We start from the raw sequence: 221,170 nt of genomic DNA, 5'->3' as shown, positions 1-221,170 counted from the left end.
GTGCCCGGTTCGACGTCGCGCGCGGCATCGTCCAGCAGGACGAAACCCTCGGCCCAGGACAGACCCGAGACGAGGCCCGACCCCTCGGAGCGGAAGACCTCGGCCCGCCCGTCCCGCAGGCGCGCGCGCAAGACCTCCGTGCGCCCCGCCTTCTTGCGCTTGGAAAAGGCCGCCGGCACCGAGAGCCGCTCCGGCATGCGCCAGCCCGCCCCGGCCATCTGCAGGAGCGCGGGCCGGGCAAAGAGCGCGGCGCAGGTGAAGGCGGCCACCGGGTTGCCGGGCAGCCCGAAGAGCGGCGTGCCGTTCCATCGCCCGAGCGCGAGCGGACGTCCGGGCTTGATCGCGATCCGCCAGTGGTGGACGCCGCCCCGGTCCCGCAGGAGCCGGGAAAGATGGTCTTCGTCCCCCGCGCTTGCCCCGCCCGAGGTCAGGATCGCGTCCACCTCGGCCCCGTCGAGCGCGGCCGCGAGCGCATTGCCCGCATCGGGCACGCAACCGAGATCCACCGGCGCGAGGCCCCACGCGCGCAGCATCGCGAGCAGCATCGGACGGTTCACGTCGGGAATGCCGGTCAGGCTGCCGGGGGCGGTGATCTCGTCGCCGGTCGAGAGCACCCCCACCCGCAGCGGTGTCCGGACCGGCAGCGTCCCGTGACCGGCGGCGATCGCGAATCCGACGTCGGTCGGGCGCATCAGGCGCCCCGCGGGCAGCACCGGATCGCCGGTCGCCACGTCTTCCCCGGCTCCGCGCGTGTTCGCCCCCGCCTTCGGGATCGCCTTGAGCTTCAGCCGGTCGCCCTCGACCATCGCGTCTTCCTGCAGCGCGACGGTATCGGCCCCCGCCGGCACCTCGGCCCCGGTGAGGATGCGCAGCGCGTGCCCCGGCGGGACCACCCCGGCAAAGGGCTGGCCGGCGGCGGCGCGCCCGGGGGCCACTGGGATCGGACCGGGGCGCAGGGTGGCATGGTCGAAGGCCCAGCCGTCGACGGCGGCGTTCGTCGCGGGCGGGTTCGCGCGGGTCGCCACGAGACTTCGCGCAAGGATGCGCCCCGTGGCCGTGCCCACCGGAACGTCCTCGATCCCGGTCACCGGCGCGCAGTCGCGGCGTAGCGTCTCGAGCGCGGTATCGACGGGTGTCCAGTCGGTGCCGGGCGGCAGTGCGAAGCAGGAGGAGGGCGGCAGCACGCCGAGGATCCAGCCCTCCTCGGCGGCGATCCGGTCAGCATCCGGCTCGACGGCCGGCGCGGTGAACCAGTCGGCACTGGCGGCGCGCAGGGCCCGGGCGGTGGCCATGACCTGCCCGGCATCCTTGATCTCGTGGGGGTCCGGCTCGTGGAGGCTCGGGTAGATCTCGACGATGAGATCGGTATCGGGGACGAAGCGGAACCCCGTCTCCTGCGGCCAGACGGTCAGCGACGGATGACGCCGGCGCAGCCCGGCCAGCGCCGCGCAGCCCATCAACGCCTGGGACCCGACAGACCCGGTGGTGAAGAGCTTGAGCGCCGATTGCGCGGACGGCGCATAATCCTCCACCCGCCGATGTTCGGGCACGCCATGATCGCAACGGTCACGGCCCCGTTCGGGCAGGTCTGGGTAGCTGCGCCCCGCCGGGTGGCCCCAGAGCGGACCCACGCCGGGAAAGGCCCGGTTGATCTCCTGTGCCACGTCGAAGCGGTTGTTGCGGTTGTCCGCCCCGTCCTCGATCCGCTGGGCGAGCCAATCCCAGACGGCCAAGGCGCGGCGCTCCCCGGTCAGCACCTCTGCAAAGCCCGCGGGCCAGCCCATGGCGAAGTCGAAGCCGAGAAGCGTGCGATGCCCCCGCGCGAGCCAGTCCTCGATGAAGGCGATGCCATCGGCCCGGGTGCGGCAATACTGGACCGTCTGCTCCCCGTGCAGATCGGCGCAGATCCAGACCGCGTCCTTCTTGGGCGTCGCGGGATCGCGCGTGCTGCTGGCCGACCAGTCGGCGACGAGGATCAGCTCGAACATATGAAATCCGCGATGGCCGCGATATCGCCCAACGGCAGGACGGGCTGCGCCACGCCCGGGTCACCCGTCGCGGCGACCGCGCGGATGGTCGCGTCGGCGCGCGCGAGCGGAGGCTGGCCGGTCTCCGGCCGCCAGGCCTCGATCCGGGGATGGCTGCCGCGCTTCCACCCCTCGGCCAGAACCACGTCGCAGGGTGCAAGGCGAGAGAGCAGATGCTCGATCGTCGGATCGCTCACCTCCTCCATCAGGGCAAGCCGACGGTCGGTGGCGAGGATCACTTGCGCCGCCCCGGCCTGCCGGTGCGCGAAGGTGTCGGTGCCCGGCCGGTCGAGGTCGATGGCGTGGTGCGTGCGCTTGAGCGTGCTGACCGTCAGGCCCCGTCCCGTCAGCTCACGGACGAGCGCCGCGGTAAGTGTCGTCTTGCCGGCGTTCTTGTGACCGATGATCCCCATCAGGATCATGCCATGGCCTCCGCCCGCGCCAGATCCTCCGGCGTGTTGACGTTGAAGAAGGGATCCCACGGCTCGGTCGGGAACACGGCGAGACCCGCGCCGTGCCGATCGGTCCAGTGCAGGATCTTGCGCGTGCCACCTTCGAGTGCCGCGCGCAGATCGTGCCGCAACGCGGTGGGCCAGAGGCCGAAGGTCGGCTGCGGCCAGGTCTTCTGACCCTCTTGCGTCGCAGCGAGGGCGAGGCCCGAGGGTCCGGCGGCGTCGAGCAGGCGCGGCACGAGGTCGGGCGGCAGGAAGGGCGTGTCAGCTGCTGCGGTCACGATATGCGGACAGCCGAGGCCGGCCGCCCAATCGAGCCCGGCGAGCACGCCGGCCAAAGGCCCCGGCTGCTCCGGCAGGTCGTCGGGCAGAACGGGCAGGCAGAGGTCGGACCAGCGATCGGGGTCGCCGTTGGCGTTGAGCGCGAGGCGGTCGACCTGCGGGGCGAGGGTCGCGATCACGCGGTCCACGAGGGTCCGCCCGGCCAGTGGCAGGCGGCCCTTGTCGCCGCCGCCCATGCGGGTCGCCCGCCCGCCGGCAAGGATGAGGCCATGGGGTTGGATCATGCCCTATCCCTGTCCCGGACGGCCGCCGGGCGCAAGCGGTCAGAACCGCCGGTTCTTCGTCAGGACGAGATCGACGAAGCGCCCCTCCGCGTCGAGGAGCGCGTTGATGTGGATCGGACCAGTGTGCAGCCCGTTCTCCACCACGCGGCGCGAGGGTGTGATCTGGGGAAGACCGCTGCTGTCGCGGCTCGCGCTCAATGCGGCGGCGGAGGCGGCCTCCTCCGGCAGATGGGCGATGCGGATGCCGCCCTCATCGGTGAACCCCTTGGCGCGCAGCCAGGCCGCGATGTCGCGCCACCCGCCTAGACCTTCGAAGATCGCCGCGAGACAGGTTTCGTGATCGTCTAGACTGCGCTTGCGCCAGATGTCGTAGGACAGCGGGTCGAGCCCCGTGGTGCCCGGCGCGGGGTCGAGCGCGCAATGCCGGGGCAGGTCCGCCGCGTCGAGCGTGCGCGTCCCGGGCCGCTCGGCGATCGCGAAGGTGCAGCCGACCCGCTTGGCGCAGGGGGCGGGCAGATGGGCGCGCATGTTTCGCGTCTCAACGGGCGCGGGGGCCGAGGCAGGCTCCCGCAGGAGAACCGGCGCGCTCACCTCGACGGGACGAAACACACCCTGCGCCGCCGCCGGAAGGGCGAGAGCGGCGACAAGGCAACCGAGGGAGAGAGGGCGCAGGAGATTCATATGGACCCGGTGACAGAGTTAACATCAGGTAAATGCGGCGGGCCGAGATCCGGTTCCGGCCTCTCAGCCGCAGCGGGCGAGGCCGTAGCGGTCACCGAAGGTAAAGGCGTCGTATTTTACGGCGAGTGGCCGACCCTCCGGGTCGTAGGTCACCCGCAGGAGCGAGTGGACCGGCGCGCGGAGCTCCTCCGACCAGGCCCCAGCGCGGTCGAGCACGTCGATGGCCAGCGGCGGCGCGACCCGGCTGCGCCAGACATGGACGCGGGCCGGACCCCATCGGCCGGCCTGCTTCACGTCCCAGACCGCCGGGCACTCGGGGTCCGCAGCCGGAGCGATCACGGCCGCGACCCAGTCGTTCACCCCGGCCCGGTCGCCGAGCGCGAGGAAGAGGGCGAGCAGGCAGAGCTCGTGGCTCCGGGCATCGCGCTCACCGGGCCAGTCGTAGGCGGCAAGATCCGCCTTGCCGTTGCGCAGCGCGCCATCGCGCAGGCAGGTCGCGACCCGCGTCAGCGTCTTGTCGGGCGGTGCCGCGTGAACATGGGCGATGGTCTCGGTCACCCGCATCGCCCCGTAGGTCGTCGTGACGATGGGGGCTTCTGTCGCGGCAAGCCGGTCGAGGCTCAGGGTGAGTTCCGCGCGCGCCGGAGCGGCGGCGAGCAGACAGAGTGATAAAACCCGGATCAGCCGTCCCATTCGACCCGCTCCGCCCCCGAGAGGCAGAGGAAACGGTTTCCTTTCATGCGCCCGATCACCGTCAGCCCGACCTGCCGCGCGATCTCCACGCCCCAGGCGGTGAAACCCGAGCGAGAGACGAGGCAGGGGATTCCCATGAGCGCGCATTTGATGACCATCTCGGAGGTCAGCCGCCCGGTGGTGTAGAGCGTCTTGTCTTCGGCCCCGGTGCCCGTCGCGCGCATCCATCCGGCAAGCGTGTCGACCGCGTTGTGGCGCCCCACATCCTCGAAGTAGGCGAGCGGGTCGGGTCCGCGGCACAGGCATGTGCCATGGATCGCCCCGGCCTCGAGGTAGAGCGACGGCGTGCGGTTGATCGCCTGCGAGAGGCTTTGCAGGTCCGAGACCTTCAGCCGTGTAGCCGGCAGGGTCAGCCCCTCGAGCCCCTCCATCATGTCCCCGAAGACGGTGCCCACCGCGCAGCCCGAGGTCCGCGTGGCGCGCGCGAGCTTCGCTTCGTGGTCCGTCTCGACCGCCGTGCGCACCACGACGGTCTCGAGCTCCGCGTCGTAGTCGATACCCGTGACGGTATCGTTCCCCCGGACCATGCCCTGGTTCGTCAGGAACCCGAGCGCGAGCCATTCGGGGTGCTCGCCCACGGTCATCGCGGTCACGATCTCGCGGCTGTTGAGGTAGATCGTCAGCGGCCGCTCCTCCACGACCCGCAGATCGACCTGCGCGCCGGTCTGGTCGATGCCGGTGACGGCCCGCGTCAGCCGCGGGGCGGTCGGGTCGGGGGCGACGAGGAGGGTGGTGGGCGTGAGCGTGGACACTTGTGACCGGGGTTTGGGGCGGTTAGGCCCAAGGTGTCGCCCCAGCCCCCGGGATGCAAGATGAGACCCCCCTTCCGAACCGGCGTGGCCGAGGGCCTGCCCTTTCTCGTGGTCATGGTACCCTTCGGCATGCTCTTCGGCGTGCTGGGGGTCGAGGCCGGCCTGCCGCTCGCGCAGGTCATGGCCTTTTCGGTGCTCGTCATCGCGGGCGCGTCCCAGTTCGCGGCCGTGCAGCTCATCGTCGATCTCGCTCCGGCGGCCGTGGTCGTGCTCTCGGCGCTCACCGTGAACCTGCGGATGGTGATGTACTCGGCCAGCATTGTGCCCCATCTCGGGGCCGCGCCGCTCTGGCAGCGGGCCATCATCTCCTATCTGCTGGTCGACCAGACCTATGCGCTCGCGCAGGCGAAATACGAGGAAGAGACGCGCTGGAGCATCGCCGACAAGGTGGCCTACTTCGCGGGTATCGCCCTGCCCGTCTTTCCGGCCTGGGTCGGTTCCACCCTTGCCGGTGCATTGGTCGGCGCGCGCATCCCCGACAGCTGGCAACTCGACTTCGCCCTGCCGCTCGCCTTCGTCGCCCTCGTTGCACCCATGCTCAAGAGCCGCGCGCATCTGGCGGCGGCCTTCGTCTCCGTGACGGGCACGCTCCTGATGTGGTGGATGCCCTATAACCTTGGCCTGATCGCGGCGGCACTCGCAGGCATGGTCGTCGGCGCGGAGGTCGCGCGGCGCACGGAGGACGCGGCATGAGCGACGCAACCGTCTGGACCATCATCGCCGTTCTGGGCGCGCTCACCTACATGACGCGCTTCGTCTTCCTGGGCTTGATCGGCGACCGGCCGATGCCGCCCTGGCTCCTGCGCCACTTGCGGTTCACGGGGGTCGCGGTGCTGCCCGGCCTCGTCGCGCCGATCCTGCTCTGGCCGGAGGCCACCGGCGGCACACCCGACCCGCTGCGCTTGCTGGCGGCCGGCGTGGCGCTTTCCGTCGGCATCTGGCGCAAGGACGTCATCCAGGCGATGCTCGCAGGCGGTCTCGTCTTCGCCGCGCTGACCTGGGCGCTTGCCTGAGCCAGGGCCCGTTCTCTGCTTCGACAATACTCCGGGGGTCCGGGGGCCGGCCCCCGGTCAAGTCGCTCATCCAACCGTCAGACCGGAAGCGCCGTCGTCGCGAACACCGTCTTGAGCGCGAAGGACGACTGCAACTTCGCCACCCCCGGCAGGCTCGCCAGATGGCGGCGGTGGATGCGGGCGAAATCCTCCGAATCCTGCGCGACGACCTTCAGCAGGTAGTCATAGGCCCCCGTCATCAGATGGCACTCCAGCACGTCCGGGATGCGGGCGACGTCGGCCTCGAAGGCGTCGAGCACGTCGTCGGCCTGGCTCGACAGGCTGATCTCCACCATCACGATGGTCGACCGCCCAACTGCCCGCGCATCGAGAAGCGCCACGCGACCGGCGACCACGCCCGCCGCCTCGAGACGCTGCAACCGTCGGTGACAGGCCGAGGGCGACAGGTTCAGCTTTTCCGAGAGCTGCACGGCGGTGAGTCGCGCATCGCGTTGAATCAGACGCAAGAGGCGGGCATCGGTATCGTCGATTTGAAAAATCACGCGATATTCTCCTGCATTAATTCGTTTACTTGCGTTATTATTGCGCTTCTAAGCCGTCAAGCGCCTCCCATAAAGACGAAAATGCGTGGCGTCGCTCCTATGCTGCGCCGGAATGCAAACTCAGGGAGACTTCGGATGCTGATCGGCTGCCCAAAGGAAATCAAACCGCAAGAATTTCGCGTCGGGATGACGCCGAGCGCCGCGCTCGAAACGATCGCGCATGGTCACGAGGTCATCATCGAGACGAACGCGGGCGAGGGCTCGGGCTTCGATGACGCGCAGTACGAGGCCGTCGGCGCGAAGATCATCCCCACCGCCGAGGAGGTCTTCGCCAAGGCCGACATGATCGTGAAGGTGAAGGAGCCCCAGGCCGTCGAGCGCAAGATGCTGCGCGAGGGCCAGATCCTCTTCACGTACCTGCACCTGGCCCCCGATCCGGAGCAGACGAAGGACCTGCTGGAGAGCGGCGCGACCTGCATCGCCTACGAGACGGTGACCGACCGAATGGGCGGTCTCCCGCTGCTCGCGCCGATGTCGGAGGTCGCCGGTCGCCTGGCCCCGCAGGTCGGGGCCTGGACCCTGCAGAAGGCCAACGGCGGCCGCGGCGTCCTGCTGGGCGGCGTGCCGGGCGTCGGCCCGGCGTCGGTCGTGGTCATCGGGGGCGGCGTCGTCGGGACCCATGCGGCGCGCATCGCCGCCGGCATGGGCGCGAACGTTACGGTCCTCGACCGCTCGCTGCCCCGCCTGCGCTATCTCGACGATGCCTTCGGCTCGGTCTTCCAGACGCGCTACGCCAGCGCCGGCAATACCGCCGAACTGGTCATGGGGGCCGACATGGTCATCGGGGCCGTGCTGATCCCGGGGGCCGCCGCACCGAAGCTGGTGAAGCGCGCCGATCTCGCGCACATGAAGCCGGGTGCCGCCATCGTGGACGTCGCAATCGACCAGGGCGGCTGCTTCGAGACCTCGAAGGCCACCACGCACCAGGATCCGATCTACGACGTCGATGGCATCATGCACTACTGCGTGGCCAACATGCCGGGGGCTGTCGCGCGCACCTCGACGCTGGCGCTCGGCAACGCGACGCTGCCCTTCATGCTCGACATCGCCAACAAGGGCTGGAAGCAGGCCTGTGCCGACGACGTACATCTCAAGAACGGCCTGAACGTCCACGCCGGCAAGCTGACCTACGCGGCGGTGGGCGAAGCGCTCGGTCTCGCTTCGGTCGACCCCGACAGCGTTCTGGCCTGAACACGCGAAGGGCCCGCCGAGGCGGGCCCTTTCCCCTATCTGGAGAAGGGCCTCACGCCTTCTTCAGCGCATCCCGGATCTCGATCAGGATATCGAGCTCGGACGGTCCGGCCTCGACCTCGGGGGCGACATCCTGAGGCTTCTCCGCGGCGGCCTTGATGCGGTTGACCATCTTCACCAGCATGAAGACGACGAAGGCCACGATCAGGAAGTTGATGACCGCCATCAGGAAGTTCCCGATCGCGAAGACCGAGATACCGGCCTCCGTGCAGGCCTCGACCGACGCGCATTCCCCGTCGCCCAGCACGTAGAACCAGCCCGAGAAGTCGATCCCCCCTGTGAAGAGCGCGATGATCGGATTGATCAGATCGCCCACGAGCGACGTCACGATGGCCGTGAAGGCCGCCCCGATGATGATGCCGACGGCCATGTCCATAACATTGCCCTTGGCGATGAAATCCTTGAACTCGTTGATCATGTCTTCCTCGTTCTACCATTCCCGATCGGGCCCGATACTGCGGTGCCCGCGCGCAGGTTGAAGCGCGATCGGCAACAAAGTCACCTGTTTTCTTACGTTGGGGAAACGCATAGGTGTGACTCCGCAGACCTGAATGGAGCCCCGAATGGCCGATCTCTCCGCCTTTCCGATCACCGAACGCTGGGTGCCGCAGGACCCGACGCGCCTGCAACTCTTCAGCTTTCCCACGCCCAACGGCGTCAAGGTGTCGATCGCACTCGAGGAGATGGGCCTGCCCTACGAGGCGCATCGCGTGACGCTCGCGGATGACGACGTGAAGTCCGACGCCTTCCTGTCGCTCAACCCCAACAACAAGATCCCCGCGATCATCGACCCCGACGGCCCGGACGGTCCCCTCGGCCTCTGGGAGAGCGGAGCGATCCTGCTCTATCTGACAGAGAAGACGGGCAAGCTCGGCGGGACGACGGCTGCCGACCGCGCCCGCGTCACGCAATGGGTGATGTGGCAGATGGGCGGTCTCGGCCCGATGCTTGGGCAGCTCGGGTTCTACACCAAGTTCGCCGGCAAGGAGATCGACGATCCGCGCCCGCGCGAGAAATACGCCGAGGAGGGGCGCAGGCTGCTGTCCGTACTCTCGACAGCCTTGGGCCGGCGCGACTGGATCGCGGGCGATTTTTCCATCGCCGACATCGCCATCGTGCCGTGGCTCAACGCGCTCAACTTCTACGGCACGAAGGATCTGGTCGGCTGGGACGATCACCCGAACCTTCAGGCCTATTTCGACCGCTTCATGGCCCGCGACGGCGTTCAGGCCGGACTGGACGTGCCGCCGCGGAACGGCTGAGGCAGGTTAAGCCTTCGGAAAGACTCGGCTGCTAGACGGGGCGGCATGAAAACCCTGAGGCTCCTTGCGGCAACGGCACTGATCCCGTTCTTTCCCCTCGTCGGAGCGGTGGCCTTCGCCGCCTCGCTCCCCGAGGCGCGCGCCGGCCGCCCGGCCCTCGTCATCGCCCTGCCCGGCGGCACGTCCGCCGCACGGCGCGTCGCTCGAGCCGGCGGATATCCCGTGCTTGGCTTCAGCGCCCGCCTCGGCCTCGTCGCGCATTCGCAGGCTCCGGATTTTCTCGACCGGCTGCGACGGGGCGGACCTGTCGTCCTGCTGGATGCGGCGACCCTCCCCGATTTTCTGTGCACCACCAATGCCTGAGCTGACCCTCGAACGGAGCCGGAGCACCGCGGCGCGTTACCTGTTGCAGGCATCGGTCGCGGCGGCGCTTCCGGTCATCCTGGCGGCCGCAGTTCTCGGACGCCCCTTCCTCCTCTTCACCGTCCTGGCTCTGGCCCTCCCGCTCCTCGGCTGGGCAATGTGCCGGCTGAGCCCGGAGATCGGGCGCATCGGAATTGCACTCGCCCTCGTCGGGCAGGTGATGCTTCTGATCGCCGCCCTCGAACGACATCCGTGGCAGCTCGACGTCCATCTCTACTTCCTGGCCGCGCTGGCGGCGCTCGCGGCCATGGTCGACCACCGTCCGCTCATAGCCGCGGCGGGCGCGATCGCGATACATCACGGCATCCTGACGGTGGTTATGCCTGCCCTCGTCTACGGGTCGGATGTCGTCTCGCTCTTCGCGGGCCTACAGCGCATGTTCCTGCATGTCGGTGCGGTCCTGCTGACCGTGGCGGCACTGTGCGGCGCGATCCACACACGGATGCGCCTCATCGAGGCCACGAAACGCGAACAGACCGCGACCCGGACCGCCTCCATCCAGGCACGGGACGCCGAGCGCGTCGCCCGCGCCGCGTGCGAGGAAGCGGAGACCGCGCGCACCGCCGCCGAAACGGCACGGGGCGAGGCCGAAGCCGCCCTTGCCCGCGGCCTCGCAGAGACCAGGCGTGCGGACGAACTGGACGCGATCGCAGGGCAACAACGGGAGGCGCTCGCGCAGCGCGCGGCCGAAGAGCATCGCCTGCAGGCCGAGGCGATGGAAATCATCCACGATGCCCTGGCCGCCCTGGCACGCGGGGAACTCGGGGCGCGGATCGGCGGAGCCCTCCCCTCCGAATTCGCCACCTTCGGAGACAGCTTCGACGCGACCCTGCAAGCCGTGGAACAGGCGATGGGCGAAGTGCGCAAGACTGCTGGCACAATCCGGCTCGAGACCGACGAGATCGCCGCGGCGGCAACCGACCTGTCGCAACGAACGGAACGACAGGCGGCAACGCTGGAGGAGATCACGCGCTCCACCGATCAGCTCACGCAGCTGATCCGGACGACGGCCGAGGACGCCGGCGAAGCCGAGAGCAGCGTCGGCGTCACCGGCGCGGCGGCACAGACCGGGGCCGGCATCATGGATCAGGCGATCGCCGCCATGGGCGAAATCCAGAGCTCGGCGGGCGAGGTCCGAAAGATCACCTCGATGATCGAGGACATCGCCTTCCAGACCAACCTGCTCTCCCTCAACGCCGGGGTCGAGGCCGCGCGGGCCGGCGAGGCGGGCCGAGGCTTCGCGGTGGTCGCCGCGGAAGTCCGCGCGCTTGCCGCCCGTTCGTCCGAGGCCGCGAACCGCATCAATGCCCTGATCGAGCAATCCGGCAGCCAGATCGAGCGCGGGGCGGCCCTTGTGCAGGACACCGGGGCCGCACTCGGCGACATCATCGCCGCGGTCGAGACGGTCGCCACCAGGATCGGCGCGATCGCCGCCACGACCGAGGAACAGGCCACGGGCGTCAATGCGATCAACGCCGCCCTGCGCGACCTTGATCGCGTCTCGCAGGAAAACGCGACCATGTTCGAGGAGACGACCGGTGCCTGCCAGACGCTCCGCGCGAGCGCGCAGGCTCTCTCCGGCGCGATCGAACGCTTCGGCGGCGCGACAACCTCCGACCGGGCGGCTGCCGCGGCCTGACGTCACATGAGGACGTGCGGTGCCGCCGGGCGCACGGTCCTTGTCAGGTGATCGAACGGCAGACAGACGGGGCGCAGATCGCTCCCGCGTCCGACATCGCCCAGATCCTCACACGAGCCTCGGAGGACCGGGCGGAGCGTGGCAAGCGACATGCCGTTGCCAAAAGGAGTGCCCGGCCCCAACGGCCCGGCCAGATCGGACGGCACACGACGACCGCCGGCTCAGAACCGGTAGCGCAGGCCGATGTTCACTGCGTGGCTGTCGATGTCCTCCTCGACCACGCCGGTCAGCGCGCCGGTCGGGGCGAGGCGGTCGAGTTCGACATCGAAGTCGCGGATGTAGCGAACGTCGCCGGTCAGGCTCCAGCGCTCGTCGATGCGATAGGATGCGCCGGCGATGAGCTGCGCAGCGAGGCCCGTATGGCTGTCGTCAATCCGCACGCCCGGTCCGTAGACGAGATCGCTCTCCGTGTGCGCGATGCCGAGGCCCGCCCCGAGGTACGGAGTGAAGGCCCCGCCGGTCTCGAAATCCACCAGCAGATTGCCGAAAAGCCGGCTCGTCCGCAGATCGCCCCCGACGTTGATCTCCGCCGCCGGGCCGTTGCCGGAGAACGCGATCGAGTCGACGTTACTGTCGGCGAAGGAAAACTCGATCTCTCCCCGCAGACGGGCCGCAGCACCCAGGGCACCGAAACCGCGGCCATAGGCGACGCCCAGACCGAAGCCGCTGTCGAAATCGGTGTCGACAGTCTGCGGGCCGCCGGGCGGCGTCACGTCGCCCGAGAAGGTCGGATTGTCGAGCGACGAGAGGCCACCGAAGAAGGCGAAATAGCTGTCTTCTGCGACGGCAGGGGTGGCGAGGGCGAAGGCCGCACACGCGGCGAGGAGGATCTGACGGGTCATTCGAAGGCTCCGAAGGCGGGACAGGCCGACGCGGAATGCGGGGGCTGCCCCCGGGGCTAACGCGCCGCCGACGGCGCTACATTTAAAGCTTCTTCACGATGCACCGCCGGATCGTGAGCGGATGCGATCGAATACCCCGCGACCGTCCCGCGAAAAGAAAAAGCCCCGGCGCGCGGCCGGGGCTTTCGATCCTGTCGGAGCGGCAGAGCTCAGTCGGCGGTTTCCGCCGCCGCTTCCTCGCCGGTCTCCTGATCCACCATCTTCATGGCGAGACGGACCTTGCCGCGATCGTCGAAGCCCAGCAGCTTGACCCAGACTTCCTGCCCTTCCTTGAGGACGTCGGAGGGGTGGTTTAGGCGGCGGTTCTCGATCTGGCTGACGTGGACGAGGCCGTCGCGCTTGCCGAAGAAGTTCACGAAGGCACCGAAGTCGACGATCTTGACGACCTTGCCCTTGTAGATCTTGCCCTCTTCCGGCTCCGCGACGATGGAGTGGATCATCTCGTAGGCCTTCTTGATGGCCTCGCCGTTGGCGGAGGCGATCTTGATGATGCCGTCGTCGTTGATGTCGACCTTGGCACCCGAAACCTCGACGATCTCGCGGATGACCTTGCCGCCCGAGCCGATCACTTCACGGATCTTGTCGGTCGGGATCTGCATCGTCTCGATGCGCGGCGCGTGCTCCGAGAATTCGGATGCCTCGGAAAGGGCCTTGGCCATCTCGCCCAGGATGTGGACCCGGCCGTCCTTCGCCTGCGCGAGCGCCGTCTCCATGATCTCGGGCGTGATGCCGGCGACCTTGATGTCCATCTGGAGCGAGGTGATACCCGCTTCGGTGCCCGCCACCTTGAAGTCCATATCGCCGAGGTGATCCTCGTCGCCCAGGATGTCGGTCAGGACCGCGTAGTCGCCATCGTCTTCCAGCACGAGGCCCATGGCCACACCTGCGACCGGTGCCTTCAGCGGAACGCCCGCGTCCATCATCGACAGCGAGCCGCCACAGACGGTGGCCATCGACGAGGAGCCGTTCGACTCCGTGATCTCGGAAACGAGACGCACGGTGTAGGGGAAGTCGGTCGACGACGGCAGAACCGCCTGAAGCGCGCGCCAGGCGAGCTTGCCGTGGCCGATCTCACGACGACCCGGAGGACCAAAGCGACCCACTTCACCGACGGAGTACGGCGGGAAGTTGTAGTGCAGCAGGAAGTTGGATTTGAAGTTGCCGTGCAGCGCGTCGATGAACTGCTCGTCGTCGCCCGTGCCGAGCGTGGTCACCACGAGGCCCTGCGTCTCGCCACGGGTGAAGAGCGCGGAGCCGTGCGTGCGGGGCAGCATGCCAACCTCGGAGACGATCGGGCGCACGGTGTCGAGCGCGCGGCCGTCGATGCGCTTGCCGTTCTTGACGACGTCGCCGCGCAGGACCTTCGACTCGAGCTTCTTGAGCGCGGTACCGAGGTTCGCATCCTCGAGCTCCTCCTCGCTCAACTCGGCCTTGATGGCCTCCTTGGCGGCGGCCACTGCCGAGGTGCGCTCCTGCTTGTCGGTGATCGCGTAGGCGTCGCGCATCTTCTGCTCGCCGAGCTCGGTGACGCGCGCCAGGATCGCGGAGTAGTCGGGGGCCTGGAAGTCCATCGGCTCCTTCGCCGCGTCCTCGGCCAGCGACACGATCAGGTCGATCACGGGCTGCATCTGGTCATGGCCGAACTTCACCGCGCCGAGCATCTCGGCTTCCGAGAGCTCATAGGCTTCGGACTCGACCATCATCACGGCGTCCTTGGTGCCGGCGACGACGAGGTCGAGACGTTGCTCGGGGTTGTTCTTGAGGTCCTGCATATCGTCGACGGACGGGTTCAGGATGTAGTCGCCATCGACGAAGCCCACGCGGGCACCGGCGATCGGCCCCATGAAAGGCGCGCCCGAGATCGTCAGCGCGGCCGAGGCGGCGATCATGGCGACGACGTCGGGGTCGTTCTCGAGGTCGTGGCTCAGCACGGTGCAGATGACGAGAACCTCGTTCTTGAAGCCCTCGACGAAGAGCGGACGGATCGGCCGGTCGATCAGGCGCGACGTCAGCGTCTCCTTCTCGGTCGGGCGCGCCTCGCGCTTGAAGAAACCACCGGGGATCTTGCCGGCGGCGTAGTATTTCTCGTTGTAGTGCACGGTCAGCGGGAAGAAGTCCTGCCCAGGCTTCGGTGCCTTTGCGTAGGTGACGGCGGCCATGACGGACGTCTCGCCATAGGTGGCGATGACGCAGCCGTCGGCCTGGCGCGCGACCTTGCCGGTTTCCAGAGTGAGGGTATCGTGGCCCCACTCCATTTCTTTCTTAACGGTGTTGAACATATCGTTTCCTGTCTGGAGGCGAGCCCGGGCCCTCCCGGGTCCTCCGTGTGTCTGGCGGCCCCATTGCCGCCGGCCCCTGTTCCTTTGCACGACGCCGGGGCCGGGGCGTCACGTCTCAGATGGGGGGCATGTAACGGAAGTGCCCGCCTTTGGGAAGCCGGTGCGCGCCTGCGTCGCGGACGGGCGCGCATACGAAAAAGGGCCGCCCCGAAGGACGGCCCCGTCTCGATGCGGCTCCGCGCCTGCTCAGCGGCGGATGCCGAGGCGCTTGATGAGGTCCTGATAACGCTCTTCGCTCTTGCCACGGGTGTAGTCGAGCAGTTTGCGGCGCTGCGCGACGAGCTTCAGAAGGCCACGGCGCGAGTGGTTGTCCTTCTTGTGGGTCTTGAAGTGCTCGGTCAGCGTGGAAATGCGCGAGGTCAGGATCGCGATCTGGACTTCGGGCGACCCGGTGTCGCCTTCCTTGGTCGCGTATTCCTTGATGAGACGGTTCTTCTCTTCGACGGTGATCGACATCGGGGGCTCCTTCACGGTTAGAGGAATGGCACGAGCCGGGATGTCGTCCAGCAGGGCCCTTGGAGAGAGATCCGCCTACACCGATTCCCGGGCCATGGGAAGCCCCGACCCCGGGATGGCCGCAGACATGCATTAACGCGTTAACTCTTTAGTTCTATGGGCTTTGCAAGTCGATGTGCTAGACGGCCCGAGGCCGTATCTCGCGGCGCGTCGGACGGGTCTCTGCCCGGAAAGGATAAACATGCTGCTGATCGCGGGCCTCGCGGGGCTGTTCGTTTCGGGCGTCATGATGGCCCTCCCGCTGACCGAGGCGGCCGACGGCGACGACGCCTCGCCCGACGTGGACCGGGGCGAGGAGGCGGGTGCCGCCACGGACGACGAGACGGAGCGCATGGACATCGGAGACCTGCTTGACGGCGTTCAGCCGCAGCCACCGCTTCCGCCGGAACTTCCAGAAGAGGAGCCCGGCCTCGCACCTCGCGACCAGATCGGCGGCGATCACCTGACCGATCGCATCGCCGGCTCCTTCGACACGCCGGTCGATCTGGCGGGCGACGCGATGCTGGGCAACGCCGGGGACGACGACCTTGTCGGCGGAGACCTGAACGACATGCTGGTGGGCAACGATGGCGACGACAACCTCAGCGGCGGCGCGGGCCGCGACGTCCTCGACGGGGGTGCGGACGACGACCTGCTCGACGGCGGCGACGACCGCGACCAGCTGATCGGCGACACGGGCGACGACACCCTTCACGGTGGCGCGGGCGACGACCTGCTCTCGGGCGGGGACGGCGACGACCGTCTGATCGGCGGCAGCGGCGATGACCGGCTCTTCGGCGGCGAGGGGGCCGATACGCTCGAGGGCGGGGCGGGTGACGACCTGCTCGACGGCTCCGTCCTGCGGGCCGACGGCACCGATCGGGACGACGGCGATCTGCTCTCGGGCGACGCGGGTGACGACACGATCGCCGGTGGCCCGGGCGACAGTCTGTCCGGCGGCGAAGGACACGACCTCTTCCTCTTCCGCGCGGCCTCCGCCGCCGCCTTCACAACCGACGGCGGTGCCGCGGATGTGCCGATCATCACCGACTTCGAACCGGCGTCAGACGCGATCGAGATCGAATACGATGGCGCGACCGCTCCGGTTGTCGAGATCGTCGCGACGGACGGAGAGACCCGGATCCTCCTCGAGGGCGAAATCGCTGTCCGCGTCTCTGGCACGCCCGGTATCGAAGCGCGGCATATCAGCCTCTTGCAGATCGGCTAACAGCCTGCTCGCCGGTTGGCGACACGCGCGACGCATTGCAAAAAAGCAATTTGCTTGTATTTTGACAACAATACGGGGAATTTTACCGGATTGCCCCAAAGCAATCGCATTTTTGCGTCGTAATAAATCTAAATTTTAACGAATTCAGTTGATTGACCCGACAGCGGCATCGATCATGGAGGCACGCTCAGCATGTGGGGACATGCTGAGTCTCACATGGAGTATAAAAAATGACGGGTCTGCTAGCCCTGGCCGGATTGCTGCTGATCGGCAGCACAGCCTTCCTTTTCGACGATGACGACTCGTCGACATCCAGTCCGCCCGGGGACGACGAGCCGACGAATGGCGACGATACCCTGCGTGGAACCGACGACGACGATCTGATCCGCGCCCTGCCCGGCAATGACGAAGTGCGCGGCCTGGGCGGCGACGACACGCTCTCCGGCGGCAAGGGCAACGACCTTCTGTTCGGCGGCGATGGCGACGACTCGATCCAGGGCGGTTTCGGGGCGGATACGGTCAACGGCGGCGACGGACAGGATCTGCTCTTCGGTTACCAGGGCGTCGACAGGCTCTTCGGCGGGGATGGAAACGATTCGATCGAAGGCGGCTTCGGCGACGACACGCTCTCGGGCGACGACGGCGACGACACGCTCCTCGGCGGTCACGACGAGGACACGCTCGATGGCGGCGACGGCGACGACAGCCTGAACGGCGAGGCCGATGGAGACCGGTTGCTCGGTGGGCGCGGCCTCGACACGCTCGACGGCGGAAGCGGAAACGACACCCTGAGCGGCGGCTCCGACGGCGATACGCTCGACGGCGGCAGCGGGGCCGATCTGCTCAACGGCGACACCGGAGACGACAGTCTCGATGGCGGTACCGGTGCCGACAGCGTGAACGGCGGCCGGGGCGATGATCGTGTGACCGGCGACTTCGGGGCCGATATGATCCGCGGCGGCGAAGGCAACGACACCCTCATCGGCGTCGGCGACGGGAGTGCTCTGTTCCCCGAGGAGGACACCGACGAGGGCGACACGATGATAGGTGCGGCCGGCGCGGACAGCCTGATCTATGGCGCGAACGACACGGTGACCGGCGGCGGCGACGCCGACACCTTCGTCGGCGGCACCTACATCGGCGAGGGCGGCGCGGCAACGATCACCGATTTCGACGCGGCCGAGGACACCCTCGTCATGGTCTACGAGGAGGGCGAAACGCCCCCGGTTGTGACCGTGGAAGACTTCGAGGACGAGACCGGCGCGACGATCCTGCTCGACGGCGTCCCCGTCGCGAACGTCACGGGCGCGCAGGGCCTCACGGCCGATGATGTGGAGATCGTCGCCAGCGCCTTCGCCGAGACCGACGAAGACGAAGACGACGACAACGACCCGGACGACACCGAGACCGCCGATGCGGCGGAAACGTCGGCGGAAGACGATGCCGCGCCGACCGCGGAGGAGTTGCTTACCGCGTCCTGAGCATCGCCCCGAACGGATCGAGCCTGCCGCGCGCCAGCGTCTTCGCTCTTCAGACCTTGTCTCAGCGTGCGAAGAACGCGGCGAGCGCGCGGCCGACGGCCGCGGGCGCTTCCTCCATCGCGAAATGGCCCGAGGGGATGGCGACGTCCTCCACCGTCTCCGCCCAATCGCGCCAGACGGCGGCCGGATCGCCGGTCGAGGCCGGAAAGCCGTGTTCGCCCCAGAGAAAGAGCATCGGCGCGGTGATGCGGCGGCCCGCCGCGCGATCGGCCGCGTCGATTGTCCGGTCGGTGTGGAACCCGGCGCGATAGTCGGCGCACATCGCCGTCAGCCGCGCCGGGTCGGCGACCTGCGCGCGATAGCTCTCCAGCGCCTCGGCCGCGAAGGGCGCGAGCGACTTCGGCAGCGTCCAGGCCGCGAGGGTGTGGTCGAGCCAGTAGTGCGGCTCCGCCCCGATGAGCCGCTCGGGCATCGGCGCGGGCTGTGCCAGGAAGTTCCAGTGATAAGCCGCCTGCGCGAGCTCGGCACTCCAGGCCGCCCAGAAGGCGACGGTCGGGATGACCTCCAGAATGGCAAGCCGGTCAAGGCGGCCCGGATGATCGAGCGCGAAGCGGTAGGCGACGCGCGCGCCCCGGTCGTGCCCCGCGACGTCGACACGATCCAGACCGAGCGCATCGAGCACGGCGACGACGTCCCGCGCCATGCGGCGCTTGGAATAGACCGTGTGCGCACTGTCGTCCGGCGGCGCATCGCTGTCACCGTAACCGCGCAGGTCGATCAGGAGGCACCGGTGCCGCTCTGCCAGCATCGGCAGCACCGGACGCCAGCAGCGATGGTTCTGGGGAAAGCCATGGAGCAGGACGAGCGGTGCGCCCCGCCCGGTCTCGCGCACGGCGATGCGCGTGCCGTCGTCGGTCGTGATGTCGTGACGGATCAGGTCCATGCAGTTTCCCAGGGGACGGGCTGCACGGCGTAGCCGATGTAGAGCGGGTGTTTGGGGTGCCCCGCCTTCGAAAGACCGAGCGTCGTGAGCGGCTGGTCCGTCGCCCGCAGAAGCGCCTCGACCTGCGGGCCCCGGTTCAGATGCGCGCCGTGGGTGCCCCAGGCGCAGACCACCGTATCGGCCCAGAGCGCGGCGTCGCGAATTGCGGCATCGTTGGCCGGGCCGCCGATCGGCTCGGGGTGGGCGCGCATGTCGCGCGGGTCCGTCGCGCGATAGGCAAAGATGTTGGTGACACGGAAAGCGCCGAAGCCGAGCGCCCGCGCCCGCCGTTCGCAGCGCTCGACCGTCGGGTCGTTCGACAGCTCGGTCGCCGTCGAGGGGTTCAGCATCACGAAGGCGACCCGCCCCCCGGTCGCGTCCCAGGTGCGGGTCAGGTCGTAGCGATAGACCTCGTCGTCGGAATAGGTGGCCGTCGAGGGGGCATCGCCCTTGGTGTGTGTCCGGGTGATCATCGACCAGATGTGCCAGCCCGGGGCGCGGGCTGGCAAGGGGTGGACCGCTCAGGCCGCCGCGGGGGTGCCGGCGGTCTGCGGCAGGCGGCGTTCGATCACCGCCGCGGCGACCACCGCGAAGAGGATGTGACCCCAGAGCGCGACCCAGGTGATGCCGGTGAAGCCGAGGAAGGGCGGGTTGCCGGCCACGAGATGCGCCATGACGTAGAGCGCGAAGATCCAGAGCCCGATGCCATAGGCGACCGAGACGAGCGACCAGTGCAGCCAGGGCGTGACCTTGGCGGCGATGGGCCGCGCGACCAGGAGATAGCCCAGCGGATAGAACAGAAGGCCGGTCAGCATGTGCAGCGTATCAGCCGCGCCGTTCGGGGATGCGCCGAAAACCGTCTTCAACGTGGATTGGGCGAGCGGCACGGGCGCGAGCTTGGCGAAGCCGAAGAGCGGCGAGAGGCCCTTGCCGAAGAGGTCGAAGGCGATGGTGGCGAGGGCACCGGCGATCAGGATCGTCCAGGCGGTGCTTTTGAGGTCGGTGGTCGGGGTCATGGGGCGTCCTTTCGGTGTGTCGGTGAGGCACTGTCGCGCAGTTGCGTTGACACAAGGTTTAGCCGCAGCCACCGGCCGCTAGGCAGCCCTCCTCACGCGCAGTTCAGGTGGGCGGAGGACAGGCGAGGAGTTTCCGTGATCCATTGTAACATTTCACCGCGCATCCCGTCGGATACGGCCAACCCATGTTTCAGGTCTGGAACACCTTCGACGGATGGATCGCCCCGGCACGATAGATTCCGATGGCGACCGCGCGTCCCTGATGCGCGGCCCAGCAGGTCTCGCCGTAGTCTGCCCCTTCGAAGGCATCGCCGGGGTTGCCGTGGCGCAGACGCGCGGCGGCCGCCTCGTTGACGGCGATGCGCTTGAGGTCGGCCAGGCCCAGTTCGAGGGGCAGGAGGCGTTCGTGCAGCGCGGGCGTGCGAGCCATGCGGTCGACATCCTCGAAGGACAGACCGTCCTCGGCGCGAAACGGGCCGGACCAGCTGCGCCGCAGCCAGGCGACGTGACCGAGGCAGCCGAGCGCGCGCCCCAGATCGCGCGCGATCGAGCGCACGTACCCACCCTTGCCGCAGACCATCTCGAACTCCGCGCCGCTGTCGTCGGCCGCAACGATGTCGAGCCGCGCCACGTGAAGCGGGCGCGCGACAAGGTCCATCTGCACGCCTTCGCGGGCAAGGTCGTAGGCGCGCTCGCCCTCCACCTTCACCGCCGAGACCTGCGGCGGCACCTGCAGGATGTCACCCCGGAAGTCGGCGAGCGCCGCGTCGATGGCCACGGGGTCGGGCCGGGCATCGGCGGTCGCGGTCACATTGCCGGAGGCATCGTCGGTCGTCGTCTCCGCCCCCCAGGTCACACGAAAGCGGTAGCACTTGAGCGCATCGGTCACGAAGGGCACGGTCTTCGTCGCCTCGCCCAGCGCCACGGCCAGCACCCCCGTGGCGTCCGGGTCGAGCGTGCCCGCGTGGCCGGCCTTCTGCGCATCGAGCGCCCAGCGCACCTTGCCCACAACCTGGGTGGAGGTGACGCCGGCCGGCTTGTCGACGATCAGCCAGCCGTGGACGGGATTGCCCTTCTTGCGTCGACCCATCTCAGCGTTCCGTCACGACGAGCATCGGGCCCATCTGTCGACCTCCGTCGCTGCGTCCGAGCGCCGGCGCATGGAGGCGCGAGACCGAGCCGTCGAGAAAGAGCGCGTCGCGCACGCCCAGCACGTCGCGAAAGAGCGTCGCCATCTCGTGAAAGGTCACCGGCACATCGGAGATCGCGAAATGCACACGCCGTCCGTCCGGCGCGGCCCCGACCCCGTTGCGCAGCTTCCGCGACGGGCTGTCGCGCAGGAACCGGGGATGGAGCGCACCGTCGACGACGAGCATCGGCCCCGATTGCGTGGCATGGGTGCAGCCGGGCGGATCGGCAGCGAAGGCCCGGCTCTCGATCACATCGGCGCGCTCCTCGCGCACGCAGAACACGCCGTTCGGCAGCAGGCCGAAGTTCCCCGGCCCTTCCCGCGTGACGATGCGCTTCGCCTCGGCCCCGTCCTCGACGTAGAGCCCGACCGGCCGGCGGTCGGGGTGATACATGCCGCCGTTCATGGCGAAGGCGATCGGCTCCTCCTCCGCCTGTTCAAGGGCCACAAAGCTACCGAGCGGCGTGCCTTCGGGGCCGGCGAGCCGGGTTTCGATGCGGTGCTGCGCAAGGTCGGCGGTGCAAACGGTGAAGGTCCGCTCCCGGTGGCGCAGCGTCTCGCAGGCGGCGGCGGCACCGGTCGTCAGCGCCAGGATCAGCGCCGCGAGGCGGATCATTCGCCGCCTCCCTCGCCCGCGTCGCCCCCATCGCCGTCATCGTCGCGCGGGGCCGCGACGTCGCGCGCCACCCGTTCGTCGGCAAAGAGCGCGCGGGTCGCATCCATCCGGTCGAAGGTCTCATCGATGCGGAAGCGCAGGTCCGGCGCGTGGCGCAGCGTCATGTCCTTGCCCACCAGATGCCGCAGCTGCCCCTTGCACCGCTTGAGCGCGGCGATCGTCTCGTCCTTCTTCTCCCCGCCGAGCGGCAGGACCCAGGCGGTCGCGATCTTGAGATCGGCGCTCACCGTCACTTCGCCGACGGTAATCATCAGCGCGTTCAGCTCCTCGTCGTGAACCTCGCCGCGCATCAGAATCTCCGACAGCTTGCGCCGGATCGCCTCGCCTACGCGCAGCTGACGCTGCGACGGGCCGCGGGGTTCGTTCGGGTGTCGTGCCATGGCTGCCTCCTGAGACGGTGGCAGATATTTGCGCCGCCGCCCGAGTGCAAGCGTTGCATGGGCGCGCCGGTTCCAGCAAACCGGGCGGAACCGAAGGAGGCGAAGATGGCGCAGACGGGGATCGTGGTGATGGGCGGATCGGGCCGGATGGGGCGGATGCTCTGCGCGCTGATCGACGGAGCGGAGGACATGCGCCTCGTCGCCGTGACCGAAGCCTCGGGTCACGCCTGGGTCGGCACGGACTACGGCACCGCGACCGGCGGTGCGGCGACGGGCGTGCCCGTGACCGACGATGCGGCGCGGGTGGTGGCGGGCGCGGACGCGGTGATCGACTTCACCACGCCGTCCGCGACCGTCGCCATGGCCCGCCTCTGCGCCGAGGCGGGCTGCGCGCATGTCATCGGGACGACGGGGCTCACAGCGGAGGACATCGCCGCCATCGACACGGCGGCGGAGCAAACCGCGATCGTGCGGGCAGGGAACATGTCGCTCGGCGTCAACCTGCTGACGCAGCTGGTGCGGCGCGTGGCGGCGAGCCTCGACGCGGACTACGACATCGAGATCGTCGAGGCGCACCACCGCCACAAGGTCGACGCCCCCTCCGGCACCGCGCTCATGCTGGGCGAGGCGGCGGCGGAGGGCCGGGGCGTAGACCTCGACGCCATGGCCGACAGGGGCCGCGACGGGATCACCGGCGCGCGGGAGCCGGGGCGCATCGGCTTCCACGCGATCCGCGGCGGCGACGTCATCGGCGATCATGACGTCATCTTCATGGCCGACGGCGAGCGCCTGACGTTGCGCCACCAGGCCTCGGATCGCAGCGTCTTCGCGCGCGGGGCCCTCAAGGCCGCGCTCTGGGCACAGGGGCGACCGCCAGGGGCCTACGACATGCTCGACGTGCTGGGCCTGCGCTGATCGCGCCCTAGCTTCCGGAGCATCCCGCAACGGAGGCTTCCATGCGCGCGTTCCTGATCGCTCTCATCCTCTTTCCCTCGACCGCCCTGGCGTTCGAGCCGGTGACCGACCGCGCGACGTTCCTCTCGCTCGTGCAGGGCAAGCGCCTGACGGGCGACGGCGTGGGCCTCGTGGTGACGAGTGATGGCGCGATCGCCGGACGCGGTTTCGGGTTTCGGGTGACCGGCCGCTGGGACTGGGAGGGCGGTTATTTCTGCCGCACGCTCAATTCCGCGATCCGCGACTTCCCGCGCAACTGCCAGACTGTCGCGGTTCAGGGCGACGTGCTGCGGTTCCAGGCCGACCGGGGCACGGGCGACGTGGCCGATCTGACCCTGCGGTGAGCCGGGTCGTTCCGTCGCGTCGGCGTATTTGGGGCCAGAGGAGGCCCCTTAGAAGTCGATGGCGATCCCTTTGAGTTCCCAGTCGCCGTAGCGCACGGGCTCGGGCCCATCGCGGCCACCAAGTTCCGGCGGCAGGTCGATTTCGGCGCGCTTGCGGGCCTCCGCCTCTTCAAGCGCACGGCGGGCAACCTCCGGCAGGGCAGCACGGCGCGCGGCCTCCGCCTCGGGCGAGAGCGGCGTGAGATCGACGCCCCGGTCGCGGGCCGTCGTCGGACAGGCGGGCGCGTCGCCGGCAGCCTGCGGGATCGCGCCGGGGTCGACGGACATGCGGTTCGGGCCGGTCATATCGCTCTCCTTGCCGGGACGTTGCTTTGGATATACGCCCCGAGCCCTGATCTGCAAGGAAGCCCCATGTCGCAGCCGAAGCCCAAACGCGAGATGCCCGAAAGCCTCGCCACCCGTCTCGGCGCGTTGCGCCTGTTGGCGCATGTGCTGCGCGACGGACGGATGCTCACCGACGGCGCGTCGGGGCTCGAGGGAGCCGCCGCGGCACGGGCCCTGCGGCTCGCGGGGCTCACGCTGCGCCACATGGGGCGCGCGGATGCGCTCCTGAAGGCCACGCTCGAGCGCGCGCCGGCGGCGCGGGTGCGCGACATCCTCCGGCTGGCGCTCGTCGAGATCTTCGAGGACGGGGCCGCGCCCCATGGCGTCGTCAACGACGCCGTCGCCCTGGCCCGGATGTCGCCGCGCAGCGTGAAGCAGTCGGGCCTCGTCAATGCCGTGCTGCGCCGGCTGGCCGAGGACCGCGCCGCCTGGGAAGCCCTGCCGCCACCCGCCCTGCCCGCCTGGCTGCGTGCGCCGGTGAAGGCGGCGTTCGGACCCGAGCGCCTCGCGGCCATCGAGGCCGCGCACCTGGCCGGGGCCCCACTCGACCTGACGCCGCAGCGCCCGACGGAGATCCCCGGCGCGGAGCAACTGCCGACCGGATCGCTGCGCCTCGCCGGGGGGCAGGTCTCTACCTTGCCGGGCTTTGCCGCGGGCGACTGGTGGGTGCAGGACGCGGCCGCCACGACACCCGCGCGCTGTCTCGGCGACGTGGCGGACTTGCGGGTGCTCGACCTCTGCGCCGCGCCCGGCGGCAAGACGATGCAGCTTGCGGCGGCCGGCGCAAAGGTCACCGCGCTCGACGTCTCGGAGGGGCGGCTCGGCCGGTTGCGCGCGAACCTGGAGCGCACGGGGCTCGAGGCGGAGATCGTCGTGGCGGATGCACTCGACTGGGAACCCGAAGCTCCCTTCGACGCGGTCCTCCTCGATGCGCCCTGCTCGGCCACGGGCACGATCCGCCGCCACCCGGACCTGCCGCACCTGCGCGAGAGCCGTGACGTAGAAGCGCTGTCGAAGCTGCAGTACCGCCTCCTCGACCGCGCCCTCGGCTTCGTGAAACACGGCGGTCCGGTCGTCTACTGCACCTGTTCCCTCCTGCCGTTGGAGGGAGAGTTGCAGGTCCGCGCGGCGCTCAAGCGGCACCCGGGCCTCCTGACGGTCACGCCCGACCCGGCGTCGCTCGGCCTGCCCGAGGCGGCGGAGGTGCCCGAGGGGCTGCGCCTCCTGCCCGACCTCTGGCGCGAGCGGGGCGGCATGGACGGCTTCTTCGTTGCGGTTCTGAAACATGGGGCGGCACCGCCGGCGTGACAGATCGCGCCGGCGGGCGTAAACTCTCGTGCCAATGGGTCGAAACAGACCCCGCAGGGCAGTCAGGATGAGCACTCAGAGCTTCCGCGATCGTATCCGTACCGGCTGGCGGCTGACCCGCGCGCGCGCACCCAAGGGGACGCGCAGCCTCGTCTGGCAGCCCGAGCCACGCGGCACCGGGTCGGTTCGCCGGGGGCAGCAGATCCTGTCGGGGCTCTGGCACCTTGCGGGCCAACTGGTGGAGGCTCCGGGGCGGAGCCCGTGGGACGTGACGCCCCCCTCGACCCCGTTCGAAATGCAGCTGCACGGAATGGGCTGGCTCGACGATATGCTGGCCGCCGGGGGCCGGGGTGCGCGCGACTCGGCGCAGGCCTGGGTGCTCGACTGGGGTCGCCGGTTCGGTCGCGGACGCGGCCCGGGCTGGGATGCGGCCCTGACGGGGCGGCGGCTCCTGCGACAGATCAGCCACGCGCCGACCCTGCTCGCCGGGATGGCGACGCGGGATCAGAAACTCTACTTCGACCTTCTCTACCGTCAGGCGGCCTATCTCCGGGACGAATGGGACGAGGCTCCCGCGGGCCTGGCCCGGATCGAGGCCCTGACAGGGCTTCTCTACGCGGGTCTCACGCTCGAGGGCATGTCGGACGTGGCCCCGGCGGCGACACGCGCGCTGACCGCGGCTGCACGCGACGACGTGGGGGCCGACGGCGGGATCGCAGCCCGCAACCCGGAGGCGCTCCTCGAGGTGGCGATGCTCCTTGGCTGGGCGATCGAGGCGCTGGCCGCGCAGGGCCGGGCACCCGACGACCTGCTGGCGGCGCAGGGGCGGATCGTGCCGACGCTGCGCGCGCTGCGTCACGCCGACGGTGGGCTGGCGCGCTTCCACGGGGGCGGGCGCGGGCGGCCGGGGCGACTGGACCGGGTGCTGGCCAATTCGGGCATCCGCACGCGCAACGACAGCGGCCTCGCCATGGGGTTCGCGCCGATGACACACGGACGCACGACGCTCATCGTCGACGCCGGGCCGCCGCCGACCGGCGCGGCCAGCGGCTCGGGCCATGCCTCGACGCTGGCCTTCGAGATGACGAGCGGCAATTGCCCGGTTATCGTCAATTGCGGCCCCGGCGGGGCCTTCGGGCCGGACTGGCACCGCGCCGGGCGGGCCACGGCGTCCCATTCGACGCTGGAGATCACCGGCTGGTCGAGCGCGCGGGTCGGGCCGCTTCTCGACGTCGGCAAGCGGCAGATCGCGCCCCTGATCCAGCCGCCGCGCAAGGTGCAGTGGCAGCGCAGCGCCTCGCGCCGGGCCTCGACCGTGGTGCTCTCGCACGATGGCTACGGGCGCACGCATGGGCTCACGCATCTTAGGCGGCTGGTGCTCTCGACCGATGGCCGCACGCTCGAAGGCGAGGAGTCGCTGCGCGCGATGACGAATGCCGACAAGGAGCAGCTCGACGATGCCCGCGCCGACCTGCGGCCGCGCGGCCTGCCCTTCGCGATCCGCTTCCACCTGCATCCCGACACCGAGGCCGAGATCGACATGGGTGGGCGGGCCGTCTCGCTCGCGCTGCCCTCGGGCGAAATCTGGGTGTTCCGGCCCGGGCAGGAGATGAAGCTCTCGCTGGAACCCTCCGTCCACCTCGAACCCGGACGGCTGAAGCCGCGCGCGGCGCAACAGGTGGTTTTATCCGACGCCCTTGTGTCCTATGCCGCGACCATCGATTGGACCCTGACTCGCGCGCAGGAGGCGACGGAGCTGCCGCCGACCGACGCCGAAGGCCTCTGAAGGATGTGCCCATGACTGCCGTGCCGCTGAAACGCGCCCTCATTTCCGTCTCGGACAAGGGGGGGCTGATCGACCTGGGGCAGGCGCTGGCCGCGCGTGGCGTGGAACTGCTGTCGACCGGCGGGTCGGCCAGGGCGCTGCGCGACGCGGGTCTGACGGTCAAGGACGTGGCCGAGGTCACAGGCTTTCCCGAGATGATGGACGGCCGCGTCAAGACGCTGCACCCGAAGGTCCATGGCGGGCTTCTGGCGCTCCGCGACAACCCCGACCACGCGGCGGCCATGGACGAGCATGGCATCGGCGGGATCGACCTGCTGGTGGTGAACCTCTACCCGTTCGAGGCCACCGTGGCCTCCGGCGCGGACGAGGCGACCTGCATCGAGAACATCGACATCGGCGGCCCTGCCATGATCCGCGCGGGCGCCAAGAACCAGGCCTTCACCTGCGTCGTCACCGACCCCGAGGACTACGCCGCGCTGCTCGCAGAACTCGACGCCAACGACGGCGCGACGACCCTGCCCTTCCGGCAGCGTCAGTCGGCCATCGCCTACGGGCGCACCGCCGCCTACGATGCCGCCGTCGCCACCTGGATGGCCCGCTTCGAGGAGACGCCGCGCCGCATCGCCGCCGCCGCAACCCTGACCCAGACGCTTCGCTACGGCGAGAACCCGCACCAGACCGCCGCCTTCTATACCGACGGCAGCGCGCGCCCCGGCGTCGCCACCGCGACGCAGCATCAGGGCAAGGACCTGAGCTACAACAACATCAACGACACCGATGCTGCCGTCGAACTGGTGGCCGAATTCACCGACCGACCCGCCGTCGCGATCATCAAGCACGCCAACCCCTGCGGCGTGGCGACCGGCGACACCCTCGCCCAGGCTTACCAGCGTGCCTTCGACTGCGACCGGACCTCGGCCTTCGGCGGCATCGTCGCCCTGAACGGCACATTGGACGCGGAGACGGCGGAACTCATGGCCGGCATCTTCACCGAGGTCGTCATCGCCCCCGACGCCACCGAGGAGGCAAGGGCCGTCTTCGCCGCCAAGAAGAACCTGCGCCTGTTGACCACCGGCACCCTGCCCGACCCGAAGGCCCCGAACCGCGCCATGAAGCAGGTCGCGGGGGGATGGCTCGTGCAGGACAAGGACGCGGGCCATATCGCGCCCGCCGACCTGAAGGTCGTCACCAAGCTGGCCCCGACCGAGGCCCAGATGCGCGACCTCATGTTCGCCTGGACCGTCGCCAAGCACGTGAAATCCAACGCCATCATCTACGCCAAGGACGGCGCGACCGTCGGCGTGGGGGCGGGCCAGATGAGCCGCCTCGACAGCTCCCGCATCGCGGCGCGCAAGGCGCTCGACGTGGCCGAAGTGCTGGGCCTGTCCGAGAGCGCCGCCGTGGGTTCCGTCGTGGCCTCCGACGCCTTCTTCCCCTTCGCCGACGGTCTGCTTGCCGCCGCCGAGGCGGGCGCGACCGCGGTGATCCAGCCCGGCGGCTCAATGCGCGACGACGAGGTGATCGCCGCCGCCGACGACGCCGGGCTCGCCATGGTCTTCACCGGTATGCGGCACTTCCGTCACTGATGCGCGCGCTCTGGATCTCCGCCCTCGCCGCCTTCGGCATCGACCAGCTCTCGAAGGTTCTGGTCGTGCATCTCCTCGACCTGCAGACCCGGCTCGTGATGGAGGTGCTGCCGCCCTTCCTCGTCTTCCGCATGGGCTGGAACGAGGGCATCAACTTCGGCCTCCTCTCGGGGGCCGGCGCACGCTGGCTTCTGGTGGCGATCGCGGTGGCCGTCTCGGCCCTCCTGATCCGCTGGGCGCGCAGCTTCACGCGACCGCTCGGGTTCATCTCGGCGGGTCTCATCGTCGGCGGCGCGCTCGCCAATGCGCTCGACCGGGTGATCTACGGCGCGGTGGCGGACTTTCTCAACATGTCCTGCTGCGGCATCCAGAACCCCTATGCCTTCAACCTGGCCGACGTCTTCATCTTCGCCGGTGCGGCGGGGCTGATCTTCTTCGGAGAGGATGGCAGGGCCAAGGCGTCGAAGACCCCGTGACGCCGGGCCGGGCATGGGCTAGGAACGGGCAAAGGCAGGAAAGGGAGCCTTCGCAATGATCGGACGGCTTATCGGGATGGGGGTGCTGGTGGCGATGCTGGCCGCCTGCGCGCGCGACAACCCGCAGCTCTTCAACATCCGCAAGACCGACCGGACGCCGGACGAGTTCTCGATCCTGCCGACGCGCCCGCTCGAGACGCCGCCGGACCTCGCGGCCCTTCCCGCGCCCACGCCCGGCGGCGCGAACCGTGTGGACCGACAGCCCGAGGCCGAGGCCGTCGCGGCGCTCGGCGGCAACGCCTCCCGCGGCAGCAATGCCGACGGCCGCCTGCTGGCGAGCGTTCAGCGCTACGGAGTGAACGGCAACATCCGCGGTCAGCTTGCCGCCGAGGATCTGGCGTTCCGTCGCGCCAACGACGCCCGCCTGCTCGAACGTGTGTTCAGCGTCTCGACCTACTTCAAGGCCTACCGCAGCCAGTCGCTCGACCAATATGCCGAGCTCTACCGCCTGCGCCGCATCGGCGTCCGCACGGTGGCCGCGCCGCCCGACCCGGCGACGCAATGAGCGCCCGGCGGCGGATCCGCTCGGGCTACGCATCGGAAGACGACTACGGCTACAGCCGCGCCGTTCAGGCGGGGCCGCATGTCTGGGTCTCGGGCACGATGGCGCGGGGCGACGATCTGTCGCGCGACACGGAGGGGCAATTCCGCGCGGCCCTCGCGCTTGTCGAGACCGCGCTCACGGAGGCGGGCACGGGCTTCGACGCCGTGGTGCGCTCCACCGTCTACCTGACCGATCTCGACGACGCCGACGCCATCACGCCCCTGCACCGCGCCGCCTTTGCCACTGCCCTGCCGGCCAGCACCATCGTCGAGGTCGCGCGCCTGTCGCCCGCGACGGCCCGGGTCGAAATCGAGGTGACCGCCTACACCGGCTGACCGCGACCGGCCGCCACCCGCTCACACCAGCGTCAGGTGCCTTTGAATTGCGCGGTGCACCGCATAGGTCCATCCCCAAACGAGGACTTCCGGAGGAGACGCCCTTGCCCATTCGCACTCTCGTCGCCGGCCTGATGCTGCCGCTTATGCTGGCCCAGCCGACGCTCGCGCAGGTCACCGACGACACCGTGACGACCTTCACCCTCGACAACGGCATGGAGGCCATCGTGATCGAGGATCACCGCGCCCCCGTCGTCGTGCATATGGTCTGGTACGACGTCGGGGCCGCCGACGAGCCGCCAGGCAAGTCGGGCATCGCGCATTTTCTCGAGCACCTGATGTTCAAGGGCACCGACACGCTGGAGCCGGGGGAGTTCAGCCGCACGGTCTCGGCGCAAGGCGGCTCGGACAACGCCTTCACCTCCTACGACTACACCGGCTACTTCCAGCGCGTCGCCGCCGACCGGCTGGAGCTGATGATGCGGATGGAGGCGGACCGGATGCGCAACCTCGTGCTCGACGACGAGGACATGCTGACCGAACGCGACGTCGTCCTGGAAGAGCGCGCGCAGCGGACGGAGTCGAACCCCGGCGCGATCTTCGGTGAGATGCGGAGCGCCGCGCAGTACCTCAACCATCCCTACCGCATCCCGATCATCGGCTGGAGGCACGAGGTCTCGGAGCTGACGCTCGAGGATGCGCTTGCCTTCTACCGTCGCTTCTATGCACCGAACAACGCCACGCTGATCGTCGCCGGCGACGTCGAGCCCGAGGAGGTCCGCGCGCTTGCCGAGACGCACTACGGCCCGATCGAGCCGACCCCGGGGCTCGGGCCCCGCGTGCGTCCTTCGGAGCCGCCGCAGGTCTCGCCCCGGCGGTTGACCTACGAAGATGCGCGCGTCTCGAACCCCTATGTCGTCCGCAGCTACCTCGCGCCCGAACGCGACACGGGCAATCAGGAGGAGGCCGCGGCGCTCACCCTTCTGGCCGAGATCATGGGCGGCTCGCCGGCCACCTCGGTCATGGGCCGGATCCTCGAGCAGGAGGAGGGCGTCGCGCTCTACACACAGGCCTCCTACAGCGGCACGTCCTACGACGACACGACCTTCAGCCTCGCCGTCCTGCCGACGCCGGACCGCACGCTGGAACAGGCCGAAGCCGATCTCGATCGCATGATCGACACCATCCTGGAAGAGGGGATCGACCCCGCGCAGCTCGAGCGGATGCGCACCCAGATCCGCGCCGCCTCGATCTACGAACGCGACAGCCTGCAAGGCCGCGCGCGCGAATTCGGCACGGCGATCACCAGCGGCCTGACGGTGCAGGACGTGCTCGACTGGCCCGAGATCCTGGCCGCCGTGACGGAGGAGGACATCCTCGCCGCCGCGCGCCGCGTCTTCCGGCCCGAGCGGTCGGTGACGGGATACCTCAGGAAACCGGAACCGGCGGCACCCCCGACCGCGGCGCGGATCGAGCCCGTGTCGCAGGCCCCCGGTACCGCAACGTTACCGGAGGCGCCGGAGACCCCAGCCGCGCCCGCGGACCCGGAGGCACCTGCGACCGAGGTGCCCGCCCCGCAGATCACCCAGCCGGAGGAGACCGACCAATGATCGCCCGTCTGACCACCGCGCTCGCCGCGGCGATCCTGCTGCCCCTGCCCGCCGTGGCGGAGGTCGAGATCCAGGAAATCACCACGCCCGGCGGAATCACCGCCTGGCTCGTGGAGGAACATTCGATCCCCTTCACCTCGATCGAGGTGCAGTTCGAGGGCGGGGCCAACGAGGAACCGCTCGAGGCGCGGGGCGCGACCTACCTGATGATGGGCCTCCTCGAGGAAGGAGCCGGCGACATGGACGCCCGGGCCTTTTCCGAACGGCGCGAGGCCCTGGCCGCCCGAACCGATTTCGACGCGAACAACGACAGCGTGACGATCGGCCTGAGCTTCCTGACCGAGAACCGGGAGGAAAGCGTCGACCTCATGCGTGCGGCCCTCGTCGATCCCAGCTTCGACCCCGAGGCGGTGGAGCGCGTCCGCGAGCAGGTGCTCGCCGGCCTCGCCGCCGACGCCCGCGACCCGCAGGAGATCGCCGGGGAGACATTCGCCGCGCTGAGCTTCCCCGAGCATCCCTACGGCAGCAGGATCGAGGGCACGCCCGAGACCGTCGCCGCGCTCAACATCGACGACCTGCGCACCGCGCACACCCGCGCGCTCACCCGCGACCGCGCGCGCGTCGGCGTGACCGGCGACATCACCGCCGAAGAGCTTGCCCCCCTGCTCGACCGTCTTCTGGGCGACCTGCCCGAAAGCGATCCGGTCGATATCCCCGAGGTCGAGACGGCGCTCGACGGCGGCATCACGGTCGTCGACTTTCCGTCGCCGCAGTCGGTCGTGCTCTTCGGCCACTCCGGCATCGCCTTCGACGACCCCGATTATTTCGCGGCCTTCATCCTGAACCACATCATCGGCGGCCGCGGCTTCGACAGCCGCCTCATGACGGAAGTGCGCGAGAAGCGGGGCCTGACCTACGGCATCGGCACCTTCCTGTCGCCCCGCGACAAGTCGGAAGAGATGCTGGGCCAATTCTCCTCCTCGAACGACAAGGCGGCCGAGGCGATCGAGATCGTCCGCGCCGAATGGGCGCACATCGCCGAGGAGGGTGTGACGCCGGAGGAACTGGACGCCGCGAAGACCTATCTGACCGGGGCCTACCCGCTCCGGTTCGACGGGAATTCGCGGATTGCCGGCATTCTGACGGGGATGCAGAGCCTCGACCTGCCGATCGACTACATCCCGAACCGCAACGACCGGATCGAGGCCGTGACGCTCGACGACGTAAAGCGCGTCGCCGCCGAACTCCTGCGGCCGGAAGACCTCCATTTCGTCGTCGTCGGGCAGCCGGACGGCCTCCGGTCGGGCAGCTTCTGACCTTTCCGAATCCCGCGCGTCCATGCTACCCCTTGGGGAATGGGCGCGTATGAACACAAGATGATCCTCCCCCGCATCCGTCAGCTGGACGAAGGCGCGGTGAACCGCATCGCTGCGGGCGAGGTGGTGGAACGCCCCGCCTCTGCCGTGAAGGAGCTGGTGGAGAACGCCCTCGATGCCGGCGCGAGCCGCATCCGCATCGACATCGCCGATGGCGGACGCACGCTGATCCGCGTCACCGACGACGGCCACGGCATCGCCGATGCGGACCTACCGCTCGCCCTGAGCCGCCACGCGACCTCCAAGATCGACGGCAGCGACCTTCTCAACATCCATTCCTTCGGCTTCCGCGGTGAGGCGTTACCCTCGCTCGGCGCGGTCGGTCGGCTCACGATCACCTCGCGCGCCGCGGGCAGCGACGGCGCGGCGACGATCCACGTCTCGGGCGGGCGCATGGACCCGGTGAAGCCCGCCGCCCTGCGCGCCGGCACGGTGGTGGAACTGCGCGATCTCTTCCATGCGACGCCTGCGCGGCTGAAGTTCCTGAAGTCGGAACGCTCCGAGACCATGGCCGTCACCGATACGATCAAGCGCCTCGCCATAGCGGAACCGGGCGTGGCCTTCGCGCTCCACGACCTGAGCGAGGGCGGCGACCGCGCCCTCTTTCGCGTCGATGCCGCCGCCTCGTCGGGCGACCGCCTCGCCACCGTTCTCGGCCGCGACTTCGGTGCGAACGCTCTCTCCATCGACGCGGAGCGCGACGGCTTCCGCCTGACCGGCCACGCAGGCCTGCCGACCTATTCGCGCGGCAACGCGGTGCATCAATACCTCTTCGTAAACGGCCGCGCCGTCCGCGACCGGATGCTGACCGGGGCGCTGCGCGGGGCCTACATGGACGTGCTCTCGAAGGATCGGTACCCCGTCGCCGCGCTCTTCCTGACCTGCGACCCGGTGCTGGTCGACTGCAACGTCCATCCCGCCAAGACCGAGGTGCGCTTCCGCGACGCGGGCATCGTGCGCGGCCTGATCGTGAGCGGATTGCGCCATGCCCTGGCCGAGGCGGGGCACCGCGCCGCCACCACCGTCTCCGACGCGACGCTCGGGGCCATGACGCCCGAGCGGCCCGCTGCCCCGCGCCACCAGATGGACCGGCCCTCCCTCGGGGCACGCGGCGCGGCCTATACCGCGCAGGCCCCCGCGCCCGAGATGCCCGGCTTCGCCGAACCCTCCGCCCGCGTCGAGGAGATCGTCAGGACCGAAGAGAGCCCTGCCGAGGCCCTTCCCCTCGGGGCCGCCCGCGCGCAGATGCACGAGAACTGGATCCTCGCGCAGACGGCGACGGGCATGGTGATCGTGGACGCCCACGCCGCGCACGAACGGCTGGTCTACGAGCGCCTGAAGGCGCAGATGCGCGACCACGGCATCCGGGCGCAGGCGCTCCTGATCCCCGAGGTGGTCGAGGTCGGGGCCATGGCCGATCGCCTGCTGTCACTCGACCTCGCGCCGCTCGGCCTCACGCTCGAGCCCTTCGGGCCGGGCACCATCGCCGTGCGCGAGACGCCGGCGATCCTCGGTCAGTGTTCGGCCAAGGCCCTCGTGCAGGACCTCATCGAGGAGCTGGAGGAGGACGACCACGCCGATCCGCTGTCGTTGCAATCGAAGATCGACGCGATCCTGTCGCGCATGGCCTGCCACGGGTCCGTCCGCACGGGCCGGCGCATGTCCGCGCCCGAGATGAACGCGCTCCTGCGAGAGATGGAGGCGACGCCCCACTCCGGGCAGTGCAACCATGGCCGCCCCACCTACGTCGAGTTGAAACTCGCCGACATCGAGCGGCTCTTCGGGCGCACATGACGCTCGACCTGTCCGATCCGCTGACCCTGGGCGGCCTCATCGGCGGCGCGGGCATCGTGCTGCTGCTTGGCCTGATCCTGGTGATGCTCACGCGCCTGCGCGACCTGACGCACACGCAGGCGCATCTCGCGGGCGGCCTCTCGGCCCTGACGGAGGCGCAACGCCGGACCGAGGCGCAGATGGGCGCGAGCCTGTCGGACAGCGCCACGCGCACCGCCGAGACCCTCGGCGCGCTTCAGCACCGCCTGCAGGTCATCGACGCCGCGCAACAGAAGATCGAGGCGCTCTCGGGCGACGTGCTGGGGCTGCAGGACATCCTGCAAAACAAGCAGACCCGCGGGGCCTTCGGCGAGATCCAACTGCACGACCTCCTGGCGAAGGCCCTGCCCCCCGACGCCTTCACCTGGCAGGCACAGCTGTCGAACGGGCGGCGCGCCGATTGCCTCGTCCACATGCCCGACCCGCCGGGACCGCTCGTCATCGACGCAAAGTTCCCGCTCGAAGCCTGGGAGGCGCTGCGCGAGGAGCCGGACGACAAGGCCCGCGTCACCGCCTTCCGCGCGAGCGTGCGCACCCACATCCGCGCCATCGCCGAGAAATACATCCTGCCGGGCGAGACCGCCGAGGGGGCCTGCCTCTTCCTGCCCTCCGAGGCCATCTACGCCGACCTGCACGCCCACCACGGGGAGATCGTGCGCGAGGGCTTCGCCGCCCGCGTCTGGATCGTTTCGCCCACGACCTGCATGGCGACGCTCAACACGCTCCGCGCCATTCTGAAGGACCACCGGATGCGCGAACAGGCGGGCGACATCCGCCGCGCGCTCGCCGCCTTGGGGCGCGACGTGGAACTGGTGGTCGAACGCGCCGCGAAGCTCGAAACCCATTTCGACCAGGCCCGCCGCGACGTCGAAGGCATCGCGACCGCCGCCGAACGCGCCGGCAAGCGCGCCGAGCGGCTCGACACCTTCGACTTCGAGGAGGAGGCGCCGAAGCCCCGCCTCGCCCCGGTCATCCGCCGTGGATAAGGGGCCGGCCCCGTGCTAGCTGCCCCGCCATGAGCCAGCTTCCGACCAAGCCGCAGATCCTGCAATGGATCGCCGACAACCCCGCCCTGACCTCCAAGCGCGATATCGCCAAGGCCTTCGGCATCAAGGGCGCGGCGCGCATCGACCTCAAGCGTCTCCTGAAGGAGTTGGAGGCCGAGGGCCACCTGACGAAGCGCAAGCGCAGCTACGACGACCCGAACCGCCTGCCGCCCGTGGCCGTGCTCAAGGTGACGGGCCCGGATGCCGACGGCGACCTCTTCCTCGCCCCCCACGACTGGCAGGGCGACGCCCCCGAGCCGCGCATCCTGCATGTCCCTGGCAAGGACGACCCGGCACTGGCCGTAGGCGACCGCGTGCTGATGCGCCTGACCGAGGTGAAGGGCGAGGATCACAGTCACGAGGGCCGCCTGATCCGTCGCCTCTCGACCGGGCCGCGCCGGGTGCTGGGCATCTTCCGCACCGGCACCGAGGGCGGCCGCGTCGTGCCGATCGAAAAGGGCGTGACGAAGGAATGGATGGTGCCCGCCGGGGCCACCGAGGGCGCGCGCGACGGCGAGCTCGTCGAGGCGGAGCAGACGGGCCCGAAGGCGCGCATGGGCCTGCCGAAGGCCCGCATCGTCACCCGGCTGGGGGATCCCGGAGCGGCCAAGTCCGTCTCGCTCATCGCAATCCACCAGCACGGCATCCGCGACGACTTTCCCGACGCCTGCATCGAGGAGGCCGAGAACGCCGCCCCGCCCACGCTCGACGGCCGGGAAGACCTGCGCCACCTGCCGCTCATCACCATCGACCCGTCGGACGCCCGCGACCACGACGATGCCTGCTACGCCGCGCCCGACGACGACCCCGCGAACCCTGGCGGCCACGTCCTCTGGGTCGCCATCGCCGATGTCGCAGCCTACGTCACGCCCGGCTCCGCCCTCGACCGGGAAGCGCGGGAGCGCGGCAACTCGACCTACTTCCCCGACCGCGTGGTGCCGATGCTGCCCGATGCGCTCTCGGGCGATCTCTGCTCCCTGCACGAAGGGGTAGAGCGCGCCTGCATCGCCGTGCGCATGGTCATCGACGCGGATGGCGCGAAGCGCGATCACAGCTTCCATCGCGGCCTGATGACGTCACCCGCCGCCCTCCACTACGAGGAAGTCCAGGCCGCCATCGACGGCAACCCGAACGCCCGGACGGAGCCTCATCTCGAAACCGTACTGAAGCCGCTCTATGCCGCCTACGGGGCGCTCAGGGCGGCCCGGGCCCGCCGCGAGCCGCTCGACCTCGACCTGCCCGAGCGCAAGATCGTCCTCGACGACGACGGCACCGTCACCTCCGTCGCCTTCCGCGATAGGCTCGACGCGCACCGGCTGATCGAGGAGTTCATGGTCCTCGCCAACGTCGCCGCCGCCGAGGAGCTTCTGCGCAGGCGCACGCCGCTCCTCTTCCGCATCCACGAGGAGCCGGGCGAGGACAAGATCGAGGCCCTGCGCGAGACGGCGAAAGCCAGCGGCTTCTCGATGCCCAAGGGCCAGGTCCTGCGCACCTCGGCCCTCAACCAGCTCTTGCGTGCCGCCGCCGACACCGAACTGTCGGAGCTAATCTCCATGTCGACCCTGCGCGCCATGACGCAGGCCTACTACGCACCGGAGAACCTCGGTCACTTCGGCCTGTCGCTGCGCGCCTATGCGCATTTCACCTCGCCGATCCGGCGCTACGCCGACCTCATCGTCCATCGCGCGCTCATCACCGCCCACGGCTGGGGCGACGACGGGCTTTCGGAGGCCGACATCGAGACGCTCGACGCGACCGCCAAGCAGATCTCGGAAGCCGAGCGCCGCTCCATGGTGGCCGAGCGCGACACCAACGACCGCTACCTCGCCGCCTTCCTGTCGGAGAAGATCGGGGCAGAGTTCGAGGGTCGCATTTCGGGTGTGCAGAGCTTTGGCGCCTTCGTGCAGCTCGACGAGACCGGGGCGGACGGGCTCATTCCGGTGCGGTCGCTCGGGGGCGAATACTTCCGCTACGACCGCGACGCGCAGCTTCTGACGGGCACCGAGACCGGCACGCGGATCGGCCTCGGACAGCGCGTGACGGTGCGACTGGCCGAGGCGGTGCCGGTGACCGGCGGTCTCGTGCTCGAGCTGCTCGGGATCGAGGGCGAGCCGCGCCGGATCACCCGCGCGACGCCGAACCGCGGCGGCCGAAAGGGCGGCAAGAAGCGCAAGCTCCGCAAGGCCCCCCGCCGACGATAAGGCACACGCCGCACCGAGAACCGTCATCCTCGGGCTTGACCCGAGGATCTCGGCCCTCTCCGAAACACGCTGGCTCCCGCCGCGGCGGCGTTCTACCTTCCGCCCATGCGCACTCTCGCCTCCCTCCTCGCCCTCGCCCTGCCCGCCACCGCGCAGGAAACGAGCCCGCTGCCGGTGCAGCGCCCCGCCGTGGCGGCCCCCGTCGATCTGCCGATGTGGCTCGAGTCCTTCCGCCCCCGCGCTCTGGCCGCAGGCATCGAGGCCGATACCTTCGACACCGCGCTGGCGAACGCAGAGATGCTGCCCGACGTGCTGCGCCGCGACGCCAACCAGAGCGAGTTCACCAAGACGATCTGGGACTACCTCGACACCGCCGTCAGCGACCTGCGCATTGCGAACGGACGCGCGGCAGTCGACCGCTACGCGGATGCGCTGGCGGAGATCGAGGCCGAACACGGGGTCGACCGACATGTCGTCGCCGCGATCTGGGGCCTCGAGAGCAGCTACGGGGCCTTTCGCGGCAACATCTCCACGCTTTCCGCGCTTGCGACGCTTGCCGCCGGCTCGCCGCGCGCGGCCTTCTTCGAGGAGCAGTTGATCGAGGCCCTGCGCCTCCTGCAGGACGGCCACACCACGCGCGCCGCCTTCCGCGGCAGCTGGGCCGGCGCATCGGGGCACACGCAGTTCATGCCGACGTCCTTTCGCGACCACGCGGTCGATTTCACCGGCGACGGCCGCCGCGATCTCTGGGGCGACGACCCCCGCGACGCGCTGGCCTCGACGGCCGCCTACTTGAAGGCCAACGGCTGGACGACCGGTCAACCCTGGGGGCTCGAGGTCACGCTGCCCGAGGGCTTCGACTACCGGCTGACCGGCGAGCGCATCGAGAAGACGCCCGCCGACTGGGCCGCGCTCGGCGTCGCGACGCCCGGCGGTGCGCCCCTGCCCGAGGGCCCCCCGGCCTCCATCCGCGTGCCGGCCGGCCACGAGGGTGCGGCCTTCCTGACCTTTCCGAATTTCCGCGTGATCGAGACCTATAACACCGCCGACGCCTACGTGATCGGCGTGGGTCATCTGGCCGACCGTCTGGCCGGCGGGCCGCCGATCCGCTCCGGCTGGCCTCGACAGGACCGCGCCCTGAGCTACGACGAGCGGATCGAGCTGCAGCTGCGCCTGCGCGACGCAGGGTTCGACCCGCTCAAGATCGACGCGAAGATCGGCCCCGACACGCTCGACGCGATCCAGCGCTGGCAGGATGCGCAAGGCCTCGTCCCCGACGGCTATATCGACCCCGACCTGCTGCGCCGCCTGCGCGAACAGACCGCCGACGCCGATCTTTGAGTGACGTCTAAGCCCGCCCTCCTACGTCGGCGGGCGTGGCGTGGCATCCTCCGCCAGTCGGGACTTCACCCGTTCGAGCAGTTCCGACGACTGCCGCGCCAGATTGCGCACCTCCTCCGCGATGACCTGAAACGAACGGCCCGAGTCGCCCCCGGCCCGCGCAGCCTCGACCGATGCGTTGATCGAGATAAGCCCGATCATCCGCCCGATGCGCCCCATTTCGCGCAGGATGCCGTCGACCATCGCCGCCTTCTCGGCCATCTGGCGCAGATCGTCCTGCCGCTGGGTCTCCTGCAGTCCAGAGAGGACATCGAGGATCGCATCGAACGCCGGCAGAACGTCGTGCCGCGCGGACCGGGCAAGCTCCAGCGCATCGCCGCGCGACGGGATCTCGTCTTCCGACATCGCAGCGAGCGTCTTGTTGAAGCCGTGGACCGTTTTTCGGTGTCCCTGGATCTCCGGCAGACCGCCGAGGAACTGGCCGATCCCGGCGCGGTCGGCCAGCGCCTCCATGTACCGGGCGCGATAGTCCAGAAACTCTGCAAAAGCAGCGGCGTGTTCGTCTTCATCCTCGCTGGTGGCCGCGATGACGGCCATCATGCCCGCCCCGAGCGCGAACCACCGGCAAGGGCCGATCGCCTCGCTGATCCTGGCGATCGGCAAGCGGCTCTGCACATCCGGGCGCGGCAGGCCGGGCCTGGCCTTGGCATCGGGTGGGGCCGGGGTCACTGGCATCTCCTCTCGGACACGCCCGAGGGCTTAGCAGTCCCGGCTTGCCAATTCCTTAACCGGCGTGGCGCGCCGGTGCCTGCAACGCCGCGAACCCGTAGTGGCGAAGCCAGCGCAGATCGCTGTCGAAGAAGGCGCGCAGATCCGGAATCCCGTATTTCAGCATGGCGATCCGGTCGATCCCCATGCCGAAGGCAAAGCCCTGCCAGACCTCCGGGTCGACCCCGCCGGCCTGCAGGACCTTCGGATGCACCATCCCGCTCCCGAGGATCTCGAGCCAATCGTCGCCTTCCCCGAGCTTCAGCGTCCCGCCCTCCCAGGAGCAGCGGATGTCGACCTCGGCCGAGGGTTCGGTGAAGGGGAAATGCGAGGCACGGAACCGCAGCTCGATCCCGTCGATCTCGAAGAAGGCGCGGCAGAACTCCTCCAGCACCCACTTGAGGTTCGCCATGGAGATGTCCCGGTCGATCGCGAGCCCCTCGACCTGATGGAACATCGGCGTATGCGTCTGGTCGTAGTCGGCGCGGTAGACACGCCCCGGACAGATAATGCGCGTCGGCGCGCCCGTCGCCTCCATCGAGCGGATCTGCACCGGGCTCGTATGGGTGCGCAGCACATGCGGCGGCCGGTTATCGCCGTCCTGCCGCGCCATGTAGAACGTGTCCATCTCGGCCCGCGCCGGGTGGTGGCCGGGAATGTTGAGCGCGTCGAAATTGTACCAGTCGGTCTCGATCTGCGGCCCCTCGGCCACCGCGAAGCCAAGATCGGCGAAGATCGCCGTGACCTCCTCGGTCACCTGACTGACGGGATGGATCGTCCCCTGCCGCCGGGCCCGCGTGGGCAGCGTCACGTCGAGCCACTCCTCGCGCAATCGCGCGTCGAGCGCCGCGTCCTCGAGCCCGGCCTTCCGCGCCGCGATGGCCGAGTTGATCTCGTCCTTCAGCGCATTGAGCGCCGGGCCGACCTGCTGGCGCTCGTCGGGGGTCATCTTCCCCAGCTCGCGCATCTTCAGCGCGACCTCGCCCTTCTTGCCGACCGCCGCCAGCCGCACGGCCTCGAGCGCGGCCTCGTCGCCCGCTTCGGCAATCCGGCCCAGGTACTTGTCGCGAAGATCGTCCATGTCAGGCCCCCTTGAGAACGGAGGCGGGATAGCCCGCACGGCCCCCGCGCGCAACCGTCACAGAAGCCCGGCAAGCCCCCAGAGCCCGAGCGCCATCATCGCGAGGTTCTCGGTCAGAGACACGAAGCCAAGCGGCACGTTGGAATCGCCCCCGACACAGGCACATTTCAGCTCCCGCCGGTCGATATAGACCGCCTTGAAGACCGACACCGCGCCCACCGTCCCGATGAAGAGCATCGCCGGGACCGCCAGCCAGGGGGCCAATCCGGCGAGCATCAGAACACCCGCCCCGGTCTCGACGTAGGGATAGACGTGGCCGTAGGGGATCCACCGTTTCGCCAAGAGGTCGTAATTCAGGAACATGGTCGCGAACCGGTCCACGTCCTGCAGCTTTTGCACACCCAGAAAGCACATGGCCGTCGCCACGAACCACGGGACGACCTGCCCCTGCAGCATAACCCCGTCGACGCGCCAGCTGATCGCCATGGCGATCAGGAAGGACACCGCGAAGATCGTCAGGACGGGCCGGTAGGTCAGCGCCTTTGGGTCACGCACCGAAAGGCCCAGATGCCGGCGCAGGTCGTCGTGCCCGCCGATCCGCTCGCCGTCGATCACGATCTGCGGCGTCGTCTTCACCCCCAACTCGGCCTTCAGCGCCTCCACCTCGGCCCGCGTGGTCAGGGGCCGATCGTCGATGGTATAGCCATGGCGCTCCAATAGCGCCTTCGCCTTCAGACCGTGCGGGCAGGTGTGCTTCTCCATCACCATCCGGTGCAAGGTCGCCGTCTTCGTCATGTCTCGTCCTTCGTCGTCGTCCCGAGCGTCTCCAGGATGGGGCAGTCCGGGCGGTCATTGCCGGCGCAGGCCGTCACCAGCCGTGCGAGGGTCGCGCGCATCGCCTGCAGGTCGGCCAGTCGCGCGTCGATCTCGGCCAGATGGCCCTCGGCGATGGCGCGCACCTCCGCGCTCGCCCGGCCCTCGTCACGCCAGAGCGCAAGAAGCGCCCGGCATTCCCCGAGGCCGAAGCCGAGCACACGCGCCCGACCGAGAAACGTCAGCTCATGCACATCCCGGTCGGAGAAGGCGCGGTAGCCGTTGCCCCCGCGACCCGGCGCGATCAGACCCACGTCCTCGTAGTAGCGGATCGTCTTCGCCGGCACGCCGGTGCGTGCCGCGACCTCTCCGATGTTCAGCGTCGGTTGCTCCATACGCCGCACATAGGGCTTCCAGTCACTGGAAGGTCAAGACCCCTGTTCGAACCGCAGCATCGCCTGCGCGAGCGCCGTGCCGATCACCGCCGACCCCCGACGGCTCGGGTGGATCAGGTCACGGTCGTAGAGCCCCGTATCGGCGGTCTCGATCACATCGCCCGCGTCGAAGAACAGAAGGCCCCGGTCGCGCGCGGCCAGCCGCGTCATCCGGGCGTTGATCGTGTCGAACGCCCCCTGGCAGGGCGAAAATCCCGTCGGCTCCGCATCGGCCCCGTCGTAGTAGCCGACGAAGCCGACCTTCGCCCCCGTCGCCCGGATCCGCGCGATCAGCGTCGGGATATCCCCGGTCAGATCCGCATCGATCAACCCCGCGAGGATCCCGGCCTCCGCCGGGGTCTTGCACTGGCCGCGCAGGTCGTTGCCGCCCCCGGTCAGGATCACCCAGTCCCAACCACCGCCCTCGAACTGCTGCGTGATGTCGAAGCCGAGCGCCCGCGCCGCGGCGCGCGGATGGGTCAGATGCGCTCCCGACTGCGCGCCGTCGACCACGGGACGGTCGAGCGTGGCAGCCACCGCCTCCGGAATCCCCGCCCGTCCGTTCCAGGCCATGACACTGTCTCCGATGGCAAGAACCGAACGCTCCCCCGGCGGAGCGGCGGGGACGCAGGCGGCAAGGATCAGCGGCAGAAGGGCGAGGATGCGCATATGTCAGGCTCCGGTCGTGGATGGTCCGGTTCTAGCCCGCTGCGGAGGTCCGTCGAACGCAGACGAAAACTTTTCACGGAAAAGTTTCGGCAAAGTCTTCGGCGAAGACTTTGCACCCAAGCTCACACGCCTTCCCCGAACCCGGCGGCAAAGCGTATCTCGCCCGTCGGCCGGACCGATCCGAAGGCCAGCCCCTGCACCGCCCATTCCGGCGTCGTGCGATGGGTCAGTCCAAGGTCGTTGCGAAAGCCGAAGCGCCCATAGAGCGCGGGGTTCCCCGTCAGCACGCAGCCGGCAGCATTCCGCGCGCGAAGCGCGTCGAGCCCCGCTTCGATCAGGTGCCGCCCGAGGCCCGCGCCCTGCCGCTCGGGCCAGACCGCGATCGGGCCGAGCGCGAACCATTCCCCCGGCACGCCGAGCGTCACCGGCGAGAACGCCACGTGACCCGCGACCGCACCCGCGTCCTCCGCGACGAGCGACAGGGTCAGGTCTCCGTCGGCGCGCAGCCGGTCGATCACCTCCTGCTCGTCCCCGTCGCTGAAGGTCATCGGCGCGAAGGCCGCCTCCGTCAGAGCACGGATCGTGTCAATATCAGCGGCAGTTTCGGGACGGATGCGCATCAAGGACTTTCGTACAAAATGCAAAAAGGGGCCCCCGAAGGAGCCCCAAAACGTTCAATTCTCGGTCACAGACCCGATCAGGCCGCGGCCTTGGCTTGGTCCACGATGGCCGCGAAGGCCTCGGGCTCGTGCACGGCGAGATCGGCGAGCACCTTCCGGTCAACCTCGATCCCGGCCTTGCCGAGCGCGTTGATGAAGCGCGAGTAGGTCATCTCGGCGTCATGCGCGCGGACGGCCGCGTTGATCCGCTGGATCCAAAGCGCGCGGAAGTTGCGCTTACGGTTCTTGCGGTCGCGGGTGGCGTATTGGTTCGCTTTGTCAACGGCCTGCGTGGCCGTCTTGAAGGTGGTGGAGCGGCGGCCGTAGTAGCCCTTCGCCTGGGTCAGGATCTTCTTGTGACGGGCGTGGGTGACCTTGCCGGACGTAACGCGGGACATGTCTGATCCTCCTTAGCGGTCGTAGGGCATGAAGCCCTTGACGATCTTCGCGTCAGGGGCGGACAGGGTCGTCAGACCGCGGGCGTCGCGGATGAACTTCTTGTGGCGCTTGATCATGCCGTGCCGCTTGCCGGCCTGACCGGCGAGGACCTTGCCGCCCGCCGTCACCTTGAAGCGCTTCTTGGCGCTCGACTTCGTCTTCATCTTGGGCATTTCCATCTCCTTGGTTCAGCGCAGGCCTCGGCATCCCAATCGCCGGACGTGCGGACGTCGAGCGCGCCACTTAGACGGGATGATCCCGACACGCAAGGGGGAGTGGTCCGTGGCACGACAGATCGTCCTCACGAAAACGCGGGTTGTCCGACCAGCGGTGGCGGGCTTGACTGTCGGTGCGGGTCCGACCTGCGACAGCCAACAGGATATATGATGAAATCGAGATTTTTGCCCTTCGCAGCACTGACACTGGCGCTTCCGGCCCTGGCCGAGACAGAGGTCGTCACGGACGAGGTGATCGCCGCGCAACGCGAAGCGCTTGCCAAGGCGACCGAGGGCGCGGGTTTCGGCCCGCAGGCGCCGCGCGATCTGTCGTCCATCGAGGGAACGAACCCGCGCCGCTTCGCCACGGCCCCGCCGGTCAGCGAGATGAACCTGTGCAACATTCATTTCCATGAAGGCGCGGAGCACAAAGGCGGCGAGTTCACCAGCTACATCGGCAACGGGGACGGGAAAGGATACGGCACCGGTTTCGCCTATTCCGGCACGCTGACCGAGGCGGAACTGGCCGATGACGGCGTGACGGTGGCAGACAGGGGGCATGGTGGACTGGAGCCCGGAGACACCATCGAAGTGCATTTCGTCCACACGACCGCGAAGGTAGAGCCCGGTCCGACCCTCGGCTCCTGTCTGAGCGATGCGACGGCCAACCCGCAATTGAGGGTCGAAACGCAAGTGATGGTGCTGGTCAACGACACGGCCGCCGCAGACTTCGGAAAGCTGGCCGAGGTTCAGGAGATCGACGGCGTCTTCCAGGCACCCAACGTGCCAAGCGATACCGGCACGCCGATCACCTATGCGGGGTCGACGACGGGGCCGAGCTACAACGAAGTCGGGTCACCCTTCCAGGTCAGCTGGTCGATCCGTCCCGAAGTCGTGAAAGTCGACATCGCCACCGTCGATGCCTGGCTATCGGACAACATCTTCGACGAAGACCATGCCCATGGCGTGCGCAACCTCGTCGAGAACCCCGCGCTCTTGTCACCGATCGGCGGCTGACGGTCGGATGACCTCGCCCGCAGGCCGACGTCACGGAGTGTTTCATGGCTCGTGAAGGTTCGGGCCGCTAGACTGGAGCGATCCACGCGATTGAAAGGGTGACCCCATGTCCGATGTTTCCAGAAGAACCTTCATCGCCGCGCTCCCTGCAGGCACCGCGGCGGCGATCGCCCCGGCTGCCCGTGCCGACGGTCACGGCGACGCCTTCCGTTACGAGGTCACCCGGACGGAAGAGGAATGGCGCGCGATGCTGACGGATGACGAGTTCAAGATCCTGCGCGAGGGCGGCACCGAAGTCCCGAAGAGCGATCCGCTCTGGGACAGCACGGAGGCCGGCATGTATGCCTGCAAGGGCTGCGACCTGCCGGTCTACGACGCGCGCTGGAAGATCGTTCTCGACATCGGCTTCCTGTTCTATCGCCACAGCGAGGAGGCGGCCGTGCTGACGTCGATCGACCGCTCGGTCTACGCCGACTTTGGCGGCGAGGCCGGCGCGATGGGGCCGGTCGTACCCGAGGGGCTCACGGAGGAGGAGTTGCGCGCGCTCGACACGCTTCTCCTGATCGAGGTGCACTGCCGCCGCTGTGCCTCGCACCTCGGCCATCTCGTCATCGCGCAGGGCAAGCTCCTGCATTGCATCAACGGCAGTGCGCTGACCTTCACGCCCGAGGCCGCCTGACCCGCCCTAAGCCCGCGGCGGATCGTACTCGATCAGATCCCAGAGGTTGCCGTAGAGATCCCGGAAGACGGCGACGGTGCCGTAGTCCATCCGCGCGGGCGGCCGTTCGAAGGTGACACCCTTGGCCCGGAGGTCGGCATAGTCGCGCGCGAAGTCATCCGTCTCGAGGAAGAGGAATACGCGCCCGCCGCCCTGCATCCCGATCGCCGCCACTTGCCCCGCGTCGCGGGCCCGGCCGAGCACCAGCCCCGCCCCCTCCGCCCCGGCCGGGCGCACGACGATCCAGCGCTTGTCTTCGGCCGGTTGCGCTATGTCCTCGACCAGTTCGAAGCCGAGCGTGCCGACATAGTATTCGATCGCCCGGTCGTAGTCGTCCACCACGAGGGTCACGAGCGCGATGCGCCGACGCGGCGTCATCGCAGGATCCGGGCGACCAGCTCGATGAAGGCCTCGGGCACGATGAGCCAGTCGAAGGCGGCGCGATCCGTCTCCCAGACCCAGAAGAATAGCGCGGCCCCGAGCAGCGCCGCGAAGAGCGCGGCGACCGACAGCCGCCGCTCGACCCAGCCGGTCACGAGCCCCAACAGGCCGAAAGCCGACACGATGGTCGCGATCGCAACCAGAAGAAGCGGATCGGCAGGCGCCGGCAGGCCGAGATCGGGCAACGCCGGGATCCCCGCCCAGGCCCCCGACAGGCCGTCGAGCGCGCCCTCGACCTCCTCCAAGTCAGTCCGCCTCTGCGCCGAAGATCAACCGCTCGTCGCAGGGCGCGATGCGCAGGATGTTGGTCGAGCCGGGCATGTTGAACGGGATCCCCGCCATCACCACGACCTGATCGTCGAGGTCGACGAAACCGGAGGCCTTGGCCGCGCGCACGGCCGAGACGACGGCAAACTTGAACCGCTCTACCTTCTGCGTCTCGACGCAATGGATCCCCCACGACAGAACCATGCGGCGTGCCGTCTCCTGCACCGGGGTGAGCGCGATGATCGGGACGCGCGGCCGCTCGCGCGAGACCTTGAGCGCGGTCGAGCCGGAATGCGAAAAGCAGCAGATCGCCTTGACGTCGGTGGTGTCGGCGATCTCGCGCGCGGCGGCGACGATGGCGTCGGCGGTGGACGACAGGTTGGCCGAGCGGCTCGCCTCGATGATGTCGCGGTAGGTGCCGTCGCTCTCGACGGCGATGGCGACGTTGTTCATCGTGCTGACGGCCTCGATCGGATAGCTGCCGGCCGCGGATTCGGCCGAGAGCATGATCGCATCGGTGCCCTCGTAGATCGCGGTGGCCACGTCGGAGACCTCGGCGCGCGTCGGCATCGGGCTGTCGATCATCGACTCGAGCATCTGCGTGGCGACGATCACCGGCTTGGCGGCGGCGCGGCATTTTCGGATCAGACGCTTCTGGATCGGCGGCACGGCCTGCACCGGGCATTCGACGCCGAGGTCGCCGCGGGCGACCATGATCCCGTCGGAGGCTTCGAGGATGCGGTCGAAGGCATCGACGGCGGCAGGCTTCTCGATCTTCGAGAGGATCGCGGCGCGGCCCTTGGCGAGTTTGCGCGCCTCCTCCACGTCCGCGGCCCGCTGCACGAAGGAGAGCGCGAGCCAATCGACGCCCAGATCGCAGACGAACTCCAGATCCTTGCGGTCCTTCTCGGAGAGCGCGGCGAGCGGCAGCACCACGTCGGGCACGTTCACGCCCTTGCGGTTGGAGATGGTACCCCCCGTCTCGACGGTGCAATCGGCATAGTCCTTGCCACATTTGTCGACCTTCAGGCGCAACTTGCCATCGTTGACGAGAAGCGTGCCGCCGGGCTCCAGGGCGTCGAAGATCTCCCGGTGGGGCAGCTGCACGCGGGTCGCGTCGCCCGGCGCGTCGTCGAGATCGAAGCGGAACTTCTGCCCCTCCTCGATCTCGGCCGAATCGCCATCGAAGACGCCGCAGCGCAGCTTCGGCCCCTGCAGGTCCGCCAGGATGCAGATCGGGCGACCGGTGTCGCGCTCGATGTCGCGGATGATGTTGTGGCGGGACCGGATGTCGTCATGATCGCCGTGGCTCATGTTCAGCCGGAAGACGTCGGCCCCGGCTTCGAACAGAGCGCGGATCGTGTCGTAGTCGCTGGAGGCCGGACCGAGGGTGGCGACGATCTTGACGTTGCGGTGGCGTCTCATGGGCGCTTTCCTTCAGGTCAATCTGTTAGCGCTCGCACGTCTGCCCTGTCGGGCCGGCAAGCGCAACAGGCCGGGGGGTTTTCCCGCAGCGTAGCGGCCGACCCGGGGCGAACCAAGCCCGGAGCCGCGATCGGCATCGAACGGTTGATCGAGCGGCAAAACGCGCACATCTCAAAGAGACCAGACGAGGAGATCGACCATGGACGACGCCACCCGCACCGAGATCGAAGCCGCCGCTTTCCGGCGCCTGCGCCAGCACCTCCTCGACGAGCGTCCCGACGCACAGAACATCGACCTGATGAACCTCGCCGGGTTTTGCCGCAACTGCCTGTCGCGCTGGTACGGCGAGGCGGCCGCCGAGCGCGGGATCGAGATGTCGAAGGAAGAGGCCCGCGAAGCCTTTTACGGGATGCCCTTCGCCGAATGGAAAGCCCGCCATCAGACCGAGGCGACGCCCGATCAGCAAGCCGCCTTCGAGAAGAGTTTCGCAGAAAACGTCGGCAAGGGCTGACACGCCGTTCACGACCCGTCACACAGGGATGATTTTGCATCGCGGCCCGGGGCTTCTATGCTCCGTCGCAACCAAGGAGTTTTCCGATGACCCGTCTCGCCCTGACCTGGACCCTGGTGCTGGCTCTGCCGCTTGCCGCCCCCGCCGCGGCGCAGGGCGTCTTCGTCCCGCCGCCGCCGGGCATCGTGGGCGACGCGCCCGAGCTGACCGGCAAGCGCGGCCGGATCGCACGGGAACTGCGCCACTACGGCTTCGACACCGATGTGCGGCGGCTCTCGAACCAGCAACTCTCGCTGATCGACGTGGCCCTGCACGAGGGCCGCTCCAACGGCGATACGCAAGCACGGATCCGATCGATCCTGCGGGGCGGGCTGCTGCAACGCATCATCGACAAGAACTGAGGTCATCCCCGAGGGGCCGCTCCGCGGGATCCGCAGATCGAGGAAAGGATAGATGATACGACTTCCCCTGCTCCTCGCCCTCGCCATCGCCCTGACTGTGGCGGTGCCCGCGGTCGCCGAACCGAACGCGCAGCTCGTCGCTTCGGTCCAGCAACGACTGAACCTGCTCGGCTTCCGCGATGTGGACGCCAGCACGCTCTCCACTCGTCAGATCGCTGCGCTTCATATGCAATTGCAGGGCCGCGCGCTCGATTTCGGGGGGTTCAATCGCCTCAACACGCGCAGCCGCGTACAGGTGATCCTCGGCTGGGACTGAGGCGAAAGACTATTCGGCGAATAGTCTTTCCAAAGTCTTCAACGAAGACTTTGCACTCGATTGTGCTCCCTCTGCTAGAGTTTCGGACAGGAGGGCACGACCATGCGGATCGTCAACTGGAACATCGAGTGGATGAACCGCTGGATCGGAGGCAACGACACCCCGGTCTGGGGCACCTTCAAGCCGGCCCGCGAGGTGAACGGCGAGATGCGCCCCGCCACCGGCACGCCGCCCGAGGCCGCGCGCGAGACGGCCGGGCGGGTCGCCCGCGTCATCGCGGCGCTCGCGCCGGACGTGCTCTGCGTCCAGGAAGGGCCCAGCAGCCCGGCGGAGATGCGACTCTTCATCGACGACATCCTGAGCCCTGCGACCGGGGCCGCGTGGGAAGCGATCAAGGGCGACGGCGGTGCGCAGTCGCTCTACGTGCTGCGTCGCGAGGGAGGACGCGCGCGGGCGATGGAGCGGGCCGACGACACGGCCACGCGCGCGCTCGAAGACATCTGGGAGGCCGACGTCAACGGCGACATGCTGCTGGAAGGCTACGACTTCACCCGTCAGCCGCTCGTCGTCGACGTCGACCCGATCGGCTCCGCGCCCGTTCGGGTCGTGGTGCTGCACGCCAAATCCAAGTACGTGCAGTTCGGCGAGAGTCTGTGGCGCAATCCGAACCGTCGGCAGGAGTTCGTGGTCCAGGCCCTCGAGGCGCGACGGCGCATCTCTGCAGAAGGCTTTCGCCTGCGCGGCTACCTGGACGCCTTGCTGCAGGACGACGGCGCGGCCCGCATCGTCGTGACGGGAGATTTCAACGACGGGCCGGGGCGCGACCTCTTCGAGCGCAGCTATCTGACGCACAACGTCGCCGACATCGTGCTCGGCTCGACCTTCTATCCCGAGCTGATCTTCCATCACCCGCTGATCGCGCGGGTCCCCGCGCCCGAACTCTTCACCGCGCGGTTCGACGACTACGTCGACGGGATCGACGACCGGCCCCTGCTCCTCGACCACTTCGCGGTGTCGCCCGCCATGCGCGAGCGCGTGGTGGACGCGGGCATCGCCCATTCGGCCTTCGAGGTGGAGGTCGAGGGCTCCGGCGCGGCGCGCGAGAAGCGGCCGAGCGATCACCGGCCGATCTGGGTTGATCTCGGGGTGCCGCTGAGTGGGTAGCGGGATCGCAGTGGTCGGTCTCGACGCGCGCGTCTCCGATGCTGGCGCGCCTGCAGCGGTAGATCGTCGGGTCAAGCCCGACGATGACGTCGGCCGGAACCGAAGCGTTCAGATGGCCGCCTTGCGCATCTCGTCGAGGTAGATCTCCCGCAGGCGGGCGACGGTGGCCCCCGGCGTGCCGGCCCCGATCGTCTGCCCGTCGATCTCCACCACCGGCATCACGAAGCTGCTCGCCGACGTGACGAAGGCCTCATCGGCGGCCAGCGCCTCCTCGACGGTGAAGGGCCGCTCCTCGACCTTCATCTGGGCCTCCCGCGCGAAGGCGAGCACGGCCTTGCGCGTAATCCCGTGCAGGATCTCCTCGCCCAGATGACGCGTCACGATGACGCCGTCCTTGACGATATAGGCGTTGTTCGACGTGCCCTCGGTCACATGCCCGTCCTCGACCATCCAGGCATCGTCGGCCCCCGCGCGCTTGGCTTCCATCTTGCCCATCGACGGGTAGAGCAGCTGCACCGTCTTGATGTCGCGCCGGCCCCAGCGGCGGTCGGGGATGGTGACGATCTTCATGCCCGTCTTTGCCATCGGGCTCTCGGCGAGGCCGGGCTTCGACTGGGTGAAAAGGACGATCGTGGGCGGCGTCTCCGACGCGGGATAGAGGAAATCGCGGTCGGCCGCGCCCCGCGTCACCTGCAGATAGATCAGCCCCTCGGTCAGGTCGTTGCGGCGGATCAGCTCCCGGTGGATCTCCAGCAGGTCGTCCATGTCGATCTCGGCCTCCATGGCAAGCTCGTCCATCGACCGCTGCAACCGCGCCGCATGCCCCGGGAAGTCCACGAGCTTGCCGTCCAGAACGCTCGTCACCTCGTAGACGCCATCGGCAAAGAGGAACCCCCGATCGAAGACGGAAATCCGGGCCTCGTCCTCGGGCAGGTAGTCGCCATTGACGTAGACTGTGCGCATGTCGCTCTCCCTCGCTCTTGCTTTCTCTTGCGAAAGGCGGCGCGAGGGGTCAAGCCTGCGCCCATGCTGACACTCCTCGAAGGCCCGCTTGCCGCCCTGCGCGACCGCCCTCTGGGCGAGGAAGTCGCGCGAGCCGCCGGGTTGCGGCCCGGCTATCGCGACCACGCCATCGACCTGTCGGATCCGCGCGGAGCCGACCCGTTGGAGGAGATCCGCGACCATGGCCTCAGGGGCGAAAACGCCTACCACAGGCCGACCGCGCCCTACCACGCGCGGATCGAGGGGAGTACGTCGGCGCTTCTGCTGCGGCGCCCGCTGATCGAGCGGCTTGCGGGCGTGAACGCGCGGCTCGCCGACTACGGGCTGGAGCTCTGGGTCTTCGACGCCTGGCGGCCCATCGCGGTCCAGAACCATTTTCACGACCGCTGGATGCCGGCGCGGCTCCGCGCGCTGCATCCGGAATGGGACGCGACCCGTATCGGGACGGAGGTGGAGCGATACTGGGCCAGGGGCGCGGACGGCCCGATCGACCCGCTCTCGCCGCCGCCCCATGCGACGGGAGCGGCCGTGGACCTGACGATCCGCGCGCGGGACGGCGCGGAGCTGTTCATGGGGACGATCTTCGACGACGTCTCGGCCGCCTCGAACACCGATGCGCTCGAGGCAGAGCCGGAAGGCCTCGCCTTCTCGCAGAGAGAGGCGCGCGCCAATCGGCGGCTGCTCTACTGGCTGATGGCGGAAGCCGGCTTCGCCAACAACCCGACGGAATGGTGGCACTTCTCGCTGGGCGACCAGATGTGGGCACGGCTGACCAGGGCGGCAGCCGCCTACTACTCGACCGCGCTGATCGGCGACGCTCAGGTCGGCGCGATATAGCCCGCCGGAATATCGCTCGCCCGCTCGTAGTCGACGGGGGCCTGCGCCCTGGCGGCAGTCGCGCGCTTGAAGTCGTAGCGCATGGTATCGCCCGTCGGCTCGCCCGCGATGATGAGCACCGTACGGATCAGACGCGGGCCGTCGTGGATCTCCACCAGGCCCCGCAGGTTCGGAGCACCGGCAAAGGCCTCGAGCGGCACCTCGAACCCCGCGTCGTCGAAGGTGACGATCGGGAACCACGTCTCGCCCATCTGAACGCGCAATCGCCCGCCCGTCGCCCGCCGGTCCCGTTTGCGCGCAAGGGCAAGACCCTCCCGCACTTCGACGGGCAGGTGGTAGAGATCGGCTTCGGAGATCTCCGACTTGGACATGGTGTGTTCCTCAACCTGGACATGCGCGCGAACGCGCCGCTTCACTCCTCGTGCCAAAGACTGGCACCGGAACGTAAAGAGTCAATGAAGGCTTTGCAAAACGCCGATAACGCGCGGACTCGCGTGTCGCTCAGGCCCTTGTTCGGGGCCTCAGCACATGCGGAACGGCCGGATCGTAGAGCGCGGAATCCTTGAAATCGCCAAGATCGCCGAGGGCCGGTCCGACGAGAATCAGGGCCGTCCGCGTGATCTTCTCGGCCCGCACCTTGCCGTGGATGTCCGAGAGCGTGCCCCTGAGGAAGGTCTCGTCCGGCCAGCCGACGCGGTAGGCCACGACAACGGGGCAATCCGATCCATAGTGTGGCGTCAGCACGCGCTCGATCTCCCGCAGGTTGCGGATGCCGAGGTGGATGGCCAGCGTCGCGCCGGTGCGGCCGAAGTTCTCCAAAGTCTCGCGCGGAGGCATGGAGGTCGATTTCATGCTCACCCGCGTGAGCACGATGGACTGCGCGATCTCGGGAACCGTCAGTTCCTGACCGAGCGCCGCGGCGGCGGCGGCATAGGCCGGCACGCCGGGGCAGATGTCGTAGGGGATGCCGTCGCGCCGCAGGAGGCGGATCTGCTCGGCGATCGCGCCATAGAGCGACGGATCGCCGGAATGGACGCGTGCCACGTCCTCGCCGCGCCCGTGGGCCGCGACGATTTCGGCGTGCGTCTCCTCCAGCGTCATCGACGCGGTGTCGCGCACCCGTGCGCCCTCGGGGGCCTCGGCGACGACCGCCTCGGGCACGAGCGACCCGGCATAGAGACAGACCGGGCATGACCGGATCAGCCGCTGCGCCTTCAGGGTCAGGAGTTCCGGGTCGCCCGGACCCGCGCCGATGAAGTGAACCGTCATGTCTCCGCTTCCCAAATACTCATAGTCCGACGCCCGCCGGCAGATCGCCCCCCGCCATCCGGCGCGCATAGCCCCGTGGCGTGAACATCCGCGCGCCGTCGCCCGTCGAGACGAGGCGCGAGTGGCTGGAGCCCACGAGTACGACGGTCAGCATGTCGACCTCGTCGACTTCCAGCTCGTCGAGCCGGCGATAGCGCAGATGCTCTTCGGGCCGGCCGAGCGAGGTGGCGAGCATCACGGGCGTGTCGGCCGGGCGGTGCCGCAGAAGGATGTCCCGCGCTTCGGCCAGCAGCGTGCGGCGGCGCTTCGAGACGGGGTTGTAGAAGGCGATGACGAAATCGCCTTCCGCCGCCGCCCGCAGCCGTTTCACGATGTCCTCGCGCGGGGTCAGCAGGTCCGACAGCGAGATCGCGCAGAAGTCATGCCCGAGCGGCGCGCCAGCGCGGGCGGCGGCAGCCTGCAGCGCACTGACGCCCGGCGTACAGACGACCTCCACGCGCCGCGCGGCATCCGAGACGGCGCTGTCGTCCGTCCGCGCCATCAGCTCGAAGACGAGCGCGCCCATCGCGTAGATGCCCGCGTCGCCCGAACAGATGAGCGCGACATTGCGTCCCTCGCCCGCCCGTTCCAGCGCATGACGGCATCGCGCCTCCTCGCCCCCCAGCGGGAAGTCGGCGCGCGGCTTGCCGGCGGCAAGCGGCCCGAGCAGGTCGATGTAGAGCCCGTAGCCCACCAGCTCCTCCGCCTCCTGCACGAGACGGCTGGCCTCGGGCGTGCGCCAACTCGCCTGCCCGGGCCCGATCGACACGATCGAGAGTCGACCTCGCGCGCGGCCGCGACGTTCCGTGATGGGTGCGGCGGCGCGGGCGAGCGCCGCGGTCGTGTTCGCCGTCTTCCGCTTCGTCACCACGATCTGTCCCGCGCTCGCGGCGAGCGCGCTGGCCTCCGCGACGGATGACGTACCGACCTCGGCGCGCACCACGTCCGAGGGTGTCGGCACTGCGATACCCGCGAGTTCCTCGGCGGTGAACGCCCGCAAAAGCACGTCGAGCCGCGCGGCCAGCGCATTCATCGCAGGTTCGTCCAGCTTCAGGTCCAGCGTGTTGACCGAGGCCACGGCCCCGGGCGAGACCCCCGCCTCAGCGAGGACATGCTGCACGTTCTGCCACAATTCCTCCGGCTCCGCGTCGCGGGCGCAGCCGACGCCCAGCGCGTGGGTTCGGGCATCGAAGACGAGATGTGGCGCAGCGAAATCCGGCCGGCCGCCGACGCGTGGGACGAGGATCGCGCGCCGCCCGTCCGCGACCCGAAGATCCTCGGTCGCGACGTTCGGCAGGGCCGCGATCGGTGCCAGCCAATCCGCCTCGCCCGCAAGGATGTATGGGTCGCCGGCCAGCAGCCCGGCCATCACCGACTTCGCCGCCGCTCCGTCGTGCAGCGCCCAGCCCGCCGGCGGCTCGTCCAGCGCAATTCCAAGGGCCAGGTCGCCCGCTGTCGTGACGGCGGCGGTGGCGTTCAGCGCCGCGGCGATTTCACGCGTCAGCCGGTTCGCGCCCCGGTGCCCCCCGAGGAGAGGCACCACGACCGCCCCGTCGTCGGAGACCGAGATCACCGGCGGCTCCGTGGTCTTGTCCGACAGCAGCGGCGCGACGGCCCGGATCAGGATGCCACTCGCGCAGACACCAACGACGGCGTGCCCGGCAACGAAGAGGTCGCGCGCGTGGTCAAGCGCGTTCGGGAAGGTGATCTCCGCATCCGTCCGCCCGGCACGACCGTGCAGCGGGCAGTCGAGCGCGGCGGCCACGCGCCGCGCGGTGGCCTCCCCGGCGGCGTTCAGGGCAAGGACGATAGGGGTCAGAGCCACGGATCGGCTCCTTTCGTGACGAGGATCATGGAGAAATAGGGCGCGTCGTCGGGCGCCTCGGCGAGCGGCAGGACGACCTCCGCCCCGAGCGTCGCGCGCGCGATGTAGGTGCCGGACAATCCCTCGGCGGCAAGAAGCGTCCGCAGGCGCGGCAGATGCCGCCCGACCTTCATTACCACAAGCGTATCGGCGGTGCGCAAGTGCTCGCGCAGGGCATCGTCCGGCAGAGGGCCCGGCAGGACCGTCATCACTTCGTTGCGCGCGGAGAGTGGCATCCCGGCGGCGGCGGCGCAGGCGGTGACGGAGGTGACGCCGGGCACGACCTCGACCGGGAAACGGTCCTTCAGGCGCGCGTAGACATACATGAAGCTGCCGTAGAACAGCGGATCGCCCTCGCACAGACAGACCACGTCCTGGCCCGCCTCCAGCGCCGTTGCGATGCGGTCGGCCCCCGCGTCGTAAGCCGCCTGCGCGGGGGACCGCTCTCGCGTCATCGGCACGTCCATGCGGATTTCCTCGGCATCCGGCCGGATCAGATCGGCGGCGATGGCGCGCGCGAAGCTATCGCCCCCGGCAAGGCTCGGGTACGCCACGACGCCCGCGCCCTCGATCAACCGGGCGGCACGGCGGGTCACGAGGTCCGGATCGCCCGGCCCGAGGCCGACGCCGTAGAGCGTGCCCGTCATCGCTTCACCAGCGACCATTGCGTCACCGTCATCGCCGGCCGCCAGCCGTGGTACCGGCCCACGGGTTCGGCCCGATCGACCGAGAGCCGCGCGAGGTCGCCGCCGTGTTTGCGGTGGAGCGCGATCAGGAGTGCCTCGGTCTCGAGCGTCACGGCGTTGGCGACGAGCCGGCCGAGAGGTTTGAGCGCTGCATAGGCGTGGTCGAACACCGCCTCCGAGAGCCCACCACCGATGAACACCGCATCCGGTGGCGGCAACCCGTCGAGCGCCGCCGGCACCTCGCCCTCCCGCAGGTCGAGCCGCGGTGCGCCGAGGGCGAGTGCGTTCTCGGCCGCCATGGCGCGGCGGTCGGCGCGCGGTTCGATCCCGATGGCGCGGGCGGAGCGGGCGGCGCGGATCCACTCGATGGCGACCGAGCCCGATCCGGTGCCGATATCCCACAGGAGCGCGCCGCGCATCGGCATGAGCTTGGCCAATGTCGCCGCGCGCACCTCGCGTTTCGTCATCGTGCCGTCCGAGCGGAAGAGCGCGTCGTCGAGCCCCGGCACCCGCGGCAGGAGCGCGGCGTCGGGCGCGGCGATGCACTCGACGGCAAGCGTGTTGAAAGCCGGGACGGTGTGATCCCAGCTCTCGGCCACGCCGTCAAAGCGGGCCTCGTCCGGGCCGCCCATATTTGCGAGAACGGTCATTCGCGACTTACCGAAACCGCGCGCGGTCAAGAAGGCCGCGATCTTCTCGGGCGTGTCGGCCCCCGTGGTCAGGATCAGCAGCCGTGCATCGGGCTGGATGAAGGCGATCATCTGCTCGACCGGGCGGCCATGCACGGTCAGCGTCTCGAGGTCGGCCATCGACCAGCCCATGCGCACGCTGGCAAGTTGGAAGGCCGAAAGCTGCGGGTGATAGACGATCTGCCCGGGTGGGATCGCGCGCCCGATCCGGGCACCGACGCTGAACCAGAGCGGATCTCCCGTCGCGAGTACGACGACCCGCTGGCCGCGCAAGGCCGAAAGCTGGTCGATCAGCGCGTCGAAGGGGCTGGGCCAAGCGAGACGTCGCGCCGTAGCCGCGCCCGCGAGCGTATGGTGCCGGTCACCCCCCACGATGACCTCCGCCGCCTCCACGACGGCGCGGGTGGCCGGCGTCAGCCCGTCGAGCCCGTCCTCGCCGATGCCGACGATATGGAGCCAGGGCGCGTCAGACACCGGACTGCCTCACTGCACGCCCCCGCCGGCGAGGATGCCGAGCGCGTTGACGGCAGCAGAGGCCATCGCGCTTCCGCCCTTGCGGCCCCGCAGGGTGAGAAAGGGCGTGCCGCGCGGACGCTGCGCAAGCTCGGCCTTCGATTCCGCCGCACCGACAAAGCCCACGGGAAAGCCGAGGATCGCTGCGGGCTTCGGTGCACCGTCATCGAGCCGCTCCAGCAGGCGGAAGAGCGCGGTCGGCGCATTGCCGATGGCGATGACGGCCCCCTCGGTCTCCCAGAGATCGACGGCTGCGGCGGAGCGCGTGGTGCCCATATCTTGCGCCAGGTCGGGGACGCGGGCGTCATTCAGGGTGCAGCGGATCTCCGTGCCCGGCAGCAGGCGGCGGGTGACGCCCGCGGCGACCATCTCGCAGTCGGCATAGACTGGCGCGCCGGCGTTGAGCGCGGCAACGGCGGAGGCCGCGACATCCTCGGAAAAGTCGAGCCGGTCCGCGATCTCGACCATGCCGCAGGCGTGGATCACACGCACCGCCACCTCGGCCACGTCAGCGGGAAACCGCGTCAGCGGTGCCTCGTTGCGGACGGTCGCGAAGGAGGCGGCGTAGATCGCCCCCGGGTCCTTTTCGTAGGGTCTCACGCCCGCGCCTTTCGTGCCGATTCCGGGCCGTGCGGGTGCCTGGCATGGGGATAGGGCGCGTGGTGGTGATGGTGGTGATCGTGGTCGTGATCGTGATCGTGAGAATGATGGTGGTGGTGATGGTCCTGCGCTTCGAGCCGGCAGAGGCCTGTGCAGAAGGTGTCGCAGAGCCTGCAGTCGGCGACGTTCGAGCCGGGGGCGGAAGCCCCCTGACCCTCGACATGGTGGTGATGGCTTTCCTGCACGGCCCCGACCTCGGCCTCGAAGCCGAGAACGGCGGTGCGGTACTTGCAGAGCACACAGGTCGGCGGTGGCGTGTCGGAAAACGCCGGGTGGTTGGCCCGGGCCTCGGCCGGGATGGTCACGGGCGTCCCGCCCGCGCTGGCGAGGATCTGGGTGCGATAGGCGCAGGTGCCGCAGTTGGGCGGCGGCGTGGCGGAGGTCTGCTCCATTACCCGCTCTGCGAAGGTTTCCAGCACCTTGGGATGGTCGCCCAGGTAGCCCGCCTTGACGAATTGCGTGCCCGGATGGGCGGCGGCGACCTGATCGGTGAAGCCGTAGATGCGGTCGATCAGGATGCCGGAGAAGAGGAAATACGGGAAGACGACGATCCGCTTGTAGCCGAGCTTCGCCGCGTGGCTCATGCACGGCTCCACAAGCGGGAAGGTCACGCCGGAGAACCCGACCTCGAGCCAGCCGAAGCCCAGCCCCTCGTGCAGCATTCGCGCGATCTTGGCGACGTTCCCGTTGGCATCCGGGTCGGACGCGCCACGCCCGATCACGACGAGGCAGGTGTCGTGGCGGTCAACGACCCCTTGGGTCGCATCGGCTTCGGCCATGGCGGCCTCGATCCGCGCCCCGGCGGCGGCGATCATCTTCGGGTCGACCCCGAGCTCCCGGCCATAGCGCACGTCGAGGCCATGAGTCTCGGCATAGGTGTTGAGGACCGTCGGGATGTCATTCTTGGCGTGCATGGCCGCGAAGAGCATCCCAGGCACGGCCAGGATCCGGTCGCACCCCTTCTCGCGCAGGCGATCAAGGCCGTCGCGGATCACGGGATTGGCGAACTCGAGGTAGCCGTAGTCCACCTCCCAGTCGGCCGGCAGATGCGCCGGCAGCTTTTCGGCGAGCGTGGCGAATTCGTCGACGGCCGATTGGGCCCGGCTGCCGTGGCCGCAGATCATCACGCCGGTCTTCACGCCTTCTGCTCCTCGCTCTCCTCGACGGTCTCCTCCTCGGGCTCTTCTTCCTGCTTGCCGCCCTTGATCCAGCCGATCACGGCAGCCCCGACGATCACGCCGATCCCGACGCCGAGCGCCCAATGGTCATGGCCGCCGAGTTCGCCGATGTGGCCGGTATGCGCCCCGGCGGGCGCGGCAAGTAAGAGGAGAGGCAGGAAGCGCATGGGCGGACCTTTCGCAGCGGTGAGCCGCCCGCGTCCGGGGTTCAGACGATGCCCGGCTCTCGCCCCCTGTCTGGGTCGGCGCGCGCGGGCCACCTGTCCGGCCCCCGGCGGGGGCGTCGTCTGCCGCAAGGGGTATCGGGCGCGGGCCGCGCGTGCAACGCGATTCCCGACCGAATGCCGTCAGGTGCCGACGCGTCCGATCCCCGGAAGCTTCAGCGCCGGATGCGCGAGGTCGAGGCCGAAGGTCTGCCCCAGAAGGTTGATCTCCAGCCCGCGGCGCGGGCCGACCGAGAGGCCGGCATAGCCCCAGGCCGAGAGGTGAAGGTCGCCGCCCGCATCGCGCCGGGCCCGCAGGCCCGCGCCGAGGTAGTCCTTGCCCACGGCATGGGGCGGAAGGGCGACGCCGATCTCGGGATGCTCGCGCAGAACATGGGCGACGAAGGTATTGGAATTGGGTCCCGGCCACATGACGTAGGATCCGCGCTCGGCGAAGGGATAGGCATCGACCGTCGCCTCGATCGCGGGGACGAGGGCGGCGGCGGCCTCTCCGACGAGCGAGCCGATCAGGAACGGTTCGTTCGAGTACCAGCGCGCGTCGGGCGCATAGGCGTCGCGGCGCACGGGGCGGCCCCAGCCGACGACCTCGGCCCGCGTCCAGGGTGCGATCCCGGCCGGTTTCCAGACGAGCCATGAATGGACGGAGGCCGCGCCCTTGAGCCCGCCGGTCCGCGCGCCCATGACGTGGATGACGGCCTCGGGCACCTCGGAGGCGGCAGGCAGCACGCCCGCACTCGACCAATCGGCGGCGCGCCAGCTTCCGGGCCGCTCGATCGTCGTCCACCAGAGCGTGGAGGCCGTCACGGGCAACAGGAAACAGAACGCGAAGGCGAGCAACAGGCGGGCGAGGAGGCGGCGGATCATCCAGCGACTATCTGGACTTGGCCGGTGTTGGGCAAGACAATACCTCTCACGGTCGCGTGTCGCCGGTCAGGATGGCCCGTCAAAGCCGGGAACGTTCTCTTGCGGCAGGTCGGACCGGGAAAAGACCCTTTGCCGCGCGATCGAACATGGCGAGTGTGGCGGCGTCGAGACGGTGCGTGATGCGGTCGCGGCAGGCGCATCACTCCGCCGCGCGCGCCAGCATCCGCCCGAGCGGCCGCCCGCCGAGCAGGTGAAGGTGGAAATGCGGCACCTCCTGCACCGCATGTTCGCCAGCGTTCGAGATCGTGCGGAAGCCCGAGGCCGTCACCCCCCGCTCGGCGCAGATCCGCGCGGCGGTCCGGTGCAGATCGGCGATCTCGGCGTCGGAGGCATTCGCGTGGAAGTCGGCGTAGTCGACGTAGGCCCCCTTCGGGATCACCAGAACATGCACCGGGGCCTGCGGCGTGATGTCGTTGAACGCGAGCGTATGCTCGCTCTCAGTCACCGTGTCGTTCGGGATCTCGCCGCGCAGGATCCGGGCGAAGATATTCTGGTCGTCGTAGTCGGGCATGGGGCTCTCCGGGGATGTTTGCGGCGATCTGACCATGCCGGCAGGCCCGGGGCAATGGACCGGGCGGAGGCGATCCATCCGCGAGCCCTTGCCCATCGGAACCGTTGTCGACCGGGGTCGTTGGCTCTGCGGGGGACGCCTGCACACCCCCTGAGCCAACGACCCCAAGGAACATGCATCCCGACGGTGACCTCACGCGATCCTTTCGGGACAGACCGGGAAAGGACATCGAGATGGCACGAACGGCATTGATCTCCGGCGCGGGGGTGTCCGGCCCCACGCTCGCCTACTGGCTCGCCAAGGGAGGATGGCACGTCACGGTCGTCGAGCGCGCCGAAAGCCTGCGCCTGGGCGGCCAGAACATCGACCTGACCGACGCGGCCCGCGACGTGGTCGAACGGATGGGCCTCACCGGCGAGATCGCCGCGCGACACACCGGGGAAAGGGGATTGCAGTTCGTCGATACCCGGAACGAAGCGACGGCGGAGTTTCCCGTCGAGGCCGAAGGTTCGTTGACCCGCGAGATCGAGATCTTGCGCGGTGAGCTCGTCGATATCCTGGTCGGCGCGACGCCGGACACCGTGACATATCGGTTCGGCACGACGATCACCGGCCTCGACGACGACGGCGAGGCGGTCGACGTCACCTTCGACGACGGCTCGACCGGCCGCTTCGACGTGGTGATCGCCGCGGACGGCATGAACTCCGATACCCGCGCGCGCATCATCGGCGAGGGCGGCCATGAGGACTACCTTGGATGCTGGTCGTCCTATTTCACCGTCCCCCGCCTCGAACGCGATAACGGCTGGTGGCGCTGGTATACCAGCCCGAACGGGATCGTGGCCTTCCTGCGCCCCGACAACCAGGGCATGATGCGGGCGTCGGTGAACTTCCTCTCCGATGAAAGCGATCCGCCGCATATGACGCTCGCCGACAAGAAAGAAAGGCTGCGGACGCGGCTGGACGGCGCGGGATGGGAAGCCGACCGCCTCCGGGAAGCGCTTGCGGATGTGGACGACATCTTTCTGGGTCCGCTGCATCAGATCAAGGCAGACCGCTGGTCGAACGGCCGCTGCGGCCTTGCGGGCGATGCCGCGCATTGCCCGACGCCCTATACCGGAATGGGAACGACCCTCGCTGTGATCGGAGCCTATGTGCTCGCGGGCGAGCTGACCCGTCATGACGATCCGCGCGCGGCCTTCGCCGCATACGAAGAGCGTTTCAAACCCTTCGCGACCGAGGCTCAGAAGCTGCCGCCGGGTGTGCCTGCGCTCGCCTACGCGCAGTCGAGGTTCAAGGTGCGTCTCATCAATCTCGGGGCGGGTGTCGCGGCCTCCGCACCGGTTCAGGCTTTCGCCGCGCTCTTCGACGGCGGGTCGGGCGATGACGAGAACCGCTTCGATCTGCCGGAGTACGACTGGTCGGCTTCGGCGCATCGCGCGGCCTGAGCGCACCACAGGGCACGTATACCGACCCGGGCGTCAATCCTCGAAGAGGTAGCGCGTCTCGGCCAGCGACTGCGCCGTCTGCATGTCGATGTCGAAGGTCGCCTCGAGCACGGCTGCATTCGCGGCCGTCTCCGCGCCCTCCGAAATGCGGTGGATGCCGGGCAGGTCCGCCTCGCGGATGGCGAGCGTCTCCGAGCGGAAGTCCTGCGCCACGGTGGGAAGGAGCCGTTCGATGGTCGTGCGGGGGGTCTTGTCGCCGATGAGTCCGTTCCGCGTGGCGTGCCCCTCGAGGTAGGCGTCGTCGAAGCTGCAATCTATGAGGAGCGTGCGGATCGTGGCCCGGTCGCCGTGCAGATCCTGCAGCAGATCGAAATTCGCCGGATCGAGACAGATGGCGAGCCGGTCCGTCCCCATCTGGCGAAACAGCATCCGCAGGAGCGCGCGGCGGTGGCGGTGACGTTTCGCGAGGGTCGACTCGATCCCGCCGAGATCGGGCATCTCGGTCGCCTCCTCGTCGAAGAGGTAGTCGATCGCGGGAATGACCTGATGATCGCGCAGCGCCTGCGCAAGCCGCTTGGCCACGTGGTACTTCTTGCAGATCAGGACGACGAGCTCGCGATCGCGCCCGAGCGTCGCCTCCCGCTCCCAGAACCGCGTGGCGAAGCGGCGGCCCGTGCGGCCTCTCTGGGTGAGGAAGGTGAAGAGCCGCTTACCGTCGCCGGCGATCGGAAAATCCGTGCGCCCGGAGTTCCAGAGCGCGTCGAGCCGTTCCTTTAGCGCCGAGGCCTCGGGCGAGATCTTCCGGGCGAAGAGGAAATCCTGGCTGAGCAGAAGGTCGTAGTGGTCGTCGTAGAAAGTCGCCGGCATCCCGTAGTCGGTGAACATCAGGAAGGTGAGCGTGCGGGTGTCGATCTCGCCACGCGGAACGAGGTGGCGCACGAGGGTCTGGAAGAACGTCTCGTCGGGGATCCAGGTCGTCGAGAAAAAGCGGATCACGTCGCGGCGGCTGCGCAGGAAGTCGAGGATCTTCCCCACGGTCGCCCGGCGCAGGCACCACCATTGCGACCCGATCATGACGTCGATATCCCGCGGGATCGACCGCTCCAGCCCCAGCCGGCGCTGCACCTCGAGGAGGTTGTAGAAGAGCCGCTTGTTGCTGCGTTCGTTGACGAAGTGGCGATAGATCAGCCGATCCTCCTTCATCCCCGTCTTGATCCAGTCGGAGGTGAAGAAATCGAAACTCTCGATATAGTCGACGTCGCGCGCATCGAGGAAGCTATGGGCGTGTTCTGCCGATTTGATCGGACGACAGTCGCCCGAGACCATGTAGAAATGGGTTGCCCGCGGAAAGGCGTCGACCGCCGCCTCGACCGCGTTGAGCGTCGCCCGCACGAGCGACCATTCGCCCCAGCCGCATTTCACGCGCCGCCGGACGAGAACGACATTCGGATTGTCCCGCAGCCCGGCCTCGATGTGGGAGAACGCGGCAGCCGGCGCGGAGGCGTCGAAGTGGATCGACACGTAGTCGCCCGTGGCCGTCAGCCCGTCGGCCTGCTCGATGATGGCGTCCGGGTCCTTGTGACACAGAAGGATGAATGCGATCTTCGCCATATCCCGTCGGACCACCCGATTTCAGCCACAGTTTCCTTGCAATAGCGGCCCCGGGGCGTTGAAGAAACCGGGGATTGCGGCTTTGATGCCGCGAAGTTCGAGACGAGGGTACGACATGGGATTTCCCGGCACATGGATGACGGAGAGCGAGAGCGCGGTGTACCGGGTGGTGCCGAAGTGCGCCTGCTCCTCGATCGGGCAGATCATGTTCTACTCCGACCACGGCCGTTTCTTCGACGGCGACATCCACGACAGCACGAGCGGCCTGCACAAATGGGCCCAGCCCGACAGCCAGCCGCTGATCGAGGCGAACGCCAAGGCGCATAAGTCCTACGCGTTCACCTGCGTGCGCAATCCCTATACGCGGATCCTGTCGTCCTTCTTCGACAAGATCGCTGGCATCCAGCGAAACGGCAAACGCTACCGGGGTAACATGGTCCCGAAACTCTGCGCCCAGTACGGCGTCGAGGTCGGCTCGCCCGAGGACGGGTTCGACTTCGACCAGATCGCCTCGTTCCGGCGTTTCCTGCTTTTCGCGCGCGACACCATCCGCTTCCGCCGGCCGATGGATCCCGATATCCACTGGTCGGCCATGGCCGGCCATGTCGGGACATTCATCTCGAACGGCGGGCGCTACGACCACGTGGTCTTCACCGAACGGTTCAACGACGGGATGCAGGTGGTGCTGGACAACATCGAGACGCCGGTGAGCGTCGACCTTTCGGAGGTGCCGCGCTTCAACGAGAGCGAGGGCCACGGACCGAAGCGCGCGCATCCGGTCGAGGACTACTTCGACGATCTGTCGATGCACCTCGTCTGGGAAATCTACCACCGCGACTTCAAGCTCTTCCGCTACGACTTCGAGAACCCGGGGAACAAGATGCCCCTCGGCGAGGTCGATCTCGACGAGATCCACGCGAAACTGAGCGACTGAGGACGGAGGGCCCCAACCGGGGCCCTTCGGGTCAGAGGATGAGGTCGTCCTCCGTCAGGGCCGGGTCGCCGGCGAGATCGACGGCGAAGTCCGAGGCCCGGTCGCCGTCGATATCGACGTAGAGCCGGCCGATGTTCCCGTTGTAGCGCACCTCGCCCGCGGCCCCGGTGTACTCCGCGACGAAGGTCAGATCGCCGAGCGCGGAGAGGTCGATCCGGTCCGTGCCCGCCTCGAAGTCGAGGATCAGGTCGCGCGTCGTACCGCCCTGCGCGCTGTCGGAGACGGCGTCGAAGACGAAGACGTCCGCTCCCGCTCCGCCCGAGAGCGTATCCTGCCCGGCGTCGCCCGAGAGCGTATCCTCGCCCGAGCCGCCCCGCAGGCTGTCGTCGCCCGAACCGCCGAAGAGGCTGTCGTCGCCGGTGCTGCCGCGCAGCGTGTCCTCATTGGCACCACCGAAGATGCGATCGTCGCCCGAGCCGCCGTCGATCACGTCGAAGGCCGTCCCGCCCGAGATCGTATCCGCCCCCGCGCCGCCCTCTATCGTGTCCGAGCCGCTGTCGCCGCGGATGAAGTCGGCCCCGCCGCGCCCGAAGACCAGATCGCCGCTCGAGCCCGCGTTGATGTTCTCCTCGCCCGAGCCGCCGTCGATCGTGTCGCTCGCCGAGCCGCCCTCGATCGTGTCGTCGCCGCTCTCGCCGCGGATCATGTCGGCCCCCGAGCCGCCGTCGATGAGGTCGTCGCCCGAGCCCCCGAGGATCTCGTCGTCGTTCGCGCCCCCGTCGATGAGGTCGTCGCCGCCCCCGCCCAGGATCTCGTCCTCGCCGAGCCCCCCGTCGAGCGTATCCGCCCCGTCGAGCCCCAGGAGACGGTCGTCGCCCTCGTCGCCGTCGAACCGGTCCTCCAGCGTGCCACCGATGAGCGTATCCGCGCCGGTCCCGCCCGAGACGGTACCGACCACATGACCGCCGCCCCGTCCGTCGTAGGTATCCGCCATGTCACCGAAGGTGACCGGGCCGGAAATCTCGCCGCTGTTCAGGATCTTCAGCTGCGTCCCGGACGCCGAGACGACCGCGCCCTGTACGACGCCCGAGTTCGTGAGCTGGCCGACCGTGCCAAGAAAATTCAGGGCCACACCGCCGCGTCCGACGATCAGGCCGGTGTTCTGCAGCAGCAGATCCTCGCCGTTCACCGCCGCGGCGACATCGCCTCCGCCGCTCGGCTCCGCACCGAGACCGGAAAGCGTTCCGGCATTGAAGATCGTCGTCGGTCCCGAGCCCGCGAGAGTTTCGATCGCCGATCCGAATTCCGATTGTATGACGCCGTGGTTCTCGATCTGCGCACCGGTCTGGTCCCGCAGGAAGACCGCGCTCGAGGTCGCCGATATCGTGCCGAGGTTCTGGATACGGTTTTCGCTTCCCTCCCCGAAGACGATTCCGAACCCCTGCGCGAAGATCGCGCCCTGCCCTCCGATGTTGACCCGCGTGGACGTGACCGACCCCACGGAGGTGTCGAAGTCGATCCCGTCGGCCCCAGTGGCAACGGTCCCCAGAACATTGACACGTGCGTCGTCGAGATCGGTCGACGCGCTGGTGAACGCCGCGCCCTGTGTCGTCAGGAAGACACCCGGCAGAAGCGTCACCGTATCGGAGTCATCGACTGCAACGGATGTGGTCTGATCGGTGGTCAGGAAAGTAGCCGCCATGGAGAATGCCCTTTGTTCCGGAAGTGTTCGACAGGATCTTGGAATGCCCCCACCAGCCCGGCAAGCCCGCAGGTGGGGGACCCGTCAATCCGCGGAGCGCTGCCGCTTCGGCGTCTTCAAGGGCACGGCCGAAGTCGATCCGGGGTGGCGCGGATCGATCGTGTCGTCGCCGGGACCGGCTTCGCGTGTCATCTGTTCCTGTCGGTCACGCCTCTGACGGCACGAGCCGCCCGCGATAGCGCACGAGCCGCCCGACCCGCGGTAGGGACACGTCCACGTCGAACTTCACGCCCGCGCCGTCGGCCGCCTCCACGGTCTCGCTCCGCGGCAGCAGCCAGCGCGGGAGCGGAACGGGACCGAGGCGTCCGGCGAGGACGGGATAGGTCAGCCGGCCGTCCACCACCTTCAGGCCGATCCGGAAGGTGAGCGGTCCGAACCGTTCGGTCACTTCCCCCTTGCCCGGCGCGCCCGCGGACCGCAGGTGCGAGCGGAAGCGCCGGCCGCCGAAGTCGCGGACCCAGATCTCCGCGTCTCCGCGCCGCTCCATCGTCACGGTGACGGGCACATCCTCCGCCGCCGGCGGGAAACCCACGGCGAAGCAGATCGCACGCGCGGCAAGGCCCTCTCCCCGCTCGACGCGGCCGATGCCCGACCAGCGCCGGTCGGCCAGCACGCCATGCAGATCGCGCAGGCCCTTCGGCAAGTCATCGAAATCCGTGCCGAGGGCGGTTCGGAACACCGGCGTGAGCGGTGTGTCGGTGCGCGCGAACGTCAGCTCGAGGCCGTCCGACATCGCCGCGAGCTCCGGCAGGGTGAAGGCCGCCAGGCAGGGGCGCGCGCCGGCCGGCACCTCCCCTGCGCGGAGTTTGGCGACCATCACGCGGCCCGGCAGGGCGGGGATATGCGGCCCGTCGCCGGCCGCGGCCACCACCGTCCAGTCCCGCCGCTCCGGTCCATCCGGCCCTTGCCGACCACGCGCACCCGCATCCCGCCCCGGTCGGACCCGAAGGGCTCGAAGAGCGCGGCGAGACGGCGCATCGGACGGGCAAGGTACGCAAGGGACCGCAGAAGGCCCCAGCGCACCGGAAGCGACATCGCCCAGAGGCCGAGGTGCAGGAGCGTGAGCTCCAGCCCCGCGCCGAAGCGGACGCTTCGCGCACGGTAGGCCGCCGGGAAGAGCGCGAGGTCCGGCGCGCCGATCGCGCTCACCCAGCGTCGTCCGAGGCCCGGGAGGTGCACGCGCCGCAGATCGCCCCAGCCGCGCGTCCGGCGCGGGCGGCCCGCTCGCCACTCGGTCATCGGCTGCCCGGCCTGCGCGAGGATCGCGCGCATCACCGAGAGGCCCCGCGGCGCGCGGTTGCCCGGAACGATGAAGCTGTCGATCAGGTGAATGTCGTCCAGACCCTCAGAGAGCACCACCACCGCCGCGGAGGAGATGGCCGGAACGGTCGAGACCCCGGAGATCGCCGCGACCCCCGCCGCCCGCGCCGCCGGGTCGAGCGCCGCAATCCCCACCGTGAAGTCCGCGTCGTCCGACAAGTCGAGGTAATGCGCCCGGGCCGCGATGGCGGCCTCGGCCACGGCATAGGGTGCTGCGCCGTAGTCCTGAAACGGGCCGGCCGCGTCGATGACGATGTCCGGCTTCTCTGCGGCGATCCGGCGGGCGAGATCGGGAGCGTTCCGGTCGAGCACCACGTCGTTGCCCGCACCCCGCCCCGCGACCAGAACGTCGAGACCTGCACTTTGCCGCAATCCCGCGACCAGCCGGGACCCGAACACGCCCGTCCCGCCGATGACGAGAACGCGCATCCCGGTCGCGGAGGTCCCACGTGGGTCGCGAGGGACCGGCCCCTCGCCCGATCCGTCGTCGGTCATCTAGAGCATCGCGGGCACGACCTGATCGGGCGGTCGGTGGCCGTCGGCGAAGGTCTGCATGTTGATGAGAACCTTCTCACCCATCTCGAGCCGGGCCTCCCGCGTGGCCGAACCCATGTGCGGCAGCAGCACGACATTCGGCAGCTCCCGCAGGCGCGGATTCACCCCCTGCCCCCGCTCGTAGACGTCGAGGCCCGCCCCGGCGAGTTCGCCCGCGCGCAGCATCCGCGTCAGCGCGTTCTCGTCGATGACCTCGCCCCGCGAGGTGTTCACCACGACGGCGGAGGGTTTCAGGAACCGCAGTCGACGCGCGTTCAACAGATGGAACGTCGAGGGCGTGTGCGGACAGTTGACCGAGATCACGTCGGCCCGCGTGCAGAGCGCGTCGAGCCGTTCGTGGAAGGTCGCCTCCAGCGGCTCTTCGAGGCCCGGGTGCAGGCGACGGCGGTTGTGATAGTGGATCTCCATCCCGAAGGCCCGGGCGCGCCGGGCCATCGCCTGCCCGATGCGGCCCATGCCGAGGATGCCCAGCGTCTTGCCGCGGAGCCGCGTGCCCAGGAGCGCCTCGGGGGCCCAGCCCTCCCAGACGCCTTCCTGCATCTGCGCCATGCCCTCGGTCATCCGCCGCAGCACCGCGAGCATCAGGGCAAGTCCCATGTCCGCCGTATCCTCGGTCAGGACGCCGGGGGTGTTCGACACGAGGATGCCGCGCGCCCGCGCGGTGTTCACGTCGATATGGTCGACCCCGGCCCCGTAGTTCGCCACGAGCTTCAGACGGTCGCCCGCCGCGGCCAGCAGGGGCGCGTCGATGACGTCGGTGATCGTGGGCACGAGGATGTCGGCTTCGGGCAGCAACTCCATGAGCCGCGCGCGATCGGGCGAGGTCTCCTCCCCCGCGTGGTGCACATCGAAGAGTTCCGCCATACGCTCGGCGACCGGGGCCGGCAGGCGTCGCGTGACGACAACACTCAGGCGTTTTGCTGCCATGGCCTGCATCTCTCCCTTTGTCGGCGGGGCCCATGATGGCATCCTGCCCCGGACGCGCAAGGGGCATAAGACCCCGCGCCAGACAGAGCAGGATCCGAGATGCGTTTCACCTTCGTGACGGCGGTGCTTCTGGCCGCCCTATCGCTGCAGACCTTCGCCGCCGCCCCCGCCTTCGCCGAGGAGAGCGACCGCGGCCCGATCACCGGGCTGCCGATGCCGCGTTTCGTGTCGATGAAGGCCTCCGAAGGATACGCGCGGCGCGGGCCCTCCTCGACCCACCGCATCGACTGGGTGTTCAAGCGGCGCAACATGCCGCTCCTGCTGGTCGATGAATACGGCCAGTGGCGGCGCGTGCAGGATCAGGAGGGGGCGGGCGGCTGGATGCACTACTCCCTCCTCTCGGGCAACCGCAGCGTCATCGTGGAGCCAGAGCAGCTCGACCTGCGCCGCCGCCCGTCCCCCGACGCGCGCGTCTCCGCCCGGCTCAAGGCCGGGGTCGTCGCCTGGCTGGGCGATTGCGAGAACGGGTGGTGCGCGGTCGAGGTGCAGGGGGCCGAGGGCTGGGCCGAGGCCGGAACCCTCTGGGGCGTGTCGCCCGAGGCCGCGCTGAACTGACGTCAGTTGCCGTCGAGCGCCGCGGTGAAGGTCTCGGCCAGCCGCTCCCAGAGGCGCTCGTTGCGCGCATTCAGAAGCCGGCCCTCCGTCATCGTCGGGTGATAGGCCGTGCCGTCGAGCAGCCGGGACATGCCGCCCGCCTCCTCGAGGATCAGCACGCCGGCGGCGTGGTCCCAGACATTGAGCATCCCGTTCAGGCAGAAATCCGAGCCGCCGAGCGCAAGCATCCGGTACTCGTGCAGGCTGGCGCCCATCGAGGTCGTCCGCCGGAACATCGGGATCGTCGCCGCAAGGCCCGGCTGCGCGTCCTCCGGATAGAGATAGCCGCCGGTGTTCCCCCGCAACCGGTCGAAAGGCGCGTCCTCCGGGTCGGTGCGTAGGGGCCGCACGTGGCCGCCGCGATGGTAGCCCGCGCCCCGGCCTTTCGTCGCGACGACCCAGTCGTCGAAGGACGGATCGTAGAGCATCCCGAAGACGGTCACGCCGTCCTCGATTACCGCGAGGATGACACCGTAGTTCGCGATCCCGTGGGCGAAGTTCCACGTGCCGTCGATGGGGTCGATGATCGTGACCCGGCCCGTGCCCACCCGGTCGAGCAGGCTGCGATCCTCGGCCACCGCCTCCTCGCCGACGACGGTGTCGCCGGGCAGGATCGCGCGGATGCGCGCCGTCAGCGCGACCTCGGCGGCCTTGTCGGCGACGGTCACCAGGTCATCGAAGGCCCCCTTCGCGTCGATCTGTTTCGCATCGAGGTTGCGAAACCGCGGCAGGATCTCGGCGGCCGCAATTTCGCGCACGGCAGCGACGATCGCCTCGGTCTGATCGGGGGTTAGGGGCATGGTGCATCCTTGGTCTCGGGGAGCTTTTGCTGAGGGCGGGCTGCACGGCCCGCTCGCCCCTGTCAACCGCGTCGGGACTCAGGCCGCATCGTCCAGACCGCGCCCCTTCAGGAGGGCCTCCACCCCCGGCAGACGACCGCGAAAGCGGGTATAGAGCTCAGCCGCGTCGACCGAACCGCCGGTCGAGAGGATGTTTTCCTCCAGCTTCGCCGCGAGCGCCGGGTCGAAGGGATCGCCCGCCTCCTCGAAGGCGGCAAAGGCATCTGCGTCCATGACCTCCGACCACATGTAGCTGTAGTAGCCCGAGGAATAGCCGTCGCCCGAGAAGACATGGGCGAAATGTGGCGTCGCATGGCGCATCCGGATCGCGCGGGGCATCCCGATCTCTTCCAGCACCTCCGCCTGCTTCTGCATCGGGTCGGCCGGGGCTTCGCCGTCGTGGAAGGCAAGGTCGACGAGGGCCGAGGCCACATATTCCACCGTCGCGAACCCCATGTCGTAGGTCGACGCCTTCAGGAGCCGGTCGCGCAGGTCATCGGGGATCGCCTCGCCGGTCTCGGCATGGGTCGCGAACTCCGAAAGCACCTTGGGCACGTCGAGCCAGTGCTCGTAGAGCTGTGACGGAAGCTCGACGAAGTCGCGGGCGACCGAGGTGCCCGAGACGCTTTCATAGGTCACGTCCGACAGCATCTGGTGCAGGGCGTGGCCGAACTCGTGGAAGAGCGTGCGCGCGTCATCGTAGCTCAACAGAGCGGGATCGCCCTTGGCGAAGTTGCACACGTTCACGACGATCGGGCGCACGTCGCCATCGAGCTTCGACTGCGACCGCATGGCGCTGCACCAGGCCCCGGAGCGCTTCGACGGCCGCGCGAAGTAATCCCCAAGGAACACCGCCACATGCGCGCCCTTGCGCGAGACCTCCCAGCCGCGCACGTCCGGGTGATAGAACGGCCCGTCGATCGGCTTGAACTCCAGATCGAAGAGCCGGGTCGCACAGGCGAAGGCCGCATCGATCATCCGGTCGAGCTGGAAGAAGGGCTTCAGTTCCGCCTCGTCCAGATCGTGCAGTTCCGCGCGCCGCGCCTCGGCGTAGTAGCGCCAATCCCAGGGTTCGAGCGGCCCGGTGATGCCGTCGCTGCGCGCCATCCGTTCCAGATGCTCCGCGTCGGCCATCGCGGCCGCACGCGCCGGCTCCCAGACCTTCATCAGAAGGTCGCGCACGGCCTCGGGGGTGCCGGCCATCTCGGTCTCGAGCTTGAAGTCGGCGAAGCTGTCGTACCCCAGGAGCTCTGCCCGCTCCTGACGCAGTTTCAGAATCTCGGCGGCATGGGAGCGGTTGTCGGTCTCGCCCCCGTTCGCGCCCCGCGCCGTCCAGGCTTCATAGGCTTTCTCCCGCAGGTCGCGGCGCGGCGAGAACTGCAGGAACGGCACGATGAGCGACCGGTTGAGCGTGACAACCGGGCCGGGCCGTTCCCGCTCCGCCCCGGCGGCGCGGGCTGCGTCCTTCACGAACTCCGGCAGACCGTCGAGGTCGTCTTCGCCGAGGTCCATGAACCAATCGCGCTCATCGGCGAGCAGATTCTGACTGAACGCTGTCCCTAGCGTGGCAAGCCGCGCCTTGATGTCGGTCAGCCGGTCCGCCGCAATCCCCTCAAGCGCGGCCCCGGCCCGCACGAAACCCCGATGCGTCAACATCAGGACGCGGGCCTGCTCTTCTGTCAGATCGAGCGCATCGCGCCGTTCCCAAAGGTCACGGACCCGGGCGAAAAGCTCTTTGTTGTTGGTGATCTCGGAGCCGTAGGCCGAAAGCTTCGGTGCCATGTCGCGCATCAATGCCTCGCGCGCCGGTGTCGAGTCGGCCCCCGCGAGGTTGTAGAAGACGCCCGCCGCGCAGTTTAGAAGGTCATCGGCGCGTTCCAACGCCTCGATTGTATTTTCGAAATTCGGTTCCTCCTCGGTCGCGACGATCGCCGCAACTGCTGCCCGGCCCTCCTCCATGCCCTGCTCCAGCGCAGGCTCGAAATGCGCATCCTCGATCTTGGCGAAGGGCGGAAGGGCGAAAGGGCCGGTCCAGTCGGCCAAGAGCGGGTTGGTCATCGGGATCTCCTTTACTTTCCAAGGTAGGCCGCGCAGCGGCGGGTTGCTAGGGTCTGGGCGGGAGGATGCGATGGACTGGACAATTCACCATGTGAACCTCGAGACGAGGAACGTGCGGCGCGCCGCGGCGTTCTACACCGATATTCTGGGGCTGACGGAGGCGGGGTGGACCTTCCCGTCGACGCGCGGGTACCTGCCGGAAGAGCCTGACCGGCTGGCCCTGCTGACCGACGGGCGGGACAGCCATTCGGGGCTGCACCTTATCGCGCCGGATGCGGATTTCGCGAAGAAGAACAACCTCTTGCACAACCCATCCGTCGGCGGGCACGTGGCGATACAGGTGCGCGACCTCGATGCGGTGATTGCCCGGCTCAGGGCCGCAGGCGTTCCGCATTCGGTCACCGGAGAGTTCGCCATTCCAGGCCTGCGACACGTCTATGTCACTGACCCGGAAGGTAATCTTCTGGAGATCAACGGGCCGGCCTGACCCGGTCCGCAGCTCCGGCCGTCAGGCGCTCAGGCGGACGTGCTCGGTCCTGTCCTCGAAATCCTTTTCGAGGTCGCGACCCATCAAGGCCTTGATTCCATTGACGATCGAAGACCCCGTCTCCCAGATCTGCGCCTCACGGGCATCGTAGCGGATGAGCGCGAGGTTCGGATCGTCCTTGCCGTCGTACCAGGCGGCGACGAAGGGGTTCCAGAGCTTGTCGATCATGGCCCTGTCGTTGTCGATGACGAGCGGGCCCGAGGCCGAGGCCCAGATGTCGTTGCCCTTGGACGAGAAGGTCATGATCCCGTTTTTCGGGCCGGTTTTCAACGCCTTGCCCAGATCGGTATCGCGCGCGGAGAAGAACCAGATCGGCGCGCTCTCGCCGTCGGTGCTGGCCGTCATCGGGCGCGGCAGCGCGCCGTCGCAGGCGAGGAAGACGGCGTGATCCTGGGCGAGGGCTTTCCAGAACTTCTGTTCGAGATCGGTGCTCATCGTGGGCTCCTTTCGGGCGTTTGCAGTTCACCTCCCCAACGTCCCGGACCGCGCGCCGGGTCCGCCCATACGCCGATTTTTAACAATTTGTACGTAGTGTCGGACCCCCATTGAACGTTTTGTACAAAAGTCCCGGAGGCCCCCGATGTTCGATCCCCACTACGTGCCGCGCTCGATGAGCCTCACGGTCAGCGCCGCGCGCGGCCGCCTCTCGGAGGTGCTGACCCTCGTGCAGGACCCGCGGGCCTACTGCGTGCTGACCCGCCACGGCAAACCGATCGCGGCGATCGTGTCGATGCCGGAGCTGCGCCGCATCTGGCGCGACCAGGACGCGGAGAGGTGGGACAACCCGCGCCACCGCCCCTCGGGTGTCTTCAAGGGGCCGAAGGGGTATTTCGCGACCGACCGGGAAACGGCGGAACACATCCGCGAGGTGCAACTCACCCGCTGGCAGGAACGCCGGCTGCTGCGCCGCCAGGGGATGGACGTCGTCGCGGGCGGCGAGGTGGAGACGGTGCTCACGGTGGAGGAGGAGGCGCCGGAGCCGGTGCGCAAGCGGCGGTGGTGGTGGCGGGGGTGAGGGGAACGATCCGGGGGGACGCGGGTTTGTCCCCGACCCAACCGCAGGAGACACCGATGAAGATCCTCACGCTCGCCACCGCCCTCGTCCTGTCGCTCGCCGCCTGCGAGACCATCGAGGGCGCCGGGGAAGACATCCAGCGCGGCGGCCAGGCCATCCAGCGCGCGGCCAACTGAGCGCTGGTTTCCGGAGACGTGGAAGGCGGGGGCTGGGGCCTCCGTCTTTTTTTGTGGGGGGGAGAAAGGGGCGGTGTGGTTTCGGCAGGGCTTAGGGTTGCTCGTCTTCTTCGATCTCATAGTCGTCGCCAATTTTAACTTTTTTCAGCAAAGCTACAGTATCGTCCGTGTATTTATGAATCTCAGAAGTGCGCCCTACTTTGACTTTACCGTGATATCGATTGTCAGTCGCCTTGAGATCGACCCCTTTCTCATCTGCGACTCGCTTTAATAGTTTATCCGCGCCGTGCCACCCTCTATAGCCAAGCTGCCGACCAATGTCGCTAAGGAGATACTTATATCTCGCCGAAAATTCCGTCGCTGACTGCATTGAGGCAATGCCAAACAACGATGCAAACTCTTCGTCAGACTCAACCTTCTCAGCTATCAATTGGAAGTTGACCTCCACTTGCTGCTTTGGAATATCTGATCGGACAAGATTGTAGGATCTTGCAAGAATAGCCCTTAGGATCTTGGGATTGAAATTGGCCAACGGAGCGCTATGCCCGAATGCTTCAAACACCCACGTAAAATCTTCAGCCTCGATGGATTGAACTCTTATCCCCTTGCTGGGCGAAACTTGCAGTATTCTCTCTAACCCACCTCCATCAGAAGAGGGACGAGTTAAAAAGAATATATTCTCAAGTAGTTTACCTGGAAGATTTACCGCCTCCTCTAGATCTTCAAGGATCTTTCGAACATTTGTATCTTCCGCACTATACCCAACAAATAGGACTAGATGCTCAGCAAAGAAGGTAAGAAGCTTCGCCGTCAAATATCTTCGCTTGACTGAGAAAGCCTCGTAATCCTCACTTGTAAGAACAAGAGAGCTTGGCTTGTCGACCGAGCCATGGATTTTGAATATCTCACCAACGTTGGCAAATGGTGCGGTAATCAAACCCGATCCGAGCACAGGCTGATAGTCCTGAAGGATTTCCTCCAATAGACAATCGTAATTTGTCGTAATTACGGCGTGAGGTCGTATGCTGCAAAATGCACTCGACTCCCCTTCCCAATCTTCGGAAGGATATGCGCCAAATGATTTTATGTGCTGCGAAATAGAGTACTTTAAGTATGCGTCTGCCGGCAACCCGGCTTCAAAGAGTTTATCCGGAAACCTGTCTTTTCCAGCGCCCCAAGCCCATTCCTGATAGGGATTGACCAATCGAGAAGCTACAGTTGCAAGATCGCCATTCTGTTGCAAAAAATACTGGAGTGGCATTTCGACGCCAGGGCAATTGCTAACGGCCCACTCGAGAAGGCCATGCCAATCCGGAGCATCTATCCAACGCCTGCTCAATCCAGAGCCCACAAAAATTATTGGCTGCAAAGAGAACTTTTCGCGGGCTTCACCAATTTTCGCGACTACAGCTTCAACGTACTCCGGATCGTCTGCCATCACCCGCCAATCCCCACGCATTGATAAAAAAAATCATTAGCACTTTGTTCTAACCTGAGCAGGCCCGCCAGTTTTCGCACGCGAAAACCGCTGCCGCCCACCCCCACAATCCGCCTGTGCGGTCACCCATCCATCTTCAACGCATTGATAAAGGCACTTTGGGGGATTTCGACTTTCCCAAACTGCCGCATCTTCTTCTTCCCCGCCTTCTGCTTCTCCAGCAGTTTCTTCTTCCGCGTGGCATCCCCCCCGTAGCACTTCGCCGTCACGTCCTTGCGCATGGCCGAGAGGGTTTCGCGGGCGATGACCTTGCCGCCGATGGCGGCCTGGATCGGGATCTTGAACATGTGGCGGGGGATGAGTTCCTTGAGTTTCTCGACCATGGCGCGGCCGCGGGTCTCGGCGCGGTCGCGGTGGACCATCATGGAGAGGGCGTCGACCGGCTCCTCGTTCACGAGCACGGACATCTTGACGAGGTTGTCCTCCCGGTAGCCGATCATCTGGTAGTCGAAGCTCGCATAGCCCTTCGTCACCGATTTCAGCCGGTCGTAGAAGTCGAACACCACCTCGTTGAGCGGCAGGTCGTAGACGACCATGGCGCGGGGGCCGGCATAGGTCAGGTCGAGCTGGATCCCGCGGCGGTCCTGGCAGAGCTTGAGCACGTCGCCGAGATAGTCGTCGGGGACGAGGATGGTGGCCTTGATCCGCGGCTCCTCCACATGATCGACGAGGGTGAGGTCGGGCATGTCGGCGGGGTTGTGCAGCTCCTGCATCTCCCCGTCCTTGGTGTGGATGTGGTAGACGACCGAGGGCGCGGTGGTGATGAGGTCGATGTCGTACTCGCGCTCGATGCGGTCGCGGATGACCTCGAGGTGCAGCAGCCCGAGGAAGCCGCAGCGGAAGCCGAAGCCGAGGGCGGCGGAGCTTTCCACCTCGTAGGAGAAGCTGGCGTCGTTGAGGGCGAGCTTGTCGATGGCGTCGCGCATGTCCTCGAACTGGGCGCTGTCGACGGGGAAGAGGCCGCAGAAGACGACGGGCACCGAGGGCTTGAAGCCCGGCAGGGCTTGGTCGGTGCCCTTCTTCTCGTGGGTGATCGTGTCGCCGACGCGGGTGTCGCGGACCTGCTTGATGGAGGCGGTGAGGAAGCCGATCTCGCCCGGTCCGAGTTCGTCGATCTCGGTCATGGGCGGGCGGAAGACGCCGATGCGGTCGACGTGGTGCACGGTGCCGTTCGACAGGAAGCGCACGCGGTCGCCCTTCCGGAGCTTGCCGTCGACGATGCGCACGAGGACGATGACACCGAGGTAGCTGTCGTACCAGCTGTCGACGAGCATGGCCTTCAGGGGCGCGTCGATGTCGCCCTTGGGCGCGGGCAGATGGTCGACCACGGCCTGCAGCGTCTCGCGGATGCCCTGCCCCGTCTTGGCCGAGACGAGGAGCGCGTCAGCGGCATCGATGCCGATGACGTCCTCGATCTGCTCCTTCACGCGGTCGGGCTCGGAGGCGGGCAGGTCGATCTTGTTGAGGACAGGCACGATCTCGTGGTCGGCGTCGATGGCCTGATAGACGTTGGCGAGCGTCTGCGCCTCGACGCCCTGGGTGCTGTCCACGACGAGGAGCGAGCCCTCGACCGCGCGCATGGACCGGCTGACCTCGTAGGCGAAGTCGACGTGGCCGGGCGTGTCGATGAGGTTGAGGACATAGGTGTTCCCGTCCTCGGCCTTGTAGTCGATGCGGACGGTGTTGGCCTTGATGGTGATGCCCCGCTCGCGCTCGATATCCATGGCGTCGAGCATCTGCTCCTTCATGTCGCGCAGCGCGACGGTTTCCGTCTCCTGGATGAGCCGGTCGGCGAGCGTGGACTTGCCGTGGTCGATATGCGCGACGATGGAGAAGTTGCGGATGCGGGAGAGGTCGGTCGTCATCTGGGGGCGGCCTGTGATCTGGGGTTTGGCCGGGGATACACCGCGGGTGCGGGCGGTGGAAGGGGTAGCGGTGTCGCGGGGCCGGGATGAACGGGGGCGCGACAGGGTGAGCTTTCGCTGTGGCGCACCGGGATCGACGTCAGCTCTTCCGAGGTATTGTGCAAGCCGTCGGCAATGACGAAGCTGCGATCATGGCACCCGAACTAGAGTTCTCCATCGCTGCACTGAGCGTTCCGGCGAGGCGGCACATCCGGGTGTTTCAACTCCATCAGTTTCTCGACCGTTTTGCGATGGGCCTGACGGTTGCCGTCGTCGCACTGGCGTTGACCGATCGAGGCATGGACCTCTTCCAGATTTCGTTGCTATTCGGGATCTACTCGCTCACGGCCATGGCGATGGAACTGCCGTTCGGTGGACTGGCCGACACCATCGGACGCAAGCCGGTCTTTCTGACCGCCATCGTCGCCAGCTTTACCTCACTCGCCCTCTTTCTCTCGACGAGCGACTTCTACGTTCTCGCTCTCTCGTTCGCCTTCATCGGTTTCGGACGGGCGCTCCGGTCGGGCACGCTCGACGCCTGGTTCATCGAAACCTTCAAGGCCGCTGCGCCGAACGTGGACGTTCAGCCCGCGCTGGCCAAGGCTCAATGGGCCAATGCCATGGGCTTGGCGGTCGGAGCGGTCGTGGGCGGCCTTTTGCCCGATCTGCTGGGCTCCTTGGCGGAGAGGCTGGATGCCAGCGTCTACGATGTCTCCTACGCGGCAAGCCTGACAGTGATGCTCGGAGTGTTCGTCTATACTCTGCTCTTCATCGTGGAGACGCCGCGCCAACTGAATCCCCGAGCCGTGATGCAGGGGTTCGCGACCGTACCATCGATCATCAAAGACGCCGGTCTTCTCGCTGTGAGACATCCGGCGTTGTCGGTGCTTCTGGCGGCGCTGGCGTTCTTCCTGATGGCGACCAACCCGATCGAGGTGATCTGGCCGACCCATGCGAAACCCATGCTGGAGGAAGGCTATGCGAACACCGTCATCGGTATCCTGACCGCGACCTTCTTCTTCTCGATCGCGGTCGGAGCCTGGCTGTCTCCGTACGTCAGTCGGCTTTTCAAGCGGCGGCACGCGGTTACTCTCGCCGCGGCCTTTGCCTGCATGGCGGTCGTTCAGATCGCTCTGGCTTTGCAGGACGGCATCGTCGGATTCGTCGTGGTCTTCATCGCGTATTCCGTTTTCCTCGGCATCTGCGAGACGCCGGCCAGCAGCGTCCTGCACAGATGCGTGGAAGACCGGCAGCGATCCACGATGCTGTCCCTGAGATCGCTGATACAGCAACTCGGAGCCGCTTTGGGCCTGATCTTGGCGGGTGCCATCGCAGAGGTCTACTCCACACCGGTGGCCTGGACGGTCGGCGCCGTCTTTCTCCTTGTTGCCGTGATCCTGGTCGGCATCCTCGCCAGACGCCTTGCCGCCGAGATCGAATAGCGGCCATCCGCGCACACGCGGTCTTCCGCAACCGGGCCGAAGCCGACGTTCACTGCGAACGGATCGCTCCCTCCCTACTCCTCTTCCAAGGTCTCCCACGTCAGGCCCTTGGCCGTGCGGTCGGGGAACCCCGTCCAGTAGGTATGCGCGTCGGTCGGCTGGTCGTCTTCCATGGCGAAAACTCCCTCCTCGGCAACTTCGACGAGGTCGAGATAGGGTGCGCGGCTCTGATCGTCCTTCAGGTGCAGGTCGAGGAAGGCCGTCGTGAAGTGCTGGGTGACGTTGTTCATCCGGACCGTATCCCAGACGGCATCGGCGTAGTGCTCGAAGGGGGCCCAGCCGAGTTTCTCCGAGATCTCGTAGCTCTCGGCCGGGGCCGGGATGGGGGCGGCGGCGTTGTGGTTCGCGCCGACGAAGGTGAGGAGATGGCGAGTGGTGCCCGTCGTCTCCTCGAAGATCTGCCGCATGGCGGGATATTCGGAGACGTCGTCCTGCCCGCCGGCGATCAGCAGGAGGGGCTTTTCGAGGCCCGAGAGGCTCTCGGCATCCCAGAAGTCGCGGTTGCGGCCCCAGGGGCCGATGGCGACGACGGCCTTCACGCGGTCGTCCACGAGGGCGGCATGGTCGTCGGACCCCGCGGCGTTGCGGTGGAGGAGGCCCAGGTGGTGGGTCAGGGCCTCGGGGAAGGCGCGGGTCACGGCCAGATCGCTCAAACCGGCTCCGCCGAAGATAAGCGCGCCGTAGCCCCCCATGGAATAGCCGATGACGGCGGTGCGGTCGGCATCGGTGATCGCACCGATGTCGCCGCCGAGCGTCGCCATCGTCTCGACGAGGAAGGCCTGGTCGACGGGGCGGTTCACGAGGGTCGAAATGAAGGCTTTCTGATCGGAGTAGGTGCTCTCGGGATGGTCGGCGGACACGGCGACGTAGCCCTTGGAGGCGAGGTTCTCGCCCAGATGCGACATCAGGAACCGGTTGCCCGGATAGCCGTGGCTGATGACGACGAGGGGGAAGCGGCCCTCGGCCGGGGCGGCCTCGCGCGCCGCCGCGCCGGTGAGCGTGACCGGCGTTTCCCCGTCGCGCAGCACGGTCTCGTAGGTGGTGCCGGGCGGCGTGCCCTCGGCCGCGGGATACCAGACCTCGACGGTGATCGAGCGGTCGCCGGTGACGATCTCGCTGTCGGAGGCCAGCACGTCGATCCGGCCCGGATCGGTGAAGGTCATCGTGCGCACGCCGACGGGGTGCGGACCGGGGGCTGCCAGCTCGGGCGCGTCGGGGCGGATGACGTCGATCGGGTTCTCGGCGAGGGCGGGAACGGCGGCCGCACAGGCCAGGCCGAGGAACAGGGCGGGTCTCATGGGAATCTCCTTCGCGTCGCCATGCGGGATCAGGCGACCTGCATCAGATTGATTTTTTTACAGGATACCATGGAACCTACGCGCGACGGTCGCGTTTGACCGAACTAGTACAAGTGTAGGAATACCAAATGACCCGCAACACCGCACGTTTCGCTCTCCTGACCGGCACCGCCGCTGTCGTCCTTGCCGCCTGCAGCAGCCCCGAGCCCGTCGTGGTGCAACAGCCCGCCCAACCGATCTTCACCAAGCGCGGCGACGTCATCAGCACGCCCACGGTCGTCGCCGGTGGCGGCGGCGATTTCGACGCCGATTTCGATGGCGACGATGACGATGATGACGACGGCGACGACGAAGAGGATTGATCCTCTTCTTCGCTCTTCGAAAACGAGAACCGGTTTCGGGCGGCCCTCGGGTCGCCCTTTTCCTGTCCGGCCGGCTGCCGGCTTGACAGCGGCACGCCGCTGCCCCATCTCAGCGCCACCTCCCCTCGGGCCGCGTGAGCCGGGCGTCCGCGACGGACGCTCCCAACGACGGGCAGGATGCTTCCCCAAGGATCACGCCAGGGCAGCACGGGCCACCACGGCTCCGTGACCCCTCACCGCGCGCCCGCTGTGGCGTGCCAGCCGGCGCCCACCGGGGCGCGAAGGACCATTATGGATTTCGACATGCTGGGGCTTAAGCCCCGCCTCATCACCGCCCTCGAAGAGATGGGCATCAAGGATCCGACCCCGATCCAGAAACAGGCGATCCCGCCCGCGCTCGACGGCCGCGACGTGATGGGCCTTGCCCAGACGGGCACCGGCAAGACGGCGGCCTTCGGCCTGCCGCTGGTGCAGCACCTGCTCGAAGGTGACGTGCGCCCCGAGAAGCGGCGGGCCCGCGCGCTCATCCTCGCGCCGACGCGGGAACTCGTCGCGCAGATCGGCGAGAGCCTGCAGGGCTTCATCCGCAACTCGCACCTGCGGGTGGCGCAGGTCGTCGGCGGCGTGGGCATCAACCCGCAGATCAAGCGGCTGGAGCGGGGCGTCGACCTGCTGGTGGCGACGCCAGGGCGGCTGATCGACCTGATGGACCGCGGCGCGGTGGACCTGTCGGCGACGCATTTCCTCGTGCTCGACGAGGCCGACCAGATGCTCGACATGGGCTTCATCCACGCCCTGCGCCAGATCGAGCCGAAACTGCCGAAGGAGCGGCAGACGCTTCTGTTTTCGGCGACGATGCCGAAGGACATGGAGAGCCTCGCCGCGACCTATCTCGACCGGCCGGTGCGGGTGCAGGTGGCCGTCTCGGGCCAGACCGCGGACAAGATCGAACAGTCGATCCACTTCATCGCCAAGGCCGAGAAGCCGGGGCTGCTCCTCGATCTGCTGCGTGGGCATCCCGCCGAGGCGGCGCTCGTCTTCGCCCGCACGAAGCACGGGTCCGACCGGCTGGCCAAGCAGCTGACGAAGGCGGGCGTGAACGCGGTGGCGATCCACGGCAACCGCAGCCAAGGGCAGCGGACGCGCGCCCTCGAAGCCTTCACCAACGGCGATGCGCCGGTGCTGGTGGCGACGGACGTGGCCGCGCGGGGGCTCGACATCCCGGTCGTCAAGCACGTCTACAACTACGAATTGCCCAACGTGCCCGAGACGTACGTGCACCGGATCGGCCGTACCGCGCGGGCCGGGCGCGAGGGCGCGGCAGTGACGCTCTGCGCACCCGACGAGATGGCGGAGCTGAAGGACATCGAGCGGATTCTGAAGACCAAGATCCCCGTGGCCTCCGGCAGTCGCTGGACCCCCGCACAGGAAGAGGCGAAGCCCAAGCAGCAGCGCGGCGGACGGCGTGGCGGCGGGCCGAAGCCCGGTGGCGGCCAGCGCCGCGGCGGCGGCGGCAAGCCCGGCGGCCAGCGTCGCCGGCGCAGCCGCCAGAGCGCCTGACACGTCGGTCGCCTACAGGGCAACCCGCCGGTCAATGCCGATGCGGTCCAGAAACGCCGTATCGTGGCTGACGACCAGCAGCGCGCCGTCAAAGGCGCGCAGCGCGGCCTCGAGCGTCTCGATAGCCTCGACGTCGAGATGGTTGCTCGGCTCGTCGAGCAGGAGAAGCTGTCGCGGCCGGCTGTGCCCGAGCGTGACCGCGAGCCCGGCGCGGAGCCGCTGCCCGCCGCTGAGTGTGCCGATGCGACGGTGAGCGTCCTCTCCGCGGAAAAGAAAACGGGCGAGGACGGCGCGGCGGGCATTCTCGCTCGCCTCCGGGTCGAGGCGCGCGAAGGCCTCGCGCACCGTCTCGTCGGGGTCGAGAAGACTCAGATCCTGATCGAGCAGCCCGGCCGGAACCTCAAGCGCGACCGATCCGCCCTCGGGCACCAGATCGCCGTTGATGCAGGCGAGCAGGGTCGACTTGCCCGCCCCGTTCCGGCCGTCGAGGGCAATGCGTTCCGGCCCGCGGATGGCAAGCGACACGCCGTCAAGCACAGGTGCCCCGCCCGGGTAGGCGAACCGCAGATCGTCGACCCGAAGCACGTCGCGGCCCGTCGCAAGGCCCGATGGCGGAATGTCGATGGCGAGCGGCTCAAGCACTTCGAGCGCAGCCCGGGCCGTCTCAAGCGCGTCAGCAGCGGCTTCCTGCTGTCGCTGACGGAGCCGCGCGGCCGACCCGCCCGAGCCTTCGCTGCGCTCCTTCGCAGCGTCGAGGACCAGTTTCGACTGGCTTCCCGAGGCCCGTAGCTGCCGCCCCTGCCGGTCGGTGCGGGCCTTGCGTTCGTGGGCAAGCTGCGCCCGTGCGCGCGTCTCGACGACGTCCCGTTCCGCGCGCGCCAGCGTCGCCGCGGCCGTCGACAGCTCGGCGGCCTTCGCCCCACGATAGAAGGTGTAGTTGCCGCCGAAGGTGCGGGCCCCGAGCGTCGTCAGCTCCACGATGGCATCCATGCGGTCGAGCAGCACCCGGTCGTGGCTTGCCACCACGAGGCAGCCGCGCCAGGCCGATACCGCCTCCATCACGAGGGCACGCCCGGCACGGTCGAGATGGTTCGTCGGCTCGTCGAGCAGAAGGGCATCGGGGGCTGCGAACATCAGCGCCGCCAGGCCGGCGCGCGTCACCTGCCCGCCCGAGAGCGCCGCGAGGGGCGTCTCGGGTGGTTGGTCGAGCCCCATCGCCCCGAGCGCCGCCGCGAGGCGGGTTTCGAGCGTCCAGTCGGCGCGGGCGAGATCGTCTTCGGTCGCCTCCCCGCGATCGGCCCGGGCCAGCCGGGCCAGCTCCTCGGAGACGCCGAAGAGATCGGCCAGCGTGGTATCGGGGCGCGCATCCGGCGTCTGCGACAGGAGGCCGAGCGTCGGCGGGCGTGTGATCTGCCCCGACCGGGGGGCGAGTTCGCCGGCGATGAGACGCAGCAGTGTGGTCTTGCCAGTGCCGTTGCGCCCGACGAGGCCGGTACGATGCGGGCCGAACGTCAGGTCGAGATCGGAAAAGAGGGGCGTGTTGTCGGGGGTGTGCCAGCTGAGGCTGGAAAGGACGATGGAGGGCATGGATGGACTCGCATTTGGAAACCGTGGGCGGGTTCAGTGAGCGAGCGTGCAATCCATGGGGCGTGGTCCTTCTGCTGCTCTCATCGTAGCGGGGTCGCGGCGGCGGTTCAACCGATGCGGCTGTGCCTTCGCGACACATCCTGTTCGCCTCGGCGTGATCAAGACGTCGCAGGCGATTGTCAGCCGCACGTGGCTCTGGCATCCTTTCCGCAAAACATAGGAGCGGAGGCTGAGCAGCTGATGAATCCGACCAGATCGACCGGCAGGCGGGCCCTTGGTGCGCTCGCGTTGGCCGTTGTCCTGTCCGCCTGCGGGGGCGGGCGATCCGACGGGCCGTCGGCCGGCGTGCGCGCCTTCGCGACGGGGCCGATCCACACCGCCTGCCTGCGCGCAGACCGGCGCGCCGCATCGAGCAGCCTCTGTGGCTGTGTGCAGGCGACCGCCAATCTCTCGCTGAGCCGGGGCGAGCAATCGCGCGCCGTGGCCTTCTTCCGCGACCCGCATCTGGCGCAGGTCACGCGGCAGTCCGACCGCGCGGGCGACGAGCGGTTCTGGCGGCGCTACAAGGACTTCGTCGCCGCCGCCGAGCGCAATTGTGCGTAGCCTGATCGTCGCGGCGCTGGTGTTCGCCGCACCGGCCACGGCCGAGGAGACGCTGCGCTTCTTCCCGCCCGCGGGCTTCACCGGCGTCCACGTGAGCGACAGCGGCGCGGTCCGCCTGACGGATTACGTGGGCGAGGGGCAGGCGCTCGACGGCTGGACCGATGCGATCACGGTGGCCGAGCTGCGCGGCACGGGGCTCGACGCGCCGGGGTTCGTGGCCGGCCTCTCGGCCGACCTGCTGGCGCGGTGCGCACGGGCCTTCGACATGGATCCGGAGGTCTTCGAGGCCGGTGGCCGGCGCTCGACGATGTCGATCCATGCCTGCCCGAACCACGACGTCTCGGGCCGCCCGGAGATCAGCCTCCTGCGCGTGATCGAGGGCGACGACGTGCTCTTCGCGGTGCAGCGCAGCTGGGTGGTGAGCCCGCCGCGCGAGGATCTGCTGGAGTGGTCGGAGTGGATCCGGGCGCTGCAGGTCTGCGACGGGCAGACCTGCGGTTAGCCATGACGCCAGCCAGCCTGCCGGCCCCTAGGGCAGGTAGTCCCCCCGCGCGAGGGCGAGGTGGTGCCCGATCGAGGGCATGAAGAACAGCAGCACGCCGTAGGTCATGAAGAGGTAGATCATCGCCGGCACCCAGGCGACCGCGATCACGGTGCCGACGACCCCCGCCGCCCGGCCCGCCGTGCGCATCGGCAGAAGCCGCCTCAGCCAGAGATAGAAGAGGCGCCCACCGTCGAGCGGACTGACCGGGAGCATGTTGATCCCGAAGAGGAAGAGGTTGATCCACGCAAGCTGCCAGAGCCAGCCGGCCGCCTCGTAAACCATCGGCGAGGCCGCGGCCGAGGAGAAACCCCATTGCGCCGAGAGCGAGGCGACCGCCCAGATCGCGAGGTTCACGATGGGCCCCATGGCAACGATGAGTTCGTCGCGCTTCGGGTCGGGCTCGGGCCGGTGAAAGCAGAGCCCGCCACCGCCCCAGAGCACGATCTTGGTGACCGGCACGCCCTGCACCCGGCAGCCCCAGGCATGCCCGAGTTCGTGCAGGAAGATCGACACGACGACGAGGCCGAAGAAGATCGCGCCATCGAGGCTCGGGTCGAACATCATGAAGATGAGGGCCAGCATCAGGAAGCTGGGCACCACGTTCACGGGGATGCCCATCGGGCCGCGGAAACTCAGGATCGGGGGGGCGGAATGGTCGAACATGGGGCCTCGGTCTCGGTTGTCGGCAAACTGGCACGACAGCGGAGGAGCCGCTAGCGTTCGGGACGCGAAAGAGGGGCGGGAAATGAAACCTGTTGTCGTATTGTCAGGAGCGGGTCTGAGCGCGGAATCGGGGCTCGGCACGTTTCGCGACGTGGACGGGCTCTGGACGCAATACGACCTGTCGGAGGTGGCGACGCCCGAAGGTTTCGCCCGCGACCCAGCGCTGGTGCTCGAGTTCTACAATGCGCGCCGGGCGAACATGGCCGCGGCCGCGCCCAATGCCGCCCATCGCGCGCTGGCGCAGCTCTCGGCGGAGCCGGACGTGACGCTCGTGACGCAGAACGTCGACGACCTGCTGGAACGGGCGGGGGCGACCGGGGTCATCCACATGCACGGGGAGTTGTCACGTGCGCTCTGCCATGCCTGCGGCGCGCGATGGGATGCGCCGGATGTCATGGCAGCCGATGACGCCTGCGCCGCCTGCGGCGCACAGGCGACGCGGCCCGACGTCGTCTGGTTCGGCGAGATCCCCTATCGGATGGAACGGATCGAGGCCCTCCTGTCGGAGGCCGCGCTTTTCGTCAGTATCGGAACGTCTGGTACCGTCTATCCGGCGGCCGGCTTCGTTCATCTGGCGCGAGAGGCGGGCGCGCGGACGCTGGAGTTGAACCTCGAAGCCTCTGGCAGCACCTTCGACGAGAGCCGCATCGGGCCGGCGACCGAACTGGTGCCGGCCTGGGTCGCGGAAATGCGCAGCGAGTAGCCCCGCGCGCCGGGGGACAGGGCGCGCGGGGCCGGGGATCACCGGCCGAGGCGGCGCTCCCAGTTGCGCTGCGGCACGCGCTTGGCGTTCTCGCGGCGCAGATGCTCGAGCACGACGATGTCATGCGTCATCTGCAGACCGGGGGCCGTGACGCGTGCCGTGCGATTGATCTGCGGCAGGGGCGTTTTATTGAGTCGGTTTTTCATGTCGTGCCCTCCACGATTTGATTTCGACCTATATTTCGTTCAGATAAGCGCCGGTCGCAACGGAATATGATTTCCAAACTTAAAGCTGAGCTATCATATGGACTGGTCTCGCCTCCCTTCTCTCGCCGCGCTGCGGGCCTTCGAAGCCGCCGCCCGGCTCGGTGGGTTCAGCCTCGCTGCGCGGGAGTTGAACGTCACGCCCGCCGCGATCGCCCATCACGTTCGCGGCCTCGAGCGCGAATTGGCGACGCCGCTCGTCCGCAAGGACGGTCGCGGTGTGGCGGTGACGGAAGCGGGTCGACGGCTGGCCGACGGGTTGGGTGCCGGCTTCGGCACGCTGGCCGAGGCGGTGGAGGAATTGCGGGCCGACGCGGAAGGCCGGCCGCTCTCACTCGCCGTGACGCCCTCCTTCGCGGCGGAGTGGCTGATGCCGCGCATGGGCGACTTCTGGGTCAATCACCCGGACATCCAGGTGAACATCGAACCGAACATCGAGGTGGCCGACCTGCGTGGCGACGGCATCGACATGGCGATCCGCTGGGGCGAGGGCGACTGGCCCGGGGTCGAGGCGGAGCTGCTGACCGACGGGGACTTCTGGGTCGTGGCGCATCCGAAGCTGCTCGGCGGCAAGACGGAGGCCGGACTCGACGATGTGCGCGACCTGCCATGGCTGCTCGAGGACTACGTGATCGAGCGCAAGGATCTAATCGCGCGGACCGGTCTCGACCCCGAAGCCCTCCGCGTCCGGCAGATGAAGACGAACGCGCTGTCGCGCGCGGGGGCGATGGCGGGCCTCGGCGTCGTGGTCATGCCGAGTGCGGTGGTCCAGCGCGAGGTCGCGGCGGGCAACCTCGTGCGGATCTGCGCGCTCGGGGTGGAGCCACTGGGCTACTATATGGTCACCCTGCCCGGCCGGGTGTCGGACCGCCTGCGCGTGCTGCGCAAGTGGCTGCGCGCGCAGGTGGCTCTCGGCTGACCCGCTAGGCGTAGGCGACAACCTCGATCTCGATGCCCTCGGGCCCGTCGAAGTAGAAGCGGCGCCCCGGCTCGTAGTCGGCGTGGTTCACCGGGACGAAGCCGGCGGCGCTGACGCGGGCCTCGGCGGCGTCGAGGTCGTCCACGACGATGCCGACATGGTTGAGACCGCCCCGGGTGACATAGGTGTCCCCGCCCTGCCCCGCGCCCGCCTTGGGCGTATAGAGGGCGAGATAGCTGTCGTCCGAGCCGACATGAACGGAGCGACCGGCTCCGCCCAGAACCGCGCCGGACCAGCGGACGCGCCAATCGAAGAGGGTGCAAAGCGTGTCGGCGAAAGCGTCGGCGTCGCGGACGGTGATGTTGGCGTGTTCGAGATGGGCCATCTGGATTTCCTTTCCGTGTTGACGACCCTGGTTCTGCGACCTCAACTATGGTTGAGGTCAAGGGGGATTTCACCATGCTGCCGAAGGAACTGTCGATCGGCGAGGTCGCGGCGCGCACGGGGTTGAGCGTGAGCCAGATCCGCTTCTACGAGGGCAAGGGCCTTATCGCGCCACCGCGCAACCGGGGTGGTCAGCGGCGTTTTCCGCGCGCGGAGTTGCGGCGGTTGTCGTTCATCCGCATCGCGCAGCGGTTGGGCCTGTCGCTGCGCCGCATTCGGGCCGCGCTGTCGAAGGTGCCACCGGATCGTGCGCCGACGCCGGCGGAGTGGGACAGTGTCGCCGCCGACCTGCACGCGGAGCTGACGGAGCGGATCGAGGTGATGACCCGCCTGCGCGACCGTCTGTCGGGCTGCATCGGCTGCGGTTGCCTCAGCATGAAGACCTGCCCGCTCCACAACCCCGACGACGTCGCGGCGGCGGAAGGGCCGGGGGCCGTGCGCGTGGAGCGCGGGTAGCCCGCATCAGATGTCGAGAGCGGCGGCGACCGCGGCCTCGCAATGGAGCGCGGCGGTGTTGAACATCGGCAGGTCCGGCGCATCCCGGGGGCGCAGGAGCAGGAAGATCTCGGTGCAGCCCAGGATCAGGCCCTGTGCGCCCTCCTCGCGCACGAGGCGCCGCGCGATGTCGAGATAGGTCTGCCGCGAGGCGTCGCGGATGTCGGATTTCACCAGTTCGTCGAAGATGATCCGGTCGATCTCCGCCCGCTCTGCCGCGTTGGGGGTGACGATCTCGAGCCCGAACCGCTCTGCGTAGCGCGTCTTGAGGTAGTCGAGCTCCATCACCGGGCGCGTCCCGAAAAGCGCCACGCGGGTGAGGCCCCGCTCCCGGATCGCCGCGCCGGTCGGGTCCGCGATGTGGATGAGCGGAAGGTCGTAAGCCGCGGCGATGCGCTCGAGCGGCCGATGCAGCGTGTTCGACACGCAGAGGAGAACATCCGCCCCACCGTGGACGAGAGCTGCGACCTTGCCGTCCATATAGGTGGTGAGGCCGTCCCAATCCTCGGCGCGCAGGAAGGCTTCGATGTTGCCGAAGTTCATCCCAGAAATCAGCGTCTCGGCGATATCCCAGCCGCCGAGCCGGCGGTTCATCGCATCGTTGAGGAACCGGTAGTATTCCCCCGTCGCCACGTTCGAGGCACCGCCGAGGATGCCGATGGTCTTCTGGCGAAGCGGTCGGGGGGTCGACATGGGCGCGGGCCCTCCTTGGGCGTGGCCGTAATTTGTCAGGCGGGCGACCGGAAGCACAAGGCGAGCCGGCACAAAAAAGGCCCCGCAGAAGGGGCCATTTCCGTTCGGGTTTCGCGTGGCGAAACGATCAGGCCTCCAGCGCGGCCGCCGTGTCCGACGACTTCTCGATGTCGCGCTTGATCTTGAGCGCGCGGGGCGAGAGGTTCGCGTCCTTCTCCTTGGCGAGGAAGGCGTCGAGCCCGCCACGATGATCGACGGTGCGCAGCGCGGCGGCGGAGATGCGCAACTTGAAGCTGCGGCCGAGGGCCTCGGACTGCAGGGTCGTGTCGTTCAGGTTGGGCAGGAAGCGGCGACGCGTCTTGTTGTTCGCGTGGCTGACGTTGTTGCCCGTCATCGGGCCTTTTCCGGTGAGTTCGCAGACGCGCGACATGGCGGGACCTCTGGTTGAAGGGTTATAAAACAGGTGCAGGGCCGAAAACGGCCCCGCGGTCGCGGCGTGATAGGCGGGTCGGCGGCGGAGGTCAAGCGCCGCGCAGCATTTGCAACATATCCGTGGCGGCGGCCCGCGCGGCGCGGGTACCGGTGGCGACCTCGCGCGCCAGATCGGCCATGCGGGCGCGGGCCTCTGGCGTATCGAGCCTTGCAAGAAGGCCCGCGCGCACCTCCTCCTCGAACCAATGGGCGGCCTGTCCGGCGCGTGTCGCGTCCCAGTGGCCCTCCGCCCGTCGCCAGTCGGCGAGGCTCCGCATCTCGTCCCAGGCGCGTGCGAGGCCCGCCGATTCGAGCGCCGACACCGGGAGGGCCTTGGGGAAGCCCTCGGGGTCGGTCGGGCGCTTGCGAAGGAGGCGCAGCGCCCCGGCGTAGTCCGCCACGGTGCGCGTGGCCGTCGCCCTGAGGTCGCCGTCGGCCTTGTTGACGAGGATGAGGTCGGCGATCTCCATGATCCCGCGTTTCACGCCCTGCAACTCGTCCCCGCCGGCGGGCGCGAGCAGGAGGACGAAGAGATCCGAGATCTGCGCGACCAGCGTCTCCGACTGCCCGACGCCGACCGTCTCAATCAGGACGACGTCGAACCCCGCGGCCTCGCAGAGCGCGACGGCCTCGCGCGTGCGGCGGGCGACGCCGCCCAGGTGACTGGCCGAGGGAGAGGGGCGGATGAAGGCGCGCGGCTCCCGGCTCAGCTGCTCCATGCGCGTCTTGTCGCCGAGGATCGAGCCGCCGGTGCGCGCGCTCGACGGGTCCACGGCGAGGACCGCGACACGCTTGCCCTGCCCCGTCAGCATCAGGCCGAAGGCCTCGATGAAGGTCGATTTCCCCACGCCCGGCGTGCCCGAGAGCCCGATGCGCAGCGCCTCGCCGCCGGCCCCGCGCAGCCCGTCGAGGAGGGCGGCGGCCCGCTCGCGATGATCGGCGCGCGTGCTCTCGACCAGGGTGATCGCACGGGCCAGCGCCCGGCGGTCGCCGGCGAGAAGCGGGTCGTGCAGCGGGTCGCGCGTGTCCATGGGTCGGGGATGCCCGGCGGCGCGCCTCAATGCAAGGCGTCGCGCAGACGGGCGGCCATCGCATCGAGGTCGGCCCGGCTGGGATCGGGCAACAGATCCTGCGTGATGCGGAAGCCGCCCGGCGCGTCGACGTGACGGGCCGAGACGATGTCGGTCGGGGCATGTTGCGGCACGACGTTCAGATGCGCATGAGCCACGCCGAAGCCATGAACGACATACCCCATGCGCAGGGGGTTCAAAACAACGCGCGCGGCGCGGGCCAGCCTTTGGGCGGTGACCATCAGATGCGCGGCCGTGGCGTCATCGAGGTCGGTGAAATGGTCGACATGGGCGCGGGGCACCACCGTGAATTCGCCGGGACGGGTCGGGCGCAGGGTGAGAAAGGCCATGCAGGTCCGATCGGTGTGGATGAAACTCGCGGGTGCCTCGCCGGCGGCGATGGCGCAGAAGATGCAGGCGCGTGTCATGGAGGCGAGCGTGACCTCGCCCGGCGGGTCGGGCAAGGCGTGACGCGCGGCCGCGCCTGCGCTAGGTGGAAAACGGCCAAGGAGACCCGACCGATGCTGCGCCTGCTGATCCTGACCGTACTCCTTGCCGTGCCTGCGCGGGCCGAAACCACGCTGGATGCCCGCTTCGACGTCTCCTTCGCGGGCGTCACCGGCGGGCAGATCGCGATCCGCGCGGAGGAGAGCGGCGGCACCTATGTCGTCGTCGCGCAAGGGCGGCCGACCGGCGTGATGGGATCGCTCTTGAACTATCAGTACGACGGGACGGCCCGCGGCGTCGTGAGTGGCGGCACCCATGCCGCCACCTCCTACGAGGAGCGGGAGATCGACGAAGGCGAACTGACCGGGGCGACGATGCGCTTTCGCGGCGGGCAACCGACCGACGTGCGCTTCGATCCGCCCCGCGAGCCCGAACCCTGGGACATCGAGCCCACCGCGCAGTCGGGCGTCATCGACACGCTCTCGGCGCTCTATCTCCTCGTGCGCCCGACGGAGCCCACCGGGGCCTGCAGCCAGCGCCGCGATCTCTTCGACGGCCGTCACGTCTCGCGCCTGACGCTGGGCGCGCCGCAGGCGGCGGACGACGGCACGATCCGCTGTGCGGGCGAGTACCAGAGGCTGCGCGGCTACTCCCCCGAGGAGATGCGCAAGCGGCCACGCGTGCCGATGACGGTGACATATACCCCCGCAGGCGGGGGCCGCGTTCAGGTCACGGAGATCCGCGCGACCTCGCGCCTCGGCGATGCGGTGCTGCGCCGGCGATGACCCCGTTGCCGATCGACGACGCCCTGCCCGAGGTTCTGACGGCGGTGCGCGAGCATGGCCTCTGCGTGCTGCAGGCCCCACCCGGCGCAGGCAAGACGACGCGCGTGCCGCTGGCGCTCCTGCCCGTGGTGGAGGGGCGGATCATCCTTCTGGAGCCGCGCCGGCTGGCCACGCGAGCGGCGGCGGCGCGCATGGCGGAGACGCTGGGCGAGCGGGTGGGCGAGACGGTGGGATACCGGATGCGCGGCGCGTCGGAGGTGTCGAAAGCCACGCGCATTGAGGTCGTGACCGAGGGCATCCTGACACGGATGGTGCAGGATAACCCCGAGTTGCCGGGCGTGGGCGCGGTGATCTTCGACGAGTTCCACGAACGCTCGCTCAACGCCGATCTGGGCCTTGCCCTCACGTGGGAGGCGCGACAGGCGCTGCGCCCGGACCTTGGCCTCGTCGTGATGTCGGCCACGCTCGACGCCGGGCCGGTGGCCGAGATGCTGGGCGCGCCGGTGGTCACCTCCGAGGGCCGGTCCTTCCCGGTGGAGCGCCGCTGGCGCGATCGCCCGCCGCCCGACGGCCAGCGGTTCGAGGCACAGGTGGCAGCGCTCATGGTCGAGGCGCTGGAGGCGGTGGACGGCGACGTGCTCGCATTCCTGCCGGGGGAGGGCGAGATCCGGCGGTGCGCGGCGCTGCTCGACGGCATCGCGGCCGACGTCCGGCCGCTCTACGGCGCGCTGCCCTTCGCGGAGCAGCAGGCGGCGATCCGGCCCGGGCCGCGGCGCAAGGTCGTGCTGGCGACCTCGATCGCGGAGACCTCGCTCACCATCGAGGGCGTGCGCGCGGTGGTCGACGGGGGCCGGGCGCGGCGCGCACGGTTCGACCCCGGCTCGGGCATGGCGCGGCTGGTGACGGAGCGGGTAACGAAGGCCGAGGCCACGCAGAGGGCCGGTCGCGCGGGTCGGGTGGCCGAGGGCGTGGCCTTCGCCAACTGGACACGCGGGGCGGAAGGCGCGATGCGCGCCTTCCCCGACCCGGAGATCGCGGCGGCGGACCTTGCCGGGCTCGCGCTGGAACTGGCGGTCTGGGGCTCGGACGACCTAGCCTTCCTGACACCGCCGCCCGAGCGGGCCCTGGCCGAGGCGCGCGCGCTCCTGACGGAGCTCGGGGCACTGGACGACGGGCGCATCACCGGGCATGGGCGCGCGCTCTCCCGGCTGCCTTTGCATCCGCGTCTCGGGCACATGGTCCGTCGGGGCGGGCCGGGATCGGCCGCGTTGGCCGGGGTGTTGTCGAGCCGGATGCCGCCCGGGTCGGTCGACCTGTCGGAGGTGCTGCGGCGCCCCTCGCCCGAGGCCCGGGCGGAGGCGAAGCGCCTGCGCCGCTACGAGGCCGGCGGGCCGGAGATGTCGGACGCGCAGCAGCTCGCGCTCGCTTACCCCGACCGGGTGGGCCTGCGCCGCGCCGGGGAGGCACCGCGCTGGCTCCTGTCGGGCGGCAAGGGCGCGAAGATGGAGAAGGGCGACGCGCTGGCCGGGGCGCGGCTGATCGTGGCCTGCGACCTCGACGGCGATCCGACCGAGGCGCGCGTGCGCCGGGCGCTTCCCATCACCGAAGCGGACTTGCGCGCCGCGCTCGGCGACCGGATCGCATGGTGGGATATCTGCCGCTGGTCGGTGCGGCATCGGCGCGTCGAGGCCCGGCGACAGGAGCGGCTGGGCGCGATCGCGCTGGAGGACCGTATCTGGGCGGATGCGCCCGAGGAGACCATGGCGGCCGCGGTGCTCGACGGGGTGCGCGCTCTGGGCCTCGGATGTCTCGGCTGGACGAAGCGCGCGCGACTTCTGCGCGCGCGGGTCACGGCGTCGGGTCTCGCCGACGTGTCGGACGGCACTCTGACAGAGCGGCTCGACGAGTGGCTTCTCCCCTTCGCGACGGGCCTGCGCGATGCGGATGGCCTCGGCCGGCTCGACCCTTTCGATGCGCTGACGGGCTGGCTCGGCTGGGAGACGATGCGGAAGGTCGATGCCACCGCCCCGGCGCATTACGTGACGCCGCTGGGTCGAAAAGTGGCGATCGACTACGGACAGGAGATCCCGACCGTCTCGCTGCGGCTGCAGGAAGTCTTCGGCGAGACACGGCACCCCACGGTGGGGGCCATACCCCTGCGGATGGAGCTTCTGTCTCCGGCGCAGCGGCCCATTGCGATCACGCAGGATCTGCCCGGGTTCTGGACCGGCTCCTACGCCGACGTGCGCAAGGACATGCGGGGGCAGTACCCGCGTCATCCCTGGCCCGAGGATCCGACCGCAGCCGCGCCCACTACACGGGCGAAGACGCGGGGCGGTTGAGCGGCGACGCCTCCGGCGGCAGTATTGGGGAAGCGGAGAAGCAGGTTGACCTGCAACGGAAAAGGGCGCGCCCAAGGCACGCCCCTTCGGATCGGGTTGCCGGCGATCAGTGCAGCTTGGCGGCCACGTCGTCGATCGACTGGTCGATCATCCTGTTGGCTTCGGTCGCGGTCATCTGTTTGGCGACGACCTCGCCCGCGGCGGCGACGGCGACCGAGATGGCGGTGTCGCGCACCTCCTTGACGGCGGCGGCCTGCGCGCTCTCGATCTGGTCCTCGGCGGCGGAGAGCCGGCGTGCGACGGACGCTTCGAGATCGGCCTTGGCCTGTTCGGCGGCGGCGGAGGCTTCGGCCTTGGCGGCGGCGACGATCTCTTCGGCCTGGGCCTGCGCTTCCTTGGTCTTGCGCTCGTAGGAGGCGAGGAGGGCCTGGGCTTCCTCACGCAGGGCCTTGGCCTCGTCGAGGTCCTTCTGGATCCCCTCGGCGCGCGCATCGAGCTGCCCCATCAGGAGCGCGGGCACCTTGAAGTAGAGCAGGATGCCCAGAAAGACGAGGAAGCCCAGCGTGACGACGAAGTCGGTGTTGGAGAGGCTGAAGAACGGACCGGAGGCGGCGAAAGCCGGGGTCGCGGTCAGCGCGGCGAGCGGCAGGAGAATACGCATGGTTCAGTTCCCCTTCACGCGGGCATCGACGGCGGCGTTGACGGCGCTGGCATCGGCCTTGCCGCCGAGCGCCTTGACGATCTCGCCCGCAACGTCCCGGGCGACCTCTGCGACCGAGGTCATGGCCCCGGCGCGGATCTCGGCGATCTGCTTCTCGCTCTCGGCGGACTTGGCGGCGATCTTCTCGTCCGCCCGGGCGATCGCCGCATCGAGATCGGACTTGATCGACGCGCGCGCCTCCTCGGAGATGCGCTGCGCTTCGGACCGGGCGTCGGCGAGGGCCTTTTCGTAGGCCGCTTCGGCCTCGACGGCCTGGCGCTTGAGGTCCTCGGCCGCGGCGAGGTCGTTGGAAATGGTCCCCGACCGTTCCGCCAGTACGGCACTGATGCGCGGCAGGGCGATCTTGGTCAGGACGAGGTAGATGACGACGAGGGTGACGATCAGCCAGAAGATCTGATTGCCGAACCACGCATCGCAGAGCTGCGGCATGCCGATGGCGTTGCCGATGCTGTTGACGCATTCGCCTGCAAGTTCTTGTTCGATCGGTTCGGCCATTGTCGGGTCCCGTCAGGTCGGATTGCGTTCCCGGCGGGGGGCGTGACGCCCACCCGCCAGTCGTAAGGATGGTGTCGCTGTCTTAGACGGCGAACATCAGCAGGAGCGCGACGAGGAAGGCGAAGATGCCCAGGGCCTCGGCGAAGGCGATGCCGATGAAGAGGGTCGCGGTCTGCGCGTTGGCGGCCGAGGGGTTGCGCAGGGCACCGGCCAGGAAGTTACCGGCGACGTTGCCCACGCCGATGGCGGCCATGCCCGAACCGATGGCGGCGAGGCCCGCACCGGCGAATTGACCCAGGGCGGAAGCGGCTTCGAGTTCCATGTGTTTTCTCCTTACGATGGAAGCTTGGCGAAAGGTGTCTGCTGTCCGTCAGTGCGACGGATGCAGCGCGTCCTTGAGGTAGACGCAGGTGAGGATGGTGAAGACATAGGCCTGGATGGCCGACACCAGAACTTCGAGCCCGTAGATGGCGACCACGCCCAGCACCGCGACGGGTGCCACGGCGGTCACGGCGGCGAAGCCCGCGAAGACCTTGAGCACCGCGTGGCCGGCCATGATGTTGCCGGCGAGACGGATGGAGTGGCTGACGGGGCGCACGAAGTAGGAGATGACCTCGATCACGGCGAGGATCGGGCGCAGGACGAGCGGCGCGGAGGACACCCAGAAGAGCCCCAGGAAGGACGCGCCGTTCTTGACGAACCCGAGGATCGTGACGGCGAAGAACACGCCGAAGCCCAGCACCGCGGTCACTGCGATATGGCTCGTGGGCGAGAAGGACATCGGGATCAGCGCCAGGAAGTTGGCGAAGAAGATGAAGAGGAAGATCGTGAAGATGTAGGGGAAGTAGCGCACGGCGTCCTTGCCGGTCACGTCCTCGACCATCTTGTAGACGAAGCCGTAGAAGAGCTCCGCCACCGACTGCCCCCGGCTCGGCACGATCGCGCGGCGGCGGGTCGCCAGAACGAAGAGGCCCAGCACGCAGACAACGGCGAGGGCCATCCAGAGCGTCAGGTTCGTCACCGTGTACCAGGCCACCTTATCGCCGGCCGCTCCGAAGAGCGGCTTGATGATGAACTGGTCCATCGGGTGGAAGCTCAGGCCGCCGTCGGAAGCTGGTTCAGCCATGTGTGTCCCCATCTTTCGGCGCGCCGGCACCGGGTTCCTTCAGCGGGGTGGCCGGATCGAGCCGCCCCTGTATCTCTTTCGCGGAGGCGATCACCGTCTTCACACCGGCCGCGAAGCCGAAGAGGACGAAGAGGACCATCAGCCAGGGGGACGTCCCCAGAAGCGCATCCAGTCCGTAGCCGATCCCGAACCCGATCCCGAGGCCCGCCACCAGCTCGATCACCATCCGCCAGGCAAGTTGCGCCTGGGAATAATGCTCCTCCATGTGATGCTTGTCCTCGGCCGGGCGCTTGGCGGCCAGCCGGGCCTCGAGGGCGCGAAGGCGGTCAGCGTCGTGGTCGTCGGACATGGGGCACCCATGGCAAGTCGCAGGCGGTTTACGGTCGGGGGCGGACCGAGTCAACGGCGTCAGAAATTCATTTGGATCATATAGTTACAAATCCCATTCTGGGAAATACAGCGGGCCATCTCGGAACCGAGACATTCAACGATCCGGTTGAACGTCGTTGACGCCGGCCTGCCGCCAGTGCATCGCGGGCCCATGTCTGACCCGCTTTCGTCCGTCTTCGCGGCCCTGGCCGACCCGACGCGCCGCGCGATCCTCGCCATGCTGCTCGAGGACGACATGGCCGTGACCGACGTGGCCGCGCCCCTGCCGGTGTCACTTGCCGCGGTGTCGAAGCATCTGGGCGTGCTGGCGCGGGCGGGTCTGATCCAGCAGGAGCGGCGCGGCCGCGTCGTGTGGTGCAAGCTCGACCCCGACGCGCTCAGGGGCGCGCGGGCGTGGATGCTGGGCTTCGGGCAGTTCGACGACCTGGACCTCGACGCGCTCGAATCCCTTCTGGAGAGACCGGAGACACGCGATGCTTCTTGATACCCCCGTCTGCGATTTCGGCTGGCCTGCCCCCGGCTTCACGTTGAAGACGCCCGAGGGCGCGACGCACAGCCTGTCCGATCACGCCGGCAAACCGGTGCTGGTGACCTTCATCTGCAACCATTGTCCCTATGTCGTCGCCGTCGCGGATCGGCTCGCGGCGGATGCGCGGGTGCTCATGGACGAGGGCATCGCCGTCCTGGCCGTCATGTCGAACGACTGGCGCGACTATCCTGCGGATGCGCCCGGGCGGATGACGGAGTTCGCCGCGAGACACGGCTTTCCCTTCCCCTACCTCGTGGATGAGGGACAGGCCGTCGGCCGGGCCTGGGGCGCGATCTGCACGCCGGACTTCTTCGGACTGAATGCGGAGCATCGACTGCAATACCGCGGCCGGCTCGACGACGCGGGACGGGGCGACGCGTCGGGGCGTGTGCCGGAGCTTCTGAACGCGATGCAGCAGATCGCGGAGACCGGCGAAGGCCCCCGCGATCAGGTTCCGAGCATGGGCTGCTCGATCAAGTGGAGCTGACGCCGCTCAGGCGTTGCGGTTCGGCATGAGATGGATCTCGCGCACGTCCGCGCGGCCCGGCGCGTTGAGCGCATGCATCACCGCATCGGCCACGTCGGACGCGTGCAGGCGACTGTCATCGGCCTCGTCGAAGAACTCGGTATCGACCATGCCGGGCGAGATCACGGTGCAGCGCCCGCCCCATTCCGTCATCTCCTCGGCGAGGTTGCCGGCGAAGCCGTGGACGAACCACTTGGTCGCGCCATAGATCGACCCCTTGATGTGCCGTCGCCCCGCCGCCGAGCCGGTCACGACGTAGTGCCCCTTCGTCTTGCGCAGATGCGGGAGCGCGCCGTGGGCGGTGTAGAGGATGCCCATCACGTTGGCGTGGATCATCGCGTGCCACTCCTCGGGGTCGCCGCCTTCGGTGCCGGGCGTGTTCGCCCCGGTGCCCGCGTTGGCGAAGACGGCGTCGATGCCGCCGAACCGCGCCGCGAGCGCCTGCAGCGCGTCGGCCTGTGCGCTCCGATCGGCCACGTCGCCGGGCAGGGCCAGCGCCGCGTCGCCCAGCTCGTCCGCCAGGGCGGCGATCTTGTCCTCCGAACGCGCGAAGAGCCCGACGCGCCAGCCGGCGGCCACGGCCTGCCGCGCGGTCTCGGCCCCGATGCCCGAGGACGCTCCGGTGATGAAGAGGGTTTTGCTGTCGGTCATCTGGCGCTCCGTGGTCTGCCTGTCGGAGGTCAACGCGGCGCGCCATCGCTGGTTTCCGACGCTTTGCCTAGGACAGCACCTGCCGGTAGAGCGCCGCGAGCCCCGCCGCCTTGTTCGGCCAGAGACCTTCGGCCGCCACCTTGGTCCGCGCGCCCTGCCCCAGCCGACGGGCGCGCTCGGGATCGGCGATCAACGCCCGGAGCGCGCCCGCGATGTCGCCGGCGAAGGTCTCCGGGTCGGTGACCGGCACCTTGATCGCGCAGCTCTCGTCGAGGATCGCATCCGGCCCTCCGGCCGCGGCGGCGATGATCGGCAGGCCCCAGCGCATCGCCTCGTAGACGACGTTGCCCGCCGGCTCCCGGAAGCTCGGGAAGACGTAGATGTCGGACGTCCGGTAGAGTTCCTCCACCTCCGCGCGCGGAATGAGGCCCCGGAAGGTGACCCGGTCGGCCACCCCGAGGCGTGCGGCCTCGGTCCGGCAGGCGGCGATCTCGGGGCCGTCGCCCGCGCTCGTCAGGTGCAGGCGCGGATCGTTCACCTGCGCCATCGCCCGGATCGCGTCGCGCAGCCCCTTGGTGCGCACGCCCCGCCCGACGTGCAGGAGGCGGATCGTGTCTTCGTCCCGCGTGGGCCGCTCGGGCGCGAGATCCTCGATCCCGAGTTCGAGCACGTTGGCATAGGCGCGCGGCGCGATCCCGGCCGCACGCAGCGTCTCGCCCACGTAGGGGGCGACCCCGAGGATCATCGCCGCCTCCGCGTAGCTGCGCCGGAGCCAGGGATCGTGCCGCAGGCGCGGGACGTCGAGCGCGCGCAGCCGCGTGAACCAGCCGGCCGCCGCGACCTCGTGGGCGAAAGCGGGCGGCGTAGGCAACGCGCCGCCGAGCGGGCCGATGACATAGGGCAGGCCGTGGCCGCGCAGGGGTGAGGCATAGCGCATCGCCTGCGGCATGATCTGATGCGCGAGGTCGTAGTCGCCCGCGTGGCGTGCGAGGTGACGGCGGACGTGCCGCACGAAGAGCGGCCATTCGGGCTTCAGCATCGCCGCGAAGCGCCCGCCACGGGGGATGAAGCGCGGCGCGGGCCAGGTGACGGCGCGGGCCTGTGGCAGCTGCTCCGCGATCGGCGCGTGGCTGGGGCTCTGGAAACAGGCGACGGTCAGATCGACGAGGGGCGCGAGCGCCTCGGCCCAGCGGAAAGCCACGAAGGCTTCGCCGGTCGATTGCCCCGAGAGATAGGGCGAGATCAGCAGGACGCGGGGTCTTGGTAGTTCGGTCATCGGGCCGGTTTCACCACGCCCGCCCGCGCGCGGGAAGTCCCGTCAGGTCAGGCGGCGCTTCAACTCGGCCGAGAGTGTCTCCATGTCCTCACCCGTCTGCGCCCCGAGCCGCATCAGCCCGAACTGCACGCGCGCGACTTCCTGATAGTACCCCGTGAAGACGTAGTTGGTCGCCGCACCCGCCGCCGCCCCGATCACCGGCACGGTCTGCGCGGCGAGCTTCTGGCCGAGCGGGACGGCCAGGCGCGGCGCGACCTTTGCGATGAGCCCGTGGACGGCGCTTCCGGTGACGGTGAGTCGCAGCGTGAGAAAGCTGAGGTCGGTGCCGTCGTCATCGTCGAGCGGGCCGGCCGCGGCGAAGACCCGCAGGCAGGCCGCGCGCACCTCGGGCAGCGCGGGGTCGAGGCCGTGCTCGTCGGCGATGGTCTGGATCGCGCGCAGGATCACCGTGGTCGTCACCGGCAACTCGGCCAGCGCCGACGGCAGCCCGCCGAAGCCGCCCGCCGCGCCCGTGCCGACCGAGATCGCGCGGCTGAGCCAGTCGGGCGCATCGGCGATGCGGCCCCCACGCGTGGCCTTGGCCGCATCGAAGGACTGCTCGAGCGCGGCGGCGGTCGCGCGTTCGAGGACGGCGCGCACCTGTTCGGGCAACATCTCCAGCAGGCCCTCGGCCTGCGTTCCGACAAGGTTGAGCACCTGCATCCCGAGGCCCGAGGCCTCCCGCATCTTGCGCGCCAGCCGGTCGAGCTCCGCCTCCCGGTCGAGGGGCGGGAAGATCTGGGCGCGGGCGGGGGGCGGCATCGTCTCGGTCATGGGACAAGAGATGGGTGCGACGTGACCTCGCGGCAAGGTCGAGGGTCAGACGGCGCGGGTCACACTGCCCGCGATCCCGTCCCAATCCCAGACGCCGAGCACCCGGTCGGGGTTCGTCGGCGGGGGCATCGTCACGCCCCGAAGCCGGCGAAAGCCGAAGCGGCCATAGTAGGAGGCATCCCCGACGAGCAGCACCCGCGCCACGCCGCCCACCGCCGCCCGGTCGAGCCCCGACTGGAGAAGGAACGCGCCCAGCCCCTCGCCCTGCCGCGTCGGGTGGACGGCGACGGGCCCGAGGAGCATCGCGGAGTGTGGACCGACGCACACGGGCCAGAAGCGGATCGCGCCCGCGACCTCCCCCGCCGCGCCCCGCGCGACGAGGCACAGATCCCGGGCCGGCGGCACACCGTCGCGCAGCCGGTAGGACGACAGCGCCGTGCGCCCCGGCGCGAAGCAGGTATCGAAGAGGGCCTCGACCTCCCAGCCGTCGGCCTCGGTTTCGCGGTGCAGTTCCATCGCCCGGTTGTTGCCCGTTCCGGCCGGGGTGGCCAGAGCGTCGTGCGATTTTGCGGTGCCCACGGCCCTTGGATCGCCGCGAGGCTCCGCCTAGGGTCGCGGCGACAGACCCGAGAGGATACGCATGTTCTACCGCCCCGAGGACGGCCATGGCCTGCCGCACAACCCGTTCAACGCCATCGTCGCGCCGCGGCCCATCGGCTGGATCAGCACTCGGGGGAGCCTCGGCGACAACCTCGCGCCCTACTCCTTCTTCAACGCGGTGGCCTATGTGCCGCCGCAGGTCATGTTCGCCTCGACCTCTTCCAAGCCCGATCGCGACGGCACCAAGGACAGCGTGGCGCAGCTGCGCGAGAGCGGGGTCTTCTGCGTCAACATCGTGGAATACGCGATGCGCGACGCGATGAACGCCTCCTCGGCGGCGCTGGCCGCGGGGGAGGACGAGTTCGGCGTGGCCGGTGTCGAGAAGGTGCAATGCGAGACCATCGACTGCCCCCGCGTCGGCGGCACGCCAGCGGCGCTCGAATGCCGGGTGACGCAGGTGGTGGAGCTGCCGGGGGAGGCCAATATCGCCGTCTTCGGCGAGGTGACGGGCGTGCACATCCGCGACGATGCTCTCAGCGACGGGATCTTCGACGTGATGTCCTTCGGGCCGATGGCGCGGCTCGGCTACAAGGACTACACGCGGGTCGAAAACCTCTTCTCGCTCGCGCGACCGGACGAGTGACGCGGGGGGAAGACTTTTCGCCGAAAAGTCTTCCCGCCCCGCTCAATGGCCACCGAGGATCCCCGTGCGGACGCCGTAGTTCGCCGCGACCGCGTAGTCCGGGTCGTCGTCGCTGTCGACGATGAGGTGGCCGGCCTTCGTCAGCAGCCTGTGGCAATCGCGCGTCAGGTGACGCAGCTGGATCTGCTTGCCCGCCGCCTCGTACTTGGCGGCCACCGCCTCGATCGCCTGCAGCGCCGACTGGTCGGCGACCCTGCTGTCGGCGAAGTCGACGATCACGAGCGAGGGGTCGTTCGCCGGATCGAAGAGCTCCACGAAACCCGTCGCGGAGCCGAAGAAGAGCGGCCCCTGAACCGCATAGACCTTCGCGCCCTCCGGTGTGCTGTGCGCGCGCGCGTGGATGCGCGTCGCGTTCTGCCAGGCATAGGCCAGCGCCGAGACGATGACGCCCACGACGACCGCGATTGCAAGGTCGAACCGCACCGTCACCGCGGTCACGAGGATGATGACCGCCGCGTCGATCTTCGGAACCCGGAAAAGGATGCGGATCGAGTTCCATGCGAAGGTGCCGATGACGACCATGAACATCACGCCCACCAGCGCGGCGAGCGGGATCTGCTCGATGAGGGGCGAGGCGACCAGGATGAAGAGCAGCAGGAAGAGTGCCGCAGCCAGGCCGGAGATGCGGGTGCGGCCGCCGGACTTCACGTTGATCATCGACTGGCCGATCATGGCGCAACCGCCCATGCCGCCGAAGAAGCCGGTGACGGTGTTGGCCGCACCCTGGGCGATGCATTCCTGGCTGGCGCCGCCGCGCTGGCCGGTGATCTCGCCCACGAGGTTCAGGGTCAGCAGGCTCTCGATCAGGCCGATGGCCGCGAGGATGAGCGCATATGGCGCGATGATGCGCAGCGTCTCCAGGTTGAGCGGCACGTCGGGCAGCGCGAACTGCGGCAGCCCCCCGGAGATGGAGGCGAGGTCGCCCACGTTCGGGACCGGCAGGCCGAAGACCAGCACGACCACAGCCGTCACCGCGATGCCCGCGAGAGGCGCGGGAATGGCATTCGTGAGCTTCGGCAGCCCCCAGATCACCGCCATCGTCAATGCGACGAGCGCCAGCACGAGCACGAGCTCCATGCCCGTCATCCAGGCCCCGTCGGCCGTGCGGAAGAAATCGAGCTGCGCCTTGCCGATCACGATGGCGAGCCCGTTAACGAAGCCCAGCATGACGGGATGCGGCACGAGCCGGATGAACTTGCCCCAACGCATGATGCCCACGAAGATCTGGATAATCCCCATGAGGACGACCGTCAGGAAGAGATACTGTACGCCCACGCCCTCGGGAAATTGCGTCACGAGGCTGACCATGACCACGGCCAGCGCCCCCGTCGCGCCCGAGATCATGCCGGGCCGGCCGCCGATGAGCGCGGTGACGAGGCCGACGATGAAGGCGGCATAGAGCCCGACGAGCGGATCGACCTTGGCCACGAAGGCGAAGGCCACGGCTTCGGGCACGAGCGCGAGCGCGACGGTGAGCCCGGCCAGAACCTCGACCCGGATCACGCCGGCGCTGAGCGAGGAGGTGGGCGCGACGCGCAGGTCGGGGGCATCGAAACGGTTGGCAAATCTTGCCAGCAGGGAGGGGCTGCTCAAGGTAACATACTCGCGGTCGTGTCGGGTTTGGCGCGCTCTAGCAGGGAACAGCGCGCAGGGACAGCCCCCGCGCGGCCTTGCGCCCGGCGCGACCTCCCGGCACTCTCGGCCCATGGGGATCATCCGGGCCTGGGCCGACATCACCGCGCTTGGGCCCGAGGACGCCCTGACCGAGGCCGAAGCTGCGTTGATCGCCGCCGCCCGCGCCGGCGAGCGCTGCATCCTCGGCAGCGGCAGCCGGCCCGAGGAGTCGACGCCCGACCGGCGCGTCCGCGCCTCGATCCTGCGGTTCCTGTTTCTCGGCGGATGCCCCGATTGCCGGGTCGAGGGGCCGGGCGTGTCGCTGCGCGGGGCCTGGATCGAGGGCGAGATCGACCTGTCGTTCCAGGAGACACGGGGCGCAAGCGCCCTGATCGCCTGTCATTTCGACGCGCGCCTGATTGCGCGGCAGGCCAAGCTGCGCACGCTCGACCTGAGCCGGAGCCGTTTGGCCCGGCTCGATCTGCAGGGCGCGCATGTCACCGGCGATCTCTTCCTTAGGCAGGTGGAGACGCGCGGAGAGATCCTTCTGTCCGGCACCCGCATCGGCGGACAACTCGACGTGGAGGGCGCGGTGCTCGACGGCGCGAAGGGGACGGCCCTCATGGCGCAGCGCCTCACGGTGGGCGAGGGGCTCGTCTGGCGCGGGGTCCGCGTGCTGCGCGGCGCGGTTTCGCTTCACTCGGCGCGGGTGGGCGTGCTCGCGGACGATGCGCGCGGGTGGCCCGGAGCGGAGGACCTCGTGCTCGACGGCTTCGTCTACGACCACATCGCGGGCGAGGCCGACCTCTCCGCGCGTCTCGACTGGGTCGAGGCCGGCAGCTTCGTAGGTCCGCGCTTCCATCCGCAACCGTTCACGCAGCTCGCCCGCATCTTTCGCCAGATGGGGCGCGAGGGCGACGCTCGCCGCGTCCTGCGCCGGCGCGAGCGGCGCTTGCGACAGCAGTCGCGCCGGCGACGCCTGCATCGGCCGGACGGCACGCCGCGCGAGGGCGGCGACCGGTTGCTCGCGCTCTTCGGCGTCGCCTGGCGGTGGGTCTGGGATGCCCTTCTGCGCGTAACGACGGGCTACGGCTACCAGCCGTTCCGCAGCTTCGCCGCGCTCGGCGTGCTCTGGCTTCTCGCGGTGACACTGGCGCATTTCGCCTGGGACGCCGGCGACTTCGCCCCGAACGCCGCGCCGGTCCTCGTGTCAGACGATTGGCAGTCGCTGGCCCTCAGCGAGACCCGACCCGCGCAGGCCTGGTCCGCGCCGGGTGCCCCCGGTCAGGACTGGGAGACGTTCAACCGCTACGCCTATGCCGCGGACCTCGTGATCCCGATCATCGACCTGAACCAGACCGACGCCTGGGCCCCTTCGACCTCGCGCGGGCCCTGGGGTCGATGGCTCTGGGGCGCAGGCTTCGTGCTCAACATCGCGGGCTGGATCGTCACGGCGCTCGGGGCGGCCGCGATCACCGGGGTCATTCGACGCGATTGACGCCTTCCCTGCGCGGCGGGGGCTGCTAGGGTGCGCGGGTCGAAAAAGGGGAGACGGGATGCCGGTCATCGGGGTCATCGGAGGGTCGGGGCTCTATGCCGTCGACGGGCTGCAGGACGCGACCTGGCGCGCGCAGGACACGCCCTGGGGCGCACCGTCGGACGAGATGCTGCACGGCACGCTCGACGGCACCGAGATGATCTTCCTGCCCCGGCACGGGCGCGGGCACGTTCACAGCCCCTCGACCGTCCCCTACCGCGCTAACGTCGCGGCGATGAAGGCCGCCGGGGTCACGCATCTGGTCTCGGTCTCGGCCACCGGCTCCTTCCGGGAGGAGATGGCCCCCGGCGATCTCGTGATCGTGGACCAGTTCATCGACCGCACCTTCGCCCGCGAAAAGAGCTTCTTCGGCACGGGCTGCGTCGCCCATGTCTCGGTCGCGCATCCGGTCTGCCCCGCGCTTTCGGCCGCTTGCGCGCGGGCAGCGCGGACGGCGGGCGCGACCGTGCACGAGGGTGGCACCTACCTTGCCATGGAGGGACCGCAGTTCTCGACGCTGGCCGAATCGCGGCTCTACCGCGACTGGGGCTGCGACGTGATCGGGATGACGAACATGCCCGAGGCCAAGCTCGCGCGGGAGGCGGAGCTGCACTATGCCTCGGTCGCCATGGTCACCGACTACGACAGCTGGCACCCCGACCACGGCTCGGTGCAGATTACCGACATCATCGCCACGCTGCAGGCCAATGTCGCCCGGGCCACGGCGATGGTCGCGAACCTGCCCGCCGAGGTGACGGACGCGCCCTGCGACGAGGGCTGCGACCGGGCGCTCGACCATGCTGTGATGACAGCCCCCGAGGCCCGCGACCCGGCCGTCGTGGAGCGCCTGCGGGCGATCGCCGGACGAGTGCTGTGAGGGCGCTTCTGGCCGCCCTGCTGCTGCCCTGCGCCGCGATCGCGCAGGAGTTCGTGGAAGTGCCGGGCCCGGTGAACGACGACGCCTTCTATCGCGCCGTCGCCTGTGCCGCCGATCCCGGCGGGGACTGCCGTAAGCCGTTCCTGCGCTGGCCGGAGGAGAAGCGCGCCGCGCTGACCGTGGGACTCGCTTCGGTCACGGAACGGCTGGAAGACTGGCAACGGCGGCTCTACGAGGAGGGGCTGGACAACGCCATCGCCGAGGTGAACGCACTGGGCACCGGCATCCGGCTGACCCGCGAAGAAGACGCCGTGGACATCGCCGTCCATATCGTCGCCACCCCGCCCGGCCATGTGATGCGCGACACCGGGGTCGCCGACCTCGACGGGGCGCTGCTCCCGCTCGGCCGCGTCGCCCTGCGCGCCCGTGACGGTGTGATCCGCGAGGCGCTGATCGCCGTGTCGGCCCAGGCCCGGCGGCGCGAGATCGCCTCGATCCTGCTCGAGGAGATCGTGCAGGGCCTCGGCCTGATGACCGACGTGCGCGGCCCGGCCTATCGCCGCAGCCTCTTTTCGGAGGACGGCAATTCCGTCACCCGCCTCGAGGGGCAGGACGCCATGGCGCTGCGGCGTCACTATGACCCAGAGACTGGCCCAGATGTGCCCGAAGAAAGCTGACCCATGCAGAAGAAGACGATCCTCGACTATATCCGCACCATTCCCGATTTCCCGAAACCGGGAATCATGTTCCGAGATGTGACGACGCTCTTTGCCGATGCGCGGGGGATGCGGCTCTGCGTCGATCAACTGCTCGATCCCTTCGCGGGTGAGGAAATCGACGCGGTGGCGGGGCTGGAGGCGCGGGGGTTCATCCTTGGCGGGGCGGTCGCCCACCAACTCGGCTGCGGCTTCGTACCGATCCGCAAGAAGGGCAAGCTGCCGGGCGAGACCTTCGAACAGGACTACGCCCTCGAATACGGGACGGCGACGGTGGAGGTGCACCGCGACGCGCTGCCGCCCGGGGCGCGTGTGCTGCTGGTGGACGATCTTCTCGCCACGGGAGGCACCGCCCAGGCCGGGATCTCACTTCTGGAACGGCTCGGGACGCAGGTGGTCGGCTGCGCTTTCGTCATCGACCTGCCGGAGCTCGGCGGGCGACGGGCCCTCGAGGAGATGGACATGCCGATCCACACGCTTTGCGCCTTCGACGGTCACTGAATCCGTGCCCGACCGACGCGCGTCAATCATTTGGTAACCTTTTGATGCGACAAGATCGGCGTGGGCGTTCTAGCAGACCTCACCCATTCCCCCGCGCGCCCTGCCCTCCCCCGGCAGGGCGCGTTTCGTTTCAGGGGGTCACTTCGCACGCCCGCAGACAAGACTCTGACTGCCGATCGATACATGCAGAAACGAGAGCATAGGCGAACGTCAACAAATACACTCGCCTTTTAGTTGAAAAACGGGATTGCCGATATAGATGATTGGACGTCACCCTCGGGTGATGCTGCTTGCATGGCAGACGGTGCGTTCCCCTTATCTGAGGGGGACGCACCAATTCCGTCGGGCGGGCTGATCTCTGAACGTCGCAATGGTCGGGCTCGCCCCGATCATCTCCTGCCGTTCCGCCCTCGTCTTCAGCGCCGCAGGACCGCCCCCGGGTTCATGATCCCCGCAGGGTCGAGGGCCGACTTGATGACCCGCATCGCGGCGAGCTTGGTCGGGTCGACGTAGCGTTCGAGGTCGCCGACCTTGAGCCGACCGACCCCGTGTTCCGCGCTGACCGAACCGCCGTGGCGATGGACGAGGTCGTGCACGGCGCTCTTGATCGCGTCACGCTCGTCCACGTGGTCGGCGCGGTCTTGGCCCGGCGCGGGGAAGACATTGTAATGCAGGTTGCCGTCGCCAACGTGGCCGAAGCAGTTGATCCGGAAGTCGCCGAGACCGGCGATCACCCCGGTCCCCGCGCGGATGAACTCCGGAATCGCCGCGGTCGGGACGGAGATGTCGTGGCTGCTGACCGCGCCGATCCGGCGATTGCCCTCGGGGATCGACTCTCGCAAGTGCCAGAAATCCTGCCGCTGCGCCTCGGACTGCGCAATGACGCCGTCGCTGACGAGCCCTGCCGCCTCTGCCGCGACGAAGAGATCCTCGAGCGCCGCCGTCGGCTCCCCCGCCCCGCCGAGGCCGAGATCGATCAGGACCGACCACTCCGGCTGCCCGAGCGGCAGGCGCACGTCCGGCATCGTCTCGGCCAGGAAAGCGAGCCCCGTGCGACCGATCAGTTCGAAGGCCGAGACGCCCTCCCCGATCCGGTCGCGCGCGAGGTTCAGAAGATCGAGCGCCGCCTGCGGATCCCGCACCGTCATCATCGCGGCTCCCATACGCGCGGGCCGCGGCCAGAGCTTCAGCGTGGCCGCCGTGATGATCCCGAGCGTGCCCTCCGCCCCGATCAGAAGATGGCGCAGGTCGTAGCCTGTGTTGTTCTTGCGCAGCGGCGACAGGCCGTGGAGCACGCTGCCATCGGGAAGCACCGCCTCCAGCCCGAGGCAGAGGTCGCGCGCGTTGCCGTAGCGTAGGACGTTTACGCCGCCCGCATTGGTCGAGAGAATGCCGCCGATGCGCGCCGACCCCTGGGCCGCGATGGTGAGCGGGAAGAGGCGGTCCGCTTCGGCGGCAACTTCCTGCACCTGCTGCAGGATCACACCGGCCTCCACCGTCAGAGCATTCTCGACCGGATCGACGCGGCGCACCCGCGTCATGCGTTCGAGCGAGAGGATCACAGGCACCGGCAGATCAGCGCTCACCTGTCCGCCGACGAGGCCGGTCCCGCCGCCGTAGGGAACGACGGCGACCCGATGTTCAGCCGCGTGACGCACGATCGTCGCCACTTCCTCCGTGGCGCCGGGTGCGAGGAGGAGACCGCCCTGTCCCGCCCAGCGGCCCCGCGACTCTTCGAGATAGCGCGCATCGAGATCGCGGAAGGCGGCCTCTGGCAGGAGACCACGCAGCGTCTCGGCGAAGGCCCCGGTGGCGGGGGTGTAGTCGGGCGGGGGTGTGTCGAGGGTCACTGGGGGTCCGTCAGGAAGGAGGGGCGTAGCACGATCACCGTCGGTCGTCGCGGCAGGGTGTTGAGAGATATTTCGAGAAAACTGGCGTCCCGCCGCTCGATGTCAAAGTCGTCCTCCATGCCGTTCAGGAATGCATCGAGGGACGACGGCCCGAACCAGTGCATCGGCAGGATCACGGAAGAGCGCAGCCGTTGCAGCACCCGGATCATCACCGGCAACTCCAGCGTCAGCCCGCCGTCCACCGGGGCCATCACCACGTCGAGCCGCCCGAGAGCCGCGTATTGCGTCGCATCCGGCTCATGGTGGAGGTGACCCAGATGTCCGATGCAGAGACCCGCGACCTCGAAGACGAAGATCGAATTGCCGTTCTCCTCGACCCCAGCGCCGGCGCGGGAGCGGATGTCGGTGGAGACCGAGCGTACCAGCATCTCGCCCAAGTCGAGGTGGTGGTCGACCGGCTCTCCGACACGGTCGGACCAGCCGGGCAGCACATGGTCGATCTCCGGGTCGGGCGTCGGCGTCCAATGGGAGATATGCGCACGGTTCATCGTCACCACGTCGGGCGCACGGGTCGCGCCGATGAAACCCGAGAAATCGGTGACTGCGCGCAGACCGCCCTCCGTCTCGATCAGGAACATGGAATGGTCGACGTAGTTGATCCGCACCGAAAAGGGCTCGAGCGGGGCGGCGAAACTGGCTTTGTGGACGAAACCGCCCGCCTCGGCGATCGCGATGCAATGGCTAGGGCGGCGTTCCTCCTGCGTGGTAGCGGGCGATGCACACGCCGCCAGAAGACAGGCGATCAGGGCGGCTGGACGGATCATGGCAGCACCTCCGCTGCGATCATCGCGCGATTCCCGTGCCGGGGCCAGTCACATCACGGAGCCGGAGACGTTTCGCCACCGGATCGCACGGGCTTCGCGCCGACCGCCTCCCAAGCTTCCGCCATTTCGCTCAGATCGAACGTCATCGCCTCGACCGGCAGGATGCGGCCCAGCCCCTCGATCATCCGCTCGGCCCCCTCGGGCGCGCCGACGACGACATATTTGTCGAGGTTCGAGAGCGACCGCAGACGGGACTTGATCGACGCCCAGTCGAAGCCCGCCCCGAGTTCGCTGCCCTCGTAGGAGCGAAAGATCAGAACGAGGCTCACACGCGGCCAGGCGTCGAACGCGGCGTTCATCTTCTCGGCCATCGCCTCCATGTCGGCGGCGCTCACCTCGCCGTCGATCTCGAAGGCGAAGACGTCGGGAACCGTAGTCTGGATTGCGCGGACGGCGTCTTTGGGCACGCCGTCGTCGGATACGTCGGGCATGGGCGACCTCCTTTCGGCATATGGCACCAAACGCACGAGCACCGCGTCCAGTTCAATCGCTCAGGTGTCGGCCCGCCCCCGGCGGTCGGACCGCAGCATCGCGTAGAGGACGTGGTTGCGCCAGCGACCGGCGATCTGAAGATAGCTTTGGGCGACCCCCTCGTACTTGAAGCCCGACCGCTCCAGCAGGCCGCGGGAGGCCACGTTTTCCTCAAGGCAGGCCGCCTCCAGACGGCTGAGGTCGAGGCGGGCGAAGGCGTGGTGCGACAGCGCCAGGATCGCCTCGCGCATGTAGCCCTGCCGCGCGTATTGCTGCCCGATCCAGTAGCCCAAGGTCGCCGACTGCGCCGGGCCCCGGCGCACGTTGTCGAGGGTGATCGCGCCCACGATCGCGTCGTCGGACTTCCGTGCCAGGAACAGCGCGAGCGCCGTCCCCTGCCCGTGGCTGCGGCTTGCCCAATGGACGCGGTTGGTGAAGCTCTTGCGGCTCAGGTGGTCCGCCGCCCACTCCGGCTCCCAGGGCTGCAGGAAGGCGGCGGAGCTTTCGCGCAGCGCGGCCCAGGCGCGGTAGTCCGAATGCTGCGGCAGGCGCAGGAGCAGGCGCTCGGTCTGGATCCGTGGCTTGCGCAGGGCACCGAAGATCATGCGGCGAGCCGGTCGCGCAGCGCCGCGACGTCCGGCGCGTGCTCTACCGGGCCATAGAGCGCAAGCGCCGGTTCGCCGTCGGTCAGGCGGGCGGCATGGGCGCGTACGGCGGCCACATCGACGGCGTCGATCCTGCCGATGGTCTCCGCAAGCGGTGGCACGCGGTCCCAGATCGCGACGACGCGGGCGAGGCGCTCGGCGCGGCTGCTGGGCGATTCGAGACCCATGAGCATCCCCGACTTCATCTGCGCCCGCGCGCGCGCCACCTCGGCCTCGGTCATGTCGTCGGCGGCACGTTTCAATTCGTCGATCGTCAGCCGCGCGAGATCGCCGACGTCCTCGGCTCCGGTACCGGCGTAGACCGTGAGCATACCGCCGTCCGAATGCGCCGCCACGCTCGCGAAGATCGTGTAGCAGAGGCCGCGCTTCTCCCGCGCCTCCTGGAAGAGCCGCGAGGACATGCCGCCCCCCATCGCCCCCGCGAAGACCTGCGCGGCGTAGATGCCGTCGTCGCGATAGCCCGGCTGCGTGAAGCCGAGTGCGATATGCGCCTGTTCCAGCGACTTGGCCTGCCGGATCTCGCCGCCCCTAAACCGCCCGGGCGTCGGCTCGATGAGGGGCCGGCGCGGCAGGTGGCCGAAGAGATCCTCCGCCATGCGGCAGAGCGCGTCGTGGTCGACCGCACCGGCGGCCGCGAGGATCATCTGCTCGGGGCCATAGTGCTCGGCGGTGAATCGCTGCAGGTCCGCGCGCTCGAACGCCTGCACGCGCTCGCTCGGCCCGAGGATGGTGCGACCGAGCGGCTGCTCGGGATAGGCGGCCTCCTGCAGCCAGTCGAAGATGATGTCGTCGGGCGTGTCGAGCGCCTGCCCGATCTCCTGCAGGATGACGCCGCGTTCGATCTCGATCTCGCGCGGGTCGAAGACCGGGTTCAGTACGATGTCGGCGATGAGGTCCGCGGCCAGCGCCACGTCCTCGCCCAGGACGCGGGCGTAGTAGGCCGTGACCTCGCGCGAGGTATAGGCGTTGATGTAGCCGCCCACGTCCTCGATCTGCTCGGCGATCTGCAGCGCGCTCCGCCGTTCGGTGCCCTTGAAGGCCATGTGCTCGAGGAAATGCGCGATCCCATTCTGCTCCGCCGCCTCATGACGCCCGCCGGCACCGACCCAGACGCCGACGCTCGCTGATTGCAGGCCCGGCATATGCTCGGTCACGACGCGAAAGCCGTTCGGAAGGCGGTGGAGTTGCGTGCTCATGCGGTGGGCCTTCAGATACGGGCGTCGATGACGGCTTCGACGGCGGCGAGATCATTCTCGACCCGCGTGATGCGCTCGTCGCGGTCGAAGAGGTCGGCCATTCGCGGCGGCAGGGCCGGGCGGACGCCCGTCGCGGCCTCGACGGCGTCGGGGAACTTGGCGGGATGGGCGGTGGCGAGCGTCACCATCGGCACGTCGCCCAGATGCGCCTCGGCGACATGGGTGCCGACGGCCGTATGCGGGCAGAGCAATTCACCGCTGCGCTTCAGGTAGGAGCCGATGGCCGCCGTCGTCTCGGCCTCCGTCGCCCGGCCGGAGGCATAGACCTCCTGCAGCGCCTGCAGCGCGCCCTGACTGACGGTGAAGCCGCCCTCCTTCAGTTCCGCCATGAGCTGGGCAATGGCGCGTCCGTCGCCGCCATAGGCCAAGTGCAGCGCCCGCTCGAAGTTGGAGCTGACCTGAATGTCCATCGAAGGCGAGATCGACGGCTCCACGGTGCCCGGGCGATACTCGCCCGTCGTCAGGCAGCGATGCAGGATGTCGTTCTGGTTCGTCGCCACGACGAGCTGCCGGATCGGCAGGCCCATGCGCTTGGCGATATGGCCCGCGAAGATGTCGCCGAAGTTGCCCGTGGGCACCGTGAACGACACCTCGCGGTGCGGCGCACCGAGGGCCGTCGCGGCGCTGAAGTAGTAGACGACCTGCGCCAGCACGCGGGCGAAGTTGATCGAGTTCACACCCGCGAGCCGCACGCGGTCGCGGAAGTCGAAGTGGTTGAACATGTCCTTCACACGGGCCTGCGCGTCGTCGAAGTGCCCGTCGATGGCGAGCGCGTGGACATTGGCCTCCGCCGGCGTCGTCATCTGCCGGCGCTGCACCTCCGAGACGCGGCCGTGCGGGTAGAGGATGAAGACATCGACCGCGTCGAGCCCCCGGAAGGCCTCCATCGCCGCCGAGCCGGTGTCGCCGGACGTCGCCCCGACGATGGTGACCCGCTCGCCCCGCTTGGTCAACGTGTGCTCGAACATCTGCCCGATGAGCTGCATCGCGAAGTCCTTGAACGCGAGCGTCGGCCCGTGGAACAGCTCCAGCAGGAAATGGTTCGGAGCCAGCTGCTTCAGCGGCGCGCGGGCGTCGTGGCCGAAACCCGCGTAGGCCCGCTCGACCAGACCGGCGAAGGTCGCCTCGTCGAAAGCATCGCGTACGAAGGGGGCCATGACGCGCACCGCCACCTCCTCGTAGGGCAGGCCGGCGAGCGCGGCGATGTCGCCCCGCGACAGGGTCGGCAGGTCTTCGGGAACGTAGAGGCCACCGTCGCGCGCGAGGCCGGTCAGCATCGTATCCTCGAACCCCAGAATGGGGGCGTCGCCACGGGTGGAAATGTACCGCATCACAATAGAGCCTTCAGAGAGTGCGCCGCCTGATACGCCACAGCAGGAAGACTGTCATCCCCAACCAGACGGTAGCAAGCCCGAACCACTGGATCGCGTAGCCCAGATGGTTGTCGGGGATGCCGTCGGTGCCGACGGGGACGGGCGTGACGGCGAGCGGCGGCGTGGTGGCGGCGGCGACGACGAGCACGGGCTCGGTGCCCCGCGCCGCGGCCATCGCGGCGACGTCGCGGGCGAACCAGGTGTCGCCGTCTGGGTCGGGCGTGCCCGCGTTCGCGTCGTCGGGCCAGTTGAGATTGCCGGTGATCTCGATGGGAACGTCCGGCAATGCGATCGTCTCGCCCGCATCGAGCGGCACGACACCGAGGTCGACGAGGATGCGCCTGCCGCCGGTCTCGACCGGGGTGACGACGCGAAAACCCGTTCCCCCAGCGCGCCACGCCCCGAGGACGCGAAGCGGTTCACCGTCGATACGGCCCGTGAGCGCGACGGGGGCGAAATTGTCGGCGGCCTCGGCAGGCATGTCCGGGAGGGCGGCGGGCTCCGCGTCGATGCGGGCCTCGATCTCCGCGATCATCGCGTGCTTCCACTCCATCCGCTGCAGCTGCCAGACACCGAGCGTGCAGAGCACGGCGAAGCCGATCAGTCCGAAGAGCGCGGGGATCGCGAAGCGCATGTCAGGGGCCCTTGAAACGGGAAACGGCGCGGAAGACCCGCGCCGCCCGAGTTGCCGAAATCGGGGGCGTCAGCCGCCCCAGACGTAGACGGCCGCGAAGAGGAAGAGCCAGACCACGTCGACGAAGTGCCAGTACCAGGCCGCGGCCTCGAAGCCGATGTGCTTCGACGGCGAAAAATGCCCGGCCTGGAGGCGGAAGAGGCAGACGGCGAGGAAGATCGTGCCGATGATGACGTGAACGCCGTGGAAGCCGGTCGCCATGAAGAAGTTCGCGCCATAGATGTTGCCGGCGAAGCCGAAGCTCGCATGGGTGTATTCGTAGGCTTGGAACCCCGTGAAGATCACGCCCAGAACGATGGCGAGGATCAGGCCCCACTTCATGTCCTGTCGGTTGTTCTCGTGCACGAGCGCGTGGTGCGCCCAGGTCGCGGCCGCGCCCGAGCAGAGCAGGATCAGGGTGTTGATGAGCGGCAGGTGCCAAGGATCGAAGGTCTCGATACCGGCGGGCGGCCAGACTCCGTCGACGGCCGGGCTGTCGGGCCCCATCGGATAGATCGCGTGCTTGAAGAAGCTCCAGAACCAGGCCGCGAAGAACATCACCTCCGACATGATGAAGAAGATGAAGCCGTAGCGCAGGCCGATGCGCACGACGGGCGTGTGGTCGCCCACGTTCGATTCCTTCACGACGTCCGCCCACCAGGCGAACATCACGCCGAGAACGCCGACGAAGCCGACGGCGAACATCCAGGGGTTCGAATGGTCCTTCATCCAGAAGACCGCCCCCAGCAGCATGATGAAGCCGGAGACCGAGCCGAGGAACGGCCAGATAGAGGGCGGAAGGATGTGATAGTCGTGGTTCTTGGCCTGGGCCATTTCGTCGCCTCTCAGTTGGTCTGCGTCGCCGCGTCTTCACCGCTCGTAAGCGCGGCGTAGTCGTCGGGCAAGTCCATCGTGTGGAAGGTGTAGGACAGGGTTATTTCGGGCACGCCCTTCGCTTCCGGGTCGTCGACGATCGCGGGGTCGACGTAGAAGGTGACGGGCATGGAGACGGTTTCGCCGGGCTGAAGGATCTGCTCCTCGAAGCAGAAGCAGGCGATCTTCACGAAATGGGGGCCCGCGGCATAGGGCGCGACGTTGTAGCTTGCCGTGCCGGCGACGGGCTCGTCGGTCGGGTTCGTCGCCTCGTAGAACGCAAGGTTGGTCTCGCCGATACGCACGCGCATGGTCGTTTGCGACGGCTTGAAGTCCCAGGGCATGTCGCGCTCGCGGCTCGCGTCGAAGCGCACCAGAACCGTCCGCTCCAGTACTTCGCCGGCTCCGGCCTCGGCCCGCGCAGTCGTGCCGCCATAACCGGTCACGCGGCAGAACAGATCGTAGAGCGGGACCGCGGCCCAGCCGAGCGAACCCATGCCGAGAACGGTGAAAAGCGTCATCGCGACGACGCGGCCATTGTCCGTCAGGTTGCGCCACCAGGTCTTCATTCGTCGTCCTCCGTCGGTGTGGCCCCATCGTCGGGTACGAGGGCCGGGCGCGCAACGTGGTCAAATGCCTCGGCGAAGCCGCCGGTCGTCACCTTCACGACCGTGAGCGCGAAGACGATCACGATAAAGCCCAGCAGAACGGCCAGAAGACCGAAGTTCCGGCCCCGGCGGCGGACGTGAAGCTCGTGGTCCTGATGCATCACCAGCCTCCGTAGGGGCCGAGCGCAGCCTCGGCGACGAAGACCGCGAAATGCGCGAAGAGATAGATGAGCGACCACTTGAAGAGCCGCCGTTCCGCCAGATGCGCATCGGCGTCGCTGTCGAGATCGTCACGCCGGACGACGGCCCAGGCGCGCTGCAGCCAGACCGCATTCAGAACCGAGGCGACGGCAAGCGTCAGCGGCCCGCCGATCGCCGTGAAGGCGGTCACGAAGGAGACCGCGACGAGGCCCAGCGACCAGAGCCAGGTCTGCCGGCGGGTCTCGTCCCGTCCGTGGGTGACGGTGAGCATCGGGATGCGGGCGACGTGATAGTCGAGCTTCACGAAGAGCGCGAGCGCCCAGAAGTGAGGCGGCGTCCACATGAAGATGAGCGCGACCATCAGCCAGGCCTCGAGCGGTGTCGTGCCCGTGACGGCAGCATAGCCGATCATCGGCGGGAAGGCCCCCGCCAGCCCTCCGATCACGGTGTTCCAGGAGGTCGTGCGCTTGAGCCACATCGAGTAGATGACGGCGTAGAAGAAGATCGTGAAGAGAAGCCAGCCGGCCGCGACCCAATTGGCGGTCAGCCCGAGCATCGTCACCGACAGCACCGTCAGGAAGAGCCCGAGTGCCAGCGCGTCCGACGGGGTGACGCGGCCGGACGGGATCGGGCGGTTGCGCGTGCGCTTCATCACCCGGTCGATGTCGGCGTCGAACCACATGTTGAGCGCGCCCGACGCCCCGGCCCCGATCGCGATCCAGAGGATCGACGTGGCGGCGAGGAAGGGGTGCAGCCCCTCCGGCGCGACCAGAAGGCCCACGAGCGCCGTGAAGACCGACAGCGACATCAGCCGCGGCTTCAGGAGCTGCCAGTAATCGCGCAGCCCGGCCTCTTCGGCCGGGCCGTCGACATGGGCCATATGGAGCGACAGATCGGTCACGTCAGTCCCTTCGGAAGCGGCGTCTTACCAGGTGTCGATCTCGCCGGCCTTCACGGCATCGAGCCACTCGGCATATTTCTCCTCGGAAACGACCTTCACGGTAATCGGCATGTAGGCGTGGGAGATGCCGCAGAGCTCGGAGCACTGGCCGAAGTAGATCCCCTCCTGATCGGCCTTGAACCAGAGCTGGGCGAGGCGTCCGGGGATGCCGTCCTGCTTCACCCCGAAGGAGGGGATCGTCCAGGAGTGGATCACGTCGCCCGCCGTGACCTGCATCACCACGGTCTTGCCTACGGGCACGACGACGGCGGTGTCGGTGGCGAGGCGGAAATGGTCGTCGGTATAGCCGGCCTCCTGCAGCTGGGCCGAGACCTCATCGGTCATCATGTTCCCGGCATCGGCCCCGATCATGTAGGAGGAGAACTCGACGCCCTCTTCCTCGGGGTACTCGTAGCCCCAGTACCACTGGTAGCCGGTCACCTTCACGACGACCTCGCCCTCGGGGATGCGCTGCTGGTCGAAGAGCACCGGCAGCGAGAAGGCCCCGATGCCCACGAGGATAAGGATCGGCACGATCGTCCAGGCGACCTCGAGCGGCGAATTGTGCGTGAAGGTCGCGGGGTCGCTGTTGGCCTTGCGGTTGTAGCGCACGACGACCCAGGCGATCAGCGCGGTCACGAAGAGCGCGATGATCGTGATGATGACCAGCAGGAACGTGTCGAGCCAATGGATCTCGGTCGCGAGCGACGTCGCGGCCGGCTGGAATCCGGTGCCCCCGGCCTGCGGCTCCCCGATCACCGGCAGATCGCCCAGGATCGACTGGGCGGAAGCGGCGAAGGGGGCCAGCGCGAGTGCTGCGGTCAGGCCGGCGGCCTTGAACGAGGGCATCTGCATGAGGTCTTTCCTTGATTGCGGAGCACGGCGGGTCGCGGCCGCGCGGGACATTTGGCACGCCTAAGACCATAACTGGCCCCGAGTCCGCAAGACCTCCGCGCCATATGTCGCACACGCGCGAGGCCCCGGCGCATCCCGATTGCGCCGGAACCCCGCGACCCCTCGGGGCCGCCCTCCCTGTGCCGCTCCGTAGTGCCATTCGCGCCGTCGCGCCTTGCGCTGGATCAAACCGGAGGGACAATCTCCGGCTTGCCGATCCCGTCGTCCGACGGCCAAAAACCGTCGCGCACCTCTGGGGTCCGGCCCGGATCCGTCCTATCTCTGGGACAGGACCGCAAGGATGACACGATGACCGACACTCCCTTCCGCCCCTTCGAGACGCTGCTCGACCGCGACGCCGCCCTCGCCGTCCTGCGCGACACCCTCGCAGGGGCCGACGACGGCGAGCTGTTCCTCGAGCGGCGACGCTCGGAGATGGTGGTCTTCGACGACGGACGGGTTAAGACCGCGAGCTACGACGCGTCGGAAGGATTCGGCCTGCGCGCGGTGCGGGGCGAGACGGCAGGCTACGCCCATTCGACCGAAATCTCCGAGACATCGCTCAAGCGCGCGGCGGAGACCGCTCGCCTCGCGGTCGGCGACGGCGGCGGCACGCTCGCGGACGCGCCGCAGGGCACGAACCGTCGTCTCTATACCGACGCGGACCCAATCGCCGGCGTCGCCTTCGACGTGAAGCTCGATACCCTGCGGGAGATCGACGCCTACGCACGCGGCCTCGATCCCCACGTCGTACAGGTCTCCGCCTCGATGTCCGCCTCGCTGCAGGAGGTGGAGATCCTGCGCCCCGAAGGGGCCTCGACCGCCGATGCCCGCCCGATGGTGCGCCTGAACGTGTCGATCATCGTGGAAGAGAACGGCCGCCGCGAATCCGGCACGGCGGGAGGCGGGGGGCGCATCGCGCTCGACGGTCTGGTGAAGCGCGACCACTTCGAGGCTTTGGCGCGGGAGGCGCTGCGCATCGCCACGGTCAACCTCTCGGCGGAGCCTGCGCCCGCTGGCGTGATGGACGTGGCGCTTGGCCCCGGCTGGCCCGGCATCCTGCTGCACGAAGCCGTGGGCCACGGCCTCGAGGGCGACTTCAACCGCAAGGACCAGTCGGCCTTCGCCGGCCTCATGGGGCAGCGGATCGCCGCGCCCGGCGTCACGGTCCTCGACGACGGGACGCTCCCCGACCGGCGCGGTTCGATCACCGTGGACGACGAGGGCACGCCGTCGGGCAGGACGACACTGATCGAGGACGGCATCCTCGTGGGCTACATGCAGGACCGGCAGAACGCCCGGTTGATGGGGGTCGAGCCCACGGGCAACGGCCGCCGCGAGAGCTATGCTCACGCGCCCATGCCGCGGATGACGAACACCTACATGCTTGACGGGGACGCGACCCCGGGCGACATCGTGGCCGACGTGAAGGACGGCATCTACGCCGTGGGCTTCGGCGGAGGGCAGGTCGACATCACCAACGGCAAGTTCGTGTTCTCCTGCACCGAGGCCTACCGCGTGAAGGACGGCCGCGTCGGCGCGCCCGTCAAGGGCGCGACGCTGATCGGCGACGGTGCGACCGCGCTCAAGGGCATCCGCGCGATCGGCAACGACATGGCGCTCGACCCGGGCATGGGCAATTGCGGCAAGCAGGGACAGTGGGTGCCCGTGGGCGTGGGTCAGCCCACGCTCCTGATCGGCGGGCTGACCGTGGGCGGCTCCGCCGCGTGACTGCCTTCCGCACGGTGAAGCGCGGCAATCTGCGGCTCACCGGCATGGACTGGCTGCTCGCGGCGGTGGCGACATGGCTCGTGCCGGGCGCGCTTGGCGGGCTACTGGTGCTGCCGCTCTTCGCGCTGGATGCGCTCGGTTGGGTCGACGGCGGGGGCGTCGGGGCCGGCACGCCGCTCGGCCTTGTCACGACCTTCGGCGTCCTTCTCTTCATGGCCCCTCTGGTCACGATCTTCATCGTTCCCCTCGCACTCCTTCTGGGAAACCTCGCGCTGCGGATCGGCTACGGCGGCTGGGGCACCGCGCTTTGCGTCGCAGCTCTCGCCCCGGCCCCGTTCATCGCGTCCTACGCCGTGGCCGAGCCCGACCCGCTCCTGACGCTGCTGGTCTACTGGGGTATCTACGCCGCCCCGGCGCTCGTCCACGCGGCCGTTCTTTGGTTTACGATCCGCCTGCGTCGGCCGGAGGCCATCGCGCCGCGCGCGGCTTAACGGATCGGTAAGCCCCAGCCCGCACAGTCATGCGATGCAAGAGCTGATTCGTCCCGGCATGGCCGAAGCCCCGCTGCCCACCTTCGACACGCCACCGTCGCAGGACGAGCTTTTCGCCCGCCTGCGGCTCGCCCGATCGCGCAGGGTCGGACCGGCGACGTTTCGTCGGCTGATCGCCGAGCACGGCAACGCCCGCGCGGCGCTCACCGCCCTGCCGGAGGTGGCCCGCGCCGCCGGCGACACCGGCTACGCGCCGGCCGAGGAGGGGCTGGTGCGGCGCGAGATCCGGGCGGCGCGGCGGCACGGCGCACGCCTGCTGACGCTCGGTGCGCCCGGCTACCCGGCGCGCCTCGCCGAGATCGCCGACGCCCCGCCCGTCCTCTGGGCGCGGGGGGAGGCGGCCGCCCTCTCGGCCCCGACAGTCGCCATCGTCGGCACGCGCAACGCCTCCTCGCTCGCGCTTCGCATGGCACGGTCGCTCGGACGGGCGCTGGCCGAGGCGGGCGTCACGGTGGTCTCGGGCCTCGCCCGCGGGGTCGATACCGTGGCCCACGATGCCGCGCTTGCGGGCAAGACCGTGGCGGTCCACGCGGGCGGGCTCGACAGGGTCTACCCGGCAGAGAACGTCGATTTGGCCGGCCGCATCGCGAAGGCGGGCTGCAACCTGAGCGAACGTCCCTTCGGCCTCGCGCCGCAGGCCCGCGACTTCCCGCGGCGCAACCGCATCATCTCGGGTACGGCGCAGGTGGTCGTGGTGGTCGAGGCGGCGGCGAAGTCGGGCTCGATGATCACCGCGCGCAACGCCCTCGATCAGGGCCGCGAGGTCATGGCGGTCCCGGGCCATCCCTTCGACGGTCGCGCCTCGGGCTGCAACCTCCTCCTGCGCGACGGGGCCGCGCTGGTCCGGGGTGCCGACGACGTGCTCGACCTGCTCGACGGCCTGCGCGAGGGATCCGCGCCAAAGCCCAAGGCCCGCCCGGCACCCGCGACGAACCGGCAGCCAACGTCCGAAGTCCCCCTCGACACACGCGTCCTCGACCTGCTGTCGCCGACGCCGGTCGCAGAGGATCAACTGCTCGCGGAACTCGGCGATGCAGGGCCCGTCGATGCGCGACACCTGTCGGCCCGCCTCTCCGAACTCGAACTCTCGGGCCGGATCGAACGAAGGGCGGGCGGCCTTCTCGTCCGGGTCTGACCGGCGAGACCCCGGAAGGGCCGGATCCGACGGGCAAAGACGAAACCACGGTTCGGAACGGGGCACGTCCGACCGATCGAAGCGCGACCTGATCCTCCACCTCGCGGAGCGGCGGGCGGACGTCGGGCGAGGCGGCGTCGGATCCGATGCGTGACGCACCCGCGCGGGTTTGAACACGCCGAACCGATGGAGCCGCAAAGTGGGACGGCATACGCCGGCCCGTCCGGTCGGTCGGGCCGAAACGACACCGAAGCTGCGGCCCTGACCGCACCGAGCCTAACGCTCCGCTCCGGTCACGACAGTCCGCGCACGGCCTCACCGAGCCCGTGACGGCCCGATCTCTTGCGAAACGTGCGGGACATCGGGGAACCGCCGCCCCGCTCGTCCATCCCCCAGACCACCGATGCTCTAACATCCGCCCGGATCGTCCCCCAGCCCGGCAAGCACGCGCGCCCCGTCCTTTGCCGGCATTGACAATTCGGCGACCGGGCCCACATGGTCCGCGGCCCATGGGGTCGGGCCTGTTTTTACGCCACCGCCCCCTCGGAACGATCAAGATTTGAGGTCTCCATTCATGCCCGTCGTCGTCGTCGAATCCCCGGCCAAAGCCAAGACAATCAACGGCTACCTCGGCAAGGACTACACCGTCCTCGCAAGCTACGGGCACGTCCGCGACCTCGTCGGCAAGGACGGCTCCGTCGACACCGAGGGCTCCTGGGACATGACCTGGGAAGTGCCCGCCGATAGCAAGAAGCGCATCAAGGACATCGCCGACGCGCTGGCCGACGATCCGAACCTCATCCTCGCCACCGACCCCGACCGCGAGGGGGAGGCGATCTCCTGGCACCTGCAGGAGGCGCTGCTCAACCGTCGCGGCATCAAGAAAGACATGCCGGTCCGCCGCGTGGCCTTCAACGCGATCACCAAGAAGGCCGTGCAGGACGCGATCGCCAACCCGCGCGACATCGACACCCCGCTCGTCCATGCCTATCTGGCGCGCCGGGCGCTCGACTATCTGGTGGGCTTCAACCTCAGCCCCGTCCTCTGGCGCAAGCTGCCGGGGTCGAAATCGGCGGGGCGGGTGCAGTCCGTATGCCTGCGGCTGGTGGTGGACCGCGAGATGGAGATCGAGGCTTTCGATCCGCGCGAATACTGGTCGGTGCGCGCAACGCTCGAGACGCCGCGGGGGCAACGCTTCGAGGCCCGGCTCGTCACGCTCGCCGGCAAGAAGCTCGACCGGTTCGATCTCTCGGATGCCACGCAGGCGGAGCTGGCCGTGCAGGCCGTCGAGAGCCGCGACCTGACCGTTCACGCGGTCGAGGCCAAGCCCGCGACCCGCAACCCGAGCCCCCCCTTCATGACCTCGACCCTCCAGCAGGAGGCGAGCCGCAAGTTCGGCATGGGGGCCAAGGCCTGCATGTCGACGGCGCAGCGGCTCTACGAGGCCGGGCACATCACCTACATGCGCACCGACGGCATCGACATGGCCCCCGAGGCCGTGGCCGACGCGCGCGCCGCCATCGCGGATCGCTACGGCAAGGACTACGTCCCCGCGGAGGCGAGGGTCTACAAGAACAAGGCGAAGAACGCTCAGGAAGCGCACGAGTGCATCCGCCCGACCGAGATGTCGAAGGCCCCCGACGACCTGCGGCTCGAGAAGGACCAGAAGCAACTCTACGACCTGATCTGGAAGCGCACGCTGGCGAGCCAGATGGCCGCCGCCAAGCTGGAGCGCACGACCGTCACGATCCGGGACCGAGAGGGCCAGGTGGAGCTGCGCGCGACCGGGCAGGTCGTGGCCTTCGACGGCTTCATGAAGGTCTACACCGAGGGGCGCGACGACGACGCCCCCGCGACCGACGACGACAAGCGCCTGCCCGCCATCCACGAGGGTGACGCGGCGAAGAAGGTCGCGGCCTACGAGGGCGAGACCTCCGACAACAAGCTGATCAAGGCCCCGTCGAACGCGGTGCTGGGCCAGCAGCACTTCACGCAGCCGCCGCCGCGGTACACCGAGGCGACGCTTGTGAAGAAGATGGAGGAGCTCGGCATCGGCCGACCCTCGACCTACGCCAGCATCCTCTCGACGATCCAGGATCGCGGCTACGTCCGGAAGGAGGGCAATCGCCTCTTCCCCGAGGATCAGGGCCGCCTCGTCACCGCGTTCCTCGCCAACTACTTCCGCCGCTACGTCAGCTACGATTTCACTGCCGGACTGGAGGAGGAGCTCGACGACGTCAGCGCGGGCGACAAGAACTACAAGGATGTGCTCGACCGCTTCTGGCGCGACTTCTCGGCCGCCGTGGGCGAGACGTCGGAGCTGCGCATCACCGACGTGCTCGAGAAGATCAACGAGGTTCTGAGCCCCCACATCTTCCCCGATCAGGGCGACGGCCGCGACCCGCGCCTCTGCCCCCGTTGCGAGGAGGGCCGCCTGTCGATGCGCACGGCCCGCGCGGGCGGGGCCTTCATCGGCTGCTCGCGCTACCCCGAGTGCAAGTACACCCGCCCCTTCGGCCCGCCGGGCATGGAGGGCGAGGCGCAGGCCGACGAGAGGATGCTGGGAGTCGAGCCCGAGAGCGGCCTCGAGGTCTGGCTGAAGGCGGGGCGCTTCGGCCCCTACGTCCAGCTGGGCGAGAAGACCGAGGAAAACCCGAAGCCGAAGCGGTCGAGCCTGCCCAAGAGCTGGTCGCCCGACATCGTGGATTTCGACCGCGGGATGCAGCTTCTGTCCTTGCCCCGGCAGGTGGGCCTGCACCCCGAGGACAGTCAGCCGATCGAGACCAACCTCGGCCGGTATGGCCCCTATGTCATGCACAAGCGGCCCGACGACGCGAAGCCGGTCTATGCCAACCTGCCCGACGAGGAGGAAGTCTTCACGATCGGCATGAACCGCGCCGTCGAGGTGCTGGCCGAGAAGCGGGCCAACCCGCGCGGCGGCGGACGGCAGGCGGCGAAGGTGCTGCGCGAACTGGGCGAGCATCCGGAACAGGGCGGCGCGATGAACGTCATGGAGGGCCGCTACGGCCCCTACATCAAGTGGGACAAGGTGAACGCGACCTTGCCGAAGGATGTGGCACCGGACGACCTGACCGTCGCGCAGGCCATCGAGCTGGTGGATGCGAAGGCCGCCAAGAAAGGTACGCGCAAGAAAGCCGCGCCCAAAAAGAAGCCGGCCGCCAAGAAGACGACGACGCGCAAGACCGCCGCCAAGAAGTCCACCGCCTCCGAATGACGGAGGGGCCGGTCCCGCAGATCCACCCGGGGTTTCCCGAGGATCAGCGGGCCGTGGCGGCCGCGCTCTACTGGCAGGCCTTCGAGACGAAACTGGGCCCCGTGCTCGGACCGGCACCGCGGGGGCAGGCCTTCCTGGTCGACATTCTCGACCCCCGCTTCGCCATCTCGGCTTTGCACGACGGGCGGCTTCTGGGAATCGCCGGCTTCAAGACGGCGGACGGTGCCCTGACGGGTGGCGGATGGCCCGAGATCGCGCGCCACTACGGAACATTCGGCGCAGCCTGGCGCGCCGCCCTTCTTTCGCTGATCGAACGGGACGTCGAGGCCGGCATCCTCTTGATGGACGGCATCTGCGTCGCGCCCGCCGCACGGGGGCTCGGCCTCGGCACGCAGCTTCTGCGCGCGGTGAGGAGCGAGGCGGGACGACGTGGTCTGGGCCGGGTGCGCCTCGACGTGATCGACGGCAACCCCCGCGCACGCGCCCTCTACCTGCGCGAGGGGTTCGTGCCGGTGGGCACGCGGCGGATGGGGCCGCTCGGCGCGATCTTCGGCTTCCGACATGCCGAGCGGATGGAGGCCCCGGCGACGTGAAGATGTTCTCCGCCGTTCTCCGCGACGGGCACCTGAGCGCCGACGATGTACCCGCCCTGCCGTGGTGGAGCTTCACCAAGACGCTGATCGCCGCCCTGACGGTACGGTCGGCGGCACGCGGACAGCTCGATCTGGACGCCCCCTGCAAAGGGCACGCTTGGACGCTGCGCGACCTGCTGCAACACCGCGCCGGGCTTGGCGACTACGGGCCGATGCCGCGCTACAAGGCAGCCGTCGCTGCGGGCGAGGCGCCCTGGACGGACGCCGAGTTTCTGCGCGCCGTGCCGCTCGACGCCCTCATGAGTCCGCCGCGTGAGTCGTTCCGCTATTCGAACATCGGCTACCTGCTCGTCGTGCAGGCGCTAGAGGCCGCGACGGGGCACAGCCTCGAAACACTACTCCGGGAGATGACGGCACCGCTCGGCCTCTCCTCCGTCCACATCGCCCGGATGCCGTCGGATTTCGCGGACCTGCCGTTTCCCTCCGGCGGCTACCATCCCGGCTGGGTCGCCCATCGCTGCGCCATGGGCACCCCGGCCGACGCCGTGCGCCTTCTGCGCGCGATCCTCGACGATCCCACGCTCGGCGAGATGCAGGCCGCGGTCCCTCTCGGCGGTACGATCGCCGGCCGGCCCTGGACGGAAACGGGCTACGGCCTCGGGATGATGATCGGCCGCGTCGGCACCGCAGGCCGCGCGATCGGTCATTCGGGCGGCGGGGCCTTCTCGGCGAACGCCGTCTATGCCCTTCCCGATTGCCCCGGCAACCCGGTGGTGGCGACCTTCGTTGCCGGCGGGGACGAGGCCCCTGCGGAAACGGCTGCCGTCGCCCTCGCTTGCGCGGGTTGAAAACCGCGGCGGCGCGCGCGACATGGACCTCGATGGAGGAACCCGCCCATGCCCGACACCATCCCGCCCCTCAGCCCCCGGCCCGAGGTGCTCGCCTACTTCGAGACCCGGCGCTCGCGACCCGGCAAGACGCTGCGCGCGCCCGGGCCCGACCGCGACACGCTGGCTCCCCTCCTCGAGACCGCACTGCGCGTGCCGGACCACGGCAAGCTGGAACCCTGGCGGCTCATGGTGCTCGAGGGCGCGGCGCTCGCGCGACTGGCGGAGGTCACGGAACGACTCGGAACGGCGCAGGGCCGCGACGCGGAGAAACTCGCCAAGGCCCGCGCGATGTTCGCCGACGCCCCGCTCGTGGTCGCCGTGGTGGCGAACCCGAAAGCATCTGACAAGATCCCCGAGGTGGAGCAGACATTGTCCGTCGGCGCGCTCTGCTTCGGTCTGGTGTCGGTCGCGCAGGCAGCCGGCTGGGGCGCAAACTGGCTTTCGGGCTGGATGGCGACCGACCGCGCCTGGCTCACCGAAGCACTGCAACTCGCACCCACCGAATGGGTGGCCGGCTTCGTCGTGATCGGCACCGAGAGCGCCGTGCCGCCCGAGCGGCCGCGTCCGGACGTCGCCGCGCTGACCGAATGGATCAGCGAATGATCGACGACGCGCTCAAGGCCCTAAATCAGCTCGGCGATCCCCGCTTTCGCGGCGTGCTGCTGCGGGGCGTGGGGCTGTCGCTGGCGCTGCTCATCGGCTTTTCCGCCCTGATCATCTGGGGCGCGACCGCGCTCGTCGGCCCCTCGGTCACTCTGCCCTTCGTGGGCGAAGTCACCTGGCTCGACAACGCCGCCGGCTGGGCGGCCGTCCCCTTCACGCTGATCGCGTCGGTCTTCCTGATGGTGCCGGTCGCCTCGGCCTTCACCGGGCTGTTCCTCGACCGGATCGTCGACGCGGTGGAGGACAGGCACTACCCGGGCCTGCCGCCCGCACGCCGGCAAGGCTTGGTCGAGATGTTGAGCGAGAGTGCAGGCTTTCTCGGTCTCGTCGTACTCGTCAACCTGCTGGCGCTCGTCGCCTACCTGTTGCTGGCACCCTTCGCGCTCTTCATCTTCTGGGGCGTGAACGGGTTTCTTCTGGGCCGCGAATACGCGCAGATGGTGGCCCTGCGCCGGATGGACCGCGCCGCCGCGCAGGCATTCCGTGCGCGTCACCGGGGCGCGATCTGGGCCATGGGCGTGCTGATGGCGATTCCGCTCTCTGTGCCGCTACTGAACCTGCTCGTCCCGGTTCTCGGGACGGCCAGCTTCGCGCATCTCTTCCACCGGCTGAACCGGCAGGTCTGACGTGTCAGGCCCCCGGCACCTCGCGCCCGGTGAAGCGCCGCAGATCGTCGATCGTGAGGTTGCCCGAGGTGATAAACCAGATGAGCGGGACCCAGAGGACGAGCGTGATCGCCGTGGCCCAGGCCATGCGCCGCCAGACCCCGATCGGGTGGGCGGGCGTCGACGCATGGGTCCCCGGCGCGACCTCCCCCTCGTCGCCCTGCGTCCGTTGACCGATCTGGAGCCCGATCAGGAAGACCATGGCCCAGATCATCATGAAGACGACGATGGCGGAGAAGATGCTCATCAGACCTGTTCCAGCTCGACCAGCGTGCCGGTGAAATCCTTCGGATGCAGGAAGAGCACGGGCTTGCCGTGGGCCCCGATCTTCGGCTCGCCGCTGCCCAGCACCCGCGCGCCGCTCTCCATCAGCTGGTCACGGGCGGCGAGGATGTCCTCCACCTCGTAGCAGATGTGGTGGATGCCGCCCGAGGGGTTCTTGTCGAGGAACCCCTGGATCGGGCTGCCGTCGCCCAGCGGATGCAGAAGTTCAACCTTGGTATTCGGCAATTCGATGAAGGCAACCGTGACACCGTGGTCGGGCTCGTCCTGCGGCGGGTTCACCTTGGCTCCGAGGGTATCGCGGTATTGCGCGGCGGCGGCCTCGAGGTCCGGCACGGCAATGGCCACGTGGTTCAGTCTGCCGATCATGGTCTCTCCCTCCGTTTTGCACCTGCGGCATAGTCGACCTCGACCCGTCCCCGCAAGGCGGAGCGCGATTTGTCGCGCCGCCTTTACCGATCGTTAGGGACTTTGGTCGCACGCTGCTTGAGCAGACGGCAGGAGAGAGAGATGGATGATTCCCTGATGTTGGCCCGCCCCGCGCCCACGCCGCAGCGCCCGCTTCTGGGTCAGACCGTCCTCCTGGTCGAGGACAGCCGCTTCGCCTCCGAGGCCATCCGACTTCTGGCCCTGCGCTCGGGCGCGCGGATCCGGCGGGCCGATTGCATCGCCTCCGCGGAACGTCACCTGCTCACCTATCGCGCCGGCATCGCCATCGTCGACCTGGGCCTGCCCGACGGGTCGGGCCTCGGCCTGCTGGAGCGGCTCGACAGGGCGAACCAGCGACCGCTCGTGCTCCTCGGCACTTCGGGGCAGGAGCCGGCCGCCGCGCGGGAGGCGGCCCTCGGGGCTGGCGCGGACGGCTTTCTTCCAAAACCGATCGAGAGCCTTGCCGCCTTCCAGCAGGCGATCCTGCGCCACATGCCGTCCGAGCTCTGGCCGCGGGGCCTGCGGAGTGTCGGGTCGGAGCGGGTGGAGCCCGACCGCCTCGCCCTCTCGGAGGATCTGATCTATGCCGGTCGGATGCTCGACGACGAGCGTGTCCCCACGCGTTTCGTGGCCGAATTCCTGACGGGCCTCGCCCGCACCGACGGCGACGCGGAGCTTCTTTCGCGCACCGAGGGCCTCGCCGCCCGCACGATCGAGGATCTGCGCCCGGTGCTGCGCGCGCTCATCTCCGAGCGACTGGAAGCACGACGCGTCGTCTGAACCCGTCAGGTGGCCTTTGCCGTCAACTCCGACATCGACTGCCGCTGCACCCCGTCCACGAAGTTCGCCGGATCAAGCCACGCCCGGTGCGCCGCCCTGAGACGCGGCCACTCCCCGTCGAGGATCGAGAACCACGCCGTATCCCGATTGCCGCCTTTCACGACCATATGCTGCCGGAAGATCCCCTCGAACGTGAAGCCGAGGCGCAAGGCCGCGCGTCGGCTCGGCGTGTTCCCGGCGTTGCACTTCCATTCGAGCCTGCGAAAGCCGGCGGCGAAGGCATGGTCGATCATCAAGTGCAGCGCCTCGGTCGCCGCGACCGTCCGTTGCAGCGCGGGCGACAGGGCGATGTTCCCGATCTCGATCACCCCGTGCGTCCGGTCGATCCGCATGAAGGAAGCGACACCGCGCCAGTCGCCGTCGGCCGCGATCGCGTAGAACGCCGGATCGTCCGACGCGGCCGCCTGCGCCGCCCAGTCCAGATAGGCCGCTTCCGACATGAACGGCCCATAGGGCATGTAGGCCCAATGCGCCGCATCCGCGGGGTTCGCCCGATGGAGGGCCGCGCCATGGGCCTCCGGCGACAACCGTTCGAGCCGGGTGTGCCGCCCGTCGAGCGCGGCCGGCGGCGACCAGTCGAGCGGCCGCCACTGCCCGAGGTCTGTCACTTCGGGGCCATCCGGATCGCGCCGTCGAGGCGGATGACTTCGCCGTTGAGCATGGGATTGACCGCGATATGGCCGACGAGCGCTGCGAACTCCGCCGGATTCCCGAGGCGCGAGGGATAGGGCACCTGCGCGCCGAGACTATCCTGCACCTCCTGCGGCAGGCCTTCGAGCATGGGCGTCAAGAAAAGCCCCGGGGCCACGGCCACGACACGAATGCCAAGACGCGCCAGATCGCGCGCCATGGGCAGGGTCATGCCGGCCACGCCCCCCTTGGAGGCCGCATAGGCGACCTGCCCGACCTGCCCCTCGTAGGCGGCGACGGAGGCGGTATTGACGATGACGCCCCGCTCCCCGTCCGGGCCGCGCCCCGCCTGCCCCGCCATGATCGCCGCGGCGGCGGAAGCGCAGTTGAAGGTGCCCGTCAGGTTGATCGCGATGGTCTTGGCGAAGAGCGCCGGGTCATGAGCCCCGTCGCGACCGACGGTCTTGGCCGCCGGCGCGATGCCGGCGCAGTTCACCATCAGGTCGAGCCGGCCCGTTGCGGAAATCTCGCCGAGCACGCGGACGCAGGCGGCCGCATCGGTCACGTCGAGCGCATGGAAACTGCCGCCGATGTCCTCGGCCAGCGCCTGCCCTTTCTCCACGTCGAGATCTAGGATCGCGACCTTGCCGCCGGCCTCCGCCACGTGCCGCGCGGTCGCGGCCCCGAGCCCTCCGGCGCCGCCGGTGATCGCCGCCACGCATCCCTTCAAGTCCATCGCGCCCTCCCTTGCTGTCGGGCGCGACGGTACGCGTTGGCCGGCCTAGCGCAAGTCCGGCGCGGTGATCGACGCGCGGATTTTTGTATCGGTATCATCGCTGTCGGCCGAGATCCCGACGCCCATCAGCACCTCGGGCGCGCCGCCGAAGGCCCGCGCGTAGTCCGCGGCGAGATCCACCCGCTCTCCGTGCTGCCCTGTGCCGGCGGGGCGCAGGACCACCGTCTTCAGGCCCGGCAGATAGGGGCTGTCCTGGATCGTGCCGCGTGCGTCGTCGTCACCCCAGACGTAGACTAGAACCTTCGTGTTCGGGTTGCGCAGAAGCGCGGTTGCCCGGCTCGGATCGGCGGTCGCGGCCGTCGCCGCGTCGGTGAAGGCGAAATAGACGGCCAGGTTGCGGTCGTCGCCGCCCTTGCGTCGCAGGTCGGTCGCCGGCACGCCCTCGGCCACGGCCCAGGTCCAGCTGGCTTGCCGCGCGCCGCGCATCGACTGCGGCACGGCCTTCCACAGAAGCGAGACCGTCCCGTCGGACACGACCTGCAGCGACCCGCCGTTCTGGGCATAGTCGTTGGAGAAGAGACGCAGGAACCCCTGCTCGCGCCAGCTTCCGTCGAAGGAGAGCGGTGCGGCCGTCGCGGGGCCGAGCGACAGGAAAAGGGCGAGGGCGGAGGCGGAGGCCGTTCGGAGATATGTCATGCCCTCCGAGATAACGCCCCGGCAGAGGAACACACCTCAATTGCCCGTGAAACGCTCCACAGAGCCTGTGGAACAGGCGATATCGCCCGCGATTTCTGTGGAGAAGCGAAACTCCGCCCTTTACAGGGAGTCGCGGCCTCTCCACCATATCTGGTGTAGGTGGCCGCAAATCCCCCATAGGGATCGCGCCGCTCACAAGCCCTAGGGCGACAACGGAAGGCGAACCATGCTGCACCAGCGAAACCAGTTCTCCGAAACGGGCGATCTCCATCCGATCGACCTCGTGGAGTCGGTGGCCGAGCTTCACGACTGGGAGTTCGACCGCACCGGCGAGGATCAGATCTCCATGGTGGTCGAGGGGCAATGGCGCAGCTACTCCGTCACGCTCGCCTGGTCCGATGCGGACGAGACGCTACGCCTCGTGTGCTGCTTCGAGATGGAACCGCCGGACGAAAGCCTGCCGCGCCTCTACGAGGTTCTGAACCTCGCCAACGACCAGAGCTGGGTCGGCGGCTTCAGTTACTGGAGCACGCAGAAGATGATGGTCTGGCGCTACGGGCTCGTGTTGTCCGGCGGGGCCTGCGCCCAGGTCGAGCAGATCAACCAGATGGTGGCCGAGGCGATCCTGACCGGGGAGCGCTACTACCCGGCGTTCCAGCTCGTCTGCTGGGGCGGGCGCGATCCGGTCGACGCCATGCAGATCGCCATGGCCGAGGCCTACGGCCACGCCTGACGGCTTGCGCCCGCGGTGCCGGGCCGTAGTCTGGCCCCCGTGACCGAGGGGGACAGGATGGATTTCAGCGAGATCAACGCCCGGGGCATCGTGCTTCTGGGATGCGGCAAGATGGGCGGCGCGATGCTGGCGGGCTGGCTCGATGGCGGGCTCGATCCCGTAGCGGCAACGGTGATCGACCCGAAGCCCTCGGACTGGCTGCGCGGCACGGGTGTTGCACTCAACACCGATCTGCCTGCCGCCCCCGCCGTGACGCTCATCGCGGTGAAGCCGCAGATGATGGGCGAGGCCTTGCCGGCACTGAAAGCCTTGAGTGACACACTCTTCGTCTCCGTTGCCGCCGGCACGCCTATCGCCGCCTTCGAGAGCACCTTCGGCGCGGACGCTCGCATCGTGCGTGCCATGCCCAACACGCCCGCCGCCATCGGCCGGGGGATCACCGCGATCGTGGGCAACGGGGGCGCGACGGCAGCCGACCTGGACCTTGCGGAAGGGTTCCTCTCGGCGGTCGGCACGGTCGTGCGGCTCGAGGGCGAGGACCAGATGGACGCGGTCACCGGGCTATCGGGTTCGGGCCCGGCCTATGTCTTCCACCTGATAGAAGCGTTGCGCGACGCCGGCGTGGCGCAGGGGCTGCCCGAGGCGCTGGCGCTCGACCTTGCGCGTGCGACCGTCGCCGGGTCCGGGGCGCTCGCCATGACCGGGGAGGACCCGGGCCAGTTGCGCGTCAACGTCACGAGCCCGAACGGCACGACACAGGCCGGGCTCGAAGTCCTGATGCCGGAGCTGCCGGATTTGATGGTGCGCACCGTGGCCGCCGCCGCGGACCGGTCGAGGGAGCTGCGCGGATGAGCGGGATCACCTTCGACGACTTCCTGAAGGTCGACATCCGCGTGGGCCGGGTCGTCCGGGCCGAGCCCTATCCCGAGGCGCGCAAGCCGGCGATCAAGATGTGGATCGACTTCGGCGGTGAGATCGGGGAACGCAAGACCTCCGCGCAGGTGACACGGCATTACACGCCGGAAGCGCTGATCGGCCGGCAGGTCGTCGCCGTCGTCAACTTCCCGCCACGCCAGATCGGCACGTTCATGTCCGAAGTCCTCGCCCTCGGACTGCCCGACGCAGACGGCGAGGTCGTCCTGCTTTCCCCGGATCAACCCGTGCCCGAAGGAGGGCGGATGCATTGAAGACACTCCTCGTTTCCCGTGCCCTGCCCGAGATCATCATGCAGGCGCTGGCGGACCATTTCGACGTCACCTGCCGTGACACGACGCAACCGATGGACCTCTCCGAGTGTCGCGACGCGCTCGCCGGCTACGACGTGATCCTGCCGACGCTGGGCGACGCCTTCACCGCCGAAGCCTTCACCGGCGAGATCCGGGCCAGCGGCCTGGCGAACTTTGGCGTCGGCTACAACCACATCGACGTCGACGCCGCCCGCGCCGCCGGACTCGTGGTGACGAACACGCCCGGTGCCGTAACCGATGCCACGGCCGATACCGCGATGACGCTGATCCTGATGACGGCCCGCCGCGCCGGCGAGGGCGAACGCATGGTGCGCGCGGGTGACTGGCGCGGCTGGCACCCGGTGCAGATGCTGGGCCTGCATGTCTCGGGCAAGACCGTGGGCATCATCGGCATGGGCCGGATCGGCCAGGCCATCGCGCGGCGCTGCGCCGCGGGCTTCGGCATGAAGGTCGTCTTCTGGAACCGCTCGCCGAAATCCGTCGACGGTGCGGAGCAGCTTGGCAGCGTCGCAGAGGTCTGCGCGGCGGCAGACGTCGTGGTGACGGCGGTGGCGGCGACGGCAGAGACGCGGCACATCATCGGCGCGGCAGCCCTCGCCGCGATGCGGCCCCACGGCATCCTCGTCAACATCGCCCGCGGCGACGTCGTGGACGAGGCGGCGCTCATCGCCGCGCTCGAAGAGGGGCAGATCGGCGGGGCGGGACTCGACGTCTACGAGCGCGAGCCCGAGGTGCCGGCGGCGCTCCGGGCGATGGAGAACGTGACACTGCTGCCCCATCTCGGGACCGCCGCGCTCGAGGTGCGCGAGGATATGGGGCGCATGGCGATGGAGAATGCGGTCGCGATCGCCGACGGCCGGGAGCCGCCGAACCCGGTGTAGAAGAGCCTTCGCCGAAGGCTCTTCCACGAGTTTTCGACGAAAACTCGGAAAAGGAGCTTTCGCAAAGCTCCTTCAGATGCCGTCGATGCAGACGTATTTGGTCTCCAGATAGTCTTCCAGCCCCTGCGACCCGCCTTCCTTGCCGAGCCCGCTTTCCTTCACGCCGCCGAAGGGTGCCTCGACGGTCGTGATGAGGCCCGAGTTGATGCCAATCATCCCGTAGGCCAGCCCCTCGTTGAGCCGGAACGCCCGCGCGAGGTCGGAGGTATAGGCATAGCAGGCAAGGCCGTAGACCGTGTCGTTCGCCATGGCGATCGCCTCCTCCTCGGTCTCGAACTTGAAGACCGGGGCGAGGGGGCCGAAGATCTCCTCGGTGGCGAACTTCATCGCCTGCGTCGCGCCGGTCATGATCGTCGGCTCGAAGAAGGTGCCGCCGTTGCCGTGCCGCCCTCCACCGGTGACGATCTCGCCGCCCTTCTCCTTCGCGTCCGCGACGAATTCCTCGACCTTCTCGACCGCATCCATGTCGATCATGGGCCCCTGCTCGACCCCGTCCTCGCGCCCGTCGCCCACCTTCAGCGCCTCGGTCTTCTCCTTGAGCCGGGCCACGAAGGCGTCGTGAATACCCGACTGCACGTAGATACGGTTCGCACAGACGCAGGTCTGGCCCGCGTTGCGGAACTTCGAGACCATCGCGCCCTCGACCGCCTTTTCCAGATCGGCGTCGTCGAAGACGACGAAGGGCGCGTTGCCGCCCAGCTCCATCGACACCTTCTTGACCGTATCGGCCGAGCCGCGGATGAGTTCCTTGCCGACTTCGGTAGAGCCGGTGAAGGTGATCTTGCGCACGGCCGCGCTCTCCATCATCGCCTTGGAGATCTCGCGGGCCGATCCGGTGACGACGTTCATCACCCCCTTCGGGTAGCCCACTTCTTCACACAGCGCGCCCCAGGCGAGGCCGGAATAGGGCGTCGCCGTCGCGGGCTTCGCGACCACGGTACAGCCGACGGCGAGCGCCGGCGCGACCTTGCGGGCGAGCATGGACGACGGGAAGTTCCAGGGCGTGATCATGCCGACGACGCCGATGGCGTGCTTCGTCACGAGGATGCGCCGGCCGTTCACGCCGGCGGGCACGATCTCGCCCTTCGCGCGCCGCGCCTCCTCGGCGAACCAGCGGACGTATTGCGCGCCGATCGCTATCTCGCCCATCGATTCCGCCATGGGCTTGCCCATCTCTACGGTCAGAAGCTCGGCCAGGTCCTTCTGGTTGTCCATCAGCGCATCGTGCAGCTTCCAGAGCAGGTTGCAGCGCTCCATCAGCGACATGTCGCGGAAGCCGGGGAAGGCCTCGGTCGCGGCGGCGATGGCGCGGTCCGTCTCGGCGGTGCCGCCCTTCGGGATGGTGCCGATAACGCTCCCGTCGGCGGGGTTCGTCACGTCGATGGTCGCGCCACCATCGGCCCCGACCCACGCGCCGCCGATGAGGTTCGCCTCTTTCATCCAGTCCTGAAACGCCATGTCCTATCCTTTCGTGAAGGTGAAGGTCGTCACCTGTTCGTATGTCTCGCCCGGCCGCAGGACGCAGTCGGGGAAATCCGTGTGATTGGGCGCGTCGGGCCAGCATTGCGGCTCGAGCGCGACGCCCGCGTGTGCGCCGTAGCGGCGGCCGTCGAGGCCCGGAACCGACGTCGCGAGTTTCGCGCCGTCGTAGACCTGCAGCCCCGGCTCGGTCGTCGCGACGGTCATCGACAGCCCCCGCGCCCGCAGGACCGCGACGTCGCGCAGCGGCTCCTGCGCGTCGCCGAGGCAGAGGTTGTGATCGAGCAGCCCCTCACCCGGAAGCATCCTCCCGGCACGGAAGTCGAAGGCCGTGCCTGCGACATCGGCGACGCCCGTCGGGATGAGCCCCTCGTCGACCGGCAGGTAACGGTCGGCCTTCACCGTGAGGCTATGGCCGGAGACGTCCGCAGTGCCGTCGAGGTTCCAGTAGCTGTGATGGGCAAGGTTCACGATGGTCGGCGCGTCGCAAGTGGCAGTGTACTCCACCCGCAGCGTCGGCCCGGCCCCGCAGGCGAACCGCGCCTCGATCCGCATCGCGCCGGGATAGCCCATCTCGCCGTCGGCGAGGTCGAGCGCGAAGGTGATCGTCGCCGCCTCGTGCCGCGCAACCGACCAGACGCGCTTGCCCGTGCCCTTCGATCCGCCGTGGAGGGAATGGCGGTCCTGAAAGTTCGGGTCGAGCCGGTTTTCCATCCCGTCGAGTGTGAACCGCGCCTCCGCGATCCGGTTGGCAAAGCGGCCCGCCGTTGCCCCCATGTAGCTCGAATGACCGGCTGCATAATCCTCGAGGCGGTCGAGCCCCAGCACCAGCGGATGCGCCATCCCGTCGAGCCGCAGGTCGACGAGCGCCGCGCCCCATTCGGTGAAGGTCGCCGTCAGCCCGTGGCCGGCGATCGCGTAGCGGTTGAGATCCATGGTCCGCACCTAGTCCAGACCGAGATGGGCGGCCACCCGGCGCGCCGTCATTTCCGACACGCGGGCGTTGGCCTCGGCCGTGACGCCGCCGATATGGGGGGTCAGGATGAGGTTCGGGACATCCTTGAAAGGGTGGTCCGCCCCGAGCGGCTCGGTCTCGAAGGTGTCGAGCGCGGCCCCGGCGAGGTGACCGGAGCGAAGCGCCTCGGCCAGTGCCGCCTCATCGACCACGCCACCCCGCGCCGCGTTGACGAGCACGGCCCCGGGCTTCATGCGCGACAGCACCTCGGCGTCGATCATGCCCCGCGTTTCTTCGGTCAGGGGGACATGCAGCGTCACGACGTCCGATTGGGTCAGCACTTCCTCCTCCGTGCCTTCCATCGCGCCGGGGAAGTCGTCGGCGTAGGGGTCGGAGGCAAGGCAGGACATGCCGAGCGCGCGGGCAAGCTCCGCCGTCTTGCGCGCGATCTCGCCGTAGCCGACGAGGCCCAGCGTCTTGCCAGCGATCTCCCGCCCTTGCCCGGCCGCCGCGCGCGGCCAGTCGCCCGCCTCCATCGCGGGCCGCATCGTGTAGGCCCCGCGCAAGAGCAGGGCCGCCGTCGTCACGACGTATTCGGCAACCGAGAGCGTGTTGGCCCCTGTCGCCGGGAAGACGGCGATGTCGCGCGCGGCGCAGCCCTCCATGTCGATGTTGTCGAGCCCGACGCCCAGCCGTCCGACGCAGGAGAAGCCCGCATAGAGCAGATCGCCCCGCACCTGCGTCCGGTTGCGCACGATGAGGGCCTGCGCCAGCGTCGCGCGCTCGGCCAGCTCCTCGGGATGATCGGGCAGGTCGGGTTGATAGTGGACCTCGGTGCGCGCGCGCAGCCAGTCGACCCAGGCCTCGTCCATGAATTCGGTGATCAGGATCATGTGGTCTCCTAGAGGGGTCTCGCCGCGGCCAGCGGCCGGTCGTGAGGTGAGAGGGGATCAGGCACTGCGCCCCCGCAGGTCGATGGCCTGCCCCGAACGGGCGGATTCCTCGGCCGCCTCGCCCACGAGAACAGACCAGTAGCCGTCGGAGAGACTGACCTCCGGCGTGCCCCGCCCCGTGCGAACGAGATCGAGGAAGCGTTGATGCTGATAGAAGGTCGAGCCGTGGTGGTCGCCCGCGACCAGGAGTTCCTCGGGCGTGTGCACGACTTCCCGCAGCTCCTGCTTGAGGGCCCGCAGCGACGTGACGACCTCGGCCTCGCGCGGCTTGCCGTCGGGGGCGAAGCGGGCGGGGCCAGGGATGAAGGCCTCGACCCGCGCGTTCGGACCGGTGACGGCAATGCTCTCCTGCCAGTAGGAGCCCTCGGCGAACATGCACAGGTCCAGCATCCCCCGCGTCCCGTTTGCGAAATCGACCACGACATAGGCGTTGTCGACGATGTCGGGGATCCCGCCGGCGTAGCGCTCGTCCCGGTGGTTCACGTCTACGCCGGCGCTGGCGTAGACGCGGACCGGGTCGGCCTTGAGCAGAAGGCGCATGAGGTCCCAGAAGTGGCAACATTTTTCGACGAGCGTGCCGCCGGTGCGGGCGTTGAAACGGTTCCAGTCGTCCACCTTCTGCAGGAAGGGGAAGCGATGTTCGCGGATCGACACCATGCGCGGCGCGCCCACCGCCCCCTGCTCCAGCATCTCGATCATCCGTTGCACAGGCGGCATGTAACGATATTCCATCGCCACCCAGACCGGCGCGACACGGCCCTTGGCCTGGCTCAGCAGGTCGCGGCAGGCGGCGGTGGTGGTCGCCAGAGGTTTCTCGACGAGGATCGGCTTGTCGGTCGCCAGCAGGCGCTGGACGAGCGGGGCGTGCACGTCGTTCGGTGCGGCGATCAGGTAGACGTCGCAGAGGTCGGACGTGATGAGCGCCTCGGGGTCCGCGAAGCCCTCTGCCTCGGCGACGGCCGCGGCCGCGCCGCGCATGGTCTCGTCCGGGTCGGCCACGGCGGCGACCTGCGCACCTTCGAGGAGGGCGATATTGCGGATGTGCTCCTGCCCCATCATGCCAGCACCGATCAGCCCGTAGCGGATCATGCGCCCAGCTCCAGCACCGGGATGCCGAGGCCGGCGGCCACGCCTCTCAATGCGTCCGCATGGTCGCCATAGGCCAGCGCCATGTGATGTTCGAGCCCGCTGGCCATGACATCGGCGCAGACGGCATCGGCCGGACGGTCGAAGCGAACGACGCCGCTTGTCCCCGTGTAGGCCATCGGCGCATCCACCACCGCGCCAGTGGCGATGACGACCTGCGGCGCGCCGTAGGCCTGGCTCAGGCGAAAGAGCGTCACGCGACCGGCCTTCAGCGGAAATTCGAGAAGGAGCGCCTGCTTGCGGTTGGTGTGAACGGTGGCATCGGGGGCCTTGGCCGCCATGGACGCCGGTGCCTGCCCGCAGTGCCAGACGACGCCGGTGTCCCCGTCCATATCGACGAGGTCCGCGAGGAAAACCGGCGCGTCGGCCACGTCCTGCAGGATGGTCTGCGTGACAGCGCCGTAGACGTCCGCCTCGCAGGCACAGGGCGTGCGCGCCTCGCCTAGCATCGAGACAGGACCGCAGACCGCGCCGCCGTATTCGGTGAACGTCTCGGGCCAGCAGCGGATCGCCATGGCGTCGAAGTGGTACTCGGACTGCAGCTGGTCGAGCGCCCCGGCCAGCCGCAGGGAGCGGTCGAGCTCGCCTTTGTCGAGCGTGTCGAGCCCGCCGAGGTCGGCGGCCTTCGCGGCATAGGGCTCGACCGCCGCCTCCGGCAGGGCGCGCGCGCGATCGAAGAGGTCTGGCAGGTCCAGCTCCGTCACCTCCGCTCCCGTTAGGGCGGCGAGATCGGTCTTGTCGTAGGCGCAGGTCGCGAAGCCGTCGGGATGCGCCCCGATGCGCCCGATCTTCAGGTCGCGGTTGATGGCGACCGGAGCCGCATCGGCAGGGGTGCCACGCTTCGGGATATTCTCCGGCCCGGTCAGAAGCGCATCGAGGTCGACGTCGTCTCCGTAAGCCCAGGCGAACCGCCGGTCGTTGAGGCCGAGCGCGTGGGACAGCAGGTTCAGCCCGCAGAAGGCATTGAGCCGCAAGCGCCCGCCCGCACGCGGCTCCGGCACGGCCCAGATCGCCACACGGCCGGAATGGGCGACGGCGGCGCGGGTGGCGAAGGCGGCGTCGGTGAAGGTGACCTGCAGGATGAGCAGGACGTCGGTGTCCCGCGTCGCCTCGAGCGCCGCCTCGTCCGCCTCCATCAGCAGGTGGCGTGGCCCGGTGACTTCGTGCCGGCTGGCATCGAGCGCCGACAGCATCGCGGCCAGCTTCTCCTCGGCGAAAGCCACGTCGAAGGTGGGCCGCCCGAGCGGCAGGATCCCGATCCTCATCGGATATCTCCGTAGCCCTGACGGAAGCCGGCGGTCGGGTCGATGAAGTCGAGACCCGTCCCGCCATAGCAGGCGTGGGCGTGCCAGGGCGTGGCCTTCGCATCGGTCAGCGCGTTCAGATCGGCCATGTAGGGCACGGAGTCGCGCGCGAGGCCCGCCTGCATCGCGTCCCAGTCGGGGTAGCTCTGAAAGGCGTCGAGCCAGATCGCCCGCCCGGCCAAGTAACCCGAGGCTCCGGCGGCGTAGGCATATTCGAGCACCGTCTTGAAGTCGGGCTTGCCCGCCCCCGCCGACAGCATCACCCAGGGCCGCGCCGCGAGCCTGCCCATATCGTCGAAGAGCGCCTGCACCTGTGCGTCGCCGCCGGTGATACCCTTGGCCGGCACCGGGCTTTCCAGCTTGAAGACGTCGACGCCGTAGTCGGCCCCTGCAAAGGCCTCGACCGATTGCAGGACATGATCGGCGTGTTTCGTGGCCATCTCAGTGTATTCGCTGGTCTGCTCGGCGTCGCTTTCGACCGGATGCACCAGGAGCTCGAACAGGAACGGGATGTCGAAGCGGGCGCAGGCCTCCCCGGTGCGCTTCACGAAATCATGCTGCGCGGCGCGCACCTCGTCCGAGATGTCGGGGCGATACCAGGCCAGCACCTTCACCGCGTCGCTGCCCATCCGCTTGATCTTGCCCACGGACCAATCGTCGATCTCCGCCGAGAACCGCCCCTGCCCGGTGTCACGGAAAAGGCTGTCCTCCAGCGTAACGATCAGGCCCTTCCGAGGGTCGAACACATGCCAGCCATGGGGGATGGCGTAATGCGGGTCCATCAGCATCGCGGTGGAAGAGGATTGCAAGGCGCGCAGGAGTTCCGTCTTGACCCGCGCCACGTCCTCCCAATGGGGGCCGCCGCGATGGGCCTCGACGGCCGACTTGATCGGTGGGCGCTGGTCCACGGCGGTCATCTTGAAGCGACCCGCGGCGTCGGACATGCGGCGGAAGCCCAGTTGCTTGCCGGGGGTGAGTTGGATCGTCATGGATTTTCCAGTTCGGTGTGTGTCGGATAGTGGTTCCAGCCGCCCGCCCGCGTGCATTTGAGCGCGGCGGCACGGTTGGCGAAATCGGAGGCGGCGCGGCGATTGTCGCCCCGCCCGAGGGCAAGCGCGAAGGCCCCGTGCCAGAGGTCGCCCGCGCCCAGCGTGTCGACGGGCGTGACGCGCGGGGCGGGCACATGCAGCCCGTCGCCCCAGAACACGCCCTGCGGCCCGTCGGTCACGGCGACGTGGTTCGGCAGGCGCGTGGCGGCATCGGCCAGCGCGCGGGGGAGCGCGTCGACCCCGGTGAAATCGCGCAGGCCGGGGGCCGAGAAAACGGTGTGGGTGGCTAGCGCGGCGAGCGGTTCGGGGGTGTACTTCTCACCGTCCAGAACCGATGGGAGCCCCCGGTCGACGGCGGCTCGGAGCACGGCCTCGGCGGCGTCAGGCCAGCGGCAGTCGGAAAGGACGACATCGGCCTGCGGCACCTCGGGCGGCGTCTCGGGCAGATCGGCACCCGGGAAGTTCACGATCATCCGCTCGCCCGCCCGGTCGATCAGGATCGAGGACAGCGGCGTGCGCCCGCCGCGGGCCAGCTCGGTGGCGATACCCCGGGCGGCGAACATCGCCGCCAGTTCGTCGCCGGTCGCATCCGTGCCCAGCCGCGCCATCAGCGTCACATTCGCCCCCAGCCGGGCCGCGCCGACGGCGGCGTTCGCGGCACAGCCCCCGCCGATCCGCTCGAAGGCGGTGCTGCGGTGCTTGCCCTCGGTGGTGGGCAGGGCCTCGACCCGGTGGACGTAGTCCATCACCGCGATCCCGCAGACCAGAAGCCGGGTCATCGCTCCACCTCCAAGCCGGAGGGCACGCTATCGGGGATACCCAGCCGGCCGTATTTGCTCTGGCCCCCCTCCAGCGCGGACATGAAGGCCACGAGGTCGGCGATGTCCCCGTCGCTCAGGCCCACAGGCGCGATGTCCAACTTGGACGCAACCCGCGCCATTTCGGCCCGGTCGTCGTGGATCACGAAGTCGATCGCGGCGAGCCAGGGCGTCTCCGGCAGGCGCGCCATCTCGGGCCGCCAATCTGCTAACCCCTGCACCGGGTCCGCGTGGTGGCGGATGATGCCGGCGAGCGTCGGATAGGCCCCGTTGTGCCCGTAGGGCGCGGTCAGCGTCACGTTGCGCAGGAAAGGCGTGCGGAAGCGGTAGGCATCGTCCAGATCGTCGGTCTCGGCCATGCGGCCCACGTCGCGGGGGATCGGATCCCATCGCCGGGTGCGCCCGGGCCCGAAGGGCGGCAGCGCGATGGCATGAAAGTCGTGATCGGTGAAGAGAGGGCCTGAATGGCAGGAGGCGCAGTCGCCCTTGCCGAAGAAGAGCGCGCGCCCCCGTTCCTGCGCCGGCGTCAGGGCCCCCTCGCCGGCCAGCCAAAGGTCGTAGGGCGCATCGAGCGACCGCCACTCGGAGTTCATGAAATCGGCCAGCGCGATGGCGATATGTTCGATGCGGACGTCCTCGGGGCTCTCCAGACCGAAGGCCTCTGTCAGCGCCTCCCCATAGGCCGGGATCGTGCGCACCCGCTTGGCGAGGATCGGCCAGCCGAGGTCGATGCGGTCGCTGACCGCGCCGATCACCTCGTTCTCGCCGACGTTGCCCGCCATCTCGAATTGCGCGGTGAGCGGGAAGAGCGCCTGCACCGTCAGGAGGTTCGGCAGCCCCTGCGGCAGCCACTCCTCCGCCGGGCTGTCGTAGCCGGTGCCATAGACCGCCGTCTCCGACACGCGACCGTCGTGGAAGAAGGTCGTGAACTCGGTCGCGCCCACGTTCCAGAGGCCCGGCGCGTTGCGCGGCACCCGCTTGACGATGCCGCCTTCGGCCACCCTGCGCTTCGGCCCGATCCCTTGACCGCCTTCCCCGATCCCGAGCGAAAGACCGTCCGCCGAGAAGGTATCGTGATGGTGGCAGGTCGCGCAGGAGATGTTGCGGTTCCCCGACAGGATCGGATCGTAGAACAGAAGTTGCCCCACGCGCGCCCGACCCTCGTCGAAGGGATGGAAGGCAACCCCTTCCGACTTGGCAGCCCCCGCGCCGAGCGCCAATGTCAGCCCGAGGAGAAACCGATGAAATACCTTGCCATGATGCTGTGCCTCGCGACGCCAGCGCTGGCCGACCTGGAGGAGGCGCGCGATCTGATGGACGCGGGTCGCTTCGAGGAGGCGCGCGACGCGCTCTGGCCCGCGGCCCGGTCGGGCAACGCCGAAGCCGAGGAGCTGATCGGGGTCATGTATGCGCTCGGGCTCGGCGTCGGGCGGGACGAGATCCGCGCTTTCGAGTGGTATCTGCGCGCGGCCATGAAGGGTCACCCGGGTGCGCAGTCCGGCGTCGGCTGGTACTACGAGGTCGGCCTCGGGATGCCGGCATCGGACCTTGTCCGCGCGTACATGTGGTACGCGCTCTCGGCCATCGGCGGCGATCCGGACGCGGCGATCAGTCAGGAAGAGGTCGTCAAGAAGATGACGCCGGAGGAGATCGCCAAGGCGCACGAGCTTGTCGATGACTACAAGGTCTGGATGTATCCGTTCCGCTAGCCGGGTTAAGCGGGCTTTCACCTTTGCGCGGTAGGCAGGCCGCCATGCCCGCAAGGCCGAGGCCGCCAGATGTCGATCCTGCCCGAGTTCGCCCGCGCGAAACAGCCACATACACCCGAGGAGATCTTCGCGCTGTGCGATCTCGACCTGCGGGACCATATCCTGACCGTGATGTCCGATTCCTTCGGCGTCCCGCGGGAGGAGGTGCCGGAGGAATCGGTCGCCATGTCCTACAACAGGGTTCGCGTCAGCTTCCTCGATCCCGACAGCGACGATTGCCGTGCTCACTACAGATTCGTAGCGGACGCGATGGTCGCGCGCGGGACGACCTTCGAGGCGTTTTCGACCGATCATCAGCGTCTCCAGACCCTGATGCTGAGCTCGCTCCTGGAGCGAACGCAGAGATACCTCGGCCTCGGCGCGGAGGGCGCGGGCAACTTCCTCGCGGCGATGAACCGCGCTCTGATGGGCATGTTCCGGGCCTTCGACGACATCGAGCGGGAACGCAGCCTGCGCGAACGCGCGGGCCTCGAGCGGCAACTGCAGCAATCACTCGGGGCCGTCGTGCGGGGCGCGCAGGCCGGCGACCTCTCCGGCCGTGTCGACAGCGCGCTGGACGATCCGCGGCTGGCGGCCATCGGGGTGGACCTCAACGCGCTGATGGAAACGCTGCACACCGGGATCGGGGCCGCGATGCGCGCGCTCGACGGCCTCGCGCGCGGGCAACTGTCCGCCCGGATGGAGGGGACTTTCGAAGGCGACTTCCGCCTGTTGCAGGACAACATCCGGCAGTCCATCGACGCGACCTCGGGTGTTCTGTCCCGGATCAAGACCGTCGCGGCCGAGATCACACGCGCGTCGGACGTACTCGACCGGCAAGCCGGGGCGCTGCGCGACCGTTCCCTGGCCGAACAGACCCACATCGACGTGTTCACGGAGGGGGCTACGGGTCTGCGCGACGCGCTGACGGCCAACAGGGACGCGGCCGATACGGCGCGGACCGCCCTCGACGGTATCGCCGAAGCGGCGGGCGACGCGGGCACGGGAATGCTCGACGTGACCGAAACGATGGGACGGATCGCCGACGGCAGCGCCGACGTCCAGCGGTTGACGGACCTCATCGACACCTTCGCGCACCAGACCCATCTGCTGTCGCTCAATGCCGCGGTCGAGGCCGCGCGCGCCGGCGAGGCGGGGCGCGGCTTCGCCGTGGTCGCGACGGAGGTACGCTCGCTCGCGACCCGCGTGACGCAGGGGGCGGAGGAGATCCGCCGGGTCGTCGCGCGGAACGCAGAACGGGTCGCCGACGGGCGTGAAAGTACGGCGGCCACCCAGCGGATGCTTGACGAGCTGCAAGACAGTCTCGCCGGAATCCGCACTGTCTTCGACCAGATCATCGACGGCAATGCCGTGCAGTCGGAGCGGTTCGGCGCTGTTGAAACGACCATGGCTGCGATGTCTCACTCGATGACGCGCAATGTCGAAGCGGCGGAGGCGGGCGTGTCGCTGGCGCGTGATCTCACCACGGCGACGCAGAGCCTCACGGACTTGCTGAAGGGTTTCGATCTCGGTCGCCCGGCGGATGCGCCGGGGAAACCGATGACGACGTCGCGCCCGGGCGACGGGCGCGCCGCCTGACCGGCGGGGCCCGGCGGCCCCGCCCTCGCGTCAGTTGAGCTCGGCGTCGCGCCGGGCCCCCACCGTCTCTTCGGCCTCGGCGATGGCGGCGCGGAAGTTCGCCAGCATCTCCTCTCCGCCGTCGACGTTCGAGGCGAACCAGTCGTAGACCGGCGCGGCCGCCTCCTGGAAGGCCTGCTTCTGCTCAGGCGTGGGCACGTAGAGGTCGCCGCCGCCGGCCACGAATTCCTCATAGGCCTGGATCGACTTGCGCTTCGGGCTGGCGAAGGTCGCCTGCTGCAGCGCGCTGAAGCCGTCGACGATGACGCGCTTCATGTCGTCGTCCATCTCCTGGAACTTCTGATTGTTCATCACCCAGATGGCGGCCATGTAGGCATGCCCGTCGAGCGTGACGTACTGCAGACCCGCGTCGGGGAACTTCATGCCCATGATGTCGGTGATGCCGTTCTTCGAGCCTTCGACCACGCCCGTCTGGAACGAGGTGAAGAGCTCCGGCCACGGGATCGGCGTGGGCGAAGCGCCAAGCGCACGCACCAGCTCCTGCGGCAGGTCGGCCACGACCGTGCGGATCTTGAGGCCCTCGAGGTCGGGCGGCACCTCCACCCGGCGCTGGGTGTTGGCGAAGTTGCGCCAGCCGCCGGTGTTGCCGACGGTCATGATCCGGATTGCGTCGCCCGAGTCCTCGAGCGCCTTGGCGCGCAACTGCGGAACAAGGTCGGTGGCCGTCAGAACCTCTTCCGCGATACGGTCGTCGGCCATCAGGTAGGGCAGGTCGAAGATCTGCACGTAGGGAAAGATGCCGGCGGCCCCGCCCGAAGTGGTGACGAAGACGTCGATCGAGCCGTCGGCCACGCCTTGCAGACACTCCGCCCCGTTCGAGCACAGCTGCGTCCCGATGAAGAGTTCCACCGTGATCGCGCCGTTCGAGGCGTTCTCGACGTAGTTCTTGAAGACGACGAGCCCGTCGTAGTCCTCGTCGTTCTCGTTCGAGTTGGCTGTGGCGCGAATGGTGATCTCCTGCGCGGCGGCAGGCAGGGCGACGAGAGCGGCGAGCGCCCCGGCCTTCAGGATATTCGTCAGTTTCATGTGGTCTCTCTCCCTTATTGGACCGGTTCTTACAGGAAGCCGAAGAAGCGCGGCACGGCGAGCGAAATCGCCGGCACGTAAGTGATCAGCCCGATCACGAAGATCTCCACGGCAAGGAACGGCAAGATGGCGCGTGCGATGGTCTCGACCCGCTCACCCGATACCGAGGAGGCGACGAAGAGGACAAGTCCCATCGGCGGCGTGGCAAGGCCGACGGTCAGGTTGACCGACATGATGATGGCAAAGTGTACCGGATCGACGCCGAGCGAGGTGAAGATCGGGCCGAGGATGGGCCCGAGGATGATGATCGCCGGTCCTGCGTCGAGAAACATGCCGACGATGAAGAGCAGCAGGTTTATGAGCAGCAGGAGCAGCAGGGGGTTCTCACTGAGCGACAGGATGAAGGCGGCCAGCGCCTCGGGCGCATGGCTGAGCGCCACGACCGTCTTGAAGGCAAGCGCCGCCCCCACGAGGAGGAGAACGACCGAGGAGATCAGCGCGGCCTTGCCCAGCACATCGGGCAGGTCGCGCCAGGTCATCTCCTTCAGGATGAAGAGCGAGACCACGGCGGCATAGGCCACGGCCACGGCGGAGGCCTCGGTCGGGGTGAAGATGCCCCCGAGGATGCCGCCGAGGATGATGACCGGCGTCAGGAGCGGGAAGAACGCCTTGAGCGAAGCCTGCCCTTTCTCGCCCCAGCTTGCCCGCGGCTTGAGCGCAGGCATGGTCTCGGGCGTGCGGCGCGCGATCATGTTGGTCACGACCATGAGCCCCGTGCCCACGAGGATGCCCGGCACGATCCCCGCAAGGAAGAGCGCGGCGACCGATTGCTCCATGACGTAAGCGTAGATGATCATGATGCCCGAGGGCGGGATGATCGGCCCGATCACCGAGGAGGCGGCTGTGACGGCGGCGGCGAAGCGGCGGGTATAGCCCTCCTTCTCCATCGCCGGGATGAGCATCGAGCCGAGCGCGGAGGTGTCGGCGACCGCAGAGCCGGAAAGGCCGGCGAAGAGCATGGACGACAGGATGTTGACCTGCGCGAGGCCCGCCCGGAAATGCCCCACCATCGCCTGTGCGAACTCGACGAGGCGCAGCGTGATGCCGCCCCGGTTCATCATCTCGCCGGCGAGCATGAAGAAGGGGATCGCCATCAGCGGAAAACTGTCCATCCCGTTGTATGTGTTCCGGTAGAGCAGGACGAGATCCCTCTCCTGTCCGTTCGCCCAGAGCAGCACGCCGGGGGCCGCGAGCAGCGCGAAGAAGACCGGCAGGCCGATCATCAGGAGCACGAGGAAGAGCGGCAGGAACCAGACCAGCATCACTCGGCTCCCACGGTCGCCGACTCGGGGATCGGATCGAGCGCGTCTCCACGGCCGAGGAGGACGACGATCTGCCGCCCGATCAGCTCGACCATCACGGCGATCATCATGCAGACGCCGACGAGGAGCGACGCCATCATCCAGCTGCGCGGCATCTTCTCCCATCCGTCGCCGGTCGGATAGTAGAGCGCGGAGGTCTTAAACTTGCCCGAGAAGCCCGTGACCTCGGACCAGCCGATCTGCGCCGCGACGACGAGGACGAGGAGCGAGATCGCCATGAGGAACAGGTTGAGCGAAGCCCCGACGGCGCGGGGCAGGACGAGCTGCACCATGTCGATCGCCACGAAACCGCCGCGGCGCAGCGCCGTCGGCGCGACGATCATCAGCCAGAGCATCAGGAACCGCGCCGCCTCCTCGGGCCAGGGCAGCGGATTCGATAGGACGTAGCGCCAGAAGACCTGGATCAGGATGAAGACGACCATGAGCGCCATGAAGCCCACGCCGAGCCAGCGCCCGAGCGCAAGTACGGCGGCATTCGCTGCCCCCAGGTACCGCAGGATCGCAAGCACTGGCGTCATTCTTCCTCCCTGCGCACCCCGAAAGGCGCGCTACTTTCGATTTCGGCGTAATCGAAAGTACCTGTCAACAGCAGACATCACCCACCGGCCGGAATCAACTCCACCTCGTGCCGCGCGCAAAGCGCGCGCACCCATGCCGAAGACACGTCCTCGGTGACAAGCGTGTGAATGTCGCCCAGATGTCCGAGCCGGACCGGCGCGCTCCGGCCGAACTTGCCCGCGTCGAGGGCGAGGATGACGTGCCGTGCGTGAGCCATCATCGCCCGACAGACCTGCACCTCGGCAAGATCGAAGTCGAGCAAGGTGCCATCTTCCGACAGGGCGGCCGCCCCGATGAGCGCGAAATCGACGCGGAACTGACGGATGTAGTCGACGGCCTCCGCACCGAGGATCGCGCCGTCGCTGCGCCGCACGGCCCCGCCCGGGACGATGACCTCCACCCCCGCGAAACCGCGCATGTCGGCAGCCAGATCGACGTTGTCGGTGATCACGCGCAATTGCCGGTGGCCAGCCAGGGCGCGTGCGACCTGCGCCGTGGTCGTCCCCGCGTTGAGGAAGACCGCACAAGTCTGCGGCACCCGCGCCGCCACCGCGCGGCCGATGGCGCGCTTGGCGGGCGCGGCCGTGGTCGCACGCTGCGCCGGAGCCGTGTATTCCACACCGCCCACCACTGTCGCGCCCCCGTGGAAGCGCACCACATGGTGGAGCGCCTCAAGCGCCTGCAGATCCTTGCGGATGGTCTGCGGCGTGGTGGCGAAATCGGTCGCGAGATCCTCGACCCGCACGCGCTGACGCGCCTCGATGAGCGCGAGGATCTTCTGCTGTCGCCGCGTGAGCACCTTTGCTCCTCCCGCGGCGAGAAGAAACGAAAGAAACGAAAGTGACAAGAAAAAAGGCTCTTCGCGGGAAGAGCCTTTCCGACGTCTTCGCTGAAGACGTCCCGGTGCCTCTTCGATCCTTCAGCGAAGGATCGCGGAAGGGCTTTCAACGAAAGCCCTTCACCGGATGCGCTGCTCCGTGTTCGCGTCGAAGAGCATGATCCGCTCAGGCTCGATCGAAACGGTCACGCGATCGCCCTCGTTGGAGCGGATGTCACCCCGCTCCTCGACGATGATCTTCTCGCCCGTGTCCGCGGTCAGGTAGGCGTAGGACACCCCCCCGAGCGCCTCGGTCAGATCGACACCCAGCACGTCACCCGAAGCCACGGTCAAATGCTCGGGCCGCATCCCGACGATCACGTCCGTCCCGTCCGACGGCAGCGTCACCTGCGGTGACACGCTGGTCTTCAGACCCGGCACCTCGACCGCGCCGTCCTTCACCGTGCCGTTGAGGAAGTTCATCGAGGGTGAGCCGATAAAGCCCGCGACGAAGCGGTTGTCGGGGTCGCGATAGAGCTCCAGCGGCGCGCCGACCTGCTCGATCCGGCCGGCGCGCAGCACGACGATCTTGTCGGCCATGGTCATCGCCTCGACCTGATCGTGGGTGACGTAGATCATCGTCGCGCCGATCTCCTTGTGGAGCCGGGCGATCTCCACCCGCATCTCCACCCGCAGTTCCGCGTCGAGGTTCGAGAGCGGCTCGTCGAAAAGGAAGACCTCAGGCCCCCGCACGATGGCGCGGCCGATGGCGACGCGCTGTCGCTGACCGCCCGAGAGCGCGGCGGGCTTGCGCTTGAGATATTCGTCGAGCTTCAGAATCCGGCTCGCCATGGAGACCTTCTCGTCGATCTCCGCCTTCGGATGGCCGTTCATCTTGAGGCCGAACCCCATGTTCTCGGAGACCGTCATGTGCGGATAGAGCGCGTAGGTCTGGAAGACCATCGCCACGCCACGCTGGGAGGGGTCGTCGCGCGTCACGTCGCGCGCGCCGATCTCGATCTTGCCCTCGGTCGTCTCCTCGAGGCCCGCGATCATGCGCAGAAGCGTGGACTTGCCGCAGCCCGATGGGCCGACGAAGACGCAGAATTCGCCCTCCTCGATCGTCAGGTCGACGCCATGCATGACCTGCACGTCGCCGTAGCGTTTGACGACCTCCGTAAGCTCGACACCTGCCATGTGGATTATACCTCCCGTTGGTCCGGGAAGCGCCAGTCGCGCATGTCCCCGGCGATTCGTTCGACCGCCTGCCGCAGATGCGGCAGATGGCGTTTCATGTCCTCCAGCGTGCCGCGATCGGTCGAGGAGGTAACGGAGACGGCCCCGAGAACCTGCCCGTTGGCAGACAGGATCGGGACAGCGATACAATGGATGCCGGGTTCGTGTTCCTCCCGGTCGAAGGCATGGCCCGCGGTGCGGATCGCGGCAAGCTCCGCGCGCATCGCGTCGGGCGTCGTCAGCGTGGTGTCGGTGAACCGGTGCCAGCTCTGCTGCGCGAGAACGGCATCGAGCGTCGGCTCGGGCAGCCAGGCGAGCATGGCCTTGCCGACGCCCGTGCAATAGGCGGGCCCGACCTTGCCCGCATCGGAATACATCGGCAGCGGGCGCGCCGGATTGCGCTTGTCGACATAGAGCACCTGCCCGCCGTCGAGCTGCGCGAGGTGCACGGTCTCGCCGGCAAGCATGCTCAGCGAATCGAGGTGGGGGCGGGCGATCGGCGCGATGCTCGACTGCGCCCAGGCGGCATGGGCCATCCGCACGAGGCGCATCCCCGGCGCATAGGTGCCGCGTTCGGGATCGTAGCGCAGCATCCCCTGCGAGGTCAGCGTCTGCACGAGACGATAGAGCGTAGCCTTCGGAAAGGGCGAGGTTTCCAGCAGTTCGGAGAAGCGCACCGGGCGTGCGAAAGCGGCGACCCGATCGAGCACTTCGAGCGCCTTGCCGACGGTTCCGTCCGCCCCATCTCTCCCGCTGTCCCGCTGGACGTTCAAATGAGCCTCCCGCCTCATATGCTGTTGACAGCCTAGACAGATGGTCGCAGTGTTTTCAATATAAGAAACTCGGTTTCATTATTTGAAACCATGCGGACGCAATTCGGGAGGAATTCATGCGATCCATTCTCACGGCTCTTGCCGCATCCACCATCATGTCCGGAGCGGCCTTCGCCGATGGTCACGCGCTGTCGGGCGATCTGCGGATCATCTCCGACATGTCGAACCCGGCCCCGCGCGCCGTGATGGAAGGCCTTGCCGCGCAGTTCGGCGAGATGCACCCGGACCTCAACATCGAGCTCGAGATCGTCGACCGCGACGGCTGGAAATCGCAGATCCGCAACGCGCTGTCGTCGAACCCGCCCGATATCGTGAACTGGTACGCCGCCAACCGGATGACCCCCTACGTCAATGCCGGTCTCTTCGAGGACGTGTCGGATGTCTGGGAAGAGATCGAGGGCCTCGACTCCGTGAAGGGTGCCCTGACCATCGACGACAAGCAGTGGGGCGTGCCCTATACCTACTACAACTGGGGCATTTATTACCGCGAGGACATCTTCAACGAGCTGGGCCTCGAGGAGCCGGAAACCTTCGAGCAGGAGATCGCCAACTGTCAGGCGATCCTCGATTCGGGTCGCAAGTGCTATGCCATCGGCACCAAGTTCCTTTGGACCGCGGGTGGCTGGTTCGACTACATCAACATGCGGACCAACGGCTTCGACTTCCACATGGAGCTCGCCCGCGGCGAGGTCGAGTGGACCGACGAGCGCGTACGCGAGGCCTTCGCCAACTGGCGCAAGCTGATCGACATGGGTGCCTTCATCGACGACCACCAGAACTACTCCTGGCAGGAGGCGCTGCCCTTCGTCGTGAACGGCGACGCAACGGCCTATCTGATCGGCAACTTCGCAGTGGCGCCGATGCGCGAGGCTGGGCTGACGGACGAGCAGATCGACTTCTACCAGTTCCCGACCATCGCGGACGTGCCACAGGGCGAGGACGCGCCGATCGACACGTTCCACATCGCGTCGGGCGCGCAGAACAAGGAAGCCGCGCGCGAGTTCCTGAAGTTCGTCACCTCGGCCGAGGTCCAGACCGACATCAACGGCGGCGACAAGCTGGGCCAGCTGCCCGTCAACGCGGCCTCCTCGGTCGATGACGACGAGTTCCTGAACCAGGGCTTCGAGATGCTGACGACGAACGCAACGGGCGGCATCGCACAATTCTTCGACCGGGACTTCCCGGCCGAGATGGCTGCCGCCGGCATGGAAGGCCTGCAGGAGTTCATGGTGTTCCCTGACAACCTCGAGGACATCCTGGCCCGCCTCGAGCAGACCCGTCAGCGCGTCTACGCCGAGTAGACCGACCTTCGGACCCTGCCCCACCCGGGCGGGGTCCACACCATTCGCTTCGACATATCCGCAAGGCCCCGCCTTTCGCATGTGCCGCAGAATTCGGCTTCGCCCCGCGCGGCCAGAGACCAGGAGGTTCGCATGACCAACGCCCCCGCAGTCCCCACGACCCACGCGGCGCAGCCGGACCGGCGGAGTTGGTACAAACGCAACGAGATCGCGATCACGCCCTGGCTCTTCCTGCTGCCGGGAATCCTGTTCTTCGCGGCCTATGTCGTCATCCCGATCTTCCAGTCCTTCCAGGTCAGCTTCTACCGCTGGGACGGCCTCGGCGATCTGACCGAACAGGGTCAGTTCATCGGGCTCGGCAACTACCAGGAGCTGGCGACCGACCGGAACTTCGAGATCAGCCTCGTCAACAACATCAAGTGGCTGCTGCTCTATCTGCTGGCCATTCCGCTCGGTCTCTTCATCGCGCTCTTCCTCAACCAGACGGTGACGGGGATCCGGCTCTACAAGTCGCTCTTCTTCTTCCCCTTCGTCATCAGCCAGGTCGTCGTCGGCCTCGTGTTTTCCTGGTTCTACCTGCCGTCGGAGGGCCTTCTGAACGCGGTGATCGGGCTCGTGGGGCTCGGACCCGTCAACATCCTGGGCGATCCGGATATGGCGACCTACGGCATCATCGCCGCCGGGCTCTGGCCGCAGACGGCCTATTGCATGATCCTCTATCTCACCGGCCTCAACGCCGTGGACCCGGAGCAGATCGAGGCGGCGCGGCTCGACGGGGCGAAGAAGTGGAAGATGCTGTGGTACATCATCATCCCGCAGCTCAAGCCCGCGACCTTCATCGCCTTCGTCGTCACCATCATCGGTGCGCTGCGGTCCTTCGACCTCATCTCGATCATGACGAACGGCGGGCCCTTCGGCTCGACCCGGGTGCTGTCGTTCTACATGTACGAAAAGGCCCTCGCCGAGTTCGGCTTCCGCATGGGCTACGGCGCGGCCATCGCGGTTGTCCTTTTCGTCATCATGCTCTTCTTCATCGCCTACTTCCTCTACTCGATGTGGCGCGACGAGCGGGGGGCGCGGTGATGACGCGCGCCGACGTCGACAAAATCTGCGCGGCCCTTCCGGAGGCCACGCCCACCGGGCCGGGCGAACTCGACAGCTGGAAGGTCGGCGGCAAGATGTTCGCCTGCATGGCCGGTGGCGACGCGGGGGGCAGCGAAGACGGTGTCTCCGTGAAGTGCCCCGACGTCGAGACCGCCGCGATGCTCATCGACGCGGGGGCCGCGCGGAAGGCCCGGTACTTCCACCGCTCGTGGGTCCGCCTGCCCTACGAGACGACCGACGCCGAGGAAGCCGACCACCGCATCCGCGTCAGCTACGACATCATCCGGGCGAGCCTGCCCGCCGCCACCCGTCGCGATCTGGAGGCCTGAGACATGTTTCCCACCCCCATCGAGAAATCCTCCCGCGCGTGGCAGATCGGCTACCAGACGCTTTTGCCCGTCGCGCTCATCGCCTGGCTCCTGCCGCTGATCGCGGTCATGATCTTCTCGATCAAGCCTGACAGCGACTTCACCAACGGCAACTACTGGGGCATCCCCGGTTCGTTCGAGATGTTCAACAACTACGGCAAGGTCTTCTTCGAAAGCGACATGCCGCGGTACCTGCTCAACTCGCTCCTCATCACAGTCCCCACGGTGATCGGAACGGTGGCGCTCTCGTGCATGACGGGCTTCGCGCTCGGGGTCTACAAGTTCCGCGGCAACCTGCTGATCTTCTTCATGTTCATCGCGGGCAATTTCGTGCCCTTCCAGATCCTGATGGTGCCCGTGCGCGACCTGACGCTCGATCTGAACCTCTATGACACCAAGCGAGGGCTGATCCTCTTCCATATCGCCTTCCAGACCGGCTTCTGCACGCTCTTCATGCGCAACTTCATCCGCGCCCTGCCCTTCCCGCTGATCGAGGCGGCGCGGGTCGAGGGCGTGAGCGAATGGCGCATCTTCTTGTATGTCGTCATCCCGCTGATGAAGCCGGCCATCGCCGCCCTCGCGGTGCTGATCTTCACCTTCATCTGGAACGACTACTTCTGGGCCATCGTCCTGACTCAGGGACCGGACTCGCAGCCGGTGACCGCGGGCATCACGCAGTTCAATTCCGAGTACCGGGCCGCCTATCATCTGATGAGCGCGGGTTCGATCGTCGCGGCCCTGCCGCCGGTCGCCATGTTCTTCCTGATGCAGAAACACTTCATCGCGGGCCTCACGCTGGGCGCCGTAAAGTAAGCAACCACACACCGACACGAGACACCTCATGTCTGACGCAACTCCCGCCGACGCGACCATCGCGTCGGCCCTCCCCGTTGGGGCGACCGGCGAACGCCTCGATGCCCCGATCAAGACCTGGCGTATCGACGACCACGATGGCGCGAACGGCCCGCGGCAGACGATGGTGCTCGCCGCGCGCGGCCACTGCCTGCCCCAGGTCGTCTACTGGGGCGCACCGCTGCCGGCGGACGAAGACCTCGAGACGCTCGCCCGCGCCCACGCCATCGACGTCACCGGCGGCATGCTCGACGCGAACCCCGACCTCAGCCTCTGCCCCGAGGCGTCGCGCTCCTTCCCCGGGCAGCCGGGCCTCATCCTGCGCGACACCGACGGCTCGCCGCTTCTGCCGAAGTTCGCCTTCCTGCGCGACGACAGCGCCGACGGCGACCTCGACCTCGTCTATTCCGACGAGGCGAACGGCCTGACGCTGACCTTCCGCTTCCAGCGCGACATCGAGACCCGGATCATCACCGCCAAGACGATCCTCGAAGCCACGCGGCCCGTTCACCTGCATTGGCTCGCCGGCCCGGTCCTGCCCGCGCCGCAGCAGTCGGAGGAGATGATCGACGTCTCGGGTCGCTGGTGCGGCGAGTTCCAGCTCAACCGAACCGCGTGGTCACCCGGCATCCGCTATCGCGAGAACCGGACCGGGCGCACGGGGCACGAGCATTTCCCGGGTCTCCTGATCCCCTGCATCGGCGCGACGAACACGCAGGGCGAAGCCTATGGGTTCCACTACGGCTGGTCGGGCGGGCACCGCATGATCGCCGAGGAGCTGCCCGATGGCCGTCGCCAGATCCAGTGGGGCCATGCCGCGCGGATGGAGACGAACGCCGACACCCGCTTCGAGAGCGCGAGCCTCTACGTCACCTATTCGCAGACCGGCCTGAACGGCTGCGCCGCCAGTTTCCAGCGCCACCTGCGCGACCGGATCGTCACCTGGACCAAACCGGGCGTGCCGCGGCCCGTGCACTACAACTGCTGGGAGGCGGTCTACTTCGACCACAAGCTACCCGTCCTGAAGGACATCGCCAGCCGCGCCGCGAAACTCGGGGCGGAGCGGTTCGTGCTCGACGACGGCTGGTTCGGCAACCGCGACGACGACACCCGCTCGCTCTCGGACTGGGAGGTCGACCCGCGCAAGTATCCCGACGGCCTCGGGCCATTGATCGACCATGTCCATGCAGAGGGGATGACCTTCGGCATCTGGTTCGAGCCCGAGATGATAAACCCCGACAGCGACATCCACCGGGCCCACCCCGACTGGGCCCTCGGGGCCGAGGATCAGACCCTCGGCCGGCAGCAGAAGGCCATGAACATGGCCCTGCCCGAGGTGCGGGATTTCATCTACGACCGCATGGCCGCGATCCTATCGCGGCACGAGATCGACTACGTCAAATGGGACCACAACCGCGTCCTGCCGATGCCCGACGCCGACCAGACCCGCGGCTCCTACGCGCTGATCGACCGGCTGCGCACCGATTTTCCAAACGTCGAGATCGAGAGCTGCGCCTCGGGCGGCGGGCGCATCGACTTCGGCATCATGAAGCGGACGCAGCGCGTCTGGCTGTCGGATTCGAACGACGCGCTCGAGCGGCTGCGGATCCAGCACGACGCGGCACTCTTCCTGCCGCTCGCCGTCGCAGGCAGTCACGTCGGGCCGAGGCGCTGCCACACGTCGGGGCGGATGTTCGACATCAGCTTCCGCGCCTGGGTCGCCGCGCAGCGCCACATGGGCTTCGAGATGGACCCGCGCGAGTTGAACGCGCACGAGGCCGCCGTCCTGTCGGAGGTGACGTCGTGGTGGAAGCGCAACCGCGACTGGATGCAGCACGCCGACATCCTGCGCCTCGACGCGAGCGATCCGGCGATCATGGCCGAACAACAGATGCCGCGTGACGGGCACCGCTTCGTCGTCTTCGCCGGGAAGGGGGCCACCTCCGCCCAGATCGCGCCCAGACCGCTGCGCCTCACGTCTCTCGACCCCGCGGCCCGCTACCGCGTCGAACTCATCAACCGTAACAACGCTCCCGCTCTCTCGCGTGGCCATCCGATTCTGAAGGAGGGGCCGATCGAGGTCTCGGGGACATGGCTGATGCACCACGGTCTGACCCTGCCCTGGCACTTCCCGGATACGATGTGGGTGATCGAGGGCCATCGGCTCTGACGGCCGCCGCACCGAAACCCCGAATTTCGAAGGGACAACAAGATGACCCAGACAGCGACCTATCCCGACCTCGACGGGGCCTCCGTCTTCATCACCGGCGGCGGCTCGGGGATCGGAGCGAACCTGACCGAGGGCTTCCTGCGTCAGGGCGCGAAGGTGGCCTTCATCGGCCGCTCGGATGCCTCCGACTTCGTGGACCGGATGGCGGGCGAGACGGGCAATCGCCCACTCTTCATACAGGGTGACATCACCGACCTCGACAGCCTGCGCGGCGCGATCGACGCCGCGGCGGAGGCCCACGGGACGGTCACGCGGCTCATCAACAACGCCGCCAACGACAAGCGCCATGGCACACTGGACGTCGACGAGGACTTCTGGGACTGGTCGACCGCGATCAACCTCAAGGCCTATTTCTTCGCCTGCCAGCACGCGATACGGGGCATGAAGACGGCCGGCTCCGGTCACATCGTCAACTTCTCGTCCATCAGCTACATGATGGGAAACGCGGGCTATCCGATCTACACGACCTCCAATTCCGGCATCAACGGCATGACCCGCAGCCTCGCGCGGGAGTTCGGGCCCGACCGCATCCGCGTCAATGCGCTGGCCCCCGGCTGGGTTCTGACGCAAAAGCAGCTCGACCAATGGGCCGACCCCGAGAGCCTCGCCGCCCATCTCGACCGGGCCTGCCTGAAGGACCATCTCGCGCCCGAAGACATCGTGAACCCCACGCTCTTCCTGTCGTCCGAAGCCTCCCGCATGATGACGGGGCAGGCCATGGTCGTGGATGGCGGCGTCGTGGTAACAGGCTGACATGGCAGACTGGATCGCCGTCGACTGGGGCACCACCGCGCTCCGCATCACCCGCATGGAGGGGGGTCGCCCCCGCGAGACGCGCGAGAGCGATCGCGGCATGAACACCCTCGACCCGGATGCGTTCGAACCGACGCTGCTGGACCTCGCCGGCGACTGGATCGACGGGCCGACCGAGATCCTGGCCTGCGGCATGGTCGGCGCGCGGCAGGGCTGGGCCGAGGCCACCTATCGCACCGTGCCCTGCGCCGCCGTCGACGGTGACCTCACCCGCGTCGAGACCCGCGATCCGCGCCTGCGCGTCTCCATCGTGCCGGGCGTTCGCCAACTCGACCCGCATCCCGACGTGATGCGCGGCGAAGAAACCCAGATCGCCGGTATCGTCACCTCCCTCGACGATTTCGAGGGCGTCGCCTGCCTGCCCGGGACGCACACCAAATGGGCGCATCTCTCGGCGGGCGAGATCGTGAGCTTCCGCACCGTGATGACCGGAGAACTCTTCGCGACGATCACCGGCCAGAGCGTGCTGCGCCATTCCCTCGCCGGCGATGGCTGGGACGAGGCGGCCTTTCTCGACGCCGTCTCCGACACGCTGTCGCAGCCCGAACTCCTCACCGCGCGCATGTTCGAACTGCGCGCTGCCGACCTCCTGCACGGGCAGGAAGCCGCCACCGGCCGCGCCATTCTGTCCGGCCTCCTGATCGGGGCGGAACTCGCCGCCACGAAGCCTTGGTGGCTGGGGCGGGACGTCGTCATCACCGGCTCCGAAAAGACCACCCGCGCCTATGCCACCGCCCTGAGCGCGCAGGGCCTCGACCCGAAGCTGCTACCCGCCGACGAGATGACCTTCGCCGGCCTCAACGTCCTGAGAGATGCCTGAATGACCCGTCCCCTGATCGCCATCCTCCGCGGGATCACCCCGCCCGACGCCGTCGCCGCCTGCGGGGCCTACATCGAGGCCGGCATCTCCACCATCGAGGTGCCGCTCAACTCGCCAGAGCCGCTCACATCCATCGGATCCATGATCGAGGCCCACGGCGACGCCGCCGTCATCGGCGCGGGTACCGTGCTCTCGGTCGCGGAGGTGCAATCGGTCGCCGACGCGGGCGGGCGCATCATCGTGTCGCCCAATGCCGACGCGGACGTCATCCGCGCGACCCGCGACCTTGGCCTCGAAAGCTGGCCCGGGGTCTTCACCCCAACCGAAGCCTTCGCCGCTCTCAAAGCGGGGGCGACGGGGCTCAAGCTCTTCCCCGGCAACATGGCGGGCCCCGGTGGTCTCAAGGCCCTCCGTGCGATCCTGCCGGCCGGGACGCGCGTCTACGCCGTCGGCGGGGCCGGGCCGGAGAACTTCGCCGAATGGCTCGGCGCCGGGGCAGACGGCTTCGGCCTCGGTACGGCGGCCTATGTGCCGGGCCTGTCGATCGACGAGATCGCGCAGCGCGCCCGACGCATCGTCGCCGCCTATGACAAGGCCGCGGGGTCCGGGGTCACGGCATGACAACGGCCGGCGTCTACGACAGCCGGATCTGCGCCCTTGGCGAAGGTCCGCTCTGGCATCCCGAACGACAGCAGCTCTTCTGGTTCGACATCCTCGGCAACCGCCTTCTGTCACGGCAGGGCGATGCGCCCCTCGAATGGACCTTCGACGAGCATGTCAGCGCAGCGGGCTGGATCGACAACGACACCCTCATGGTCGCCGGAGACTCCGCGCTCTGGCGCTTCGACATCGAGAGCGGCGCGCGGGAGATCATCACCCCCCTTGAAGCCGACAACCCGCTGACCCGCTCCAACGACGGCCGCGCCGATCCTCTGGGTGGCTTCTGGATCGGGACGATGGGGCTCGATGGACAGGACGGCGCGGGCGCGATCTATCGCTACTTCCGCGGCGAGGTCCGACAGATCTATCGCGACATCACAATCCCGAACGCCATCTGCTTCTCGCCCGAGGGCGACACGGCCTATTTCGCCGACACCGCCCGGGGCGCGATCTGGAAGCAGCATATCGACCGCGCCGGCTGGCCTTCGGGCAAGCCCGAAGTCTTCGTCGACTTCTCGGGCGTGGGCCTCGCCCCCGACGGGGCGGTCTGCGATGCGCAGGGCAACCTCTGGGTCGCGCAATGGGGCGGGTGGCGCGTGGCCTGCCACGGCCCGGACGGCCGCTTCCGCATGGCGCTCGACTGCGGGGCCGCACAGACCACCTGCCCCGCGTTCGGCGGCCCGAAACTCGACCGGATGTTCGTGACCTCCGCGACGCAGGGGATTTCCGACACGGACGCCCCCCACCAGGCCGGTGCCGGGAGGACATGGGCGGCGGATATGCCGGTCAAGGGCGTGGCGGAGCGAAAGGTCGTGCTGTGAAGCGCACCATCGGGACATGCTACTACCCCGAGCACTGGCCCGAGACCCAATGGCCGGAGGACGCGCGCCGCATGGCCGACCTCGGCCTGACCTGGGTGCGGATCGGCGAGTTCGCCTGGTCCCGACTGGAGCCGCGGCCGGGAGACTACGACTGGTGCTGGCTCGACCGCGCGATCGACGTGCTGACGGGCGCGGGCCTCTCGGTGGTCCTCGGCACGCCCTCGGCCACGCCGCCGCGCTGGATGCTCGACCGCCATCCCGACATGCTGGCCCACGACGCCGAGGGCCGCCCCCGCGGCTTCGGCTCCCGCCGACATTACGACTTCGCCCACGCAGGCTACCGCGACGACGCCGCGCGTATGGCGGGCCTCATGGCCGAACGTTATGGCGACCGCGTGGCTGCCTGGCAGCCCGATAACGAATACGGCTGCCACGACACGGTCGTCAGCTATTCTCCCGTCGCCCGCGAGTCCTTCCGCGTCTGGCTGAAGGACCGCTACGGCGACATCGCCGCGCTGAATACGGCCTGGGGCAACATCTTCTGGTCGATGGACTACGATCATTTCGATCAGATCGACCTGCCGAACCTGACCGTGACCGAACCGAACCCGAGCCATGCCCTCGCCTTCCGCCGCTTCGCCTCGGACATGGTGGTGCAATGGAACGCCGCGCAGGTCGCCGCGATCCGCGCACATTCCGACGCGCCGATCAGCCACAACTACATGGGCCGCGTCACCGAGTTCGACCATTACGCCACCGGACGTCAAATGGAGATCGCCGCCTGGGACAGCTACCCCATGGGCTTCCTGCTCGACCGGGTGCCGGGTGGCGATCAGCAAGCCTATCTGCGGCAGGGCGACCCCGATTTCCAGGCGTTCCACCACGATCTCTACCGCGCCTGCGGGCGGGGCCGCTGGTGGGTGATGGAGCAGCAGCCCGGCCCCGTGAACTGGGCCCCGTGGAACCCCGCCCCGCTGCCCGGCATGGTGCGCCTCTGGTCGTGGGAGGCTTTCGCCCACGGGGCGGAGGCCGTCTGCTGGTTCCGCTGGCGGCAGTTTCCGCAGGCGCAGGAGCAACAACACGCGGGCCTCCTGCGCCCCGACTCCTCCGAGGCGCCGGGCTTCGCCGAGGCCGCGCAGGTGGCCGCCGAGCTGCGCGACGCGCCGGACGTCGTACCGGCGCAGGCCCCGGTCGCGCTCGTCTTCGACTATGCCTCCCAATGGGCCTGGGAGGTGCAGCCGCAGGGGCAGGGCTTCGACCATTTCGCGCTCTGCCTCGACCTCTACCGCGCGCTGCGGTCGCTGGGGCTGTCGGTCGATATCCTGCCGCCCGACACCGCGTCGCTGGAGGGCTATGCGCTGACGCTGGTGCCGGGGCTGCTGACGCTCTCCGCGCCGCTGCGCAAGGCGATCGACACCGCCGAGGGGATCGTGCTCACCGGCCCGCGAACGGACCTCAAGACGTCCGAACTCGGCTTCACGACGCCGATGGGCCCGAACCTGCCCGGTCTCGACGCGACCTCCGTGATGGAGGAAACCTTCCCGCCCGAGGCCCCGCGCGGCCTCGAAAAGGGGGGCGGCGTCGATCTCTGGCTGGAGCATCTGGAGACCGGGGCCGAAGTGCTGGAGCGCACGACCGAAGGCTCGCCCGTCCTTCTCCGCTCCGACCGCCGCTACCACCTCGCCGGCTGGCCGAACCGTGCCGCCGCGAAGCGCATCCTGCGCGACATCGCGGACGCCGCGGGGCTCGCCACGCTCGACCTGCCCGAGGGCCTGCGCATCCGCGACACCGGGACGGAACGCTTTGTCTTCAACTACGCCTCCCGCCCGATCGATTTCGACTGCCACACGCTCGAGCCCGCGGGCGTGCTACGGCTCAGCCGGCCATCCTGAGCCCGAGGTCCAGCATCCGGTTGGCGAAGCCCCATTCGTTGTCGTACCAGCCGAAGACCCGGATCAATCCACCGGCACCCACGCGGGTCTCGCCGCTCGCGTGGATATAGCTCTCGGGTCGGCCCCGTAGATCGGAACTGACGAGCGGTGCGTCCTCCACCCCGATCACCCCGCCTGCCCCCGCAAGTGCGGCGTTGACGTCGTCCGCGCTGGCGCGCCGGGCCGGGAGAAAGGACAGGTCGACCGCCGAGACACTGGCCACCGGCACGCGCACCGACTGACAAGGCACCCGCCCCGCCAGATGCGGCAGCACCGCATCGACGAGCCGGCCCGCGCTCGTCGTGGTCGGCACCATCGACAGCGCCGCCGCCCGGCTGCGCGCGAGCGGGCCGCCGAGCGCCATGTCCACCGTCGGCTGGCTACCGGTGTAGCAATGGATCGTCGTCATCGACCCGCTCTCGACGCCAAAGGCCGCGTCGAGCACGGCGAGGAGCGGCGCGACGGCGTTGGTCGTGCAACTTGCATTCGAGACGATGCGATGCGCGGGCGATAGCTCGCCCTCGTTGGCCCCGATCACGATGGTCGCATCCGCCACCGCCGAAGGACCGGACATCAGCACCTTGCCCGCACCCGCCAGCAGGCCCCGCTCGACCTCGGGGCGCGTCTCTGCGCGCCCGGTGCACTCCATCACGAGGTCCACGCCTCCGAGCGACAGGGTCCGCAGATCCGGCGTGCGGTGGAAGGAAATAGCCTGCCCGTCGATGACGAGCGCGTCTTCCGTCGTCTCCACCCGTCCCGCCCAGGGTCCGAACACGCTGTCGTACTTGAAGAGATAGGCGCAGGTCTCGAGTTGCGCGATATCGTTGATGCCGACGATCTCGACGCCCGCGCCCGCGCCAAGAAGATGCGCCCGCAGGATCGAGCGCCCGATCCGTCCGAACCCGTTGATGAAGGTCTTCATGGCCCCTGTCTGGGGCCCGCGTGGCGGGGATGTCAAAGAGACAAATGTCTCAATACACCTCCCACTCGTCCTCGGCGCGGATCTCACCGATGGCCGTCCAGTCGGCGCGGACGCGGGCGACGCGGGTGTCGCCCCAGGTGCGGAAGACGAGGTCGAAACCGGTCACCGTGACGTTGCCGTGGCTGAGATCCGCCCGCTGGTTCGAGCCCTCGTCCATGTCGAACATCGCCAGCCCCGTCAGGATCGCCGGAACGGTCTTGAACGGCTCCTCGAATTCCACACGCACGCGCGCCTCTCGCGGGCCGGAGCCCGTCCACATCTGTCCGCCGTCCTCGAAGTCCGAGAACATCACGCGGCTGCCCTGCTGGATGCCGATGACATGGTTGGACAATCTGCGCATGGGGCCTGGCCCTTGGGGAAACAACAACCTTCGGCCGGAGCCTGCGGCAATCTACGTCAAAAAATCGTTAAAATGCAAAGGCCCCGCCGAATCCGACGGGGCCTTCGAGAACACGTTACCGACAAATCGGCGGTCCGACCGACCTCAGAGGTTGGCCTGGTTCGAGTTCAAGCCGATGTGGTCGCCCACGGCAACCATGTCGGCCAAGAGCTTCGTCGCCGCGTCCACGGCATCCGACGGCGCGTTGTCGCGTGCGGTGCGCGCCTCGGACACCCAGTCGTCGAAGACCTCCTGCGTGACATCGGCCACCGGAAGCGCGCGCTCGGCCAGCACGGTGACGCCCGCGCCGATCTCGGCGAAGCCGCCGGTCACGGCGTAGCTTTCCTCGCCGCCCGACGTCTCGACCGTCAGGACGCCGGGGCGCAGGCTGGTGATGGTCGGCGCATGGTCGGCCATCGCGGTCATGTCCCCGTCCGCGCCGGGGATGCGCACGGCCGTGGCGTCCTCGGTGGACGCCAGCCGCCGCTCGGGTGAGACGAGTTCGAACTGCATGGCTTACGCAGCCTCCGCGGCCATGCGCTCGGCCTTGGCCTTCACCTCGTCGATGCCGCCGACCATGTAGAAGGCCCCCTCGGGCAGGTGATCATATTCACCCGCGACCACGGCCTTGAACGACGAGATCGTGTCCTCGAGCGGCACCTGGACGCCGTCCGAGCCGGTAAAGACCTTGGCGACGTCGAAGGGCTGCGACAGGAAGCGCTGGATCTTGCGGGCGCGCGCGACGGTCAGCTTGTCCTCTTCCGAAAGCTCGTCCATCCCGAGGATCGCGATGATGTCCTGCAGCGACTTGTAGCGCTGGAGGATGCCCTGCACGTCACGCGCGACCTGGTAGTGCTCCTCGCCCAGGATCTGCGGATCCATCAGGCGCGAGGTGGAGTCGAGCGGGTCCACGGCCGGGTAGATGCCGAGCTCCGAGATGGCGCGGTTGAGAACCGTCGTCGCGTCGAGGTGGGCGAAGGTCGTCGCCGGGGCCGGGTCGGTCAGGTCGTCGGCGGGCACGTAGACAGCCTGGATCGAGGTGATCGAGCCGTTCTTCGTGGAAGTGATCCGCTCCTGCATGTCGCCCATGTCGGTGGCCAGCGTCGGCTGGTAGCCCACGGCCGACGGGATACGGCCCAGAAGCGCCGACATCTCGGAGCCGGCCTGCGTGAAGCGGAAGATGTTGTCGACGAAGAACAGCACGTCGGCACCGGTCGCGTCGCGGAACTGCTCGGCCATGGTCAGGCCGGTCAGCGCGATACGGGCACGGGCACCCGGCGGCTCGTTCATCTGGCCGAAGACCAGCGCGATCTTGGAGTCGGGGAGGTTGTCGGGGGTCAGAACGCCCGACTCGATCATCTCGTGGTAGAGGTCGTTGCCCTCGCGCGTGCGCTCGCCCACGCCGGCGAAGACCGACAGACCCGAGTGCACCTTGGCGATGTTGTTGATGAGTTCCTGGATGAGAACCGTCTTGCCGACGCCCGCACCGCCGAAGAGGCCGATCTTGCCGCCCTTCGAGTAGGGAGCCAGCAGGTCGATGACCTTGATGCCCGTCACCAGGACCTCGGCCTCGGTCGCCTGATCGGCGAAGTCGGGCGCGGGCTGGTGGATGGCGCGGGTCTCCTCGGCCTCGACCGGGCCCTTCTCGTCGATGGGCTCACCCGTGACGTTCAGGATGCGGCCGAGCGTGGCGGTGCCCACGGGCACCATGATCGCGGCCCCGGTGTCGGTCACGTCCTGGCCGCGCACGAGGCCCTCGGTCGCGTCCATCGCGATGGTGCGGACCGTGTTCTCGCCGAGGTGCTGCGCCACTTCGAGGACGAGGCGCTTGCCGTCGTTCTCGCATTCCAGCGCGTTGAGAATCTCGGGCAGGGCGTCGGTGAACTGAACGTCCACGACGGCGCCGATGACCTGGGTGATTTTGCCGACTGCGTTTGCCATGTCGTCTCTCCGTTTCGTCAGAGCGCCTCAGCGCCCGAAATGATTTCGATCAGCTCGTTGGTGATGACGGCCTGACGCGATCGGTTGTACTGGATCGTCAGCTGCTCGATCATCTCGCCCGCGTTGCGCGTCGCGTTGTCCATCGCCGACATCCGCGCGCCCTGCTCGGACGCCCCGTTCTCCAGCAGCGCCGCGAAGATCTGCGTCGCCACGCCACGCGGCAGCAGGTCGGCCAGGATGGCCTCCTCGCTGGGCTCGTAATCGTAGAGCGTCGAGGCTTCCGCGCCTTCCCCGTCCTCGAACGACGCGGGAATGATCTGCTGGGCCGTCGGGACTTGGCTGATGACCGACTGGAACTGTGCGTAGAAGATCGTCGCGACGTCGAACTCGCCGTCGTCGAAGCGCTTGAGCACGTCCGCGGCAATGCCGGCGGCGTCGGAATAGCCGATCCGCTTGACCTCCGAGAGGTCGACATGGCCGACGTTGTAGTCGGCGTAGCCGCGCTTGAGGCTCTCCCGGCCCTTCTTGCCCACCGTCAGGATCTTGACGGTCTTGCCCTCGGCCAGAAGCTTGTCGGCATGGCTCTTGGCAAGCTTGGCGATGTTGGCGTTGAAGCCACCGCAAAGCCCGCGCTCGGCGGTCATCACGACGAGCAGGTGCACCTTGTCCGCCCCCGTCCCCGAGAGGAGCTTCGGCGCGGTATCGCTGTCGCCGACCGACGCGGCCAGCCCACCCAGAACGGCATTGAACCGCTCCGTGTAGGGCCGGGCCGCCTCGGCCGCATCCTGGGCACGGCGGAGCTTGGCCGCCGCGACCATCTGCATGGCCTTGGTGATCTTGCGCGTGGATTTCACGCTCTCGATCCGGTTCTTGAGGTCCTTCAGCGAAGGCATGGCTCTGCCCCCTTACCCGAAGTTCGCGGCGAAACCGTCGATGGCCGCACTGACCTTCTCGGCCAGCTCGTCCTTCACCTTGCGATCATTGTTGGTGATGTCGTCCAGCAGGTCCTGATGCTTGGAGCGCAGGTGGTTGAGAAGCCCCTGCTCCCAGCGGCCCACGTCCTTGACGGCGACCTTGTCGAGGTAGCCGTTCGTGCCCGCGTAGATGACGCAGACGATCTCCGCGTTGGTGAGCGGCGAGTACTGCGGCTGCTTCATCAGCTCGGTGAGGCGCGCGCCCCGGTTCAGGAGTTGCTGCGTCGAGGCGTCGAGGTCCGAGCCGAACTGCGCGAAGGCCGCCATCTCGCGATACTGCGCGAGCGAGAGCTTCACGGGGCCCGCGACCGAGGACATCGCCTTCGTCTGCGCCGAGGAACCCACGCGCGACACCGACAGACCGGTGTTCACGGCCGGGCGGATGCCCTGATAGAAGAGTTCCGTCTCGAGGAAGATCTGACCGTCGGTGATCGAGATCACGTTCGTCGGGATGAACGCCGACACGTCGCCGCCCTGCGTCTCGATGATCGGCAGCGCCGTCAGCGAGCCGGCTCCGTTCTCCTCGTTGAGCTTCGCCGACCGCTCCAGCAGACGGGAGTGGAGATAGAAGACATCGCCCGGATAGGCTTCGCGGCCCGGCGGACGGCGCAGCAGGAGCGACATCTGGCGGTAGGCCACGGCCTGCTTGGAGAGGTCATCGTAGATGATGAGCGCGTGGCGGCCGTTGTCGCGGAAGTACTCGGCCATGGCGGTCGCTGCGTAGGGCGCCAGGAACTGCATGGGGGCCGGGTCGGAGGCGGTCGCGGCGACGACGGTGGAATACTCGATCGCGCCCGACTCTTCGAGGCGCTTCACCAGCTGCGCCACGGTCGAGCGCTTCTGACCGACGGCAACATAGATGCAGTAGAGCTTCTTCGATTCGTCGTCACCGGCAGCCTTGTTGTAGGAGGCCTGGTTCAGGATCGCGTCGAGCGCCACGGCGGTCTTGCCGGTCTGGCGGTCACCGATGATGAGCTCGCGCTGCCCGCGGCCGATCGGGATCATGGCGTCCACGGCCTTGAGGCCGGTGGCCATCGGCTCGTGCACCGACTTGCGCGGGATGATGCCCGGGGCCTTCACGTCGGCGACGCGGCGTTCGGAGGCGTTGATCGGCCCCTTGCCGTCCAGCGGGTTGCCGAGACCGTCGACGACGCGGCCCAGCAGTTCGTCACCGGCGGGCACGTCCACGATGGAGTTCGTGCGCTTGACGGTGTCGCCTTCCTTGATGTCCCGGTCCGAGCCGAAGATCACGCAGCCGACGTTGTCGCTCTCGAGGTTCAGGGCCATGCCCTGAATGCCGCCGGGAAATTCGACCATCTCGCCGGCCTGGACGTTGTCGAGACCGTAGACGCGGGCGATACCGTCACCGACGGACAGCACGCGGCCGACCTCGGCGACTTCGGCATCCTGTCCGAAATTCTTGATCTGATCTTTGAGGATCGCGGAGATTTCCGCAGCCTGGATCGCCATTACCGGACCTCTTTCATCGTATTCTGAAGTGCATTGAGCTTCGCGCGGACCGACGTGTCGATCATCTGCGAGCCGATCTTGACCACGAGACCGCCGATCAGGTGGTCGTCGATGGTGACATCTAGGTTCACGTCCTTGCCGGTCGAGGCCTTGAGCGCCTTCGCCAGCTTGTCGGACTGCGTCTTGGTAAGGGCCTTGGCAGCGCGCACCTCGGCGGTGACCTCGCCCGCGTCCTCGGCCAGCATCTCCTGCAGCGCGCGCACCATCTGCGGCGCAACGAAGAGACGGCGTTTCGAGGCCATCAGCTTCAACGTGTTCGCCAGCACGTCGCCCAGACCCATCTTGGCAGCGACGGCTCCGATCGCGTTGCCTTGCTCCTCGCGGCTAAGGATCGGCGACGTCATCACGTCGCGCAGGTCGGGCGAGCCCTTGATCGCTTCGTCGAGCGCGGCGACGTCCGCCGCCAGGGTCTTGAGATCGCCGCTCTCGCGGCAGAGGTCGAAGACGGCCTGCGCATAGCGCGCGGCAATCCCCGTCGAAATCGAAGCTGGTTCGGACACGTCCACCCTTTCGACAGTCTGCGGGGCCCGCGCGACACGCGTTGCGCGACCCCCAGAAGACCCGCACCCATAAGGGCCGGATCACGAAATCGCGCCCCCTCTAGCAGAGGGGTCCGCACCCTGCAACAGCGCCCGAACGCCGCATAGCCGGCGCTTTCGCGCGGGCCATCGGGCCGGCAGCCAACGCCCGTGCCGCCGTCCTTGCGCGACGATTCGTGCGGAGCACGCGAGCCGCGCCGGGTGACGCGGCCCGCGACCGCGTAAACTACGGTTTCCCTTACTCGCGCGGCGGATCGTGCGCGGCCTATATCCTCTTCATCGAAACGCACCGACCGAAGCGGAGGCAAGGGTCCATGACCGATCTCATCGCGCATCTGCCCGACACCTACGAGGGCAACCTCGGCCTCCTCGGCGCGATCCTCTACATGGCGTCCTACACGCTCCTCGCGGGGCGACGGCTCTCGGGGGACTCGGTGCCCTATTTCCTCCTCAACCTGGCGGCGGCCACGCTCGTCCTGATCTCGCTCAACACCTCGTTCAACTTCGCCTCCCTGATGATCCAGGCGTTCTGGATCCTGGTGAGCGTGCTGAGCATCGCCGTCCGGTTGCGCCGCAGCCGGCCCTCCCACCGGCTGCGGCCCCTGCGCTAGAGCCGCCGCGCGAAGGTCACGCGGTCGATGCCCGGACCGTAGTAGCCCGGCACCTGCCCGACCTGCGCATAGCCCTCCGCTGCATAGAGGGCCCGCGCCGCGGCCTGCTCCGATCCCGAGGCGGTGTCGATCAGAAGAAGGCGAGCCTGCACCTCCGCCAGCCGCGCCTCGACGGCGCGCAACATCGCCCGACCGAGCCCCCCGCGCTGCCGGTCCCGCGCGACGGCCAGGAATTGCAGGTTCCACGCATTGTCCGACAGCGGCTGCGGCACGACCGCCGCGGCAGCCGCACCATCTTCCGACAGGAGCCAGAAGCGCGGATCGTCGGACGCGTCGGGCGACCAGCCGTCGAAGGTCTCGGCGAGGAAAGGCACCTCTTCGGGCGCGAAAAGCCCGCTCGTCTCGGCGACGGACAGGATGGCGTCGCGGTCGTCGGGCCGCGCGGTTCGGATCGGGATCATCGGATGGTCTTCCGGTCAAACGTCAGAAGGCCGGCCCGGGGGAGGCCGGTGCGGCGGCAGGGCCGAATACCGAAAACACGTTCTCCGTGCCTCTACGGCCTGCGGCGGTCAACCCCCGCTTCGGCCCGCGGCGACGGGCTCCGGCACGCCCTCGAGCACGCGCAACGGCTCACGCACGCGGGAGGCGAGGCCGGTGCGCGGCCGCGCCGGCACCTGTTTCGACACTTCCAGCAGGATCACGCCGCCCCCACCCGACCGCGAGAGCCGCTGGCCCAGTCGCTCGACCCAATTGCCGACGCGCAGCCAGAACTTGTTCTCGCTCGGAGGGGCGAAGAGGGCCGCGGCATGGCGTTCGGGGATGAGCCCGGCGCGCTTCACCTGCGCCTCGAGCTGACCCAGCGAATAGGGCCGGCCGAAACCGAAGGGCGTCCGGTCGCGCCGCGCCCAGAGGCCCGAGCGGTTCGGCACGATGAAGACGGCCCGTCCGCCGGGCCCCAGCACGCGGCAGCACTCCTCGAGCACCGCCGTCGGGTTCTCCGACGTCTCCAGCCCGTGAAGCAAGACGAGCTTGTCGACCGCCCCCGTCTCGAGCGGCCAGAGGGTCTCCTCCACGAGGGTCGAGACATTGGCCTGCCCCGCGGGCCAGCGCATCACGCCCTGCGGCCCGGGCATCAGCCCGATCACCCGCCGCGCCTGCGGCAGGTAGGGCCGCAGGAGCGGCACCGCGAAGCCGAAGCCCGCGACCGTCTGCCCCTTCGCCTCGGGCCAGAGCGCGACGAGGCGGTCGCGCACCGCCTTCTGCGCCGCCCGGCCGAGCCGGGTGCGATAGTAGAACTGTCGCAGGTCGAGCACGTCGAGATGCATGGATTTCGCGTTGCCCCTTCTTTCGTTCCTGCCATGCTTACCCGCGAAACGGAGGAATACCATGACCGCGATCGCAGAAACCCTCGTCGTCGTCCCCATGCTGCGGGACCGCTTCCCCGACCTGCTCGACAACTATGGCTACCTGTTCCGCGCGGGCGACCGCGTCGTCTCCGTCGACGCCGCCCGCGCCGCGCCCCTGCTGGAGGCGGCCGAGGCGCAGGGCTGGACGATCACCGACATCCTCCTGACGCATCACCACCCCGACCACGTCGACGGCGTTGCCGGGATCGTCGAGGCAACGGGCGCGCAGGTCTGGGGGGCGGCCGCAGACGCGCATCGCCTGCCGGCGCTCGACCATGCCCTCGCCCCCGGCGACAGCATCGAGATCGGCGGCGCGACGGCGCGGGTCTGGGACGTGTCCGGGCACACCATCGGTCACATCGCCTTCCTCTTCGACGGCATCGCCTTCACCGGCGACAGCCTGATGGTCGGCGGCTGCGGCCGGCTCTTCGAGGGGACGCCCGCGCAGATGCACGCGAGCCTCGCGCAATTCGCGGATCTGTCCGACGGGACGCTCATCGCATCCGGGCACGAGTACACGCAGACGAACCTCGCCTTCGCGCTCTCCCTTGAACCGGACAATCCCGCGCTTATTTCTCGAAAGACAGAGGTCGATGCGATGCGGGCCGGGGGCCGTCCCACCGTTCCGTCGCCGCTCGGTCTCGAACGTGACACCAACCCCTTCCTGCGCGCCCACGACCCCGCGCTGAAGGCCGCCACCGACACAACCGGTGCCCCCGACGTTGACACCTTCGCGGCCGCGCGCCGTGCAAAGGATGCCTTCTGATGCGTCGCTATGGCCCAATTCGCGGGCGTTGCCCGGTCACCACGCGGTCACGGAACGGCGACGAAGGGCGAAAAAGGCTTGAAGCGGAGCCTCCGACAACCAAAACTTAAAGAAACAGCGGTCATACTCCCGTGGTCGCATACAGGCAGGAGAGCGATATGCCCTCATTCTCGAATACCCTTGAGCAAGCCATCCACGCAGCCCTGGCTCAGGCCAACGCCCGCCGTCACGAACTGGCCACGCTGGAGCATCTGCTCCTCGTCCTCATCGACGAACCCGACGCCGCACGCGTGATGCAGGCCTGCGGCGTCGACCTCGGCGAATTGAAGAAGTCGGTCGAGGAATTCATCGAGGACGACCTCTCCACCCTCGTCACCGACGTCGAGGGGTCCGAGGCCGTGCCGACCGCCGCCTTCCAGCGCGTCATCCAGCGTGCGGCCATCCACGTCCAGTCGTCGGGCCGGACGGAGGTGACGGGTGCCAACGTCCTCGTCGCCATCTTTGCCGAGCGGGAGTCGAACGCCGCCTACTTCCTGCAGGAGCAGGACATGACCCGCTACGACGCGGTCAACTTCATCGCCCACGGCGTCGCCAAGGACCCGGAGTTCGGCGAGCACCGCCCCGTGCAGGGCCCCGACGACGAGAGCGAGAGCTTCGGCGAGACCGAGCAGTCCGGCCCGAACCCGTCGGAGAACCGCGAGAGCGCGCTCGCGAAATACACCGTCGATCTCAACAAGAAGTCCGAGAAGGGCGATGTCGACCCCCTGATCGGCCGAGCCCACGAGGTCGAACGCTGCATTCAGGTGCTCTGCCGCCGTCGCAAGAACAACCCGCTCCTCGTGGGTGATCCGGGCGTCGGCAAGACCGCGATCGCGGAAGGTCTCGCGCGCAAGATCGTGCAGGGCGAAGTGCCCGCCGTGCTCTCGGGGGCCACAATCTACTCGCTCGACATGGGCGCACTCCTTGCCGGCACCCGCTACCGCGGTGACTTCGAGGAGCGGCTGAAGGCCGTCGTCACCGAGCTCGAGGATCACCCCGACGCGGTGCTCTTCATCGATGAGATCCACACCGTCATCGGCGCGGGTGCCACCTCGGGCGGCGCGATGGATGCGTCGAACCTGCTGAAACCCGCGCTCGCGGGCGGCAAGCTGCGCACCATGGGCTCCACGACCTACAAGGAGTTCCGTCAGCACTTCGAGAAGGATCGCGCGCTCAGCCGCCGGTTCCAGAAGATCGACGTGAACGAGCCGACGGTCGAGGACACGGTCAAGATCCTGAAGGGGCTCAAGTCCTACTTCGAGGATCACCACTCGATCAAATACACCGCCGACGCGATCAAGTCCGCGGTGGAGCTTTCGGCCCGCTACATCAACGACCGCAAGCTGCCCGACAAGGCGATCGACGTGATCGACGAGGCGGGCGCGGCCCAGGCGCTCGTGGCCGAGAGCAAGCGGCGCAAGACCATCGGCATCAAGGAGATCGAGGACGTCGTCGCCAAGATCGCGCGCATCCCCCCGAAGAACGTGTCGAAGGACGATGCCGAGGTGCTGCGTGACCTCGAGGGCTCGCTCAAGCGCGTGGTCTTCGGGCAGGACCCGGCGATCGAGGCGCTGTCGTCCGCGATCAAGCTGGCCCGCGCCGGCCTGCGCGAACCCGAAAAGCCCATCGGCAACTACCTCTTTGCGGGCCCCACCGGCGTCGGCAAGACGGAGGTGGCCAAGCAGCTGGCCGATACGCTCGGCGTCGAAATGCTGCGCTTCGACATGTCGGAATACATGGAAAAGCACGCCGTCTCGCGCCTGATCGGCGCGCCTCCGGGCTATGTCGGCTTCGATCAGGGCGGCATGCTCACCGACGGCGTGGACCAGCATCCGCACTGCGTTCTCCTCCTCGACGAGATCGAGAAGGCGCATCCGGACGTGTTCAACATCCTTCTGCAGGTGATGGATCACGGCAAGCTGACTGATCACAACGGCCGGACGGTCGACTTCCGCAACGTGGTGCTCATCATGACGTCGAACGCCGGGGCCTCCGACGCCGCGCGGGAGCCGCTGGGCTTTGGCCGGACAAAGCGCGAAGGCGAGGATACCGCCGCCATCGAGCGCACGTTCACGCCCGAGTTCCGCAACCGTCTCGACGCGATCATCAGCTTCGGGGCCCTGCCAAAGGACACGATCCTTCAGGTCGTTGAGAAGTTCGTCCTGCAGCTCGAGGCACAGCTCCTCGACCGCAACGTCTCGATCGAACTGACCAAGGCGGCCGCCGAATGGATCGCCGACAAGGGCTACGACGACAAGATGGGCGCGCGCCCGCTCGGCCGCGTTATCCAGGAGCACATCAAGAAACCCCTCGCCGAGGAACTCCTCTTCGGCAAGCTCGCCAAGGGCGGCCTGGTGAAGGTGGGCGTGAAGGACGGCAAGCTCGACCTGCGCATTACCGAGCCGGGCCCGGGGAAGATCTCCAACAAGAAGCCCCCGCTCCTGACGGCGGACTGACGACATGGCAAGGCCCCCGACCGGGGGCCTTGTTCGTTTCTGCCTCCCGATGACGATCCGCCTCGCCCTCCTCCTCCTCGCCGCCGGCCCCGCCGCCGCACAGGACTTGCAGCTGCGCCTGCCGCTCGACTGCACGCTGGGCGAGACCTGCTTCATTCAGCAATACGTCGATGTCGATCCGGGCCCCGGCGCGCGCGACCACCGGGGCGGCCCGCTCTCCTACGACGGGCATCAGGGCACCGACTTCCGCGTCGCCGACCGCGAAGCGATGGAGGCCGGCGTCCCGGTCCTCGCCCCAGCGGCAGGCCGCATCCGCGGCGTGCGCGACGGCGTGCCCGACGGCACCTCGCCCACGAGGCAGGATTGCGGCAACGGCGTCGCCATCGACCACGGCAAGGGCTGGGAAACACAGCTCTGTCATTTCGCCAACGGCAGCCTGCGGGTCGCCACCGGTGACACGGTCCGCGCAGGCGATCCGCTGGGCGAGATCGGCCTGACGGGACGGACCGAGTTTCCCCATGTCCACATGACCGTCCGCCGCGACGGTACGGTCGTTGATCCTTTCCCCGCCGGTCTTTGGGCCGATCCACCCGCCTACGAACCCGGCGGTTTCCTCGCCGCGGGCTTCGCCGACGCGGTGCCCGATTACGAGGCGATCAAGGCAGGAACGGCCGACGCGCGGACACTGCCCGTCACCGCGCCGGCGCTCGTGATCTGGGTCTCGCTGTTCGGGGGCCGCGCGGGCGATATCATCGACCTGCGGATCACCGGCCCGGCAGGGCAGGAGGTCTTCGCCAGCGAAGTCGCGCTCGACCGCACGCAGGCCCAGCTCTTTCGTGCGGCGGGGCGCAGGCTCAGCGCGGCGCGATGGCGCGGCGGAGACTACACGGGCACGGCCCGCCTGATGCGCGACGGCGTGGAAATCGACCGGATCGAGACGGTGGTTCCGCTGAAGTGAGGCGCTATTCCTCCTCCGGCACCTCGACCTCGCCGCCGGCTTCGACCCATTCGGCCATCCCGCCGCGCAGGTGCGCCACCTCGAAGCCCATGTCGGTCAGCGTGGCCGTCGCGAGCGCCGAGCGCCAGCCCGACGCGCAATGCAGCACGTAGGGACCGGGCCCGGCGAAGACCTCCCGGTGGTAGGGCGAGGTCGGATCCCACCAGAACTCCAGCATACCGCGGGGCGCATGGACCGAGCCCGGGATCTTGCCCTTCGCCCGCTCCCGAACATCGCGGATGTCCACGATCACGGCCTCCGGCGTCGCCTTCAGGCGCGCGGCGTCCCATTCCTCGATCCGCGCGCGGGCCGCGGCGACCATCTCTTCGGCTGTCTTCATGGCGCGATCTTGACCCCGTCGCTCGGCCGGCGCAACCCTGCCGCGATTTGACCGGAAACACCCCATGACCGACATCGCCCGCCACCATACGACCCCTCGCATGAGCCAGATCGTCACCCACGGCGAGACGATCTATCTCGCCGGACAGGTCGGCGACGGCGAGACCGTCGCCGCGCAGACGCAATCCTGCCTCGACAAGGTCGATGCCCTCCTGGCGGAGGCCGGCTCCGACAGATCGCGCCTTCTGCAGGCGACGATCTGGCTCGCCGACATGGACGATTTCGCCGAGATGAACGCCGTCTGGGATGCCTGGGTGCCCGCCGGTCAGGCCCCCGCCCGCGCCTGTGGCGAAGCGCGCCTCGCCCGCGATACTCTGCGGGTCGAGGTGATCGTGGTCGCAGCCGCCTGAACGGGCACGGAAAAGGCCGCGCCCCGGAAAGGACGCGGCCCCAAAAGTCCGGACGCGGCAATCAGTTGATCGAACTGCCGAGATCCTGCTTTTCGGCCTCCGATTTCGCCGCCTTCGCCGTCCGATCGAGCGCGGCCCGCGCCTTGCCCTCGACGGTATCGACAGCGGCCTCGCCGGTCGGCACCTCTCGCTTCACCTCATGGAATGCCTCGGTCGCGGTCGCACGGGCCTCGGCCATCGCCGCGTCGGCCACCGCACGCAGCTTCGCCGCCTCGGCCAGATAGATACGCTCGGCTTCGGCGACCGCACGATCGCGCGTCTCGCCGAGATAGGCATCTTCCGTCCGTGTCCGCGGCAGGAGCGCACCGGCCAGTGCGCCGACACCGAAGGCGACCAGCACTCCGATGAGCGGCTGACTGTCATAAGCCTCCCGGCCCGCGTGACCATAGTCCCGGGCGCGCGCCTCAAGGCGGCGTTCGGCGGCAATCGCGGCCTCGCGCGCGGCGATCACGCGCTCTCGTGCAGCTTCGGTCATCATTTCGGTTCCCTCCATCAGGCGGTCGCGCAGGCTCTGCTCGCCGCGCGAAGTTTCGGTCTTCGGCCGACGCGGTGGCATTGCGCCTGCGTGGACGGCCGGGTCGAAGTCGTCTTGCTCGAGCCGCGCCAGGCGCGCCTCGAAACTTTCGGATGGCTCCTCCGTTCGCAGCCCGTCGACTTGCTCGTAATCGCGGTCATCGTAGCCCACCGCAGCAGTCCGGGGCGCGGGCGCATGGACCCGCTTCGCCGGGCCGGCGATCAACCAGGCAAGGCCGGCTCCGGTCAGGGCGAGTGCCAGCGGATTTTCCCGTGCCTTGCGCATCGCGTTATCGGCCAGTTCGCTGCCGTTTTCGCGTGCGAAGCTGCTGACCTGATCCATCATCGCTTCCGGCGAAAGCTGTCGTTGCAACGCATCGAGCGAGCGCGCCAGCGCGGCACGTTCCGCTTCGATGTCACGTTCGATATCGTCCGGGGACTGATCCTTCGTCATCAGAATGTCTCCTTCACCATATCCGCATCGCGACGAACGTTCTTGGCCATCCGGCTGGGTGCGAGGCTCGTGAGCTTGAGATCCCGCACTCCCTTGGCGACCATGGCTGCGGCGACCATGGCCATCACGCCGCCGACGGCCAGCGCCGCCCAACCGGGCGAAAGGCCGAGTTCCGCGATCCCGGCGACGAGTGCGCCGGCCAGCACGTTGAGCGCGACGAGCGCGACGACTAGGGCACCGACCAGAAGACCAATGGCGACACCGGCGCGGTTGATGTTTTCGGACATCTCGGCCCGCGCCAGATCGAATTCCTTGCGGATCAGGGCCGTGATATGGGCCAGAACGTCGCCCATCAGCCCTGCAGGCCCTTTCGGGGGGGTCGACTGATCGTTCATGCCGGACCGCCCCGGCTCGAAGCCTTCAGAAGACGTGCCGCCGCGAACCCGAGGAGGGCCGCACCGCCCAGCACGACCGCCGGGTTGCGCCGCGCGAAGTCGCTCGCATCATGCGCGATGCTGTCGAGATCCTGCGCGCGGATCCGGTCGGCGGCGTGCATCAGGTTGTCGGCCAGGTAATCCGCCGCCTGCGCCTGATAGCTGTCCGCTCCGAATTGCCGGCCCGCATCCCGGATGTTGCCCGCCGTCTCGTCGATCCGGGCCGTCGCATCCAGCTTTGCGCGCTCGGTACGCGTCTCTGCCGCGGCCTTCGCTTCGCGCGCCAGGCGGCCCGCTTCGGCCTTCGCCGTCTCGCCGAGGCTTTCCGCGCGGTCTTTCGCGGCGGCTCCGGTCTCTTCCGCGGCTGCGCGGGCCTCCGCGACCGGGTCGTCCTTCGGGGGCATGGACGTCGCGCCGCTGGACTGGGGCGCAACCTTACCGTTCGTCATCTGTGCCGACATGTCGAAACTCCTGTGTTGAGAATGGGTGGAAGCGCGCTCCCCTGCGTCAGGCGACGAAGTTCACGACGGCCAGAGCCACGACGACGACACCGATGATGTAGAAAATGCTGTGCATGGGATGTCCTTTCGGATTGGGAGGCATCGCGCAGAAGGCGATTGCTCACGTTTGAGTTCGCCGGTCCAACGCTACAGTCGGCGGGATGTTCCGTCGCAGGTCCGGCCCTTGCCTGCTTCCGATTGAGAACATAATGTGAACGACATGGCGAAGATGACGCTTCAGGAGAAACTTGCGCTGCTGTCGGATGCGGCGAAATACGATGCGAGTTGCGCCTCGTCCGGGACGACGAAACGCGGCTCGCGCGATGGCAAGGGGCTGGGCTCGACCACCGGCTCCGGCATCTGCCACGCCTATGCGCCCGACGGCCGCTGCATCTCGCTGCTGAAGATCCTGATGACCAATTATTGCGTCTACGACTGCGCCTATTGCGTGAACCGCGTGTCGTCCAACGTACCCCGCGCGCGCTTCACGGTGGAGGAGGTCGTCTGGCTTACCACCGAATTCTACCGCCGCAACTACATCGAGGGATTGTTCCTGTCGTCCGGTATCGTGAAGTCCTCGGACTACACGATGGAGGAGATGGTGCGCATCGCCGAAAAGCTGCGGGAAAGCGGCTTCCGCGGCTACATCCACCTCAAGACCATCCCCGAGGCCAGCGCCGGATTGATCGAACGCGCGGGCCTCGCCGCCGACCGACTCTCGATCAACGTGGAGCTGCCGACAGACGCCAGCGTCAAGACATACGCCCCCGAGAAAGACCCGGTCGGCATCCGCGGGGCCATGGGCAAGGTGCGGCTGACCAAGGAGGATTATTCCGAGCGCTCCTACACCGGGCGCAGGCGCGGCAAGTTCGCGCCCGCGGGCCAGTCCACCCAGATGATCGTCGGGGCCGACCCGTCGGACGACGCCACGATCCTCGGCAATGCGAACCGCCTCTACGGGGCCTACGGGCTGAAGCGCGTCTACTACTCCGCCTTCTCGCCCATTCCCGACGCCAGCGCGGTGCTGCCGTTGGTCGATCCGCCCCTGATGCGCGAACACCGGCTCTATCAGGCGGATTGGCTCCTGCGGTTCTACGACTTCGGCCTCGACGAGATCGTCACGCGGGATGCGGGCGGCATGCTCGACCTCGACGTCGACCCCAAGCTCGCCTGGGCCCTCGCCCACCGCGACCGTTTCCCCGTCGACGTCAACCGCGCCGACAAGGAGACGCTGCTGCGCGTGCCCGGCTTCGGCACCAAGATCGTGCAGCGCATCCTTTCGGCCCGTCGCAACGGCGCGCTCACGCTCGAAGATATCCGCCGCATGGGCGGCCGCGTGAAACAGGCGTCGTCCTTCGTCGTCGCGCGCGGCCATACGCCGGGTCAGATGCTCGACGCCGCCGACCTGCGCGCTCGCTTCGTGAAGCCCAGGCAGATGGAACTCTTCTAGCGTGTACGCCCCGCGCCTGCCCCGCATCGGCACCTACGCCGCCTGGCGCGAGACGGCGCGACGGCTGGCGCGTGCCGAAATCCCGACGGCAGCCGTCGATTGGGGACTGGAGGGCGGCGACGCCTCCATGTTCGACGCCCCGCTGCCCGTCAACCGCGGCGACCTGCGCGTCCCCAAGAGCTTCGCCGACCTCAGCCGCAGCCTGATCCCCGAGCGTTCGGGCCGGGGCCTGACCCTCGCCTATGCCCTGCTCGTGCGGTTGCAGGACACGCCGAAACTCCTGTCGAACCGCGCCGATCCGCAGGTGGCCGAAGCCCGCGACATCGCCAAGGCGATCCACCGCGACCTGCACAAGATGCACGCCTTCGTCCGCTTCCGCGAAGTTCCCGACACTGAGGGCAAACGCCGCTTCACCGCCTGGTTCGAGCCGACCCACCGCATAGAGGAGCCTGTCGCCGATTTCTTCGTCAACCGGTTCGGCGACATGGACTGGACGATCGTGACCCCCGAGGTGACCATCCGCTACCACGGCCGCACCCTCACGCTGGAGGCCGTCGACAGCCTGCGCCCCGAGGCGAGCGACCCGCTGGAGCAGCTCTGGACGACCTACTACAGCAACATCTTCAACCCCGCCCGACTGAAGCCCGACGCCATGCGCGCCGAAATGCCCAAGAAATACTGGCGGAACATGCCCGAGACCGCGGCGATTCCCGCCCTCATCGCAAATGCCCGCACCCGCATGACCGCGATGCAGGAAGCCGGGGCGACCGCTCCCGCGCCGAACACCGCCCGGCGCAAGGAGAAGAACGCGAACCGCCCGATGCCAGGGCTCTTCGCTCCGGCACATCTGTCGGATCTCGGACGCGACCTTGCGGCCTGCACCCGCTGTCCGCTCCACGGCCCGGCCACGCAGGCCGTGCCGGGCGAGGGACCGGCGGACGCGGCCCTGATGATCGTGGGGGAGCAGCCCGGCGATCAGGAGGATGTCGCCGGCCGTCCCTTCGTCGGCCCCGCCGGCCAGATGTTCGACCGGCTGGCCGCCGAGGCGAAACTCGACCGCAGCGCGGCTTACGTCACCAATGCCGTGAAACACTTCAAATTCACCCAGCGCGGCAAACGCCGCCTCCATCAGCGCCCCGACGCGGGCGAGATCAGCGCCTGCCGCTGGTGGCTCGACCGGGAGCTGGCGAGCGTCGATCCCGAGCTCGTCGTCGCCATGGGGGCCACCGCGCTCCACGCCCTGACCGGCGACGGGCGCGGCCTCCTCAAGCGCCGCGGCGGGCTGGAGCAGACACGGGACGGCCGCCCGCTCCTCGTGACGCTTCACCCCAGCTATCTGCTGCGACTCCCCGACCCCGAGAGCCGCGATCGGGCCATGGCTGACGTCCGGTCCGATTTGTCCCGCATATCGGAACTGCTCGATAATTAGGCAATTCGGCGGGATAATGCTGCACCTGCGAAAAGTCTCGGCCAATTCCCGCAAACTCAGCACAGCAGGCCGTCCAGAGACGGAACTCTGCCCTCCGCCTGTGGTTGAATAGGCATATGCCTCATTTTTCCCCACCGAACAGGATGTCTATCATGGCCGCCCTTCCCACCGTCGTCTTCCCCGTAGCCGGCATGGGAACGCGGATGCTTCCCGCGACCAAAGCGACACCGAAGGAGCTTCTGCCGGTCTATGACACCCCATTGCTGCAATTCGCCGTCGACGAGGCGCTCGCGGCCGGCGCGCGGCGGCTCGTCTTCGTGTCCCACCCAGAGAAGTCGGCCATCGAGGAATATCTCCGGCCAGCCCCGCGCCTCGAAAAGGGGCTCGCGGAAAAGGGCAAGGATGACCTCCTCGAAGCGGTGCGCAACGCGTCCGTGCCCGGCGACGTCGATGTGGTCTTCGTCATGCAGCACGAGCCCCTTGGCCTCGGCCACGCGGTCCTACAGGCCGCCGATCACCTTCTCGAAGGACCGGTCGGCGTCATCCTCCCCGACGATCTCATGCTCGGGCCGCCCTGCCTTGCCGAAATGGCCGATGCGTTCGTCCCCGGCGACATGCGCAGTCTCATCGCCGCGCAGGAGGTGCCGCGCGACCGCGTCTCGAGCTACGGCATCTTCGATTGCACGCCGGGAGAAGCCGCCGCGACGCCCGCGCGCGGTCTGGTCGAGAAACCAGATCCGGACGATGCGCCGTCCCGTCTGGCAGCGGTCGGGCGCTACGTGCTCGACCCGAGCGTCTTCGACACATTGCGCGACACCGAACCCGGGACGGGCGGCGAGATACAGCTGACCGATGCGATCGCATCGACCGGCGCGATCCATGCCTTCCGCTTTTCGGGCACGCGCTTCGACTGTGGCAATCCCGACGGCATCGTGGATGCCACCCTCGCGGTCCAGCAGATGCGCAACGCCCCCGCCCTCAACGTCGCGGCGGAGTGAGAGAGGGCGGAGCAGACACATGGAATATTATCAGATGACCGGTTTCATGGGGCAGCCCGATCCCTGCGCCCCCCTCACCGATCCGTTTCCCAATCCGAAGCGGGCCAGCCTCTTTCTCGATTTCGACGGCACACTCGTCGATATCGCCGATCGCCCGGACGGCATCGCCATTCCCGATCGCGTGCCGAGCCTGCTGGACCGCGCGATGGAACGGCTCGACGGGCGCGTCGCACTCGTCTCGGGCCGCTCGGTCGAGGCACTCGAGAACTTCCTGCCGGGGTTCGAGGGGACGCTGATCGGCACCCATGGTGCGGAGATGCGGCAGGGCGGCGAGCACGTGACGCTGTCGGACTACGATACCGACACCGTCCGCCGCCTAACGCGCCTCGTGAACGACTTCGCCCGCCTGCGCCCCGAATTTCTGGTGGAGCCCAAGCCCTCCGGCGTGGTGCTCCACTTCCGGCAGGCCGAAGCGCAATCGGCCCTGGCACTGCGCTTCATGGAGAGCCTCGCCATGGCGGCCGACGGGTTCCGCCTCCAACCCGCCCTCATGGCCTACGAGATCAAGCCCGAGGATGTCGGCAAGGACATCGCCCTGGCCCGGCTCCTCGAAGATCAGGCCTTCGACGGCACGACGCCGATCTTCGCGGGCGACGACCTGACCGACGAGCCGGCGCTGCAACTCGTGCTCGACCGCGGCGGCACGGCCGTCAAGATCGGTCAGGCCGAAACCGTGGCCCCCGTTCGCCTGCCCAAACCCGCCGACCTTCTCGATCGTCTGGAGGAGTGGCTTGCTTGACGTGACCATGCGCCCCGAGCCCGAAGAGGATGGCCGCCTGATCGTGGTGTCGAACCGCATCCCGAGGGGCAACGTCCCTGCGGGCGGCCTCGTGTTCGCACTGCACGAGGCACTCACCGGTGCGGGCGGGCTCTGGATCGGCGCGGCCGAACCGACCGAGCAGGCACTCGACGGGCTGACCCCCATCGACGACGGGGCGGCCGGCGGAGCCTACGAGAAGGCGACCTTCGCACTCACCGACCGGGAGCATCGGGGCTATTACCTCGGCTACGCCAACTCCGTTCTCTGGCCGCTCTTCCACCATCGGCCCGACCTTCTGGAGATCACCGAGGGCGATTTCGAGGCCTATGCCGCCGTCAACCGGCGCGTGGCCCGCGCCATCGCCGCGATCGCCAAGCCCGAAGACCTGATCTGGATCCACGACTATCATTTCCTCATGGTCGCGCAGGAATTGCGCAATCTCGGCGTAACCGCCCGGATCGGTCTGTTCCTGCATATCCCGTTCCCGAACCCGAACGACGTGATGGCGCTGCCGCAGGTGGCCGCGCTCTCTCCCTGGCTCGCGGCCCACGACATCGTCGGGCTCCAGACCCGCCGCGACGTGGCCGCCGCGACCGAGACGTTGCGCCACGATCCCAAGGTCCAGATCCTTCCGAACGGCAGCCTGGCCCGCGGCGGCCGGCAGTTCCGCGTCCTGAGCTTCCCGATCGGCATCGACGCCGAAGGATTCGCCGCCACCGCCCGCGCGTCGACCCCGCCGGAGCTGCAACTGGCCGATGGAGCCCCGCTGCTGATCGGTGTCGACCGGCTCGACTATTCCAAGGGACTTGTCCATCGCTTCAAGTCCTTCGGCGAGTATCTCTCGCGCCGCGCCCCCGGCGACGCCCGCGCCACTTTCCTCCAGATCGCGCCCATCTCGCGCGAGGACGTCTCGGCCTATCAGGACATCCGCGAGGAACTGGAGCAGGCCGCGGGCTCCATCAACGGAGCCCACGCTGACCTCGACTGGACGCCGATCCGCTACGTCCGCCGCCACATCGACCGCGACGTGATCGCGGGGCTCTACCGCCGCGCGCAGGTGGCCCTCGTGACGCCGCTTGCCGATGGTATGAACCTCGTCGCCAAGGAATACGTCGCCGCGCAGGATCCGGACGATCCGGGCGTCCTCGTCCTGTCGCATTTCGCCGGGGCGGCCGAGCAGATGGACGCCGCGCTCCTCGTCAACCCGTTCGACCACGGCAGTTTCGCCGATGCGATCGAGACCGCTCTCACCATGCCGCGCGCCGACCGCGTCGCCCGTCACGCCGAGCTGATGCAGGGCGTGTTCGAGGAAGACATCGCTTGGTGGACGCGCGTGTTCCTGTCGCGCCTGCGCATGGTCACGCCGCTGCCGCAGACGACCTACTGAGCCGCTCAGCGCCCGTGCGGATGGGCGCGGGCGTAGGTCTCCATCAGGTGCACCTGATCGACCGCGGTATAGGCCTGCGTCGTCGACAGACTGGCATGGCCCAGCAATTCCTGGATCGACCGCAGATCGCCCCCCGCCTCCAGAAGATGCGTCGCGAAGCTGTGTCGCAACGCGTGCGGCGTGGCCGAGGCCGGCAGGCCCAGCTGCATCCGCGCCTGCGCCATCACGCCCGCCACCTGACGGGCGCTCAGCGCGCCCCCGCGGGCCCCGCGAAAGAGCGGACCCCCGGCGTCCAGCTCGTAGGGACAAGCCGCTGCGTAGCGCTCCACCGCCGCCCGCGCGACCGGGAGCACCGGCACGAGCCGCTCCTTGCCGCCCTTGCCCCGGATCCGCAGCACATCGGCCAGCGGCGCATCCGCGCCCCTGAGCCCCAACCCTTCAGAGATGCGCAGCCCGCACCCGTAGAGCACCGTCACCACCGCCACGTCGCGCGCCGCGATCCAAGGGGTCGTGTGCTGCATCCCCACCGTCTCGATCAGGTCCTTCGCCGCCTCCTGCGAAACCGGTCGTGGCAGGGGTTTGCGAAACTTCGGAGCCCGCGTCGCCAGGATCGCGGTCGGGTCGAACCCCTCCCGCTCGCTCAGCCACCGGATGAACGACTTCACCGCCGAGAGCCGCCGCGCGACCGAGCGCGCGCCGCTGCCCCGCACCCGCTCGGAGGCCATCCAGGCGCGCATGTCGGCCGTCGCGATCGCCCCGATCTCCCGCAGGCCCATCGGCCCGCCGCGATGCCCGGCCTGAAACGCGAGGAAGCGCGCCACGTCGCGCGAATAGGCCGTCAGCGTGTTCTCCGCCGCCCCGTCGAGCGCGCGCAGGTGATCGAGCCAGGCCGTCAGCGCATCGCGCGCGCCCGGGCTGATCTCCAGTGTCACGTCAGATGCCGGGCCAGCACGCGCTCGAACGCCCGGGTAAAGAACGTCAGAAGCTCGGTGCCCTGATTGGCGCGGAACTGGTGCGGGTCCTCCGACCCGAAGGCCAGCATCGCCGGCAAGCGCCCGGCCCCGAGCTCGATCTTCAGCAACGCCTCGGACCGGACCCAGGCCGCATCGGGTCCGAAGACCCACTGCGACGCCGGATTGCACTGCCGCAAGGTGACCTGCCGCACGGGCACGTCCCGCCCCTGCGTGATGTATTGCTGCACGAAGCCCGCATCGACGGGCGAAACCGCGTCATGCGGGGCCGTCTCGGGCGCGGTGCTCTCGAGAACGAGGCGCACGCGGTCGACGCGCACGATGTCGGCCAGTTCCCCGGGCAGCAGATCGAGCAACTCGCCCAGCGTCTCCGCCTCCAGAAGCTTCAGGACGCAGCGATGGATCTGGTTCGTCCCCGCGAGGTTCTCGTAGGCGGCGGCGATGACGCTGCGATGCGTGTCCTCCAGCCGGTCGAGCCGCGCCTCCAGCCGCTCCATCGCAATGCCTCGCAGGTCAACGATGTTCTTGCCCATCTGCCGCTCGTTCGCGGCGATGAGCGCGCGCATCAGGTCGCGGTCCTCTAGGATCATCTCGGGGTCGGTCATCACGCGGTCCCGCCAATCGGCGGCCGCCTGCGCACTCGTCTCTGCCATCTGCTCTCTCTTCGGTCTGATGCCGGTTTGAGGCAGGGCTAGCACGGATGCGACATCCGCCGAGGGGAAAATCGCAGCGGTGGGCCGCTTTCCGCGCGGGGTGTGACCGGCATGTCCTGCGTGGCGCGAAACAGCATCCGGCGCGGGCCGGAGGCCGCGCATCGCGGGGCCGCCCCCGGCCCGGCGATTTGGCATTCTCAAAGGATCTTGATCCCCGCCTTCTTCGCGTCGGCGAGGAAGCCATCGAGCCCCTTGTCCGTCAGGACGTGGTTGATCATCCCCTTGATGACGCCCGGCGGGGCCGTCGCCACGTCCGCCCCGATCAGCGCGGCCTCCTTCATGTGGTTCGCGCTGCGGATCGACGCGGCCAGGATCTCGGTCTCGAAACCATAGTTGTCGTACATCGTGCGGATGTCCTGGATAAGCTCCATCCCGTCGAGGTTCAGGTCGTCGAGCCGGCCGATGAAGGGCGAGATGAAGGTCGCGCCCGCCTTCGCCGCCAGAAGCGCCTGATTCACGCTGAAGCAGAGCGTCACATTCACCTTCGTGCCCTCGTCCGAGAGCGCCTTGCAGGTCTTCAGGCCCGCCCAGGTCAGCGGCACCTTCACGCAGATGTTGTCGGCGATCTTGGCAAGGTGCCGCCCCTCGGCCAGCATCTCCTCGTGGTCGACCGCCACGACCTCGGCCGAGACGGGACCGTCGACCAGATCGCAGATCTCCTTCGTCACCTCGAGGATGTCGCGCCCCGACTTCGCGATGAGCGAGGGGTTGGTCGTCACCCCGTCGACCATCCCGGTGTCGTTCAGCTCGGCAATGGCGTCGATGTCGGCGGTATCAACGAAGAATTTCATGGTGTCCTCGGGGGTCAGATGGTTAGCTGGCGTGACGGTGCGCATGTTAGCGCAAACAATTACCGGGGGCCAGACAGGCATGGATATCACCTTGTGGCTCACCTTCGTGGCCGCCTCAACCGCCCTTCTGATGATCCCCGGGCCGACGATCCTCCTCGTGATGAGCTATGCGCTCAGCCAGGGCCGCCGCGTCGCCGTCGCCTCCGCCGCCGGGGTCGCGCTCGGCGATGCCGTGGCCATGTCCGCCTCCCTCGCCGGTCTCGGCGCCCTCGTGCTGGCTTCGGCCACGCTCTTCACCGCGCTCAAGTGGATCGGGGCGGCCTATCTCGTCTGGATGGGCTGGAAGCTCCTGCGCTCCGCCGACGGCGCACGGCTCGGCCGGATCGGCGGAACCGGAGACACGCCCGCCCGCACCGTCTTCACTCAGGCCGCGATCGTCACCGCGCTCAACCCGAAGTCCATCGTCTTCTTCATCGCCTTCGTGCCGCAGTTCATCCGCCCCGACGCGGCCCTCCTGCCGCAGTTCGTGATCCTGACCGCCACCTTCGTCACCCTCGCCGCGATGAACGCCCTCGCCTACGCCCTTCTCGCCGACCGTCTCCGCGCCGGTCTGAAACGCCCGGCCGTGCTGCGCCGGATGACACAGGCCGGCGGCGTGGCGCTCATGGGGATGGGCGTGGTCACGGCGCTGACCCGGAGAGCCGCCTGAGGTTTTGTACAAAACGCGCAACCGGGCCCCGCAACTCTGTACAAAACGTCCAATTCGCCGCCTCTGGCATCCGCGCGGCCGAGGGGCGATATGATCTCCATGTCGCGCTTCCACCCCCCCGGCACACCCGTCGCGGTGCTCACCACGCAGCCCCTCGACCGCGCCCTCGACTACCGCGCCCCCGCCGAGGGCGTGGAGGACGGGGCCTATGTCGAGGTGCCGCTCGGGCCACGCAAGGTGCTCGGCGTCGTCTGGGGCACGGGCACGGGTGATTGGCCGGTCGAGAAGTTGCGCCCGATCCTGCGCATCCTGCCGGTGCCGCCGATGGCGCAGCCATTCCGGGATTTCATAGAAAGATCAGCATCCTACACCCTGACGCCGCTTCCCGCGATGCTCCGCCTCGGCCTGCGCGCGCCGGGCCTTGGCGACCCGCCCGGCAAGCGCCGGGTCTACAGCCTCGGCACCGGTGAACCCGATCGCGCGACCGACGCGCGCACCGCCGTTCTCCAGGCCCTGCGGGAGCGGCCGGGCGACGTCTTCGCGCTGTCCGAGCTCGCCGACATGGCCGGTGTTTCCACCAGCGTCGTCAAGGGGTTGGTCAAATCCGGCGCGATCCTCGAACAGGCCACCGCCCGCGATGCGGACTATCCGACCCTCGACCCAAAGCGCCCCGGCAAGACCTTGGCTCCCGATCAGGGCGAAGCGGCACAGGCCCTTCGAACGTCCGTGAAATCAAAAACTTACGGAACGACTCTCCTCAAGGGCGTGACCGGTTCCGGCAAGACCGAGGTCTATCTGGAAGCCGTTGCCGAGGCGCTGGCGCAGGGCCGTCAGGCGCTGGTCCTCCTGCCCGAGATTGCGCTCACGGCCGAGTTCCTCACCCGTGTCGAAGCCCGCTTCGGCGCGCGCCCGGCCGAGTGGCACTCCGGCGTCACCCAGGCCGAGCGCCGCCGCTGCTGGTCCCGCGTGTCCACCGGGCAGGCGCGTCTCGTGGTCGGTGCCAGATCCTCGCTTTTCCTTCCGTTTCAGAACCTTGGCCTCATCGTCGTCGACGAGGAACACGACACCTCCTACAAGCAGGAGGACGGTGTCCTCTACTCCGCCCGCGACATGGCGGTACTGCGCGCCAGCTGCGAAGGCGCTCAGGTCGTTCTTGCCACGGCCACCCCCTCGCTCGAAAGTTGGGCCAACGCGGAACTGGGCAAATACAAGCGGCTCGACCTCACCTCCCGCTTCGGCGAGGCCGTCCTGCCCAAACTCGCCACGATCGACATGCGCGACGCGGACCTGCCCGGCGGCCGCTGGATCTCGCCTGCCCTGCAACGGGCTATCGAAACGCGGCTGATCGCGGGGGAACAGAGCCTCGTCTTCCTCAACCGTCGTGGCTACGCCCCCGTCACGCTCTGCCGCGCCTGCGGGCAGCAGGTCGCCTGCCACCAATGCGACGCGCGCATGGTCGAGCACCGGTTCCTGAAGCGTCTGATGTGCCACCAGTGCGGCGAAAGCGCGCCGATGCCTCCGGCCTGCCCCTCCTGCGGTGTCGAGGGCAAGCTGGCCGCCGTTGGCCCGGGGGTGGAGCGGATGGCCGAGGAGGTCACCGCGCTCTTTCCCGAGGCGCGCGTGGCGATCCTGTCGTCCGACCTCTTCGGCTCGGCCCGCAGCCTCAAGGCCAAGGTCGAGGAGATCGCGGAGGGCGGCGCGGACATCATCGTCGGTACGCAGCTCGTGGCAAAGGGGCACAACTTCCCGCGCCTCACGCTCGTCGGCGTGATCGACGCCGACCTCGGGCTGCAGGGCTCGGACCTGCGCGCCGCAGAGCGCACGTTCCAGCTGATGCGCCAGGTCTCGGGCCGGGCCGGCCGGGCGGAGAAGCCGGGCGAGGCACTCCTGCAGACCTATCAGCCCGAACATCCCGTCATCCGCGCCATCCTCTCGGGCGACGAGGAGGCCTTCCTGCGGGAGGAGGCGGCGCAACGCCGCGCCGCCGGCGTGCCGCCCTACGGGCGCATGGCGGGCATCGTCATTTCCGACCCGGAGGCGGCGGTCGCGTTCGATCTGGGCAACGCCCTCGCGCGCAACACGGCCCCGCTCGAGGAAATCGGCGCCGAGGTCTACGGCCCGGCCCCCGCGCCCATCGCGCGCATCCGCGGCCGCCACCGCGTCCGCCTGCTGGTCAAGGCCCCGCGGCAGGCCCCGATCCAGCCCGCCCTCACCGCCTGGGTCGCCCGCGTCACCGTGCCCCGCTCCACGCGGCTCAGCATCGACATCGACCCGCAGTCCTTCCTCTGACCTCCATCTTCCTGCCGAAAATACTCGACCGCCCCGATGCCGCAGCGGCACAGCGCAGCATTGCTCCCTCCGCGCCACGGGCCTAGAACGGCCTGACGTTCCGGGAGCCTGAGACATGACCGCCGCACCGAAACCCCAGCCGGGGATCATGGACATCGACCTCTACGTCGGCGGGGCGTCGAAGGTCGCGGGTGTCGACGACATCCTGAAACTGTCCTCGAACGAGAACCCTCACGGTGCACCCGAGAGCGCGCGGGCGGCGGCGGCCGAGGCCGCGAGTGCGATGCACCTCTACCCCTCGACCGATCACGCCGGCCTGCGCGCCGCCATCGGCGAGGTGCACGGGCTCGACCCCGACCGCATCATCTGCGGCGTGGGATCGGACGAGATCATCCACTTCCTCTGTCAGGCCTACGTCGGACCGGGCGACGCGGTGCTCCACTCGGAGCACGCCTTCCTGATGTACGGCATCAGCGCCCGCGCCGCTGGAGCGGACGTGCAGGTCGTGGAGGAGACGGCGCGCACGGTCGACGTGGACAAGCTGATTGCCGGCATGACGGAGGCGACGAAGCTCGTCTTCATCGCGAACCCCGCAAACCCGACCGGCACGTTCCTCAACGGTCAGGACGTGACGCGGCTGGCCGACGGGCTGCCGGACGGATGCCTTCTGGTGCTCGACGGGGCCTATGCGGAATACGTGCCTGATTTCGACGGGGGCCTCGGCCTCGCGACGACGCGCGACAACGTCTTCGTCACGCGCACCTTCTCCAAGATGTACGGGCTCGGGGGCCTGCGCGTGGGCTGGGGCTATGGCCCGCGCGAGATCGTCGACGTGCTGAACCGGATCCGGGGGCCGTTCAACCTCTCGAACGTGGCGCTGGCCGCCGCCGAGGCCGCGATGCGCGACCGTGACTTTGCCGCGCGGTGTCTCGCCGACAACACCACGCAGCGGGAACGGCTGCGCGCGGGGCTTGCCGAACTCGGCCTGCCGTCGGATGCGTCCGAGGCGAACTTCGTGCTGGCCCGCTTCGCGAGCGAGGCCGAGGCCCGCGATGCCGACACCTTCCTCAAGTCACGCGGCGTCATCGTCCGTCACCCGGTCAGCTACGGTCTGGCGCAATGCCTGCGCATGACGGTCGGAGACGAGAGCGGGACCACGCGGCTCCTCGACGCCCTCGGCGCGTGGCGGGAGAGCCGGGCATGAGCGCGATCTACGAGCGTGTGGCGCTGATCGGGCTGGGGCTCATCGCCGGGTCCATGGGGCTGCGGATGAAGCGCGACGGGCTCGCCCGGGAGATCGTGGGCACGGCGCGCTCGGCAGAGACGCGGGCCGTCGCGACGGAGCTCGGCCTCTGCGACCGCGTGACCGAGACGGCGGCCGAGGCCGTCGCGGGGGCCGACCTCGTGGTCCTCTGCGTGCCCGTGGGCGCGATGGAGGCCGTCGCAGCCGAGATCGGCCCGCACCTCGCCCCCGGCACCACGGTGAGCGACGTGGGCTCCGTCAAGGGCGCGGTCATCACGGCCGTTGCACCGCATCTGCCCGACGGTGTGCATTTCGTCCCCGCGCATCCGCTCGCGGGGACCGAGCACTCGGGGCCGCGATCCGGCTTTCCCGAGCTTTTCGACAACCGCTGGTGCCTCCTGACACCCGTGGGGGACGTGCCCGAGGCGACCGACCGTCTCGCCCGGCTCTGGCGCGCGATGGGCTCCAACGTCGAGACGATGGACCCCGATCACCACGACCGCGTGCTGGCCGTGGTCTCCCACGCGCCGCATCTCATCGCCTATACGATGGTGGGCGTGGCGGACGACCTCCGCCGCGTCACGGAAAGCGAGGTCATCCAGTATTCCGCGACCGGCTTCCGGGATTTCACGCGCATCGCGGCCAGCGACCCGACGATGTGGCGCGACGTCTTCCTCAGCAACAAGGACGCGACACTGGAGATCCTCGGCCGGTTCACCGAGGAACTCTTCGCGCTGCAACGGGCCATCCGCACCGGCGACGGCGATCTGCTGCACGACTACTTCACCCGCACGCGCGCGATCCGACGTGGTATCATCGAGGCCGGCCAGGACACCGACAGGGCCAACTTCGGACGGGGGGACGCACCATGAGATACCTTGCAGCAGCCCTCATCGCCGCGCTTGCCGTTCCGGCCATGGCCGAGATGCGCCCCACGCCGCGCCCGACGCTCGAAGTCGAGGTGATGTCGACACGCGGCACGACGGAGGTGCCCGAGATCACGGCGATCCCCCGGTCGGTCCGCCCCGTCGAGCGGCGCACGATGGAGGAGCGGCTCGCGCAGATGGTCGCCGCGGCGATCCGCACGCCGGAGCCACGCATCGACGCGGGCGGCAGCATCCGGCGCTCGGGCCGTCCGAGCCTGCGCCCCGCCGACCTGATCCTTGCCGCAAGCCGCACGCCGCGCCGGCAGGCCGGCACCGGCATCTGCGGGCCCGGCTCCATCCAGGCAACCCGGATCGAGCCGGTGCGCGGCGCGGGCGGCTGCGGCATCCCCGATGCGGTGCGCGTCACCGCGGTCAGCGGCGTCGCGCTCAGCCGGCCGACGCGCATGAACTGCGCCACCGCCGTCGCGCTCGACAATTGGGTGCGGCAGGGCGTCGTGCCGACGGTGGGCCGCACCGGCGGCGGGGTCGTCGCGCTGCAGGTGGCCGCCGGCTACTCCTGCCGAACCCGCAACAACCAGTCGGGCGCGCGGCTCAGCGAGCATGCCAAGGGCAACGCGATCGATATTTCCGCGATCACGCTCGCCAACGGAGAACAGCTCTCGGTCCTCAACGACTGGGGGCGCGGCTCCAAGGGGCGGCTTCTGCGCACGCTCTGGCAGCGGGCCTGCGGGCCGTTCGGCACGGTGCTGGGCCCCGAATCCGACCGCTTCCACCGCGATCACTTCCATTTCGACGTGGCCGCCTACCGCTCGGGCCCCTACTGCCGCTAGGCCCTCAGCGCTCGGTCAGTTTCAACTCGATCCGGCGGTTGCGGGCGCGGGCCTCCTCGGTGCCGGCAGGATCGACCGGGCGGAACTCGCCGAAACCGGTCGGGGCCAGCCGGTCCGGCGGCACGCCGAGCTCCTCGATCATGTAAAGCGCGACCGAAAGCGCCCGGCCCTGGCTCAGTTCCCAGTTGTTGGCGTATTTGCCGAGACCCGAGAGCGGCTGGTCGTCGGTGTGGCCGTCGATGCGCAGGACCCAGTCGATGCCCTCGGGGATCTGATCGGCCACGTCGAGGATGATCCCCGCGACCTGCGCGATCTGCTGGCGGCCCGCGGGCTGCAACTCCACCTGCCCCGGCGGGAAGAGAACCTCCGAGGAGAAGACGAAGCGGTCGCCCACGATCTCGACGCCCTCCCGCCCGGCGAAGACCTCGCGCAGCTGCCCGAAGAATTCCGAGCGGAAGCGCTCCAGTTGCTCGGCCTCGCGGGCGAGGCGTTCGGCGCGGGCCTTCTCCTCGGCGGCGACCTGCGCGAGCGCGGCGTTGAGCCTCGTGCCGAGGCTGTCGATCTGCACCTGCGCCTCCGCGTCGCGCTCCTCGGCCGCCGAGAGAAGGTTCTGCAGCCCGCCCAGCTGGGCGCGGAGTTCCGCAACCTGCTGGTTGAGCACCGCGGCCTCGCGCTGCGCGGCGATGCGGTCGTCGTTGACGCGGGCCAGCTCCTCCCGCGCCTGCGACAGCAGCGCCGCCGTGCGGTCGGCATCGCTCAGCGCACGGCCCGCCTCCTCCTCGGCCGAGAGGCGCCCGGCAAGCGCGGCGGCCAGGCTGTCGCGCAACTCGGCCTCGGTCGCGCGCGCGGCCTCCTGCGCGGCAAGGACGTCGTTCAGCCGCGTCTCGAGCGCCATGCGCCGGGCATCGGCCTCGGTCTCGCCCTCCGTTCGCGCCGCGAGATCGGCCTCGAGCCTGGCAATCTCGGCGCGGAGGTCGTCCTCGGTCACATCCGATGTTTCCAGCCGTGCGAGGGCCGTGGCCAGCCGCGCCTCAATACCGGCACCGGCTTCTTCTTCCGCTTCGAGATTGAGCAGCGCCTGCGCCAGCCGGTCGGTCAGGTCATCGCGGGCGACCTGCGTCGCCGCGAGCAGCGTCAGCGTTTCCTCTGCCTTGCGCCGCTGCTCCTCGAGCGCGAGCGTCATCGCCGTCAGCTCGGCGTCCGAGTTCGCCAGCCGCTCGCGCAGGGCCTCGGCGGCGGCGGCCTCGGCCAGTCGCGTCGCCTCCGCCTCCGACAGGGCGGTGTCCTGCTCGGCCAACCGTCGGCGCAGGGCCTCCGCCGCGGCAAGCTCCGCCAGCCCAGCGGCCTCCGCGGCATCCAGCTCCGCTTGCAGGTTGGTGGCCTCGGCTTCCAGTGCCGCGACCTCGGCCTCGGACCCTTCGAGCGCCGCAAGCGCCTGGGCAAGCGATGCGTCCCGCGTCTCCGCCTCGGCGCGCAGATCGGCGAGAAGCGCCTCCAGAGCCTCGCGCCGGGCCGCGGCGAGCCGGGCCGCCTCGGCACTCGCGTCGATCTCCTCGCGCGCGCTGGCGAGGGCGAGTTGCAACGCCTCCCGTTCGTCGATGATGCGGCCAAGCTCGCCCTGCGTCGTGCGCAACTCGTCGGCCAGGGCGCTGCGCTCGCCCTCGGTCGTGTCGAGCGACGCCTGCAGCCGGTCGCGCGTGGCGATGAGGCTCGCCACCTGCTCCTCGAAGCTGGCGACCCGCGTCTCGAGGTCGTCGCGCTGCGCCGAGAGCGTGGCGATGAGCGCGCGCTGGCTGTCCCGCTCTTCACCAAGGGCCGCCACCTCGTCCTCGAGCCGCGCGGCGCGCTGGTTCTCGAGGCCGAGCGCCCGCGACAGCTGCGCGACCTGCTCGCCGAGGGCGTCGAGTTCCTGCCCCTGCCCCTCGATCGTCTCCGAGAGGACGAACTGGACGATCATGAAGATCGACAGAACGAACATCAGGACGAGGAGGAGAGCGGTCATCGCGTCGACGAAGCCCGGCCAGACATTGGCTGTGAACCTTTGCCCGCTGCGCCGCACGAAGGCCATGTCAGCCCTCGTCCTGTTCGGCCTGCCCCATGGAGGCCTGCACCTGCCGGTTCAATTGTCGGAGCGTGCGGGTAAGCGAGCCCAGATCGCCACGCAGGTCGTCGACCGCGGCCTGACGGCTCTGCTGCAACTCCTCGAAGACCTTCAGGAGCTGAACGTCGATGGAGCGCAGGCGCATCCGGCTTTCGGCATCGAGCCCGCCGTCACCGCCCCCGGTCGAGCCCTCGAGCACGGTCACGATGTTCTGCTGTCCGTCGGCCACGCGGTTGAGCGCCTCGACCGTACCGCCGCCGGCCTCCATCCGGTTCGCCATGGCCGTCACCGACTCCGAGAGGGTCGCCATCTTGGCGTCGGCGGCCAGACGCCCGGCCTCGGCCTTGGCAAACATGTCCTGCAGGCTCTCCATCTGGTAGTTCATGTGGTCGAGCACGGCGGCGAGCGAATACTGGTCGATCGTCTCCTCGCCGCCGTCTCCGACGAGGCCGACGCGGGTGATCGACGACAACCAGTCCTCCATCTCGCGGTAGAAGCGGTTCTGCCCGTGGCCCGCGAAAAGCTCCAGAAGGCCCACGACGAGCGACCCGGCCAGACCGAGCAACGAGGAGGCGAAGGCCGTTCCCATGCCCGCCAGCTGGCTCTCGAGCCCGCCGATGAGCCGCCCGAAGACGGCCACGCCCTCCTCGCCATTCTCGGGATTGAGGTTGCGGATCGTGTCGACGACGGCCGGCACGGTCGTGGCGAGACCCCAGAAGGTGCCGAGAAGGCCGAGGAAGATCAGTGTATTGACGATGTAGCGGGTGATGTCGCGCGCTTCCTCCATCCGCGCGCCGACCGAATCGAGGATCGAGCGGGAGGAGGAGGCCGAGATCTGGCTGCGCGCCGACCGCGACCGCAGGAGCGCGGCGAGCGGCGCGAGGAGGCCCGGCGGACGCGCGATGTCGTGGCCCGCCCGTTGCTCCGCAAAGCCCTCGATCCAGGCGACGGAGCTGAAGAGCTGGAACACCTGCGCGAAACAGGCCAGCACACCGAGGACGAAGACGGCGATGATCGTGCCGTTGAGCCAGGGGTTGGCCGCGAAGATCGGCGCAACCTGCGGGTAGGCGACGAAGACGGCCGCACCCACCGCCGCAAGGACGGCCAGCATCTGCACGATCTGGCGGATCGGCTGGGAGAACTGCGTCTCCTGTTCGAGCGGTTTGTTCGCCATCTGCCCTCGCGGCCGTTTCGGGGCCTTTGTGATTGGCGAAACCCTAGCGGCGGCGCGATTCACTCACAAGCGCGCGTCAGGGGGCCTCCATGATCTGTTGCACGCGCGTGACCAGCCAGGCCATGTCCTCATCCGGGATGCCGAGCTCCACGAGGCCCGCGGCCGATCGCGTGAGGTATTCGTGGTTGGGTCCACGCCCGCCCTGGGCGCGGGCCATGATCTGTGCCTGTTCTTCCAGCGTGAGATGCGGGCAATATTGCACATGGTCGGTGTTGATGACGTAGGCGAGCGCGGTGATCGGGGCACCGTCCTCGCTCAGGAGCGTCACCTGCTGCTCGTAGTAGGCGGAGGAGATCAACTCCCGCGCGCGCAACTCCTCGAGTGCGGCCTCGGGTTCCGCGGCCCGGATGGCAAGCCCGGTGCAGGACGCGCCCGAATGTGGTTCCAGCGCGAGGACGAGGCCCGGGTCGTCCTCGGATCCGCGGTGGTGGATCGACCACATGCAGAAGCTGCGCCGGAAGTCGGCCAGCGACGCGCGCCGGGTCTCGGCCACGGCGATCCCGGGGTTCCAGATGAGCGAGCCATAGCCGAAAACCCAGAGTTCCCCCGCCTCACCCATGACCGCTCCTTTTCCACACCGCCTCCCCCGGATAGACGGGGCGGAACCGATGGGAAAGGGACGACATGGTGAAATGGCTGACGATCCTCGCGGTCGCTTTGGGCCTTCTGTGGAGCGGCTGGTGGTTTCTCGGCTCGCGCGCGGCCGAGCAGGGCATCCGCACAGGCCTCGACGCGGCGCGCCTGCAGGGATGGGACATCGCCTACGAAGACCTCTCGGTCGTCGGCTACCCGAGCCGCTTCGACACGACGCTCGCCGCGCCCTCGGTGACCACGCCGGACGGCGCGATCCGCTGGTCGGCCCCCTTTCTGCAGGTCTTCGCGCTGGCCTACCGGCCGAACCACGTCATCGCCGTCGCTCCGCCTGAAATGACGGTCGAGGTACCGGGCGAGGCGGTCGACATCACGAATGGCGATCTGCGGGCCTCCGTCGTGGTGACGCCGTCGACCGCACCGGTGCTCGACCGGACGGCGGTGACGACGGAGAGCCTTCGCGTGGCACTGGCCGACCTCTGGGTCGAAGTGGCGGCGGGCCAATTCGCCACGCGCCAGGCCGGATCGGAAGAGGCCCATGACGTGGCGCTGACTCTCACGGACGTCGTGCTCTCGCCGGCGGTGCGGGCCGCACTCGATCCGGCGGCGGAGATGTCGGAGCGACTGGACAGTGTCGCGGTGGAAGCGACGGCGACGTTGTCGGAGGCGATCGGAGCGGGGCGCGCGCCACGGATGCAGGCACTGGACCTGCGGCGCGCGGAGGTGATCTGGGGCGATGTGAGCGCGGATCTGACCGGAGACCTGACGGTGGATGCCGCGGGCGTGCCGAGCGGCACCCTGACCCTGCGGGCGAAAGGATGGGAGACTGTCCTGCGCGCGGTGGCCGGGGCGGGGCTCATCCCGACGGAGCGCCTTCCGCTCCTGTCGGCGGGGCTCGCAGGGATGGCGGACGCGGACGGCACGATCGCGACGGACCTCGTGATCGAGGCCGGGCAGATGCGCCTCGGGCCGATCCCCCTCGGCCCCGCGCCGCGCCTATAGTCCGCGCAGGAACCCCGGGGCTGGCGGTTGCGGCGACCAGAGCCGGGGTCGCGTGATCCGGCTGCTCTCCGGGACATCGCATTTCGTGATCTTCCATTGACCGTCCGTGCGCGCGATCTCGATCCCCTGCACGATACAGCTCAGGATGTGCTCGGGGATCGGCTCGCCGGCGTCCAGCATCGCGCCCGCGCCATGGGCCCCGAGGTTGACGAGGATCACGCGCGTCTCGCCGTTGGGCGCGGGGCGGCGGATCGTCACGACGCCGGTCTGCCCCGCGCAGGCACGGCCGCAGAGCCGGGCGAGCCACTCCAACCCCTCGAGATTTTGCCAGCGGCGCAGGAGGACGACCTGCGTGGGCGCATACTCCGCCTCGCGGGTATGGGTCGGCGCGGGCCAGACGAAATAGGCCTCCGCGACCTGCGCGGCGCCATCGCCGCTCAGGTGCACGCCCTGTCCCACCGGCGTGACCGCCCGCTGCCAGAGCATCCCCGCGCCGAAGGCCAGGAGGACGAGAAAGATCGTCCTAGCCGTCCTGGCGTATCCGGGCATTCGTCGGGTCATAGGGGCTGTCCTCGGTCACTTCCGCGTCCCAGAGCCGCCGCTGCATCCGCACCTTGAGCTTGGTGCCGGGCGTCGCCAGGTCGGGTCGGACGTAGCCCATGCCGATCGACTTTCCAAAGGCCACCGAATAGCCGCCCGACGTCAGCCGCCCCACCTTCTCGTCACCGGCATAGAGCGCCTCGCGCCCCCAGGGGTCGGCATCCGACGGCCCGTCGATCAGGAGCGTGACGCACTTCGAGCGGATGCCCATTGCCTCCATCGCGGCCTTGCCGCGAAAATCCTTCGACAGGTCCACGAAACGATCCAGCCCGGCTTCGAGCGGCGTGGCGTCGCGGCCCAATTCGGTGCCGAAAGCGCGGTAGGACTTTTCCTGTCGCAGCCAGTTTTGCGCCCGCGCGCCGACAAGCTTCAGCCCGTGGCCCGCGCCCGCCTCCATCAGCCGGTCGAAGAGGTAATTCTGCATCTCCATCGGGTGATGCAGCTCCCACCCCAGCTCCCCCGTGTAGGCCACGCGGATCGCGTTCGTCGGGCACATCAGCAATTCGAGCCGCCGCGCCGAGAGCCAGGGGAACCGCTTGTTCGACAGCACCGTCTCCGGCTCGGCGTCGCGCACGATCGCCTGTAGGACGGCACGGGAATTCGGCCCGGCCAGCGCGAAGACGCCGTGCATCCCCGTGCAATCGTCGAGCCACATCGGCCCGAACCGGTCGACATTGTCGTTGATCGCCTGCGCGAGATAGTCGCTGTCGTAGCTCTGCCACGCCCCCGCCGACACGAGGTAGAACGTATCCTCGGCCAGCCGCACGATGGTATATTCGGTGCGCGTCGTGCCCGCGTCGGTCAGCGCGTAGGTCAGGTTGATGCGCCCGACCTTGGGCAGCTTGTTCGTCGTGAACCAGTCGAGGAAAGCCGCCGCGCCCGGGCCGCGCAGCTTGTGCTTGGTGAAGGCCGTCGCGTCGATGAGGCCGGCCGTCTCGCGGATCGCCTTTGCCTCCTCTACGGCATACTGCCACCAATCACCGCGCCGGAACGACCGGCTGTCGTGATCGAAACTGTCCGGCGCATCGACAGGGCCGTAGTAGTTCGGCCGCTCCCACCCGTTGACGCAACCGAACTGCGCGCCCCGCGCCTTCTGCCGGTCATAGGCGGGGGCCGTCTTGAGCGGGCGGCAGGCGGGCCGCTCCTCGTCGGGGTGGTGCAGGATGTAGACGTGGTCGTAGCACTCCTCGTTCTTGCGGGCGGCGTATTCCGTCGTCATCCAACTGCCGAACCGCCGCGGGTCGAGCGACGCCATGTCGATCTCGGCCTCCCCCTCGACCATCATCTGCGCGAGGTAGTGACCGGTTCCGCCGGCCGCCGTGATCCCGAAGCTGAACCCCTCGGCCAGCCACATGTTGCGCAGGCCCGGCACCGGGCCGACCAGCGGATTGCCGTCGGGCGTGTAGCAGATAGGACCGTTGTAGTCGTCCTTCAGGCCGGCCGTCTCGGACGAGGGGATGCGGTGGATGAAGGACATGTATTCCGCCTCGATCCGCTCCAGGTCGAGGGGGAAGAGGTCGGCGCGGAAGCTGTCGGGCACGTCGTAGAGGAAGCGCGCGGGCGCGTTCTTCTCGTAAGGGCCGAGAATCCAGCCGCCCCGCTCCTCGCGCACGTACCACTTGGCGTCCGCGTCGCGCAGGACGGGGTGCTGCGGGTTCGTCTTGCGGTACTCGACCAGCGCGGGGTCAGGTTCAGTCACGATGTACTGATGCTCCACCGGGATCGCCGGGATCTTCACGCCGAGAAGGCGCGCCGTCCGCTGCGCGTGGTTGCCGGTGGCGGTGACGACGTGTTCGGCGTGCACGACCATGCGCTCGTCCGTCGGGACGAGGTTGCCGCCCTTCTCCTCCATCTTCGTGATCGTGACGTCCCAGTGGTCACCGGCCCAGTCGTAGGCGTCCACCTGCCAGCGCCGCTCGACCTTGACGCCCCGGTCGCGCGCGCCCTTGGCCATGGCCATCGTGACGTCCGCCGGATTGATGTAGCCATCGGTCGGGTGGAAGATCGCGCCCTTGAGATCCTCGGTGCGCACCAGCGGCCAGCGCTCCTTGATCTGGGCGGGCGTCATCCATTCGTAGGGGATGCCGACGGTCTCGGCCGTGGCCGCGTAGAGCTCGTATTCGTCCATCCGGTCCTGCGTCTGGGCCATGCGCAGGTTGCCGACGACACTGAAGCCCGGGTTCAGGCCCGTCTCGGCCTCCAGCTCCTTGTACATCTTGACCGAGTGGTCGTGGATGTGGCTGGTGGCGTAGCCCATGTTGAAGAGCGGCAGCAGGCCCGCGGCATGCCAGGTCGACCCGGCCGTCAGCTCGTCACGCTCCAGGAGGACGATGTCCGACCACCCCGCCTTCGACAGCGCATAGGCGATGCCGGTTCCGACGGCCCCGCCGCCGACGATGAGAGCTTTGACGTGGGTTTGCATGGCCCGTCCCCCGAATTGATCGGCCCCACATTGGCGAAACCGGCGCGAGGGGCGTGGGCGGGCCCGACAGGACGGGGGCGATTTGCGACCCCTTGCCGTCCGTGGCCGGGGTCGGGTTTCCCTGACTTGGCCGAATTGAGCGGAATGCCGATCCTCCTCGCACCGTTATCGAGGAGAGTTGCCATGTTCCGTTTCCTGCTACCGATCGCCTGCCTGGCTCTGACTGCCTGCCAAGGAGCGCTCGGCTACGTCACGCCACAGAACGAGCTACGCTATGCCTTCCTCGACAAGGGCGACGCGAACCTCGCGGGAACCGTCCATGCCCTCGGCCCCATCGGCAACCCCGATCGCGTGGTTCTGGGTCTCGCCGACGAAGGTCTGGCCCTCGGCAGCTGCACGCTCGAAAGCCGGACCCGGTCCAAACGCTACGAGGCGCGCACGACGCTGCGCATCCACGAGTACGATGCCGACCTGCTCCTGTCGTGGACGGATCGGAGGCTGGCGGAGGCGCTGGACCGCTTCGAGGGACGGCGACCGGGTGCGCGCGGCACCTATTCCTGGTTCGTCACGCAGCGGGCGGGCAGCTACGGGCCCAAGTACTTCATCTGCTACCAGATCGGACCGCGCGCCGGGAACGACCGGGAGATGGTCTTCTACGTCCAACCGCAGTTCGAGACCGAGATCGCCATGCTCGACATCGCCATCGCGGTCAATCAGGCCGGGCGGATCACCGCGATGGAACGGTTCACGAGCCTCCGCACGCCGACGACCGTGCAGATCGCCGCGCATCCGGCGGGGCGGAAGGTGTTGAGCCAGATCACGCGGCGGGGCTCCGCCACGATCGCGGTGAACGGCCGCCCGGTGCTCGACGGCGCGGGCCAGACGCTCGACGCCATCATCCGGCGGAACAACGGCACGCGGCCGGACCTGACGGCGGTGCTGCGGTAGGCGCTACTGCTGGATCGACCTAAGGTAAGCCCCGAGCGCGATCAGATCGGAGGGAATCGGCGTGCCGAGACCCTCGTGTTCCTCGACGATGATCGCGGGACCAAGGTCGCCGGCACCGAATTCCGGCATCACCGCGCCGGCTTCGGCATGACGGTCGAGCCCGTCGATCTGCGCCAGCACGCGGTCGCGCGGGAAGGTGCCGCCATTGCGTGCGGATATGGTGGTCAGATCCGGCCCGCTCCCTCCGGTGCCGTCGGCACCATGGCAGGCGGCGCAATTCTGCGCGAAGAGGCTCGCGCCATGGGCCGCATCTGTGCGTGGCTCGGGCTCGGCGTTGCAGGCCGCAAGGGCCAGCGGAATGAGGGGAAGGACGGCGCGAGGCGTCATGGGTCGGCTCCGGGATCTGCTCTGTTTTCGCAACCATGCACGAGCCCCGCACCCGAGGCCATGATCGAAATCAACCACCCCGTGCGGGGGTCACAACACGCCGATTTCCGCCAGCGCGACCGACAGTTCCGGCGGCAGCTTCGCTTCGGAGACGCGGGCCGGGTCCGTGTCCCGTGGAGCGTCGTCGGGGCGCAGGTAGCGCCAGCCCTGGAAGGGGCGCTTGGGCGTCGGCACCACCGGGATCGGACCGGGCCTGAGCACGATCGCGCAGCGCGGGATGCCGTCGGCCCCCGTGACCTCGTCGAGCCGCAGGATCGGTTGCCGGCACTGGATCACGCCCTTCACGACCCAGTAGATCGAGCCACCGTCAAGCACCTCCGCCGCGCGCTTGGGCCACATGCGGGTTATATGACGCGGAAGGCCGTCCGCCCCCTGCGCGCGGGCGCTGGCCTGCCAGGCGGTCATGCTCTCGACCGATTCGGAGCCGACGCTGAGCTTGATGAGGTTGATCATGGGAATCTCCCGGCGAATGGGGTATATCTAGTCGCCTGAGACGCGCGCGCAACCAGCCCTAGCGAGATGTGACCAGATGCCCGACACCGGCCAGCCCCTGCCCAGCCGTTTTGCCGCGCCCATCGCAGCGCAGATCTGGGACATGAAGTACTGCCTCAAGGCCGCCGACGGCACGCCGCTCGACGCCGACATAGACGCCACATGGGACCGGATCGCCCGCGCCCTTGCCGCCCCCGAGGCCGATCCTGCCGCCTGGGAGCCCGCGTTCCGCGCCGCGCTGCAGGACTTCCGCTTCCTGCCCGCGGGCCGCATCGTCGCCGGCGCGGGCACGGACCGGTCGGTCACGCTCTTCAACTGCTTCGTCATGGGCACCATCGAGGACAGCATGTCGGGCATCTTCGGGGCCCTGCGCGAAGCCGCGCTGACGCTGCAGCAGGGGGGCGGGATCGGCTACGACTTCTCGACCATCCGGCCGAAGGGGGCAGAGGTCTCGGGCGTGGCCGCCGACGCCTCCGGCCCGCTCAGCTTCATGGACGTCTGGGACGCGATGTGCCGCACCATCATGTCCGCCGGGTCCCGCCGCGGGGCGATGATGGCGACCCTGCGCTGCGACCATCCCGACGTGCTCGACTTCGTGGCCGCCAAGTCCGACCCGGCGCGCCTGCGGATGTTCAACCTCTCGGTCCTCGTCACCGATCCGTTCATGGAGGCCGTGGCCGCCGACGCGGAATGGCCGCTTGTCTTCGGCGGGCGGGTCCACCGCACGATCCGCGCGCGCGAGCTCTGGGACGCGATCATGCGGGCGACATACGACTACGCCGAGCCGGGCGTCATCTTCATCGACCGCATCAACGCGCAGAACAACCTCGCCTACGCCGAGACCATCGCCGCCACGAACCCCTGCGGCGAGCAGCCCCTGCCGCCCTACGGGGCGTGTCTGCTGGGCTCGGTAAACCTGGCGCGGCTGGTGTCGGACCCGTTCACGCCCGGAGCAGCGCTGGATGGAGAGGCCTTGGCCGATCTCACCGCGACGGCCATCCGCATGATGGACAACGTCGTCGACGCCAGCCGCTTCCCCCTGCCCGAGCAGGCCGAGGAGGCACGCGCCAAGCGCCGCATCGGGCTGGGCGTGACGGGCCTTGCCGATGCGCTCGCCATGTGCGGGCTGCTCTACGGCGGATCAGAGGCGGCGAAGGCAACAGGCGACTGGCTCGAAATCATCGCCAACGCCGCCTACGCGACCTCCGCCCGGCTCGCCGCCGAGAAGGGGACGTTCCCGCTCTACGATCGCGACGCGATCCTCGCCGCGCCGATGGTTCGGCGCCTTTCGGATGAGACGCGCGCGCTCATCGCGGACCACGGGTTGCGCAACGCGCTCCTGACCTCGATCGCGCCCACGGGCACGATCAGCCTGCTGGCCGGGAACGTGTCGAGCGGGATCGAGCCGATCTTCGCACACGAGTACACCCGCAAGGTGCTGCAGCCCGACGGGACGCGGACGGAGGAGGTCGTGCAGGACTATGCCGTCGCGCTCTGGCGCGAGATGCACGGCGACGCGCCCCTGCCCTCGCACATGGTCCGCGTCTCCGACCTCACGCCCGGCGATCACGTCGCCATGCAGGCGGCGGCGCAGTACTGGATCGACAGCTCCATCTCCAAGACGATCAACGTGCCGGCCGACATCGACTTCGCCGCCTTCAAGGAGGTCTATCGCGAGGCCTGGGCGCAGGGCTGCAAGGGCTGCACGACCTACCGCCCGAACGACGTGACCGGCAGCGTGTTGAGCGAGACGCCGGAGCCCGAGACCCTGCCCGCGACCACGCCGACCTTCGCCGACCCGCTCGACCGGCCGCAGCGCCTGACCGGCGAGACCTACAAGATCAAGTGGCCGATGTCCGAGCACGCGCTCTATATCACGATCAACGACATCTCCCTCGACGGGCAGCGCCGGCCCTTCGAGATCTTCGTGAACTCGAAGAACATGGAGCATTTCGCCTGGACGGTCGCGCTCACGCGGATGATCTCGGCCGTTTTCCGGCGCGGCGGCGATGTGAGCTTCGTGGTGGAAGAGTTGAAGGCCGTATTCGACCCGCGCGGCGGAGCCTGGGTTCAGGGCAAATACGTGCCCTCGATCCTCGCGGCCATCGGTGGCGTGATCGAGAAGCACATGATCGCCACCGGCTTCCTCGCCGGCGAGGGCCTCGGCCTCAAGATCGACCCGGTCGACCCGACGGCCGCCGCCGCCCCGAGCCCGGCCTGTCCCAACTGCGGCAGCTTCGAGCTGCACATGGTCGAAGGCTGCGCGACCTGTGGGAATTGCGGCTATTCGAAGTGCGGCTGACGCTTGGAATGGGCTGTGTTGTCGGTGCCACGAGAAAAGTGCCATTTCGGCGAAATAGCTGCCTCCCGCGCACATGGTTAGCTGCTCTCGGGCCCAATCTTCAGGCGTCGCCATGAGCGTTCCAGAGCACTGACGCCAGCGGATGCGACGATCCGCAGCGGCCTGTGTGTTGGCGGTGATTTAAGCACCCAATGCGCCTCCTTGCCTCAGCCACTCGTGCAGTGAGAGATTTTCTCTCCGCATGGCGGTGTCTGGACGGACCCAATGGCCAAAAACGGCCTTCGTCCTTACATGTCGTTCGCACATTGTTCGTGGAGACGGTACTTGACACATAGAAATCGTGCAGGGTCGTCCGCCTACGATCGTCACCAACGTCGCCCTAGGGTCAGTTCCCATAGCCAATAGATGAAGAGTGCTGTGAGAGCGATGGCAAACAGGAATACCTTCGGGCATCTATCGTATCGGGTTGCAACGCGCCTCCAGTCTTTCAGCCTGCCGAACATGATCTTGATCCGGTTGCGCCGCCTGTAACGGCGCTTGCCGTATTTCAGCGCTTTCTTCCGCTGTTTTCGGCCAGGGATGCAGGCGCGTATCCCATTGCCTTTCAACGCCTCTCTGAACCAGTCGGCGTCGTAGCCGCGGTCCCCTAACAGCCAATCAACATTCGGCAGGTTGCTGAGCAACGCCCGCGCTCCGATGTAGTCACTGACGACTTGTCCGGCGGTCACAAACAGGTTCAGCGGGTGTCCCAGGCTGTCGCAAATCACGTGCAGCTTCGTATTCATGTCGCCCTTGTCCGACCGGTCAGGCGTCCGGCCCCCCTTTTTTGACGCCCAGACCGGTCGCAGTACGGTGGGTCTGGAGGTAGGTGGCGTCGATCATCACAGTCTTCTCTGCGCTGTGTTCGGCAGCCATACCGGCCATCATCCGGGCGAAGATGCCCTTTTCGCTCCACCGTTTCCAACGGTTGTACAGCGTCTTGTGCGCCCCATAGGCCGCAGGGGCATCGCGCCGACGTTAGCCATTGCGATTGATGAAGATAATCCCGCTCAGCACACGACGATCATCGACGCGGGGTTTGCCGTGGAATTTCGGGAAGAAAGACTCAAGACGCGCCATCTGCGCGTCGCTCAACCAGAAAAGATCAGACATGTTCACCGCTCGTTTTCAAACCGGGAACCACCGCAATAATCGCAAACCAATGGGGCATGAGCCTAAAGACGCGCCGATCGCCAACGTGTGACACACCATGGCTCTTGCGGAACCACGGCCGGAAGCCACTCTATCTGAGCCTCGGTCAGCCAGTGTAGATCGCTCATGTCTCTCCCCTGAGGGTTGAGCGCTTGAAGCGGCGACACTCGGCAGCCGCAACCAAGTCAATGGGTGCTGGGCCTAGGCGACCCGGCCCGCCACCGGCTTCGGGCGGTCCACTTCGGTGGGGGGCGTTGACGTCCCCGGGGACAGGCGGACAGGCTCCCCCAGTCGCAGGATCGCCGCGGGCTCGGACGTGACGATCAGCGCCGCGGAACCGACCTTGGCCAGATGCGCGACCAGCCGAGCGAGCCCGCCGTGCCCGAGGCCCAGCTCGTCGGCGTCGATCAGGGCGAGGTCCGGCCGGGCGAGGAGAGCGCGGGCGATGTGCAGACCGGCCTGTTCCGTCGCGGTCAGATTGCGACGCCCCTCGGCGATCTGGCCATCGGGGCCGTCCAGACGGACACGCAGTTCCGACAGGCCCGCCGCGTCGAGGGCGTTGGCGATTTCGTCGTCGTCGGGGCTGCGCCCGAGGCCGATAGTCACTTCTCGCCGCAGCGAGCCGCGCAGGGTGGGGGCCTGCCGCCCGAGGTAGAGAACGCGGCCGGTGGTCAGGGCGCCGGGAGCCACGCCGCAGACCTCGAACTGCTCGGCCGCGGGTACGCGATCATGCCCGGCGAGCGCGAGGAGGAGCGTCGTCTTGCCTGCGCCCGAGGGGCCGGCGAGGCGACGCATCTCACCGCGCCCAAGGGTCAGAGTCAGGGGTGCGCCGCCCGGCGTCTCGGCCTGCGCGATGCGAATCGCGGGGGCCTCGGTCTCGCCCGCGCTCTTCGACGGGGTCGGTAGGCGATCGGTGGCGAGCATCCGGTCGAGCTTGTCGCGGGCCACGACGTAGGCGCGGCGGCGATCGGCGACGTCGGCCAAGTGGCGCAGAGGCCAGACGACCATGGCGAGCGCGGTCAGCGCCGCAACGGCCTCGGGCACGCCGAGGCCCAGCCGGAGACAGGCCCAGAGGCAGAGCGCCCCGGCGAGCCCCGCCCCCGCGTCCGGCAGGGCGCGGACAGTCGCGGCCAGCCATTCGCGGTGGACGCCGGCCTCGGCCACGGCGCGGGAGCGCGCGGTCAGCGCCTTCAGTTCGGTTCGCATCCGGCCCGCGCGCCGCAGCGCGATGCCCTGAGGCAGACGCTCCGCCATCGCAGCGGCGAGGCCAGCACGCCGGGACCGCAGGGTCGCATGGGCCGCGCCGAGCGGACGGCCCAGCAGCCAGATGCACAGAAGGACGGCCGAGAGCGGCCCGAGTGCCGCCCAGAGGAGCGCGGGCTCGAGGATGTAGAGGATGAGGAGTGCAGCCGGGATGGTGATCGCTGCCGAGATTAGCCGGGCGAGGCCACGTGCGATCCACCCCTTGAAGGCGGCGAGGTCACCCACATAGCGCAGCGCCAGCGCGCCCGAGCGCCGCTCGGCGATGGCGCGCGACGGCATGCGGGTCACGTGGCGAAAGAGCGTGCGACGGATGGCGGCGGCGTAGCTCTGCCCCGCACCCTCGCCGACGCGCCCTTCGAGTGCGCGCAGCAGGCAGAGCGCGAGCCCCGCCGTCGCGATCGCGAAGAGGGCACCGTTGGGCGGGGCCGCGCCACCATCGCGTAGGTACATGAAGATGTCGCGCGTGGCGAAGGCGGTGACGATCATCGTCATCGCCTGCCCGAGGGCGAGCGCCACGAGGATCGCCAGCGCGACCCAGCGACGCGCGCCGAGGAGAGGGGGGCGGCGGCTCACGCCGCGCGCCGCTCGGCCAGTTTCGAGGCAATCGCCGAAGCCGTTGCAGGGTCCGCCAGCGTGTCGCGGCAGAGCACGGGCAAGCCGGTTGCCTCGGTCACTTCCTCGGCGGCGAGCGGCGCGCGGGTCAGCACACCGCTCAGCACAAGGGGCCGAATGCCGCGCTCCGCGAGCCAGGCGAGGCCGCCGCGGGCTGCCATTGCGCAGGGTGCCGCCAGAATCATGGCGTCGAAGCGCGCCACGTAGTCGGGCCGCGAGAGCAGGCCCGCCGTCTCGACCTGGCTGACGCCGTCGGCCAGTTCGACGACCGCGATGTCGCAATCGGCGGCATGGGCCAAGAGCGCGTCGGTCGCCGCCACCAGCCGATCGAGCGGCTGCCGGTTGGTGGAGGCCATGCCCGCGTCGGTGAAGTCGAGCACGCGCGCGGCGCCCGCCGCCTCGTATTCGTGGGCATCCCCGAAGGAGCCCGTACCCGTCGCCTTGATCGCCGCGACCCGGTGGCCGAGCCGCGTGAACCCGTTGACGAAGCCCGCCGCGGCGGACGTCTTGCCCGCGTTCATACCTGTGCCGAGCAGGCCCACCACGAGGGGCGGCCGACCGGACGCGGCGGCGGACGGCAGGGCGTAGCGCGCGACGTTGACCGGCTGGCCTTCCACGTCGGCGATGCGGCCAATCACGGCGAGTCGGGTGCCCCGCGCGATCTTGTCATGCTTCGATGCGATGGTCCCGCAGACGCCGCCTCCGGCCAGCAGGTCGGCCCCGTCGTCCAAGAGGGTCGCGCGGCCGTCGAACTGATCGACGGCATAGCGGTCGGCACAGGTGACGACGATCCGGTCGCCGGGCCAGAGCGGAGAGAAACGGCCGTCGGCCATCTGCAGGCGCTTGTGACTGCCGATGCGGGTCACCTCGGCCAGGATGAGGTCGCCGGCCTCGACCGCGGTGAGGTCACCGATGATAGCGGCGCAGTCCACGCGCAGGACGCGGCGGGTGGCGAAGCTCCATTTCGCGCCCTCTGTCGGGGCGTGGCGGAGGAGGGGAACGATGTCGGTCATGCGGCTTTCCTTTTCTGAAAGCGGGCGGGGGGCGGAAGGGCGCGGGGCGCGGCGGGGGCGACGAAGTCGCGGTCGAGTGCGGCACGGGTGACGCAATCGGAGAAGCTGTGGCCGCAGCCCTGAAGCACACGGAGCGAGATAGCGGGGTCGAGCCCGAGTGCGCGGGCGCGAGCCTCGGCCATCGCGACCCAGGCGGCCGCGCGCGACACGCGGGTCTGACCCTGCTGGGCGTCGATCTCGATGCCCTGGCGCAGGTTTGGGTCGCGGTCGATGTCATCGCTGCCGACACAGACGGTGATGCGGCGGTCGAGAAAGGCGCGCAGGTTCGCCTCGAGCCGGAAGCCCTGCGCCCCGCCCGCCGTTCCGCGCGGCCAGGCGGCTGCGGGGTCCGGGAAGGTCCACCAGCCCGGTGCCGTCGCGCAGAGGCGGTCGACGCTGCGGGGGTAGAGCCAGGCGAAACGGTGGGCGAACTGCGCGCCGCCCGAGAAGCCCGAGAGGTCGAAGCGGCCGGCACGGATGCGATCTTCCTCGCGCAGGGCCGCCATCAGGCGCAGGAGCGCCCAGTCGGCCCGGCTTTTGCATGCCGCGCGCTGATAGCGCGGCCACTCGGTCTGCGAGAAATGCGGCAAAACGAGCGTCCGCTCCATAGCGCGGGCGCGGGGCGCGAGCCGGTCCACCATCTCGTCCACGCCACGGGTGATCCCGTGGATGACGACCACCGGCGGGGCGGGGGGCGTCTCGGCCGGGCCGACGATCCAGGCATCCGGGATCAGGCCCGGCACGCCCCTGCGGAATATTCTGACGACGTCTTCCATTGCGCTCACGCCGCCTCTTCGAGGGCCGCCCGCGCCCGTTCGGTCGATGCGGCGGCCTTCGCGCGCATCTCCGCTGGAAGCAGATCGAAGATGATGTGGATGCGGTCCTCGTCGCCGTCGTTCATTGCCTCGTGCATCTGGTCGTTGTCGAACCACCAGAGCTCGCCCTCCTTCATGCGCATCTCTTCGTCGCCGGCCTTAATCCACGACCCGGCGGAAGACTTCAGAATAAAGTGATAGCGGCCGCGGAAGCGGTAGTATTCGCCGCGGTCGATATGGGAATAGACCCGCCGCCCGGCGGGCAGGCAGACGATCTTGGCGCGGCTGAGGTCCGCGTCGAGTTCGGCGGCGACGTCGGCGATGAAGGCGCGGGCGAGGGGGTACTTGGCCGACCCGCTGGTCCAGCGGCTTTCGTGGACATCGCGGCGATTGCGGCCGAGAATCTGCGACTTGCGCAGCCCGCGCAGGGGAACGGCCAGCGCCTCGCGCTGAACGGCAATCTTGTCCTGACGGCCGGTCGCCTCTGCCCAGGCGTCGTCGACGGAGGCGATTTCCTTCAGGAATGGTTCGGTGGGGATGTCGCTGCGGATGCGCTTGAAGTATTTCATCTGGTCTCTCCCGGTGGGTGTTGTCGATGAAATCCAAGCTATGTAGCCTCTCTGAGAGCGTCCTTTCGCGAAGATGAACAGCGGATGAACGCTACATTAAGAGGTGTTCATGAAAGCTCAGGGCACTGGATTCCCGCCGCGATTGGCGTCATCGACGCAGGCACGCTTATAGTGGGGGCCATCGGTCGCGCCTGGCGGCCGATGCCGGATCCCGGCCGGAAGGATCGACGACATGCCTCTTGTGCGGCGCATCGCCCTGGTACTCCTGCTGATCGTGACGGCACCGGCCGCGGCGTTGGCCTTTGCCGTTGCGCCCGCGTCCGACCCGATCTCGTCTTTCGTCCTGCGGATCCAGAACCAGGATATCCCAGATGTCGTGCGTCTTCTGGCGCGCCGGGCCGCGCGAGCCGAGCGCAGGGGTGACATGGCGACAGCGGACGAACTCTACAAGGCGATCCGGGAACTGGGCTACACGATCCGTCGCCGCGAGCGGACGAGTGGATCAAGCCAAGGAGAGCAGGAAGAGGGCCGAGCCGGCAGCGTCTTCGGTGGCGGTAACGATAACGACGATGATGATGACGGCGACGACGATGATGACGGCGACGATGATGACGGCGACGATGATGATGATGGCGACGACGATGACGGGGACGACGATGATGGGGATGACGATGATGACGACGACTGACCGCAGGCGCATCGGCCGAGGCTGAACGGTGCAGTTTCGGACCAAGATCGTCGACTTCGCCGTCGCGTTGGCCTCCGGTGCCGCGCTCTGCGCGACGCTAACGCTTATTCTGGCGCGAGGCATCGACCGTGGGCTCGAGTCGGTGACGCTCGCCGAGGAACAACTCGCCCTCTACCTGACTATGGAAACCAACGTCAGCGACATGCTGCGCCTCTATATCACTGCCGCCGCGGCACCGTCGGACGCCTACCTCTCGCGCCTGAGGGAGACGAAGGATGCCGTCCAGCGTGACGTGGAGATGATCCGCGGCATCGTGGCGGACGAGGTGGAGTTCCGGGGCGAAGGCGAACTGGAGGAGCTGGAACGGCTCGACCGGATCGAGGTCGTTCTCCGCGACATCGAACGCATTCTCGACGAACTCGCTTTCGACGTCCGTGGGCCGCTGCCGGTGGATGCCCTGGCCGAGCCGCTGACCCGCGCCGTGGAGGCGCTGGACGAGCGGCTCGCCCCGTTGATCGACCTGTCCATCGCCGACGATGCGGGCGAGGTCCTGGAAGCGCGCGCCGAGATCGCCGCACTCAGCCGACGTTCGGTCTGGATAGGCACCATTGCCGGATTGCTGACGCTGGTCACGGCGGCCGTCGGGGTCTTCGCGCTGCTGAACACGTTCATGAGGCCCTTCGGGTCGATCCTCGAAGGAGCAACGCGCCTCGCGCGCGGAGAGCTGGATTATCGCATCCCCGAGGGCGGACGCGACGAGTTCGGGCGACTGAGCCGCGATTTCAACGTCATGGCCGTGCAGCTGGAACGCTCGGACCGGGCCCTCCGCGCCGAGGAGGAAGAGCTGCAGCGCCGCGTCGCCGCCCGGACCGCAGAATTGGAGGATGCGAACGCGCGGCTTTCGGCGCAGGACGCCACGCGCCGCCGCTTTCTGGCCGACGTCAGCCACGAGTTGCGTACGCCGCTCACCGTGATGCGTGGCGAGGCCGAAGTCGCGCTGCGCCTGAGCGCGGAGACGCTGGACGAGGGCGCGCGAGCGGCGCTCGGCGGTGTCGTGGAGCAGAGCGAGCACATGAGTCGCCTCGTCGACGACCTGCTGTTCGTGGCCCGGCGCGAGGCCGGCGAGGCTCCGCTGAACCTATCGCGCGTGCGGCTCGGGCCCCTGCTGGAACGGACCGTCACCGACGCCAGGCAGCTTGCCGAGGGAGTGGAGATCGGGCTTGTTGCCGACGCTGCAGCCAAGGGGACGGAGATCGAGGTCGACCCGGGGCGCGTCCACCAGCTCCTAATGGTCCTTCTCGACAATGCAATCCGCTATTCGCCCGACCGGGAGACCATCACCGTCGAGGCGCGCCGCGCCGCGGGGTCAGTGGAAATCGATGTGCGCGATCGCGGCATCGGTATCCCCGCGGCCGACCTTCCGCATGTTCTCGACCGGTTTGTGCGCGGCTCGAACGCGCTGCCGGGCGGGACGGGGCTGGGTCTGCCGGTCGCGCAGGCCATCGCGCAGGCCCATGGCGGAGCGCTCTCGATCGCAAGCGGGGAAGGTAATGGCACGACCGTCACTCTGACGCTGTCCCGTCCGGTCGATCCCGAGGATGGAGGACCGGCGTGAACCGCCTGCTGCTGTTGGAAGACGAGGCCCGGATCGCCGCATTCGTGGAGCGGGGCCTGAAGGCCGAAGGCTATCAGGTCACGGTCGTCCCGACCGGCGCGGAGGCCATCAACCTGGGCCTCGGCGCGTCTTGGGACGTGGTCGTCCTCGATGTCATGCTGCCGGATATCGGCGGCATGGAAGTCTGCGAGCGACTGCGGGCCGGGGGGGTGACGACTCCGATCCTGATGCTGACGGCACGAGACGCGGACGAGGACGTGATCGAGGGACTTGAGCGCGGGGCCGACGACTACCTGGCAAAGCCGTTTGCCTTCGACGTCCTTCTCGCACGGCTGGCAGCGTTGATCCGCCGCGGCGGGGCACCCGTCGGCGGGACCGCGGCGCAGACGGCGCGCTGCGGGACGCTGACACTCGACCGGGGGCGCCGCGAGGGCCGGATCGGCGGGCAGGTACTCGGGCTGACGCGGCTGGAGTTCGACGTGCTCTGGCTGCTCGCTTCCGACCTCTCGCGCGTCCACAGCCGCGAGCGCATCCTGTCGACGGCCTGGAGTGCCGACGCCGACCCCATGACCAACGTGGTGGACGTATACGTTGCGCGCCTGCGCAAGAAGCTCGACCTTGCCGGTGCCCCCCGGATCATCACCGTGCGCGGCGTCGGCTATCGCCTGGACACCGACCCCGGCTGAAGATCGGTCACAGAGCAGAAGATTACCCGGTTCGTGCTGCCCGTCGCGCTGTGGGAGGCTTTGACACGCTTGCTCCTATCTTCGAGGCGGAGATCTGGCATCGATGCGAGACGGAGGAGGCTGTGCTCAGCCGCGGCGCGTCGGCAAGCAGCGGACCCGCTACGCGCCCACTGGGTGCCGGAACGACGGTAGGAACCGCCCCTCCGCTCGCACTGAGAAGGCCGGCCGAACAGATCAGCACAGCGCCCGCGGAGCCGGGCAGACCTGCGATAGATGACTGCCCTGCCCTCTGCGAACCGGACTGTTTGACGCTGGAGTTTTCGGCTGGGTTTTTGCGGGGCCGGGAAGAGGAGCGACGCCGATGAAGGCATCGAGTTTCACGGAGGCGCGAGACAGGCCTTCGTACCGAAGCAGTGGGAGGCGGGACCGCCTGTGGCAGAGGCTTGCCGCAAGGCCGGGATCCGCTGCCCGGCAGGGCATCGCGCAGCGATTTTCCGAGAGGGGAGGCGTTCAACTCGAAGCTCCGGGCCGAGTGCCCGACCGCACACTGGTTCATGAGCCTTGCCGACAGCCGCGAACAGCTGGAGGCTTGGCATGAGGATCACAACGAGGTCCGACCTTACAGCGCCATCGGGTCAATGCCCCGGCGGACATCCACACTCCCGACGGATCACCCAGCCCGCCGTCGTGACCAGAAACCGAAAACTCTCGGCCCGGGCGCTCCACAGAAAGGGCGCGGAGCAGAAGCGGACCTTCATGAACCGTTCAGCGCCGGTCAATTTGGGCTCGAAGACGACCTCCGAGACAGCACAGCACCTGGACTTGCCGATGCACTGCCAACGGGGAAGGCGGCCCTGAGCAGCAGACATTCGCATAGCAAGTGATTGCTGCGGAGCGGCGTTCCATATTTCCCCAAGATCCGTCCATCCTGACGATCGAGAGGCTACTGCCTAGGCCGTATTGACAAAACCCTTACCGCCGACTTGGCTGACGTGACTCACACTGCCCGATTGTGATCGAGCGGGGGATGGGGATGGCGCGGGGTTTGGATGTCGGACGCGGGGTAGGCGTTCTTCGAGCCGTTCATCCGGGACGTGCGGGCGCGCAACGGGCCTCAGGGGCCGAACACCGCCGGGTGCGCGACGGGGGTGTTCTGTATGGCGCGGACTGAAAGCCCCCGGCGCGACCTGCCCCAAGGGTTCGGGAAGTGGTCGAGCGTCTACCGCCAGTTGCGCCGCTGGATGCCCCGCCGGGCTGCGGGAGACCATTCTGAAGACGCTCAACGAGGCTGCGGCCGAACTCGACCACCCGACCGACCGTTTGCAGACGATCGACAGTACCGTCGCTCGGGCGCACCAGTATGCGGCCGGCGCGAGAGACCTCGCGACAGGGTATTGGGCGCTCTCGCGGTGGCCGGACGACCAAGATCCACCTCCACTGCAACGCGTGGGGCCTGCCGATGCGCGCCGACGTGACGCGAGGCCAGACCTCGGACCACAAGGGCTTCGACCTCGTCATGGGTGATGGCCTGCGCGCCCCGGGCGCGCTGCTGGTCGACAAGGGCTACGACGCCGACCACATTCGGGCCCGGGCCGAGGCACGCAACGCGATTTCCCCTATTCCTATACCTGCCGCAACCGAAAGGTCCGTGCTACGCGCCATGCAACTTGGTCAAGCGCTGCTTCGGGAAGCTCAAAACATCCGCCGCGAGCTTCGTCGACCTCGCCTGTATCCGGCTCTGGACTCGACGTTTTGTCAACACGGCCCGGGCGATTGACCGATTTCGCACAGGTTCAACCCGAAGTGACCCTTGCGCCGGACGGGAATCGCGCGAAGGATGGACGTCATCAAGAAAACCGGGAGCCTTCTCAGATCAACGCACCCAACTAGACAGCGAGATACCTCATGAAGCGTAGAACCGTACTGTCGTTTACCACTGCCACGTTTGTTGCCCTTTCCACCCAGACCGCGCTCGGCCAGGAGACGCACCCCGAAACGGGAGAGACCTTGGCCGAGAACCAGGTGTTTTCCTACCGCCTGCTCGACCAATTCCCGACGCTAGATCCGGCGCTGAACGAAGAGACAGTAGGGTTCCACGCGATCCGCCAGCTCTTCGAGGCGCTGGTGAGCCAGGATGCCGACGGCAACGTCATCCCCGGCGTCGCCGAAAGTTGGGAAAACACGGATTACACGACCTGGACGTTCACGCTGCGCGAGGACGCGCGCTGGTCGAACGGCGACCCCATCACGACCGAGGACTTCCTCTATTCCTGGCGCCGGGCGGTCGATCCGGCAACGGCATCGCCCTATGCGTGGTACATCGAGCTCTCCTCGATCGAGAATGCGACCGAGATCCTCGCGGGCGAGGCAGATCCCGAGACGCTGGGCGTCGAGGCCGTCGACGAGCGGACGCTGCGGGTCAACCTGACGCGGCCCCTGCCCTTCTTCCCGACGATCGCGACCTATGCGACCTTCATGCCGGTCCACCGGGCGACGGTGGAAGAACACGGCGACGACTGGACCGCGCCCGAGAACATAGTGTCGAACGGTGCCTACGTGCTGGAAGAGGTCGCGCTGAACGAGCGCTGGTCAGCCACGAAGAACCCGGAATACTGGGACGCGGACAGCGTCATTATCGAAGAAGTCGTCGGCGTCATCATCAACGACGAGAACCAGGCGCTGACCCGCTGGGAGGCGGACGAGTTCGATCACGTCGAACCGCTGCCGAACGGAGCGTTCCCCCGGCTGCAGGAGCAGTATCCGGACGAAGCGACGTCGGTTCCGCGTCTCTGTTCCTACTACTACCAGATCAACCAGCGACCCGATGCCCATCCGGCGCTGCAGGATCCCGACGTACGCCGCGCGCTCAGCCTCGCCGTCGATCGGGACGTGATCGTCGATCAGATCCTGCAGGGCGGGCAGCTCGCCGCGTATAACTTCATTCATGCCAAGACGGCGGGCTTCACCGTTCCCGAACTCGACTATGCGACCATGACGCAGGCCGAGCGGGACGCGGAGGCCGTCGAACTGATCGACGCCGCCGGGTTCGGGCCCGATGGCGAAGTGCTTGAACTGGAGCTGATCTACAATACCTCTGAAAGCCATCGGCAGATCGCGACCATCATCAGCCAGATGTGGAAGCAGAAGCTGGGCGTCGACATCACGCTCACGAACTACGAGTGGACGACCTATCTCGACCTGCGGAAGGCCGGGAACTTTGACCTCGCTCGCTCGGGCTGGTGTGCGGATTACAACGAAGGCTCGACCTTCACCAAGATCCTGCGGACCGATCACGAGAACAACGACGGCAAGTATTCGAACCCGGAGATCGACGCGATCCTCGATACGGTTCTGACCTCGGACGATCCGAATGCGGACTATGCCGAGATCGAGCGGCTGCTGGCGGCGGATATGGGGATTATCCCGATCTACCACTATGCCAACGCCTTCATGCTCGACAGCACGATCAAGGGCTGGCCGTACAACAACGCCGAAAACAACTGGTACGTGAAGGACTTCTACCGCATCGCGGCGGAGTGATCCGTTCCCTCAACCTGCGCCCTGGCCATGCGCCGGGGCGTTGTCCTCGTCCCGCGCTGACACCGCGGGAGACTCTTCCGATTCCACCATCCTCGGATAACCCAAGCACACCCTGACGGAGGGGTGCCATGACCGCTTATATTCTGCGCCGCCTCGCCGTGGCGATCCCGACGCTGCTCCTGCTCATCGTCTTCTCCTTCGTTCTGATGGAGGCCGCCCCCGGCAGCCCCTTCGACACCGAGCGAGGCGTGCCCCCGCAGGTTCTCGCCAATCTGGAGGCGAAATACGGCCTCGACCGGCCGATGATCGAACGCATGGGGACGTATATCTGGAACGTCGTCACCCGGTTCGATTTCGGGCCGTCCTTCACCTATACGAACCGGACGGTGAACGACCTGATCGAGCAGGGCTTTCCGATCACGCTGACCTACGGCTTCTGGTCCTTCGTCGTCGCCGTCCTGGTCGGCGGCACGCTGGGCATCGCGGCAGCGGTCTACCATAACTCCTGGCTGGATTACCTCGCCGTCGGCGTGTCGATCGGCGCCCAGGTGCTGCCGAACTTCGTGATGGCACCCATCCTGGTTCTGATCTTCACGCTGTGGCTCGGCTGGCTGCCGGGGGGCGGCTGGCGCGGCGGGCAGGTCGAGTATCTGATCCTGCCGGTCATCGCCCTCTCGACCTCCTACATGGCGTCGATCGCGCGGCTGACGCGATCCTCGATGCTGGAAGTGCTGAACGCGGGCTTCATCCGCACGGCCCGGGCCAAGGGGCTGCCGATGCGGCGGGTGATCTTCCGCCATGCGCTGAAGCCGGCGCTTCTGCCCGTGATCTCGTATCTCGGGCCGGCCTTCGTGGGGATGATTACGGGATCGGTCGTGATCGACATCTTCTTCTCCACCGGCGGGATCGGGCAGTTCTTCGTCTCTGCCGCACTCGCGCGGGACTATTCCGTCATCATGGGGATCACGATCCTCGTGGGGGCGCTGACGATCTTCTTCAACCTGGTGGTCGACGTGCTTTACGCCTGGATCGATCCCAAGATCCGATATTGAGGGGGCTGCCGATGTTCGCTCAGAAAACCATGGCCCAGACAGCCGATATGGCGGGGCTTCCGGCGGGAGAGAAGGGCCGCTCTCTCTGGCAGGATGCCCGCCGGCGCTTCGTGCGGAACAAGGCCGCGATGGCCAGCCTGCCGATCCTGCTTCTCATCGTCCTCTTCGCCTCCTTCGGTCAGTTCCTGACACCCTGGTCGAACGAGGAGGTCGACTGGTCGCTTCTTGGAAACGTCTACACCGAAGGCGGGCCGTCTTGGGAGAACCGGCATTACTTCGGCGTGGACGAGACGGGGCGCGACCTCTACGCGCGGGTCGTGCAAGGCAGCCGCATCTCCTTGATGATCGGACTGATCGGAGCACTCGTCGCCGTTGTCGTCGGCACCACCTACGGCGCGATCGCGGGCTACATCGGCGGGCGGACCGACCAGTTGATGATGCGGCTCGTCGATGTGCTGATGTCGATTCCGTACATGTTCGTGCTGATCCTGCTGCTCGTGGTGTTCGGACGATCCATGTTCATGCTGTTCGTGGGGATCGGGCTGATCTCGTGGCTCGACATGGCGCGGATCGTGCGGGGGCAGACGCTGTCGCTGAAGAATACGGAGTTTGTCGAGGCGGCGGTGGCGACGGGGGTGTCGACGCCAGTCATCATCTTCCGGCACATCGTACCAAACCTCCTGGGCGTCGTGATCGTCTACGCGACGCTGCTCGTCCCCTCGATGATCATCTTCGAGAGCTTCATCAGCTTCCTCGGCCTCGGCGTGCAGGAGCCGCTGACGAGTTGGGGCGCGCTCATCAATCAGGGCGCGGACCATATGCGCTACGTCGGCTGGATGCTTGGCTTTCCCCTGCTTTTCTTCACTGTCACGCTGTTCGCGCTGTTCTTCATCGGCGACGGCCTGCGCGACGCGCTTGATCCGAAGGACCGCTGATGAGCTTACTTTCCGTCGATAATCTTAGCGTGACGTTCTCGACCAACGATGGCCCGGTGCGGGCCGTGAACGGTCTGTCCTTCGCTCTGGACCCGGGCGAGGCGCTGGCGGTCGTGGGCGAAAGCGGATCGGGCAAGAGCCAGACGGCCTTCGCGATCATGGGGCTTCTGGCAAAGAACGGGCGGGCCGAGGGCTCCGTCCGGTTCGAGGAGCAGGAGATCCTGGGTCTGCCCGAGCGGAAGATGAACAAGATCCGGGCCGAGCAGATCGCGATGATCTTTCAGGACCCGATGTCGTCGCTGAACCCCTATATGCGGATCGGCGATCAGATGACCGAGGTGCTCACCCTGCATCAGGGGATCGGCAAGAAGGAGGCGCGGACGGAAGCCGCGCGGATGCTCGACGCGGTCAAGATGCCGGACGCGGCGGCGCGGCTGTCGATGTATCCGCACGAGTTTTCCGGCGGGATGCGCCAGCGGATCATGATCGCGATGGCGCTGCTCTGCCGCCCGAAGCTCTTGATCGCGGACGAGCCGACCACGGCGCTGGACGTCACGGTACAGGCGCAGATCATGGATCTGCTGGCCGAAATCCGGGAAGAGTTCGACACCGCGCTGATCCTCATCACGCACGATCTGGGGATCGTGGCCGAGGCCTGCGAGCGGACGATCGTCCTCTACGGCGGGCGGATCATGGAGCGGGGGCCGACCGGGGCTCTGTTCGAGGCGCCGAGCCATCCCTACACGCTGGGCCTGCTGCAGGCTGTGCCACGGATCGACATCGACCAGGAGGATCTGGCGGCGATCCCGGGCGAGCCGCCCGACATGTCGCGCCTGCCCGCGGGCTGCCCCTTCGCCCCGCGCTGCCCGCTGAAAGAGCCGCGCTGCGAGACGGTGATGCCGGATCTTCTGCCGCATGACCGCCTGCTGCGCGCCTGCCACGCCGAACCGGGAGCCGTCGCCGCATGAGCCTTTTGTCCGTCAGGGATCTGTCCGTCACCTTCGACATCCAGCCCCGCAATGCCTGGCCGTGGACGCCGCACCAGAAGCTCTACGCGGTGACCGACGCCTCCTTCGAACTGGCCGCTGGAGAGACGCTGGGCATCGTCGGCGAAAGCGGATCGGGCAAGTCGACGCTGGCGCGCGCGATTGCCGGGACGGTGCCTGTCGCGTCGGGGGAGATCATCTTCAACGGCAAGGATCTGGCGGCGATGTCCCCCGGCGAGCGGCGGCGGCACCGGCGCGACGTGCAGATGATCTTTCAGGATCCGCTCGCCGCGCTGAACCCCCGGATGACCGTCGGCCAGATCGTCGCCGAACCGCTGACGACCCACGAGCCGGGCCTCGACAAGGCCGAGGTCCGAAAGCGCGCGGGCGAGATGATGGAGCGGGTGGGGCTGCTGCCGAAGCTGCTCAACCGCTATCCGCACGAGTTCTCCGGCGGGCAGTGCCAGCGGATCGGCATCGCCCGGGCGCTGATCGTGAAGCCGCGGCTGATCCTCTGCGACGAGCCCGTCTCGGCGCTCGACGTGTCGGTTCAGGCACAGGTGGTGAACCTGCTTAGGGACATCCAGGCGGATATGGACCTCTCGATCCTTTTCATCGCCCATGACCTGTCGGTGGTGAAGCACATCTCGGACCGGATCTTCGTGATGTATCTGGGCCGCCAGATGGAGACGGGATCGTCTGCCGATATCGTCCGCGCGCCGCATCACCCCTATTCCCAGGCGCTGCTGGCCTCCGTCCCGATCCCCGACCCGTCGAAGCGGGCGACCCATGCGCGCATTCCGATCGAGGGGGAGTTGCCCTCGCCCCTGTCGCCCCCCTCGGGCTGCGTCTTCCGCACGCGCTGCCCGAAGGCGCAGGAGACCTGCGCCGGGGAGCGCCCGCCGATGGAACAGGTCGGCGACGGCCACCTGTCCGCCTGCTACTTCAACGAGCGGATGGATTTTCACCGGGGCGCGGCGGAATAGACCTCCTTCGCCGGGCGGGTGGAGATAACGTTTGCCCCCGCGCCATGGCGGGAGGCCGGCGATATTCTCGGCCCCGGTATCGGTGATGACGAGGGTGTCATGCTCCCTGCGAACGCCCTCGCCTGGCCCACCGTCGGGGCTCCGGGGCATCGGCTCCATTGAAAGGACCATGCCTTGTTTCGGCTCGGTCTCGATGTCCTCGCGCAAGGGGGCCGGGCCGGGTCAGCGACAGACCCAGCTCGTGCACTGGAGTTGGAGTTTCCCTGGTTTTGTGGACGGTTATGGGCTTAGAGATTCCAGCCCTTCAGCGGCAGTCCTTTCGTAGTTGATCGGCGACTTGCACCCCAAAGCTGAGTGACGGCGCGA

General features: G+C 68.5%; 231 protein-coding genes and 2 pseudogenes (1 of these 233 cut by a window edge). 105 read left to right on the top strand and 128 right to left on the bottom strand.

Translation table 11 applies throughout. The features are described from left to right. From HSX43_RS04855 to HSX43_RS04830, 6 genes are all read right to left on the bottom strand, one after another. Positions 1–1,988: the 5' portion of a molybdopterin-binding protein gene (locus tag HSX43_RS04855; protein WP_179378972.1), read on the bottom strand. 43 nt of this gene lie to the left of the window's left edge; only the first 1,988 of its 2,031 coding nucleotides appear in the window; its start codon is at positions 1,986–1,988; its stop codon lies beyond the left edge, outside the window. After that, positions 1,976–2,449, bottom strand: a complete 474-nt coding sequence (gene mobB, locus HSX43_RS04850; RefSeq protein WP_179378971.1) for a molybdopterin-guanine dinucleotide biosynthesis protein B — start codon at positions 2,447–2,449, stop codon at positions 1,976–1,978. Before mobB ends, HSX43_RS04855 begins: the two co-directional genes overlap by 13 nt. After that, complete coding sequence (gene mobA, locus HSX43_RS04845; protein ID WP_179378970.1) at positions 2,446–3,045, bottom strand: molybdenum cofactor guanylyltransferase MobA; 600 nt, start codon at positions 3,043–3,045, stop codon at positions 2,446–2,448. Before mobA ends, mobB begins: the two co-directional genes overlap by 4 nt. A 39-nt stretch (positions 3,046–3,084) precedes the next feature. Continuing rightward, the gene (locus HSX43_RS04840) at positions 3,085–3,573 is read right to left on the bottom strand and encodes a hypothetical protein (protein WP_179378969.1); all 489 of its coding nucleotides are present in this window, start codon (positions 3,571–3,573) and stop codon (positions 3,085–3,087) included. A 216-nt stretch (positions 3,574–3,789) separates the two neighbouring features. Then, the gene (locus HSX43_RS04835) at positions 3,790–4,419 is read right to left on the bottom strand and encodes a hypothetical protein (RefSeq protein WP_179378968.1); all 630 of its coding nucleotides are present in this window, start codon (positions 4,417–4,419) and stop codon (positions 3,790–3,792) included. Further along, a complete protein-coding gene (locus tag HSX43_RS04830; protein WP_179378967.1) occupies positions 4,407–5,231 on the bottom strand; it encodes a formate dehydrogenase accessory sulfurtransferase FdhD in 825 nt (274 codons plus the stop codon). The genes HSX43_RS04835 and HSX43_RS04830 overlap by 13 nt, the downstream gene beginning before the upstream one ends. A gap of 60 nt (positions 5,232–5,291) precedes the next feature. On the opposite strand from HSX43_RS04830, the gene HSX43_RS04825 reads away from it, so the two are divergent. Together HSX43_RS04825 and HSX43_RS04820 are read left to right on the top strand one after the other, a co-directional pair. Beyond that, positions 5,292–5,984, top strand: coding sequence for an AzlC family ABC transporter permease (locus HSX43_RS04825; RefSeq protein ID WP_179378966.1), 693 nt, complete (start codon positions 5,292–5,294; stop codon positions 5,982–5,984). Further along, the gene (locus HSX43_RS04820) at positions 5,981–6,304 is read left to right on the top strand and encodes an AzlD domain-containing protein (protein WP_179378965.1); all 324 of its coding nucleotides are present in this window, start codon (positions 5,981–5,983) and stop codon (positions 6,302–6,304) included. The genes HSX43_RS04825 and HSX43_RS04820 overlap by 4 nt, the downstream gene beginning before the upstream one ends. Positions 6,305–6,381: 77 nt before the next feature. Here the strand turns inward: HSX43_RS04820 and HSX43_RS04815 are convergent, their stop codons facing one another. After that, the gene (locus tag HSX43_RS04815) at positions 6,382–6,846 is read right to left on the bottom strand and encodes an Lrp/AsnC family transcriptional regulator (protein ID WP_328795048.1); all 465 of its coding nucleotides are present in this window, start codon (positions 6,844–6,846) and stop codon (positions 6,382–6,384) included. Between the two features lie 135 nt (positions 6,847–6,981). Between HSX43_RS04815 and ald the strand changes: the two genes are divergently transcribed. Beyond that, positions 6,982–8,097 carry an alanine dehydrogenase gene (gene ald / locus HSX43_RS04810; RefSeq protein ID WP_179378964.1) on the top strand — a complete coding sequence of 372 codons (1,116 nt, stop codon included), beginning with the start codon at positions 6,982–6,984 and terminating at the stop codon, positions 8,095–8,097. Positions 8,098–8,149: 52 nt separating this feature from the next. Here ald and mscL read toward each other — a convergent pair whose 3' ends face one another. Next, entirely contained in the window at positions 8,150–8,575 is a 426-nt protein-coding gene (gene mscL / locus HSX43_RS04805) for a large conductance mechanosensitive channel protein MscL (protein WP_179378963.1), read from the bottom strand. 145 nt (positions 8,576–8,720) lie between these two features. Here mscL and HSX43_RS04800 point away from each other — a divergent pair, with 145 nt between their 5' ends. The 3 genes from HSX43_RS04800 to HSX43_RS04790 are packed head-to-tail and all read left to right on the top strand — an operon-like array spanning position 8,721 to position 11,481. Then, complete coding sequence (locus HSX43_RS04800) at positions 8,721–9,419, top strand: glutathione S-transferase family protein (RefSeq protein WP_179378962.1); 699 nt, start codon at positions 8,721–8,723, stop codon at positions 9,417–9,419. Positions 9,420–9,464: 45 nt separating this feature from the next. Then, a complete protein-coding gene (locus HSX43_RS04795) occupies positions 9,465–9,782 on the top strand; it encodes a hypothetical protein (protein ID WP_179378961.1) in 318 nt (105 codons plus the stop codon). Continuing rightward, positions 9,775–11,481 (top strand): methyl-accepting chemotaxis protein, encoded by a 1,707-nt coding sequence (locus HSX43_RS04790; RefSeq protein WP_179378960.1) that lies wholly within the window; start codon positions 9,775–9,777, stop codon positions 11,479–11,481. The genes HSX43_RS04795 and HSX43_RS04790 overlap by 8 nt, the downstream gene beginning before the upstream one ends. Positions 11,482–11,702: 221 nt before the next feature. On the opposite strand, the gene HSX43_RS04785 is transcribed toward HSX43_RS04790, so the two are convergent. From HSX43_RS04785 to rpsO, 3 genes are all read right to left on the bottom strand, one after another. Continuing rightward, positions 11,703–12,383, bottom strand: a complete 681-nt coding sequence (locus tag HSX43_RS04785) for an outer membrane protein (RefSeq protein WP_179378959.1) — start codon at positions 12,381–12,383, stop codon at positions 11,703–11,705. A gap of 209 nt (positions 12,384–12,592) precedes the next feature. Then, entirely contained in the window at positions 12,593–14,722 is a 2,130-nt protein-coding gene (gene pnp, locus HSX43_RS04780; protein WP_179378958.1) for a polyribonucleotide nucleotidyltransferase, read from the bottom strand. 246 nt (positions 14,723–14,968) lie between these two features. Continuing rightward, on the bottom strand, positions 14,969–15,238 hold the full coding sequence (gene rpsO, locus HSX43_RS04775; protein WP_179378957.1) for a 30S ribosomal protein S15: 270 nt from the start codon (positions 15,236–15,238) through the stop codon (positions 14,969–14,971). A 241-nt stretch (positions 15,239–15,479) separates the two neighbouring features. Here rpsO and HSX43_RS04770 point away from each other — a divergent pair, with 241 nt between their 5' ends. Both HSX43_RS04770 and HSX43_RS04765 read left to right on the top strand, forming a co-directional pair. Continuing rightward, positions 15,480–16,505, top strand: a complete 1,026-nt coding sequence (locus HSX43_RS04770; protein WP_235962503.1) for a calcium-binding protein — start codon at positions 15,480–15,482, stop codon at positions 16,503–16,505. A 230-nt stretch (positions 16,506–16,735) separates the two neighbouring features. Further along, positions 16,736–17,986 (top strand): calcium-binding protein, encoded by a 1,251-nt coding sequence (locus tag HSX43_RS04765; RefSeq protein ID WP_179378956.1) that lies wholly within the window; start codon positions 16,736–16,738, stop codon positions 17,984–17,986. A gap of 61 nt (positions 17,987–18,047) precedes the next feature. On the opposite strand, the gene HSX43_RS04760 is transcribed toward HSX43_RS04765, so the two are convergent. The 6 genes from HSX43_RS04760 to rbfA form a co-directional block, all read right to left on the bottom strand. After that, positions 18,048–18,929: an alpha/beta fold hydrolase gene (locus HSX43_RS04760; protein ID WP_179378955.1), complete on the bottom strand. Its 882-nt coding sequence runs from the start codon at positions 18,927–18,929 to the stop codon at positions 18,048–18,050. After that, the gene (locus tag HSX43_RS04755; protein ID WP_179378954.1) at positions 18,920–19,441 is read right to left on the bottom strand and encodes a DUF1643 domain-containing protein; all 522 of its coding nucleotides are present in this window, start codon (positions 19,439–19,441) and stop codon (positions 18,920–18,922) included. Before HSX43_RS04755 ends, HSX43_RS04760 begins: the two co-directional genes overlap by 10 nt. Positions 19,442–19,489: 48 nt before the next feature. Continuing rightward, entirely contained in the window at positions 19,490–19,984 is a 495-nt protein-coding gene (locus tag HSX43_RS04750) for a hypothetical protein (RefSeq protein WP_179378953.1), read from the bottom strand. A gap of 190 nt (positions 19,985–20,174) precedes the next feature. After that, a complete protein-coding gene (gene truB, locus HSX43_RS04745; protein ID WP_179378952.1) occupies positions 20,175–21,074 on the bottom strand; it encodes a tRNA pseudouridine(55) synthase TruB in 900 nt (299 codons plus the stop codon). A gap of 1 nt (position 21,075) precedes the next feature. Continuing rightward, positions 21,076–21,789 (bottom strand): phosphodiester glycosidase family protein, encoded by a 714-nt coding sequence (locus HSX43_RS04740; RefSeq protein WP_179378951.1) that lies wholly within the window; start codon positions 21,787–21,789, stop codon positions 21,076–21,078. After that, the gene (gene rbfA, locus HSX43_RS04735; RefSeq protein ID WP_179378950.1) at positions 21,786–22,229 is read right to left on the bottom strand and encodes a 30S ribosome-binding factor RbfA; all 444 of its coding nucleotides are present in this window, start codon (positions 22,227–22,229) and stop codon (positions 21,786–21,788) included. Before rbfA ends, HSX43_RS04740 begins: the two co-directional genes overlap by 4 nt. Positions 22,230–22,334: 105 nt before the next feature. Here rbfA and dapB point away from each other — a divergent pair, with 105 nt between their 5' ends. After that, entirely contained in the window at positions 22,335–23,144 is an 810-nt protein-coding gene (dapB, locus tag HSX43_RS04730; protein ID WP_179378949.1) for a 4-hydroxy-tetrahydrodipicolinate reductase, read from the top strand. A 41-nt stretch (positions 23,145–23,185) separates the two neighbouring features. Next, positions 23,186–23,527: a dihydrodipicolinate reductase gene (locus HSX43_RS04725; RefSeq protein WP_179378948.1), complete on the top strand. Its 342-nt coding sequence runs from the start codon at positions 23,186–23,188 to the stop codon at positions 23,525–23,527. Between the two features lie 48 nt (positions 23,528–23,575). Here the strand turns inward: HSX43_RS04725 and HSX43_RS19905 are convergent, their stop codons facing one another. Beyond that, on the bottom strand, positions 23,576–23,872 hold the full coding sequence (locus HSX43_RS19905) for a DUF1674 domain-containing protein (RefSeq protein ID WP_328795045.1): 297 nt from the start codon (positions 23,870–23,872) through the stop codon (positions 23,576–23,578). Between the two features lie 66 nt (positions 23,873–23,938). On the opposite strand from HSX43_RS19905, the gene HSX43_RS04715 reads away from it, so the two are divergent. The 12 genes from HSX43_RS04715 to HSX43_RS04660 all read left to right on the top strand — a co-directional run bounded on the left by HSX43_RS04715 (position 23,939) and on the right by HSX43_RS04660 (position 39,413). Further along, positions 23,939–25,219, top strand: a complete 1,281-nt coding sequence (locus tag HSX43_RS04715; RefSeq protein WP_235962502.1) for an RsmB/NOP family class I SAM-dependent RNA methyltransferase — start codon at positions 23,939–23,941, stop codon at positions 25,217–25,219. Between the two features lie 67 nt (positions 25,220–25,286). Continuing rightward, complete coding sequence (locus HSX43_RS04710; protein WP_235962501.1) at positions 25,287–27,005, top strand: heparinase II/III family protein; 1,719 nt, start codon at positions 25,287–25,289, stop codon at positions 27,003–27,005. Between the two features lie 11 nt (positions 27,006–27,016). Beyond that, positions 27,017–28,591, top strand: coding sequence for a bifunctional phosphoribosylaminoimidazolecarboxamide formyltransferase/IMP cyclohydrolase (purH, locus tag HSX43_RS04705; RefSeq protein ID WP_179378946.1), 1,575 nt, complete (start codon positions 27,017–27,019; stop codon positions 28,589–28,591). Next, entirely contained in the window at positions 28,591–29,067 is a 477-nt protein-coding gene (gene lspA / locus HSX43_RS04700) for a signal peptidase II (protein WP_179378945.1), read from the top strand. The genes purH and lspA overlap by 1 nt, the downstream gene beginning before the upstream one ends. 55 nt (positions 29,068–29,122) lie before the next feature. Then, positions 29,123–29,632 (top strand): DUF3035 domain-containing protein, encoded by a 510-nt coding sequence (locus HSX43_RS04695; protein ID WP_179378944.1) that lies wholly within the window; start codon positions 29,123–29,125, stop codon positions 29,630–29,632. Next, complete coding sequence (locus HSX43_RS04690) at positions 29,629–30,006, top strand: Rid family hydrolase (RefSeq protein ID WP_179378943.1); 378 nt, start codon at positions 29,629–29,631, stop codon at positions 30,004–30,006. Before HSX43_RS04695 ends, HSX43_RS04690 begins: the two co-directional genes overlap by 4 nt. A 134-nt stretch (positions 30,007–30,140) precedes the next feature. Then, positions 30,141–31,616, top strand: a complete 1,476-nt coding sequence (locus HSX43_RS04685; RefSeq protein ID WP_179379272.1) for a M16 family metallopeptidase — start codon at positions 30,141–30,143, stop codon at positions 31,614–31,616. Beyond that, entirely contained in the window at positions 31,613–32,932 is a 1,320-nt protein-coding gene (locus HSX43_RS04680) for a M16 family metallopeptidase (protein WP_179378942.1), read from the top strand. The genes HSX43_RS04685 and HSX43_RS04680 overlap by 4 nt, the downstream gene beginning before the upstream one ends. Before the next feature lie 60 nt (positions 32,933–32,992). Beyond that, on the top strand, positions 32,993–34,786 hold the full coding sequence (mutL, locus tag HSX43_RS04675; RefSeq protein WP_235962500.1) for a DNA mismatch repair endonuclease MutL: 1,794 nt from the start codon (positions 32,993–32,995) through the stop codon (positions 34,784–34,786). After that, positions 34,783–35,811 (top strand): DNA recombination protein RmuC, encoded by a 1,029-nt coding sequence (locus HSX43_RS04670; RefSeq protein ID WP_179378940.1) that lies wholly within the window; start codon positions 34,783–34,785, stop codon positions 35,809–35,811. Before mutL ends, HSX43_RS04670 begins: the two co-directional genes overlap by 4 nt. 29 nt (positions 35,812–35,840) lie before the next feature. Further along, the gene (rnr, locus tag HSX43_RS04665; RefSeq protein ID WP_179378939.1) at positions 35,841–38,072 is read left to right on the top strand and encodes a ribonuclease R; all 2,232 of its coding nucleotides are present in this window, start codon (positions 35,841–35,843) and stop codon (positions 38,070–38,072) included. Between the two features lie 105 nt (positions 38,073–38,177). Continuing rightward, positions 38,178–39,413, top strand: a complete 1,236-nt coding sequence (locus tag HSX43_RS04660) for a lytic murein transglycosylase (protein WP_179378938.1) — start codon at positions 38,178–38,180, stop codon at positions 39,411–39,413. Between the two features lie 21 nt (positions 39,414–39,434). Here HSX43_RS04660 and HSX43_RS19900 read toward each other — a convergent pair whose 3' ends face one another. The 8 genes from HSX43_RS19900 to rpmI form a co-directional block, all read right to left on the bottom strand. Continuing rightward, complete coding sequence (locus HSX43_RS19900; RefSeq protein ID WP_179378937.1) at positions 39,435–40,142, bottom strand: methyl-accepting chemotaxis protein; 708 nt, start codon at positions 40,140–40,142, stop codon at positions 39,435–39,437. 55 nt (positions 40,143–40,197) lie between these two features. After that, positions 40,198–41,262 (bottom strand): phenylalanine--tRNA ligase subunit alpha, encoded by a 1,065-nt coding sequence (gene pheS, locus HSX43_RS04650; RefSeq protein ID WP_179378936.1) that lies wholly within the window; start codon positions 41,260–41,262, stop codon positions 40,198–40,200. A 57-nt stretch (positions 41,263–41,319) separates the two neighbouring features. Beyond that, a complete protein-coding gene (locus tag HSX43_RS04645; protein WP_179378935.1) occupies positions 41,320–42,057 on the bottom strand; it encodes a MauE/DoxX family redox-associated membrane protein in 738 nt (245 codons plus the stop codon). Then, complete coding sequence (gene cueR, locus HSX43_RS04640; protein WP_179379271.1) at positions 42,054–42,455, bottom strand: Cu(I)-responsive transcriptional regulator; 402 nt, start codon at positions 42,453–42,455, stop codon at positions 42,054–42,056. Before cueR ends, HSX43_RS04645 begins: the two co-directional genes overlap by 4 nt. Before the next feature lie 48 nt (positions 42,456–42,503). Continuing rightward, positions 42,504–43,178 carry an SGNH/GDSL hydrolase family protein gene (locus HSX43_RS04635; protein ID WP_179378934.1) on the bottom strand — a complete coding sequence of 225 codons (675 nt, stop codon included), beginning with the start codon at positions 43,176–43,178 and terminating at the stop codon, positions 42,504–42,506. A 122-nt stretch (positions 43,179–43,300) separates the two neighbouring features. Then, entirely contained in the window at positions 43,301–43,798 is a 498-nt protein-coding gene (locus HSX43_RS04630) for a GNAT family N-acetyltransferase (RefSeq protein ID WP_179378933.1), read from the bottom strand. A gap of 77 nt (positions 43,799–43,875) precedes the next feature. Next, a complete protein-coding gene (gene rplT / locus HSX43_RS04625) occupies positions 43,876–44,235 on the bottom strand; it encodes a 50S ribosomal protein L20 (RefSeq protein ID WP_179378932.1) in 360 nt (119 codons plus the stop codon). 12 nt (positions 44,236–44,247) lie between these two features. Further along, complete coding sequence (rpmI, locus tag HSX43_RS04620; RefSeq protein WP_179378931.1) at positions 44,248–44,448, bottom strand: 50S ribosomal protein L35; 201 nt, start codon at positions 44,446–44,448, stop codon at positions 44,248–44,250. 213 nt (positions 44,449–44,661) lie between these two features. Between rpmI and HSX43_RS04615 the strand changes: the two genes are divergently transcribed. Together HSX43_RS04615 and HSX43_RS04610 are read left to right on the top strand one after the other, a co-directional pair. Beyond that, complete coding sequence (locus tag HSX43_RS04615) at positions 44,662–45,507, top strand: delta-class carbonic anhydrase (protein ID WP_179378930.1); 846 nt, start codon at positions 44,662–44,664, stop codon at positions 45,505–45,507. A gap of 106 nt (positions 45,508–45,613) precedes the next feature. Then, positions 45,614–46,186 carry a peptide-methionine (R)-S-oxide reductase gene (locus HSX43_RS04610; RefSeq protein ID WP_179378929.1) on the top strand — a complete coding sequence of 191 codons (573 nt, stop codon included), beginning with the start codon at positions 45,614–45,616 and terminating at the stop codon, positions 46,184–46,186. 6 nt (positions 46,187–46,192) lie between these two features. Here HSX43_RS04610 and HSX43_RS04605 read toward each other — a convergent pair whose 3' ends face one another. From HSX43_RS04605 to pyk, 3 genes are read right to left on the bottom strand one after another with little or no spacing between them, the layout of a single operon-like run. Beyond that, positions 46,193–46,603 carry a VOC family protein gene (locus HSX43_RS04605; protein ID WP_179378928.1) on the bottom strand — a complete coding sequence of 137 codons (411 nt, stop codon included), beginning with the start codon at positions 46,601–46,603 and terminating at the stop codon, positions 46,193–46,195. Next, positions 46,600–46,911 (bottom strand): hypothetical protein, encoded by a 312-nt coding sequence (locus HSX43_RS04600; protein ID WP_179378927.1) that lies wholly within the window; start codon positions 46,909–46,911, stop codon positions 46,600–46,602. The genes HSX43_RS04605 and HSX43_RS04600 overlap by 4 nt, the downstream gene beginning before the upstream one ends. 1 nt (position 46,912) lies before the next feature. After that, on the bottom strand, positions 46,913–48,358 hold the full coding sequence (gene pyk / locus HSX43_RS04595; RefSeq protein WP_179378926.1) for a pyruvate kinase: 1,446 nt from the start codon (positions 48,356–48,358) through the stop codon (positions 46,913–46,915). Between the two features lie 199 nt (positions 48,359–48,557). On the opposite strand from pyk, the gene HSX43_RS04590 reads away from it, so the two are divergent. From HSX43_RS04590 to HSX43_RS04575, 4 genes are all read left to right on the top strand, one after another. Then, complete coding sequence (locus HSX43_RS04590) at positions 48,558–48,869, top strand: DUF1244 domain-containing protein (protein ID WP_179378925.1); 312 nt, start codon at positions 48,558–48,560, stop codon at positions 48,867–48,869. 86 nt (positions 48,870–48,955) lie between these two features. Beyond that, positions 48,956–49,270 carry a hypothetical protein gene (locus HSX43_RS04585; protein WP_179378924.1) on the top strand — a complete coding sequence of 105 codons (315 nt, stop codon included), beginning with the start codon at positions 48,956–48,958 and terminating at the stop codon, positions 49,268–49,270. A 52-nt stretch (positions 49,271–49,322) separates the two neighbouring features. Next, entirely contained in the window at positions 49,323–49,586 is a 264-nt protein-coding gene (locus tag HSX43_RS04580) for a hypothetical protein (protein ID WP_179378923.1), read from the top strand. A 102-nt stretch (positions 49,587–49,688) separates the two neighbouring features. Beyond that, positions 49,689–50,750 (top strand): endonuclease/exonuclease/phosphatase family protein, encoded by a 1,062-nt coding sequence (locus tag HSX43_RS04575; protein ID WP_179378922.1) that lies wholly within the window; start codon positions 49,689–49,691, stop codon positions 50,748–50,750. Positions 50,751–50,858: 108 nt separating this feature from the next. On the opposite strand, the gene HSX43_RS04570 is transcribed toward HSX43_RS04575, so the two are convergent. Next, positions 50,859–51,713, bottom strand: coding sequence for a D-amino-acid transaminase (locus HSX43_RS04570; protein ID WP_179378921.1), 855 nt, complete (start codon positions 51,711–51,713; stop codon positions 50,859–50,861). A gap of 63 nt (positions 51,714–51,776) precedes the next feature. On the opposite strand from HSX43_RS04570, the gene HSX43_RS04565 reads away from it, so the two are divergent. Continuing rightward, entirely contained in the window at positions 51,777–52,589 is an 813-nt protein-coding gene (locus tag HSX43_RS04565; RefSeq protein WP_179378920.1) for a M15 family metallopeptidase, read from the top strand. On the opposite strand, the gene HSX43_RS04560 is transcribed toward HSX43_RS04565, so the two are convergent. From HSX43_RS04560 to HSX43_RS04515, 10 genes are all read right to left on the bottom strand, one after another. Continuing rightward, positions 52,571–52,960 carry a hypothetical protein gene (locus tag HSX43_RS04560; RefSeq protein WP_179378919.1) on the bottom strand — a complete coding sequence of 130 codons (390 nt, stop codon included), beginning with the start codon at positions 52,958–52,960 and terminating at the stop codon, positions 52,571–52,573. The two genes, HSX43_RS04565 and HSX43_RS04560, sit on opposite strands and share 19 nt — an antisense overlap. Before the next feature lie 130 nt (positions 52,961–53,090). Further along, a complete protein-coding gene (gene cobM, locus HSX43_RS04555; RefSeq protein WP_179378918.1) occupies positions 53,091–53,858 on the bottom strand; it encodes a precorrin-4 C(11)-methyltransferase in 768 nt (255 codons plus the stop codon). 19 nt (positions 53,859–53,877) lie between these two features. Further along, the gene (gene cobJ, locus HSX43_RS04550) at positions 53,878–55,722 is read right to left on the bottom strand and encodes a precorrin-3B C(17)-methyltransferase (RefSeq protein WP_179378917.1); all 1,845 of its coding nucleotides are present in this window, start codon (positions 55,720–55,722) and stop codon (positions 53,878–53,880) included. Further along, the gene (gene cobI / locus HSX43_RS04545; RefSeq protein WP_179379270.1) at positions 55,713–56,408 is read right to left on the bottom strand and encodes a precorrin-2 C(20)-methyltransferase; all 696 of its coding nucleotides are present in this window, start codon (positions 56,406–56,408) and stop codon (positions 55,713–55,715) included. The genes cobJ and cobI overlap by 10 nt, the downstream gene beginning before the upstream one ends. Continuing rightward, on the bottom strand, positions 56,405–57,610 hold the full coding sequence (gene cbiE, locus HSX43_RS04540; RefSeq protein ID WP_179378916.1) for a precorrin-6y C5,15-methyltransferase (decarboxylating) subunit CbiE: 1,206 nt from the start codon (positions 57,608–57,610) through the stop codon (positions 56,405–56,407). The genes cobI and cbiE overlap by 4 nt, the downstream gene beginning before the upstream one ends. A gap of 9 nt (positions 57,611–57,619) precedes the next feature. Further along, positions 57,620–58,249: a precorrin-8X methylmutase gene (locus tag HSX43_RS04535; protein ID WP_179378915.1), complete on the bottom strand. Its 630-nt coding sequence runs from the start codon at positions 58,247–58,249 to the stop codon at positions 57,620–57,622. Continuing rightward, a complete protein-coding gene (locus tag HSX43_RS04530; RefSeq protein ID WP_179379269.1) occupies positions 58,246–59,433 on the bottom strand; it encodes a sirohydrochlorin chelatase in 1,188 nt (395 codons plus the stop codon). Before HSX43_RS04530 ends, HSX43_RS04535 begins: the two co-directional genes overlap by 4 nt. Positions 59,434–59,444: 11 nt before the next feature. Next, the gene (locus tag HSX43_RS04525) at positions 59,445–59,654 is read right to left on the bottom strand and encodes a DUF6732 family protein (protein ID WP_179378914.1); all 210 of its coding nucleotides are present in this window, start codon (positions 59,652–59,654) and stop codon (positions 59,445–59,447) included. 180 nt (positions 59,655–59,834) lie between these two features. After that, the gene (locus HSX43_RS04520) at positions 59,835–60,575 is read right to left on the bottom strand and encodes a DUF3750 domain-containing protein (protein ID WP_179378913.1); all 741 of its coding nucleotides are present in this window, start codon (positions 60,573–60,575) and stop codon (positions 59,835–59,837) included. Between the two features lie 199 nt (positions 60,576–60,774). Next, the gene (locus HSX43_RS04515; RefSeq protein WP_179378912.1) at positions 60,775–61,146 is read right to left on the bottom strand and encodes a histidine triad nucleotide-binding protein; all 372 of its coding nucleotides are present in this window, start codon (positions 61,144–61,146) and stop codon (positions 60,775–60,777) included. 233 nt (positions 61,147–61,379) lie between these two features. Here HSX43_RS04515 and HSX43_RS04510 point away from each other — a divergent pair, with 233 nt between their 5' ends. Continuing rightward, on the top strand, positions 61,380–62,594 hold the full coding sequence (locus HSX43_RS04510; RefSeq protein WP_179378911.1) for an FAD-dependent monooxygenase: 1,215 nt from the start codon (positions 61,380–61,382) through the stop codon (positions 62,592–62,594). A gap of 33 nt (positions 62,595–62,627) precedes the next feature. On the opposite strand, the gene HSX43_RS04505 is transcribed toward HSX43_RS04510, so the two are convergent. Further along, a complete protein-coding gene (locus HSX43_RS04505) occupies positions 62,628–64,205 on the bottom strand; it encodes a DUF5928 domain-containing protein (protein ID WP_179378910.1) in 1,578 nt (525 codons plus the stop codon). 115 nt (positions 64,206–64,320) lie between these two features. On the opposite strand from HSX43_RS04505, the gene HSX43_RS04500 reads away from it, so the two are divergent. Continuing rightward, positions 64,321–65,139 (top strand): sulfotransferase family protein, encoded by an 819-nt coding sequence (locus HSX43_RS04500; RefSeq protein ID WP_179378909.1) that lies wholly within the window; start codon positions 64,321–64,323, stop codon positions 65,137–65,139. Positions 65,140–65,170: 31 nt separating this feature from the next. On the opposite strand, the gene HSX43_RS04495 is transcribed toward HSX43_RS04500, so the two are convergent. The 4 genes from HSX43_RS04495 to HSX43_RS04480 form a co-directional block, all read right to left on the bottom strand. Then, a complete protein-coding gene (locus HSX43_RS04495; RefSeq protein WP_179378908.1) occupies positions 65,171–66,841 on the bottom strand; it encodes a calcium-binding protein in 1,671 nt (556 codons plus the stop codon). A 205-nt stretch (positions 66,842–67,046) separates the two neighbouring features. Continuing rightward, positions 67,047–67,718, bottom strand: a complete 672-nt coding sequence (locus tag HSX43_RS04490) for a DUF4166 domain-containing protein (RefSeq protein WP_179378907.1) — start codon at positions 67,716–67,718, stop codon at positions 67,047–67,049. Beyond that, on the bottom strand, positions 67,718–68,716 hold the full coding sequence (locus HSX43_RS04485) for a saccharopine dehydrogenase family protein (protein ID WP_179378906.1): 999 nt from the start codon (positions 68,714–68,716) through the stop codon (positions 67,718–67,720). The genes HSX43_RS04490 and HSX43_RS04485 overlap by 1 nt, the downstream gene beginning before the upstream one ends. Continuing rightward, complete coding sequence (locus HSX43_RS04480) at positions 68,717–69,703, bottom strand: 2-hydroxyacid dehydrogenase (protein WP_179378905.1); 987 nt, start codon at positions 69,701–69,703, stop codon at positions 68,717–68,719. A 99-nt stretch (positions 69,704–69,802) separates the two neighbouring features. Between HSX43_RS04480 and HSX43_RS04475 the strand changes: the two genes are divergently transcribed. Next, positions 69,803–70,318 (top strand): SH3 domain-containing protein, encoded by a 516-nt coding sequence (locus tag HSX43_RS04475; protein WP_179378904.1) that lies wholly within the window; start codon positions 69,803–69,805, stop codon positions 70,316–70,318. 2 nt (positions 70,319–70,320) lie between these two features. Here HSX43_RS04475 and HSX43_RS04470 read toward each other — a convergent pair whose 3' ends face one another. After that, positions 70,321–71,157: an inositol monophosphatase family protein gene (locus HSX43_RS04470; protein WP_179378903.1), complete on the bottom strand. Its 837-nt coding sequence runs from the start codon at positions 71,155–71,157 to the stop codon at positions 70,321–70,323. Between the two features lie 78 nt (positions 71,158–71,235). Continuing rightward, the gene (locus tag HSX43_RS04465) at positions 71,236–73,254 is read right to left on the bottom strand and encodes a M3 family metallopeptidase (RefSeq protein ID WP_179378902.1); all 2,019 of its coding nucleotides are present in this window, start codon (positions 73,252–73,254) and stop codon (positions 71,236–71,238) included. 70 nt (positions 73,255–73,324) lie between these two features. On the opposite strand from HSX43_RS04465, the gene HSX43_RS04460 reads away from it, so the two are divergent. Continuing rightward, positions 73,325–73,741 carry a VOC family protein gene (locus HSX43_RS04460; protein ID WP_179378901.1) on the top strand — a complete coding sequence of 139 codons (417 nt, stop codon included), beginning with the start codon at positions 73,325–73,327 and terminating at the stop codon, positions 73,739–73,741. 21 nt (positions 73,742–73,762) lie between these two features. Here the strand turns inward: HSX43_RS04460 and HSX43_RS04455 are convergent, their stop codons facing one another. Further along, positions 73,763–74,236: a pyridoxamine 5'-phosphate oxidase family protein gene (locus HSX43_RS04455; protein ID WP_179378900.1), complete on the bottom strand. Its 474-nt coding sequence runs from the start codon at positions 74,234–74,236 to the stop codon at positions 73,763–73,765. 145 nt (positions 74,237–74,381) lie between these two features. On the opposite strand from HSX43_RS04455, the gene HSX43_RS04450 reads away from it, so the two are divergent. Then, on the top strand, positions 74,382–74,816 hold the full coding sequence (locus HSX43_RS04450; RefSeq protein ID WP_179378899.1) for a type II toxin-antitoxin system Phd/YefM family antitoxin: 435 nt from the start codon (positions 74,382–74,384) through the stop codon (positions 74,814–74,816). A gap of 56 nt (positions 74,817–74,872) precedes the next feature. Beyond that, a complete protein-coding gene (locus tag HSX43_RS04445) occupies positions 74,873–74,992 on the top strand; it encodes an entericidin A/B family lipoprotein (RefSeq protein ID WP_179378898.1) in 120 nt (39 codons plus the stop codon). A 91-nt stretch (positions 74,993–75,083) separates the two neighbouring features. Here the strand turns inward: HSX43_RS04445 and HSX43_RS04440 are convergent, their stop codons facing one another. Next, positions 75,084–76,430 (bottom strand): SIR2 family protein, encoded by a 1,347-nt coding sequence (locus tag HSX43_RS04440; RefSeq protein WP_179378897.1) that lies wholly within the window; start codon positions 76,428–76,430, stop codon positions 75,084–75,086. A gap of 122 nt (positions 76,431–76,552) precedes the next feature. Next, the gene (lepA, locus tag HSX43_RS04435) at positions 76,553–78,355 is read right to left on the bottom strand and encodes a translation elongation factor 4 (protein ID WP_179378896.1); all 1,803 of its coding nucleotides are present in this window, start codon (positions 78,353–78,355) and stop codon (positions 76,553–76,555) included. Positions 78,356–78,546: 191 nt separating this feature from the next. Here lepA and HSX43_RS04430 point away from each other — a divergent pair, with 191 nt between their 5' ends. Next, complete coding sequence (locus tag HSX43_RS04430; RefSeq protein ID WP_179378895.1) at positions 78,547–79,836, top strand: MFS transporter; 1,290 nt, start codon at positions 78,547–78,549, stop codon at positions 79,834–79,836. Between the two features lie 74 nt (positions 79,837–79,910). Here the strand turns inward: HSX43_RS04430 and HSX43_RS04425 are convergent, their stop codons facing one another. Continuing rightward, positions 79,911–81,194, bottom strand: a complete 1,284-nt coding sequence (locus tag HSX43_RS04425; RefSeq protein ID WP_179378894.1) for an alpha/beta hydrolase family protein — start codon at positions 81,192–81,194, stop codon at positions 79,911–79,913. A gap of 128 nt (positions 81,195–81,322) precedes the next feature. Here HSX43_RS04425 and HSX43_RS04420 point away from each other — a divergent pair, with 128 nt between their 5' ends. After that, the gene (locus HSX43_RS04420; protein ID WP_179378893.1) at positions 81,323–81,556 is read left to right on the top strand and encodes a hypothetical protein; all 234 of its coding nucleotides are present in this window, start codon (positions 81,323–81,325) and stop codon (positions 81,554–81,556) included. 291 nt (positions 81,557–81,847) lie between these two features. Continuing rightward, a complete protein-coding gene (locus HSX43_RS04415; RefSeq protein ID WP_179378892.1) occupies positions 81,848–83,116 on the top strand; it encodes a DEAD/DEAH box helicase in 1,269 nt (422 codons plus the stop codon). 12 nt (positions 83,117–83,128) lie between these two features. Here the strand turns inward: HSX43_RS04415 and HSX43_RS04410 are convergent, their stop codons facing one another. Then, positions 83,129–84,703, bottom strand: coding sequence for an ABC-F family ATP-binding cassette domain-containing protein (locus tag HSX43_RS04410; RefSeq protein WP_179378891.1), 1,575 nt, complete (start codon positions 84,701–84,703; stop codon positions 83,129–83,131). A 240-nt stretch (positions 84,704–84,943) separates the two neighbouring features. Here HSX43_RS04410 and HSX43_RS04405 point away from each other — a divergent pair, with 240 nt between their 5' ends. Both HSX43_RS04405 and HSX43_RS04400 read left to right on the top strand, forming a co-directional pair. Beyond that, positions 84,944–85,306, top strand: a complete 363-nt coding sequence (locus HSX43_RS04405) for a hypothetical protein (RefSeq protein ID WP_235962499.1) — start codon at positions 84,944–84,946, stop codon at positions 85,304–85,306. Then, entirely contained in the window at positions 85,299–85,808 is a 510-nt protein-coding gene (locus tag HSX43_RS04400; protein ID WP_179378890.1) for a hypothetical protein, read from the top strand. Before HSX43_RS04405 ends, HSX43_RS04400 begins: the two co-directional genes overlap by 8 nt. A gap of 27 nt (positions 85,809–85,835) precedes the next feature. Here HSX43_RS04400 and HSX43_RS04395 read toward each other — a convergent pair whose 3' ends face one another. Then, positions 85,836–86,513, bottom strand: a complete 678-nt coding sequence (locus tag HSX43_RS04395; protein ID WP_179378889.1) for a site-2 protease family protein — start codon at positions 86,511–86,513, stop codon at positions 85,836–85,838. An 82-nt stretch (positions 86,514–86,595) separates the two neighbouring features. On the opposite strand from HSX43_RS04395, the gene HSX43_RS04390 reads away from it, so the two are divergent. Then, a complete protein-coding gene (locus tag HSX43_RS04390; RefSeq protein ID WP_179378888.1) occupies positions 86,596–87,276 on the top strand; it encodes an NAD-dependent deacylase in 681 nt (226 codons plus the stop codon). Positions 87,277–87,314: 38 nt separating this feature from the next. On the opposite strand, the gene HSX43_RS04385 is transcribed toward HSX43_RS04390, so the two are convergent. After that, positions 87,315–87,482, bottom strand: a complete 168-nt coding sequence (locus HSX43_RS04385; RefSeq protein ID WP_179378887.1) for a hypothetical protein — start codon at positions 87,480–87,482, stop codon at positions 87,315–87,317. Between the two features lie 97 nt (positions 87,483–87,579). Here HSX43_RS04385 and HSX43_RS04380 point away from each other — a divergent pair, with 97 nt between their 5' ends. After that, positions 87,580–88,458: a LysR family transcriptional regulator gene (locus HSX43_RS04380; protein WP_179378886.1), complete on the top strand. Its 879-nt coding sequence runs from the start codon at positions 87,580–87,582 to the stop codon at positions 88,456–88,458. A gap of 4 nt (positions 88,459–88,462) precedes the next feature. Here the strand turns inward: HSX43_RS04380 and HSX43_RS04375 are convergent, their stop codons facing one another. After that, positions 88,463–88,843 carry a VOC family protein gene (locus tag HSX43_RS04375; protein ID WP_179378885.1) on the bottom strand — a complete coding sequence of 127 codons (381 nt, stop codon included), beginning with the start codon at positions 88,841–88,843 and terminating at the stop codon, positions 88,463–88,465. A gap of 47 nt (positions 88,844–88,890) precedes the next feature. Here HSX43_RS04375 and soxR point away from each other — a divergent pair, with 47 nt between their 5' ends. Continuing rightward, positions 88,891–89,358 (top strand): redox-sensitive transcriptional activator SoxR, encoded by a 468-nt coding sequence (soxR, locus tag HSX43_RS04370; protein ID WP_179378884.1) that lies wholly within the window; start codon positions 88,891–88,893, stop codon positions 89,356–89,358. A 6-nt stretch (positions 89,359–89,364) separates the two neighbouring features. On the opposite strand, the gene HSX43_RS04365 is transcribed toward soxR, so the two are convergent. The 4 genes from HSX43_RS04365 to HSX43_RS04350 all read right to left on the bottom strand — a co-directional run bounded on the left by HSX43_RS04365 (position 89,365) and on the right by HSX43_RS04350 (position 92,095). Then, complete coding sequence (locus HSX43_RS04365) at positions 89,365–90,090, bottom strand: aspartate/glutamate racemase family protein (protein ID WP_179378883.1); 726 nt, start codon at positions 90,088–90,090, stop codon at positions 89,365–89,367. A gap of 127 nt (positions 90,091–90,217) precedes the next feature. Continuing rightward, complete coding sequence (gene rpmB, locus HSX43_RS04360; protein ID WP_179378882.1) at positions 90,218–90,520, bottom strand: 50S ribosomal protein L28; 303 nt, start codon at positions 90,518–90,520, stop codon at positions 90,218–90,220. 91 nt (positions 90,521–90,611) lie between these two features. Further along, positions 90,612–91,592 carry a methylmalonyl Co-A mutase-associated GTPase MeaB gene (gene meaB / locus HSX43_RS04355; RefSeq protein WP_179378881.1) on the bottom strand — a complete coding sequence of 327 codons (981 nt, stop codon included), beginning with the start codon at positions 91,590–91,592 and terminating at the stop codon, positions 90,612–90,614. 26 nt (positions 91,593–91,618) lie between these two features. Continuing rightward, the gene (locus HSX43_RS04350) at positions 91,619–92,095 is read right to left on the bottom strand and encodes an HIT family protein (RefSeq protein ID WP_179378880.1); all 477 of its coding nucleotides are present in this window, start codon (positions 92,093–92,095) and stop codon (positions 91,619–91,621) included. Positions 92,096–92,152: 57 nt separating this feature from the next. Here HSX43_RS04350 and HSX43_RS04345 point away from each other — a divergent pair, with 57 nt between their 5' ends. Together HSX43_RS04345 and hrpB are read left to right on the top strand one after the other, a co-directional pair. Beyond that, entirely contained in the window at positions 92,153–92,863 is a 711-nt protein-coding gene (locus HSX43_RS04345; protein ID WP_179378879.1) for a DUF3108 domain-containing protein, read from the top strand. Continuing rightward, entirely contained in the window at positions 92,860–95,205 is a 2,346-nt protein-coding gene (hrpB, locus tag HSX43_RS04340) for an ATP-dependent helicase HrpB (protein WP_179378878.1), read from the top strand. Before HSX43_RS04345 ends, hrpB begins: the two co-directional genes overlap by 4 nt. A gap of 106 nt (positions 95,206–95,311) precedes the next feature. On the opposite strand, the gene HSX43_RS04335 is transcribed toward hrpB, so the two are convergent. The 5 genes from HSX43_RS04335 to HSX43_RS04315 all read right to left on the bottom strand — a co-directional run bounded on the left by HSX43_RS04335 (position 95,312) and on the right by HSX43_RS04315 (position 97,896). Beyond that, entirely contained in the window at positions 95,312–95,866 is a 555-nt protein-coding gene (locus HSX43_RS04335; protein ID WP_179378877.1) for a F0F1 ATP synthase subunit B, read from the bottom strand. Positions 95,867–95,869: 3 nt separating this feature from the next. Next, positions 95,870–96,421 carry a F0F1 ATP synthase subunit B' gene (locus tag HSX43_RS04330; RefSeq protein WP_179378876.1) on the bottom strand — a complete coding sequence of 184 codons (552 nt, stop codon included), beginning with the start codon at positions 96,419–96,421 and terminating at the stop codon, positions 95,870–95,872. A gap of 82 nt (positions 96,422–96,503) precedes the next feature. Beyond that, on the bottom strand, positions 96,504–96,743 hold the full coding sequence (locus tag HSX43_RS04325) for a F0F1 ATP synthase subunit C (protein ID WP_092643324.1): 240 nt from the start codon (positions 96,741–96,743) through the stop codon (positions 96,504–96,506). Positions 96,744–96,791: 48 nt separating this feature from the next. After that, positions 96,792–97,547 carry a F0F1 ATP synthase subunit A gene (locus tag HSX43_RS04320; RefSeq protein WP_179378875.1) on the bottom strand — a complete coding sequence of 252 codons (756 nt, stop codon included), beginning with the start codon at positions 97,545–97,547 and terminating at the stop codon, positions 96,792–96,794. Next, entirely contained in the window at positions 97,540–97,896 is a 357-nt protein-coding gene (locus HSX43_RS04315; protein ID WP_179378874.1) for an AtpZ/AtpI family protein, read from the bottom strand. Before HSX43_RS04315 ends, HSX43_RS04320 begins: the two co-directional genes overlap by 8 nt. A 192-nt stretch (positions 97,897–98,088) precedes the next feature. Between HSX43_RS04315 and HSX43_RS04310 the strand changes: the two genes are divergently transcribed. After that, complete coding sequence (locus tag HSX43_RS04310) at positions 98,089–98,421, top strand: ArsR/SmtB family transcription factor (protein ID WP_179378873.1); 333 nt, start codon at positions 98,089–98,091, stop codon at positions 98,419–98,421. Then, entirely contained in the window at positions 98,411–98,953 is a 543-nt protein-coding gene (locus HSX43_RS04305) for a thioredoxin family protein (RefSeq protein ID WP_179378872.1), read from the top strand. The genes HSX43_RS04310 and HSX43_RS04305 overlap by 11 nt, the downstream gene beginning before the upstream one ends. 6 nt (positions 98,954–98,959) lie before the next feature. Here the strand turns inward: HSX43_RS04305 and HSX43_RS04300 are convergent, their stop codons facing one another. The 4 genes from HSX43_RS04300 to HSX43_RS04285 all read right to left on the bottom strand — a co-directional run bounded on the left by HSX43_RS04300 (position 98,960) and on the right by HSX43_RS04285 (position 102,248). Beyond that, on the bottom strand, positions 98,960–99,643 hold the full coding sequence (locus tag HSX43_RS04300; RefSeq protein WP_179378871.1) for an SDR family oxidoreductase: 684 nt from the start codon (positions 99,641–99,643) through the stop codon (positions 98,960–98,962). Positions 99,644–99,710: 67 nt separating this feature from the next. Next, positions 99,711–100,919: a glycosyltransferase family 4 protein gene (locus tag HSX43_RS04295; RefSeq protein ID WP_179378870.1), complete on the bottom strand. Its 1,209-nt coding sequence runs from the start codon at positions 100,917–100,919 to the stop codon at positions 99,711–99,713. A gap of 42 nt (positions 100,920–100,961) precedes the next feature. Next, complete coding sequence (locus HSX43_RS04290; RefSeq protein ID WP_235962498.1) at positions 100,962–101,732, bottom strand: EcsC family protein; 771 nt, start codon at positions 101,730–101,732, stop codon at positions 100,962–100,964. Positions 101,733–101,777: 45 nt separating this feature from the next. Next, the gene (locus HSX43_RS04285) at positions 101,778–102,248 is read right to left on the bottom strand and encodes a GNAT family N-acetyltransferase (RefSeq protein ID WP_179378869.1); all 471 of its coding nucleotides are present in this window, start codon (positions 102,246–102,248) and stop codon (positions 101,778–101,780) included. Between the two features lie 124 nt (positions 102,249–102,372). Here HSX43_RS04285 and HSX43_RS04280 point away from each other — a divergent pair, with 124 nt between their 5' ends. After that, positions 102,373–102,975 (top strand): flavin reductase family protein, encoded by a 603-nt coding sequence (locus HSX43_RS04280; protein ID WP_179378868.1) that lies wholly within the window; start codon positions 102,373–102,375, stop codon positions 102,973–102,975. 42 nt (positions 102,976–103,017) lie between these two features. On the opposite strand, the gene HSX43_RS04275 is transcribed toward HSX43_RS04280, so the two are convergent. After that, positions 103,018–104,628, bottom strand: coding sequence for a SulP family inorganic anion transporter (locus tag HSX43_RS04275; protein ID WP_407929359.1), 1,611 nt, complete (start codon positions 104,626–104,628; stop codon positions 103,018–103,020). Between the two features lie 112 nt (positions 104,629–104,740). On the opposite strand from HSX43_RS04275, the gene HSX43_RS04270 reads away from it, so the two are divergent. Genes HSX43_RS04270 through HSX43_RS04255 form a run of 4 tightly spaced genes read left to right on the top strand, consistent with a single transcriptional unit; the run spans position 104,741 to position 108,280 of the window. Beyond that, on the top strand, positions 104,741–106,147 hold the full coding sequence (locus tag HSX43_RS04270; protein ID WP_179378866.1) for a hypothetical protein: 1,407 nt from the start codon (positions 104,741–104,743) through the stop codon (positions 106,145–106,147). 58 nt (positions 106,148–106,205) lie between these two features. Continuing rightward, positions 106,206–107,063 carry an S-methyl-5'-thioadenosine phosphorylase gene (locus HSX43_RS04265; RefSeq protein ID WP_179378865.1) on the top strand — a complete coding sequence of 286 codons (858 nt, stop codon included), beginning with the start codon at positions 106,206–106,208 and terminating at the stop codon, positions 107,061–107,063. Continuing rightward, positions 107,060–107,740 (top strand): DUF2927 domain-containing protein, encoded by a 681-nt coding sequence (locus tag HSX43_RS19895; protein ID WP_179378864.1) that lies wholly within the window; start codon positions 107,060–107,062, stop codon positions 107,738–107,740. The genes HSX43_RS04265 and HSX43_RS19895 overlap by 4 nt, the downstream gene beginning before the upstream one ends. Before the next feature lie 3 nt (positions 107,741–107,743). Continuing rightward, the gene (locus HSX43_RS04255) at positions 107,744–108,280 is read left to right on the top strand and encodes an adenine phosphoribosyltransferase (protein WP_179378863.1); all 537 of its coding nucleotides are present in this window, start codon (positions 107,744–107,746) and stop codon (positions 108,278–108,280) included. 416 nt (positions 108,281–108,696) lie between these two features. Here the strand turns inward: HSX43_RS04255 and HSX43_RS04250 are convergent, their stop codons facing one another. From HSX43_RS04250 to coxB, 12 genes are all read right to left on the bottom strand, one after another. Further along, positions 108,697–110,130 (bottom strand): FAD-binding oxidoreductase, encoded by a 1,434-nt coding sequence (locus HSX43_RS04250; RefSeq protein WP_179378862.1) that lies wholly within the window; start codon positions 110,128–110,130, stop codon positions 108,697–108,699. Then, a complete protein-coding gene (locus HSX43_RS04245; RefSeq protein ID WP_179378861.1) occupies positions 110,127–110,954 on the bottom strand; it encodes an MBL fold metallo-hydrolase in 828 nt (275 codons plus the stop codon). The genes HSX43_RS04250 and HSX43_RS04245 overlap by 4 nt, the downstream gene beginning before the upstream one ends. A gap of 53 nt (positions 110,955–111,007) precedes the next feature. After that, complete coding sequence (locus HSX43_RS04240; protein WP_179378860.1) at positions 111,008–111,445, bottom strand: SpoIIAA family protein; 438 nt, start codon at positions 111,443–111,445, stop codon at positions 111,008–111,010. 60 nt (positions 111,446–111,505) lie between these two features. Next, complete coding sequence (locus tag HSX43_RS04235; protein WP_179378859.1) at positions 111,506–112,090, bottom strand: GNAT family N-acetyltransferase; 585 nt, start codon at positions 112,088–112,090, stop codon at positions 111,506–111,508. After that, a complete protein-coding gene (locus HSX43_RS04230) occupies positions 112,087–113,346 on the bottom strand; it encodes a M16 family metallopeptidase (protein WP_179378858.1) in 1,260 nt (419 codons plus the stop codon). The genes HSX43_RS04235 and HSX43_RS04230 overlap by 4 nt, the downstream gene beginning before the upstream one ends. 11 nt (positions 113,347–113,357) lie before the next feature. Beyond that, entirely contained in the window at positions 113,358–114,737 is a 1,380-nt protein-coding gene (gene thrC / locus HSX43_RS04225) for a threonine synthase (RefSeq protein ID WP_179378857.1), read from the bottom strand. Between the two features lie 13 nt (positions 114,738–114,750). After that, complete coding sequence (locus HSX43_RS04220) at positions 114,751–115,413, bottom strand: SURF1 family protein (RefSeq protein ID WP_179378856.1); 663 nt, start codon at positions 115,411–115,413, stop codon at positions 114,751–114,753. A 69-nt stretch (positions 115,414–115,482) separates the two neighbouring features. After that, positions 115,483–116,286, bottom strand: coding sequence for a cytochrome c oxidase subunit 3 (locus tag HSX43_RS04215; protein ID WP_179378855.1), 804 nt, complete (start codon positions 116,284–116,286; stop codon positions 115,483–115,485). Between the two features lie 11 nt (positions 116,287–116,297). Beyond that, the gene (locus HSX43_RS04210) at positions 116,298–116,894 is read right to left on the bottom strand and encodes a cytochrome c oxidase assembly protein (protein ID WP_179378854.1); all 597 of its coding nucleotides are present in this window, start codon (positions 116,892–116,894) and stop codon (positions 116,298–116,300) included. Next, on the bottom strand, positions 116,891–117,094 hold the full coding sequence (locus HSX43_RS04205) for a hypothetical protein (protein ID WP_235962497.1): 204 nt from the start codon (positions 117,092–117,094) through the stop codon (positions 116,891–116,893). Before HSX43_RS04205 ends, HSX43_RS04210 begins: the two co-directional genes overlap by 4 nt. Beyond that, positions 117,094–118,014, bottom strand: a complete 921-nt coding sequence (gene cyoE, locus HSX43_RS04200; protein WP_179379265.1) for a heme o synthase — start codon at positions 118,012–118,014, stop codon at positions 117,094–117,096. Before cyoE ends, HSX43_RS04205 begins: the two co-directional genes overlap by 1 nt. 45 nt (positions 118,015–118,059) lie before the next feature. Continuing rightward, the gene (coxB, locus tag HSX43_RS04195; protein WP_179378853.1) at positions 118,060–118,929 is read right to left on the bottom strand and encodes a cytochrome c oxidase subunit II; all 870 of its coding nucleotides are present in this window, start codon (positions 118,927–118,929) and stop codon (positions 118,060–118,062) included. Positions 118,930–119,277: 348 nt separating this feature from the next. Between coxB and tldD the strand changes: the two genes are divergently transcribed. The 8 genes from tldD to HSX43_RS04155 all read left to right on the top strand — a co-directional run bounded on the left by tldD (position 119,278) and on the right by HSX43_RS04155 (position 128,392). Continuing rightward, positions 119,278–120,699: a metalloprotease TldD gene (gene tldD / locus HSX43_RS04190; protein WP_179378852.1), complete on the top strand. Its 1,422-nt coding sequence runs from the start codon at positions 119,278–119,280 to the stop codon at positions 120,697–120,699. Continuing rightward, entirely contained in the window at positions 120,696–121,190 is a 495-nt protein-coding gene (locus HSX43_RS04185; protein WP_179378851.1) for a hypothetical protein, read from the top strand. The genes tldD and HSX43_RS04185 overlap by 4 nt, the downstream gene beginning before the upstream one ends. Before the next feature lie 58 nt (positions 121,191–121,248). Continuing rightward, entirely contained in the window at positions 121,249–122,385 is a 1,137-nt protein-coding gene (gene dprA / locus HSX43_RS04180) for a DNA-processing protein DprA (RefSeq protein WP_179378850.1), read from the top strand. Positions 122,386–122,959: 574 nt separating this feature from the next. Then, positions 122,960–125,620 carry a type I DNA topoisomerase gene (topA, locus tag HSX43_RS04175; protein ID WP_179378849.1) on the top strand — a complete coding sequence of 887 codons (2,661 nt, stop codon included), beginning with the start codon at positions 122,960–122,962 and terminating at the stop codon, positions 125,618–125,620. Next, positions 125,617–126,213, top strand: coding sequence for a GNAT family N-acetyltransferase (locus HSX43_RS04170; RefSeq protein ID WP_179378848.1), 597 nt, complete (start codon positions 125,617–125,619; stop codon positions 126,211–126,213). The genes topA and HSX43_RS04170 overlap by 4 nt, the downstream gene beginning before the upstream one ends. A 2-nt stretch (positions 126,214–126,215) precedes the next feature. Next, the gene (locus HSX43_RS04165) at positions 126,216–127,061 is read left to right on the top strand and encodes a serine hydrolase domain-containing protein (RefSeq protein WP_235962522.1); all 846 of its coding nucleotides are present in this window, start codon (positions 126,216–126,218) and stop codon (positions 127,059–127,061) included. Between the two features lie 48 nt (positions 127,062–127,109). Beyond that, positions 127,110–127,706 (top strand): nitroreductase family protein, encoded by a 597-nt coding sequence (locus tag HSX43_RS04160; protein ID WP_179378846.1) that lies wholly within the window; start codon positions 127,110–127,112, stop codon positions 127,704–127,706. Next, positions 127,703–128,392 (top strand): EI24 domain-containing protein, encoded by a 690-nt coding sequence (locus HSX43_RS04155; RefSeq protein ID WP_179378845.1) that lies wholly within the window; start codon positions 127,703–127,705, stop codon positions 128,390–128,392. Before HSX43_RS04160 ends, HSX43_RS04155 begins: the two co-directional genes overlap by 4 nt. A 4-nt stretch (positions 128,393–128,396) precedes the next feature. Here HSX43_RS04155 and HSX43_RS04150 read toward each other — a convergent pair whose 3' ends face one another. Both HSX43_RS04150 and mce read right to left on the bottom strand, forming a co-directional pair. After that, a complete protein-coding gene (locus HSX43_RS04150) occupies positions 128,397–128,678 on the bottom strand; it encodes a DUF1467 family protein (protein WP_179378844.1) in 282 nt (93 codons plus the stop codon). After that, positions 128,678–129,082: a methylmalonyl-CoA epimerase gene (gene mce / locus HSX43_RS04145; protein ID WP_179378843.1), complete on the bottom strand. Its 405-nt coding sequence runs from the start codon at positions 129,080–129,082 to the stop codon at positions 128,678–128,680. The genes HSX43_RS04150 and mce overlap by 1 nt, the downstream gene beginning before the upstream one ends. 141 nt (positions 129,083–129,223) lie before the next feature. On the opposite strand from mce, the gene HSX43_RS04140 reads away from it, so the two are divergent. Next, positions 129,224–129,922 carry a response regulator gene (locus tag HSX43_RS04140; RefSeq protein WP_179378842.1) on the top strand — a complete coding sequence of 233 codons (699 nt, stop codon included), beginning with the start codon at positions 129,224–129,226 and terminating at the stop codon, positions 129,920–129,922. A 5-nt stretch (positions 129,923–129,927) separates the two neighbouring features. On the opposite strand, the gene HSX43_RS04135 is transcribed toward HSX43_RS04140, so the two are convergent. The 3 genes from HSX43_RS04135 to HSX43_RS04125 are packed head-to-tail and all read right to left on the bottom strand — an operon-like array spanning position 129,928 to position 132,044. After that, positions 129,928–130,590, bottom strand: coding sequence for a GNAT family N-acetyltransferase (locus HSX43_RS04135; RefSeq protein ID WP_179378841.1), 663 nt, complete (start codon positions 130,588–130,590; stop codon positions 129,928–129,930). After that, positions 130,587–131,348, bottom strand: a complete 762-nt coding sequence (locus HSX43_RS04130; RefSeq protein WP_179378840.1) for an SDR family NAD(P)-dependent oxidoreductase — start codon at positions 131,346–131,348, stop codon at positions 130,587–130,589. The genes HSX43_RS04135 and HSX43_RS04130 overlap by 4 nt, the downstream gene beginning before the upstream one ends. 45 nt (positions 131,349–131,393) lie before the next feature. Then, the gene (locus HSX43_RS04125; protein WP_179378839.1) at positions 131,394–132,044 is read right to left on the bottom strand and encodes a DUF3047 domain-containing protein; all 651 of its coding nucleotides are present in this window, start codon (positions 132,042–132,044) and stop codon (positions 131,394–131,396) included. 226 nt (positions 132,045–132,270) lie between these two features. Between HSX43_RS04125 and HSX43_RS04120 the strand changes: the two genes are divergently transcribed. Genes HSX43_RS04120 through HSX43_RS04105 form a run of 4 tightly spaced genes read left to right on the top strand, consistent with a single transcriptional unit; the run spans position 132,271 to position 134,905 of the window. Next, a complete protein-coding gene (locus HSX43_RS04120) occupies positions 132,271–132,777 on the top strand; it encodes a type III secretion system chaperone family protein (protein WP_179378838.1) in 507 nt (168 codons plus the stop codon). Positions 132,778–132,834: 57 nt separating this feature from the next. Beyond that, the gene (gene proC / locus HSX43_RS04115; protein ID WP_179378837.1) at positions 132,835–133,629 is read left to right on the top strand and encodes a pyrroline-5-carboxylate reductase; all 795 of its coding nucleotides are present in this window, start codon (positions 132,835–132,837) and stop codon (positions 133,627–133,629) included. Beyond that, positions 133,626–133,964, top strand: a complete 339-nt coding sequence (locus HSX43_RS04110) for a tRNA-binding protein (RefSeq protein WP_179378836.1) — start codon at positions 133,626–133,628, stop codon at positions 133,962–133,964. Before proC ends, HSX43_RS04110 begins: the two co-directional genes overlap by 4 nt. After that, positions 133,961–134,905, top strand: coding sequence for a 2-hydroxyacid dehydrogenase (locus HSX43_RS04105; protein WP_179378835.1), 945 nt, complete (start codon positions 133,961–133,963; stop codon positions 134,903–134,905). The genes HSX43_RS04110 and HSX43_RS04105 overlap by 4 nt, the downstream gene beginning before the upstream one ends. 72 nt (positions 134,906–134,977) lie before the next feature. Here the strand turns inward: HSX43_RS04105 and HSX43_RS04100 are convergent, their stop codons facing one another. Genes HSX43_RS04100 through HSX43_RS04065 form a run of 8 tightly spaced genes read right to left on the bottom strand, consistent with a single transcriptional unit; the run spans position 134,978 to position 143,817 of the window. After that, the gene (locus HSX43_RS04100; protein ID WP_179378834.1) at positions 134,978–136,423 is read right to left on the bottom strand and encodes an NAD-dependent succinate-semialdehyde dehydrogenase; all 1,446 of its coding nucleotides are present in this window, start codon (positions 136,421–136,423) and stop codon (positions 134,978–134,980) included. 3 nt (positions 136,424–136,426) lie between these two features. Beyond that, a complete protein-coding gene (locus HSX43_RS04095) occupies positions 136,427–137,380 on the bottom strand; it encodes an aldose epimerase family protein (RefSeq protein WP_179378833.1) in 954 nt (317 codons plus the stop codon). Between the two features lie 9 nt (positions 137,381–137,389). Next, positions 137,390–138,292 (bottom strand): hydroxyacid dehydrogenase, encoded by a 903-nt coding sequence (locus HSX43_RS04090; protein WP_179378832.1) that lies wholly within the window; start codon positions 138,290–138,292, stop codon positions 137,390–137,392. 57 nt (positions 138,293–138,349) lie between these two features. After that, on the bottom strand, positions 138,350–139,441 hold the full coding sequence (locus tag HSX43_RS04085; protein WP_179378831.1) for a Gfo/Idh/MocA family protein: 1,092 nt from the start codon (positions 139,439–139,441) through the stop codon (positions 138,350–138,352). Further along, positions 139,438–140,763, bottom strand: coding sequence for an L-fucose/L-arabinose isomerase family protein (locus HSX43_RS04080; RefSeq protein ID WP_179378830.1), 1,326 nt, complete (start codon positions 140,761–140,763; stop codon positions 139,438–139,440). Before HSX43_RS04080 ends, HSX43_RS04085 begins: the two co-directional genes overlap by 4 nt. Continuing rightward, the gene (locus HSX43_RS04075) at positions 140,760–141,791 is read right to left on the bottom strand and encodes a tagatose 1,6-diphosphate aldolase (protein WP_179378829.1); all 1,032 of its coding nucleotides are present in this window, start codon (positions 141,789–141,791) and stop codon (positions 140,760–140,762) included. The genes HSX43_RS04080 and HSX43_RS04075 overlap by 4 nt, the downstream gene beginning before the upstream one ends. Next, positions 141,788–142,630 carry a PfkB family carbohydrate kinase gene (locus tag HSX43_RS04070; RefSeq protein WP_179378828.1) on the bottom strand — a complete coding sequence of 281 codons (843 nt, stop codon included), beginning with the start codon at positions 142,628–142,630 and terminating at the stop codon, positions 141,788–141,790. Before HSX43_RS04070 ends, HSX43_RS04075 begins: the two co-directional genes overlap by 4 nt. Further along, positions 142,627–143,817: a cytochrome-c peroxidase gene (locus HSX43_RS04065; protein ID WP_328795030.1), complete on the bottom strand. Its 1,191-nt coding sequence runs from the start codon at positions 143,815–143,817 to the stop codon at positions 142,627–142,629. The genes HSX43_RS04070 and HSX43_RS04065 overlap by 4 nt, the downstream gene beginning before the upstream one ends. 93 nt (positions 143,818–143,910) lie before the next feature. Here HSX43_RS04065 and HSX43_RS04060 point away from each other — a divergent pair, with 93 nt between their 5' ends. Both HSX43_RS04060 and HSX43_RS04055 read left to right on the top strand, forming a co-directional pair. After that, complete coding sequence (locus HSX43_RS04060) at positions 143,911–144,378, top strand: tetratricopeptide repeat protein (RefSeq protein WP_179378827.1); 468 nt, start codon at positions 143,911–143,913, stop codon at positions 144,376–144,378. A gap of 69 nt (positions 144,379–144,447) precedes the next feature. After that, positions 144,448–146,016: a methyl-accepting chemotaxis protein gene (locus HSX43_RS04055; RefSeq protein ID WP_179378826.1), complete on the top strand. Its 1,569-nt coding sequence runs from the start codon at positions 144,448–144,450 to the stop codon at positions 146,014–146,016. 30 nt (positions 146,017–146,046) lie between these two features. Here the strand turns inward: HSX43_RS04055 and HSX43_RS04050 are convergent, their stop codons facing one another. The 6 genes from HSX43_RS04050 to HSX43_RS04025 form a co-directional block, all read right to left on the bottom strand. Then, positions 146,047–147,102: a TRAP transporter substrate-binding protein gene (locus HSX43_RS04050; protein ID WP_179378825.1), complete on the bottom strand. Its 1,056-nt coding sequence runs from the start codon at positions 147,100–147,102 to the stop codon at positions 146,047–146,049. Positions 147,103–147,131: 29 nt separating this feature from the next. After that, a complete protein-coding gene (locus HSX43_RS04045; RefSeq protein WP_179378824.1) occupies positions 147,132–148,424 on the bottom strand; it encodes a TRAP transporter large permease in 1,293 nt (430 codons plus the stop codon). Further along, positions 148,424–149,002, bottom strand: coding sequence for a TRAP transporter small permease (locus HSX43_RS04040; protein ID WP_179378823.1), 579 nt, complete (start codon positions 149,000–149,002; stop codon positions 148,424–148,426). The genes HSX43_RS04045 and HSX43_RS04040 overlap by 1 nt, the downstream gene beginning before the upstream one ends. Positions 149,003–149,079: 77 nt before the next feature. Next, positions 149,080–149,841, bottom strand: a complete 762-nt coding sequence (locus HSX43_RS04035; protein ID WP_179378822.1) for a DeoR/GlpR family DNA-binding transcription regulator — start codon at positions 149,839–149,841, stop codon at positions 149,080–149,082. A gap of 159 nt (positions 149,842–150,000) precedes the next feature. Then, on the bottom strand, positions 150,001–151,056 hold the full coding sequence (locus tag HSX43_RS04030) for an ABC transporter ATP-binding protein (protein ID WP_179378821.1): 1,056 nt from the start codon (positions 151,054–151,056) through the stop codon (positions 150,001–150,003). Positions 151,057–151,061: 5 nt separating this feature from the next. Beyond that, positions 151,062–151,886, bottom strand: a complete 825-nt coding sequence (locus HSX43_RS04025) for an IclR family transcriptional regulator (RefSeq protein WP_179378820.1) — start codon at positions 151,884–151,886, stop codon at positions 151,062–151,064. 98 nt (positions 151,887–151,984) lie between these two features. On the opposite strand from HSX43_RS04025, the gene HSX43_RS04020 reads away from it, so the two are divergent. The 10 genes from HSX43_RS04020 to HSX43_RS03975 all read left to right on the top strand — a co-directional run bounded on the left by HSX43_RS04020 (position 151,985) and on the right by HSX43_RS03975 (position 162,789). Continuing rightward, positions 151,985–153,229 (top strand): ABC transporter substrate-binding protein, encoded by a 1,245-nt coding sequence (locus HSX43_RS04020; protein WP_179378819.1) that lies wholly within the window; start codon positions 151,985–151,987, stop codon positions 153,227–153,229. 132 nt (positions 153,230–153,361) lie between these two features. Next, positions 153,362–154,312, top strand: a complete 951-nt coding sequence (locus HSX43_RS04015; protein ID WP_179378818.1) for a carbohydrate ABC transporter permease — start codon at positions 153,362–153,364, stop codon at positions 154,310–154,312. Then, positions 154,312–154,662: an MmcQ/YjbR family DNA-binding protein gene (locus HSX43_RS04010; protein ID WP_179378817.1), complete on the top strand. Its 351-nt coding sequence runs from the start codon at positions 154,312–154,314 to the stop codon at positions 154,660–154,662. Before HSX43_RS04015 ends, HSX43_RS04010 begins: the two co-directional genes overlap by 1 nt. A gap of 3 nt (positions 154,663–154,665) precedes the next feature. Next, positions 154,666–155,514, top strand: a complete 849-nt coding sequence (locus HSX43_RS04005; protein WP_179378816.1) for a carbohydrate ABC transporter permease — start codon at positions 154,666–154,668, stop codon at positions 155,512–155,514. A 163-nt stretch (positions 155,515–155,677) separates the two neighbouring features. Next, on the top strand, positions 155,678–157,723 hold the full coding sequence (locus HSX43_RS04000; RefSeq protein WP_179379263.1) for an alpha-galactosidase: 2,046 nt from the start codon (positions 155,678–155,680) through the stop codon (positions 157,721–157,723). Between the two features lie 42 nt (positions 157,724–157,765). Continuing rightward, complete coding sequence (locus HSX43_RS03995) at positions 157,766–158,536, top strand: SDR family NAD(P)-dependent oxidoreductase (RefSeq protein ID WP_179378815.1); 771 nt, start codon at positions 157,766–157,768, stop codon at positions 158,534–158,536. A gap of 1 nt (position 158,537) precedes the next feature. After that, entirely contained in the window at positions 158,538–159,416 is an 879-nt protein-coding gene (locus HSX43_RS03990) for a 2-dehydro-3-deoxygalactonokinase (protein ID WP_179378814.1), read from the top strand. After that, positions 159,417–160,037, top strand: a complete 621-nt coding sequence (locus HSX43_RS03985) for a 2-dehydro-3-deoxy-6-phosphogalactonate aldolase (RefSeq protein WP_179378813.1) — start codon at positions 159,417–159,419, stop codon at positions 160,035–160,037. It abuts the gene before it with no gap. Further along, entirely contained in the window at positions 160,034–160,897 is an 864-nt protein-coding gene (locus HSX43_RS03980; RefSeq protein WP_179378812.1) for an SMP-30/gluconolactonase/LRE family protein, read from the top strand. The genes HSX43_RS03985 and HSX43_RS03980 overlap by 4 nt, the downstream gene beginning before the upstream one ends. Continuing rightward, positions 160,894–162,789: a beta-galactosidase gene (locus HSX43_RS03975; protein WP_179378811.1), complete on the top strand. Its 1,896-nt coding sequence runs from the start codon at positions 160,894–160,896 to the stop codon at positions 162,787–162,789. The genes HSX43_RS03980 and HSX43_RS03975 overlap by 4 nt, the downstream gene beginning before the upstream one ends. Here HSX43_RS03975 and HSX43_RS03970 read toward each other — a convergent pair. From HSX43_RS03970 to HSX43_RS03940, 7 genes are all read right to left on the bottom strand, one after another. Beyond that, complete coding sequence (locus tag HSX43_RS03970) at positions 162,773–163,750, bottom strand: type I glyceraldehyde-3-phosphate dehydrogenase (RefSeq protein ID WP_179378810.1); 978 nt, start codon at positions 163,748–163,750, stop codon at positions 162,773–162,775. The genes HSX43_RS03975 and HSX43_RS03970 overlap by 17 nt on opposite strands. Before the next feature lie 49 nt (positions 163,751–163,799). Beyond that, on the bottom strand, positions 163,800–164,150 hold the full coding sequence (locus HSX43_RS03965; RefSeq protein ID WP_179378809.1) for an H-type lectin domain-containing protein: 351 nt from the start codon (positions 164,148–164,150) through the stop codon (positions 163,800–163,802). A 144-nt stretch (positions 164,151–164,294) separates the two neighbouring features. Then, entirely contained in the window at positions 164,295–164,702 is a 408-nt protein-coding gene (locus HSX43_RS03960; protein ID WP_179378808.1) for a F0F1 ATP synthase subunit epsilon, read from the bottom strand. 3 nt (positions 164,703–164,705) lie between these two features. Beyond that, positions 164,706–166,130 (bottom strand): F0F1 ATP synthase subunit beta, encoded by a 1,425-nt coding sequence (gene atpD / locus HSX43_RS03955; protein WP_179378807.1) that lies wholly within the window; start codon positions 166,128–166,130, stop codon positions 164,706–164,708. A gap of 17 nt (positions 166,131–166,147) precedes the next feature. Further along, positions 166,148–167,023 carry a F0F1 ATP synthase subunit gamma gene (locus tag HSX43_RS03950; RefSeq protein WP_179378806.1) on the bottom strand — a complete coding sequence of 292 codons (876 nt, stop codon included), beginning with the start codon at positions 167,021–167,023 and terminating at the stop codon, positions 166,148–166,150. 12 nt (positions 167,024–167,035) lie between these two features. Beyond that, positions 167,036–168,574 (bottom strand): F0F1 ATP synthase subunit alpha, encoded by a 1,539-nt coding sequence (gene atpA / locus HSX43_RS03945; RefSeq protein WP_179378805.1) that lies wholly within the window; start codon positions 168,572–168,574, stop codon positions 167,036–167,038. After that, on the bottom strand, positions 168,574–169,134 hold the full coding sequence (locus HSX43_RS03940) for a F0F1 ATP synthase subunit delta (RefSeq protein ID WP_179378804.1): 561 nt from the start codon (positions 169,132–169,134) through the stop codon (positions 168,574–168,576). The genes atpA and HSX43_RS03940 overlap by 1 nt, the downstream gene beginning before the upstream one ends. 353 nt (positions 169,135–169,487) lie before the next feature. On the opposite strand from HSX43_RS03940, the gene HSX43_RS03935 reads away from it, so the two are divergent. Next, positions 169,488–169,784, top strand: coding sequence for a CBU_0592 family membrane protein (locus tag HSX43_RS03935; protein ID WP_179378803.1), 297 nt, complete (start codon positions 169,488–169,490; stop codon positions 169,782–169,784). Here HSX43_RS03935 and HSX43_RS03930 read toward each other — a convergent pair. After that, a complete protein-coding gene (locus HSX43_RS03930; RefSeq protein WP_179378802.1) occupies positions 169,781–170,245 on the bottom strand; it encodes a GNAT family N-acetyltransferase in 465 nt (154 codons plus the stop codon). The two genes, HSX43_RS03935 and HSX43_RS03930, sit on opposite strands and share 4 nt — an antisense overlap. 108 nt (positions 170,246–170,353) lie before the next feature. Next, positions 170,354–171,109 carry a class I SAM-dependent methyltransferase gene (locus tag HSX43_RS03925; protein ID WP_179378801.1) on the bottom strand — a complete coding sequence of 252 codons (756 nt, stop codon included), beginning with the start codon at positions 171,107–171,109 and terminating at the stop codon, positions 170,354–170,356. Positions 171,110–171,170: 61 nt separating this feature from the next. Here HSX43_RS03925 and gloB point away from each other — a divergent pair, with 61 nt between their 5' ends. The 3 genes from gloB to HSX43_RS03910 all read left to right on the top strand — a co-directional run bounded on the left by gloB (position 171,171) and on the right by HSX43_RS03910 (position 175,409). After that, the gene (gene gloB, locus HSX43_RS03920; protein WP_235962494.1) at positions 171,171–171,956 is read left to right on the top strand and encodes a hydroxyacylglutathione hydrolase; all 786 of its coding nucleotides are present in this window, start codon (positions 171,171–171,173) and stop codon (positions 171,954–171,956) included. Between the two features lie 158 nt (positions 171,957–172,114). Continuing rightward, entirely contained in the window at positions 172,115–174,451 is a 2,337-nt protein-coding gene (clpA, locus tag HSX43_RS03915) for an ATP-dependent Clp protease ATP-binding subunit ClpA (RefSeq protein WP_179378800.1), read from the top strand. A gap of 49 nt (positions 174,452–174,500) precedes the next feature. Beyond that, positions 174,501–175,409: a M23 family metallopeptidase gene (locus HSX43_RS03910; RefSeq protein ID WP_179378799.1), complete on the top strand. Its 909-nt coding sequence runs from the start codon at positions 174,501–174,503 to the stop codon at positions 175,407–175,409. Between the two features lie 4 nt (positions 175,410–175,413). Here the strand turns inward: HSX43_RS03910 and HSX43_RS03905 are convergent, their stop codons facing one another. Next, positions 175,414–175,788 carry a rhodanese-like domain-containing protein gene (locus tag HSX43_RS03905; protein WP_179378798.1) on the bottom strand — a complete coding sequence of 125 codons (375 nt, stop codon included), beginning with the start codon at positions 175,786–175,788 and terminating at the stop codon, positions 175,414–175,416. A gap of 64 nt (positions 175,789–175,852) precedes the next feature. Between HSX43_RS03905 and HSX43_RS03900 the strand changes: the two genes are divergently transcribed. Then, positions 175,853–176,197, top strand: coding sequence for a RidA family protein (locus tag HSX43_RS03900; RefSeq protein WP_179378797.1), 345 nt, complete (start codon positions 175,853–175,855; stop codon positions 176,195–176,197). A 61-nt stretch (positions 176,198–176,258) separates the two neighbouring features. Here the strand turns inward: HSX43_RS03900 and HSX43_RS03895 are convergent, their stop codons facing one another. Genes HSX43_RS03895 through HSX43_RS03885 form a run of 3 tightly spaced genes read right to left on the bottom strand, consistent with a single transcriptional unit; the run spans position 176,259 to position 178,119 of the window. Beyond that, positions 176,259–177,224: a DUF3618 domain-containing protein gene (locus HSX43_RS03895; protein WP_179378796.1), complete on the bottom strand. Its 966-nt coding sequence runs from the start codon at positions 177,222–177,224 to the stop codon at positions 176,259–176,261. Then, entirely contained in the window at positions 177,224–177,577 is a 354-nt protein-coding gene (locus HSX43_RS03890; RefSeq protein ID WP_179378795.1) for a phage holin family protein, read from the bottom strand. Before HSX43_RS03890 ends, HSX43_RS03895 begins: the two co-directional genes overlap by 1 nt. A gap of 38 nt (positions 177,578–177,615) precedes the next feature. Beyond that, complete coding sequence (locus HSX43_RS03885; RefSeq protein WP_179378794.1) at positions 177,616–178,119, bottom strand: hypothetical protein; 504 nt, start codon at positions 178,117–178,119, stop codon at positions 177,616–177,618. Positions 178,120–178,378: 259 nt separating this feature from the next. Here HSX43_RS03885 and HSX43_RS03880 point away from each other — a divergent pair, with 259 nt between their 5' ends. The 5 genes from HSX43_RS03880 (at position 178,379) to HSX43_RS03860 (ending at position 184,242) form a co-directional block, all read left to right on the top strand. Then, positions 178,379–179,608, top strand: coding sequence for a putative DNA modification/repair radical SAM protein (locus tag HSX43_RS03880; RefSeq protein WP_179378793.1), 1,230 nt, complete (start codon positions 178,379–178,381; stop codon positions 179,606–179,608). Position 179,609: 1 nt separating this feature from the next. Continuing rightward, positions 179,610–181,037: a UdgX family uracil-DNA binding protein gene (locus tag HSX43_RS03875; protein ID WP_179378792.1), complete on the top strand. Its 1,428-nt coding sequence runs from the start codon at positions 179,610–179,612 to the stop codon at positions 181,035–181,037. 152 nt (positions 181,038–181,189) lie between these two features. Then, positions 181,190–182,035, top strand: coding sequence for a UTP--glucose-1-phosphate uridylyltransferase (locus HSX43_RS03870; protein ID WP_208454482.1), 846 nt, complete (start codon positions 181,190–181,192; stop codon positions 182,033–182,035). Positions 182,036–182,054: 19 nt separating this feature from the next. Continuing rightward, a complete protein-coding gene (gene otsB, locus HSX43_RS03865; protein ID WP_179378790.1) occupies positions 182,055–182,834 on the top strand; it encodes a trehalose-phosphatase in 780 nt (259 codons plus the stop codon). Position 182,835: 1 nt separating this feature from the next. Then, a complete protein-coding gene (locus HSX43_RS03860) occupies positions 182,836–184,242 on the top strand; it encodes an alpha,alpha-trehalose-phosphate synthase (UDP-forming) (protein WP_328795120.1) in 1,407 nt (468 codons plus the stop codon). Positions 184,243–184,247: 5 nt separating this feature from the next. Here HSX43_RS03860 and HSX43_RS03855 read toward each other — a convergent pair whose 3' ends face one another. From HSX43_RS03855 to fsa, 3 genes are all read right to left on the bottom strand, one after another. Further along, positions 184,248–185,174: a tyrosine recombinase XerC gene (locus HSX43_RS03855; protein ID WP_179378789.1), complete on the bottom strand. Its 927-nt coding sequence runs from the start codon at positions 185,172–185,174 to the stop codon at positions 184,248–184,250. Beyond that, positions 185,171–185,866 carry a DUF484 family protein gene (locus HSX43_RS03850; RefSeq protein WP_179378788.1) on the bottom strand — a complete coding sequence of 232 codons (696 nt, stop codon included), beginning with the start codon at positions 185,864–185,866 and terminating at the stop codon, positions 185,171–185,173. Before HSX43_RS03850 ends, HSX43_RS03855 begins: the two co-directional genes overlap by 4 nt. A 197-nt stretch (positions 185,867–186,063) precedes the next feature. Further along, positions 186,064–186,717: a fructose-6-phosphate aldolase gene (gene fsa, locus HSX43_RS03845; RefSeq protein WP_179378787.1), complete on the bottom strand. Its 654-nt coding sequence runs from the start codon at positions 186,715–186,717 to the stop codon at positions 186,064–186,066. 79 nt (positions 186,718–186,796) lie between these two features. Here fsa and HSX43_RS03840 point away from each other — a divergent pair, with 79 nt between their 5' ends. The 5 genes from HSX43_RS03840 to HSX43_RS03820 all read left to right on the top strand — a co-directional run bounded on the left by HSX43_RS03840 (position 186,797) and on the right by HSX43_RS03820 (position 192,675). Beyond that, a complete protein-coding gene (locus tag HSX43_RS03840) occupies positions 186,797–187,426 on the top strand; it encodes a LysE family translocator (RefSeq protein ID WP_179378786.1) in 630 nt (209 codons plus the stop codon). Positions 187,427–187,516: 90 nt separating this feature from the next. After that, on the top strand, positions 187,517–189,715 hold the full coding sequence (locus tag HSX43_RS03835; protein ID WP_407929358.1) for a primosomal protein N': 2,199 nt from the start codon (positions 187,517–187,519) through the stop codon (positions 189,713–189,715). A gap of 115 nt (positions 189,716–189,830) precedes the next feature. Continuing rightward, positions 189,831–190,919 (top strand): histidinol-phosphate transaminase, encoded by a 1,089-nt coding sequence (gene hisC, locus HSX43_RS03830; RefSeq protein WP_179378784.1) that lies wholly within the window; start codon positions 189,831–189,833, stop codon positions 190,917–190,919. After that, the gene (locus tag HSX43_RS03825; RefSeq protein WP_179378783.1) at positions 190,916–191,830 is read left to right on the top strand and encodes a prephenate/arogenate dehydrogenase family protein; all 915 of its coding nucleotides are present in this window, start codon (positions 190,916–190,918) and stop codon (positions 191,828–191,830) included. Before hisC ends, HSX43_RS03825 begins: the two co-directional genes overlap by 4 nt. Beyond that, a complete protein-coding gene (locus HSX43_RS03820) occupies positions 191,827–192,675 on the top strand; it encodes an extensin-like domain-containing protein (protein ID WP_235962492.1) in 849 nt (282 codons plus the stop codon). The genes HSX43_RS03825 and HSX43_RS03820 overlap by 4 nt, the downstream gene beginning before the upstream one ends. A 4-nt stretch (positions 192,676–192,679) precedes the next feature. Here the strand turns inward: HSX43_RS03820 and HSX43_RS03815 are convergent, their stop codons facing one another. The 3 genes from HSX43_RS03815 to HSX43_RS03805 form a co-directional block, all read right to left on the bottom strand. Next, positions 192,680–194,743, bottom strand: coding sequence for a peptidoglycan -binding protein (locus HSX43_RS03815; protein ID WP_179378782.1), 2,064 nt, complete (start codon positions 194,741–194,743; stop codon positions 192,680–192,682). A 1-nt stretch (position 194,744) separates the two neighbouring features. After that, the gene (locus tag HSX43_RS03810) at positions 194,745–195,950 is read right to left on the bottom strand and encodes a biopolymer transporter ExbB (RefSeq protein WP_179378781.1); all 1,206 of its coding nucleotides are present in this window, start codon (positions 195,948–195,950) and stop codon (positions 194,745–194,747) included. Positions 195,951–196,026: 76 nt separating this feature from the next. Continuing rightward, positions 196,027–196,569, bottom strand: a complete 543-nt coding sequence (locus HSX43_RS03805) for a gamma-glutamylcyclotransferase (RefSeq protein ID WP_179378780.1) — start codon at positions 196,567–196,569, stop codon at positions 196,027–196,029. Between the two features lie 65 nt (positions 196,570–196,634). Between HSX43_RS03805 and HSX43_RS03800 the strand changes: the two genes are divergently transcribed. Then, on the top strand, positions 196,635–197,603 hold the full coding sequence (locus HSX43_RS03800; RefSeq protein WP_179378779.1) for a DUF2125 domain-containing protein: 969 nt from the start codon (positions 196,635–196,637) through the stop codon (positions 197,601–197,603). Here the strand turns inward: HSX43_RS03800 and HSX43_RS03795 are convergent. Together HSX43_RS03795 and HSX43_RS03790 are read right to left on the bottom strand one after the other, a co-directional pair. Continuing rightward, a complete protein-coding gene (locus tag HSX43_RS03795; protein ID WP_179378778.1) occupies positions 197,598–198,152 on the bottom strand; it encodes a hypothetical protein in 555 nt (184 codons plus the stop codon). The two genes, HSX43_RS03800 and HSX43_RS03795, sit on opposite strands and share 6 nt — an antisense overlap. Further along, complete coding sequence (locus HSX43_RS03790; RefSeq protein ID WP_179378777.1) at positions 198,127–200,625, bottom strand: GcvT family protein; 2,499 nt, start codon at positions 200,623–200,625, stop codon at positions 198,127–198,129. Before HSX43_RS03790 ends, HSX43_RS03795 begins: the two co-directional genes overlap by 26 nt. 183 nt (positions 200,626–200,808) lie before the next feature. Between HSX43_RS03790 and HSX43_RS03785 the strand changes: the two genes are divergently transcribed. Beyond that, positions 200,809–201,573, top strand: a complete 765-nt coding sequence (locus HSX43_RS03785; protein ID WP_179378776.1) for a hypothetical protein — start codon at positions 200,809–200,811, stop codon at positions 201,571–201,573. A gap of 3 nt (positions 201,574–201,576) precedes the next feature. On the opposite strand, the gene HSX43_RS03780 is transcribed toward HSX43_RS03785, so the two are convergent. Together HSX43_RS03780 and HSX43_RS03775 are read right to left on the bottom strand one after the other, a co-directional pair. Continuing rightward, complete coding sequence (locus tag HSX43_RS03780) at positions 201,577–201,960, bottom strand: c-type cytochrome (protein ID WP_179378775.1); 384 nt, start codon at positions 201,958–201,960, stop codon at positions 201,577–201,579. 90 nt (positions 201,961–202,050) lie between these two features. Beyond that, entirely contained in the window at positions 202,051–202,473 is a 423-nt protein-coding gene (locus HSX43_RS03775; protein ID WP_179378774.1) for a DUF1489 family protein, read from the bottom strand. A gap of 76 nt (positions 202,474–202,549) precedes the next feature. On the opposite strand from HSX43_RS03775, the gene HSX43_RS03770 reads away from it, so the two are divergent. Next, positions 202,550–204,814: an adenosylcobalamin-dependent ribonucleoside-diphosphate reductase gene (locus HSX43_RS03770; RefSeq protein WP_235962491.1), complete on the top strand. Its 2,265-nt coding sequence runs from the start codon at positions 202,550–202,552 to the stop codon at positions 204,812–204,814. Between the two features lie 365 nt (positions 204,815–205,179). Here HSX43_RS03770 and HSX43_RS03765 read toward each other — a convergent pair. The 5 genes and pseudogenes from HSX43_RS03765 to HSX43_RS03745 form a co-directional block, all read right to left on the bottom strand. Beyond that, positions 205,180–205,966, bottom strand: a pseudogene (locus HSX43_RS03765) (IS5 family transposase). A gap of 240 nt (positions 205,967–206,206) precedes the next feature. After that, positions 206,207–207,841: an ABC transporter transmembrane domain-containing protein gene (locus tag HSX43_RS03760; RefSeq protein WP_179378773.1), complete on the bottom strand. Its 1,635-nt coding sequence runs from the start codon at positions 207,839–207,841 to the stop codon at positions 206,207–206,209. Next, entirely contained in the window at positions 207,838–208,893 is a 1,056-nt protein-coding gene (locus HSX43_RS03755) for a P-loop NTPase family protein (protein ID WP_179378772.1), read from the bottom strand. The genes HSX43_RS03760 and HSX43_RS03755 overlap by 4 nt, the downstream gene beginning before the upstream one ends. Then, positions 208,890–209,717: a dienelactone hydrolase family protein gene (locus tag HSX43_RS03750; protein ID WP_179378771.1), complete on the bottom strand. Its 828-nt coding sequence runs from the start codon at positions 209,715–209,717 to the stop codon at positions 208,890–208,892. Before HSX43_RS03750 ends, HSX43_RS03755 begins: the two co-directional genes overlap by 4 nt. Beyond that, positions 209,714–210,316 carry an aspartyl/asparaginyl beta-hydroxylase domain-containing protein gene (locus HSX43_RS03745; RefSeq protein WP_179378770.1) on the bottom strand — a complete coding sequence of 201 codons (603 nt, stop codon included), beginning with the start codon at positions 210,314–210,316 and terminating at the stop codon, positions 209,714–209,716. The genes HSX43_RS03750 and HSX43_RS03745 overlap by 4 nt, the downstream gene beginning before the upstream one ends. Positions 210,317–210,548: 232 nt before the next feature. Here HSX43_RS03745 and HSX43_RS03740 point away from each other — a divergent pair, with 232 nt between their 5' ends. From HSX43_RS03740 to HSX43_RS03690, 10 genes and pseudogenes are all read left to right on the top strand, one after another. After that, positions 210,549–211,004, top strand: a complete 456-nt coding sequence (locus HSX43_RS03740) for a hypothetical protein (protein WP_179378769.1) — start codon at positions 210,549–210,551, stop codon at positions 211,002–211,004. Between the two features lie 28 nt (positions 211,005–211,032). Next, positions 211,033–212,619, top strand: a complete 1,587-nt coding sequence (locus HSX43_RS19550) for a sensor histidine kinase (protein WP_179378768.1) — start codon at positions 211,033–211,035, stop codon at positions 212,617–212,619. Beyond that, the gene (locus HSX43_RS03730) at positions 212,616–213,305 is read left to right on the top strand and encodes a response regulator transcription factor (RefSeq protein ID WP_179378767.1); all 690 of its coding nucleotides are present in this window, start codon (positions 212,616–212,618) and stop codon (positions 213,303–213,305) included. Before HSX43_RS19550 ends, HSX43_RS03730 begins: the two co-directional genes overlap by 4 nt. Before the next feature lie 413 nt (positions 213,306–213,718). Beyond that, positions 213,719–214,189, top strand: coding sequence for an integrase core domain-containing protein (locus HSX43_RS20005; RefSeq protein WP_407929357.1), 471 nt, complete (start codon positions 213,719–213,721; stop codon positions 214,187–214,189). Between the two features lie 183 nt (positions 214,190–214,372). Further along, positions 214,373–215,053 (top strand): annotated as a pseudogene (locus HSX43_RS20000) (IS5 family transposase); the annotation flags it as partial. A gap of 157 nt (positions 215,054–215,210) precedes the next feature. After that, positions 215,211–216,845, top strand: a complete 1,635-nt coding sequence (locus tag HSX43_RS03710) for a peptide ABC transporter substrate-binding protein (protein ID WP_179378763.1) — start codon at positions 215,211–215,213, stop codon at positions 216,843–216,845. A gap of 128 nt (positions 216,846–216,973) precedes the next feature. Continuing rightward, positions 216,974–217,897 (top strand): oligopeptide ABC transporter permease OppB, encoded by a 924-nt coding sequence (gene oppB, locus HSX43_RS03705; RefSeq protein WP_179378762.1) that lies wholly within the window; start codon positions 216,974–216,976, stop codon positions 217,895–217,897. A gap of 29 nt (positions 217,898–217,926) precedes the next feature. Next, entirely contained in the window at positions 217,927–218,832 is a 906-nt protein-coding gene (locus HSX43_RS03700) for an ABC transporter permease subunit (protein ID WP_179379258.1), read from the top strand. Then, positions 218,832–219,800, top strand: a complete 969-nt coding sequence (locus HSX43_RS03695) for an oligopeptide/dipeptide ABC transporter ATP-binding protein (protein WP_179378761.1) — start codon at positions 218,832–218,834, stop codon at positions 219,798–219,800. The genes HSX43_RS03700 and HSX43_RS03695 overlap by 1 nt, the downstream gene beginning before the upstream one ends. Then, entirely contained in the window at positions 219,797–220,804 is a 1,008-nt protein-coding gene (locus HSX43_RS03690) for an ABC transporter ATP-binding protein (RefSeq protein WP_179378760.1), read from the top strand. The genes HSX43_RS03695 and HSX43_RS03690 overlap by 4 nt, the downstream gene beginning before the upstream one ends. The last annotated feature ends 366 nt before the right edge of the window (positions 220,805–221,170 follow it).

It is taken from the genome of Jannaschia marina (genome assembly GCF_013404595.1).
Classification (GTDB): domain Bacteria; phylum Pseudomonadota; class Alphaproteobacteria; order Rhodobacterales; family Rhodobacteraceae; genus Jannaschia; species Jannaschia marina.
Note: the sequence above shows the minus strand (reverse complement) of the source record. Positions and strands in the feature narration are given on the sequence as shown.

Coding starts and splice junctions, on each gene's coding strand:
- HSX43_RS04130 (WP_179378840.1), bottom strand. CDS start 131,348: ATGGACTTGAAGGGATGCGTGGCGGCGATCACCGGCGGCGCCGGAGGG.
- HSX43_RS03965 (WP_179378809.1), bottom strand. CDS start 164,150: ATGCGCAGATTGTCCAACCATGTCATCGGCATCCAGCAGGGCAGCCGC.
- dapB (WP_179378949.1), top strand. CDS start 22,335: ATGGCGCAGACGGGGATCGTGGTGATGGGCGGATCGGGCCGGATGGGG.
- HSX43_RS04085 (WP_179378831.1), bottom strand. CDS start 139,441: ATGATCCGCTACGGGCTGATCGGTGCTGGCATGATGGGGCAGGAGCAC.
- lepA (WP_179378896.1), bottom strand. CDS start 78,355: ATGACGACCGACCTCTCCCGCATCCGCAACTTCTCCATCGTCGCGCAT.
- rplT (WP_179378932.1), bottom strand. CDS start 44,235: ATGTCCCGCGTTACGTCCGGCAAGGTCACCCACGCCCGTCACAAGAAG.
- pheS (WP_179378936.1), bottom strand. CDS start 41,262: ATGGACGATCTTCGCGACAAGTACCTGGGCCGGATTGCCGAAGCGGGC.
- HSX43_RS03795 (WP_179378778.1), bottom strand. CDS start 198,152: ATGCCCGGATACGCCAGGACGGCTAGGACGATCTTTCTCGTCCTCCTG.
- HSX43_RS04820 (WP_179378965.1), top strand. CDS start 5,981: ATGAGCGACGCAACCGTCTGGACCATCATCGCCGTTCTGGGCGCGCTC.
- HSX43_RS04695 (WP_179378944.1), top strand. CDS start 29,123: ATGATCGGACGGCTTATCGGGATGGGGGTGCTGGTGGCGATGCTGGCC.
- mscL (WP_179378963.1), bottom strand. CDS start 8,575: ATGATCAACGAGTTCAAGGATTTCATCGCCAAGGGCAATGTTATGGAC.
- HSX43_RS04505 (WP_179378910.1), bottom strand. CDS start 64,205: ATGGCGAAGATCGCATTCATCCTTCTGTGTCACAAGGACCCGGACGCC.
- rpmI (WP_179378931.1), bottom strand. CDS start 44,448: ATGCCCAAGATGAAGACGAAGTCGAGCGCCAAGAAGCGCTTCAAGGTG.
- proC (WP_179378837.1), top strand. CDS start 132,835: ATGGATTTCAGCGAGATCAACGCCCGGGGCATCGTGCTTCTGGGATGC.
- HSX43_RS03935 (WP_179378803.1), top strand. CDS start 169,488: ATGACCGATCTCATCGCGCATCTGCCCGACACCTACGAGGGCAACCTC.
- HSX43_RS04530 (WP_179379269.1), bottom strand. CDS start 59,433: ATGATCTGCGGCCACGGCAGCCGGGCCCAATCGGCCGTCGACGAATTC.
- HSX43_RS04060 (WP_179378827.1), top strand. CDS start 143,911: ATGAAATACCTTGCCATGATGCTGTGCCTCGCGACGCCAGCGCTGGCC.
- HSX43_RS03900 (WP_179378797.1), top strand. CDS start 175,853: ATGACCGACATCGCCCGCCACCATACGACCCCTCGCATGAGCCAGATC.
- HSX43_RS04770 (WP_235962503.1), top strand. CDS start 15,480: ATGCTGCTGATCGCGGGCCTCGCGGGGCTGTTCGTTTCGGGCGTCATG.
- HSX43_RS03790 (WP_179378777.1), bottom strand. CDS start 200,625: ATGCAAACCCACGTCAAAGCTCTCATCGTCGGCGGCGGGGCCGTCGGA.
- HSX43_RS04170 (WP_179378848.1), top strand. CDS start 125,617: ATGACGGAGGGGCCGGTCCCGCAGATCCACCCGGGGTTTCCCGAGGAT.
- HSX43_RS04125 (WP_179378839.1), bottom strand. CDS start 132,044: ATGACATATCTCCGAACGGCCTCCGCCTCCGCCCTCGCCCTTTTCCTG.
- rbfA (WP_179378950.1), bottom strand. CDS start 22,229: ATGGCACGACACCCGAACGAACCCCGCGGCCCGTCGCAGCGTCAGCTG.
- HSX43_RS03820 (WP_235962492.1), top strand. CDS start 191,827: ATGAGATACCTTGCAGCAGCCCTCATCGCCGCGCTTGCCGTTCCGGCC.
- HSX43_RS03880 (WP_179378793.1), top strand. CDS start 178,379: ATGGCGAAGATGACGCTTCAGGAGAAACTTGCGCTGCTGTCGGATGCG.
- HSX43_RS04395 (WP_179378889.1), bottom strand. CDS start 86,513: ATGTTCGACCATTCCGCCCCCCCGATCCTGAGTTTCCGCGGCCCGATG.
- HSX43_RS04385 (WP_179378887.1), bottom strand. CDS start 87,482: ATGAAAAACCGACTCAATAAAACGCCCCTGCCGCAGATCAATCGCACG.
- HSX43_RS04575 (WP_179378922.1), top strand. CDS start 49,689: ATGCGGATCGTCAACTGGAACATCGAGTGGATGAACCGCTGGATCGGA.
- pyk (WP_179378926.1), bottom strand. CDS start 48,358: ATGAGACGCCACCGCAACGTCAAGATCGTCGCCACCCTCGGTCCGGCC.
- HSX43_RS03925 (WP_179378801.1), bottom strand. CDS start 171,109: ATGCATCTCGACGTGCTCGACCTGCGACAGTTCTACTATCGCACCCGG.
- HSX43_RS03695 (WP_179378761.1), top strand. CDS start 218,832: ATGAGCTTACTTTCCGTCGATAATCTTAGCGTGACGTTCTCGACCAAC.
- HSX43_RS04630 (WP_179378933.1), bottom strand. CDS start 43,798: ATGCGCATCCGTCCCGAAACTGCCGCTGATATTGACACGATCCGTGCT.
- HSX43_RS04510 (WP_179378911.1), top strand. CDS start 61,380: ATGGCACGAACGGCATTGATCTCCGGCGCGGGGGTGTCCGGCCCCACG.
- HSX43_RS04295 (WP_179378870.1), bottom strand. CDS start 100,919: ATGACCGAACTACCAAGACCCCGCGTCCTGCTGATCTCGCCCTATCTC.
- HSX43_RS04020 (WP_179378819.1), top strand. CDS start 151,985: ATGCGATCCATTCTCACGGCTCTTGCCGCATCCACCATCATGTCCGGA.
- HSX43_RS04055 (WP_179378826.1), top strand. CDS start 144,448: ATGTCGATCCTGCCCGAGTTCGCCCGCGCGAAACAGCCACATACACCC.
- HSX43_RS04440 (WP_179378897.1), bottom strand. CDS start 76,430: ATGGCAGACGATCCGGAGTACGTTGAAGCTGTAGTCGCGAAAATTGGT.
- oppB (WP_179378762.1), top strand. CDS start 216,974: ATGACCGCTTATATTCTGCGCCGCCTCGCCGTGGCGATCCCGACGCTG.
- HSX43_RS04000 (WP_179379263.1), top strand. CDS start 155,678: ATGGTGCTCGCCGCGCGCGGCCACTGCCTGCCCCAGGTCGTCTACTGG.
- HSX43_RS04610 (WP_179378929.1), top strand. CDS start 45,614: ATGTCCGATGTTTCCAGAAGAACCTTCATCGCCGCGCTCCCTGCAGGC.
- dprA (WP_179378850.1), top strand. CDS start 121,249: ATGGCCGAAGCCCCGCTGCCCACCTTCGACACGCCACCGTCGCAGGAC.
- HSX43_RS03805 (WP_179378780.1), bottom strand. CDS start 196,569: ATGGGTGAGGCGGGGGAACTCTGGGTTTTCGGCTATGGCTCGCTCATC.
- HSX43_RS04025 (WP_179378820.1), bottom strand. CDS start 151,886: ATGAGGCGGGAGGCTCATTTGAACGTCCAGCGGGACAGCGGGAGAGAT.
- HSX43_RS03950 (WP_179378806.1), bottom strand. CDS start 167,023: ATGCCTTCGCTGAAGGACCTCAAGAACCGGATCGAGAGCGTGAAATCC.
- HSX43_RS04415 (WP_179378892.1), top strand. CDS start 81,848: ATGGATTTCGACATGCTGGGGCTTAAGCCCCGCCTCATCACCGCCCTC.
- HSX43_RS04015 (WP_179378818.1), top strand. CDS start 153,362: ATGACCAACGCCCCCGCAGTCCCCACGACCCACGCGGCGCAGCCGGAC.
- HSX43_RS04585 (WP_179378924.1), top strand. CDS start 48,956: ATGACCCGTCTCGCCCTGACCTGGACCCTGGTGCTGGCTCTGCCGCTT.
- HSX43_RS04270 (WP_179378866.1), top strand. CDS start 104,741: ATGGGGATCATCCGGGCCTGGGCCGACATCACCGCGCTTGGGCCCGAG.
- HSX43_RS03800 (WP_179378779.1), top strand. CDS start 196,635: ATGGTGAAATGGCTGACGATCCTCGCGGTCGCTTTGGGCCTTCTGTGG.
- HSX43_RS03785 (WP_179378776.1), top strand. CDS start 200,809: ATGTTCCGTTTCCTGCTACCGATCGCCTGCCTGGCTCTGACTGCCTGC.
- HSX43_RS03810 (WP_179378781.1), bottom strand. CDS start 195,950: ATGGCGAACAAACCGCTCGAACAGGAGACGCAGTTCTCCCAGCCGATC.
- topA (WP_179378849.1), top strand. CDS start 122,960: ATGCCCGTCGTCGTCGTCGAATCCCCGGCCAAAGCCAAGACAATCAAC.
- HSX43_RS04375 (WP_179378885.1), bottom strand. CDS start 88,843: ATGGCCCATCTCGAACACGCCAACATCACCGTCCGCGACGCCGACGCT.
- HSX43_RS04030 (WP_179378821.1), bottom strand. CDS start 151,056: ATGGCAGGTGTCGAGCTTACGGAGGTCGTCAAACGCTACGGCGACGTG.
- HSX43_RS04760 (WP_179378955.1), bottom strand. CDS start 18,929: ATGGACCTGATCCGTCACGACATCACGACCGACGACGGCACGCGCATC.
- HSX43_RS04460 (WP_179378901.1), top strand. CDS start 73,325: ATGGACTGGACAATTCACCATGTGAACCTCGAGACGAGGAACGTGCGG.
- HSX43_RS04100 (WP_179378834.1), bottom strand. CDS start 136,423: ATGGCGTTTCAGGACTGGATGAAAGAGGCGAACCTCATCGGCGGCGCG.
- HSX43_RS04515 (WP_179378912.1), bottom strand. CDS start 61,146: ATGCCCGACTACGACGACCAGAATATCTTCGCCCGGATCCTGCGCGGC.
- rpmB (WP_179378882.1), bottom strand. CDS start 90,520: ATGTCGCGCGTCTGCGAACTCACCGGAAAAGGCCCGATGACGGGCAAC.
- HSX43_RS04140 (WP_179378842.1), top strand. CDS start 129,224: ATGGATGATTCCCTGATGTTGGCCCGCCCCGCGCCCACGCCGCAGCGC.
- HSX43_RS03775 (WP_179378774.1), bottom strand. CDS start 202,473: ATGATCAACCTCATCAAGCTCAGCGTCGGCTCCGAATCGGTCGAGAGC.
- HSX43_RS04335 (WP_179378877.1), bottom strand. CDS start 95,866: ATGCGTATTCTCCTGCCGCTCGCCGCGCTGACCGCGACCCCGGCTTTC.
- mce (WP_179378843.1), bottom strand. CDS start 129,082: ATGATCGGCAGACTGAACCACGTGGCCATTGCCGTGCCGGACCTCGAG.
- HSX43_RS04500 (WP_179378909.1), top strand. CDS start 64,321: ATGGGATTTCCCGGCACATGGATGACGGAGAGCGAGAGCGCGGTGTAC.
- HSX43_RS04835 (WP_179378968.1), bottom strand. CDS start 4,419: ATGGGACGGCTGATCCGGGTTTTATCACTCTGTCTGCTCGCCGCCGCT.
- otsB (WP_179378790.1), top strand. CDS start 182,055: ATGGAATATTATCAGATGACCGGTTTCATGGGGCAGCCCGATCCCTGC.
- HSX43_RS03960 (WP_179378808.1), bottom strand. CDS start 164,702: ATGCAGTTCGAACTCGTCTCACCCGAGCGGCGGCTGGCGTCCACCGAG.
- HSX43_RS04305 (WP_179378872.1), top strand. CDS start 98,411: ATGCTTCTTGATACCCCCGTCTGCGATTTCGGCTGGCCTGCCCCCGGC.
- soxR (WP_179378884.1), top strand. CDS start 88,891: ATGGTTGAGGTCAAGGGGGATTTCACCATGCTGCCGAAGGAACTGTCG.
- HSX43_RS04480 (WP_179378905.1), bottom strand. CDS start 69,703: ATGGCAGCAAAACGCCTGAGTGTTGTCGTCACGCGACGCCTGCCGGCC.
- HSX43_RS04715 (WP_235962502.1), top strand. CDS start 23,939: ATGTCGCAGCCGAAGCCCAAACGCGAGATGCCCGAAAGCCTCGCCACC.
- HSX43_RS04345 (WP_179378879.1), top strand. CDS start 92,153: ATGCTGCGCCTGCTGATCCTGACCGTACTCCTTGCCGTGCCTGCGCGG.
- HSX43_RS04560 (WP_179378919.1), bottom strand. CDS start 52,960: ATGTCCAAGTCGGAGATCTCCGAAGCCGATCTCTACCACCTGCCCGTC.
- HSX43_RS04095 (WP_179378833.1), bottom strand. CDS start 137,380: ATGGATCTCAACCGCTACGCGATCGCCGGCCACGGGCTGACGGCGACC.
- clpA (WP_179378800.1), top strand. CDS start 172,115: ATGCCCTCATTCTCGAATACCCTTGAGCAAGCCATCCACGCAGCCCTG.
- HSX43_RS04750 (WP_179378953.1), bottom strand. CDS start 19,984: ATGACCCCGACCACCGACCTCAAAAGCACCGCCTGGACGATCCTGATC.
- HSX43_RS03885 (WP_179378794.1), bottom strand. CDS start 178,119: ATGTCGGCACAGATGACGAACGGTAAGGTTGCGCCCCAGTCCAGCGGC.
- HSX43_RS04430 (WP_179378895.1), top strand. CDS start 78,547: ATGGCACCCGAACTAGAGTTCTCCATCGCTGCACTGAGCGTTCCGGCG.
- HSX43_RS03980 (WP_179378812.1), top strand. CDS start 160,034: ATGACAACGGCCGGCGTCTACGACAGCCGGATCTGCGCCCTTGGCGAA.
- fsa (WP_179378787.1), bottom strand. CDS start 186,717: ATGAAATTCTTCGTTGATACCGCCGACATCGACGCCATTGCCGAGCTG.
- HSX43_RS03835 (WP_407929358.1), top strand. CDS start 187,517: ATGATCTCCATGTCGCGCTTCCACCCCCCCGGCACACCCGTCGCGGTG.
- HSX43_RS04765 (WP_179378956.1), top strand. CDS start 16,736: ATGACGGGTCTGCTAGCCCTGGCCGGATTGCTGCTGATCGGCAGCACA.
- HSX43_RS04660 (WP_179378938.1), top strand. CDS start 38,178: ATGCGCACTCTCGCCTCCCTCCTCGCCCTCGCCCTGCCCGCCACCGCG.
- HSX43_RS03840 (WP_179378786.1), top strand. CDS start 186,797: ATGGATATCACCTTGTGGCTCACCTTCGTGGCCGCCTCAACCGCCCTT.
- HSX43_RS04445 (WP_179378898.1), top strand. CDS start 74,873: ATGAAGATCCTCACGCTCGCCACCGCCCTCGTCCTGTCGCTCGCCGCC.
- truB (WP_179378952.1), bottom strand. CDS start 21,074: ATGGGTCGACGCAAGAAGGGCAATCCCGTCCACGGCTGGCTGATCGTC.
- HSX43_RS04245 (WP_179378861.1), bottom strand. CDS start 110,954: ATGATCCGTCCAGCCGCCCTGATCGCCTGTCTTCTGGCGGCGTGTGCA.
- HSX43_RS04825 (WP_179378966.1), top strand. CDS start 5,292: ATGAGACCCCCCTTCCGAACCGGCGTGGCCGAGGGCCTGCCCTTTCTC.
- hrpB (WP_179378878.1), top strand. CDS start 92,860: ATGACCCCGTTGCCGATCGACGACGCCCTGCCCGAGGTTCTGACGGCG.
- HSX43_RS04490 (WP_179378907.1), bottom strand. CDS start 67,718: ATGGTCGCCAAACTCCGCGCAGGGGAGGTGCCGGCCGGCGCGCGCCCC.
- HSX43_RS04010 (WP_179378817.1), top strand. CDS start 154,312: ATGACGCGCGCCGACGTCGACAAAATCTGCGCGGCCCTTCCGGAGGCC.
- tldD (WP_179378852.1), top strand. CDS start 119,278: ATGACCGACACTCCCTTCCGCCCCTTCGAGACGCTGCTCGACCGCGAC.
- HSX43_RS04070 (WP_179378828.1), bottom strand. CDS start 142,630: ATGACCCGGCTTCTGGTCTGCGGGATCGCGGTGATGGACTACGTCCAC.
- HSX43_RS04280 (WP_179378868.1), top strand. CDS start 102,373: ATGTTCTACCGCCCCGAGGACGGCCATGGCCTGCCGCACAACCCGTTC.
- HSX43_RS04205 (WP_235962497.1), bottom strand. CDS start 117,094: ATGCATCAGGACCACGAGCTTCACGTCCGCCGCCGGGGCCGGAACTTC.
- HSX43_RS04390 (WP_179378888.1), top strand. CDS start 86,596: ATGAAACCTGTTGTCGTATTGTCAGGAGCGGGTCTGAGCGCGGAATCG.
- HSX43_RS04005 (WP_179378816.1), top strand. CDS start 154,666: ATGTTTCCCACCCCCATCGAGAAATCCTCCCGCGCGTGGCAGATCGGC.
- HSX43_RS04800 (WP_179378962.1), top strand. CDS start 8,721: ATGGCCGATCTCTCCGCCTTTCCGATCACCGAACGCTGGGTGCCGCAG.
- HSX43_RS04670 (WP_179378940.1), top strand. CDS start 34,783: ATGACGCTCGACCTGTCCGATCCGCTGACCCTGGGCGGCCTCATCGGC.
- HSX43_RS04680 (WP_179378942.1), top strand. CDS start 31,613: ATGATCGCCCGTCTGACCACCGCGCTCGCCGCGGCGATCCTGCTGCCC.
- purH (WP_179378946.1), top strand. CDS start 27,017: ATGACTGCCGTGCCGCTGAAACGCGCCCTCATTTCCGTCTCGGACAAG.
- HSX43_RS04155 (WP_179378845.1), top strand. CDS start 127,703: ATGATCGACGACGCGCTCAAGGCCCTAAATCAGCTCGGCGATCCCCGC.
- HSX43_RS03700 (WP_179379258.1), top strand. CDS start 217,927: ATGGCCCAGACAGCCGATATGGCGGGGCTTCCGGCGGGAGAGAAGGGC.
- HSX43_RS04410 (WP_179378891.1), bottom strand. CDS start 84,703: ATGCCCTCCATCGTCCTTTCCAGCCTCAGCTGGCACACCCCCGACAAC.
- HSX43_RS04580 (WP_179378923.1), top strand. CDS start 49,323: ATGATACGACTTCCCCTGCTCCTCGCCCTCGCCATCGCCCTGACTGTG.
- HSX43_RS04240 (WP_179378860.1), bottom strand. CDS start 111,445: ATGCCCGACGTATCCGACGACGGCGTGCCCAAAGACGCCGTCCGCGCA.
- HSX43_RS03770 (WP_235962491.1), top strand. CDS start 202,550: ATGCCCGACACCGGCCAGCCCCTGCCCAGCCGTTTTGCCGCGCCCATC.
- pnp (WP_179378958.1), bottom strand. CDS start 14,722: ATGTTCAACACCGTTAAGAAAGAAATGGAGTGGGGCCACGATACCCTC.
- HSX43_RS04590 (WP_179378925.1), top strand. CDS start 48,558: ATGGACGACGCCACCCGCACCGAGATCGAAGCCGCCGCTTTCCGGCGC.
- HSX43_RS04160 (WP_179378846.1), top strand. CDS start 127,110: ATGCCCGACACCATCCCGCCCCTCAGCCCCCGGCCCGAGGTGCTCGCC.
- HSX43_RS04615 (WP_179378930.1), top strand. CDS start 44,662: ATGAAATCGAGATTTTTGCCCTTCGCAGCACTGACACTGGCGCTTCCG.
- HSX43_RS04110 (WP_179378836.1), top strand. CDS start 133,626: ATGAGCGGGATCACCTTCGACGACTTCCTGAAGGTCGACATCCGCGTG.
- rpsO (WP_179378957.1), bottom strand. CDS start 15,238: ATGTCGATCACCGTCGAAGAGAAGAACCGTCTCATCAAGGAATACGCG.
- cobI (WP_179379270.1), bottom strand. CDS start 56,408: ATGACGGGCACGCTCTACGGCGTCGGCCTCGGGCCGGGCGATCCGGAC.
- mobB (WP_179378971.1), bottom strand. CDS start 2,449: ATGATCCTGATGGGGATCATCGGTCACAAGAACGCCGGCAAGACGACA.
- rnr (WP_179378939.1), top strand. CDS start 35,841: ATGAGCCAGCTTCCGACCAAGCCGCAGATCCTGCAATGGATCGCCGAC.
- HSX43_RS03745 (WP_179378770.1), bottom strand. CDS start 210,316: ATGAAATACTTCAAGCGCATCCGCAGCGACATCCCCACCGAACCATTC.
- HSX43_RS04330 (WP_179378876.1), bottom strand. CDS start 96,421: ATGGCCGAACCGATCGAACAAGAACTTGCAGGCGAATGCGTCAACAGC.
- HSX43_RS03985 (WP_179378813.1), top strand. CDS start 159,417: ATGACCCGTCCCCTGATCGCCATCCTCCGCGGGATCACCCCGCCCGAC.
- HSX43_RS03990 (WP_179378814.1), top strand. CDS start 158,538: ATGGCAGACTGGATCGCCGTCGACTGGGGCACCACCGCGCTCCGCATC.
- cyoE (WP_179379265.1), bottom strand. CDS start 118,014: ATGGCCCATGTCGACGGCCCGGCCGAAGAGGCCGGGCTGCGCGATTAC.
- HSX43_RS04470 (WP_179378903.1), bottom strand. CDS start 71,157: ATGCCCCTAACCCCCGATCAGACCGAGGCGATCGTCGCTGCCGTGCGC.
- HSX43_RS03710 (WP_179378763.1), top strand. CDS start 215,211: ATGAAGCGTAGAACCGTACTGTCGTTTACCACTGCCACGTTTGTTGCC.
- HSX43_RS04050 (WP_179378825.1), bottom strand. CDS start 147,102: ATGAAACTGACGAATATCCTGAAGGCCGGGGCGCTCGCCGCTCTCGTC.
- HSX43_RS04040 (WP_179378823.1), bottom strand. CDS start 149,002: ATGACGCCAGTGCTTGCGATCCTGCGGTACCTGGGGGCAGCGAATGCC.
- HSX43_RS04325 (WP_092643324.1), bottom strand. CDS start 96,743: ATGGAACTCGAAGCCGCTTCCGCCCTGGGTCAATTCGCCGGTGCGGGC.
- HSX43_RS04455 (WP_179378900.1), bottom strand. CDS start 74,236: ATGAGCACCGATCTCGAACAGAAGTTCTGGAAAGCCCTCGCCCAGGAT.
- HSX43_RS04265 (WP_179378865.1), top strand. CDS start 106,206: ATGCCGGTCATCGGGGTCATCGGAGGGTCGGGGCTCTATGCCGTCGAC.
- HSX43_RS04495 (WP_179378908.1), bottom strand. CDS start 66,841: ATGGCGGCTACTTTCCTGACCACCGATCAGACCACATCCGTTGCAGTC.
- HSX43_RS03755 (WP_179378772.1), bottom strand. CDS start 208,893: ATGACCGACATCGTTCCCCTCCTCCGCCACGCCCCGACAGAGGGCGCG.
- HSX43_RS04570 (WP_179378921.1), bottom strand. CDS start 51,713: ATGCGCACAGTCTACGTCAATGGCGACTACCTGCCCGAGGACGAGGCC.
- HSX43_RS04485 (WP_179378906.1), bottom strand. CDS start 68,716: ATGACCGACGACGGATCGGGCGAGGGGCCGGTCCCTCGCGACCCACGT.
- HSX43_RS04220 (WP_179378856.1), bottom strand. CDS start 115,413: ATGCGCTTCGCGATCCCCGCGCTCTTCGGACTGATCGGCTTCGCCGTG.
- thrC (WP_179378857.1), bottom strand. CDS start 114,737: ATGCGGTACATTTCCACCCGTGGCGACGCCCCCATTCTGGGGTTCGAG.
- HSX43_RS04405 (WP_235962499.1), top strand. CDS start 84,944: ATGAATCCGACCAGATCGACCGGCAGGCGGGCCCTTGGTGCGCTCGCG.
- HSX43_RS03825 (WP_179378783.1), top strand. CDS start 190,916: ATGAGCGCGATCTACGAGCGTGTGGCGCTGATCGGGCTGGGGCTCATC.
- HSX43_RS04645 (WP_179378935.1), bottom strand. CDS start 42,057: ATGACGAAGACGGCGACCTTGCACCGGATGGTGATGGAGAAGCACACC.
- HSX43_RS03870 (WP_208454482.1), top strand. CDS start 181,190: ATGGCCGCCCTTCCCACCGTCGTCTTCCCCGTAGCCGGCATGGGAACG.
- HSX43_RS04740 (WP_179378951.1), bottom strand. CDS start 21,789: ATGATCCGCCTCGCGGCGCTGATCCTGGCGCTGACGACCGGTGCCGCC.
- HSX43_RS04165 (WP_235962522.1), top strand. CDS start 126,216: ATGTTCTCCGCCGTTCTCCGCGACGGGCACCTGAGCGCCGACGATGTA.
- coxB (WP_179378853.1), bottom strand. CDS start 118,929: ATGCAGATGCCCTCGTTCAAGGCCGCCGGCCTGACCGCAGCACTCGCG.
- HSX43_RS04150 (WP_179378844.1), bottom strand. CDS start 128,678: ATGAGCATCTTCTCCGCCATCGTCGTCTTCATGATGATCTGGGCCATG.
- HSX43_RS19905 (WP_328795045.1), bottom strand. CDS start 23,872: ATGACCGGCCCGAACCGCATGTCCGTCGACCCCGGCGCGATCCCGCAG.
- mobA (WP_179378970.1), bottom strand. CDS start 3,045: ATGATCCAACCCCATGGCCTCATCCTTGCCGGCGGGCGGGCGACCCGC.
- HSX43_RS04255 (WP_179378863.1), top strand. CDS start 107,744: ATGCAGAAGAAGACGATCCTCGACTATATCCGCACCATTCCCGATTTC.
- HSX43_RS04425 (WP_179378894.1), bottom strand. CDS start 81,194: ATGAGACCCGCCCTGTTCCTCGGCCTGGCCTGTGCGGCCGCCGTTCCC.
- HSX43_RS04520 (WP_179378913.1), bottom strand. CDS start 60,575: ATGATCCGCCGCCTCCTCGCCCGCCTGTTGCTCGCCTTCGCGTTCTGT.
- HSX43_RS03690 (WP_179378760.1), top strand. CDS start 219,797: ATGAGCCTTTTGTCCGTCAGGGATCTGTCCGTCACCTTCGACATCCAG.
- HSX43_RS04090 (WP_179378832.1), bottom strand. CDS start 138,292: ATGATCCTGATCACCGAATTCATGGACGAGGCCTGGGTCGACTGGCTG.
- HSX43_RS04235 (WP_179378859.1), bottom strand. CDS start 112,090: ATGATCTTCGGTGCCCTGCGCAAGCCACGGATCCAGACCGAGCGCCTG.
- HSX43_RS04310 (WP_179378873.1), top strand. CDS start 98,089: ATGTCTGACCCGCTTTCGTCCGTCTTCGCGGCCCTGGCCGACCCGACG.
- HSX43_RS04840 (WP_179378969.1), bottom strand. CDS start 3,573: ATGCGCGCCCATCTGCCCGCCCCCTGCGCCAAGCGGGTCGGCTGCACC.
- HSX43_RS03910 (WP_179378799.1), top strand. CDS start 174,501: ATGACGATCCGCCTCGCCCTCCTCCTCCTCGCCGCCGGCCCCGCCGCC.
- HSX43_RS04320 (WP_179378875.1), bottom strand. CDS start 97,547: ATGGCTGAACCAGCTTCCGACGGCGGCCTGAGCTTCCACCCGATGGAC.
- HSX43_RS04120 (WP_179378838.1), top strand. CDS start 132,271: ATGCTGCACCAGCGAAACCAGTTCTCCGAAACGGGCGATCTCCATCCG.
- HSX43_RS04215 (WP_179378855.1), bottom strand. CDS start 116,286: ATGGCCCAGGCCAAGAACCACGACTATCACATCCTTCCGCCCTCTATC.
- HSX43_RS04230 (WP_179378858.1), bottom strand. CDS start 113,346: ATGAGCACGCAACTCCACCGCCTTCCGAACGGCTTTCGCGTCGTGACC.
- HSX43_RS04080 (WP_179378830.1), bottom strand. CDS start 140,763: ATGAGGATCGGGATCCTGCCGCTCGGGCGGCCCACCTTCGACGTGGCT.
- HSX43_RS03850 (WP_179378788.1), bottom strand. CDS start 185,866: ATGGCAGAGACGAGTGCGCAGGCGGCCGCCGATTGGCGGGACCGCGTG.
- HSX43_RS04525 (WP_179378914.1), bottom strand. CDS start 59,654: ATGCGCTTCCTGCCTCTCCTCTTACTTGCCGCGCCCGCCGGGGCGCAT.
- HSX43_RS04755 (WP_179378954.1), bottom strand. CDS start 19,441: ATGATCACCCGGACACACACCAAGGGCGATGCCCCCTCGACGGCCACC.
- HSX43_RS04450 (WP_179378899.1), top strand. CDS start 74,382: ATGTTCGATCCCCACTACGTGCCGCGCTCGATGAGCCTCACGGTCAGC.
- HSX43_RS04315 (WP_179378874.1), bottom strand. CDS start 97,896: ATGTCCGACGACCACGACGCTGACCGCCTTCGCGCCCTCGAGGCCCGG.
- HSX43_RS04075 (WP_179378829.1), bottom strand. CDS start 141,791: ATGACGATCCAACTCACCCCCGGCAAGCAACTGGGCTTCCGCCGCATG.
- HSX43_RS04795 (WP_179378961.1), top strand. CDS start 9,465: ATGAAAACCCTGAGGCTCCTTGCGGCAACGGCACTGATCCCGTTCTTT.
- atpD (WP_179378807.1), bottom strand. CDS start 166,130: ATGGCAAACGCAGTCGGCAAAATCACCCAGGTCATCGGCGCCGTCGTG.
- HSX43_RS03815 (WP_179378782.1), bottom strand. CDS start 194,743: ATGGCCTTCGTGCGGCGCAGCGGGCAAAGGTTCACAGCCAATGTCTGG.
- gloB (WP_235962494.1), top strand. CDS start 171,171: ATGACCGCGATCGCAGAAACCCTCGTCGTCGTCCCCATGCTGCGGGAC.
- ald (WP_179378964.1), top strand. CDS start 6,982: ATGCTGATCGGCTGCCCAAAGGAAATCAAACCGCAAGAATTTCGCGTC.
- HSX43_RS04725 (WP_179378948.1), top strand. CDS start 23,186: ATGCGCGCGTTCCTGATCGCTCTCATCCTCTTTCCCTCGACCGCCCTG.
- HSX43_RS04785 (WP_179378959.1), bottom strand. CDS start 12,383: ATGACCCGTCAGATCCTCCTCGCCGCGTGTGCGGCCTTCGCCCTCGCC.
- HSX43_RS04475 (WP_179378904.1), top strand. CDS start 69,803: ATGCGTTTCACCTTCGTGACGGCGGTGCTTCTGGCCGCCCTATCGCTG.
- HSX43_RS03930 (WP_179378802.1), bottom strand. CDS start 170,245: ATGATCCCGATCCGAACCGCGCGGCCCGACGACCGCGACGCCATCCTG.
- HSX43_RS04380 (WP_179378886.1), top strand. CDS start 87,580: ATGGACTGGTCTCGCCTCCCTTCTCTCGCCGCGCTGCGGGCCTTCGAA.
- HSX43_RS04420 (WP_179378893.1), top strand. CDS start 81,323: ATGACCCGCAACACCGCACGTTTCGCTCTCCTGACCGGCACCGCCGCT.
- HSX43_RS04465 (WP_179378902.1), bottom strand. CDS start 73,254: ATGACCAACCCGCTCTTGGCCGACTGGACCGGCCCTTTCGCCCTTCCG.
- HSX43_RS04685 (WP_179379272.1), top strand. CDS start 30,141: ATGCTGCCGCTTATGCTGGCCCAGCCGACGCTCGCGCAGGTCACCGAC.
- HSX43_RS04285 (WP_179378869.1), bottom strand. CDS start 102,248: ATGGAACTGCACCGCGAAACCGAGGCCGACGGCTGGGAGGTCGAGGCC.
- HSX43_RS04605 (WP_179378928.1), bottom strand. CDS start 46,603: ATGACGCCGCGTCGGCGCATCGCGCTCGTGACCCTCGTGGTGGACGAC.
- HSX43_RS04210 (WP_179378854.1), bottom strand. CDS start 116,894: ATGAAGACCTGGTGGCGCAACCTGACGGACAATGGCCGCGTCGTCGCG.
- HSX43_RS03970 (WP_179378810.1), bottom strand. CDS start 163,750: ATGAAGACCTTCATCAACGGGTTCGGACGGATCGGGCGCTCGATCCTG.
- HSX43_RS03740 (WP_179378769.1), top strand. CDS start 210,549: ATGCCTCTTGTGCGGCGCATCGCCCTGGTACTCCTGCTGATCGTGACG.
- lspA (WP_179378945.1), top strand. CDS start 28,591: ATGCGCGCGCTCTGGATCTCCGCCCTCGCCGCCTTCGGCATCGACCAG.
- HSX43_RS03995 (WP_179378815.1), top strand. CDS start 157,766: ATGACCCAGACAGCGACCTATCCCGACCTCGACGGGGCCTCCGTCTTC.
- HSX43_RS04045 (WP_179378824.1), bottom strand. CDS start 148,424: ATGCTGGTCTGGTTCCTGCCGCTCTTCCTCGTGCTCCTGATGATCGGC.
- HSX43_RS04690 (WP_179378943.1), top strand. CDS start 29,629: ATGAGCGCCCGGCGGCGGATCCGCTCGGGCTACGCATCGGAAGACGAC.
- HSX43_RS04365 (WP_179378883.1), bottom strand. CDS start 90,090: ATGTCGACCCCCCGACCGCTTCGCCAGAAGACCATCGGCATCCTCGGC.
- HSX43_RS03905 (WP_179378798.1), bottom strand. CDS start 175,788: ATGAAGACAGCCGAAGAGATGGTCGCCGCGGCCCGCGCGCGGATCGAG.
- cobM (WP_179378918.1), bottom strand. CDS start 53,858: ATGACGGTTCACTTCATCGGCGCGGGTCCGGGCGACCCGGAACTCCTG.
- hisC (WP_179378784.1), top strand. CDS start 189,831: ATGACCGCCGCACCGAAACCCCAGCCGGGGATCATGGACATCGACCTC.
- HSX43_RS03890 (WP_179378795.1), bottom strand. CDS start 177,577: ATGGGCGACGTTCTGGCCCATATCACGGCCCTGATCCGCAAGGAATTC.
- HSX43_RS03780 (WP_179378775.1), bottom strand. CDS start 201,960: ATGACGCCTCGCGCCGTCCTTCCCCTCATTCCGCTGGCCCTTGCGGCC.
- HSX43_RS04635 (WP_179378934.1), bottom strand. CDS start 43,178: ATGCGCATCCTCGCCCTTCTGCCGCTGATCCTTGCCGCCTGCGTCCCC.
- HSX43_RS04300 (WP_179378871.1), bottom strand. CDS start 99,643: ATGACCGACAGCAAAACCCTCTTCATCACCGGAGCGTCCTCGGGCATC.
- HSX43_RS04290 (WP_235962498.1), bottom strand. CDS start 101,732: ATGACCGAGACGATGCCGCCCCCCGCCCGCGCCCAGATCTTCCCGCCC.
- atpA (WP_179378805.1), bottom strand. CDS start 168,574: ATGGCGATCCAGGCTGCGGAAATCTCCGCGATCCTCAAAGATCAGATC.
- HSX43_RS04790 (WP_179378960.1), top strand. CDS start 9,775: ATGCCTGAGCTGACCCTCGAACGGAGCCGGAGCACCGCGGCGCGTTAC.
- mutL (WP_235962500.1), top strand. CDS start 32,993: ATGATCCTCCCCCGCATCCGTCAGCTGGACGAAGGCGCGGTGAACCGC.
- HSX43_RS03895 (WP_179378796.1), bottom strand. CDS start 177,224: ATGACGAAGGATCAGTCCCCGGACGATATCGAACGTGACATCGAAGCG.
- meaB (WP_179378881.1), bottom strand. CDS start 91,592: ATGGACACGCGCGACCCGCTGCACGACCCGCTTCTCGCCGGCGACCGC.
- HSX43_RS04710 (WP_235962501.1), top strand. CDS start 25,287: ATGAGCACTCAGAGCTTCCGCGATCGTATCCGTACCGGCTGGCGGCTG.
- HSX43_RS04565 (WP_179378920.1), top strand. CDS start 51,777: ATGCTGACACTCCTCGAAGGCCCGCTTGCCGCCCTGCGCGACCGCCCT.